Source organism: Vibrio sp. NH-7 (assembly GCF_053643215.1).
On the sequence record NZ_CM132187.1, the window covers coordinates 1672359 to 1903044 of the forward strand.

At 46.1% G+C, this 230686-nt stretch carries 202 protein-coding genes, 1 pseudogene and 1 other annotated feature (2 of these 204 only partly in view); of the genes and pseudogenes, 80 read left to right on the forward strand and 123 right to left on the reverse strand.

Going from position 1 to position 230686, the window contains the following annotated elements; genetic code table 11:
* On the forward strand, positions 1 to 773 hold the 3' end of the coding sequence (locus tag ACUALS_RS07740; RefSeq protein ID WP_454448089.1) for an Lcl C-terminal domain-containing protein. Its footprint begins 916 nt before the window's first position; 773 of the gene's 1689 nt are visible here — the last part of the coding sequence; its start codon lies beyond the left edge, outside the window; it ends in the stop codon at positions 771 to 773.
* A complete protein-coding gene (locus ACUALS_RS07745; protein WP_454448090.1) occupies positions 773 to 1336 on the forward strand; it encodes an Lcl C-terminal domain-containing protein in 564 nt (187 codons plus the stop codon). Before ACUALS_RS07740 ends, ACUALS_RS07745 begins: the two co-directional genes overlap by 1 nt.
* Before the next feature lie 61 nt (positions 1337 to 1397).
* Here the strand turns inward: ACUALS_RS07745 and nspC are convergent, their stop codons facing one another.
* The 4 genes from nspC to ACUALS_RS07765 form a co-directional block, all read right to left on the reverse strand.
* On the reverse strand, positions 1398 to 2537 hold the full coding sequence (gene nspC, locus ACUALS_RS07750; protein WP_454448091.1) for a carboxynorspermidine decarboxylase: 1140 nt from the start codon (positions 2535 to 2537) through the stop codon (positions 1398 to 1400).
* 192 nt (positions 2538 to 2729) lie between these two features.
* Entirely contained in the window at positions 2730 to 3983 is a 1254-nt protein-coding gene (locus ACUALS_RS07755) for a carboxynorspermidine synthase (protein WP_038134453.1), read from the reverse strand.
* Between the two features lie 18 nt (positions 3984 to 4001).
* Positions 4002 to 6893: a diaminobutyrate--2-oxoglutarate transaminase family protein gene (locus tag ACUALS_RS07760; RefSeq protein WP_454448092.1), complete on the reverse strand. Its 2892-nt coding sequence runs from the start codon at positions 6891 to 6893 to the stop codon at positions 4002 to 4004.
* A 530-nt stretch (positions 6894 to 7423) separates the two neighbouring features.
* Entirely contained in the window at positions 7424 to 13855 is a 6432-nt protein-coding gene (locus ACUALS_RS07765; protein WP_454448093.1) for a VCBS domain-containing protein, read from the reverse strand.
* A gap of 308 nt (positions 13856 to 14163) precedes the next feature.
* On the opposite strand from ACUALS_RS07765, the gene ACUALS_RS07770 reads away from it, so the two are divergent.
* Entirely contained in the window at positions 14164 to 15459 is a 1296-nt protein-coding gene (locus tag ACUALS_RS07770) for a TolC family outer membrane protein (protein ID WP_454449236.1), read from the forward strand.
* A gap of 2 nt (positions 15460 to 15461) precedes the next feature.
* Positions 15462 to 16076 carry an OmpA family protein gene (locus ACUALS_RS07775; RefSeq protein WP_038191983.1) on the forward strand — a complete coding sequence of 205 codons (615 nt, stop codon included), beginning with the start codon at positions 15462 to 15464 and terminating at the stop codon, positions 16074 to 16076.
* Between the two features lie 63 nt (positions 16077 to 16139).
* Here ACUALS_RS07775 and nhaA read toward each other — a convergent pair whose 3' ends face one another.
* The 5 genes from nhaA to ACUALS_RS07800 form a co-directional block, all read right to left on the reverse strand.
* The gene (gene nhaA, locus ACUALS_RS07780; RefSeq protein WP_038191981.1) at positions 16140 to 17327 is read right to left on the reverse strand and encodes a Na+/H+ antiporter NhaA; all 1188 of its coding nucleotides are present in this window, start codon (positions 17325 to 17327) and stop codon (positions 16140 to 16142) included.
* 251 nt (positions 17328 to 17578) lie between these two features.
* A complete protein-coding gene (locus ACUALS_RS07785; RefSeq protein WP_454448094.1) occupies positions 17579 to 18694 on the reverse strand; it encodes a lipocalin-like domain-containing protein in 1116 nt (371 codons plus the stop codon).
* 1 nt (position 18695) lies between these two features.
* A complete protein-coding gene (locus tag ACUALS_RS07790) occupies positions 18696 to 21149 on the reverse strand; it encodes an FtsX-like permease family protein (protein WP_454448095.1) in 2454 nt (817 codons plus the stop codon).
* Positions 21130 to 21801: an ABC transporter ATP-binding protein gene (locus ACUALS_RS07795; RefSeq protein WP_454448096.1), complete on the reverse strand. Its 672-nt coding sequence runs from the start codon at positions 21799 to 21801 to the stop codon at positions 21130 to 21132. Before ACUALS_RS07795 ends, ACUALS_RS07790 begins: the two co-directional genes overlap by 20 nt.
* A gap of 122 nt (positions 21802 to 21923) precedes the next feature.
* On the reverse strand, positions 21924 to 23294 hold the full coding sequence (locus tag ACUALS_RS07800; RefSeq protein ID WP_454448097.1) for an MATE family efflux transporter: 1371 nt from the start codon (positions 23292 to 23294) through the stop codon (positions 21924 to 21926).
* A 104-nt stretch (positions 23295 to 23398) separates the two neighbouring features.
* Between ACUALS_RS07800 and ACUALS_RS07805 the strand changes: the two genes are divergently transcribed.
* Positions 23399 to 24832: a DUF2867 domain-containing protein gene (locus ACUALS_RS07805; RefSeq protein WP_454448098.1), complete on the forward strand. Its 1434-nt coding sequence runs from the start codon at positions 23399 to 23401 to the stop codon at positions 24830 to 24832.
* Between the two features lie 21 nt (positions 24833 to 24853).
* Here ACUALS_RS07805 and ACUALS_RS07810 read toward each other — a convergent pair whose 3' ends face one another.
* From ACUALS_RS07810 to rsuA, 3 genes are all read right to left on the reverse strand, one after another.
* Positions 24854 to 25516 (reverse strand): DUF2913 family protein, encoded by a 663-nt coding sequence (locus ACUALS_RS07810; RefSeq protein ID WP_005472009.1) that lies wholly within the window; start codon positions 25514 to 25516, stop codon positions 24854 to 24856.
* Positions 25516 to 26721, reverse strand: a complete 1206-nt coding sequence (locus tag ACUALS_RS07815; protein ID WP_454448099.1) for a Bcr/CflA family multidrug efflux MFS transporter — start codon at positions 26719 to 26721, stop codon at positions 25516 to 25518. The genes ACUALS_RS07810 and ACUALS_RS07815 overlap by 1 nt, the downstream gene beginning before the upstream one ends.
* A 159-nt stretch (positions 26722 to 26880) precedes the next feature.
* On the reverse strand, positions 26881 to 27582 hold the full coding sequence (rsuA, locus tag ACUALS_RS07820) for a 16S rRNA pseudouridine(516) synthase RsuA (protein ID WP_038134437.1): 702 nt from the start codon (positions 27580 to 27582) through the stop codon (positions 26881 to 26883).
* A gap of 73 nt (positions 27583 to 27655) precedes the next feature.
* On the opposite strand from rsuA, the gene ACUALS_RS07825 reads away from it, so the two are divergent.
* The gene (locus ACUALS_RS07825; protein WP_454448100.1) at positions 27656 to 29395 is read left to right on the forward strand and encodes a DEAD/DEAH box helicase; all 1740 of its coding nucleotides are present in this window, start codon (positions 27656 to 27658) and stop codon (positions 29393 to 29395) included.
* Here the strand turns inward: ACUALS_RS07825 and ACUALS_RS07830 are convergent.
* Entirely contained in the window at positions 29392 to 31749 is a 2358-nt protein-coding gene (locus ACUALS_RS07830; RefSeq protein ID WP_454448101.1) for an EAL domain-containing protein, read from the reverse strand. The genes ACUALS_RS07825 and ACUALS_RS07830 overlap by 4 nt on opposite strands.
* Positions 31750 to 31957: 208 nt before the next feature.
* Here ACUALS_RS07830 and ACUALS_RS07835 point away from each other — a divergent pair, with 208 nt between their 5' ends.
* The 3 genes from ACUALS_RS07835 to ACUALS_RS07845 are packed head-to-tail and all read left to right on the forward strand — an operon-like array spanning position 31958 to position 34320.
* Complete coding sequence (locus ACUALS_RS07835) at positions 31958 to 32329, forward strand: PepSY domain-containing protein (protein ID WP_454449237.1); 372 nt, start codon at positions 31958 to 31960, stop codon at positions 32327 to 32329.
* Position 32330: 1 nt separating this feature from the next.
* Positions 32331 to 32990, forward strand: coding sequence for a response regulator transcription factor (locus tag ACUALS_RS07840; protein ID WP_005472004.1), 660 nt, complete (start codon positions 32331 to 32333; stop codon positions 32988 to 32990).
* The gene (locus ACUALS_RS07845; RefSeq protein WP_454448102.1) at positions 32980 to 34320 is read left to right on the forward strand and encodes an ATP-binding protein; all 1341 of its coding nucleotides are present in this window, start codon (positions 32980 to 32982) and stop codon (positions 34318 to 34320) included. Before ACUALS_RS07840 ends, ACUALS_RS07845 begins: the two co-directional genes overlap by 11 nt.
* A gap of 88 nt (positions 34321 to 34408) precedes the next feature.
* Here the strand turns inward: ACUALS_RS07845 and ACUALS_RS07850 are convergent, their stop codons facing one another.
* The 8 genes from ACUALS_RS07850 to ACUALS_RS07885 all read right to left on the reverse strand — a co-directional run bounded on the left by ACUALS_RS07850 (position 34409) and on the right by ACUALS_RS07885 (position 43203).
* Positions 34409 to 34861: a hypothetical protein gene (locus ACUALS_RS07850; RefSeq protein ID WP_454448103.1), complete on the reverse strand. Its 453-nt coding sequence runs from the start codon at positions 34859 to 34861 to the stop codon at positions 34409 to 34411.
* Positions 34851 to 35540, reverse strand: a complete 690-nt coding sequence (locus ACUALS_RS07855; RefSeq protein ID WP_454448104.1) for a winged helix-turn-helix domain-containing protein — start codon at positions 35538 to 35540, stop codon at positions 34851 to 34853. The genes ACUALS_RS07850 and ACUALS_RS07855 overlap by 11 nt, the downstream gene beginning before the upstream one ends.
* A gap of 3 nt (positions 35541 to 35543) precedes the next feature.
* Entirely contained in the window at positions 35544 to 38612 is a 3069-nt protein-coding gene (locus tag ACUALS_RS07860; protein ID WP_334474617.1) for an efflux RND transporter permease subunit, read from the reverse strand.
* Entirely contained in the window at positions 38599 to 39786 is a 1188-nt protein-coding gene (locus ACUALS_RS07865) for an efflux RND transporter periplasmic adaptor subunit (RefSeq protein WP_454448105.1), read from the reverse strand. The genes ACUALS_RS07860 and ACUALS_RS07865 overlap by 14 nt, the downstream gene beginning before the upstream one ends.
* Before the next feature lie 183 nt (positions 39787 to 39969).
* The gene (locus ACUALS_RS07870) at positions 39970 to 40419 is read right to left on the reverse strand and encodes a hypothetical protein (protein ID WP_005472152.1); all 450 of its coding nucleotides are present in this window, start codon (positions 40417 to 40419) and stop codon (positions 39970 to 39972) included.
* A complete protein-coding gene (locus ACUALS_RS07875; protein ID WP_043886863.1) occupies positions 40412 to 41077 on the reverse strand; it encodes a winged helix-turn-helix domain-containing protein in 666 nt (221 codons plus the stop codon). Before ACUALS_RS07875 ends, ACUALS_RS07870 begins: the two co-directional genes overlap by 8 nt.
* A gap of 87 nt (positions 41078 to 41164) precedes the next feature.
* Positions 41165 to 42457: an LssY C-terminal domain-containing protein gene (locus ACUALS_RS07880; RefSeq protein ID WP_454448106.1), complete on the reverse strand. Its 1293-nt coding sequence runs from the start codon at positions 42455 to 42457 to the stop codon at positions 41165 to 41167.
* A 17-nt stretch (positions 42458 to 42474) separates the two neighbouring features.
* A complete protein-coding gene (locus tag ACUALS_RS07885) occupies positions 42475 to 43203 on the reverse strand; it encodes a glycosyltransferase family 2 protein (RefSeq protein WP_454448107.1) in 729 nt (242 codons plus the stop codon).
* 382 nt (positions 43204 to 43585) lie between these two features.
* Here ACUALS_RS07885 and rplY point away from each other — a divergent pair, with 382 nt between their 5' ends.
* Positions 43586 to 43864, forward strand: a complete 279-nt coding sequence (gene rplY, locus ACUALS_RS07890) for a 50S ribosomal protein L25 (RefSeq protein WP_005471955.1) — start codon at positions 43586 to 43588, stop codon at positions 43862 to 43864.
* A 273-nt stretch (positions 43865 to 44137) separates the two neighbouring features.
* A complete protein-coding gene (locus ACUALS_RS07895) occupies positions 44138 to 44269 on the forward strand; it encodes a hypothetical protein (RefSeq protein ID WP_454448108.1) in 132 nt (43 codons plus the stop codon).
* Between the two features lie 125 nt (positions 44270 to 44394).
* On the opposite strand, the gene ACUALS_RS07900 is transcribed toward ACUALS_RS07895, so the two are convergent.
* Positions 44395 to 45384 carry an Imm49 family immunity protein gene (locus ACUALS_RS07900; protein WP_454448109.1) on the reverse strand — a complete coding sequence of 330 codons (990 nt, stop codon included), beginning with the start codon at positions 45382 to 45384 and terminating at the stop codon, positions 44395 to 44397.
* Between the two features lie 386 nt (positions 45385 to 45770).
* On the opposite strand from ACUALS_RS07900, the gene ACUALS_RS07905 reads away from it, so the two are divergent.
* Complete coding sequence (locus ACUALS_RS07905; protein WP_454448110.1) at positions 45771 to 46253, forward strand: redoxin family protein; 483 nt, start codon at positions 45771 to 45773, stop codon at positions 46251 to 46253.
* Positions 46254 to 46690: 437 nt separating this feature from the next.
* Here ACUALS_RS07905 and ACUALS_RS07910 read toward each other — a convergent pair whose 3' ends face one another.
* The 6 genes from ACUALS_RS07910 to ACUALS_RS07935 all read right to left on the reverse strand — a co-directional run bounded on the left by ACUALS_RS07910 (position 46691) and on the right by ACUALS_RS07935 (position 51609).
* Positions 46691 to 47494 carry a phosphotransferase gene (locus ACUALS_RS07910; protein ID WP_454449238.1) on the reverse strand — a complete coding sequence of 268 codons (804 nt, stop codon included), beginning with the start codon at positions 47492 to 47494 and terminating at the stop codon, positions 46691 to 46693.
* Between the two features lie 131 nt (positions 47495 to 47625).
* The gene (locus tag ACUALS_RS07915) at positions 47626 to 48096 is read right to left on the reverse strand and encodes an RDD family protein (protein WP_039482227.1); all 471 of its coding nucleotides are present in this window, start codon (positions 48094 to 48096) and stop codon (positions 47626 to 47628) included.
* Positions 48097 to 48185: 89 nt separating this feature from the next.
* Positions 48186 to 49001, reverse strand: a complete 816-nt coding sequence (locus tag ACUALS_RS07920; protein ID WP_454448111.1) for a hypothetical protein — start codon at positions 48999 to 49001, stop codon at positions 48186 to 48188.
* 334 nt (positions 49002 to 49335) lie between these two features.
* Positions 49336 to 49734, reverse strand: a complete 399-nt coding sequence (locus tag ACUALS_RS07925) for an isochorismatase family protein (RefSeq protein ID WP_454448112.1) — start codon at positions 49732 to 49734, stop codon at positions 49336 to 49338.
* Between the two features lie 9 nt (positions 49735 to 49743).
* On the reverse strand, positions 49744 to 50745 hold the full coding sequence (locus ACUALS_RS07930) for a metal-dependent hydrolase (protein ID WP_454448113.1): 1002 nt from the start codon (positions 50743 to 50745) through the stop codon (positions 49744 to 49746).
* 339 nt (positions 50746 to 51084) lie between these two features.
* A complete protein-coding gene (locus tag ACUALS_RS07935) occupies positions 51085 to 51609 on the reverse strand; it encodes a hypothetical protein (protein ID WP_005472139.1) in 525 nt (174 codons plus the stop codon).
* 149 nt (positions 51610 to 51758) lie between these two features.
* Between ACUALS_RS07935 and ACUALS_RS07940 the strand changes: the two genes are divergently transcribed.
* Positions 51759 to 53093, forward strand: coding sequence for an MFS transporter (locus ACUALS_RS07940; protein ID WP_454448114.1), 1335 nt, complete (start codon positions 51759 to 51761; stop codon positions 53091 to 53093).
* 44 nt (positions 53094 to 53137) lie between these two features.
* Here ACUALS_RS07940 and ACUALS_RS07945 read toward each other — a convergent pair whose 3' ends face one another.
* The 8 genes and pseudogenes from ACUALS_RS07945 to ACUALS_RS07980 all read right to left on the reverse strand — a co-directional run bounded on the left by ACUALS_RS07945 (position 53138) and on the right by ACUALS_RS07980 (position 58713).
* A complete protein-coding gene (locus ACUALS_RS07945) occupies positions 53138 to 53359 on the reverse strand; it encodes a VF530 family protein (RefSeq protein WP_005472135.1) in 222 nt (73 codons plus the stop codon).
* A gap of 109 nt (positions 53360 to 53468) precedes the next feature.
* Positions 53469 to 53981: an RDD family protein gene (locus ACUALS_RS07950; RefSeq protein ID WP_043886868.1), complete on the reverse strand. Its 513-nt coding sequence runs from the start codon at positions 53979 to 53981 to the stop codon at positions 53469 to 53471.
* A 4-nt stretch (positions 53982 to 53985) separates the two neighbouring features.
* Positions 53986 to 54459: a hypothetical protein gene (locus ACUALS_RS07955; RefSeq protein WP_005472166.1), complete on the reverse strand. Its 474-nt coding sequence runs from the start codon at positions 54457 to 54459 to the stop codon at positions 53986 to 53988.
* 243 nt (positions 54460 to 54702) lie between these two features.
* Positions 54703 to 55170: a GNAT family N-acetyltransferase gene (locus tag ACUALS_RS07960; RefSeq protein ID WP_454448115.1), complete on the reverse strand. Its 468-nt coding sequence runs from the start codon at positions 55168 to 55170 to the stop codon at positions 54703 to 54705.
* A 171-nt stretch (positions 55171 to 55341) separates the two neighbouring features.
* Complete coding sequence (locus ACUALS_RS07965) at positions 55342 to 56049, reverse strand: DUF1826 domain-containing protein (protein ID WP_454448116.1); 708 nt, start codon at positions 56047 to 56049, stop codon at positions 55342 to 55344.
* Positions 56050 to 56268: 219 nt separating this feature from the next.
* On the reverse strand, positions 56269 to 56556 hold the full coding sequence (locus ACUALS_RS07970) for a Bor family protein (protein WP_038134409.1): 288 nt from the start codon (positions 56554 to 56556) through the stop codon (positions 56269 to 56271).
* A gap of 48 nt (positions 56557 to 56604) precedes the next feature.
* Positions 56605 to 57979 (reverse strand): annotated as a pseudogene (locus tag ACUALS_RS07975) (sensor histidine kinase).
* Between the two features lie 23 nt (positions 57980 to 58002).
* Positions 58003 to 58713: a response regulator gene (locus ACUALS_RS07980; protein WP_454449239.1), complete on the reverse strand. Its 711-nt coding sequence runs from the start codon at positions 58711 to 58713 to the stop codon at positions 58003 to 58005.
* Positions 58714 to 58923: 210 nt separating this feature from the next.
* On the opposite strand from ACUALS_RS07980, the gene ACUALS_RS07985 reads away from it, so the two are divergent.
* Together ACUALS_RS07985 and ACUALS_RS07990 are read left to right on the forward strand one after the other, a co-directional pair.
* Positions 58924 to 60036 (forward strand): alpha/beta hydrolase, encoded by a 1113-nt coding sequence (locus tag ACUALS_RS07985; protein ID WP_454448117.1) that lies wholly within the window; start codon positions 58924 to 58926, stop codon positions 60034 to 60036.
* A gap of 189 nt (positions 60037 to 60225) precedes the next feature.
* Positions 60226 to 60765, forward strand: a complete 540-nt coding sequence (locus ACUALS_RS07990) for a histidine phosphatase family protein (RefSeq protein WP_038213940.1) — start codon at positions 60226 to 60228, stop codon at positions 60763 to 60765.
* Between the two features lie 61 nt (positions 60766 to 60826).
* On the opposite strand, the gene ACUALS_RS07995 is transcribed toward ACUALS_RS07990, so the two are convergent.
* From ACUALS_RS07995 to ACUALS_RS08015, 5 genes are all read right to left on the reverse strand, one after another.
* A complete protein-coding gene (locus ACUALS_RS07995; protein WP_005472149.1) occupies positions 60827 to 61159 on the reverse strand; it encodes a zinc ribbon domain-containing protein YjdM in 333 nt (110 codons plus the stop codon).
* Between the two features lie 105 nt (positions 61160 to 61264).
* On the reverse strand, positions 61265 to 61906 hold the full coding sequence (locus ACUALS_RS08000; protein ID WP_454448118.1) for a glutathione S-transferase family protein: 642 nt from the start codon (positions 61904 to 61906) through the stop codon (positions 61265 to 61267).
* 40 nt (positions 61907 to 61946) lie between these two features.
* On the reverse strand, positions 61947 to 62336 hold the full coding sequence (locus ACUALS_RS08005) for a VOC family protein (protein WP_038134400.1): 390 nt from the start codon (positions 62334 to 62336) through the stop codon (positions 61947 to 61949).
* Positions 62337 to 62402: 66 nt separating this feature from the next.
* Positions 62403 to 62690, reverse strand: coding sequence for a Rho-binding antiterminator (locus tag ACUALS_RS08010; protein ID WP_454448119.1), 288 nt, complete (start codon positions 62688 to 62690; stop codon positions 62403 to 62405).
* A gap of 21 nt (positions 62691 to 62711) precedes the next feature.
* Positions 62712 to 63233, reverse strand: a complete 522-nt coding sequence (locus ACUALS_RS08015; RefSeq protein ID WP_039479580.1) for a GNAT family N-acetyltransferase — start codon at positions 63231 to 63233, stop codon at positions 62712 to 62714.
* Positions 63234 to 63459: 226 nt separating this feature from the next.
* On the opposite strand from ACUALS_RS08015, the gene ACUALS_RS08020 reads away from it, so the two are divergent.
* Complete coding sequence (locus ACUALS_RS08020) at positions 63460 to 64080, forward strand: LysE family translocator (RefSeq protein WP_005472127.1); 621 nt, start codon at positions 63460 to 63462, stop codon at positions 64078 to 64080.
* A gap of 60 nt (positions 64081 to 64140) precedes the next feature.
* Here ACUALS_RS08020 and ACUALS_RS08025 read toward each other — a convergent pair whose 3' ends face one another.
* The 5 genes from ACUALS_RS08025 to ACUALS_RS08045 all read right to left on the reverse strand — a co-directional run bounded on the left by ACUALS_RS08025 (position 64141) and on the right by ACUALS_RS08045 (position 66860).
* Positions 64141 to 64488, reverse strand: coding sequence for a DUF2834 domain-containing protein (locus tag ACUALS_RS08025; protein ID WP_043886872.1), 348 nt, complete (start codon positions 64486 to 64488; stop codon positions 64141 to 64143).
* A 25-nt stretch (positions 64489 to 64513) separates the two neighbouring features.
* Positions 64514 to 65053 (reverse strand): GNAT family N-acetyltransferase, encoded by a 540-nt coding sequence (locus tag ACUALS_RS08030; RefSeq protein WP_038213924.1) that lies wholly within the window; start codon positions 65051 to 65053, stop codon positions 64514 to 64516.
* Positions 65053 to 65874 (reverse strand): hypothetical protein, encoded by an 822-nt coding sequence (locus ACUALS_RS08035; protein WP_454448120.1) that lies wholly within the window; start codon positions 65872 to 65874, stop codon positions 65053 to 65055. Before ACUALS_RS08035 ends, ACUALS_RS08030 begins: the two co-directional genes overlap by 1 nt.
* Positions 65875 to 66009: 135 nt before the next feature.
* Positions 66010 to 66414, reverse strand: a complete 405-nt coding sequence (locus ACUALS_RS08040) for a hypothetical protein (protein WP_454448121.1) — start codon at positions 66412 to 66414, stop codon at positions 66010 to 66012.
* A gap of 50 nt (positions 66415 to 66464) precedes the next feature.
* Positions 66465 to 66860, reverse strand: a complete 396-nt coding sequence (locus tag ACUALS_RS08045) for a nuclear transport factor 2 family protein (RefSeq protein WP_454449240.1) — start codon at positions 66858 to 66860, stop codon at positions 66465 to 66467.
* Between the two features lie 347 nt (positions 66861 to 67207).
* Here ACUALS_RS08045 and ACUALS_RS08050 point away from each other — a divergent pair, with 347 nt between their 5' ends.
* A complete protein-coding gene (locus ACUALS_RS08050) occupies positions 67208 to 68842 on the forward strand; it encodes a methyl-accepting chemotaxis protein (protein WP_454448122.1) in 1635 nt (544 codons plus the stop codon).
* Positions 68843 to 68949: 107 nt separating this feature from the next.
* Here ACUALS_RS08050 and ACUALS_RS08055 read toward each other — a convergent pair whose 3' ends face one another.
* Together ACUALS_RS08055 and ACUALS_RS08060 are read right to left on the reverse strand one after the other, a co-directional pair.
* On the reverse strand, positions 68950 to 69651 hold the full coding sequence (locus ACUALS_RS08055) for a substrate-binding periplasmic protein (protein ID WP_454448123.1): 702 nt from the start codon (positions 69649 to 69651) through the stop codon (positions 68950 to 68952).
* 174 nt (positions 69652 to 69825) lie between these two features.
* Positions 69826 to 70182 (reverse strand): PilZ domain-containing protein, encoded by a 357-nt coding sequence (locus ACUALS_RS08060; protein ID WP_454448124.1) that lies wholly within the window; start codon positions 70180 to 70182, stop codon positions 69826 to 69828.
* A 277-nt stretch (positions 70183 to 70459) separates the two neighbouring features.
* On the opposite strand from ACUALS_RS08060, the gene rarD reads away from it, so the two are divergent.
* Entirely contained in the window at positions 70460 to 71350 is an 891-nt protein-coding gene (rarD, locus tag ACUALS_RS08065; RefSeq protein WP_454448125.1) for an EamA family transporter RarD, read from the forward strand.
* A 27-nt stretch (positions 71351 to 71377) separates the two neighbouring features.
* Here the strand turns inward: rarD and ACUALS_RS08070 are convergent, their stop codons facing one another.
* Both ACUALS_RS08070 and ACUALS_RS08075 read right to left on the reverse strand, forming a co-directional pair.
* Entirely contained in the window at positions 71378 to 72796 is a 1419-nt protein-coding gene (locus tag ACUALS_RS08070; RefSeq protein ID WP_454448126.1) for a basic amino acid/polyamine antiporter, read from the reverse strand.
* A gap of 518 nt (positions 72797 to 73314) precedes the next feature.
* On the reverse strand, positions 73315 to 73536 hold the full coding sequence (locus ACUALS_RS08075) for a hypothetical protein (RefSeq protein WP_454448127.1): 222 nt from the start codon (positions 73534 to 73536) through the stop codon (positions 73315 to 73317).
* A gap of 204 nt (positions 73537 to 73740) precedes the next feature.
* Here ACUALS_RS08075 and ACUALS_RS08080 point away from each other — a divergent pair, with 204 nt between their 5' ends.
* A complete protein-coding gene (locus ACUALS_RS08080; protein ID WP_454448128.1) occupies positions 73741 to 74607 on the forward strand; it encodes a patatin-like phospholipase family protein in 867 nt (288 codons plus the stop codon).
* Positions 74608 to 74654: 47 nt separating this feature from the next.
* On the opposite strand, the gene ACUALS_RS08085 is transcribed toward ACUALS_RS08080, so the two are convergent.
* The 8 genes from ACUALS_RS08085 to ACUALS_RS08120 form a co-directional block, all read right to left on the reverse strand.
* Positions 74655 to 75257, reverse strand: a complete 603-nt coding sequence (locus tag ACUALS_RS08085) for a 2OG-Fe(II) oxygenase (RefSeq protein WP_038134730.1) — start codon at positions 75255 to 75257, stop codon at positions 74655 to 74657.
* A gap of 102 nt (positions 75258 to 75359) precedes the next feature.
* Positions 75360 to 75704, reverse strand: coding sequence for a DOPA 4,5-dioxygenase family protein (locus ACUALS_RS08090; protein WP_454448129.1), 345 nt, complete (start codon positions 75702 to 75704; stop codon positions 75360 to 75362).
* A gap of 51 nt (positions 75705 to 75755) precedes the next feature.
* Positions 75756 to 76394: a response regulator gene (locus ACUALS_RS08095; RefSeq protein WP_005472015.1), complete on the reverse strand. Its 639-nt coding sequence runs from the start codon at positions 76392 to 76394 to the stop codon at positions 75756 to 75758.
* Complete coding sequence (locus tag ACUALS_RS08100) at positions 76387 to 77748, reverse strand: cache domain-containing protein (protein ID WP_454448130.1); 1362 nt, start codon at positions 77746 to 77748, stop codon at positions 76387 to 76389. The genes ACUALS_RS08095 and ACUALS_RS08100 overlap by 8 nt, the downstream gene beginning before the upstream one ends.
* Positions 77749 to 77836: 88 nt before the next feature.
* Positions 77837 to 79120: a TRAP transporter large permease gene (locus tag ACUALS_RS08105; protein ID WP_005472108.1), complete on the reverse strand. Its 1284-nt coding sequence runs from the start codon at positions 79118 to 79120 to the stop codon at positions 77837 to 77839.
* Positions 79121 to 79122: 2 nt separating this feature from the next.
* Positions 79123 to 79671 (reverse strand): TRAP transporter small permease subunit, encoded by a 549-nt coding sequence (locus tag ACUALS_RS08110; protein WP_005472145.1) that lies wholly within the window; start codon positions 79669 to 79671, stop codon positions 79123 to 79125.
* Between the two features lie 126 nt (positions 79672 to 79797).
* Positions 79798 to 80886, reverse strand: coding sequence for a TRAP transporter substrate-binding protein (locus ACUALS_RS08115; protein ID WP_038191892.1), 1089 nt, complete (start codon positions 80884 to 80886; stop codon positions 79798 to 79800).
* Between the two features lie 386 nt (positions 80887 to 81272).
* A complete protein-coding gene (locus ACUALS_RS08120; RefSeq protein WP_038134371.1) occupies positions 81273 to 81644 on the reverse strand; it encodes a hypothetical protein in 372 nt (123 codons plus the stop codon).
* A 218-nt stretch (positions 81645 to 81862) separates the two neighbouring features.
* Here ACUALS_RS08120 and ACUALS_RS08125 point away from each other — a divergent pair, with 218 nt between their 5' ends.
* Positions 81863 to 82528, forward strand: a complete 666-nt coding sequence (locus ACUALS_RS08125) for a DUF2982 domain-containing protein (RefSeq protein WP_038191890.1) — start codon at positions 81863 to 81865, stop codon at positions 82526 to 82528.
* A 64-nt stretch (positions 82529 to 82592) separates the two neighbouring features.
* Here the strand turns inward: ACUALS_RS08125 and ACUALS_RS08130 are convergent, their stop codons facing one another.
* From ACUALS_RS08130 to ACUALS_RS08175, 10 genes are all read right to left on the reverse strand, one after another.
* A complete protein-coding gene (locus ACUALS_RS08130) occupies positions 82593 to 83249 on the reverse strand; it encodes an MBL fold metallo-hydrolase (RefSeq protein WP_005472085.1) in 657 nt (218 codons plus the stop codon).
* 89 nt (positions 83250 to 83338) lie between these two features.
* Positions 83339 to 83881, reverse strand: coding sequence for a YcbK family protein (locus ACUALS_RS08135; RefSeq protein ID WP_005471928.1), 543 nt, complete (start codon positions 83879 to 83881; stop codon positions 83339 to 83341).
* 185 nt (positions 83882 to 84066) lie between these two features.
* Complete coding sequence (locus ACUALS_RS08140) at positions 84067 to 85620, reverse strand: L,D-transpeptidase family protein (RefSeq protein WP_454448131.1); 1554 nt, start codon at positions 85618 to 85620, stop codon at positions 84067 to 84069.
* Positions 85621 to 85757: 137 nt separating this feature from the next.
* Entirely contained in the window at positions 85758 to 86837 is a 1080-nt protein-coding gene (locus tag ACUALS_RS08145) for a DUF1513 domain-containing protein (protein WP_454448132.1), read from the reverse strand.
* Entirely contained in the window at positions 86827 to 87858 is a 1032-nt protein-coding gene (locus ACUALS_RS08150) for an imelysin family protein (protein ID WP_454448133.1), read from the reverse strand. Before ACUALS_RS08150 ends, ACUALS_RS08145 begins: the two co-directional genes overlap by 11 nt.
* Before the next feature lie 9 nt (positions 87859 to 87867).
* The gene (locus ACUALS_RS08155) at positions 87868 to 89253 is read right to left on the reverse strand and encodes a di-heme oxidoreductase family protein (RefSeq protein ID WP_454448134.1); all 1386 of its coding nucleotides are present in this window, start codon (positions 89251 to 89253) and stop codon (positions 87868 to 87870) included.
* A gap of 127 nt (positions 89254 to 89380) precedes the next feature.
* Entirely contained in the window at positions 89381 to 90643 is a 1263-nt protein-coding gene (locus ACUALS_RS08160) for an imelysin family protein (protein ID WP_039479609.1), read from the reverse strand.
* A 167-nt stretch (positions 90644 to 90810) separates the two neighbouring features.
* Positions 90811 to 91449 (reverse strand): GTP cyclohydrolase II, encoded by a 639-nt coding sequence (locus ACUALS_RS08165; RefSeq protein ID WP_269976915.1) that lies wholly within the window; start codon positions 91447 to 91449, stop codon positions 90811 to 90813.
* 156 nt (positions 91450 to 91605) lie between these two features.
* A complete protein-coding gene (locus tag ACUALS_RS08170) occupies positions 91606 to 91788 on the reverse strand; it encodes a hypothetical protein (protein WP_072016669.1) in 183 nt (60 codons plus the stop codon).
* A 174-nt stretch (positions 91789 to 91962) separates the two neighbouring features.
* A complete protein-coding gene (locus ACUALS_RS08175; protein WP_334474585.1) occupies positions 91963 to 92934 on the reverse strand; it encodes a GGDEF domain-containing protein in 972 nt (323 codons plus the stop codon).
* Positions 92935 to 93041: 107 nt separating this feature from the next.
* On the opposite strand from ACUALS_RS08175, the gene ACUALS_RS08180 reads away from it, so the two are divergent.
* Positions 93042 to 93461, forward strand: a complete 420-nt coding sequence (locus ACUALS_RS08180) for a BLUF domain-containing protein (RefSeq protein WP_331399790.1) — start codon at positions 93042 to 93044, stop codon at positions 93459 to 93461.
* 22 nt (positions 93462 to 93483) lie between these two features.
* Here the strand turns inward: ACUALS_RS08180 and ACUALS_RS08185 are convergent, their stop codons facing one another.
* The 8 genes from ACUALS_RS08185 to ACUALS_RS08220 form a co-directional block, all read right to left on the reverse strand.
* Positions 93484 to 93957: a DUF2947 domain-containing protein gene (locus ACUALS_RS08185; RefSeq protein ID WP_038213888.1), complete on the reverse strand. Its 474-nt coding sequence runs from the start codon at positions 93955 to 93957 to the stop codon at positions 93484 to 93486.
* A gap of 25 nt (positions 93958 to 93982) precedes the next feature.
* Entirely contained in the window at positions 93983 to 94570 is a 588-nt protein-coding gene (locus ACUALS_RS08190) for an HD domain-containing protein (RefSeq protein WP_039626880.1), read from the reverse strand.
* Positions 94567 to 95148: a ribosomal protein S5-alanine N-acetyltransferase gene (rimJ, locus tag ACUALS_RS08195; RefSeq protein ID WP_454448135.1), complete on the reverse strand. Its 582-nt coding sequence runs from the start codon at positions 95146 to 95148 to the stop codon at positions 94567 to 94569. Before rimJ ends, ACUALS_RS08190 begins: the two co-directional genes overlap by 4 nt.
* Complete coding sequence (tyrR, locus tag ACUALS_RS08200; protein ID WP_454448136.1) at positions 95148 to 96692, reverse strand: transcriptional regulator TyrR; 1545 nt, start codon at positions 96690 to 96692, stop codon at positions 95148 to 95150. Before tyrR ends, rimJ begins: the two co-directional genes overlap by 1 nt.
* A gap of 100 nt (positions 96693 to 96792) precedes the next feature.
* Positions 96793 to 97842: a YcjF family protein gene (locus ACUALS_RS08205; RefSeq protein WP_454448137.1), complete on the reverse strand. Its 1050-nt coding sequence runs from the start codon at positions 97840 to 97842 to the stop codon at positions 96793 to 96795.
* A complete protein-coding gene (locus ACUALS_RS08210) occupies positions 97839 to 99215 on the reverse strand; it encodes a YcjX family protein (RefSeq protein WP_454448138.1) in 1377 nt (458 codons plus the stop codon). The genes ACUALS_RS08205 and ACUALS_RS08210 overlap by 4 nt, the downstream gene beginning before the upstream one ends.
* A gap of 116 nt (positions 99216 to 99331) precedes the next feature.
* Positions 99332 to 99517, reverse strand: a complete 186-nt coding sequence (locus tag ACUALS_RS08215) for a hypothetical protein (RefSeq protein ID WP_005471904.1) — start codon at positions 99515 to 99517, stop codon at positions 99332 to 99334.
* Positions 99518 to 99636: 119 nt separating this feature from the next.
* Complete coding sequence (locus ACUALS_RS08220) at positions 99637 to 101154, reverse strand: fumarate hydratase (RefSeq protein ID WP_454448139.1); 1518 nt, start codon at positions 101152 to 101154, stop codon at positions 99637 to 99639.
* Positions 101155 to 101311: 157 nt separating this feature from the next.
* Between ACUALS_RS08220 and pabB the strand changes: the two genes are divergently transcribed.
* Positions 101312 to 102715, forward strand: a complete 1404-nt coding sequence (gene pabB, locus ACUALS_RS08225; protein WP_005472029.1) for an aminodeoxychorismate synthase component 1 — start codon at positions 101312 to 101314, stop codon at positions 102713 to 102715.
* A 13-nt stretch (positions 102716 to 102728) separates the two neighbouring features.
* Here the strand turns inward: pabB and ACUALS_RS08230 are convergent, their stop codons facing one another.
* Together ACUALS_RS08230 and ACUALS_RS08235 are read right to left on the reverse strand one after the other, a co-directional pair.
* The gene (locus tag ACUALS_RS08230; RefSeq protein WP_454448140.1) at positions 102729 to 104429 is read right to left on the reverse strand and encodes an ATP-binding protein; all 1701 of its coding nucleotides are present in this window, start codon (positions 104427 to 104429) and stop codon (positions 102729 to 102731) included.
* 7 nt (positions 104430 to 104436) lie between these two features.
* Positions 104437 to 104979, reverse strand: coding sequence for a heme NO-binding domain-containing protein (locus tag ACUALS_RS08235; RefSeq protein WP_005471937.1), 543 nt, complete (start codon positions 104977 to 104979; stop codon positions 104437 to 104439).
* 84 nt (positions 104980 to 105063) lie between these two features.
* On the opposite strand from ACUALS_RS08235, the gene ACUALS_RS08240 reads away from it, so the two are divergent.
* The 5 genes from ACUALS_RS08240 (at position 105064) to ACUALS_RS08260 (ending at position 111637) form a co-directional block, all read left to right on the forward strand.
* Positions 105064 to 105672 (forward strand): CoA pyrophosphatase, encoded by a 609-nt coding sequence (locus ACUALS_RS08240; protein WP_322413930.1) that lies wholly within the window; start codon positions 105064 to 105066, stop codon positions 105670 to 105672.
* A gap of 290 nt (positions 105673 to 105962) precedes the next feature.
* Positions 105963 to 107216: an aromatic amino acid transport family protein gene (locus ACUALS_RS08245; protein WP_005471902.1), complete on the forward strand. Its 1254-nt coding sequence runs from the start codon at positions 105963 to 105965 to the stop codon at positions 107214 to 107216.
* Between the two features lie 94 nt (positions 107217 to 107310).
* Positions 107311 to 108672, forward strand: coding sequence for an L-serine ammonia-lyase (locus ACUALS_RS08250; RefSeq protein ID WP_005472109.1), 1362 nt, complete (start codon positions 107311 to 107313; stop codon positions 108670 to 108672).
* Between the two features lie 220 nt (positions 108673 to 108892).
* Positions 108893 to 110500 carry an endonuclease gene (locus ACUALS_RS08255; protein WP_454448141.1) on the forward strand — a complete coding sequence of 536 codons (1608 nt, stop codon included), beginning with the start codon at positions 108893 to 108895 and terminating at the stop codon, positions 110498 to 110500.
* Between the two features lie 144 nt (positions 110501 to 110644).
* Positions 110645 to 111637: a 2-hydroxyacid dehydrogenase gene (locus ACUALS_RS08260; RefSeq protein ID WP_454448142.1), complete on the forward strand. Its 993-nt coding sequence runs from the start codon at positions 110645 to 110647 to the stop codon at positions 111635 to 111637.
* 70 nt (positions 111638 to 111707) lie between these two features.
* Here the strand turns inward: ACUALS_RS08260 and ACUALS_RS08265 are convergent, their stop codons facing one another.
* Positions 111708 to 112862 (reverse strand): amino acid permease, encoded by a 1155-nt coding sequence (locus ACUALS_RS08265; RefSeq protein ID WP_454448143.1) that lies wholly within the window; start codon positions 112860 to 112862, stop codon positions 111708 to 111710.
* A gap of 590 nt (positions 112863 to 113452) precedes the next feature.
* Here ACUALS_RS08265 and ACUALS_RS08270 point away from each other — a divergent pair.
* The 3 genes from ACUALS_RS08270 to ACUALS_RS08280 all read left to right on the forward strand — a co-directional run bounded on the left by ACUALS_RS08270 (position 113453) and on the right by ACUALS_RS08280 (position 117064).
* A complete protein-coding gene (locus ACUALS_RS08270; RefSeq protein WP_454449241.1) occupies positions 113453 to 115066 on the forward strand; it encodes a methyl-accepting chemotaxis protein in 1614 nt (537 codons plus the stop codon).
* A 180-nt stretch (positions 115067 to 115246) separates the two neighbouring features.
* A complete protein-coding gene (gene asnS / locus ACUALS_RS08275; RefSeq protein ID WP_005472038.1) occupies positions 115247 to 116647 on the forward strand; it encodes an asparagine--tRNA ligase in 1401 nt (466 codons plus the stop codon).
* A gap of 177 nt (positions 116648 to 116824) precedes the next feature.
* Positions 116825 to 117064: a hypothetical protein gene (locus ACUALS_RS08280; protein ID WP_005472123.1), complete on the forward strand. Its 240-nt coding sequence runs from the start codon at positions 116825 to 116827 to the stop codon at positions 117062 to 117064.
* Between the two features lie 36 nt (positions 117065 to 117100).
* On the opposite strand, the gene ACUALS_RS08285 is transcribed toward ACUALS_RS08280, so the two are convergent.
* Positions 117101 to 117316: a hypothetical protein gene (locus ACUALS_RS08285; protein WP_454448144.1), complete on the reverse strand. Its 216-nt coding sequence runs from the start codon at positions 117314 to 117316 to the stop codon at positions 117101 to 117103.
* A gap of 98 nt (positions 117317 to 117414) precedes the next feature.
* Entirely contained in the window at positions 117415 to 118797 is a 1383-nt protein-coding gene (locus tag ACUALS_RS08290; protein ID WP_454448145.1) for an aminotransferase-like domain-containing protein, read from the reverse strand.
* A gap of 187 nt (positions 118798 to 118984) precedes the next feature.
* Here ACUALS_RS08290 and ACUALS_RS08295 point away from each other — a divergent pair, with 187 nt between their 5' ends.
* Complete coding sequence (locus ACUALS_RS08295) at positions 118985 to 119284, forward strand: hypothetical protein (protein ID WP_038134328.1); 300 nt, start codon at positions 118985 to 118987, stop codon at positions 119282 to 119284.
* Between the two features lie 221 nt (positions 119285 to 119505).
* Positions 119506 to 120996, forward strand: a complete 1491-nt coding sequence (locus ACUALS_RS08300; RefSeq protein ID WP_454448146.1) for an HD-GYP domain-containing protein — start codon at positions 119506 to 119508, stop codon at positions 120994 to 120996.
* A gap of 51 nt (positions 120997 to 121047) precedes the next feature.
* Here ACUALS_RS08300 and ACUALS_RS08305 read toward each other — a convergent pair whose 3' ends face one another.
* Positions 121048 to 122559: a vWA domain-containing protein gene (locus ACUALS_RS08305; protein ID WP_454448147.1), complete on the reverse strand. Its 1512-nt coding sequence runs from the start codon at positions 122557 to 122559 to the stop codon at positions 121048 to 121050.
* A 330-nt stretch (positions 122560 to 122889) separates the two neighbouring features.
* On the opposite strand from ACUALS_RS08305, the gene ACUALS_RS08310 reads away from it, so the two are divergent.
* Positions 122890 to 124080 carry an amino acid aminotransferase gene (locus tag ACUALS_RS08310; protein WP_038213856.1) on the forward strand — a complete coding sequence of 397 codons (1191 nt, stop codon included), beginning with the start codon at positions 122890 to 122892 and terminating at the stop codon, positions 124078 to 124080.
* 61 nt (positions 124081 to 124141) lie between these two features.
* On the opposite strand, the gene ACUALS_RS08315 is transcribed toward ACUALS_RS08310, so the two are convergent.
* From ACUALS_RS08315 to ACUALS_RS08325, 3 genes are all read right to left on the reverse strand, one after another.
* A complete protein-coding gene (locus ACUALS_RS08315) occupies positions 124142 to 124777 on the reverse strand; it encodes an outer membrane beta-barrel protein (RefSeq protein WP_454448148.1) in 636 nt (211 codons plus the stop codon).
* 165 nt (positions 124778 to 124942) lie between these two features.
* On the reverse strand, positions 124943 to 125320 hold the full coding sequence (locus ACUALS_RS08320; protein WP_038134322.1) for a hypothetical protein: 378 nt from the start codon (positions 125318 to 125320) through the stop codon (positions 124943 to 124945).
* Positions 125321 to 125523: 203 nt separating this feature from the next.
* The gene (locus ACUALS_RS08325) at positions 125524 to 127869 is read right to left on the reverse strand and encodes a helicase-related protein (protein ID WP_454448149.1); all 2346 of its coding nucleotides are present in this window, start codon (positions 127867 to 127869) and stop codon (positions 125524 to 125526) included.
* 155 nt (positions 127870 to 128024) lie between these two features.
* Between ACUALS_RS08325 and ACUALS_RS08330 the strand changes: the two genes are divergently transcribed.
* Genes ACUALS_RS08330 through ACUALS_RS08340 form a run of 3 tightly spaced genes read left to right on the forward strand, consistent with a single transcriptional unit; the run spans position 128025 to position 130828 of the window.
* Positions 128025 to 129713 (forward strand): NAD-dependent malic enzyme, encoded by a 1689-nt coding sequence (locus ACUALS_RS08330; RefSeq protein WP_005471895.1) that lies wholly within the window; start codon positions 128025 to 128027, stop codon positions 129711 to 129713.
* 39 nt (positions 129714 to 129752) lie between these two features.
* The gene (locus ACUALS_RS08335) at positions 129753 to 130082 is read left to right on the forward strand and encodes a DUF3392 domain-containing protein (protein ID WP_039626911.1); all 330 of its coding nucleotides are present in this window, start codon (positions 129753 to 129755) and stop codon (positions 130080 to 130082) included.
* Positions 130082 to 130828 (forward strand): SanA/YdcF family protein, encoded by a 747-nt coding sequence (locus tag ACUALS_RS08340; protein WP_454448150.1) that lies wholly within the window; start codon positions 130082 to 130084, stop codon positions 130826 to 130828. The genes ACUALS_RS08335 and ACUALS_RS08340 overlap by 1 nt, the downstream gene beginning before the upstream one ends.
* Here ACUALS_RS08340 and ACUALS_RS08345 read toward each other — a convergent pair.
* On the reverse strand, positions 130818 to 132119 hold the full coding sequence (locus ACUALS_RS08345; RefSeq protein ID WP_231566214.1) for a GGDEF domain-containing protein: 1302 nt from the start codon (positions 132117 to 132119) through the stop codon (positions 130818 to 130820). The genes ACUALS_RS08340 and ACUALS_RS08345 overlap by 11 nt on opposite strands.
* 256 nt (positions 132120 to 132375) lie before the next feature.
* Here ACUALS_RS08345 and ACUALS_RS08350 point away from each other — a divergent pair, with 256 nt between their 5' ends.
* Entirely contained in the window at positions 132376 to 133200 is an 825-nt protein-coding gene (locus ACUALS_RS08350) for a DUF2797 domain-containing protein (RefSeq protein ID WP_454448151.1), read from the forward strand.
* 59 nt (positions 133201 to 133259) lie between these two features.
* Here ACUALS_RS08350 and ACUALS_RS08355 read toward each other — a convergent pair whose 3' ends face one another.
* Together ACUALS_RS08355 and ACUALS_RS08360 are read right to left on the reverse strand one after the other, a co-directional pair.
* A complete protein-coding gene (locus tag ACUALS_RS08355) occupies positions 133260 to 134495 on the reverse strand; it encodes a cysteine desulfurase-like protein (RefSeq protein ID WP_454448152.1) in 1236 nt (411 codons plus the stop codon).
* Positions 134479 to 135138, reverse strand: a complete 660-nt coding sequence (locus tag ACUALS_RS08360; RefSeq protein ID WP_038134312.1) for a 2OG-Fe dioxygenase family protein — start codon at positions 135136 to 135138, stop codon at positions 134479 to 134481. Before ACUALS_RS08360 ends, ACUALS_RS08355 begins: the two co-directional genes overlap by 17 nt.
* A 391-nt stretch (positions 135139 to 135529) precedes the next feature.
* Between ACUALS_RS08360 and trxB the strand changes: the two genes are divergently transcribed.
* The 3 genes from trxB to cydC all read left to right on the forward strand — a co-directional run bounded on the left by trxB (position 135530) and on the right by cydC (position 140123).
* Entirely contained in the window at positions 135530 to 136492 is a 963-nt protein-coding gene (gene trxB, locus ACUALS_RS08365; RefSeq protein WP_454448153.1) for a thioredoxin-disulfide reductase, read from the forward strand.
* A gap of 129 nt (positions 136493 to 136621) precedes the next feature.
* Entirely contained in the window at positions 136622 to 138409 is a 1788-nt protein-coding gene (gene cydD / locus ACUALS_RS08370) for a heme ABC transporter permease/ATP-binding protein CydD (protein ID WP_454448154.1), read from the forward strand.
* On the forward strand, positions 138402 to 140123 hold the full coding sequence (cydC, locus tag ACUALS_RS08375) for a heme ABC transporter ATP-binding protein/permease CydC (protein ID WP_454448155.1): 1722 nt from the start codon (positions 138402 to 138404) through the stop codon (positions 140121 to 140123). Before cydD ends, cydC begins: the two co-directional genes overlap by 8 nt.
* Positions 140124 to 140210: 87 nt before the next feature.
* Here the strand turns inward: cydC and ACUALS_RS08380 are convergent, their stop codons facing one another.
* Positions 140211 to 141107, reverse strand: coding sequence for a response regulator (locus ACUALS_RS08380; protein WP_454448156.1), 897 nt, complete (start codon positions 141105 to 141107; stop codon positions 140211 to 140213).
* Positions 141108 to 141208: 101 nt separating this feature from the next.
* Between ACUALS_RS08380 and ACUALS_RS08385 the strand changes: the two genes are divergently transcribed.
* Positions 141209 to 141946: a chromosome partitioning protein ParA gene (locus tag ACUALS_RS08385; protein ID WP_454448157.1), complete on the forward strand. Its 738-nt coding sequence runs from the start codon at positions 141209 to 141211 to the stop codon at positions 141944 to 141946.
* Between the two features lie 20 nt (positions 141947 to 141966).
* On the opposite strand, the gene ACUALS_RS08390 is transcribed toward ACUALS_RS08385, so the two are convergent.
* Entirely contained in the window at positions 141967 to 142656 is a 690-nt protein-coding gene (locus ACUALS_RS08390; protein ID WP_454448158.1) for a topoisomerase I, read from the reverse strand.
* A gap of 70 nt (positions 142657 to 142726) precedes the next feature.
* On the reverse strand, positions 142727 to 143644 hold the full coding sequence (locus tag ACUALS_RS08395) for a leukocidin family pore-forming toxin (protein WP_454448159.1): 918 nt from the start codon (positions 143642 to 143644) through the stop codon (positions 142727 to 142729).
* Between the two features lie 410 nt (positions 143645 to 144054).
* Between ACUALS_RS08395 and ACUALS_RS08400 the strand changes: the two genes are divergently transcribed.
* Positions 144055 to 144618, forward strand: a complete 564-nt coding sequence (locus ACUALS_RS08400; protein WP_454448160.1) for a flavodoxin family protein — start codon at positions 144055 to 144057, stop codon at positions 144616 to 144618.
* Positions 144619 to 144659: 41 nt separating this feature from the next.
* Here the strand turns inward: ACUALS_RS08400 and rluB are convergent, their stop codons facing one another.
* The 3 genes from rluB to rnm all read right to left on the reverse strand — a co-directional run bounded on the left by rluB (position 144660) and on the right by rnm (position 147272).
* On the reverse strand, positions 144660 to 145628 hold the full coding sequence (gene rluB / locus ACUALS_RS08405; RefSeq protein WP_005471913.1) for a 23S rRNA pseudouridine(2605) synthase RluB: 969 nt from the start codon (positions 145626 to 145628) through the stop codon (positions 144660 to 144662).
* Between the two features lie 106 nt (positions 145629 to 145734).
* Positions 145735 to 146355 carry an L-threonylcarbamoyladenylate synthase gene (locus tag ACUALS_RS08410; RefSeq protein ID WP_038134297.1) on the reverse strand — a complete coding sequence of 207 codons (621 nt, stop codon included), beginning with the start codon at positions 146353 to 146355 and terminating at the stop codon, positions 145735 to 145737.
* A 65-nt stretch (positions 146356 to 146420) separates the two neighbouring features.
* The gene (rnm, locus tag ACUALS_RS08415; protein WP_454448161.1) at positions 146421 to 147272 is read right to left on the reverse strand and encodes an RNase RNM; all 852 of its coding nucleotides are present in this window, start codon (positions 147270 to 147272) and stop codon (positions 146421 to 146423) included.
* An 83-nt stretch (positions 147273 to 147355) separates the two neighbouring features.
* Between rnm and ACUALS_RS08420 the strand changes: the two genes are divergently transcribed.
* The 8 genes from ACUALS_RS08420 to ACUALS_RS08455 all read left to right on the forward strand — a co-directional run bounded on the left by ACUALS_RS08420 (position 147356) and on the right by ACUALS_RS08455 (position 155967).
* Positions 147356 to 147493: a tryptophan operon leader peptide gene (locus ACUALS_RS08420; RefSeq protein ID WP_005472031.1), complete on the forward strand. Its 138-nt coding sequence runs from the start codon at positions 147356 to 147358 to the stop codon at positions 147491 to 147493.
* Positions 147440 to 147543 (forward strand) — a sequence feature (Trp leader region). (Overlaps the previous gene by 54 nt.)
* A 130-nt stretch (positions 147544 to 147673) precedes the next feature.
* Positions 147674 to 149251: an anthranilate synthase component 1 gene (locus ACUALS_RS08425; RefSeq protein WP_454448162.1), complete on the forward strand. Its 1578-nt coding sequence runs from the start codon at positions 147674 to 147676 to the stop codon at positions 149249 to 149251.
* A gap of 6 nt (positions 149252 to 149257) precedes the next feature.
* A complete protein-coding gene (locus ACUALS_RS08430; RefSeq protein ID WP_454448163.1) occupies positions 149258 to 149851 on the forward strand; it encodes an aminodeoxychorismate/anthranilate synthase component II in 594 nt (197 codons plus the stop codon).
* An 11-nt stretch (positions 149852 to 149862) separates the two neighbouring features.
* Positions 149863 to 150861: an anthranilate phosphoribosyltransferase gene (gene trpD / locus ACUALS_RS08435; RefSeq protein WP_039482352.1), complete on the forward strand. Its 999-nt coding sequence runs from the start codon at positions 149863 to 149865 to the stop codon at positions 150859 to 150861.
* Positions 150862 to 150874: 13 nt separating this feature from the next.
* The gene (gene trpCF, locus ACUALS_RS08440) at positions 150875 to 152314 is read left to right on the forward strand and encodes a bifunctional indole-3-glycerol-phosphate synthase TrpC/phosphoribosylanthranilate isomerase TrpF (RefSeq protein ID WP_454448164.1); all 1440 of its coding nucleotides are present in this window, start codon (positions 150875 to 150877) and stop codon (positions 152312 to 152314) included.
* A 58-nt stretch (positions 152315 to 152372) separates the two neighbouring features.
* A complete protein-coding gene (trpB, locus tag ACUALS_RS08445; RefSeq protein ID WP_038134289.1) occupies positions 152373 to 153563 on the forward strand; it encodes a tryptophan synthase subunit beta in 1191 nt (396 codons plus the stop codon).
* Positions 153563 to 154369, forward strand: a complete 807-nt coding sequence (gene trpA, locus ACUALS_RS08450) for a tryptophan synthase subunit alpha (protein WP_454448165.1) — start codon at positions 153563 to 153565, stop codon at positions 154367 to 154369. The genes trpB and trpA overlap by 1 nt, the downstream gene beginning before the upstream one ends.
* Before the next feature lie 338 nt (positions 154370 to 154707).
* Positions 154708 to 155967, forward strand: a complete 1260-nt coding sequence (locus tag ACUALS_RS08455; RefSeq protein ID WP_038134286.1) for a dicarboxylate/amino acid:cation symporter — start codon at positions 154708 to 154710, stop codon at positions 155965 to 155967.
* Positions 155968 to 156014: 47 nt separating this feature from the next.
* Here ACUALS_RS08455 and ACUALS_RS08460 read toward each other — a convergent pair whose 3' ends face one another.
* The 5 genes from ACUALS_RS08460 to ACUALS_RS08480 all read right to left on the reverse strand — a co-directional run bounded on the left by ACUALS_RS08460 (position 156015) and on the right by ACUALS_RS08480 (position 163358).
* Entirely contained in the window at positions 156015 to 156629 is a 615-nt protein-coding gene (locus tag ACUALS_RS08460; RefSeq protein ID WP_454448166.1) for a DsbA family protein, read from the reverse strand.
* 129 nt (positions 156630 to 156758) lie between these two features.
* Positions 156759 to 157274, reverse strand: coding sequence for a porin family protein (locus ACUALS_RS08465; RefSeq protein WP_038134284.1), 516 nt, complete (start codon positions 157272 to 157274; stop codon positions 156759 to 156761).
* Positions 157275 to 157361: 87 nt separating this feature from the next.
* Entirely contained in the window at positions 157362 to 157859 is a 498-nt protein-coding gene (locus ACUALS_RS08470) for a porin family protein (protein ID WP_038134283.1), read from the reverse strand.
* A 105-nt stretch (positions 157860 to 157964) separates the two neighbouring features.
* Positions 157965 to 161801: an ATP-dependent RNA helicase HrpA gene (gene hrpA / locus ACUALS_RS08475; protein WP_454449242.1), complete on the reverse strand. Its 3837-nt coding sequence runs from the start codon at positions 161799 to 161801 to the stop codon at positions 157965 to 157967.
* A gap of 228 nt (positions 161802 to 162029) precedes the next feature.
* Positions 162030 to 163358: a MipA/OmpV family protein gene (locus tag ACUALS_RS08480; RefSeq protein ID WP_454448167.1), complete on the reverse strand. Its 1329-nt coding sequence runs from the start codon at positions 163356 to 163358 to the stop codon at positions 162030 to 162032.
* Positions 163359 to 163467: 109 nt separating this feature from the next.
* Here ACUALS_RS08480 and ACUALS_RS08485 point away from each other — a divergent pair, with 109 nt between their 5' ends.
* From ACUALS_RS08485 to ACUALS_RS08505, 5 genes are all read left to right on the forward strand, one after another.
* Positions 163468 to 163833 carry a VC1380 family protein gene (locus tag ACUALS_RS08485; protein ID WP_038134280.1) on the forward strand — a complete coding sequence of 122 codons (366 nt, stop codon included), beginning with the start codon at positions 163468 to 163470 and terminating at the stop codon, positions 163831 to 163833.
* 3 nt (positions 163834 to 163836) lie between these two features.
* Positions 163837 to 165741 (forward strand): alkaline phosphatase D family protein, encoded by a 1905-nt coding sequence (locus ACUALS_RS08490; protein WP_454448168.1) that lies wholly within the window; start codon positions 163837 to 163839, stop codon positions 165739 to 165741.
* 77 nt (positions 165742 to 165818) lie between these two features.
* A complete protein-coding gene (locus ACUALS_RS08495) occupies positions 165819 to 166271 on the forward strand; it encodes a tellurite resistance TerB family protein (RefSeq protein WP_454448169.1) in 453 nt (150 codons plus the stop codon).
* 226 nt (positions 166272 to 166497) lie between these two features.
* Positions 166498 to 169002 (forward strand): reprolysin-like metallopeptidase, encoded by a 2505-nt coding sequence (locus ACUALS_RS08500; protein ID WP_454448170.1) that lies wholly within the window; start codon positions 166498 to 166500, stop codon positions 169000 to 169002.
* Positions 168999 to 169319, forward strand: coding sequence for a hypothetical protein (locus tag ACUALS_RS08505; protein WP_454448171.1), 321 nt, complete (start codon positions 168999 to 169001; stop codon positions 169317 to 169319). Before ACUALS_RS08500 ends, ACUALS_RS08505 begins: the two co-directional genes overlap by 4 nt.
* A gap of 73 nt (positions 169320 to 169392) precedes the next feature.
* Here ACUALS_RS08505 and ACUALS_RS08510 read toward each other — a convergent pair whose 3' ends face one another.
* A complete protein-coding gene (locus ACUALS_RS08510) occupies positions 169393 to 169923 on the reverse strand; it encodes a 3'-5' exonuclease (RefSeq protein ID WP_038134275.1) in 531 nt (176 codons plus the stop codon).
* A gap of 87 nt (positions 169924 to 170010) precedes the next feature.
* A complete protein-coding gene (locus tag ACUALS_RS08515; RefSeq protein WP_454448172.1) occupies positions 170011 to 171540 on the reverse strand; it encodes a sensor domain-containing diguanylate cyclase in 1530 nt (509 codons plus the stop codon).
* A gap of 306 nt (positions 171541 to 171846) precedes the next feature.
* Here ACUALS_RS08515 and ACUALS_RS08520 point away from each other — a divergent pair, with 306 nt between their 5' ends.
* Genes ACUALS_RS08520 through ACUALS_RS08530 form a run of 3 tightly spaced genes read left to right on the forward strand, consistent with a single transcriptional unit; the run spans position 171847 to position 177309 of the window.
* A complete protein-coding gene (locus ACUALS_RS08520; protein ID WP_038134271.1) occupies positions 171847 to 172479 on the forward strand; it encodes a DUF2760 domain-containing protein in 633 nt (210 codons plus the stop codon).
* A complete protein-coding gene (locus tag ACUALS_RS08525; protein ID WP_454448173.1) occupies positions 172479 to 174443 on the forward strand; it encodes an Hsp70 family protein in 1965 nt (654 codons plus the stop codon). The genes ACUALS_RS08520 and ACUALS_RS08525 overlap by 1 nt, the downstream gene beginning before the upstream one ends.
* Before the next feature lie 55 nt (positions 174444 to 174498).
* Entirely contained in the window at positions 174499 to 177309 is a 2811-nt protein-coding gene (locus ACUALS_RS08530) for an Hsp70 family protein (RefSeq protein ID WP_454448174.1), read from the forward strand.
* Positions 177310 to 177368: 59 nt separating this feature from the next.
* On the opposite strand, the gene ACUALS_RS08535 is transcribed toward ACUALS_RS08530, so the two are convergent.
* The gene (locus tag ACUALS_RS08535; protein ID WP_454448175.1) at positions 177369 to 178544 is read right to left on the reverse strand and encodes a lytic polysaccharide monooxygenase; all 1176 of its coding nucleotides are present in this window, start codon (positions 178542 to 178544) and stop codon (positions 177369 to 177371) included.
* A 147-nt stretch (positions 178545 to 178691) separates the two neighbouring features.
* Positions 178692 to 179777: an AraC family transcriptional regulator gene (locus tag ACUALS_RS08540; RefSeq protein WP_454448176.1), complete on the reverse strand. Its 1086-nt coding sequence runs from the start codon at positions 179775 to 179777 to the stop codon at positions 178692 to 178694.
* 130 nt (positions 179778 to 179907) lie between these two features.
* Between ACUALS_RS08540 and ACUALS_RS08545 the strand changes: the two genes are divergently transcribed.
* Entirely contained in the window at positions 179908 to 180927 is a 1020-nt protein-coding gene (locus ACUALS_RS08545; RefSeq protein WP_454448177.1) for a DUF2804 domain-containing protein, read from the forward strand.
* 12 nt (positions 180928 to 180939) lie between these two features.
* Positions 180940 to 181788, forward strand: a complete 849-nt coding sequence (locus ACUALS_RS08550; protein ID WP_454448178.1) for a sterol desaturase family protein — start codon at positions 180940 to 180942, stop codon at positions 181786 to 181788.
* 27 nt (positions 181789 to 181815) lie between these two features.
* Here ACUALS_RS08550 and ACUALS_RS08555 read toward each other — a convergent pair whose 3' ends face one another.
* Positions 181816 to 182298 carry a hypothetical protein gene (locus ACUALS_RS08555; RefSeq protein ID WP_454448179.1) on the reverse strand — a complete coding sequence of 161 codons (483 nt, stop codon included), beginning with the start codon at positions 182296 to 182298 and terminating at the stop codon, positions 181816 to 181818.
* Positions 182295 to 182627: a DUF805 domain-containing protein gene (locus ACUALS_RS08560; protein ID WP_454448180.1), complete on the reverse strand. Its 333-nt coding sequence runs from the start codon at positions 182625 to 182627 to the stop codon at positions 182295 to 182297. Before ACUALS_RS08560 ends, ACUALS_RS08555 begins: the two co-directional genes overlap by 4 nt.
* Before the next feature lie 197 nt (positions 182628 to 182824).
* On the opposite strand from ACUALS_RS08560, the gene ACUALS_RS08565 reads away from it, so the two are divergent.
* Both ACUALS_RS08565 and ACUALS_RS08570 read left to right on the forward strand, forming a co-directional pair.
* A complete protein-coding gene (locus tag ACUALS_RS08565; protein ID WP_454448181.1) occupies positions 182825 to 183901 on the forward strand; it encodes a helix-turn-helix domain-containing protein in 1077 nt (358 codons plus the stop codon).
* Between the two features lie 487 nt (positions 183902 to 184388).
* Positions 184389 to 184988: a thiol:disulfide interchange protein DsbA/DsbL gene (locus ACUALS_RS08570; protein ID WP_454448182.1), complete on the forward strand. Its 600-nt coding sequence runs from the start codon at positions 184389 to 184391 to the stop codon at positions 184986 to 184988.
* A 47-nt stretch (positions 184989 to 185035) separates the two neighbouring features.
* On the opposite strand, the gene ACUALS_RS08575 is transcribed toward ACUALS_RS08570, so the two are convergent.
* Positions 185036 to 185206, reverse strand: a complete 171-nt coding sequence (locus tag ACUALS_RS08575; protein ID WP_190277896.1) for a membrane lipoprotein lipid attachment site-containing protein — start codon at positions 185204 to 185206, stop codon at positions 185036 to 185038.
* A gap of 129 nt (positions 185207 to 185335) precedes the next feature.
* Between ACUALS_RS08575 and ACUALS_RS08580 the strand changes: the two genes are divergently transcribed.
* Both ACUALS_RS08580 and ACUALS_RS08585 read left to right on the forward strand, forming a co-directional pair.
* Complete coding sequence (locus ACUALS_RS08580) at positions 185336 to 186037, forward strand: DNA-3-methyladenine glycosylase I (protein WP_454448183.1); 702 nt, start codon at positions 185336 to 185338, stop codon at positions 186035 to 186037.
* 256 nt (positions 186038 to 186293) lie between these two features.
* Positions 186294 to 188180, forward strand: a complete 1887-nt coding sequence (locus tag ACUALS_RS08585) for a bifunctional diguanylate cyclase/phosphodiesterase (protein ID WP_454448184.1) — start codon at positions 186294 to 186296, stop codon at positions 188178 to 188180.
* A 66-nt stretch (positions 188181 to 188246) separates the two neighbouring features.
* On the opposite strand, the gene ACUALS_RS08590 is transcribed toward ACUALS_RS08585, so the two are convergent.
* Positions 188247 to 188705, reverse strand: a complete 459-nt coding sequence (locus ACUALS_RS08590) for a MarR family winged helix-turn-helix transcriptional regulator (RefSeq protein WP_038134254.1) — start codon at positions 188703 to 188705, stop codon at positions 188247 to 188249.
* 113 nt (positions 188706 to 188818) lie between these two features.
* On the opposite strand from ACUALS_RS08590, the gene ACUALS_RS08595 reads away from it, so the two are divergent.
* Positions 188819 to 189241, forward strand: a complete 423-nt coding sequence (locus ACUALS_RS08595; RefSeq protein ID WP_454448185.1) for an organic hydroperoxide resistance protein — start codon at positions 188819 to 188821, stop codon at positions 189239 to 189241.
* Positions 189242 to 189318: 77 nt separating this feature from the next.
* Here ACUALS_RS08595 and metE read toward each other — a convergent pair whose 3' ends face one another.
* Positions 189319 to 191601: a 5-methyltetrahydropteroyltriglutamate--homocysteine S-methyltransferase gene (gene metE, locus ACUALS_RS08600; RefSeq protein WP_454448186.1), complete on the reverse strand. Its 2283-nt coding sequence runs from the start codon at positions 191599 to 191601 to the stop codon at positions 189319 to 189321.
* Positions 191602 to 191869: 268 nt separating this feature from the next.
* On the opposite strand from metE, the gene metR reads away from it, so the two are divergent.
* Positions 191870 to 192781, forward strand: coding sequence for an HTH-type transcriptional regulator MetR (metR, locus tag ACUALS_RS08605; RefSeq protein WP_454448187.1), 912 nt, complete (start codon positions 191870 to 191872; stop codon positions 192779 to 192781).
* Positions 192782 to 192822: 41 nt separating this feature from the next.
* On the opposite strand, the gene ACUALS_RS08610 is transcribed toward metR, so the two are convergent.
* The 4 genes from ACUALS_RS08610 to ACUALS_RS08625 all read right to left on the reverse strand — a co-directional run bounded on the left by ACUALS_RS08610 (position 192823) and on the right by ACUALS_RS08625 (position 198874).
* Positions 192823 to 193023, reverse strand: coding sequence for a DUF4250 domain-containing protein (locus ACUALS_RS08610; protein ID WP_005474111.1), 201 nt, complete (start codon positions 193021 to 193023; stop codon positions 192823 to 192825).
* Between the two features lie 72 nt (positions 193024 to 193095).
* Positions 193096 to 193776, reverse strand: a complete 681-nt coding sequence (locus ACUALS_RS08615; RefSeq protein ID WP_038191119.1) for a hypothetical protein — start codon at positions 193774 to 193776, stop codon at positions 193096 to 193098.
* 72 nt (positions 193777 to 193848) lie between these two features.
* A complete protein-coding gene (locus ACUALS_RS08620) occupies positions 193849 to 196326 on the reverse strand; it encodes an EAL domain-containing protein (RefSeq protein ID WP_454448188.1) in 2478 nt (825 codons plus the stop codon).
* 100 nt (positions 196327 to 196426) lie between these two features.
* Positions 196427 to 198874 (reverse strand): EAL domain-containing protein, encoded by a 2448-nt coding sequence (locus ACUALS_RS08625; protein ID WP_454448189.1) that lies wholly within the window; start codon positions 198872 to 198874, stop codon positions 196427 to 196429.
* Between the two features lie 248 nt (positions 198875 to 199122).
* Here ACUALS_RS08625 and ACUALS_RS08630 point away from each other — a divergent pair, with 248 nt between their 5' ends.
* The gene (locus tag ACUALS_RS08630) at positions 199123 to 201447 is read left to right on the forward strand and encodes a YgiQ family radical SAM protein (protein WP_331402566.1); all 2325 of its coding nucleotides are present in this window, start codon (positions 199123 to 199125) and stop codon (positions 201445 to 201447) included.
* A gap of 43 nt (positions 201448 to 201490) precedes the next feature.
* Here the strand turns inward: ACUALS_RS08630 and ACUALS_RS08635 are convergent, their stop codons facing one another.
* The 3 genes from ACUALS_RS08635 to ACUALS_RS08645 form a co-directional block, all read right to left on the reverse strand.
* Positions 201491 to 202012: a hypothetical protein gene (locus ACUALS_RS08635; protein WP_454448190.1), complete on the reverse strand. Its 522-nt coding sequence runs from the start codon at positions 202010 to 202012 to the stop codon at positions 201491 to 201493.
* A gap of 152 nt (positions 202013 to 202164) precedes the next feature.
* Positions 202165 to 203247: a 3-phosphoserine/phosphohydroxythreonine transaminase gene (gene serC / locus ACUALS_RS08640; RefSeq protein WP_454448191.1), complete on the reverse strand. Its 1083-nt coding sequence runs from the start codon at positions 203245 to 203247 to the stop codon at positions 202165 to 202167.
* A gap of 125 nt (positions 203248 to 203372) precedes the next feature.
* A complete protein-coding gene (locus ACUALS_RS08645) occupies positions 203373 to 204641 on the reverse strand; it encodes a DUF945 family protein (RefSeq protein ID WP_454448192.1) in 1269 nt (422 codons plus the stop codon).
* A 170-nt stretch (positions 204642 to 204811) separates the two neighbouring features.
* Between ACUALS_RS08645 and ACUALS_RS08650 the strand changes: the two genes are divergently transcribed.
* From ACUALS_RS08650 to ACUALS_RS08660, 3 genes are all read left to right on the forward strand, one after another.
* Positions 204812 to 206737, forward strand: coding sequence for an ATP-binding protein (locus ACUALS_RS08650; protein ID WP_038213770.1), 1926 nt, complete (start codon positions 204812 to 204814; stop codon positions 206735 to 206737).
* Positions 206738 to 206757: 20 nt separating this feature from the next.
* On the forward strand, positions 206758 to 207255 hold the full coding sequence (locus ACUALS_RS08655) for a response regulator (protein WP_005474065.1): 498 nt from the start codon (positions 206758 to 206760) through the stop codon (positions 207253 to 207255).
* A gap of 164 nt (positions 207256 to 207419) precedes the next feature.
* The gene (locus ACUALS_RS08660) at positions 207420 to 207968 is read left to right on the forward strand and encodes a hypothetical protein (protein WP_005474055.1); all 549 of its coding nucleotides are present in this window, start codon (positions 207420 to 207422) and stop codon (positions 207966 to 207968) included.
* Positions 207969 to 208060: 92 nt separating this feature from the next.
* Here the strand turns inward: ACUALS_RS08660 and ACUALS_RS08665 are convergent, their stop codons facing one another.
* Positions 208061 to 208648 carry a TfoX/Sxy family DNA transformation protein gene (locus tag ACUALS_RS08665; protein WP_269976991.1) on the reverse strand — a complete coding sequence of 196 codons (588 nt, stop codon included), beginning with the start codon at positions 208646 to 208648 and terminating at the stop codon, positions 208061 to 208063.
* 356 nt (positions 208649 to 209004) lie between these two features.
* On the opposite strand from ACUALS_RS08665, the gene ACUALS_RS08670 reads away from it, so the two are divergent.
* From ACUALS_RS08670 to ACUALS_RS08690, 5 genes are all read left to right on the forward strand, one after another.
* Entirely contained in the window at positions 209005 to 209925 is a 921-nt protein-coding gene (locus tag ACUALS_RS08670) for an HDOD domain-containing protein (protein WP_454448193.1), read from the forward strand.
* Positions 209926 to 209940: 15 nt separating this feature from the next.
* A complete protein-coding gene (locus ACUALS_RS08675) occupies positions 209941 to 210846 on the forward strand; it encodes a lysine exporter LysO family protein (RefSeq protein WP_454448194.1) in 906 nt (301 codons plus the stop codon).
* A 140-nt stretch (positions 210847 to 210986) separates the two neighbouring features.
* On the forward strand, positions 210987 to 211499 hold the full coding sequence (locus ACUALS_RS08680; RefSeq protein WP_005474104.1) for a hypothetical protein: 513 nt from the start codon (positions 210987 to 210989) through the stop codon (positions 211497 to 211499).
* 141 nt (positions 211500 to 211640) lie between these two features.
* Positions 211641 to 213287, forward strand: coding sequence for a pyridoxal-dependent aspartate 1-decarboxylase PanP (gene panP / locus ACUALS_RS08685; protein WP_005474061.1), 1647 nt, complete (start codon positions 211641 to 211643; stop codon positions 213285 to 213287).
* A gap of 282 nt (positions 213288 to 213569) precedes the next feature.
* Positions 213570 to 214424, forward strand: coding sequence for a MurR/RpiR family transcriptional regulator (locus tag ACUALS_RS08690; protein ID WP_005474070.1), 855 nt, complete (start codon positions 213570 to 213572; stop codon positions 214422 to 214424).
* A gap of 26 nt (positions 214425 to 214450) precedes the next feature.
* On the opposite strand, the gene ACUALS_RS08695 is transcribed toward ACUALS_RS08690, so the two are convergent.
* Complete coding sequence (locus tag ACUALS_RS08695; protein WP_454448195.1) at positions 214451 to 215710, reverse strand: iron-containing alcohol dehydrogenase; 1260 nt, start codon at positions 215708 to 215710, stop codon at positions 214451 to 214453.
* A gap of 266 nt (positions 215711 to 215976) precedes the next feature.
* Between ACUALS_RS08695 and ACUALS_RS08700 the strand changes: the two genes are divergently transcribed.
* Complete coding sequence (locus tag ACUALS_RS08700) at positions 215977 to 216246, forward strand: GrxA family glutaredoxin (RefSeq protein WP_038134227.1); 270 nt, start codon at positions 215977 to 215979, stop codon at positions 216244 to 216246.
* 192 nt (positions 216247 to 216438) lie between these two features.
* Positions 216439 to 218121 carry an aspartate:alanine antiporter gene (locus ACUALS_RS08705; protein WP_334474521.1) on the forward strand — a complete coding sequence of 561 codons (1683 nt, stop codon included), beginning with the start codon at positions 216439 to 216441 and terminating at the stop codon, positions 218119 to 218121.
* A gap of 50 nt (positions 218122 to 218171) precedes the next feature.
* Here the strand turns inward: ACUALS_RS08705 and ACUALS_RS08710 are convergent, their stop codons facing one another.
* The 5 genes from ACUALS_RS08710 to ACUALS_RS08730 all read right to left on the reverse strand — a co-directional run bounded on the left by ACUALS_RS08710 (position 218172) and on the right by ACUALS_RS08730 (position 224145).
* Complete coding sequence (locus ACUALS_RS08710) at positions 218172 to 220892, reverse strand: ImpA family metalloprotease (protein ID WP_454448196.1); 2721 nt, start codon at positions 220890 to 220892, stop codon at positions 218172 to 218174.
* A 142-nt stretch (positions 220893 to 221034) separates the two neighbouring features.
* Positions 221035 to 221712, reverse strand: a complete 678-nt coding sequence (locus ACUALS_RS08715) for an ABC transporter permease (RefSeq protein WP_038191156.1) — start codon at positions 221710 to 221712, stop codon at positions 221035 to 221037.
* A gap of 3 nt (positions 221713 to 221715) precedes the next feature.
* Complete coding sequence (locus ACUALS_RS08720) at positions 221716 to 222456, reverse strand: ABC transporter permease (RefSeq protein WP_005474978.1); 741 nt, start codon at positions 222454 to 222456, stop codon at positions 221716 to 221718.
* An 83-nt stretch (positions 222457 to 222539) separates the two neighbouring features.
* Entirely contained in the window at positions 222540 to 223310 is a 771-nt protein-coding gene (locus ACUALS_RS08725; protein WP_038213749.1) for an ABC transporter substrate-binding protein, read from the reverse strand.
* Between the two features lie 64 nt (positions 223311 to 223374).
* Entirely contained in the window at positions 223375 to 224145 is a 771-nt protein-coding gene (locus ACUALS_RS08730; protein ID WP_005475015.1) for an ABC transporter ATP-binding protein, read from the reverse strand.
* Positions 224146 to 224810: 665 nt separating this feature from the next.
* Between ACUALS_RS08730 and ACUALS_RS08735 the strand changes: the two genes are divergently transcribed.
* The 3 genes from ACUALS_RS08735 to ACUALS_RS08745 all read left to right on the forward strand — a co-directional run bounded on the left by ACUALS_RS08735 (position 224811) and on the right by ACUALS_RS08745 (position 230144).
* Positions 224811 to 226358 carry a DUF3360 family protein gene (locus tag ACUALS_RS08735; protein ID WP_005474992.1) on the forward strand — a complete coding sequence of 516 codons (1548 nt, stop codon included), beginning with the start codon at positions 224811 to 224813 and terminating at the stop codon, positions 226356 to 226358.
* Between the two features lie 327 nt (positions 226359 to 226685).
* Complete coding sequence (gene pflB / locus ACUALS_RS08740) at positions 226686 to 228962, forward strand: formate C-acetyltransferase (RefSeq protein WP_005474959.1); 2277 nt, start codon at positions 226686 to 226688, stop codon at positions 228960 to 228962.
* Between the two features lie 186 nt (positions 228963 to 229148).
* Entirely contained in the window at positions 229149 to 230144 is a 996-nt protein-coding gene (locus ACUALS_RS08745; protein WP_454449243.1) for a lipid A deacylase LpxR family protein, read from the forward strand.
* Here ACUALS_RS08745 and ACUALS_RS08750 read toward each other — a convergent pair.
* Positions 230141 to 230686, reverse strand: partial view of a methyl-accepting chemotaxis protein gene (locus ACUALS_RS08750; protein WP_454448197.1) — the end only. 1335 nt of this gene lie beyond the right edge of the window; only the last 546 of its 1881 coding nucleotides appear in the window; its start codon lies off the right edge, out of view; the stop codon is at positions 230141 to 230143. The two genes, ACUALS_RS08745 and ACUALS_RS08750, sit on opposite strands and share 4 nt — an antisense overlap.

Consider the following 230686-nt stretch of genomic DNA (forward strand, 5'->3'; position numbering starts at 1 on the left):
AAGCGGATTATCCAAATCAAGATGCTGATTTTGGCTCCGATACAGACAGCCCAGTTGATCATACAGACGGCCGCTACGGCTTTAGTTACACTAAGTTTGATATCCATGGCAACGTTTTACCTATAAGCGCATCCGACTATGCTTGTGTACGTGATAACACGACAGGCCTGTATATTGAGAGCAAACCAACTGTTTCTGTCGACTTACCATTAAATCGTAAAGAAGTAGAAGATGAACAAAAAGCACAGGAAGACGATCCAGATAATTATATCTACCCGGATGGAACTGATCCTACTAAACCAGATTATGTTACCGCATCGCGTTATTGGCAAAACTCAACATACTTGTATACGTGGTTCGAAAAGGATGACACCCTAAACGGTGGTAGTAAAGGGGCAGAGAACATGACTATGCCCCAAGAAGTTCCTATTGACTTTACTTGTGCTGTTTCACAAAACTCGGAGGGCGATCGTCGCTGTGATACATCGGGTTATTTGAGCCAAATGAATCGGTTTGCGATTTGTGGTTTTACTGACTGGCGTTTACCAAGACCGGCAGAAATGAAATCACTAGTTAGCTTCAATGCCGATAATAACGACAACAATAACCGAGCGTTTCTAAAGTTTATCCATGGAAAAACCTATTTTACCAATGCAACCAATGCTGAACGCAATGGCGCCGCTTGGTGTGTCGATACGGTTTCTGGGCAAGCAAAACTCTGTCTTAAAGGATCCTACAACTCAGTTATTGCCGTAAGCGGAGGTAAAGAATAATGAAAGCACTACATCTATTAGCTTGCTTAACGTTCGCAACAACTTCGGCTTGGGCTCAAACTTGTATCACCAACCAGCCACTGTCACAAGATGAGGGGCAGTTGGTCGACCTTGAAAACGGTACTATCCTTGATGTAAAAACCAACTTGCTTTGGCAAAAATGTACGTTGGGGCAAACCTACTTGCCTGACAGCAACAGTTGTACTAACGATGGTGCAACCCACTTTGGGACATGGCAGGCGGCTCTCAAAGCAACGGAAGACCCAGCTATTACGACTGTAGAAGGAGTCCCTGGTTTTCGTTTACCGAATATCAAAGAGCTCACCTCTATCGTGAACTATCAGTGCGTATTTCCAGCCATTGATACGACATTTTTCCCAGCAACGGAAAATGAGCCTTATTGGACCAACACTCCAGATGCTCCGAGAACTGTGAATGGGATTTCTAATACTGAGATAAACGCTGATATCAAAGGTTTAGTGATCGACTTTAATAATGGAGAAGAATTTATTAACGGAGAAAACGATAGAATTCTTATTCGTTTGGTTAAAGATTATCAGTAGTTCAGAAAGGCAAAAAAAGAGCAGCGACAAGCTGCTCTTTTTACATCTCACCAATCAATTCTCACGCTACACTCCACTGAGAGAGAGAGCGTTTAAAGTCTGAGTAATCAAATTCGTTCAGCTTTTGAATATCACCGTTGGAACGTTCACAGTATACCGAAGGCATACGCAGACCGTTGAACCAATTCAGTTTCACCATGGTGTAACCGGCACTGTCCAAAATGTGCAAGCGCTGGCCAATTTTTAGTGGCTGCTCGAAGTTCGCAACACAAAACTGGTCACCAGCCAGACAAGAACACGAACCAATCACGTATTCATGATCACCGTTTTCAGATGCTTCCAAGATTGACGCTGGCTCGTTGTAAATCAAGGTATCCAAGCGGTGCGCTTCCGTTGCCGAATCCACAATCGCAGTCTTCTTCACGTTTTCTACGATGTCGACCACAGTCACCACAAGATCCGTGGTTTTGGTGATGATTGCCTCACCCGGCTCTAGATACATTTGCACGCCGTGCTTTTCAGAAAAGGCTTTCAGCGCTAGGCCTAATTTCTCGATGTCATAGCCTGGCCATGTGAAGAACACACCACCGCCCATGCTCACCCAATCAAGCTTATCGAGATATTCGCCAAATTGCTCGGAGATCGAATCTAGCAAGCCGATGAACGCATCCACGTCTTTGTTCTCACAGTTCATGTGGAACATCACACCATCAATGCCATCGAAAATTTCCGGCTTGATGTGGTCAGCTTGTACGCCTAGACGAGAAAACTGACGTGCAGGGTTCGCTAAGTCTTGACCTGCGTAGCTCACACCTGGATTCAGACGAAGTCCAATCGACGCTTTACCTTCAACGATATGGCGGTAAGCCGCTAACTGTGACTGCGAGTTGAAAATCATCTTGTCACAGATATCCGCAACTTCGCGTACATCATCTTCGCTGTAACCCACGCTGTATGCATGTGTTTCACCACCAAACGTTTCGTAGCCAAGTTTCACTTCAAACGGGCCAGAGCTAGTTGTGCCGTCTAGGTAAGGCTTGATGATGTCAAATACACCCCATGTTGAGAAGCATTTCAGCGCCAACACTAGCTTCACGCCCGAAATCTCTTTCAACTGTTTCGCTTTCTCAAGGTTCTCAATCAACTTATCTTCGTTGATCATGAAGTACGGGGTTTTAAGTTCTTCTTTCTGAAATGTCATTTTATGCACTCAAGCAGAATCTAATGATAAAAAGCCATAGCAGTTGGCGTTGCTATTGATTATGTTTATTTTGTCCTGTTTGAACGAAGTGAGTTACAAAATAAACATGGTTAATAGCAAACCTAATCGAGCGCTATGACCGAAAAAGGGAACACTACTGTCCCCTTTTGATACAAAACGAAAATTCAGTCGTTACTTTTTAAGCTCGTGAATTACTGGTAGACCTTGACCCGCTTCCAACTCCTGAACGTGCCAATCTAGACCGATACTTGGCATTGTCTCTAGGAACGGATCTGGATCTAGCTGTTCCATGTTGAACACGCCTTTATCCGCCCACTTACCACGGAAGAATTGCAGCGCAGCAGTAATGGCAGGAACACCTGTTGTGTAAGAGATCGCTTGATGCTCAACGTCTTGGTACGCCACTTCATGGTCTGCGTTGTTGTAAATAAACACACTACGCTCTTTGCCGTCTTTCTTACCTTGAACCCAAGTACCGATACACGTTAGACCTGTGTAACCTGGCGCTAGTGATGTTGGATCTGGTAATAGTGCCTTCAACACGTGTAGAGGCTGTACAACAGTGCCATCGTGCAGCGTGAGTGGATCTGGGCTCAATAGGCCGATATCACGCATTACATTGAAGTAGTTTAGGTAACGGTCACCGAAACCCATCCAGAACTCAATGCGTTTAGCTGGGATGAACTCTTTCATTGAACGAACTTCATCGTGCGCCATTGAGTAAACTTTGTGTGAACCACAGTTCGGGAAATCGAACTCTAGCATACGAGAGTGACAAGGTACTTGCTTCCACTCACCGTTTTCCCAGTAGAACGAGTCGCCTTGGATTTCAAGCATGTTCGTTTCTGGGTCAAAGTTGGTTGCAAACTTCTTACCGTGGTCGCCTGCGTTTACATCCATTACATCGATCGTATCGATTTCATCAAACAGATGCTTCACTGCGTACGCCGCGAATACTGATACCACACCTGGATCGAAACCCGCACCTAGAATACCTGTGATGCCCGCTTCTTCGAACTTCTCACGGTAACCCCACTGCCAGTCATAAGCCTCTGGCACTTGTTGACCTTCAGAACAGAGATCAACGGCTACTGATGTATCTAGGTATGAAACTTTCGCTTGGTAACACGCTTCCATAATGGTCATATTAACCCAAGGAGGACCTGCGTTAATCACAAGATCTGGTTTCACTTCGTTAATAAGAGCAACGAGTGCATCGACATCATCAGCATTCACTGCGCGTGCTTCGAGTTTCTTAGATGCATCTTTCAGGTTATTTTTCTTCTGAATCGATTCGATGATTTTTTCACACTTACCAACCGTGCGAGACGCAATAGTAATATCTCCTAGAACGTCGTTGTTTTGTGCCGCTTTGTGTGCAACAACCCAACCAACACCACCTGCACCAATCTGTAGAATAGCCATAGTTTTCCGTTACCTTTATTAAGCTAGCTCAGCCGCTAGCGTGTTAATTTTCAAAAGCAAAGATTCAAAATCCGCTGTCGTCAAACAAGGGTTTAAAATCGTAAATTTAAGTGCGGTCTTTCCATCAACGATGGTTTCACCGAGAACTGCAACACCGCGAGTCAACGCTTCAAGGCGCAACGCTTTGTTCAATTCATCAAGATCGGCACACACATTGGTTGCGCGGAAAAGAACCGTTGAAAGTGCTGGTTCAGCCAGAAGCTCGAACTGACCATGTGCACGAACCATCTCAGCAACGTCTTTAGTTTGTGCCAACAAGTGATCGTACATATCACCAAGCGCTTTAGGACCGACGTTTTGCATCGTCATAAAGACTTTCAATGCGTCAAATCGCTTTGTCGTTGCGATGGATTTATCCACCAAGTTTGGTAGCTCATCGTGTTCACGGTTTAGGTAGTCAGCATGGTGAAGCAAGAACTTAAAGTTCGACTTATCGTTCACCAGCAACGCGCCACAACTGATTGTTTGGTAGAACAATTTGTGGAAGTCGACACTGATCGAGTGTGCACGCTCCACACCTTTCAGGCGAGATTTGTGACTGCTAAGAATCAGAGCACCACCATAAGCACCGTCAACATGCATCCACATTTCGTGTTTCGCTGCCATATCAGCAATGAAATCAAGATCGTCAATCGCACCGTGATCGGTCGTCCCCGCAGTGCCAACAATCGCGAATGGAATCAAACCTTCTGCTTTTGCCTGAGTTAGAACTTGATCTAATTGGCTTACGTCCATTGTGCCGTCAGAGTTCGCATCAACGGTCATCACGGCTTTCTCACCTAGCCCCATCCAAGATGCTGACTTCTGAACCGTGAAGTGTGATTTCTTAGAGCACACAATGCGCAGTTTGTCTGCGTAATCCGGAAGACCCAATTTCTGAATAGAGTGACCGCTTAGCTTGTCAGCAATCCAATCACGAGCCAACATCAAACCCATTTGGTTGCTTTGTGTGCCGCCACTAGTGAAGATGCCGTCCGACTTTTCACCAAGTTCGTACTTGTCACACAACCAGTTTATGACCTTCTGCTCTACGTAAGTCGCAGACGACGCTTGATCCCATGAATCCATTGATTGGTTCAATGCTGCAATCATAGCTTCTGCCGCGACTGCTGGCATAAGAGGCGGTGTATGTAGGTGAGCAATGCAATCTGGGTGCTGAGTGAAAATCGCATTCTTCGCAACAAGCTCTGCTGCTTCATCAATTACAGATTTTAGCGATGCGTTTTTGTTGTCCAGATCGACTGCGTTAATTGCCGTTTCCAACAGTTTTGGATCCATACCTGAGTATGGCGCGTCCACCTGTTCGAACACTGACTTCATCGCGGCTGTCATGTGATTCATTACTGAGGCAAACTCAGTACCGCCTAGCTCACCAGTTTGAATGAAGTGCTTCTTCCACTCTTCTTGTGGGTCCGCTTCAACATGGCTACCGCCTGCAGCGATGATCGCATCTTCCAGTACACGTAGTGCAAAGTCGATTTGCTCGAAAGAGATAATCAGTGGTGGAAGGAAACGAATCACCGAACCGTCGCGGCCGCCCTTCTCAACCATTAAGCCACGCTCAAGGGCTGCGCGTTGAATCGCAAGAGTAAGCTGGCCATCTGCCAAAGGCTCGCCAAACTTGTTTAGCTCGCCACTTGGATGTTTAATCTCAACGCCAAGCATTAAACCTTTACCGCGCACATCTGCAATACAGTTGACGCGTTTTTGAATGCTCTCAAGACCAAAACGAAGGTACTGGCCTGCAACGTTAGCATGCTCGACAAGGTTATCACGCTGGATGATTTCGAGCGCTTTCGCCCCAGACACCATCGCTAGCTGGTTACCACGGAAAGTACCAGTGTGCTCACCTGGCTTCCACGTGTCGTGTTGTTTGTTGATCACAAGTAGCGACATCGGCAAGCCGCCGCCAATCGCTTTAGACAAACACAAAATATCAGGAACAATACCTGCTTCTTCAAATGCGAAGTTGTAGCCAGACTTACCTACACCACATTGAATTTCATCAAAAATCAGTAGGATGCCGTGCTCGTCACAGATACGACGCAACTCACGTAGCCAAAATGCAGGTGCTGGAATAACACCCCCTTCACCTTGCACAGGCTCTACTACGATCGCCGCAGGCTTCATGATCCCTGCTTCATCATCGTTTAAAAGACGTTCAATATAACGAATACCCGCTTTCGCGCCTTCATCGCCACCTAGACCAAATGGACAACGCAGATCGTAAGGGAATGGCATAAAGTGGACGTCTGACATCAAGCCAGTGCGACGTGCTTTGGTGCCCAAGTTACCCATCATACCCATGGTGCCGTTTGTCATACCGTGGTAAGCACCGCGGAAAGCAAACATGGTGTTACGACCAGTTGTCTGCTTTGCCAGTTTGATCGCCGCTTCAACCGCATCCGCGCCAGAAGGACCACAGAACTGGATCACACAGTTGTCGCTCAACTCTTGAGGAAGGAAGCCTTTAACAGACTTAATAAAATGCGTTTTCGCTGAGGTTGCGATATCGAGAGTCTGGTATGGTAAACCAGAATCCAATTGTTCTTTTAGCGCTTGGTTGATCTCTGGATGGTTGTAGCCCAGAGCCAATGTACCCGCACCCGCAAGGCAATCTAGGAAGATTTGACCACGCGTATCTTCAACTAAACAGCCATACGCTTGTTTAATCGCAATCGGTAAACGACGTGGGTATGAACGAACTTCAGATTCGTGTTGTTCTTGGTCGAGTAACACCTCATCAGGCGTTAAATCATAAAGACCTTCCACAGTTGGAATCTGACGAGAAAATGGTGTTGCGATCCCAGCGTCTAGGGCTGGCGTATCGACTTCAAAGGCTGTGCTCATGATTTAATCCCATGAAATGTAAATGAACACTCGCAATTTCACGCAATGGGTGAACGCAAGGTACAGTCAGCCGCCCCAATGAAGTAAATCGGGTACGACAAATCACTCCGCATAACAAGACGCGGATTACATGTAAGAAATTAGATCAAGGTTCAGTAATGCAACTGTCTTGCAGAACAGGGCATTGAGGGAGAACGAAGCTGATTATTGTGTGTTTGTTAAGTGAGTTCAATGTTGGGTTTCCCATTCACATGCCGCATCCACGACATTAGTATCCCGTCTATCGGTAAAAGAACTTACCGATACCTACCCTACGCGATGCTCACTCAGCCCGAATGAACACCTCGCGTATCCCCCAGAATGTCTTTACTAGACTCTCGTCCGAGATTGCGCGCGAAAGTATCATAAAATAAAATCTTCTGGCAACAATTTTTCACTTTTGAATGTTAAATTATTTATTCATCTATCAAAAAGAGGCGAGTGTCTTAACTCGCCTCTCTATCTTTGGCTAAAAACACTCTCAAGCGCACTTACGCCGCGTCAGTTTTTAGAACTTGAGTGAGCATTTCCAGCTCATCCGTTATCGCATTGTTTGCGATAAGGCCCGCATCAGCAAAGCTGTCATAGACACCCTCCAAAACGATGGTCTGCTCTCTGCCTTCGTCACTCACGGTAAAAACTACATCGTCTTCACTGATACTCACGTCTATTTGATTAACCAAATCGGCGACTTCAACGTTGTCATCGTCTTGCAGTATTTCACGCAAATCGATTAAATCACTGCCTAATTTGAAGTTATCAATCACATCGGTACCATTGTCCAGCGTGGTATCAAGCCAAGTAAACACGTTGCTATTGTCATCACCAAGCATCATTTGATTACCTAGCTGCGCGGTTAAGTCCTCCCCTAACTCGGCAGATAGCACCGTGTATTCCGGAGAATCAGACACATCGATGGTAACGGTCGCTTCATTGCTTATTGCCAGATCAGAGTCGACAGCAACGTAATCGAACGACACATCTTCCGTGATGTCTTGGTTGCCGGATAAGTATCTAAACTCCCAGTTGCTCCCTGTTGAACTGAGCTCCATTTTCGTGATTGGATTGTCAGGAGATGAATAGCTAAACTCATAAAGAATTTTGTCGTTTCCAACCTCCCCTTCATCTTTTTGATACTGCTCCACAGCCGTCGTGCCATCTGCAAAGGTGTATGTGACCTCAACATAGACGTTGCTATTTGTGTTAAAACCCGCGCCCATTCCATCTAGGCCAAATGTCACCACATCCAATGGGTTATCGCTTAAATCAACAATTAACGTCTCCTGCGCGTTGAGCCCGTTGCCATCAGTATCGCCAATCCCCCATCCAACGTGAGCAGGGCTGCCAGTGTACTGTTTGAGTGGTTTGTCATTGTTATCAGTAATACTGATGCCAATTGTGTTGCCGTTGTCCAGCGTGATGAGTCGCTCGGTATCGCTGACATACTCACCCCAGTTGTAGAATCCATCTTCATCCAAAACAATATTGTCCGGATCACCAGAGTAACCTATTTCAAAGGCCTCCCCTGGTCCTGGAACATAGCTGATGTTATCAGGATCAAACAATTTGCTAGAGTCAATCTCGGCACCGATCACATGCAGATCCGCTTCGGTAATGACGCGAGTGTCACCAAAATCATCGGTGTACAGCAACGTCCCATATTCTGGTAAGGAAGTCAGCATGACGTTGAGTTGTACATCGTTGAAATCGTCGTCTTCATCTGATATATGGTCAAATTCCTCAACATCAGAGTCAAACACAATCGGTATCACTATGGCTTCTCCGGCATCAACCTCAAAGTCCTCTGCCACCGGCAACTCGTTGACATTCAACTCGGTAAGAACCACATCAATATTGGTCGACTTCTGAATACCGAATCCATCCACTTCTGTGGCAGTTACCACTAATGTATGCGCATTGGCCAATGCCTCGAAGTTGTTTGTAAACGCAAGCACACCAGCAACCGTTAAGGAAATTGATCCACTTGAAGAGTCAATCGCGAACAATGGCTCATTAGCATCATTGGTCACATTGGTGGTGATACTGTAGGTGACGTCTTCGCCATCAGCATCGGTTGCAGATACGGTTCCGATAACATGTTCGTCGTTGTTGTTTTCATAGTAGGAGAATGAATATTGATCACCATCATTCGCATCAAACACCGGAGAATTGTCATCAATATTGAGTTCTTCAAGCGTGACTTGAACGTCAGTAGATTTAATTGGACCAAGTCCATCAACTTCCGTAGCGGTCACGACAAGGCTGTGAGTATTATCCGCAAGTTCAAAATCATTGGTAAAAGCAATCACACCAGCGACCGTCAAACTAATTTGACCACTGCTGGTATCAATTTCAAACAATGGCTCGTCTGCATCATTGACCACATTTTCTTTAATGCTGTATACAATCTCCTCGCCATCAACGTCTGCCGCTGAGACGGTGCCGATAACATAGTCATCGCTAGAGTTTTCATCATAACTAAAGTAGTACTCGCCCTCTTGGTTGGTGTCATTGAAGGTAGGGTCGTTGTCATCTAGGTTCAGCTCGCTGAGCTCAACGTTGATGTTGGTGGCTTTCACGTCACCTAAGCCTTCGTCTTCGGTGGCGGTGACGACAATGTTGTGCACGTTCGATGCAAGCTCAAAGTCGTTGGTAAAGGCGGCGACTCCGGCTGCGGTTAAGCTGATTTCACCGGAGTTGGCGTCGATTTCAAACAGCGGCTCATCGACGTCGTTGGTGACATTGGTGGTGATGCTGTAGGTGACGTTTTCACCGTCGCCATCCACCGCTACTACGGTGCCAATTACATCGCTATCGAGTGAGTTCTCGTTGTACTCGAACGCGTAGTCCTCGACGGGATTGTCATCGTCATCCACAAAAATAGGGCTATCTTCATCCAGGTTTAGCTCACTGAGCTCAACGTTGATGTTAGTGGATTTCACTTCGCCTAAGCCTTCGTCTTCGGTGGCAGTCACGACAATATTGTGCACGTTTGACGCAAGCTCAAAGTCATTGGTAAAGGAAGCGACCCCGGCTGCGGTTAAGCTGATCTCACCGGAGTTGGCGTCAATTTCAAACAGCGGCTCGTCGGCGTCATTGGTGACATTGGTGGTGATGCTGTAGGTGACATTTTCACCGTCGCCATCCACCGCCGCTACGGTGCCAATTACATCGCTGTCGAGTGAGTTTTCGTTGTACTCGAAGGCGTAGTCCTCGACGGGATTGTCATCGTCATCGACAAAAATAGGACTGTCTTCATCCAGGTTTAGCTCACTGAGCTCAACATTGATGTTGGTGGATTTCACGTCACCCAAGCCTTCGTCTTCCGTGGCAGTCACGACAATGTTATGCACGTTCGACGTAAGCTCAAAGTCGTTGGTAAACGCGGCCACCCCAGCCGCGGTTAAGCTGAGCTCACCGGAGTTGGTGTCGATTTCAAACAGCGGCTCATCGGCATCGTTGGTGACATTGGTGGTGATGCTGTAGGTGACGTTTTCACCGTCGCCATCCACCGCCGCTACCGTACCAATCACATCGCTCTCAAGTGAGTTCTCGTTGTACTCAAACGCGTAATCCTCCACCGGATTGTCGTCTTCATCGACAAAGATCGGGCTGTGTTCATCTAGGTTTAGTTCACTGAGCTCGACGTTGATGTTGGTGGATTTCACCTCGCCCAAGCCTTCATCTTCGGTGGCGGTGACCACAATATTGTGCACGTTCGATGCAAGCTCAAAGTCGTTGGTGAACGCCGCCACCCCAGCTGCGTTTAAGCTGAGCTCACCGGAGTTGGCGTCGATTTCAAACAATGGCTCATCGGCATCGTTGGTGACATTGGTGGTGATGCTGTAGGTGACGTTTTCACCGTCGCCATCCACTGCGGCTACGCTGCCAATCACATCGCTATCGAGTGAGTTCTCGTTGTACTCAAACGCGTAGTCCTCCACCGGATTGTCGTCGTCATCGACAAAGATCGGGCTGTCTTCATCCAGGTTCAGCTCACTGAGCTCGACGTTGATGTTGGTGGATTTCACCTCGCCCAAACCTTCGTCTTCGGTGGCGGTCACGACAATGTTGTGCACGTTTGACGCAAGCTCAAAGTCGTTGGTAAAGGCGGCGACCCCTGCGGCGGTTAAGCTGACTTCGCCGGAATTGGCGTCAATTTCAAACAGCGGCTCATCGGCGTCGTTGGTGACATTGGTAGTAATGCTGTAGGTGACGTTTTCTCCGTCGCCATCCACTGCGGCTACGGTGCCAATCACATCGCTATCAAGTGAGTTTTCGTTGTACTCAAACGCGTAGTCCTCCACCGGATTGTCATCCTCATCGACAAAGATCGGGCTGTCTTCATCAAGATTGAGCTCACTGAGCTCAACATTGATGTTGGTGGATTTCACCTCGCCCAAACCTTCGTCTTCGGTGGCGGTCACGACAATGTTGTGCACGTTTGACGCAAGCTCAAAGTCGTTGGTAAAGGCGGCGACCCCTGCGGCGGTTAAGCTGACTTCGCCGGAATTGGCGTCAATTTCAAACAGCGGCTCATCGGCGTCGTTGGTGACATTGGTAGTAATGCTGTAGGTGACGTTTTCTCCGTCGCCATCCACTGCGGCTACGGTGCCAATCACATCGCTATCAAGTGAGTTTTCGTTGTACTCAAACGCGTAGTCCTCCACCGGATTGTCATCCTCATCGACAAAGATAGGGCTGTCTTCATCCTGGTTCAGCTCACTGAGCTCAACATTGATGTTGGTGGATTTCACGTCACCCAAGCCTTCGTCTTCCGTGGCAGTCACGACAATGTTGTGCACGTTCGACGCAAGCTCAAAGTCGTTGGTAAAGACGGCGACTCCGGCTGCGGTTAAGCTGAGCTCACCGGAGTTGACGTCAATTTCAAACAGCGGCTCATCGGCGTCGTTGGTGACATTGGTAGTAATGCTGTAGGTGACGTTTTCACCGTCGCCATCCACCGCCGCGACAGTACCAATTACATCGCTGTCGAGTGAGTTCTCGTTGTACTCAAACGCGTAATCCTCCACCGGATTGTCATCGTCATCGACAAAGATGGGACTGTCTTCATCCAGGTTAAGCTCACTGAGCTCGACATTGATGTTGGTGGATTTCACCTCACCCAAGCCTTCGTCTTCGGTGGCGGTGACGACAATGTTGTGCACGTTTGACGCAAGCTCAAAGTCGTTGGTAAAGGCGACGACTCCGGCTGCGGTTAAGCTGACTTCACCGGAGTTGGCATCGATTTCAAACAGCGGCTCATCGGCGTCGTTGGTGACATTGGTAGTGATGCTGTAGGTGACGTTTTCACCGTCGCCATCCACCGCCGCTACGGTAGCAATCACATCGCTGTCGAGTGAGTTCTCGTTGTACTCGAAGGCGTAGTCCTCGACGGGATTGTCATCGTCATCGACAAAAATAGGACTGTCTTCATCCAGGTTCAGCTCACTGAGCTCGACATTGATGTTGGTGGATTTCACTTCGCCTAAACCTTCATCTTCGGTGGCGGTCACGACAATGTTGTGCACGTTTGACGCAAGCTCAAAATCGTTGGTAAAGGCAGCGACTCCTGCGGCGGTTAAACTGATCTCACCGGAATTGGCGTCGATTTCAAACAGTGGCTCGTCGGCGTCGTTGGTGACATTGGTGGTGACGCTGTAGGTGACGTTTTCACCGTCCGGATCAGATGCAGACACAACACCGATGACGTCAGTATCAGTCAAGTTTTCGTTGTAATTAAATGAGTAGCCGCCGTCATCGACGTCCTCAAAAGTCGGTGGATTATCGTCTAGGTTTTGCTCATTGAGGAAAACATCAACGTCCACAGATTGAGGCTCCCCTACTCCATCTCCCTCTGTCACGGTAACAACGATATTGTGCGAATTGGAAAGTTGTTCAAAATCATTCACAAAAGCAGCAGTACCCGCTTCAGTTAAGCTGATTGCCCCTGTTGCAGGGTTAATTTGGTAAAGGTCGTTGCCCTCGCCGTCTTGAAGGTTAGTAGAAATACTAAAGATTAAAACGCTATTGTCCGGATCCGTCGCGGCAACTTGGCCTATTGTTTCTCCTGCACTTGCTCCCTCAGAATAGTCGAACGAGTAAGAGGTCACATTAAACGGTGCAAGATTAACCTCTTCTGCCGGTGCATCTTGCCCTGTCGCCACAAATTCCGGTAGGTCATTGGTCCCATCAATCGCAACGGAGACACTTGCAATTGTGCCATCTCCAGACTGAACTTCGAAAACTTCTCCAATAGAATCGCCAACGTTTAGCTCATCGAATGCGTGATCAGCGGTAAACGTCCAATTGCCCTCAGCATCAATCGAAAATAGACCATACTCTCCTTGCACATCCGTCTGGGGAATGAAGCTCGTATCCTCCGACTCGGTCGCAACCAAGCTTCCCGTCAATACTAACGGCTCGTCTGTTTCATCCGCTCTGACTGAGTCATCGCCCAAAATAATCGCTTGAGGTGTCAATGAATCTTGTACGACATCCAACAGAGAGAGACTTTGAGTTTCAGAAAGCCCTTGCGATTCCAATCCCGTTGTATCGAACGACGTTGACGCTATGGTTTCCGTGCCTATACGTTCGATATCACCCGATCCCGTCAGGCTAGACCCATTTTGCCCACCCGCTGCGGTCGCAAACTCATCGTTCAAGGTTGGATCGACGCCTTGCTCGATCTGGTCGAAAATGGCCGCTATTTCATTGTCTAAGTTGAGCTCATTCAACACACCATTGTCGACAACCAGCTGCGCATCTATCTGAGGAGGCGCGCTATCACCTTGTTCGGCAGAGACGACCACTTCACCAGGTTGTGGGGATTCACCAGGAAGTAGCTCTCTAACCTGGCCATTGGCATCAATCACGACGACTGAGTTTGCTGTTGCTAATAAGGAGGAACTGTTCGTATTCATAGTCAAACTTCCTAATTGTATGACTAATTGAAAAGCCAAAATTCGGCTATCCAGTTTTTTTAAACGTAAGGGTGCATCCTATAAAGCTAGCCGTCTCACAACTGATAAACCAATTAATGACAAAAAAGTACCAACGAAACTTGATAAAAACATTATTAAAACAATTAAAAGTTAAGACATAGCGCTCATTTTTTGACTATCTAGACTAAGCTTTTCTTATCATTAGTACCTGTTCTCCATCACAAACCCATTTTCGTGAGCCGCTCACGCTCGCGCTTAAGGAGGCCACCTTGAACTGGAAAACATCCATGATTGCCAGTTGTGTCGCACTCGCTAGCTTTGATAGTCATAGCCAAACTTTAGAGCAAGCCGTCGCGATTACCCTAGCAACCAACCCAGAAATTAAAGCTGTGTTTAATGAGTTTAAAAGCGCAGTAAAACAAAATTCTGCGGCTGAAGGCGCCTACCTTCCTAGCATTGATCTGGACGCGGGCATCGGTTACGAAAGGATCAGTCCGGCAGATTCGACCGGGAGAGACACCACTAACTTAACTAGAAAAGAAGCGACTGTGAGCCTAACTCAGCTTATTTGGGATGGGTCAGCGACACTTAACGATATGGATAGAACGGCGGCAGAAGCCGAATCCATACGTTTGCAACTCCTATCAGACGCGTCAGACATGGCATTAAAAGTCACTGACGTCTACTTGGATGCAGTCAAAGCAACCGAAGTGCTCGCACTATCTGAAAGTAATTTAGCGGTTCATAAAGAAATATATAGAGACATAAAGCGCAGAGCAGAATCAGGAATTGGATCAACGGCTGATGTTTCTCAAGTCGAAGCGCGGATTGCCAAAGCACACGGTAACTTGCTCGCGGCGCAGAACAACTTGATTGATACCCACACCCAGTTCAAACGATTGGTCGGTCAAGATCCACTGGGATTGATCTACCCGAGAGCAGATGAAAGCAAACTGCCGTTGTCACTCACTGATGCCATCATTCAAGCCAACGACAACCATCCTGTTATCAAACTCTCGATGATAGATGTCGATGCAGCGCGCTTCCAATACAAACAATCTAAAGGTAGCTTCTACCCCACATTCTCTATTGAAGCGAGCCAAACCTGGCGAGACGATGCAGGAGGCGATGAAGGAAGAAGCGAAGAAACACTCGCGATGATCAGGATGAGATATAACTTGTTCAATGGCGGGTCGGACTCTGATCTTTCAGAAAGAGCTGCGTATCAATTGAATAAAGCCAAAGATCTCAGAGATGACGCATATCGACAAGTTGAAGAAGGATTGCGACTCTCTTGGAGCGCTCTAGATCTTACCCTACAGCAAAAAAACTTCCTTGCAGACCATGTTGACTCCGCCGCTGAAACCGTTATCTCCTATGAGAAACAATATCGAATCGGTCAACGCACATTGCTTGATTTACTCAACACAGAGAACGAATTGTTTGAGGCGAGAAAAGACTATCTCGACGCTCATTACGCTGAGCAATACGCAAAATACCGCGTCATGAATGCAACAGGCATTCTTTTAGACGCATTACTCGTTGATACGCCGAAAGAGTGGAACGAAAGAGTGGAGTACTAAATATGAAAAGTTTAATCATTGTTCCTCTGTCTGTTTTGGCTACAACGGGTTCTTTTATAACCACAGCACAAGATGAGTACGACTATATAGCCGCTCCTGTTGCAGAGCAAATTGCGGATTTAACTGACGACGATAAAGATGGGGTGGTTAACGCCCGTGATCTCTGCCCTAACACACCGGAAGGTGCTCTTGTTGATAATGACGGGTGCGGCGAATCGCTCAAAAACGAAGAAGAGCGGCAATTAAGAATTTTATTTGCTAACGATTCCTACGAGATTAATCCAATCTTTTCTGACCAGATCCAGACGATGGCAGAGTTTCTACAAAAGTATCAATCGGCCTCAATTCAAATTCAGGGCTTTGCTAGTAAAGTCGGTTCTCCTGAGTACAATCTGGCGCTGTCTAGAAAGCGTGCTCACGCAGTGCAAGATGAACTTATCTCTTTCGATGTTGATCCAAGCCGAGTTTCCATCGTTGGCTATGGTGAAACTCGATTAGAAGACGAAGGTGACGACGAAACCTCTCACGCCCTTAACCGAAAAGTAACCGCTACCGTTGTAGGATTAAGCGAAGTTGTCGTTGAAGAATGGACGATATTTACGTCGAAAGAGAAGTAGAGAACCTAAAAACGAAAGCGCCTCGTCAATGACGAGGCGCTTTTTGTTCTTTCTTTAGCAAAATTAGTGGTGGGATTTCACTTCATTTGCATTGTTCGCCGTTGACGCTTTTGCAACTGGCAAAGACAATCTAAGCAACACATAGCCTAACACTGCTGAAACCGTTGATCCCATGAGGATGCCCAATCGAGCGTACGTGTCGAACTGTACGTTTGCTTGGCCAAACGCCAGTGATGAAATAAATATCGACATAGTAAAGCCAATACCACACAACACAGATACAGCAAAGATATGCTTAAAGTTGATCCCTTCTGGTAACTTGGCAACACCCAATTTTACCGCAGCCCAGCTGAACGAGAAAATACCCAAAGGCTTACCAACTAATAGACCCAGTGCGATACCGAGTGGCAGTGCAGTGCCTAAGCTTGAAAGTGATACGCCCTCTAGCGAGATACCTGCGTTCGCAAAAGCGAAAATAGGCAAGATTGCGAAAGCAACATACGGGTGCAAGGCATGTTCCATGTGTTTCAATGGAGAGTAAGAGCCGTTGTCCCCTTTAAGTGGGATTGCAAAACCGATAACCACACCTGCAAGTGTCGCATGTACGCCCGATTTGAGTACCGCAACCCACAAAATAAAGCCGACAATCATATAAGGTGTTAGCTTGGTCACATGCTTGGAGTTCAAGAAGAACAGTAGTGCCGTCATGGCAAAACCAATCGCCAATGCCGTGGTTGACAGATCGCTCGTGTAGAACAGTGCAATGATTACTACAACACCAAGGTCATCAATGATCGCTAATGCAAGAAGGAACACTTTCAAGCTCACAGGTACACGCTTACCGAGCAGAGCCATGATACCTAGTGCAAAGGCGATATCCGTTGCCGCTGGAATAGCCCAACCTTGAATCGCTTCTGGATCACCAGAGTTAAACAATACATATACAAGTGCAGGTGCTAGCATTCCGCCAACAGCCGCAATGGCTGGGAAGATAGCGGTCTCTTTAGACTTTAGCGCACCTTCAAGAAGTTCTCGTTTTACTTCTAAGCCAATAAGTAGGAAAAATACCGCCATTAAGCCATCATTGATCCAGTGCGACACTGACATACCTAACACATAAGTATGAAGCGTGCTCTGGTAAAGATCCCCTAATGGCGAGTTAGCAATTGTCATAGCGATGGCAGCAGTAATAACAAGCAGAATGCCGCCTGCTGACTCCATCTTAAAAAAATCGCGAATAATATCACTCATGATATCTTCCTTATATTTATTATGTTAATAAGCGATTAACAAAGAATACGAGTGTATAGTTTACGAAACCACAGGAATAATCGCTTGTTTAGAGTTTTTATTTCGGAATTTCCGATAAAAACTCGAGCAATTCCTTCCATTTTCCTTAGCCAATTATAGGCAAGATGAAGCAAGAACCCCAGAAATGCAAAAAGCAGCTTCCCATATCACGAGAAACTGCTCTCTATCACCCAAACTGACTACGGGTATCACTAATAACCGGTCAACTGCATAAATCCATTCGCATCATGCGTCCCTGTCGTTGTCACTGGTCCCTCCCAATACGGAATGACAAAAGGCAGCCAAGAATCAGCATTCACACTTTGTGTCGTTACACTGATCTCATGCTTCGGAATATCAATAGACCACCGAACAGGTACCACCTTTCCATTTGGTAACATCGTCGATTGTAACGGCGCCATCTTCACATCCTCTGAGGTGAGGTCAACGACCTTTCCATCTGTGGTTGCTAGCGTGCCAAACAAATAGGGCAACTGTTTGTCATGGCGGTAACGGCTAAGCGACAATGTTTGCTCATCATCTAAATGAAGGACAAACCAGTCCCAGCCTTGTTGACCTTCAGCCATCAAGCCACTTCCCCACTCTTTACTCATCCATGCTTTTCCTTGAACGGTTAACAAACGGCCATCACCCAAGTTGAGGAGTCCTTTGGCTCGCAAGAACGGCGCAGACAAGTTGTAAGAAGAGACAGGTAAAAGATCATGCTTTTGACGATAACCTCGTTCACCGGGTAATACGTAAGGACCGCGCGTAATTGTGGTTAACTGAACATCAAATTCATCGGTCGATACGGTCAGTTGCCCAGGGAATGGCGTATGAGCTAACGAGCGCCAGTTCCAGTTATCAATCCATGTTCTAAATGGGCGGTTAGACATCCCAGCCTGACCAATGCCCCCTCGAGCAATACGTTGTTCTCTCCACACGCGTTTTCCATGGGTAACCACAATGTGAGAGACGAAAATCTGCGGGCTTAACCAACCCGACCAATCGCTATCACTGCTTGCAATTCGAAAGTAGCTCCACTGAATGCCGTACTTCTCACCGTATTGATCCGTGACATTAGCAAAGTAGTGCCACCACTCGTGCTGAAAGGCATTATGGAATGCAAAGTCACGCGGCAAAATAACGGGTTCATCAGGCAGAACGGGTTCGAATACTTGATTCGATTGTGCCAGAAAAACATAACTGACGGCGTCGCTGCTTGAAGCCGCGGTGTTCTTGTCTTCGTCATGATTAGAATAGATGACAGTTACCAAAGACATAACGGCGAGCACAACGAGAAGAAACGCTATTAATTTTTTGCTCATGTTATAGCGATTCCCTCAATGACTTCATGGCGGTCCCGCGGATCATTCTTAACACAGGTATTGCACCAGCTACGACCAAAGACATCATCGCCAGCAGGCCCGTTTGCAAGTACGCACTTGGAATAAATTGCAGCTCTAACGTCCAACCAAACGACTGCTTGATAATAATATCGACGACTAAATTCGCTAAGGCTATCCCTAACGGCATGGCAATCAAAATAGACACGGCACCAAAAACAAAGAGCTGTAAGCTTCCCATTAGGACAAGCTCACGTCCCGACATCCCCAAGCACCTCAACACTGAGATGTGTTTTTGACGTGAGACTTCCCCAGCAATAGTGGCAAAAAAGATACCGAACACGGCAATCACCAATGTGATATTGCCTAATGTATCTGCGATGGAGAAGGTTCTATCAAAAACCCGCATCGCTTGCTTATGGATGTGGCTGTTATCGAAAATGCGTTCAGAGTCGATTCTAAATACAGACTCCATCCGGCGTTTCAATCCCATAGGGTTGACGCCGTCATTCAACACCGCACCAAGCGCAACGCTGCCACCACCTGCAAACGCGTAGAGCCAATTACGATGTGACAAAAGCACTTGATTGTAGGGGTTGCCGTAATCGTAGTAGACACCCACGACTTGCCAGCCTTGCCCTAACCCTTCTGCAAGGTCAACATAATCACCTGGCCTGATATCCAACTTGAGAGCCATCGATTCACTGATCATCACGCCTTTCGAATGATGCAAATGGTACCAATAGTTTGGCACACCTAATTTTACCGTCAGCGCTTCGAGTTCACCTTCTGATGCCCCAGTGCTAACCACTTGTAATGGCCCTTTTAAGGTGTTGACCTCTTTTTCCCAACGCCACCACACTTTGTCGACTTCAGGTTGCTTACTCAGCCAAGTACTTACACGAGCGGCAGCGTTGGTGTTTGGATAAATATAAAGATCTGCGGCTAAACGCTGGCTCAACCATTTATCCGTTGTATCACGGAAACTGCCAACCATAGTTTCAACACCAATATTGGCAGCCATCGCAAGCATAAACGCCATGGTAGCCACACCGCGATAACTCATACTGGCAGCCGCATCCGCGAAGAACCAACGCGCTTTTACCCACCTTAATGAGTAAGAGAACCCATCAAACACTTTCCACACAAGGAAAGGGGTAAATAGAGCGACGCTAAGTAACATCAAAGCAATGATGACAAAGCCAGACTCTTGAGTCTGAGGAGCTTGATAGATCGCAATCGCAGCAACACATAGTGCACATGCGAGTAGCGCTTGAATCGTAAACTCAGTGCCCGCAAAACGCACCAACGACAAGCGTGTTGTTAAACGAATTGGCTGCGATCGAAGCAAGCGAATCAGTGGCCAAGCGCAAGCCACAAACGCCCCAATCAGTGAAAGGTAGAGGCTATGAAGACTTGAACTTAAGCTCCACTTCAAAGCCAATCCGACGTTAGCATTATAAAGATCGCCCAAACTGGCTGAAACCGCAGGAACCAGTTGATTGGCTAAGAATAGTCCTAACACGTTGCCGCAAACCCAACTCACCACAACAAGAAAAATCAGTTCAAGCAACAGCGCTTGAGCGAGCTGCCATCCAGATACACCGGTTTGACGGAGAATTCCAACCAATGGCTGACGTTGAACCAAAGACAACGACATCGCTTGATAAAAAATAAACAGGCCAACCAAAAAGGCTAACATCCCCATCGCGCTCAGATTCATATGAAACGCTTGGGTCAAGGACTCAAGTTGAGTACGAGAACTACGGCTTAGCTCCATACCATTTGGTAAAGAGGCTTTCAGTCGAGCCAGTTTAGCTTCTGGCATTTCACCGCATGCAATAACCGATATACCGGAACGACGCTCCAACATGCGCAGCAGCGACATATCCGCGATTATACGCGTGCCATTCAACATACCTTCGGAGTCGACTAGGATTGGCCCTAGCTTACTGGCATCTTCTAAGCGAATAAAATCCCCATTTCGCCACTTCATATGATCCGCGAGATCTTGACTAACCAATACTGGGTAGGGTGGACGCATCAACTTAAGTGATGCGATGTCCTTCAACATCTCACTATCTTGCATCTTGAGCATGGCAACGGGGTCAATACCCACTAACACGAGATCGGCACCCTGCTCGGTATGAACTCTTAAGTTTTCAAACGGTGCGCACTGGTGGAAGCCATCACGACGCAACTGGACATAAAATCCTTGAGGGATCTTATTGGTCGTATGTTTTGGACGAATACGGTATGGAAGAGGGTTGGAAAACAGCTTTTCGCCATGCTCATAGCTTTGTTTTGCATGGTTGTTAATCGAGCTCACACCAACAAGGAGTGATACACCCAAAGTGAGGCCAAGCCAGACAAGGAGGATTTGAAAAGGATAGCGTCTGTAGTGGCCAAGTAGTGCTTTAACTACGGGCCATAACATGAAGCTGTCCTCCTTGAAGACGAATCTTACCTTCCATGTGGGCAGCGACTCGCTCACTGTGAGTCACCAGTAAAAGCGTGCATTCAAGTTGCTTAGTTAACGAGGTAAGTAATCGCATTACCGCTTCGGCGTTACGTTCATCGAGACTTCCGGTCGGCTCATCGGCAAGCAGAATTTTAGGTTCCATATACAAAGCGCGAGCAATCGCAGCGCGTTGCTGTTGCCCACCAGAGACTTCCTCTGGGTAGCGGCCAAGCAATGGCATAAGATCAAGTGCGGAAAGGATTTGACGCCACAAACCTTGATCTTCAGGTAAGCCTTTAAGTTGACGACAAAAGCGAATATTGTCAGCAATATTGAGTGTCGGAAGAAGGTTAAACTGCTGGAAAATAAGACCAATGTTGTTTCGTCTATAAGCCGTTCGTTTGCTTTCGGAGACTTGATGCATAGTGAAATTTGGGAACAATATCTCGCCAGAGTCAACCGTGTCTAAACCTGCAATTAGGTTGAGTAACGTACTCTTGCCTGAACCACTCTCTCCCATCAAAGCGATTTGCTCACCTTGGGTTAAAGACAACTCAGCACCTTGTAAAACTGGGTGAAACTCACCACCATCCACATAGCCTTTACTTAGGTCTGTTAGTTGAAGCATCAAAACTCTCGAAAACAAAAAATTCGGACTGTGAATCTACACTAATTCGCCGTAACTAGGAAGCATTTTGGATACTAGATCACAAGATATGCATCGAAATGCAATAAGTTATCGCTCTATGTCTAATTTTCGATCAAATTACGAATCCACTTGCGCGTGGTCATTCTATAGACAGAGCCAAACCATTTGAGCAGCTCTTCTGTTAAAAACAAAAGATAAATCCACTCTGGCGACCATCCAAGACCTATTGCAGCGAATGCTGCTAACGGAATGCCAATCAACCACTGAGCGACAAGGTCTTGATATAGACAAAATTTGACATCGCCACCAGCCCGTAACACCCCCACTATCGTCATCATCGGAACGGAGCGCAGGACAATCCCAAGACTCAATACCAGCATGAACTTTTCAGAGAGCGCGCGCGTTTCTGGCGTCAAAGCGCTAAACGAATCTAGCACTATCCCTTGCAGCAAATAGAGTAAAAATGCCACGCAAACCCCTACTAAAAGGCTAAGAATCGTGACACCTAACGCTTGGTAATAGACTTGCTCATAATTCTTTGCGCCAATTTGGTTACCCACCAACACCGCCGCTGCGTTGGACATGCCAATTAACAGTGCAAGAGAAATGGATTCGACTGGTGTCATAACTGACAACGCAGCCAAGCCTTGCACCCCTGATTGCCCTAAAATAGCGTGGTAGGCAAACAACCCGCCAGCCCAAGCGAGGAAGTTAAAAGTGGTCGGCAAAGAGAGCTTTAGGAATTTTACGATTCGCGGCCAATCGATGACATTTCGAAGGTCAATAAGTCCAAAAGCAAGAAGGTGCTTACGAATGTAGAGGTAGCTAAATAGGGTCATTACTTCAATCGCGCCACTTAAAACCGTCGCGATTGCCGCCCCTTTAATGCCCATTGGGGGAACACCAAATTTACCGAAAATAAGTACCCAGTTAAGAAATACGTTCGACAAAATTCCGATGCCACTAAAAAAGGTACTGACGCCTGGTTTATGCATCGCGCGTAAACCAACCGCCATACTTGCCACGCAGGCAACCGCAAACATACTGACCGACGTAATCACCAAGTATTCAGCACCGAGAGCAATAACGTTTTGATCGCTGGTTGCCAAGCTCATAATTTGAGTTGGGAAGAGGATAAATAAGCCAGCAGTGAATGCAGCAAACAGACTCGATACTAGCCAGGTCAATGCGGTACTTTCGCGAACCCCTTGCTTATCCCCTGCTCCCCAATATTGAGCCGTAAGCAGCGCGCCCCCCGTTGTCACACCAACGAGCATGATGGTGGTAACAAACGTCGCCCGTGCTGCCACACCAACCGCCGCAATCTCGGCTTCACCGAGCTGACCAAGCATAAGGACATCGACCAAACCACGGCTCGAGAACATAATACTTTGTAGCGTGATGGGTAACGCGATCGCGATTAAGCGGCGAATAAAATCGCCTTTAGTGTGGTATAAAACATTTGAGAGCATAGGGCGTTACCGGTTCACAACAACAGTATGATAAATGGGAAATTTTAACTGTTTATTATATGATCAGTTGAATATCTAAACCATCAATTTTAGAGAGGCAATGGATGAAAAAAGTGCTTGTCCTTGGAGCATCCGGTTATGTCGGTTCGCAACTGTTATTTCAGTTGTGCGAAAAAGGGTACCATGTCACCGCTGCCGCTCGACAAATTGATTATTTGTCTGCACGAATCACCCCTCATCAAAACTTGAACATTTGCTATTTGGATCTTGCCGATCTCGATGCCACGCAAGCCTTAGTGCCTCAGTTTGATTTAGTCTATTTTCTTGTCCATGGCATGGCACACGGCCACGATTTTCTTGACTACGAACTCTCCCTTGCCGAAAACTTCAAAACGGCATTGGAGAACAGTGCGGTGAAGCATGTCATTTACCTAAGCGCAATTCAGCCACAGACGGGCAACTCTGAGCATTTGAAAGCTCGGCGTATGACGGGGGACATCATTCGTCGTTCAGGTGTACCCATTACCGAACTTCGTGCCGGCGTCATTATTGGTCCCGGTTCCGCCGCTTTTGAGATCATGCGTGACTTTGTCTATAACATGCCGATACTCGTGACGCCAAAGTGGGTAGACTCAAAAGCCAACCCTATCGCCTTGCCAAATCTTAATCACTATTTGCTCTCACTGGCTGAAGAGACGCCGACCGAGAATGCGCTCTATGAAGTCGGAGGCCCCGACACCCTAACCTACCGAGATCAGTTCCACGTGATTAGTGATGTCATTAAAAAGCCGATAAAGCTGTGGTCCACGTCTCTACTTACTCCATCCATGGCGTCAAAGTGGTTAGGCGTAGTTACTTCTGTACCTTCGAGCATTGGAGCGGCGTTACTTTCAGGACTGGAGCACGATTTTATCGCTGACTCCACCGCTATTCAGCAGCGATTCCCCCAACCCCTTATTTCGTTTAGAGAAATGGTGAGCAATAGCATTGCTGCAGAGGGAACCTTTGTTCGAAGCGAAGTTTGGGGATTTGACCCCGCAGCACTAAAACGCTGGCAAGCGGGTTATGGCTATTACCCGAAGCAAACCGGAGCAAGCATCGAGACCTCGCTTTCAAGTGAGCAGCTGTGGAAAGTCGTCCGCCAGATTGGTAGTAAAAAAGAAGGGTACTTCTTCGCTAACTTACTTTGGCGCACACGAGAATGGCTGGATATTTTCTTTGGCGGACAGAGACCGATTCGCCGCTCTCCTCCCGGTCCAGAGCTTCAAGTCGGTGACTTTATTGATTCTTGGAAAGTGATTCGCTGTGAACCTAATCGATTCATATCCCTGCTATTTGGCATGAAAGGACCTGGCTTAGGAAGGCTTGAATTCACCATTGAAGATCTAGGAGAAAAACGAGTCTTAAACGTGACCGCTTGGTGGCACCCGCAAGGGTTGCTTGGATTGCTCTATTGGTTCGCCATGATGCCAGCGCATCTGTTTATCTTTAAAGGGATGGTTAAAGCCATTGTCCGCAAAGCAAAAGAGCTCCAATAATAGGAGCTCTTTACGGTAGGCTTACTGCGCTTTGAAGCTAAGCGGAATCTCGGCTAAATGCTCGCCTCGGTTATCAGGGTAAACCAAGTATTCACCATGATATTTCACGTTAGACTTATAGTCAGTCACTTTGTGAACCATAAACCCTGCTGCCGATGCCTTTTCAATAAAGTCAGCGTGATGGCCTCTTACAAACCAGTTCATCGGTTTGATCATCACTTCACCGTCAAAACAGCTTTCACACTGCTCCGTACACATCGCTAGCGAGTTCGGACCTTCAGTAAAGATCTGAATCTTTCCGCAGTCGACCAAGGCTTCTGATGTTGTCACTTCCCAGCCCTGCTCTTCCATCATGTCAATGAACGCATTGATCTCATGATCTTTAATCACGCGATCTTGTTGGCCTTCAGGAAAGAATTGAGCGTAGTATTTTGAGATACGCTCAAAGGTCATCATCAAGCCTGCATCATTGCCTTTTGAGCGTCCCATCTTTTGCCAGCGGATGAGATCACCACTGACAACACGAGGAAATCGTTGAGCTTTGATCGCTCGCGTTACCCAGCGCAACAAGTACAAGTTGTTTGCTGCAGGCGCATTCACCGCTTTTCCAGATTTGTGCTCGGCAGCCAGTTCAGCGAGCGCGGTGTTGACTAATTTTTGAATTTCAATCGTGTATTCAGACATTACGCCTTTCTTCCAAATATCCAATATAACGCGGCAGACAACACGGAACATGCCGTCATTGTTGTCACCATAGGCCAAGTGGCTCCACCGGGCATAAACGCCACAATGGCACCCACAATGGAACCCGTACCAAATCGCAACGTGCCAGCAAGTGATGACGCCGTACCCGCCATGGTTGGGTAGCCACTTAATAGCAGCCCCATCGAGTTACTGCCTATGGTCGAAATCGTACCAATAAACATGACCACGAAAGGTACTGTGCCCCATAAGCCTAGGTCAAGTAACCAACCGACAAAAAGCCCCAAACCGGCGATTAACTGAACAGCCAGACCAAAACGAAGCATGTTATGGGAGCCGACTTTCTTTACCAAGCGGCCATTAATGCTTGTCATGATGATCATGGCGATAATATTCAGCCCAAATAAATAGCCGAATTGGTCAGGACGCACGCCATAGATATCAATATAGACAAACGAACCCGCGGTTAAGAACGCGAACATACCAGAAAACGAAAATGCCCCAGAGAAAATGAGTCCCATCGCTGTCGGATTCGCACACAATCTAAAGTAATTGCGCATCGTCGTTCTAAAGCGCAGAGGCTGTCTTTTCTCCGCACTGAGCGTTTCTGGGATTTTCCAGACCACCAGCAAAATGACGATTGCCGCAAACCCAGCCAGAATCCAAAAAATAGCGCGCCAGCCAAACCACACAGCAACGTGTCCCCCCACCATAGGGGCTACCAGTGGCGCGACCGTCATTACCAAGGTGACAAACGACATTGCGCGGGCAAAGTCTTCGCGATCAAACATGTCGCGCACCACCGCTTGGATAATCACCGCAGCGGCAGCGCCTGCAAAACCTTGAGCCGTACGTACCCAAGTGAGCGCTTCGATTCCCGTGGTGGTCGCACTGACCACAGAAGCGATACCAAAAAACAGAACACCCAGTAACAGCACTGGACGGCGTCCATAACTGTCAGCTAGTGGGCCATGAATCAACTGGCCGATAGCAAAGCCCGCGGTATAAGCGGTCAAGGTAATTTGAACGGCACCTTCTGCGACCCCAAGATCTTTTGCGATCGTTGGCATGGCAGGTAGATACATATCAATCGCGAGCGGCGTTAATGCTCCAATCGCCCCAAGAATAACGAAGATAAGAAAATTGATTTGTGGGGTGTTGGTTTGCTCGACTGCAGAATTAGGCATAAGACTCCTACTCGGTTGCGTTAGATATGCAGCGTCCGTGCTGCAACCAAACAGAAACAAAAGACTCGCATCCGCGAGCCTTGAACTGATCTATATTCAATCAAATTGATAAAAATAACTAGTTCCTATTTGGAATTAAACTATTTCCTATAACGAGCATTACTTCCAAACAGAGTCTACTTCCTCTTCCGTTAGGTAGCGATATTCACCCGGTTCAAGCGAATAATCGAGTTCGATGGCACCAATACGTTCACGGTGCAGATGCTCAACTTTATTGCCCAAGGCTGCAAACATGCGTTTTACTTGGTGGTACTTGCCTTCCGTGATGGTCAGTAGCAGTTCGTTTTCATCATGGTTGACCACTTCCATTTTTGCAGGCAATGTTGGCTCTTTTTCGTTGCGAAGTTCAACGCCTTGGGCGAGTTTATCCGCGTAGTCGTCCCCGATGGGATCCACCAGCCAAACACGATACGTCTTTTCACACTTATGCTTAGGTGAAGTAATGCGGTGTGACCATTGACCATCATCGGTAATGAGCACCAAACCTGTAGTATCAACATCCAATCGACCTGCGAAATGAAGATCTTCCATTTTCACTTCATCAAGCAACGCGAACGCCGTTTGGTTGAAACCATCTTCATGCGAGCAAACAAAACCATCCGGTTTAAACAGCATAATGTAGCGCGGACCAGGCTTTTGAATTTCGCGCCCCTGCCACTCAACAACACACGCATCGGTAACTTTAAACGCACCACTTTTTTGCATAACATCGTTGACCGTTACGTCGCCACTTTTAATGATTTTTGTTGCTTCTTTACGTGTCGCACCCAGTGCATCACACAAATATTTATCTAAACGCATGAATACCTCATCTTTGTTAGGTGGGGTATTATAGTGCGACTGCCACAAATAGTTGAGCTATTTCACACAATTTATGTATACACTTCGCCCCTATCAAGCCGACTCCGTCAAAGCCGTTATTCATTACTTTCGTAAGCACTCATCACCTGCTGTTCTTGTGTTGCCGACTGGTGCTGGAAAGAGCCTTGTGATCGCAGAGCTGGCGCGTTTAGCCAAAGGGCGCGTTCTTGTGCTTGCTCATGTAAAGGAACTGGTTGAACAAAACCATGCAAAGTATGAAGGCTATGGGTTAAAAGGCGCGATATATTCGGCGGGCTTGGGACGCAAAGAAACTGATCAACAGGTGGTATTTGCTTCCGTTCAATCGGTGGTGAGGAATCTCGACGAGTTCAAGAACCAGTTCTCTCTACTCGTGATTGATGAGTGCCACCGCGTCCCAGATAACAAAAACACCAGTTACCAAAAAGTGATTGGTCACCTCAAAGAGCTCAACCCTGGTATCAAGGTGCTTGGACTTACCGCCACACCGTATCGCCTTGGGATGGGGTGGATATACCAATATCATACTCGCGGCTTGGTACGCACCGAAGAGCCAAGGTTTTTCCGCGACTGTATTTTCGAGCTGCCCATCCGCTATTTGCTCGATGAGAAGTTCTTAACGCCCGCGAGAATGATGGATGCGCCTGTGTTGAGTTACGATTTCTCGCAGCTAACTCCCGCCTCAACCGGACGTTACAAAGAATCCGAAATGGATATGGTGATTGATAAAGCCAAGCGCGCTACGCCTCAGATTGTTGAGCAAATCATCCACCTAGCCAAAGATAAGCAAGGCGTGATGATTTTCGCCGCCACCGTTAGGCACGCACAAGAAATCTACGGATTACTTCCAGAAGGTGAAACTGCCCTCGTGATTGGTGACACGCCGACGATTGAACGCGATAGCATCATTCAAAACTTCAAAGAGCGCAAAACTAAGTATCTAGTCAATGTCTCTGTGTTAACGACAGGGTTCGACGCCCCTCACGTTGATCTGATTGCTATCTTGCGACCTACCGAGTCCATCAGTTTGTACCAACAGATCGTCGGCCGAGGGCTTCGTTTATCTCCAGGTAAAGAAGAGTGCTTGGTCCTCGACTACGCCGGAAACAGCTACGACCTGTATCAGCCTGAAGTTGGCGACGCAAAACCGGATTCCGATAGCGAGATCATTACTATTCCTTGCCCTGCTTGCGGTTTTAACAACAATTTCTGGGGAAAATTAGACAGCAATGGCTTTCTGATCGAACACTTCGGGCGCAAATGCCAAGGCTTTTTTGAAGACGAAGAAACGGGAGAACGAGAGCATTGTAACTACCGTTTTCGCGCCAAGTATTGCGGAGAATGCGGCGCTGATAACGACATTGCAGCACGTATTTGTCACGAGTGCGATGCCACGCTGGTTGACCCGGACAAGAAACTTAAAGAGGCACTGAACTTAAAAGACGCATTGGTATTTGAATGCCGAGACATGACATTAGCCGTCCACAAAGACGAGAAAGGCAAAAGCAGCCTAAAGGTCACATACATTGGCGACAATCAGGCGCAAGTTCATGAGTTTTGGTCCCTGACCACCAAGAACCAGAAGCAACGCTTTAAAGACCAGTTTGTTCGTCCTCATTTGGCGGATAAACACCGTCCATTTGATGACGCATCACCGACCAAGGTAGTCAACAACCAGCATCGATTCCGTCTGCCTCAGTTTATCATCGCTCGTAAGGTGGGTAGGTTCTGGAAACTGAGAGATCGAATTTTCACCGATGAGCTTGCTGGTTAGTTCACAACCCACTGTGAAGCGCATGTTGCCTCATGCGCTTGATGAGAAATGCTATCGAATCGGTATGACGCCAATTCTGGTTTATGCAGTAAATACCCTTGAGTATATTTGACGCCAAGTCGCTTTAGGGTGTCGAGTTCAGATTGCAGCTCTATGCGCTCGGCAACCAAACGTATATTGTCCATCGATGCCAACTCGACCATAGATTTCACCATATGCTGTTTAAAGCGTGAGAGATGAATATCTTTGATCAGCGAGCCATCGATCTTAATCATATCAAACTGTACTTCTGACAAGATGGAATAGGAAGAGTACCCCGAACCGAAATCATCTAGGCTAATCGCGACACCGAGTGCTTTTAGCTTTTCCACCACACTCTTAAATTTGGCATCCGCTCGATAGAATACTTGCTCAGTCACCTCTATGGTTAATCGCCTTGCACTCGACGATGGGAACTGCTCGATCAATCCAAGCACATGCGGTTCAAACAAGGTTTTTACCGAAAAGTTTAAGTTCAGGTATAAATTATCATGCTGCGTTAAAAACTGGCGAGCAAACGCAAGCATCTTGATATCGAGCTCTTTTTCGAGCCCATGGGACGCCACAATATCCAGAACTTGACCAGCAGAATGAAACTCCCCTTGTTGGCCGCTTCGTTTCAATCGGCATAGCAGCTCGTAACGCTGCTCCGAGCATGAATGAGAAACAATCTGCTGAGCAAAGCAGACCAATCGGTCCGACTCTATCAGCTTAATGGCTTCTATCCTCAAGCTTGGCAATGAGTAAAGCATTAACTCATCTTGGTCACACCAATCCTGAAAACGACGTTTTAACTGCTTGGCTTTGCGGCAGCAGTACTCCGCCTTGTAGATGCTGTCCTCTACCAGTTCACCCGGCACGCTCCGGTAACGTCCGAAGCTAAACTGAAAACACTGCTCATCTCCTGTTCCATGTGCCACTTCTTGTTGCGATTGAATCAGCGCATCGGATGCAGATTTGGCCGTCACGAGCACAAATTCATCGCCGCCAACACGATAGACCTCACCCAAGCACTCTTCCGCAATCGCTTTAATCCGGTTTGCCAATCCAATCAACATACGATCACCGACATGGTGCCCCTGTGTGTCATTGGTGAATTTGAGCTTGTCTGCATCGATATAGTAAAAACACATTGAGTTTGGCAGCTTTGACTTGTATTTGATCGCCTTTCGATTCGGCAGCCCTGTCATAAAGTCTTGAATGGACGAAGACTTTAGCTTCTTATAATCACCGAAATTAACCACTCTCAGCTCTGACAGCTCATAAATACAGATCAAGATAAGTAGCATATGGGAAATGAAAAACAGCAACTGAATTTCATAAAAATAAAGCGTTAACCTAGACTGCGATAGCGAGGTTTCCACCACCATATACGACGAGAGAAAGCAAACGAGATAGCAAAACAAAATGTAGCGCTTATGCTTAATATTCTTCTCATTTAGCAACAAACACAGTGAAAGCGCCGCCAACAAAGTGTTATTGATCACCAAATATATGGGGAATAGCGAAAAATAGATAATCGCAACCTGAAGCGCCACTATCCCTATACACATCGCGAAATGGCTATGATTTGTTTGGAGACCACTTGCACTGACAATCATTAGGTACAAACTTGTCAGCGCGCCGGTATACGCAACGTACCAATAAGGGCTGACAAAAAATCGATGAATGTAGACGCCCAGTTCATCCAACCCATCCCATATAAAACCGAAGTTGTAGATGTAGAACAGAAGAAACGAAATCGAGTAAAGAAGAATATAGGCGGATTGAAAGCGCTTTACTCGCCAAACATTCAACACATAAAACAGACTGACAGCAAAAATAAACAAGGTAATCGCCAGTGCAATACCGTTATTGACGACAAGTTTTTTCGCCAACACAGTGTTGGGCATAAATATCGTACTGACATTGACTGATTTTCCGGTATCGAACCTTAGCAACACCCGATCAAAGGGCCATTTACGTTCCAAGTTTAAGGTGCGATATTGGTCAAATCGCTGTTTATACTGGATTTTCGAATGATGGACAAAATAGACACCCCCTTCCCGAGAGGACAAACTTTTCAAAATGAGGCTGTAATCGCCAAAGCCATCATCCGCGGTGGAGAGTTCAAGCCAGCAAGACTCGTTGGCACTGGGTCGACACATGACGCCACTGCTAAAATATTCACTCGATGATTGTGCAATGACATCAGCGGGCTCACTGGACGCAAACAGGCGATAGTCGACATCTGACAACGTGTATGTTGTCTTATCATCGCCCGCATACACTAAGCTAGAAAACAGCGTAAACAGAACCAGTAACCTGCTAACCATTGAGTAAAACCCGCTTTAATAAATTAACACCGAATATACAAACCCTGCGATGATATCCTTATCAATATTAAGAGTAAGTAAGACTTTGTAAGCGGAGCAGTTTTGACCGCACGGAAACTATTCATTCACCATTCATCTTCGTTCATTTACACTGTGACTATTCAACCTATTGAGAGTGCGCCAAATGAAATCTCTTTCCATTCCATTGATGCTTAGCCTACTTTCTCTATCCAGTTTCAGCTGTATAGCGGCTGACCATAACGGCCACGAGCTAGTGCAAGATGTGCACAAACCAGAAACCAGAATTGAGTTTGAAGAAGATCAAGATGAAGTGTATGACGCCGTCAAAAAAGGCGTTATTCGTCCTTTCTCTGAAATGTATGCCGCTGTTGAACGCGACTTGCGAGGACGCATCATTGAAGTTGAATTAGAAGAGGATGACGACATTTGGGTTTACGAGCTGAAGATCAATCACCAAAACAACATCATCAAAGTTGAATACAATGCGGAAACTCTCGAAATGCTGCTGATAAAAGGCCGCCATTTCAAAAAAGCCCTTAAGAATCTAGAAGACCAATAATATGAAGATACTTGTCGTAGAAGATGAACCACGCCTAGGTGAACAGATCGTTGAAGCCCTTGAGCAAAACGGTTGGACGCCAGAACTCTCAACCGATGGCATTGACGCTCTCTATCGCGCTACCTCAGAAGACTGGGAAGCGATCGTTCTTGATCTGGGCTTACCCAAACTTGATGGGCTAACGGTACTGAAGAGCATTCGTGATGAAAACATCAACACCCCCATCATCATCCTCAGTGCGCGAGATACACTCACCCAACGCGTAGAAGGGTTGAATGCTGGCGCCGACGACTATCAAACCAAACCCTTTGAAATGGTCGAACTGATTGCTCGTATTCGTGCTCAGCTTCGCCGCGCTTCGGGCAATGCCTCTCCTGTGATTCAAAATGGTAACTTGAGCCTTGATACCCGCACGTCTAAAGTCATGTGGCAAGGGCAGGCGATCAGCCTCACCGCTCTTGAATTTAAGGTTGTCGCTTACTTCATGCACCACCCTGAAAAGGTCATCTCACGTACCGAGCTGGTGGAGCATATCTATAAGCAAGATTTTGACCGTGACTCCAATACCATCGAAGTGTTTATTGGTCGTATTCGAAAGAAAATTGCGCCTAAAGTGATCAAAACAGTGAGAGGATTGGGATATCAATTGAATGCTGAATAAGATACGTTACCCGCTGAAACGCCTCAGCTTAAGACGCCGCCTCGTACTGGCGGCTGTTGTTTGGTTGACCGCCATGGTCATCGCTGCGGGCGTAACAGTACCCAAACAGGTGTTCAGTTACATGTTGGACTCGACCAACGAACAGCTCTCTCTCTATCTTGATGAGTTATCCGCCTCTATCGAAGTCGATGAAAGCGGCAAACTGACCTTAGCGACTCCCCTTTCCGACCCAAGATTCAATCGCCCATACAGTGGCCTCTACTGGTCTATTGACAACGCGGCAGATCAACTTCGCTCACGCTCGCTTTGGGACAAAAAAATCACCTTTGATAAAGGGGAAAAACACGCCCTAGGCGCACGCGATGAGCGTCTCATCTACATTGAAACGTCACTTTACTTCCCCGAATATGACGGTCCAATTGATGTGTTAATCGGCATTGATGAACAACCGCTAGAAGACACGGTTGCCGAACTTATGGGCCAACTTTGGGTTATCCTCGCTTTGCTCTATTTTGGCGTTCTAATGATCATCGTGATTCAGGTCCAATGGTCTCTTAGCCCCCTTACCAAAATGCACAAAGAACTCTCGCAAGTACGTTCTGGAGACAAAGCAAGCCTAGATGGAGAATACCCACGCGAAGTCGCCCCTATCGTGCTCGACTTGAATGCGTTGCTGTTCCACTATCAAGAACTGCTTGAACGCGCCCGTCACCACGCAGGCAACCTTTCACATGCGCTCAAAACACCGCTATCGGTACTAAGAAACGAGATCAGTACGTCTGAACAAGACATTCGCGATCGACTGCAAGACCCAGTAAGCCAAATCCAGCACCAAATTGATTACCATCTTGGTCGCGCTCGAATGGCCGGCTCAAAAAACATTTTGTCGGTGAAAACCAACCCGTCAGAGAGAATTGACGCCATTTCACTCGCGTTTGATAAAGTCTACGCGCATCGAGACGTGACACTGATTAATGAAATCGACTCTGAGCTTGTCGTTGCCGTCGAAGACACCGACTTTGATGAGATGGTTGGTAACTTATTGGAAAATGCCTACAAGTGGTCAAGCTCAATCATTCGAGTTCATTCAGCGACACACCCAAATCAAGAAATCGACATCATTATCGAAGACAATGGTTGTGGTATCCCTGAAGAAAAACTCGAACAGGTCATCAAACGCGGTGTGCGATTAGATGAGACAACCCCCGGAACCGGGCTCGGATTGAATATTGTTAGCGAAATGGCCCACAGCTATCGCGGCAATTTCACGCTAGAGAGAAGCTCGATGGGTGGACTAAAAGCAGTACTGCACCTTAAACTCTCTAGCTAACTCGGTAACTTTCCCTCTTCGTGTAAGTTATGCTCATTCTTAAAAACAAAAAGCGATGCTCAGCATCGCTTTTTTAGTGGTTTCAGCTTTAATAATTGAGCAGTAACACCACTTTATGGCCTATCAAGGCTGCTTTGTTATCTTCTAATTTGGCTACTTTTCTGTGTCCTTCAAATGCGTTTCGACGCAAGAACAGCTGCTCTATTGGACCATAATGGCTATCCTCAGCCCTTAGCGGGCTGTGAGTTTGAATATTAAAAAACACGCCATCACTGTCCAATGTATAGTCACCTGAAGTCATGTAACCGACTTTGCTGTTAGGAATGGCCGCATAGACGTCATAGCCACTGTTCTCTTTTAACGTCAGCTCAAACCTCAGTGGAATGATCTTTGCGAACGAATCATCGGGATTGGATGCTTCTACATACGCGATAGTACTGCTGTTAAAGTGGCGGTTGAGCTTATTACTATTTAAGTAAGAAGCGGCGCCACCAATGACAGCGCCCAACGCAACCGCGCCTATGATTATCTTATTGTTCACAGTGCACCCCATTACTCTCGCTTGCAAAACTCAAGGAACGCCCATCAGCACTCACCAACAATGATAGGTCGTCAAATCTATACACAGTCACATCTTGATAATGGATGTTTGCCTGCTCTGTTTTAGGTGAAAACGTACACTGACTGTAGTGCAGTTGCTCGAAGCTGGTCGTTTGTATCGGCGAATGAAGCTTCTCGACGAGTGCATAGCTCAGCCCTGCACTGGCTAAGACCACCCCAGCAACAAGCGCCCATTGCTTCATTGACGTGCTTTGTGAAGCTGGCTCAATCGCCAGCTCCTCAATCTGCCCGACGGCTGATTCGACCGGCTCCTCTTGAGTCTCCTCAGCAGCATTCAACTCTTGGAAAGGTTCAATGCAAGCGTCAAACTCATAGCCAATTCCTCGCACCGTGCGTATCACCATGGCCGCTTTGTCTTCCAGCGCTCGGCGGCAGTTTGAAATACAATGCAACAAACTGCTGCTCTCAACCACAATGCCACGCTTTAGCCAGACTTCATGCATGATTTCATCTTTAGTTAGCGTTTCACCTTTGCGCTCAATCATGTAATTGAGCAGGGTGATTTCGTTAATCCCAATCGGATGACGAACATGAGTGTTCAGGCTCTGAATGAAACCCTGATCTGGATTGAGTAAATGGGTGCCATTAATCACCAACATAAATTACGCCTCCACCAGCTGAGATTTGTTTTGCATTTTTTCACGTACTTTGGCGATAGCCACATACGCCATTGGTACGATGAACAGGGAGAAGAAAGTACCCACAGTTAGACCGCCTACCAGTACTAAACCGATGTTCACTCGACCTAACGAGCCCGGGCCTTCGGCTAGTGCCAGTGGCAAAGAGCCGACTATCATGGTCAACGACGTCATCAAGATAGGACGCAGTCGAGAACGTGCACTCTCTACCGCCGCATCGTAAACGCCTAAGCCTTCTTTACGCTTCAAGTTGGCAAACTCAACCATCAAAATGCCGTGTTTGGTCACCAAGCCAACCAGAGTTAGCAAGCCAATCTTCGAGTACAAGTTAATGCTTTGGCCAAACACACTCAGCGTTAGCACCGCGCCAACCAGACATAACGGTACGGTAATCATGATCACTAGAGGGTCAATGAAGCTTTCAAATTGAGCCGCCAGGATTAGGAAGATGAAAATCAAGGCTAAACCAAACAACATTTGCATCCCCGCCGACGACTCATTGAGCTCTTTCACCACGCCGTCATATTGATAGCTTTGACCCGCTTTCAGCAGCGCCGGTAATTCAGTGTCAATAAAGGTCTGAATATCTGTTGCGCTGTAACCCGGAGCAAGGTCCGCGGTAATTTCTGCTGCATCTTTGCCCGCATACGTTTTGATGTTCGACTCTGCAGTCACAGGCTTGATCGAAACAAACTGAGACAACGGCAGTCGCTGGCCCGATTCAGAGCTGACGTACAGCTTATCGAGTACTTTAAAGTCACCTAATGCTTTGCGGTTAACCTGAACCTGAATGGGATAAGTAAAACCATCATCCGCTTGTAGATCAGCTGCTTTCACTGAACCTAGGAAAGTAGAAATCGCATTGGTCACATTGCCATAATCAACACCCGATAACACAATCGCGTTACGGTCAATCGACAAATCAAAGCGCATTTGATCTCGGTGAGTTGAGTTATCTACATTGGTTAACCCTTCATAGCCTTCAAGCAACTCCACCACTTTCGCTGCCGTGTCTGACAATTCATCTAAGTCACGGTTGACTGTCGTAACTTGCAAAATCAAATTGTCCGCCACATCAAGGTTGTCGGCAGAGCGCACAGAGAAGGAAGTCGTGTACGCTGAAATACTTTCTTTAGCCTTAGCGATCATCTCATCAATGACCTCATCGGCACTTTGGTTACGCTCTTCCCAAGGTTTTAGTAGCACATGGTTTGTTGGCGCACTTTCGATGTAGGCCAAATTTGCTTCAATTTGTTGGTTGCCTTTAAATACCGCGTTGATCTGATCCGCGTTTTCGAGGTCGTACAGTCGACCTGCCCCCGCCGGGCCATGAGACGTGACTTCGATGAAACCAGTATCTTCTGTTGGCAGTAAAACTTTTGGCATGGTCCAGACTGCGACAATAGACAGCGCCGTTAACAACGTTGTACCTGCGATAACCAGCATTGGGCGTTTAAACCAAGCACTGAGGAATGTCATGTACTTGTCTGTCATGGCATTTAGCTTTGTCTCAACCCATTGAAACCATTTTGGTGACGTTGTCACTGATTTCAACATGTAAGCACTCATCATTGGTGACAACGTTAACGCAACAAAGCCAGAAATGATCACAGACGCCGCTAAGGTAAACGCAAATTGTTGGAACAGATCCGCCGTTAAGCCAGACATTAACCCGATAGGTAAATAGACCACTGCCAGAGTTAATGTCATCGCGATAACTGGGAAGACGATCTCTTTACAGCTCTTAAGTGCGGCTTCAAACGGTGATAGCCCCTCTTCAATGTGACGATAACAGTTTTCTACTACCACAATCGCGTCGTCCACCACCAAGCCAATGGCTAGGATGATCGCCAATATGGTCAATACGTTGATACTAAATCCAAGCATTGCCATAACCGCAAATACGCCAATGACACACACAGGAATAGTGATCAATGGAATGGCCGCGACACGCAGTGAGCCCAAGAACAACACCACAATCACAGAAACCAACACAATCGCTTCGACTAGCGTCATAAAACCTTGATCGATGGCTTCTTCAATAAAGTCCGCCTGGTTGTAGACCATCTTCATTTCAATGCCTTCAGGCACCTGCATGGTCTCCATGGTTGCTTTCACTCGGTTAGCAACCGTCACTGGGTTTTCAGATTTAAGCGGTAGCACCTGAAGAGACATCGCCATGTTGCCATCGACGCTAAGCATACTCGGCTCTAGGCTCTCTTCTCCCATTTGAATATCTGCTACGTCATTGACGCGGATGATGTTGCCATTGTCGACACGAATAACAAGGTCGCGCACATCTTCAATTGAAGTAACTTGGTTAACCGGGTTGATTGAGAAATCACGGACTTCACCTTTGATCGTACCTGCAGTAAAGGTCGCATTGTAAGTACTTAACGTGCCTACCACATCAGAAGCACTGACGTTCAGTGCCGCCATTCGCTCAGGCTGTAACCAAACGCGAATCGCTCGGTTTGAGCCACCATATGGCCCCCATACACCGCCGACACCCAGTACATTCTTAAACTGAGGAGCCAATTGCTGGCTAATGAAATCAAACATTTCCTGCTTGTCCATCTCGCCGCGATTCACAAAGGTGATGATGTTACTTGGCATTGACGTTTCAGATGAGTCATCCGTTACGGTTGGCTTATCTGTCATTGCTGGTGGAAAATCGGAAATACCGTCCACTTTGCTACGCAAGTTGTTCATAAGACTCGCGTATTCAACGTCACTGACCCCATCTTCGAACTGAATTTTCAGAGAGCAACTGCCCTCCTGGCAATCCGTCGTCATGGTTTTAATCTTATCTAGCCCCGTCACCGCGGTGATCAGCTCATCAGCCACGTTCTGCGACATAAACTCTGCACTCGCACCGGTAATCGAAGCGCTCACTGTTGCTGATGCGGTTTGACGCTCAGGGAAATACTGAATCGCCAACTTTTGATAAGAGACAATGCCCAGTAGGACAATTGCAATGCTCAGCACGGATGCGAGCACCGGATGTTTAATGCATATCTCAGGCAGCTTCATTCGTTACCTCCTCAGATTGCTCATTGGTTGGTTTTACTTCTTTACTCGCTTCTTTGTTTACCGGCGGCTTCACTTCCTCGCTTGGTGCGGGTTTAGGTGTAGCAGGTAAAGTTCGCGAAGGTAGCGTCACTTTTGACACCGAGTTTTGCACCGCTACAGCAGAGTGCTCATTCAGGTTTTGACGACCAGTGACCACCACAATCTCACCTGATTTCAAACCAGACTTAATCGTGACATAACCATTATTGGTATTATCGCCCAGCTCAACCGAGCGCTTGACCGCTTTGTCATTTTCAATCACCCAGACAAAACGCTGGTCACCATTAGTATCAACAGCGGTCTGTGACACCACCAACTCTGCACTGTCTTTACCAACGGTTTGTGACACCTTGGCAAACATACCTGGCACCAGTTGGTTGTTTTGATTCTCTAAATGGGCGTGAATTTCAACGCGGCCAGAGCTTTCATCGACCAAAGGCGCAATGTAGTTCACTTTGCCAACAAAAGATTGGTTAGGATACGCATCAACCGAAATCGATACTGGTTGGCCAAGCTGCGCTTTACCGACTTCGTTTTGGCTGATTGAGTAGTGAACTTCTACAGGATCGAGCTTGATTAAGCTGACCAACGCCGTCGCAGCCTCAACTCGGCTGCCTACTGAGTGGGTAAAGTTAGTCAGTTGGCCGTTAAACGGAGCCACCAATTGGTAGTTTTGCAGATCGGTTTTCTTTTGACGGAAGTCCGCACGAGCCAGATTGGCTTGTTGCTTAAGCTCTTCGACATCTTGTGCAGACATGGAATCAGGTTGCTTTTTCAATAATGCGAGCACGCGATCCAGCTTGGATTCTGCCAGCGCTAATGAGCTTTTGGCTTTATCCAATTCTGCTCGCGCTTGTGCATCATCTAGCTGAGCGATCAAATCGCCTTTGTTAACTTGGTCGCCATCTTCAAAGTTCAGGGCTTTAAGTTTTTCACCCGCGCTGAACGTTAGCGCCGCTGAATCTGTTGCTTTTACTTTCCCTACTTCCTCAATCGAAGATTGATGGACTTGTTTCGCCACCACTTCTACCGTTACAGGGATAGCTGGTTGAGTCTCTTCGGCAGAAACGTGTGTTGCAAAAAGTGCACTTACTGCGCAGAAAACCGACAGTGGAGAATTTAGGTACTGAGTCATAGCTTGTCTCTAATTGATGAAACTTGCGGTTGTTATACCTAAGATTTCTCCTACAAAGTTAACGCTTTGTCAGCGAAAGGATTTTTAATAATGAGCGATTATAAAAAAATATCAAACCTTTGATTTTATTGAATTTAAAGTAATAAAAAAGCCAGTAAAACTGGCTCTTAAAATCCCCTATGATTAAGGGGTAACTTCGCTAAACAGATAGGAGTATCGAGGCGCGACCATTATCATCTGCTTATCAGAGAGTGGAATGATGGTTAACCCTTCCATAGAGTGCATACCTCGCTGCGAGAACATCATCTCAATCAGGCTTAGCTTTTTACCCTCTGGAATCACCTTCTCCGATGAGGTCGGCGTTAACGACAAACCGTGGTAATCAAACACATAATTGCCCGATGCGTTATAGCCCACTTTTTTGTCGGTAAAGAAATACGCTTCATACTGCCCCGAGCGTTTAAGTGTGATGGTCGCGTGCATGTTTAACTGTTCAGTCTTCTGTTTAGTCGGGACTAAAATCGAGGTTTTGCTGACGATATTAAGGCTAACCGTCGGCGAAGAGATGTATGCCGCCATTGCGCCAACGGCCGCACCTGAGACTAAACTCAACCCAATAAGAAGCTTATTCACATTGCACCTCCACTTCATCAACAAGGTAGCTGATTGAATGGCCATCTGCGTCAACCAGTATCACCTGATTATTGGTCGTGAACATGCGCACGTTGGTCATCACAATGGGTTTATCTTGCGTATTGGCTTGGATAGTACAACCAATAAATCGTTGTTCTTGATAGTCAGCTTGCACCCAAGGAGAACGAGTAAAGGAAAAAAGGGCAAAACTGACGACGGCGGCAAGCGTGAATAGTGAAATACAGATCAGGTTACGCTTCTTGATCTGAGACTCTTCAGCTTCAACAATCTGAGGTTGGAGGATTGCTGGCTGGGGTGCCAGCTCTGGTACTTCTTCACGTTCTTCTTCGCTTGAAACTTGGCCATTAAATTGATAACCAACTCCGCGAACCGTGGTGATGATTTCTCCGCTGTCACCTATCGCCTTACGACAGTTAGAGACACAGTGAAGCAGACTACTCTCTTCAACGATCACTCCTTTTTGGTGCCATACGTATTCCAATAGTTCTAATTTAGACAAAGGTCTGTGAGGATTATCCACCATGTACTGCAGCAAAGCGGTTTCATTGGTGCCAAGGGACGCCTTATGTCCCGTGGAAAGGTTCTCTATGAATCCCGCCAACAAATTAAGACGATAAATTTGATTAATTATGAGCATGATGATCGATTAGGTAAGCGATTTAGTGTGCCTCTTACCCTAGCGCAATTTGCTAAAAAATAAAGACCGTATTTGGCAAGTATTCAGTTAACGTTCGGCTATCTGAAGTTCGTTGTCTCGAATGAACAAAACTTTACCATCTGAGTAATAATCGTGCTCTTCATCAAGGCTAGTCGGCAACGCGGTCGCGTTAAGTGACACTTGGCGTAAACCCGGTAACTGCATAACTTGCAGTGCCAGTTTATCTCGTTCGACATCAACATTGGGGTCAATGCTGTGCAAAACAGTGACAATCCCTGAATAAGGCGTAAGTTGCAGGCCATTGTCATAGCTCAGCGCACCAACCCAAAACAGCGTCTCTGATTGAGGATCACCCCCTCCCTTCCACCAACGAATATGGCTACGTTTTAGCAAGTTTCCTGGCAGTTGAAACGCCATCTCTTGTGGCACCCCGTTCCAAAATAGATCCGAGACTGGCGGCGTATTCTGCTTGAGCAAAGATAGATAATCCTCCAACTCTAGATCATGACGTGAGAAGGTTTGGTTCTCAATCCAACCCAAATCAAGCATTATCTTCCTAGGGTTTTCACCATAGTAGATTACATTGACCGCTTGGGCATCGAACACCGATGACCGCCCGGGGTACGCTTTTAGCTCCAACTCACTAAGCTCAACATACGCAATATCATTCGATTTTTCTGCTGTTTTCTCAACCTGCAAAAAGTCGTCTGAGTAGAGAAAAAAGTGCAGGTAGTTCGCAAGCAGGGCTGACCCCATGAGAACAGCAAAAGACGCACTCACTTTATAACGCCAGTTGAACGCCCTCGCGACGAGATAAAACAGCCCTGTTGCAGCCAAAGCATATAGAGATAGTTTGTGCTCTATCAGAAACGTCTTTGCTTCATTCAATAGTGGAAACTTCTCGACGCCATACGCCAGCATGTAGCCCCAGAAAACGAACTGACCCACGCCCAGTAATAGCCCAATAGATGAGTAAAACGAAAAGCGTCTCCAGCCTATCTGCTGCGTCCCTGCCATAAACGGAACAACCCAAGCGACAGGTCCAAGCAAGCGAGCAAACACCAAAATCGCATTCCCTTTTGTCGCCATTAAATGACGACAGCGCGCAATTGGCCTTCTCGTTTTAGGTTGCCAGTTGAGTAGTTTTCTCTGGGCGGGTTTCCCCAAGCGACGACCAATAAAGTAGCTTGCTTGGTCGCCAATTAATCCACCCAACAATACTGCAAACACGCCGGAGATAACCCCCTGATGCAATTGATACCCAGCAGCCAATAGAAATGGCTCACCGGGTACAAACAAATTGGGGCCAATTAACGCATCCATTAACGCCCCAAAGAATAGACTAACTGCGCCTTCCATTTCGTCACCACTAACGCTTATTGCTCTTTGTAGTGACCGAACTGGTAGTTCATCTCGTTTTTACGCATTTCCCCAAAGATGAATCGACGAACATTGGCAGATAAATAGGTGTAACCCATTTTAAAGACACCGTCTTGATCCAGCCTGCGTGGGTCAAAGCGGAAGGTAAGGTTTAGAAAGCGGAATCGCCAAGTTTGACTGGCACGTTTGACGTAATCACAGTCTTCACATAAGACGATTTCTTCATCAAACCCTCCGATTTCTTTATGCACACGCTTAGTCGAGAAGATACAAGCGCCCACTGCCGTCGGGAAAAAGAACTGAGTCAGGTACAAGCCGACATTGAACAATCCGTAGCCTAATTTATGAATCAGTGGTAAGCCATTGGCCCCCATGAACACACCTGCAACTTCAAGTTTCTTCTCATCCAATTGCATCATCGCTTCTTGAAGGAAGTTGGCTCTTAATTGGACATCCGCATCTAGAAACAGGATACGCTCATACTGCGCCAACTCCGCCCCTGTATTGCGACCTAAACTGGTACCGCGCCCCGCCATTTGGTGTACGGTTAGCTTCGGCAAAGCGTTGCTGTAAGCTTGAGCCACATCGCACGTGGCGTCATCACTGTTTGAGTCAACGACAATGACCTCAAAGTTTTGATACGTTTGCTGACTTAGGTTTTCAAGTAAACGACTAATACGTTTCTCTTCATTGAGTGTGATAATGACAATACTTAACTGTTCCATAGCGATACCCTTTTATTAAACTGTTGTGCTGTTGATAAACAATTTAACCAAGGTAGACTTAACCGCCCGTGAGAAAGCCATTCAGATTCGATTCACTTCTGAGGGAAAACTCCCTCATCAAAACAACGCGGCTTTGTAAGGTATGCGCTCATAAATTCAGCACCATATACACTCACAGCAATCACTCGCTAACTAATTGAATAGATTTACCCAAAAGATGTTCCGTTAGCATGATTATCTATTGCTTGAACCCCCGTACAGTGTTAGTATCCGCGCTCGCTTATAGAGTTACTACCAATTACTCTGAAGCGATTAGCACATTCGAGCGAGGTCGCATCGCTGAATGTGAATTTAAATTTTTTCATATTTGAGAGTAAATACTATGAAATTTGAAGCAGTAGTACGTACTGAACTAGGTAAAGGTGCGAGCCGCCGCCTACGTCACGCTGGTAAATTCCCTGCAGTTGTATACGGCGGTGAAGAAGCAGCAGTTTCTATCGTTCTTAACCACGATGACGTTGTTAACCAAATGGACAAGCCTGAGTTCTACGAAGGTATCGTTCTAGTAATCGACGGCGCTGAAGTTAAAGTTAAGCCACAAGACGTTCAACGTCACGCGTTCAAGCCAAAAGTTGAGCACATGGACTTCATCCGCATCTAATTCCCTACCAAGGAATTAATTCGGATTTAATCCAACCTTTTGCATAAAGATTATCGGACTTACCAACCGAGACGTCTAAAAATTCGAAACCCCGATGCTACCAACATCGGGGTTTCACCGTTTTTGGGCCCTCAAAAACACTCTCACCTCTATTCAACTTACTGCCACTCAACCACTTTGTCCCAAATCGCGATAACCAAATATTTTTAGAGAGGACTAAGTGTGGACGATAGGTGTATTTGTTCCTGCCCTAAAAGGATCTTACTCAGGTCAGTGGAAACCATACATCGTATTGATGTGAATAAGAAGCTCAACGCAACGCAACGCAACGCAACGCAACGCAACGCAACGCAACGCAACGCAACGCAACGCAACGCAACGCAAGAGTCGATCAGCAGATTATAGACGCAACAAGCATTTGATAATAACCTCCGTTCATTCCGGATAAGAGCCATTAAAAATCAAAGCTTTACCATTGTTAGTGTGATTTTAAAAAAGGCCACTCAACAACGAGAGGCCTTTCGGCTTGTTTATGCTTTCTCAAGAACGTGCTCTAAATCAAACACAGGTGGATTAGCAAGTACCTCATCTCGGGTGGGACCTTCACCTTTGATTGCCCATTGGGGAATATAGTCACTTTGAAAAGAGACCATTTCCCCCGTATGACGATAATGTACTGCTAAAAACGCCATAATATGGTGATGGGTATACGCCTCTGTCCTAAACAAAGCTAGAGACCCATCGCCCTTTTTCTGACCTGGTTGAGGCGCAAAGTAGGCATGGTATTCGTAATTTGCCTCCATGGCAGCTTTGATGGTGGTATCCAAATCTGTGTCATCATAACCCCAAGAATGAGCAACAATGCTGTAGAGAGGCATAAACAAGAACTGATAATAACGCTCTACAAATTGTTCCGACTTCGCTTCAATGGCTCCCATTTGCAGATACGGGTATACGTTATCCATTAGGGTATCGCGAACGCATTGATCTTGTTCGTTAGCGAAGTATGCCTTAAACAAATCAAAGAAAGCCTCACAGACATCAGGCACGGGTGACGTCATGGCATTTTTGAAGTCGGAGAACGCAAAATCTAAGATCTCTTGCTCAGCCTCTTTATAGCCAAGTAAGGAATTTAAGCACAACCCTGTTAAGTAAAACGTTATAGTTAAGTGCTTATACTCTCCAGGCCGTAAGATTAACTCACGCTCCAAGCTCGTTACCTTGACTTCATTTCCTGCATAGCGCTGCATCCGTAATACCATTTGATGCGCTTCTGCTGCACGAGTAAGAATATAGTTCGAGTGTATTCTCGGTAGTTCAAGTACTAAAGATTTCGACCAATAGCTAAATAGGTTGTCTGTATTGAAATCGATAGCATTTTGATACAAGCCCACTGTAAATATTGTATTGAAGTCTTGGTGAATGCGAGCAATATCTTCGCAAAGAAACTTAGTCTCATTCAATTGTCGGGATTGACGTTTAATCAACTGCTTAAAATGATGTTTATTAATATCTATCATAACGGTAATACTTCAGAGCGCTCCTGCTTATAATCGGTGATAGTGAGTTTGCCTAACTGGCCATTTGAGTCAATGCGTTGATGAACAACCTTATACGCTAATTGTCCGCGATTAGCAGCACTTTCTATCAAACTTAGAGTTTCTCTCAATTCAGGAAGCATAAAAAATAGTAGCCCTCTAAATATCAAGCAGCATCAAGACGAGAAGATTGAATACCACCTTTTTACAACGAATCACATATTGGAAGCCGCGGGGTTAATGATCGAGGTGTTGGAGCGATTGACCATAAAACAGAAACGCTTCCCGCTATACCCTTGTTTTCTGTGGGTGGTCCCTATTTACTTTGGCAGTTAAACTGTTCATGCAAATTAAAAATGGAGGTGCACATGATCAAAAAAGGCCAAACAATACCTACTGCAGCCCTAAGCGAACTCGGCGAAGAAGGAATGGTAACTCACAACACAGATGAGCTTTTTGCAAACAAGCGAGTGGTGCTTTTCGCTGTGCCAGGTGCATTTACGCCAACATGTTCTGAGGCTCATTTACCAGGATACGTTGTACTTGCTGACGAAATTAAAGCGGCAGGCGTCGATATCATTGCGTGTGTATCAGTCAACGATGCGTTTGTGATGCAAGCTTGGGGAGAAGCGCAGAATGCCACAGAAATTATGATGTTGGCCGATGGTGACGCTAGCTTTACTAAAGCTCTAGGCCTTGAAATGGATACGGCTACATTCGGTGGAATTCGCTCACAGCGATACGCAATGATTATCGAAGATGGTGTGGTGACACAATTGAATGTTGAAGAACCCAAGCAATTCGAAGCAAGTAAAGCTGAAACTATTTTAGCTGCTCTAAAGTTATCTTAAGAGCTGTAAGGGTTCCGGATGTTTCATTCTGAACCCTTTTCTTTGAACATAGAAAAACGACCATACTCTACATAAGAAAGCCTAACTTTCTAAAGCATTTAGCATTGCGAGCAACCGCTTTGTTGGGCTCTCAGGTCACTAACGACTGTCACCCCAACCTTGGGCAAATAATTGGTTTCATTAACATAATCCATCGTCGTAGAAGTACTTTCAATGTTGGGGACTTTCCAAACGCCATTGTTCAAAGTTAAAGTCCATATTGTTTCGACATCTTTGAACTTTTTACTCCCATCTACAATATTGCCTTGAGGTAATTCCGCTCTTTTACGTCAACCAGCAACGTTTATGAGAGCGTTCAAACGAGGCTGTGATTTGATATCGACTTTGAAGAAGCGTGTGAACCAGTGGAGCTTGTTCAATTGACTCACATCCAAGCTTTACCGCCCATTTTCTCTAACAAAACGCTCTCCAATCAAAACGTCTTCAATATACTGCTTGTGGCTGTTGAGATATTGAATATCAGCGAGATAAGCCAAGTGGTGTCCATCCTTGATATTTTCAATGAATGCTGCGTTGCCGGTATCGGCTTCGTTGAACATGTAATCGACTAATACTTGAATCCTATCTGTTATTGTCTCGACTAACCGCTCGCGCTCTGCTGCAAGCAACCCGTAAGCATCGCAAAACTGTTTAGCTCGTAAAGACTGCGACTCTAGATTGCCCATTGCATCAGATTCATGGGTTTTGAATGGCGCCCAGCAGTAAATAGCATACGCAATATCCCAAACCCTCGGCGCTGGATGCGCGGTATCAAAATCAATAATCCCGACGGTTTCTGAACCAACGAGCGTTACATTGTAAGGAGCATAGTCTCCATGGCAGATGACCTCTCTGGGTTCACGGCTCGGCAGCTTCCACACTAGTGACTCATTCGAGTGTGTTGATAAAAATGTGCGAGAGGCGTCGTGATACGAGCGAAGAAGCTTAGCGGCAGAAACCAGAGCCTCCGTCGTAGCAATATGTCCTTTCAGGGGATAATTAAAAACATCACCAACGACATACGACACGATCTCATTGCCATTGCAGTCAAAACCATGTGGCTTCGGTGCGGCATTGAAACCATTTTCTGCGATGTGGGACAGTAAACGATGTACTGTTCCAGACCACGCTCCTCGTGGGCGGTAAATTTTGTTATCAGAGCGAAAAATTTGCCCCTCTCGTCCACCTTTGAGTTCTTCCATCATTATCCTTATGTATCTTTCAACGCGCCACTAAGGTGCCAGCAAGGCGAATTATTCACCTTGCTGATACCCGTTTGACACAACCTTCAACTCGACATCACTAGCGCTGAATGGTCATGCTGAGCCATGTATTAAGTGCGGCTTTCAAATGCAACAGCTTCGACACCATGGTCTTTTGGTCTAACGACCACTGTATTTGCGATCATGTCATGCCAACCTTGTTTCTTTCCGCTGAACGCAATCCAGACAAAGCCTAAACACAAAGGAATGGTGCTAATGTAATAAGCCAAATATCTCACAACAGATTTACTGGTTGATAAAGGCTCACCCGTTTTTGCATCCACAACTCTCAATTTCAATGCCATCTTTCCTGGTGTCGCAGAACGATAAATCCAAAATAGTACTGTCGCTATAAAAGGAAATACCCAATTAAGCAACAGGTCCCAACCACCAATAATGAAACTATCAGATTCAAAGTAATAACTGCCATATACCCAATAAAGTAGTGGCATGGTCAACATAAGAAATAGGATTGAATCTATAATTGTTGCACCAAATCGTACCCAAAATCCTGCATATTCATACTGATTATTAAATTCCATGTATTTTCCTATCTATTTTCAAAAAGGGCAAAATATCAAATTAAAGTGTCACTAACTCAGCCACGCAAAAAACCATTATGACTATCTCGCTATATGAGATTGTTCTCTACACTCCAAACATCAAGCTCGCGAGAAATAATGGATGCTCCTGATTCCTCGGGCGTATTTAAAAAGTGGTCACCACCGTCAACTTCAACATACTTTATATTGTGCACAGGTAGCAGCGCCTTCCACATGCTGGCTTGGCTTCTATGAACTTCAGAATCGTTAGAGCCATGAAGAATCAGAATCGGCAAGTCCACATATTTTTGGAAGTAGACCCAATTATCTTTCAGCATGGCTTCTTGCCAAAAGCGCTTCAGCGGACCGTCACCATTCGGTTTGTTGATTTTGTCTATCTCTTCCTCTGACAGCAATCTAAAACGCTCGATTTCCTCTTGGAAGCGTTTCCATTCGTCTTTATTTCTCACATTTAAGGCAGCGCTGTGAAAACGGTTGGTACAAAGACCACCCAAAATAACGACACCATCTATTTTTGATAGATCTAATTGGGAAACATGTATGCTTCCACCACTAAAAGCAAACAGTATTTTGGGCTTGTTTTTTGGCATTTCTTTCACGATCTTTTCAATTTGACTTACTATTTGATAATGATCGACCTTGATGTACTCTTCCCAATTTACTTGGTTTTTATATACACCCTCTCTTAAATACCGAACGGTACAAAAAGAGCGCTGATTTAATTCGTACGTTAACATGTCATAAATAGGCGTAGTCCCTAATTGGTAGTCAGCTGAACAACCAGGAATTGTGCCGTCGTAATAGATTGGAGCGGTCCCGTGAATTAACAATATTGCCGCCTTCCATTCCTCTCCCTCAGGAACATCATACTTGACGCTTTTCATCCCTTCTCCACACCATAAACTCAACGGCTTCGTGATTAAGTCGTACCGTAAAGTTGTGACTAGATATAACACCGCAAAATACTAAAGCGACACTTAAAAACAAACTGCCAAAAGTTGGCGGTCCATTTTAAGCCGATTCTTGATTGACCTATATTGATCCAATTCTGGTTTTGGGCGCGCGAATACAACCAACCCAATACATAGACAGGGTAAATTTATAGCAAAGCGGTCAGTACTTTTCGTTTAAAGCCAGTTCATTCCTAACGCGATTAGGCGTCGGTGACTTTTAATATTCCACCTAAGGTGAGCATTCACGATAATTAAAAACTGCGAACTATCTCACCAAACCAAGGATGGGCTTAAATGTGGGATCTCGACAATCTTTGGCAAGTTCGTAAAGACACATTTCCAATCCAGTGGCTTCAATACCACAGACCAACCAAGAATCGACGCTAGCCGCCTTAACGGCTTCTAAAAACGTTGGGGAGTGACAAGCATTGAAAGTGGACTTAGTGATGGCAGCGGTATGAGTTAAGTGGCGCCCAACCTCTTCAACCGTCAGACCCAGTTTTTCGGGGTTTTGTTCAAGCAGTACGATGGGCATATCGAGGACTTTCACACCCAAAATCAATTTTTCACAGTTCGCTATAAATAACGAGCTATTCTCAACCAAGCGCGCAAGTTTGCCTTGTACGTCAACAATGATGAGCCCAGTGTTGTCTCTTGAAAGCATATTCCATCCTTAGTTACTCAGTATCATCTTGTAAAACAAACGTCTCGAATCGTCCGCACTCTCTCGCTCAACAACATATTGGACATGATCTTCTTTATTTGCATTGGGCGACAACTGAATGCTCCACAATGGGTTAATTTGATTTGGCACAATAGAGTAGCGCACATCCATGATTCGCATTGGATTGTTAGGAACCATAGCAAGGTATCCATTCGAAAAATGAGCAAAACGACCAATATCAATGGCCTGCTGAGAACTCACATCAAGCCAAGAGAAGTCTCGTGCGATATCGAGCTTCTGAACGGACTCACCTTGATAGACTTTTGTGCTAAAGCCAGCTCTTATCGCGTCAATGTAGAACTCGTCGTCGGTTTCATACACGACTTTCCAAAGCAATAGGTTGGCAAAGCTGGGTTTGGCCGCGAGTCGGATAGGAGTATGCTGGCGCTCGGTTGCTAACTGCCAAGCAACTTTCTCGACACGTTGTTTCTGAATGCCCCCTAATGAGAGGTAGACCAGCGCCCAAACGAAAGCGGCGCGAGCGAACACTGGGCTACGCCGCCATACGGCAAGGGCAACCAAGATTAAGACAGGCAACGTGAACATAGGATCCACAACAGAGACATTGCTCCAAGCAACGCGCTGCTGACTCAGAGGCCAAAACAGTTGAGTGCCGTAACTTGTGCAAGCATCGAGCAAAGCGTGAGTCGAAAAACCTAAAGCACAATATAACCAACTTCGTCCAAATGACAGACCGAATCGCTTAGCAAACAGTGGGTACAGAACAACCGCGCAAAGCATACTGCCGATGGGTATGAAGAGTAATGAGTGGGTAAACTGGCGATGGTATTGCAAATACAGTAGTGGGTCTTGAGAAGAACGGATCAGGACATCTAAATCTGGCGCCATTCCAGACAACATTCCTAAAACGCCAGCGACAATTACGTGCTGTTTTTTACCCAAAGATTGGGGTAACGAAGCACCAATTAGGCCTTGTGTTAGTGGGTCCATCAAATCTACTCATCTATCGTGCGTAATACGCAAAAATCTCGCGACATATTCAGGCGTCATCTCTTCTCTCTCAAAGCATAGACGCGCAGCAGAGAATAGGTAAATAGAGGGATCTGAAGCCTTGCCCCAAACAGAGCGCATTAGCTAGGAAAAAAGCAAAACAAAGGCTTAAAACCTTCTCTAAGATGGTAGGCTAAAGAACAGAAGAGAAAGGATTGATGGAGTAAGCGACGAACTCGATGATTAGAACAGCGCAGTGGTACTGCGCTGCTCTATGTGCGGTTTCAATCTAAGCCAGCGTCATCTAAAGCGCTGTGAACTAAATAATAGACGCGTATGCTACTCAGTTAGCATTTGTTCATGAGAGGCGGACTCGTCAGCCGAATTAGAAAATGAATCTTTGAGTCTTTGAGTAAGCACTGGTAAATCATTGCGATAAAACCCAGCAGTGTAACCGTCCACTCGCGGAGGCAGCGACTGCACTAAGCTCATCAGGACGTTTTGAGTAAACTCCGCGGCATCTTCATCGCGACTCAATGAGGCCAAAACATCCACCTCTATTACATTGAGCAGATCACTGGTTAACTGCTCATAGTGAGCAACGTTCTCTGGCGTCACCGTCTGATAAACAAAATAGTAGTTTGCAATACGATATAACGCATCGCTCTCTTTCTGGGACAAACAGCCCGATTGAGTCAACGGCTTGAGGCTAGCCTTGAAGCGTTTTTTCAGCTTTTCAACTCGAGAGCTGAGTGATTTTTTCTCATTTTGCTCCTGAGCTTTCTTCTTGTTGTAGTGATAAAAATAGAACGTAATAAGTAAAAACATCGCAATCAGTAATGCGATAATGAGAAAGAAAGGCATAAGTAACTGATTCAAATAAGGCTATAGTTATTACAAGGTGAGAATTATAGGCAATCCACTCGAAGCAATCAAAAGCTCTTTGTATCTAATGATGTCTATTTCGCAACTTGATTTGAGCTTTGCTTTTATGGGACAGACTGGAGCGACACATGACAGTTAGGGAAATTTTGCTCGTTAACAACGTTCGCTGCTTTTTGATGTTTCGAAGCAGTTACTTTGCCCGTTTTTACTATCCGGTATTTACGCTCCTTTATTTGGACTACGGCCTCACTCTATCTCAGTTCGCTATGCTCAATGTGGTTTGGGCTGTGACCATCGTCATCGCCGAAGTTCCCTCTGGCGCGTTTGCCGATACCCTCGGGCGCAAAAAGCTTGTCGTCATATCTTCGTTGGTGATGTTCATCGAAATTGCCATGATCGCCTTTGTACCGACAGGAAACGCTACACTGGTGTTTTATGTCTTTCTGGTCAACCGAGTGCTGAGTGGACTGGCGATGGCACTGGCAAGCGGCGCAGATGAAGCCCTCGCGTATGACACATTAAAAGAGCAAGGCAAAGAAGATGCTTGGCCGCATGTCTTGCAACTGCAATTGCGTATTTCCGCTACGGTGGGGATCATTGTGACTTTGCTTGGTGCAGCAATGTATGACGTTAATTTTATGGCGGCTCTGTATGGATTTTTGGGATGGGATCAACCACAAAGCACCCAAGATATTATGCGAACGCCTGTCTACGCCACGTTGTTTGTTGCTTTAGTTGCGATTTATTCCGCTTATAGCATGAAAGAAGAACCGAAAACGTCACCGGAAACACATCACTCAACAAATTCAACATTGGCAAGTTTGAAGTTAACGCTAAATACCGGAAAGTGGGTCCTCTCTACACCTGTCGTGCTATTTGTACTGCTCTACTACAGCTTATTCGAGCATACGTCGCGCATGTTTTTGACAATGAATAGCCAGTACTATCTCGCGATTCATATCCCGATCATTTATTTTGGTTTAATTGGCGCAGGGATCAGCGTGTTGCAAATTCTACTTGCCGGCCAAAGCAGGAAACTAGCAGAACGCTGTGAGCCCAGAGTCTTCCTTGTAGGCGTGGGGTTACTGACTCTAGCCACTTACTATTTGATCAGTTTAGGCTGGCCAATTTTCGGCTTGCTCCCGGCACTTGCGTTGATCTTTCTGACAATGACGATGAATATCTTCATCAGCTACCATTTAAACAGAAACACCGAGTCAAACAATCGTGCAACGGTTCTTAGCTTTAAAGGACTCATGTTCAACATTGGCTATGGAACAATCGGTATGCTATATGCCTACTACTACAAACTATTGTCAAAAAACTATTCCGAACAAGAGATTGAACAACACACCGCGTTTTTGGATTCACTCTCCGCTTTCACTTATTACTTCGCAGCTTTGTTTATCCTTGTGAGCGTCTTTTTCGTTATCAGAAACAATAAAGAGGCGATATTCAGATAGCGTCACCAAAACGCTCACAGGGCAGATTTCAGATCGGGAAGGTACTATTTGCAGAAGGTATCGATATAAAGCGCCTCTACTTTATCTCTCGCCCATTGCGTTCGGCGAAGAAACTTAAGCGAAGACTTAATTGAAGGGTTGTTATAAAAACAGTTGATTTGGATTTCGGCATCTAACCCTTCCCAACCATAGTGTTCTTGTAAGCGAACAAGAATTTTTTCTAAAGTCAGACCATGTAAAGGGTTATTGGGTTGTTCTTGGCTCATAAAGAGACTCCTAACGAACGGCTCTAAACCGCTATGGTAGCAGATTAGACCCGCTCTGTTCGACGTTTTATCTCAGATGAACTTTGCAATGCCCCACGGAAGAGGTCGTTTAGTCTGTAAACACGAGCTCTTTCTTTTTAGCAACAGAAACAACCTGTGTGCCGGCAATGAGATCATGAATACAGCGGCGATCCTTTCTGAAAATAAAGAGAATATTGATGATAATCAACAAACTCCCAATAGGGCCCAAAAAAGAAATGATAGCCAAAGGTAACCAACGTTTTAATATCAGCTTTGGCAGACCCACTCGCTGGTTTTCCATTGTGACAATGGCGATTTCGAACACGTTTTTTCCAATGCTTTGCCCATACTTATGGAGCAGATAGCCATGCAAAAGCAGATAGATTGCCCCCGAGTAGACTAATATTAGAAGCGAGAATAGGGGGGACCCATTCGCGTTTGCTAGATCCTCGGGGAGAGGATAGATATAAACGGGTACGACGAAAATAATAGTAATTAAACTATCTATCAACCAAGCCCAAAAACGCGACCAACGAGAGGCAAGGACCGTTTCGGGAGCCCCTATTTCATTATTTGTATCCGTTGTCTGCGCGCTATCCATTGCCTTACTCTGCCGACGTTAATTGACAGTCCAACGTCTTGCCACCATTGACTGATATCATTCGCATTTTATTCGCAGAGAGGAACTCTAAATCATCTAAGCTAGTATGTGAGTCTGGCACCTTGCGCTTAATTGCGTACGCGACAAAATTCGATTTCTGGTTGTTGGCGACAACCTCGTTACTTGATGACACCGACTTCAGCTGATGTCCTGAGATAGACCATTCTCCTGCTGATTTCACTGTCACCGAAACCGGTTCTTGTGACTTATCGATGACTTCTTCAAATTCAGCACTCATCGTAAAACGGCCATCGGAAAAGTAAGTCGCTGTAACAGTCGCATCTAAAGAATCATCCTGACACAGCCAACTTCCCAACAATTGTTCTTCACTGACATCTGGTAGTTGTTTGGGTTCGATTTCATTGGCGGCACAGCCACTTAAAGCAAGACTTACAAGTAAAAAAGAGACGTTTTTCATTATTTATAGACCTAACCTAACTGCATAACTGAGCAATTCAGTGTTTCTTACCCAGTTAATTCGATTTTGTAATGATTGAGGCGAGATTTATAAATCACATAAATAAAAAAGTAAATACATTTAGTGCCTATATAACAGAGACTTATATTGGGTTCAGGATTAACGTCCATTTGGTACTTTGCTTTCCAAACTGAGAGCTTTGCAGCACCAAGAGCAATATAAAATATGCCTATGTTCCAATAATCAAAAAGTTGCACACATAATATGTTGAGGCCCAGCTTCTCCACCAAGATAATGTAACTGAGTATCTTCAAAACCAGCTTTTTGATAACAAGAAAACGCACGCGGGTTCTTGCAGTTGACGGTGAGATAAATCGAGTGATAGCTGGCATAGTTTTCTTTTAAATAAGCCAGTAGCGCAACAACAGCTTGCGTGCCAATTCCTTTGCCTTGGTAGTTTTTATCAACCGCAAATGCGCGAAGCCCAATCGCACCACTGGGACAAAACTCGTAGTTATCCGAATAGGCAACGTCTAATTTAAAGAAACCGACAATATGTTCTTGGTGTTTAATCACGTGTAAATGCGTGGTTTCGCAGTCATCCAACAGAAATTCTGCTGCGGTACCAGCAAACTTGATCTGTTCTTGCGCGAGTTCTACTTTCCTTACCTCTTCCTTTTGGTCGCAACTGAGTTTTTCGATTTTTATCATTTTGTTTTCCATCACACTTTATTAAACGCCATTTAGACTCTTCATTCTTGGGGATCAACGGCGAACAGCCATGGATTCGCCTAGAGTTGAGATAATATGCGCAACCGCTAGCCACATCAAAAAGTGTCACTCAAATATTTAAGCTAACCCTAACAATCGTCGTGTTCACTGTTAGTCAATCAAATCCAATGTAAGTAGTAAACGGTGAGTGTTTTCTGAGGTCGTAGGCGAACGATGCACGATTCCAGCCCCTTCATTTCCTTGCCATAGCTCTCCTTTAAGCAAAGCCACATCTCCAATATTCAACTGCTGCACGTCATTCGATGCTCCATATAACCCTGATAGATCATCCGTCATACCTTGGTTCCCCGCCCCTAGACGCGAACGATCGACGCATTCATCCGCTAACCATTCTGTTGCAACACCATTGTAGGTTGTAACAAGTCGGACAGGCACTTTATCTACATGGAACCGAGGACACATTGCGCCATTGAGTGTTGTAAGCCTTAAACCAGCGCGTTCGACGTCAAATAAGCAGCAGAACATATCAACCAGTCTGGCTATATCATCACCGATGATTTCGAGACCTTCTACATCGTCCAACAAATCAGAAACTTGCTGCTTTGCACTGCTTGGAGTGACAACAATAGATGCTCTCAGACTCGGTTTGTGAGCGACAACGAAATTGGCCGCCTCATGAAGTTCGTTGGCAATGCTACGGCGCCAAACTGCAATATTAACGTTTGGCTGGTAGACATGGCCGAGGGTGATGGGGCTATCCCCGATACTTGCAATTTTAAATGTGAGTAAATCACTAGAAGCAGCATTACCCCCAAGTGACTCTACTTCGAATTGTCTGTCTTTCGTGTTTGTGCCCATAGGATATCTCCCTTTGATATAAATTAAATGTTATAACATAACAATTAATACAATTAAAAGGGCATAATAGACTTGGTTAATGAGGTGAGGTTTGGGTAGATGAAGGTCGGGAAAAGCTTTAAGTTTCTTCGAGTAAGGAATCTTTGCCTATCAGATAAGATCAAAAAAGCGCGCTAAACTAGAGGTCTGCGCGCCAATTAATTTCACCGATTAAGTCGATTACTTACAGTAAACTCGAGCTTCGCGTGGTGTGTAAATGCCTAGTGTCACAAACTCAAGAAGTCCGTTAACGAATGTTTTTTGAACTTCAACTTTTGCTACTTTGTCTGCACTACCACAGGTACCTGCTGCGTCTACTTCTTTCTTCTGAGCTAAACCGTCAATGAAAAAGTGATGTGATTGTGTGGTTGCCGGCTTAGACGTTTCTTCTTTTGACATCACAAATGTCTGCTGCGCACAACCAGTAGCCAAAACAGATAAGGCTGCGATAATCATTACTTTCTTCATTGTTCTCTCCAAATTCAATATCGATCTTGAACGCTAACAGCAAAGTTTTTAACCCTGCTTAGCGACGGAGAGGATTATTGCAAATTGTTCTGCGAGTGACTGTATGGGTTTGTCATTGAAACCATTACAAAACAGGGAACGTTAGTTTAAACTCTGCACCTTGTAATAACGCACTGCGCCCAACTTCCACTTTGCCACCATGTTGTTCACATATTTTATGAACAATCGACAAACCAAGCCCATGCCCACTTTTCGCCTTGTTTCGCGCTTTGCTTCCTACATAAAACGGTTCAAATAGGTTTGCAATGTGCTCTTCATCAACACCTGGTCCATCATCATGAACCGATACTGTGACCGCTTGCGCTTGTTTCTCAAACTCGATAAGGATCTTTTGATCGGCGAACTTCATCGCATTACGCACAACGTTGTCGAGTGCGCGTTTTAGCAATCTTTCATCGGCAAATATGGATACGTTACTCGCAAACTGCTTGGGTTGGATCGAGAGTTGAAGCTGCGTCTCTTTATTCCAACGTGCATTACCTTTGCTTAGCAGCTCGCCCACATCAACCGTCGTCTTAGTAAGTTCAAGACGATGGCTATCAAGACGAGCGTAGCAGAGCAGCTCATCAACCATGGTTTCCATTTCTTCAGTATCTTCAACAATACTGTCGATTGTCTGCCTTTGCTCCTCATCCAAGTTGGTATCTTTGAGCAACTCTGCCTGCCATTGAATCCGAAACACTGGCGTGCGCAGTTCATGAGCCACAGCATTGGTCAGTGCCCTGTTGCTGTCGATTAGGTTTTGGATGCGATCCGCCATATGATTAAATGACTGGTTTAGTGAGCCAATTGCACGTCCTGATGCGGTCTCTGCACGAGCAGAAAGTTCACCTTGGGCGAAGCTAAGTGTTGCGGTTTCGAGCTTTTTCACCCGCCAAAAAATCACCAGCAGGTGACACAAGCTATACAAGATGAAGCTGGCGATGAAAAACATCCAGACAATATCATTTTGCAGGTCTGCATTTTGTCGAATGGGGTTTTCGTCATCAGGGAGGTAGTGATAAGTCGCGTCTGAGCCTGCTAATTTAAACCACAGCTCTCGCTCTTCATCATGAAAGATAGGCATATCAAATCCGCCAGAAAAGTAATGCTTTACCTCGTCTGGCAAACTGTCGTTGGGCGTATAAATAAAGAGAGACAGCTTCGACAACTGCGTAAACTCTTTCATGCTTTGCTGCGCCGCTTCTATGCCTTGCGCGTTGGCGATAGTTTGTAAAAGCTGTTGATGCGCAGCCGCTTCATAATCCTTTAGTAAATAGTCGTGGTCCGTCGTCATTTCGTACATGGTTATTTCATAGGCAAAAACGCCAATGAAAAAACAAGTCATCAATCCAAGTATGGATTCCAAGTACATCCTTCGCATCAAAATTCTCTTATTAAGGTCAGTTAAGCGATTGACTTCCAAGCACTTGAAACGAATAGGTACCCTTTTCCTCTCACAGTTTGAATTTTCACTGCTGGGTTGGAATCATCGCCAAGTAGCTTGCGTAAGCGAACGATCTTGTTATCAATCGTTCGGTCTAAGCCATCGTATTCAATACCACGCAACTCAAGCGTTAATTTGTCTCTTGATAGCGCCTCATCTGGGTGAGTGGCCAAAAACCACAACAAATCAAACTCACTGTCTGTCATGGCAATGTTTTGACCATCGAGTTCGCAGCGCTTGTACGTTTTTCTTAGCACTAAGTTGTCGAAATGACGCTCATTCTCGTTTGTTTCCAACTCGGGTTGCTCCACCCTGCGTAACAAAGTCCTTATCCGAGCAAGCAACACTCGCGGCTTGATCGGTTTGGTCACGTAATCATCAGCGCCTGTTTCTAAACCTGCCACATGATCGAAATCGTCATCACTGGCAGTGAGCATTAAGATCTTACCTTTGTAATGAGCACGCGTCTGTCGACAAATTGTAAGCCCGTCCATGACAGGCAACATCAAATCCAAAAGAACGACGTCAGGTTGGTTGTCGATGATATAGCGAGTTGCCGTTTCACCATCATCCAATGCATCTACGGCAAAACCTTGCGTTACAAAATAATCCTTAAGCATTCGTTGGAGTTTTAAATCATCTTCAACGATCAGCATTGAATGTTGTTTTATCGAGTTATTCATTAGCAAATGGTCTCGCTATATTTTATGGGATGTGAAATCCCGAACTGCTTGAATTAGCTGGCGCAATGAGGAGCGCACCGCCATTTATTTTGTGAGCGTATTGTAACGGCATGCCCATACATTTCCATACATGAACACGACAGTCAGTGTCCATTTTTGAGAATAGAATTCCTCACATCAAACCTAAGGGGAAAAACAATGAAACATCTCAAATCTATTTTGTTAACCGCGCCTTTACTTGTTCTAGCTGGCTGCAACTCTGGCTCAAGTTCCAATACAAATAACAACGTCGATAAAAACTCGAAAGTCACCAAACCTGCCGCGGACTATAAGTTTTCGCAAAAAGATGTAGATGCTTTGATGAGCGAGCGCGAAGTTATTTTTGACGCTTTACGTGTCACTTATGCGGGCACATCCTATGAAAACGTTCTGTTTGCTGAAAGCATGAGTGAAGAGATACTGGTGATTAAGCTCGCTGATACCGACAAAAACACGATCGACTTAGTGCTGTCGTCTGACGATGCGATGGATTGTATGATTTATCGTACAAAAGAACCGGTCCAAGGTTTCAAATGTGACGAAACTAAACAGTCAACGTCAGGAGAAAACACATTAATACAGTCGACAATCACTGGCTCATCGACCTCAATTCAAGTCGAATTTAACGTTGAGGCACCAGAGTTTCTCCCAAGCATTGGCTCTACTGTTTTAACCGCGACGCATGCTGACAGCAAAGTGGACATCGTGACCTCATTTGCGTTCAACGATCTTTATCGCGATGCGTTTAGCATGACCAGTGACAAAGAACGAATTCACTCTACGCTTGGAGCGACAACCTATCTACAACTCTCTGATATCGTCAAGAATTACTCAGGTACAGAGATGACATTCAAGTTCAACAACAACATTGGCGGAAGTGCGGACGACGACATTAACCTCTACACTGGCCTGATGATTCACGACAACAATATGACCACAATGGTAACGAAAACTGGTTCGGTGTTCTCGGGTGGTACGGACCTCTTTGCTGCGGGCAAGAAGCGTGTTCTACAGCGTAAGAATGCCATCGATGCGTTTGAAGGCAACAAGCAAGTGGGTGTCCACAGCTGGGCACAAGGCGATAAAGAGGCAAAAGCGTTCCCATTCACGCACGAAAGCCACCGCAGACAAGCCACTTTCTTCAATAAAGTAATGGGTGATAAAGGGATTGATTTTTATCTCTTCACTTTAGATGCAGCACCTGCAGCTGGTGAACACTGGATCACGAAAGCGGACTCAGACAAGTACGGGTTTATTACTGAAATCCAATAAATCCCACCCACATTGTGATAACGTGCTGGCACCTTGTCGGCACGTTTTTTTTAACCAGTAATCGACACTCCTCTCAAAGTCACCATGACGGGCCAGTTCAACCTTACATTCAATCTGCAACAGGTTGTTTTGCTTACCAAATAGTGACACCCTCAATCAATAATAAACCAGAAGGAGTCTCCCCCGAATATGGACATTATCTTCGTCAGACACGGCGTACCCGATTATGCATTAAGTGATGCCAGGCAAATGACCCAGCTAGAAAAAGACTACGCGCCACTGGATAGAGCACATCTGCGCCCCATTCACGATTTACCTGAGCAGTTTAGCAAATTAAACCCCGACGTCATCCTCTCATCCCCTTATACACGTGCTCTTCAAACGGCCGAAATCATAAACCGAAAGTTAAATTTAGAGTTATTCGTCGAACACGATTTACGCGAATGGAAAGCGGACAAATTGGGCGGGTACATTTCACTGGAAGAAAGAGATCGCCGCTGGCTAGAATATCGAAACGCACTCAAACAGCGCGCCTGTCAACCCGAAAAGAGTTATGAATCTCACCAAGAATTAAGATCAAGGGTACTCAATGTGTTGGAAAGATACGCCCACTACTCTACGGTGGTTGTCGTATCTCATTTCAACGTATACGAGAGTTTGGTCGGTCATCAAGAAAACTCCATGCAATGCGCTGATTACCGATTGATGACACTGCGAGACTGCACCTAATTGTGAGCATTATATAAGACAGGCTGACACACAGCCTGTCATTTAGCGGCTTGTTAACAAGCTAAGCTTTCTTGACAAACTTCGCGGTAACCATCATTTCCCCGGCACCATCCACTTTGCAATCAAGCTCGTGATCTTTACCTTCAACGATGCGTCGCACAACAGCTTTCGTGCCGATTTTTAAGACCAGTGAACTGCCTTTTACTTTCAGATCTTTTGCCAAAGTGACTTTGTCCCCTTCCTCAAGTGCTGTGCCGTTGGCATCTTTAGCAATGAAAACACTTTCATCGACTTCTGTTGGGTTCCATTCATGAGCACATTCAGGGCAAACCAATTGACTTTGGTCTTGATAAACATATTGAGATTGGCAATTAGGGCAAGGAGGTAATGACATCGTTTTTCATTTAATCAAAGAATTGTACGGGCATGATAATGGCAGCTATGTAACCGAGTCAAAATCAATTGCCCGTTTATACTTTTCAACATCAAACTATTGTTGTTAACGTTGAAAAGGTGTGAGATCAATCTGCTCGATTTCACATACGGCTTGGACGGTAGGGTGATGGGATAACTTGCTCAAATACGCCGAGAGATGAGTATACGCCATCGGTGATCGTTTAGCGGGAAGTGACCACTCAGCCAACATAAACAAGAAGAAGTCACATGCCGACAAACGCTCACCGAGCAAATATTCATGCGTTTCCAACTGGGCATCAATAATTGCCAACGCGTCTGAAATACGTGCATCTTGAGCTTCAATGATACTTGGGATTGCCGTTTCATCCGTAGTGTGGCGATGGGGATAGTAGCGGACCATCAGCTCAGCTTGCAGCGTGTTATTCAGGAACGCTAACCACTGAAAGAACAAAGGACGAAGCGGGTCGCCGATGGCAGGCATTAACCTTGACTCTGGGTGCTGCTCACAAAGGTGGATGCAGATTGCAGGGCTTTCAAATATTGGTTGCCCTGAATCAACTAAAGTTGGGATTCTTCCTGCAGGATTGAGCTTTAAATACTCCGCCGATTTTTGCCCGTTGGACTTTTTATCCACCAGCACCAGTTCGTATTGAGCACCCATGTGGTGAAGTAGAAAGTGTGGTGCCAAACTGGCGTTATTCGGATAGTAGTAGAGAGTGTACATAGGTGTTATCAATCCTTGTCTTTTTGGTCTCCTCGACCTGTTAAACCGTTATTTCGATTCGATTGCCATCGGGATCAAGTACACAGCTTTCATAGTAACCGTCGCCAGTTGTCCGAGGTCCGTCGATCCTTTCGTAACCATCATCAACTAACCTTGCCGTCATTTCATCCACCAATGCTGTTGAACCTACCGAAATTGCGATATGAATCAAGCCTCTAAACTGTTGATAGATGTCATCTTTCGACTCAGGAATCGAGGGCATTGCCATTAACTCCAAACGAGCTCCCTCTGAAAAAGTTAGGAAATAGGAAGAAAACTGTTTGTTATGGTTAACGTACTTATCACTCGATTTAGCGTTGAAGTACTTGATGTAGAAAGCACGGAGCACTTCCAGTTGTTCGGTCCAAATCGCAACGTGTTCAATTTTCATAATGACTCCTTTTTGACTGTTCCCTACAGACTAATCACTTTTCGGCAGTCAAAATAGAGCGTTTATTTACGCGAATCGATTCCTGTTTTCTGCTCCACACTGAGTGTGGCTAACAAAAAGTTTCTTATCGAAATGGGGATTGTCTACCGAGACCTCGAGTTGCACGATACTGTCGAGTAAAACGTAGCTCGCTCCATTCAGCGTCTCCAGCAGCACGCATTCTTCCTTGTTATCATTGCGAACCGTATCAATGGCCGTGCCTTGAACCTTGTCTCCGGATTTTAAGGTCAGCACGACAGGGTAACGAAACATGCAAACTATCTCGATATAATCATAATCACTGCAACTGATCATTCTGCCCTCCTTAATTTCAGGCTAAAACATATACCCTAGCCAATCTACATGACCGGAAGGCCATGGTTTTTCGCTCATTGGTTTCACATAAAGTTCATCTAGTTCTTCAACCGCCACACCATAGTTTCGATGCTGATGAATTCTCAACCAAGACTGCGTAGCGGTAATCTGTTGGTAACCACTAGCCAAATAGAACTCTTTTAAGTCAGAGATAAGAATAACGAAATCAACTTGTTTGGTGCGCGCAAATTGCTCGACACCTTGCAACATTTGACGACCAATTCCTTGTCCCCTTGCGTTTTTCTCAACGCAAAAATCAATGACACCCAGAACTTTTAAGGGCTGCCCATCAACACTGATAACCCGGTAATCTAACCCCATATAGCCAATCAACTCGCCACCTTTCATCTCAAGTACCCTTACATGGGGAAGCTGCTTCAAGTAAGACGATGTGGCTTGGTGTTCAACAAACGAATCATTTCTCAGTTGGCGGATAAGATGATGCTGTTCAGGTGTCACGTCCAACTCATGAATAAAGTCCATATCTAATCCTAATCGTTAATCGTTAAACTAGGAAATCAATAACTTTGTATGTTCCTAGTATTGTTTTTGAATTGAAGTGCGGGAAACATAATACAAAAAGTCACAAAGCCAAGAACTTGTTGCCCATCAAGAAAAACAAAACGAGCACATTCACAAAATAGAATTGATCAGTGAGCAATAATTCGCCATATTGATGTCAATGTTTCACGAATAGTGCAAGGAACACATGGACTATTTTCTAGCGGTCGTGCTGTTTGCCATCTCTTCTTCAGTAACGCCTGGTCCAAACAATATTATGGTGATGGCATCGGGCGTCAATTTTGGAATTAAGAAGAGTTTACCTTTGCTGACTGGTATCTGCGTCGGCTTTTCAGTCATGCTGTTATTGGTTGGACTTGGGTTTTCTCAGTTATTCGAGCTCTTTCCTAGCTTACATTTCGTTATCAAGTGCACTGGCACTGCATACCTGCTTTACCTAGCCTTTCTGATTGCTCGCTCTACTGGTGATATCAAAGGTGAACAACAAGCGCAGCCTCTGTCATTTACTAAAGGGGCTCTCTTTCAATGGGTCAACGCCAAAGCATGGGTTGTTGCGACTGGTGCAATCGCCGCATTTACCAGTGTCGGAGCAGACTTTGTGGCGCAAAATACACTTATTGCCGCCACTTTTTTTGTCGTTTCTTTCCCTTGTGTTGGGGTTTGGCTCGCGTTTGGTTCTTTGCTTAAAAAATGGCTAAACAAGGCTGAACAACGTCAACGATTCAACTGGTTTATGTCTGCGTTGTTAGTTGTCTCTGTACTGCCAGTGATACGAGAAATTTTCCTTCACGTGTCGCCAATGAGTTGACGTACTTCTCTACCTGTGGAGTCTTACGAGCGCCTACTGATAATACTCCGCATAGTCACATCACCCACCATGTACACTCACTTCTCGCCCGTGAGTTCTAAGATAAAACTGGCGCTCCCGAATATAGAGATAAAGAGGCAAACCTAATGAAACACCGACAGCCAGTGTGCCTAAGATGGGATAGATCACTCCCTTAACTTGATTCGTTTTACTGTCTGTGGCGATGAAGGTTAACAAGCACAACGCAGCGACAACAACGTCTAGCCATGCAAATATACTGATGGGGTTCGCTGCCGCTTGCTCTAGCAACAAGCCAATATTCAAGCCGTTCTCCAACAACCACGGCAACAGTGCCCCGTATGGGATGGCTATACCTAGCACACTGAACATCAAATACACATGTCTCATCAACACTCCTTGTTCACAATTGTTTTTAACGATTTTGCTTCCAGTCGCTTCTCAATATCGCGAAAACAACCGTATCCCACCAACGCTGCTTAAAAAAGCGATTTTCTCTGAAATGAGCCTCCTGCTTCATTCCCAACGAGCGACAAAGTCGAATCGCCCCATGATTGAGACTGATTGTTTCCGCGTAAACACGGTGAATATCTAGCTCAGAAAAACCAAAATTAACGAGAGCATAAGCCGCTTCTCGAATAAGCCCCGCTCCTTGATAGTCACGAGATAAACCACACCCTATAGAGGCTTGGTTGTCATTTTCGACTCTCAAGCAGACCGTTCCGATAAACTGCCCATTAGCCTTGTGTTCAATCGCAAGTTGATAAGACGTTCTAGGGTGTTCTTTCGCTTGGGCGACAAACAATTTGGTTAACTCTTGATACTTCGAGGGAGAACAATCCGCTTCACTGTAAAATCGCTGATACTTCTCATCCTGTGAGATAGCGACAAATGCAGCCTCATCGGTGTCCTGCATATCCCTGATAATCAAATGTTCTGTTTCTAGTCTAAACACTACTCTTCCCTGATCTTTGGTTTACTCAGCTGTTCCCATGCGTATTCTCGCAACACGCGCGCATTGTCTGCAACCTCTTGGTCACCGCATTGCTCTCCTCGATAGTGAATGAGTGGGCTCGAATAAATAGGGAGGATCCTCTCCTCGTAACTCATTACCGTACCCGCATTTTTGCATGTATAAGCTCTCGCATAGCGTTTTAACTTATCATGAAACTTCTTCTCTACCGCAAGCTTCAACGTCCCTTCCATACTCGGGAAGGGCCAAGTGTCTTTGTGCTGCGCCCAGGCGAGGTGACCAAACTCATGTTCTAATACGTGAACCTTTCCAACATCAGACAGCAATACACTGCGGCTACCGTCGTTGTTCAAGTCAGCGATTCCGGTTGTGCCATCATCGAATATTGTGTGTTCATCGCCAATGACGATGACATAGTAATGGTGCCTGTCTAAGTCGTGCTGAGCCATTTTGTCTGCGCCAACCGCGTCGAGCAGTCGGTAGTAGATACCGTATTCGTCTTCCTGACCCGATAAATTAAGATCCACTGATACCATTGCGTCGAGTGTTCTACGCATCGGGATACAAGAATTATCGAGCACCTGATTCGCGTATTCGATCGCAGCGGTTAAGCGTTTTTGAAGCTTTGGAGTAAACGCGCCCTGATCAACGTAAAAGGTGATGGTCGTATTCAGTCGTTCAGTGATGTCGCACTTGGGAAGTTCGAGCTCGTCAAGCAAGATCTCGGTTCTGTCAGGTCGGTAGGTGAACAAGAAAAGCATCACTAAAACGCTCACCAATACCCATTTCGTTTTACTACTCATTTGAGATGGTATCTGCCTTATTGGCTATGACTTGAATGTCTGCCCATTCCTATCCAAATCAATAGAGCCTCAAATAGAAGTGTGTTGATGTGGATTTAAATAAACAAATAGCCTCTGACTGAGGCTATTTGGTGTTTAGTGAGCTATTAGTTTTTTTACCGCCAAGACTTGAGCATCAAATAAAACTTCGTCTTGATGCGCATAAGATTTGGCAACATTCACCCACTGTAAACCCGTTTCATCAACGTGTTTAAACTCCACCTGCAAGGCATATCGCGAGCAACGCAACACTGCAAACAAAAAACCGAAGAGTGTCAACGCACCGGTTGTTGCTTGTAGCCACAGGGGAGCAAGCATTATATCCGGCACCGCAAGCCATAAGCCTCCAGAGAATAAGGCGATCCAAAACACGATTTGTGCCAAATTATCAATCAAGGTTAATCGCTTTACTCGTATATCGTTGATTCGCTTGAGTGGGTAAGCATCTTTCCTAAACCTAAACTGACCTTCGTCAATAGAAAAGTCGCAACTCTTATACATGATGTGTTTCCTTTTACTGGTTAAAACGGTAAAAAAATCGAGTAAAAGATCTACACTGTCTGCTTAGACGTTGCCGACTCGACCCATTGAGATCGCCATTCAGGTGCTGGGTAGTTATCTGGCCAGAACTCGGTTTGTTTGACGATTTTTCCGTCTACAACCGTATGAAACGTAATGGCTCGGTCGATGCGACTCCCATCGGTGACGGATACATCAGTCACGACCTGATTTCCCTCGACCACGATTGTATTCAGAGTAAAGCGCCACGAGCCTTCACTGGGGTATGCACTGTTTAGGGCGGCGAAGTTCTCTCGACCTTTAATCAGTTCATTCGACTGGGGCCAGTAGCATTCAAACTCATGCTCGCTTAGCCATTCGCTTGCCGCTGTGAAATCATTCGTTTCCATCGCAGCCCAATACGCGAGTACCACCGCCTTCGAATCCATCTCGCTTTTCATTTGATAACCCTAACTGACTCAGCAACCTTATTATTGCCCGCACATATAACCATAATTCATATGAATATAACCAGCTAAAATCAGAGTCACGGATCACACTTTTATCTCCTCTACCCAAAGCAAACGTTTGACTAAACATCTGATTAAAAAAGGCTTGTTACTCAATTGTTCACAGATTGTCCATTTGCGACCCACCTCTAGCTATTTCCCTGTTTTTATTGAGAAAACAAATAGCCCTGGGTTGATTTAGCAAAATTCATGTTGCATCCTCTATTACGCAACTAATTTCAATAACAGAGTATTATTGATTGATATCAAACATTTAGGATAACACTATGCGAAGCAGACTTACGATTAAGCACAAGTTGGCCTTACCGATTGTGCTGTTGGCGGTCATCATTGCGATTACGACCTTGGTTAACGTACTTCAAGCCAATCAACAAGAATCGTTGAACGAGCAACTTAACAAGGATGTTCAGCCCGTCATGGAGGCCCTTGAAGACGGCTACCGCGATCTCTACCAAGTAATCACCGCTGCCCAAGGGTTGATGTTGGCAAAAAATCAGCAAGAGGTTGACTACAACATTGCTGAATTTAAAGACAACGCCTACAAAGCAGAGCCACGTCTAAGTCAGGTTCGCGAACTTATTAGCAAAGGCTACCTGCCTCAAAACCAACTTCGAGTCGCAGACCAACTCACCAAAGCAACAAATACTTGGATCAGTTTGTATGAACCAATGTTTAGCTCCCCAAGTAGCGCAAATGACTACTATGAAGCGAATCAAACTAAGCTGGACGCAGAGTTTCAAATCATACGCACCAACTTACGTTCGATCCGTTCGATGATCGATGAGGTTCAACTTGAGCTGCGTGCACAAGTTTCTGATTCCATCTCTTATAGTAAGTTTGTACTCGAGTTTGGTGCAGCGATCGCCGTTGTATTGGTCGTACTTTCGTTCTGGATCTCTCATCGACTCGTGCTTGTCCCAATTAAGAATATCGGGGCGGCGATGCAAGACATTGCCAGCGGAGATGGCGACTTATCGAAACGCATCGACGTGACCAGCAATGATGAACTGGGTAAGCTCGCCGAAGGATTCAACTCGTTTGTCAGCCGAATTCACTCAACGGTAGAACAAGTCATTGTGTCATCGAATGCGGTTCGGGCTGAAATGGAGAACATTAAGTCGTTAACTCAATCCGTCGCTGAGTTCTCTGGCCAACAGCAGCAAGAAAGTGAAATGGTTGCGACTGCGGTAAATGAGATGCAAGCAACCAGTCAGACGGTGGCATCGAATGCGGAGGAAGCAGCCTTAGCAAGCACCAAAGCCAACGGCGAAGCGACAAACACCGATAAGATCTTGTCGACAACGGTTGGCTCTATCGAAACATTGGCCTGTGAAATCGACAACGCGAGCCAAGTCATCCACAACCTTGATGCTGATGTCGGCAACATAGCCTCGATTCTTGATGTTATCCGTGGCATCGCTGAACAAACAAACTTGCTGGCGTTGAATGCTGCGATTGAAGCCGCTCGTGCTGGAGATCAAGGGCGTGGGTTTGCGGTGGTTGCGGATGAGGTTCGATCACTCGCGAGCAGAACGCAGGAAAGCACCGGTGAGATTCAAGCCATGATCGAGAAGCTTCAAGAAGGCGCACGTCAAGCGGTGACGGTAATGGAAGCCAGCAAAGAAAGTGGTCAGCAGACAATTTCAAGTGCGGGCAGTGCATCGGACTCTTTGAAAGAAATTATGGCGTCAATATCGTTGATGAATGAGATGAACACACATATCGCCACCGCTGCAAGCGAGCAAAATAGCGTAAGTGAAGATGTGAACAACAATGTCGTTCGTATCCTAGACAACAGCAATCATATGGTAGAAATGGTAAGCAGTGCCGAAAACGCGTGTCTGTCGCTTTCAGCCCAGTGTGAAACGCTTGACAACTTAGTCGCTCAATTCAAGGTCTAAACCAACGCAAATCGGCTTATGTAGCGTAAATCTCAGTGACTGCACTGTTCGTGTGGTCACTGCTTCCTTGCCAAGAACTCCCGATTCTCATCCCCTCCCCCCACTAATCAAGGCTCGATCGGGCTGAGCTCCAATATTGTGGTATTAAGTTCATCCATAAATGTAGGATGACGATCGAGGTATTCTTTGGAGATGTAAATACCGAAAGCCTTTTCCGCCTGCAAAATCACATCATAGCTTGGGTTATCTTCAAAATGATGGTTAAACACTTCCTCAGCGACAAAGACGGCATCGACGGCTCCGTCGTCTAGCTTAGCAATCAATGAAACAATATTGTCTGCGGGGTCGATACGCTTGTATCCTGATGTCTTAAGCCACTTATCCGTATTGGTATTGAGTAAGCTCGCCACTCTAAACGCGGAATCAGGAGAGGCAGAGAAATCATGCTCGCTCCCTGCTAACACAACCCACACCCAACGATTAATCATGAGAGGAAGGGAAAAGACCGCGTGCTCATCTCTCTCTGCGTTTTTTGACGCCATAAAGAATCCATCAGAACGCCCTCTACGCAGCTCCGCCAGCGCTCGGCCATGGTTTGAACCCAGTCTGATGCTGTACTTCACGTCCATGGTATCCAAAATTGCTGTCACTTTATCGATACCGATGCCTACCAATTGCCCATCTTGATCCATCGTTGTGTAAGGCGGGAAGTCCGGCAGGAAAAATCTTATCTCGTCTTGTCCATAAACAAGCGGACTCAACAAAAATAAAATCGTCGCTACATACCGTCTAAATAGCTTGGCAAACATGAGAGCACCAATAATGAAACATACTAATGACTATAGGCTGATTTTGTCGCTATCCCCAAGTATGGAGTTGAAAAGCCATACAAAAAGCCCTCTGAGTAAGAGGGCTAAGATAAATTGCGAACACGTAAAGCGTACAATGTAATGTTTTGTCTGTAAGCTGGCTAAACCACAACCTTAAGCTGCTTGCATTTTTAGCCGTTCAAAATGACGAGGAAATACATTTTTGATATGTCGCTGCTCTTCGACCATGTTTTTAAAAGAAGGGCCTTTATTGAGCTGTACAATCACTTCATCGTTGTCAAAACGCAAAACAGCACCTTCGATAGACACTTCACAATCGTTGTGCAGTGAAAGTACACCTTTCATCGTCAACCCTTTATATAGGCTGCTCAAATTATGCATAAGTACACGAATACCACCCTCAGACACTTCTGTTACGTGGTACAGTTCTTGTGAAAAGCGAACGCAAGGCCGGCCCCGCTTGGGGTACTTAAGGCGATAAAATTTACGCTTTTGCTCCATGTCACTCATGATCGTGCTCCTTTAACCATAAGTCTCCAGCTATCTCATTAGTATAGCGCTTTACTCGTTAGCTACACGTTACCAGAGTTTAAAAATCAATTCACTACTCATAATTATCGACCATTACTCTCTCACCTTTAGATAAAAGCGTTGAATATTAAACCCTTACCTAATCAACTCAACCATAAGCCATTGAAAATAAAGGCTTTAAATCTAAGGCAAATCGCTTTACTTTTCAGAGTGTTAGACGTACATTCCGTTCACTTTCTAATCTGTGAGCAAGAGCATGTCTGAGCAACGTTTAGGCAATTGGATGGCCGCTATCTCGTTCTTTTTATGGGGTATTCTCCCTCTTTATTATCAATATTTACCCAAGGCCGCGATGGATGAACTACTCGCCGTTCGTCTGTTGGCTTCCATTCCGTGCGGCTTCATTATCGTGCTTGCAGTCACAAAATCGTTACCAAACTGGAAAACGATTTGGGCAGACAAGTTTTCACTCAAGTTGACCTTCATTGGCAGCTTGATGATGTCTATTTCATGGACAGCTTTTACATGGGCGATGACTAACGACCGAGTGATCGATGCAAGTCTTGGCTTTTTTATCAGCCCATTAATGATGAGTGCGCTCGGTGTGTTCGTATTAAAAGAAACACTATCGACAGGTAAAAAAGTCGCGCTTGTGTTGGCGTCTATCGGACTTAGCTACCAAGTTGTTCAGTATGGTCAGTTGCCAATCATTGCGCTTATTATGGCGACCTTCTTCACGTTGTACGGCTGGTGTAAGAAACGTATTCGTTACGACTGGAGCACATGCCTATTCATGGAAGCGGTTGTCATGCTTCCTCTTGCATTTGGCTATTTAGCTTACAAAGAACTGGCCGTTGGCACTGAAGTCTTACACATGGGGTGGGAAACATTCGCCCTCTATTTTGGCGCCGCACCTGCCACGCTCATCCCGTTAGTGTTCTATTCCATTGCAATTCGCTTAACGACCATGTCAACGGTCGGTCTCATGCAGTACATTGAACCGTCCATTCAATTCATGATCGCGGTATTTTTGTTCGGCGAGATCTTTGACGAAGTAAAGCTGGTCAGTTTCAGCTTTATCTGGGCTGGATTACTGTTCACGATTCTAGAATCGATAAGGGGACGTTACCGTCTCAACAAGATATAAAAAAATCCCCTTTCGGGGATTTTTTTATTAAAGCTGAACGTCGAGCATACCCTGCCACATTAAGCCAACCGCCAATAATGCCGCCACACTCAAAATACACGCGCCGACTCTTTCTTTACCATTGAAAGGGTCAATCCCCTGCTCTCGCTTTGCTTGAATGTAAAAATACAGACCAGGAACATAGAGTACCGCGGACAAAAGTAAATAGTTCAAACCAGAGGCATACAGAAGCCACAATCCATAAATCGTTGCTCCAGCCCCTACTAAAAGCAAGCTGCCGCGGTTTTTCTCTTCGATGGCGATTTTCAGCACAAATGCCCCGACTAGGAAATACGGTACCAAGATCATCTCTGACGCGATAATCAACAAGGTGTCGTAAGTACTGCCTGCAAACATCACCACAATGAGTGAAATCTGAATCCATACGTTAGTTAAGGTGAGTGGTTTTATTGGGCTTCCCGCTTGGTTCAGCTCACCATATTTTGATGGGAACATCTTTTCTTTCGCGCAAAGGTAAGGTGCTTCAGAAGCCAATACCGTCCAGCTTAAAAACGCGCCACATACAGAAATCAGCAAACCGACGCTGATAATGTATTGCCCCCAAGGACCTAATATTTGCGTCAAAACCGTCGCCATGGAGGGGTTTTGATACGTTGCTAGCTCCGTAGGTTTCACTACGCCCATGGACAATAACGTGACAAACACATAAATCGCCAGCGCGGTCAGCAAGCCAAGGATGGTCGCTCGACCAATGTCTTTGCGGTTTCGAGCGCGACTCGACACCACGACCGCCCCCTCAATACCAATAAAGACCCACACAGTCACCAGCATAGTGCTTTTCACTTGTGCTAAAAGATCATGCTGATCGCCAAAATGCACGCCCGTGAAGTCCAAAGTAAACGTATCCCAGCTGAACGCGACAAACGCGCAAAACACAAAAATCAGTAAGGGGACCAGTTTAGCGTATGTGGTGACCATGTTGATCAAAGCAGCGGTTTGAACACCACGAAGGACTAGAGCATGAACCAACCACAGCAAGCAAGAAGCACCAGCGACCGATACCCAGGTATTGCCCTGTCCGAAAATAACGTTATCTGGCGTATCGAAAAGCAAGCCCAAGGTACTGAAAACAATCACCAGATAAGAGACGTTTGCCAACATTGCACTGAGCCAGTAACCCCAAGCGGAACAAAAACCGACAAAGTCTCCAAAGCCTTCTTTTGCATAGCCAAATACACCGCTATCGACATGAGGTCGATGGAACGCGAGTTTCTGGAAAGATAACGCTAAAAAAATCATGCCTATTCCTGTGATTGTCCAGCCAATCATCACAGCTGCAGGGCTTGCGACAGACGCCATATTCTGGGGCAAGCTAAATACACCGGCACCGATCATTGAACCAATGACGATTGCGGTAAGCGAGCCCAAGCCAAGTTTATTATCCATTTTTATTATCCGAGGGAACAGGTTTCTCTATTTTGGGAAGACGCATTTTACGCCTAAAAAACGCTAAGAGGCAGATCAGGTGTGAGCGATATCGCATAGATTGGGAGTAAAACCGAACTTTCATTGTTACTGATCAATTCCGGCGCCGCATTATATGAATTTTACTCTGCCTTACAACTGTAATTTAAAATAATAACACCAAATAACATCGATATATGGAACATTTCACTAACATACACACATTGATCGAAATTATGAAAAGAAGAAAAATTCATCATTAGAGTGACTAATTATCCACAATTTAACAGAAATAATGCGAAAAACTCTGAATTAATCAGCACAAGCTTTCAGATAGTCTAAACTGAAAGAAGCACTCAGTTACAGCCACTGAGTCTCCATTACTTCCTGTGTTACGGCCGCTGTTTGGTGTCATTGTCAAAAATTACACTAACAACACGCGGTCTTTTTTTGCGCGCAATAAAGCGAAAGGGAAGCGCTGGGCTTCCCTTTGTTTGAAATTAATGAGATCGCTCACCTGAGTTGGGCGAGAGATCCGTTGGTTTATATATGTCAGCTAACGTACGCTCTTTCACTTTTTTACTGCGTTTAACCGATATGAAATCAGAATTTTCTTGAACACGGATCGCTTGCTCGTGCGCTTTTGCTGATTGAATAAACTCAGGATCGGAAAGCGCCTTTTGACGCAGGCGGTTTACTCGTTCAATGGTTTCCCAGATCATATGCCACCTCCTTTATCTGTTTATGCATACAGTATAGTTGAGTTCTGTAGATCGTCAAATAATACTGTGTATAAAAACAGGTTATCAAAAACCAGCGAAGCGACCATTTGGTTTTGCCTATTCCAATAATTAGTAAAGCCGATTAGACCGTCTTGGCGCTCTTTCATAGGATCACAACTATCCTGAACTAGATAGAAAAAAGTTATGAAAGCATTGGTTGTTGAAGGCGGAGCGATGCGTGGTATTTTTGCTGCGGGTGTGTTAGATCGCTTTATCGAAGAGGATTACTATGAGTTTGATTTTGCCATCGGAGTGTCTGCTGGGGCATCAAACCTTGTTGGTTATTTGTCTAAACAGCATGGCAGAAGCCAAAAAGTGATTTGTGAATTAGCGACTGATAGAGCGTTTTTCAATCCAAAACGGTTCGTCAAAGGCGGAAATTTAGTGGATGTAAAATGGCTGGTTGCTGAATCGAATAAACGCTTTCCTCTTGATGATGCGACGTTATTCTCAAACCTACCCCTGATTGCCACAACAACCAATATTGAAACAGGCAATGCGGAGTACTACCAAGTAAATACAGAGAACATCACTGCTGTTCTTGAAGCCACCAGCGCGCTGCCTATTGCCTATAAAGCCACGCCATGCTTTTCTGGCGGCTGTTATACCGACGGCGGAGTGGCGGACTCCATTCCTGTTATCGAAGCCTACCGCCAAGGTGCAAACGAGATCACCGTCATTCTCTCTCATCCACTCAGCTATGAAATGCCACCTATGCGTCATTCGTGGTTGATGGATAAACTATTGGCAAAGCAGCCAATGATCGCCAAAGCCATGGCACAAAGAGCTAGCCGTTATAACCAATCGCTTGAGTTCATCCGCAATCCACCGACTGGCGTCACGGTACGTGTGATCGCCCCTGATGATACATTTAACGTTAAACGATTGACCATGAATCACAACGTTTTAATGAGGGGCTATGAGATGGGTACAAAAGAGGGAGCAAAACATATCGCGAGCCGCGAAGGACGATTTGGTTTAACCAAAGAGAACTGCCATTTTTGCTTTTAAGATCAACTTGCCAAGATCGCAAACAACGCGATCTTGGTAAACGGTCTCTAGCGAGCAATATCAAGTTGGTTATCTTTTACGCCGTTAACGCGAAACCAACCTGCGATACTAAAGCGCTCGGTATTGGTGGGCAACACTTCGTGTGGAAACTGCTCAGATAAGAACACAAACAGGCGACCTGACTTTGGTGGCAGGGTCATCAGCGGGTTGTCATCTAAATCATACACAACCAACTCTCCGGCATCTTCCTCACTCCACTCGTCGTTCATATAAAAGACCGTGGTCAGGCGACGGTTTTCATTGCCTTGAAAGCAGTCCAGATGCTTTTGATAAAAATCACCTTTCTCATACTTGGCAAAGTGCGCTTCATATTCGAATAACCCCAAGAAGAAATGGCGATTCGCTTCCAACCGAATTTGCTCCATCTTGCTCAGGTAATTGGCGACGGGCGTACCCATACTTGGTGTGAGCCACTGAATTTTGTCACTGCGAATGGAAGACTCTCGAGTCACTTCTTCATTGCGACCAATACGAGCTTTCTTCCAATTCTCAGGTATACACTCTTTGAGTTCTGAGACCTCTTGAGCGGATAGAAAATCATCCCAAACATAGTAGCCCTGAGTAAACAAAGCGTCGATAAGTGGGTTCATCATAATAGTTGTCCAATGAATAGATTCAGAGGACGCCTTATACAGGTAAGGCTATTTTAGTGACAAATCAGGTTCTTTGTCGTGAAGGACAAAGTTCGTTGATTAAGCATCAAAAATTGACAACTTAAGAGGAAGAGGCTCACCTAACCAGTAGGCAAAATCCGTATGGTCTTGGTATTCGTTATCTGTCACGGCGTGCACCAACACGGACATCTCCTGACGATTTTTATCAAGCCAATCAATAACCTTGTCAAACTGCTTTGAGTCAAAATCGATGGAAAAGCTCCAGCTTAGATGTGGGCCAACAAGACCACGGTTAAAGCGTCCAACAGAAAGCTTTAATTCCTCGCGAGCGTAACCACGAAGCGAATAGGCGGTATCACTTGTGTGCTCGTCAAAATAAACGTGGGCATGATAATGCTGGTGAAGATTCTTAGGGTAACTCATTGTGCATACTTGATTTGTTCGGTCAAACGCATACTAACTGACCCAATATCACTAGTCGACCAATCCACGTTCAACCGCGTATTTGGCGAGCTCAGCCGTACTGTGTAAATCGAGCTTGTGTTTGATGTTCTGTCGATGAGTCTCAACGGTTCGATAGCTGATGTTGAGCATAGCAGCGACCTTTTTGCTGCTATGCCCCTGTGCGACAAGCTTGAGTACCGCCTCTTCTCGTCGGCTCAGTGGGTTTGGCTTTTGGCTGGCGGGAACGACATCTTGAGAAAACAGCGTTTGAGTCACGGACTCACAAAAGTACGTCGAGCCTTGATTAACCGTTTTGATGGCCTGAACCATCTTATCCGCACTGATTTCCTTAAGCATGTAACCGACCGCGCCCACTTGCATGACCTTCATTATGTATTCGCGGTTGTCATGCATGGTTAACATCAAAATTTTCGCTTGCGGGTTTTCTTCGCGGATCATATTTGTCGCCTCAATGCCATTCATGATTGGCATACTGACGTCCATCAAAACCACATCGGGCTTCAACTGTTTTACCCTTTCTACCGCCTCTAACCCATTACTTGCTGTCCCGATAACCTCGATTTCAGGCTCCATTTGTAAACGAGCCATAAATCCATCGAGTACCACCTGGTGGTCGTCTGCGATAACAACTTTGATTACATCACCCATACACCAATCCATCCAGTTCTAAGAGCACAGTGATCTCGGTACCAAAGCCCGGCTCACTTTCAATTTCAAAATCTCCGCCGATAAACTCGACGCGCTCACGCATGTTACGTAAGCCAATCCCTTGTTTACGCATGGCTGTAGAAACGTCAAACCCTACACCATCATCTCTAATAATAAGCTGTAGCATATTGCCCATTTGCTGCAAAATCACGCTGACTTTGTTGGCATTGGCGTGTTTTCCGATGTTGGTCAAGGATTCTTGCGCCACCCGATAAAGCGTCGTTGCCACTTCGGACTTTAACTTGCCTGACTCGGTCGTCAGTGACGACTCCACCTCAACACCGGAATGCGCTTTAAAGTCTTGCAGCAGACTGTTCATGGCAGCCTGTAAGCCAATGTCATCCAGCGCACTGGGGCGAAGTTGGTGTGAGATATGACGAACTTCATTGATTGCTGTCATCAAGGAATGCTGAGACTTGACGAGATGCTGCTGCAACTCGGGTTGGTCAATTTTATTGCTGAGCAGTTCGAGATGACATTTACTCGACACCAAAAGTTGATTGATGCCATCATGTAACTCTCTGGCAAGATGCTTTTTCTCATCTTCTTGAAACATCACGGTTTTGTGCGCCAACTCTTTTAAGCTTCGATCTGCTAGCTTGTGCTCGTGTAGATTGACCGCCAACGTGATCACGACAATCACGGCAACCGTCACAATCATAATGAGAATCACTGTAAAGAAGGTGGTTTCGATGTTCTTGTTGATTTCGGATTGAAGCCGAGCCACCTCTTTGGAAATGTCTTCAATGTAGAGACCCGTTCCGATCATCCAGTTCCATTTATCTAGCCAAGCGGCATAGCTTAGCTTCGGAACACTTTCCCCTGAGGAGGGTTTTTGCCAAAGATATTCGTGATAGCCTCCCCCGTTTCGAGCTTGGTGTAACAAGGCTGCAATCAGAAAGTCACCATTTTCATCCTGAATATCAATCAGGTTCTGACCCACTAATTCAGGAATGATGGGATGAACAAGATTAACGCCCGTCTCGTCATAAGCGAAGAAATACCCATCTCCTTCCGTACCATAACGCAGCTTGTCGATGATCTGTTTTACTTCTTGTTTCGCAACCTCTTCCGATAGATTCGGGTCATTATAAATATGAGAAATGGCGTCAAACGCGAGATCCACACTGTCTTTAAGTGCGGTCTCTTTAGATTTGATCAAACCAGCACGAAATAACTCGACTTCCTTTTTGCCAAGGGTTTGAGCTTGGTAAATAGAGATCCAACTGGTGATCGCCGTTACCAGTAATAACGGGACAAGGCTGAGCAAAATAAGTTTAGCTTGTAGAGGCATTCCATTCCCCTTAATACAACGAAAGCCGCTTACGGCCAGTAAGCGGCTTAACTATAGCAATGATTGTTAATTATCTGTAACTATGCGGTCACATTCCGTAAAACTCGGGGAAAACCAACAAACTAGCGAGAACCAGTATCTGAATTGCGATAAATGGCATTACCCCTCGGTAGATGTCTTGTGTTGTGACGCCTTTCGGAGCTACCCCTTTTAGATAGAACAAGCTAAAACCAAATGGAGGCGTTAGGAATGAGGTCTGAAGGTTCATAGCGATAAGAATTGCAAACCACGTCATATTGATGCCTAGGATCTCGGCAACAGGCGCCAAAATAGGAACAATGATGAAACAGATTTCCACGAAGTCGATAAAGAAACCAAGCACCAAAATGACAAGCATCGTGATGATGAGGAAGCCCCATTTCTCACCTGGGATATTCAGCATCCACTCTTCGACTAAGTAGTCACCGCCCGTATAAGTAAACGCCATAGAGAAAGCCGTTGCACCGAGTAGAATCGCGAACACCATTGCCGTTACTTTGACGGTTTCTTTGGCTGCCTCATAGACCATCGACCAACTAAACTGACCGTATAGAAGTGCAAGAATAATCGCACCAGCACCACCTAGCGCTGCCGATTCTGTTGGCGTTGCAACACCGGCGAAGATAGAACCGAGAACCACAACAATCAGTGCGAGTGGCGGGATAACCGCTTTCAATGCCGTGATTACCTCTTGCTTGCGATCCATCGTGCCATCGCTAGGGATAGGTTGCGCAGCCTCTGGGTTTAGCTTCGCGTAGATAAGGATATAGATGACATAAGCCCCCACTAAGACAAGGCCCGGCCACACCGCCGCTTGGAAAAGATCACCAACAGGCACGCCCAATACATCACCCAGCAGAATCAAAACGATAGAAGGTGGGATGATCTGCCCCAACGTTCCTGACGCACAAATCGTACCGCAGGCAAGACCTTTATCGTAGTTGTACTTGAGCATCACAGGCAATGAGATAAGCCCCATCGCAACGACCGAAGCCCCTACCACACCCGTTGATGCCGCGAGCAGCGCGCCAACCAATACGGTTGAGATCGCAATCCCCCCACGTACACCGCCAAACAACTTGCCCATTGACTCAAGCAACTGTTCCGCAAGGCGAGTTTTTTGCAGCACTAGGCCCATGAAAACAAACAGTGGCACAGCCATCAGGACGGTGTTTTCCATGATCGACTGAATTCGATACGGCATGAAGGCAAACATCTCCCAACCTTCTGCCCAAACACCAAAGATCAACGCGATACCACCAAAGGTAAACGCAACAGGGAAGCCAAGTAGTAGAGCGAACAAGGCAACGAAAAACATTACAATACCGACCATGATTAGCTCTCCGACTTTTGGTTCTGACTTGCTTGGTAAAGAAGGTGAGGATTCACAATCTTATTGATTGAATGCAGCAACAAGCCTACGCCACTGACTGCCATAAAGAAGAATGATAAAGGGATCATCGCTTTAATGATCCAGCGATAAGGTAAGCCACCAGGGTCACCCGAAGTCTCTCCTAGCGCGTAACTCTCCTTCGCAAAGTCGATACCGTAATAGGCAACCAGTAGGCAAAATGGGAAAAGGAAAAAAAGTGTGCCTAACACATCGATAATGGCCTGCGCTTTATTCGATAAGCGCTCATAGAAAAGGTCGACTCGTACATGGCCCCCAGCTTTGATCGCGTAGGGAACACCTAACAAAAATACAGCAGAAAACAGGTGCCATTCCATCTCTTGGAATGCAATAGAGACATCGTTAAACACGTAACGCATTACAACGTCATAGACGACATTAGCAAGCAACAAGATAAACAAAATGCTTGATAACCATCCAAGGAAGTCACCAAAGCGATTAAACGCTCGCTCAATATAAATTAGGCTTCTCATTCCCTACTCCATGGAATTTTGAATGAAACGCCACTTAAAGGTGGCGTTTAGTTTGATTAGATTTCTTGGGCTTCGCTGACAAGGTGACAGTGTCACCCAGTCAGCATTTTGATTTATGTGTTTTTGTTATTGAGCTTGGCTATTTAGGTATGCACGGTGCGAAATGTTAGACCACGGACGAACTTGGTTGATGTAGTCTGCTTGCGATTGTTGAATTTCTTTCGCCATTGCATCTTTCTCAGCGTGTGCCTTCAATAGACGATCATTTGCTTCACGCAGCGCCGTCATGACCTCTTCTGGGAAGTCTTTAACCTGAACATTCGGGTACTCAGATTGGATAGACGCCCAGTTTTTGCCACTTTCATGCTTAGATTGAGTGTACATATCGTAAGCAGCGGTTTTCATTGCCACTTGAAGGATCGCTTTTAGATCATCTGGTAGACGTTCCCACACACGTTTGTTGACTAAGAACTGAAGTTCCGTCCCTGGCTCATGCCAACCTGTGTAGTAGTAAGGTGCAATTTTGTGGAAACCCATACGCAAATCGAGTGATGGACCAACCCACTCAAGCGCATCGATGGTACGACGCTCTAAAGAAGTGTACAGCTCACCAGGGGCAATGTTCGTCGGTTTAGCGCCAAGCTCAGCAAGGATTTCACCGGCAAAACCTGGAATACGCATTTTCAAACCTTGTAGGTCTTCAACTGAGTTGATCTCTTTTTGGAACCAGCCGCCCATCTGGGTATCCGTGTTACCACCAGGGAAAGAAAGCAGGTTATGAGGAGCGTAAACCTTTTCCATCAGCTCCATGCCGCCACCGTAGTAGAACCAAGCGTACTGCTCTGTTGGCAGCATACCGAAAGGCATTGAAGTGAAATAAAGAGTGTTAGGTACTTTGCCTTTCCAGTAGTAAGACGCAGAATGGCCAAGATCATACTGGCCTGATTTCACCATATCGAAAACACCCAATGGCGCTTTGTGCTTGTTTGCAGAGTCGATGCGAATTTGCAAACGACCGTTTGACATTTCCTCAGCCATCTTTGCCATGTTTTTGGTCGCGTCACCAAAAATCGGGAAATTTGGTCCCCACGTTTCCGCCAGTTTCAAGCGATACACTTTTTCTGCAGCACTAACCGATGTCGCCGCCATCATTAGCGCCGCAGCCACTGCTGTACCTTTTAGTACTCGTTTTAAAGATTGTTTGATAAGACTCATGTTCACGTCCTTTGTTAGCCGACATACCTTCATAGGTAGTTTCTGTTCCGGTTAAAGAGTCGTACAAGACATGAAAAGATGAAATCAGCGAGAACACGCACTGTTATTAACAATTACAAACAGCGTAATACTTATGGCGTACGTAGTAATACGTACTACAAATTATCTAGCGCTATGAAAATTAATAAGTTAGAAATAAGAAGCAGGAAAAAACAAGCAAGATATACGTAGAAACAAATTTTGACTAGAAATGTAGGAAAAATGTAATAAGTGTGACAAGTAGGTCGTTTTTATGCGCTTGGGTTTATAAAACAGAAAGCCTCGAACACGTCGAGGCTTCTAAAGCATTATGCCTAATGAATATCACTAGGTAAGCAGAGCGGTTACTAAACAGCTTTGTAGATAACCTTGTTGCCCGCTAGCTGCTCTTTGACCACTAGATTCTCTTCTAGTAGTTTTTTAAGAGCACCCGTCGCCCAAGATGCTGCTTTCGCATCTTCCTGGCCTGCTTCTAGGCCGATACCTTTAGGGTTAATGCCTTCCGCATTTGCCACAACGATATCCAGAACTTGTTGCTGTTTTGGCGTTAATGCAACGTCAGTTGCTTTAGCTACAACAACTTTCTCCGCTGCTGGCGCTGCAGCTACTTTCTTCTCAACTACAGGCTTCGCTTTCTTTGTTGCTGCTACATTTGCAACTGTCGCTTTAATACGCTTTTGCAGTTTCATCTGCACTTTGCGCTTATGAGCAAGTCTCATCGAGTATTTCTCCATTTCACTGCATACGGAGCAGTGGTGAAAATTTGAAGCGCGATTTATACCAAAATTTTGCAGTCATTTACAGCGTATGGTCAGCTTTATAGACCAAAAATGCGTGATATCCGGTTATCAGACTACAATTTAATCAATAGGGTTTATGATCTTTTTCCTAACTACTGAATATATAAACAGAGGTTTAAACGTCACGAGTGGCCGCTATGGAAACACTGCACTTATCCAATCAACCGCTAGATTTTCGCTCACCATTTGCCAAGATAGTCGGATGGTTGCTCACCATCGGCGTCTTATTTCTGGTTATGTATGCGCCGGGATTGCAACAAGCCCTTTTAACCCTAGTGGCGGTTTGCTCAGTGATTGGCTTTGCCTACCTGATGATTCAAAAAGCAACCGTAGGCTACACCTTAACTGCCACTCATTTTCAGCAACACCTGTTCAAAGGCGGTTGGGTCGTAAAATGGACGAACATAAGCAAGATCGGCATTTGTCATTACGATCAAGAAGGGTGGCAACAGCCCCTACCCTGGATTGGCATCAAGCTCAAAGACTACTCGCCCTACCTAGAGAGCATTTGTCCTCGAATTGCGACAGAAATACTGTTGAGCCAACGGGCGCTGCTTTACCTTGGCGCACGGCAACACAATCAAGGCACCCGATTTGAGGACATTGTGCTTGATTCAACGCCCTACAAAAACAACCGCGGTGAAGAGTTTAAAGGGTTGCAAGCCATGCTCGCTAACCGAATGGCTTATCAAAGACGCTATTTTGATTACGATATTTTTATCTCGGCACAAGATCTCGATCGACCCATAGAAGAGTTCGTTGGTTTGACGCGGCGCTATCTTGCCGCCGCAGAAGCAGATTGAAATCCTGCCTAGAAAACTAAAAAGACCGCACTCAGCGGTCTTTTTGAAATGTCTAAACGGCCATTTAGTACAACGGCATCTCATCGGCCACAAACGGGTTTGATGCTCGCTCGCGGCCAAAAGTGGATTCTGGACCATGACCAGGAACGAAGCGCACCTCATTTCCTAAAGGCCAGAGCTTAGTCTTGATAGAGCTAATCAGTGTGTTGAAATCGCCTTTGGGAAAATCAGTACGGCCAATAGAACCGTTAAACAGTACATCTCCGACAAAGGCAAGTTTGGCTTCGTTACTAAACAGTACCACATGACCTGGCGTGTGCCCTGGTGTATGAATCACGTCCATAACCTGATTCCCGAATACGACTTTGTCACCCTCTTCCAACCATTGATGAGGTTCAAACGCTTCGGTAAGCGGAAAACCAAACATCTGGCTTTGGTTTTCTAGACCTTGCAGCCAAAAGTTGTCATCTTTATGAGGGCCAACGATTTCAATTCCACCAAGCTCTGCCGCAAGCGGTTCAGTGCCCCCTACATGGTCTAAGTGGCCATGAGTCAGTACGAGTTTGACAACCTTCACACCGAGCTCTTTGATAAGCATTGCAAGTTGTTTTACATCACCGCCGGGATCCACCACTACCCCTTCCATTGTTTCATCGCACCAAACGATAGAACAATTTTGAGAAAACGAGGTAACGGGAACAACTTGGTACTTCAAAGACATAAACGAACCTTTATCTATAGCTAAACTGGCTGAACTATGACATCTGGCTGGTTATTTGACAATAGTCGCAACCTTATTGCCTTAGCGTGCTACGACCAATAGCGTACTGGACCGGTGTCAATATGAATAAAGTTACTGCGAGGGTAATAGCCAACGCCACCCGCTTTTAAGCTGATTGCAGCATCTCGCACTTGTTTTAGATTGACACCATCAAGACGGAAATCGATGGCTTGACCAAGCATGTGATAGCTTTTCTTCGCGACGCCACCTGAATTGCTTCGAAGCGCTTCATTCGTCGCAGGAGAGCGATATCCAGAAATGACAATCACTTCAGACTCAACCCCTAACTCTGACTGAATGAGAGAGATTTGGTCAAATAGGTATTTATCCATGGTGTGAACTTCATTACGGCGGAAATCGCGGCACAAATGGTCAATGCGAGAAAGTTCGTTTTTGACATATTTCTGACCATCAAAGTAGCACGCTTCTAGTTCTTCACCGGTATTAAGCGCTTTAAGTGCTAATGCTCTCGGTTCATCGGGGAGTGAAGCGAAAGCCAAACTTGGCGCACAACTCGCAACGACTAAGCCACTCCCTGCTAATTTAATAAAATCTCTTCGTGAAAAATCCACAACAAAATGCCTTCATATAACGGTTTATTGGAAACGTGTCGCGAAATGACACTACCTAACTCTTATATGAAGTGCAAATGCATAAATCGTGCTCACAATATGCAAAATCGCAGCTTTTATTGCTTAACCTTTGATCGAAATACAAAAAATAGTTCGATGAGTGAATTGTCATTTTTAGGTCAATCTCACCCTTTTGTGTAACCAAAGGTATCTAGCTGATAAATATCTTCTCTGTAGTGGGTTTTGCCTTCTTCAAACCAAGCGGTTTGATAGATGATGTGTACGGGGATACGTTTACGAAGAGGGATTTTCTTGTTCGAGCGATCCGCCTCCGCTGAGAGTTTACTTTTCGTCAGCCCTTGATGTTCAAGTAGGCGAGAAGCAAAAACATCCGCGTGTTCGACTCGAATACACCCAGAACTAAACGCTCGCTGAGGCTCGTTAAAAAGCCCTTTGCTCGGAGTATCATGCAGGTAAATAGCACGTTTGTTCGGGGTGTTGAACTTATAAAGTCCTAGTGCATTTTGGTTGCCAGAGCGTTGGGTCATCCGATAAGGAAACGACTTAGGGTTCATCGCGTCCCAATCTATTTGCTGCGGATCAATACGTTCTTTCGAACCCCACTTGGGCAAAATCTCAATGTGTTGCCTGGTGAGGTATTCAGGATCCTCTTTCATTTTAGGAATGATGTCCTCAACCATAATTTTCCACGGTACATTCCAAGTCGGATTGAGGATCAATGTATCAAGGTTGGTGATCATCAGAGGGGTCGGTCTTGCTTGGCGACCCACCACCACTTTCGATTCAAATACGTTTTTTCCCCCATGCCAGTAGGTCATTTCATAACTGGGCACATTAACGACAATTATGGTGTCTTTATCGCTCGGCCAATAGCGAATCCGTTCGGCATTCAACGCCAATGTTGTTAATCGATCTTTCATCGACACATTGAGCCACTTAGCTGTTTCAGGACCGATGACACCGTCTTCTTTTAATCCATGCAACTTCTGAAACTGCTTAATCGCAGGGACTAGACTCATGTCGTAATAAGTGACATCACGCCTAACGTTTGCCAGATCGACATCAACGACGCTTAGGCGCTCTAAAAGAAGCTCTCTATCAAGTAGCTTGTCGCCGACTTTGATCAAACCGCCTTGCTCAAGCAAAGGGATATTGCGTTTGTCGTGTTTGGAAATATGTAGGTAGGTATCAATCAAGCGAAGGTAGTCTGGGCTGTCTGGCGTGTAGGACTCAATCAGCGCCGACAACTGCTGATTGGCAACGGCTCGTCGGACTGCGACTACAGCATCTGTAGGGATAGGCTGCAGCGATTCAGTCAACTTGCGCTCAAAAAACCATTCTCCACCATTGGTTTTGGCTTTTTCCGCATAGTTAAGATATAGGAGCAAGGTATCTGTCGCCAAGAGATCATATTCAAACCAACGATTGCTCTTACGATAAAACTGTAAATAGCTTAATTGTCGGGAAAACAGCGGACTAAATCCTGCGTGTTGAATCACCTCCAACTGGAACTCAAGACTACTACCCTGCTGAAGATCAAACCAAATAAGCTGTTCGCCGTTTTCTTGGTAGATTTGTTCGACCACAGACGGATACTGTAGCAACGCATTCAGTTTGCTATCAGCACTTGTCCACCCTAATTGATGGAAATAATCTGAGGCAAAAACCTGTAACGGAAACAACCACACCATCAACAACCAAGTTTTCCAAACCCTCATAACACATCCCTTTTTACGCTGATAAAAGAAAGTATGGCAGAGAAGATTGAAGATAGTGTGACTTGTTTTTAAGAATTTAATAAAGGTCTTGGTAATTCAAACTTTTATTAATAATTTACTGTTCTAACGCAGCGCACCTAGGCGATTGCTGACCAATGGTTATCCCACTGCACCCCAGACTGAAATGTGCTTTTATCACTCGGAGAAGACTGAGTGATCACACTGCCCGCTCCGGAGCTGACTCGAAAATGTCTATCATGCGCGACGACACCGGAAGCATCTGGCAATGGGGCCAACTCCACCAGCTGCCGACTTTGTTTCGACCATATCCCATAACAGTTACCTCGAGGGGATGTGGCCAAGATCCAATCTTCGGTCGCCGCGATGCTTGCGATGTAGTGATTGAACCTAGCCCACTGCTCAGGCTCTGCCTCAAGAGAGGTCAGCGATTCTCCCTTTTTATGTATCGCTAGCAACGCAGGGTACTCGTCTGGTTCACCTCGATATTGTTGACCACACAACACAGTCTCGCTTCCGTCATGGGCTAAGTGGCGAATACTTAAGTGACGGTCGGCAAGGGTCTGCTGTTCAATCAACTCGCCGTTGCGATCCAAATAACTCAAACTTGGCATCATTGTCGACAAGTTAAGCGGCTTTCGCCCGTCAGTATGGACACCGCCGACACCAATCGCCAAGGTGTCATTGGGCATCATGATCACTTCATGCGGACCTAGGCCAAAATCGGTGAACTCCGCGACTTTCTCGTAACCCGCGACCACGTCATAAACGCCTATAATTCCTTTACTGGTATCACGCTCACCTTCGGTGGCATATAGCCATTGACCATCATTCGAGTAGACGCCATGGCCATAAAAGTGACGTTTTACATGGGCAGAACGAACGTTAACGACCTCACCAGTTTGATAGTCAAAGACAACAAAAAATGTGCCTGGCCGACGTGCAAATGCCACCCCGTGACGAAATCGTTTATTGGTTGCCACGCCATGACCGCGCTCTGGCAACGGGATGTGAAACAGTGGCGAGCCAAATTCATCGGCAACAACCGCACTGTACTGTCCTCGTCCCTTAATCGCGCAGCCGATCAAAGCAGGCTCTCGGCGTGAAGGTGTCGAGGTACAACCTAATGGCAGTATCGGGGCGGCAGCGCCAAAAAGTGCCGCTTTGAGCAATGAGCGCCTTGTCTTATCAGTCACCATCAGTTGCGTTAAATCCTATTACGACACCCAGTTCAATCGCCACTTCTTCGTGAATCAAATATTTTAACTGCTCTAACTTGTTGTAGTTCGAGTAAGCCAAGCGATACCCTTCTTTCGATTGGAGCAAATCAAACAAACTGACATCAACAGGCCATGTCTCTATCGTCATATCGAACTGCCTCAAGATACGATTAGCCAGATCCGAATATCCTCTTTGACGAAGCAACGCATCCAACCCTTGCCCATTTGCCAGATAGAGTTCTCGCATTGAGATGACATTCGCTTTCAATTGCGTCATTGATGTTTGAGAGCGCCAAGATTCAGTAAAGTAAGGTCGAGGTTGGCCAAATTTAGCCAATGGTCGACTCATTTTCTTCATGCTGTATTCGAGCTGATTAGACAGCAAAGCGATGTACTCAGATGTCCATGCTTTGTCATCTAAGCGCTTCCAAGGATTCGTTTGCCATGCAGCGTAAATCGCATTGGCGTTGTTATTTAAGTTCTGGCTAATCGCAATTGCCGTATGACAGACACGGCTTTGAGGCGCGAGCGATGAGCTCTCATCATAGAGCAGCCATTCCAGTGATCCGAGACCTTGAACCGTCACGCTTTGCTGCGCTATCTCGGATGCGGACCACGCTTTGTCTTGTCGAATTAGGCTCGACATCTTCCGCCCTGTGGTATTTTTTTTGTCTGGCCAAAATTGGACATTCCAGCTTTGTGCAAGTGCCGCCTCTGGGCCTCGCTCTTGACCTTGCAGCGCCATCCAGCTTTCCATCGTGCTGCGCCACTGCTGTCGAGTAGCATCGAGCGACACCGATTCTGCGCAATACTGTTCAAACTGACGACTCAACAAATCACTCTGCTGGGCAAATTTCTGAGCGGCATAATACTCAACTTGATAGACGCCTTGACTGGCATGATTCGTCAGCTCTGGCTCGGTGATTTTGTCTGACTGAGACTGACAACCAAAGAGCCCCATCAATGCAACGGACGCTGCCGTTATCTGAAACCTATTCATGTTGAACCCTTACAGTGAGTTGAGAAATGTGATTAACGCATCACGCTCAGTTTGACTAAAAGTAAGCACCGTCTGCTTCGCGTTTTCCGCTTCTCCGCCATGCCAAAGCACCGCTTCCATTAGGTTTCGCGCTCGTCCATCGTGTAGGAAATAGGTGTGTCCGTTGACTTCTTCAGTGTAACCGATACCCCAAAGCGGCGCCGTGCGCCATTCGCGCCCATTGGCTAGATACTCAGGTCTGTTATCCGCGAGCCCCTCTCCCATATCATGAAGCAACATGTCGGTATAAGGGTGGATTATCTGATTTGAAAGCGCAGGCAGTCCTTCACGTTCGCCAGTTTTCACATTCGTCTTATGGCAACTCTCACAGCCCGCTTTTGCGAACAGCGCCTGGCCTTTTTGAACCAAAGGATCATCTAAATTGCGACGGATTGGCACCGCTAAATGTTGTGAATAGAATTCGACAAAGTTGAGAATTTTTTCACTTACTTCTGGATTTCCTCCATTTGGCAACTCGTCACACAGTGTCTGACTGGCAGTGCAGTTCTCTTTCGGAAACAGATAGCTTGTTAGACCGACATCGCCGTTAAATGCGGCGGCATTTTGCTGCATTAAATTTGGCTGACCCGCTTTCCAGCCAAATCGGCCAATCGCAAAATCATTCGCTTGCACATCCCACACTTTGTTGGTTTTACCGGAGATCCCGTCACCATCTCGGTCTTGCTCGTCAGCCCATCGTTGCAAGGTTTCATCGGGAATACTCTCAAGTAAACCTAATCCAATCATGGGCGGCGCTACTCGAGCAGAAAACTGCGTGTCTGGGTGCATCGCTCCATAACCAAGCTCAGTAATTTCGAGCTTAGGTTTTCTCAACGTAACGACGGTACCATCTTTGAATGTGACAGGATGATCACTGTAGGTGATTTTGATTTGCCCTTCAGGTGTTTGGTCTTGAAGCGCAAAATCTTGTAGCTGACCACCGTAAGTGGGTTCTGGGATAACACCATCTTTAATAAAAGCGGCTTTCTGCTCAGGCGTCATTGCGGGGATACTCAGCCTCACTAACATAGAAACTGCATGCAAATCGCCCTTTTCCGGAGGGTGCCCTCGACCATCTTTGATATGACAGTTTTGACAACCATTGGTATTAAATAGCGGACCTAAACCGTCACGCGCATCGGTTGACGCAGGAGCCTGAACCCATGGATTTCGAAAGAAGCTATTACCAACGCTAAAATCCAAACGTTTGGACATCGGTAAGTTACCCGCGGGCAAAGAATAGGCATTCGCGCCGTCTTTTTTTACTGACGTGCCACCACCAGACGCAACCTCGTAGGCAGATACCACAGTGCTAGTAATGAGTAATGCTGAAAGAAAGGAGAATTTGTAAAACATGATACCTAGCGCTCATAGCAAAACCTTATCATTTAAAATATGTAAACAAGAAATATTCTCATTAAATGTAAGGTTATAAAAACAACAAAAAGGGCTCAAAGGAGCCCTTGCATGATCAGAAATCGGATTAAAATTCGTGATCAGCCGTATCTGGGTTTAGGCTGTTAATTCCAACAATTTTTGCCGCACGCTCAATTGAAGCCGTTTGCGCAACCAGTGACATAATTGTTTCGTTCACCAGCGCGTTGCCTTTCACGTTTCCAGATGCGATAAGTTGATCGAAGAACTCACCGTTGTTTTCTGCAGATGTCACCAATTGACCGACTTGTGAACGTGTGACATCAAATTGCTTCTGGATCTCTTTTGCTGCTTGCTGGTCTTTTTGAGCAACGAGATCATTAATGCTTGGTCCCGAGAGCAATGTACCGTCCTGACGCTTGTACAAACCCGTGTAAACGTTGTAAATACCCTGCTCGTTGTAGTAGTGAGAGTTGTGCGTATTGTCAGAGAAACAATCGTGCTCGTCTTCCGTCGAGTTTGCTTCTAATGCCACTTTCATACGCTCGCCCGCAAGTTCACCAAGAGACAGTGAACCCATACCAAATAGCATTTTACGCAGGCCGTTTTCTGAAGAGTCAGAGAGTAATTCTGCGCGGTAGTTACCCTTCTCGTCCGCTGACCACTGCTTTTCCATCCATTCTAGATCTTGGATTAGCAGTTGAGCTGTCGCTTTTAGGTACTCGCCACGACGCTCACAGTTGCCGTTCGTACAGCCTTCACCCACCACAAAGTCTGTGTAAGGACGCTGACCGGCTCCCGCATTAGTACCATTTAGGTCTTGGCCCCATAGCAAGAATTCAATCGCGTGGTAGCCTGAAGCGACGTTTGCCTCAGAGCCGCCGATTTCATTCAAATCTGCAATCGCTTTTGGCGTCAGTTGTGAAACGTCCATTGTTGTAGCGCCAATTTTAAGCTGCTTATTCGCGACAATATTTGCATTTGCACCTTCGTTACCTAGCTCGTGCTGGTAATCAGTCGATACATAATCGATAAGACCTTCATCGAGCGGCCATGCATTCAACTGCCCTTCCCAATCATCCACAACTGCGTTACCAAAACGGAACACCTCAGATTGTTGATAAGGAACGCGAGAGTCTAGCCAAGCTTGTTTTACTTCTTCTAGCTTTGCAGCGGAAGGTGCTGCTAGGAAAGATTCGATAGACTTATCTAGCTTCTTTGCGGTCGTCAGTGAATCTTCAAAAACCGCATGCGCGATGTCTGCGTAATGTTCTACAACCTGTTCTTGGGTCACTTTCGCAGCAAAAACCGAGCTGCTCGCCAATACCAAAGAAGCAGCGACTGATTGCGCCAATAGAGATTTTACATTCATTGAAAAGCATCCTTGTTGAGCTTAATAATCGTTATTATTTATTAGTGCTAATTATTATCATTTGCACTACTAAGGCGCAATCATACAAATTTACAATTTTATTGCAAGAGGCATACAAAAAAGCCTCACAAAAGTGAGGCTTTTATCAACATAGATGAAACAGGGGCTTACAGCTTTAATTGGTGATTACCGTGAGACGCTTTAGCTTTCAGGTAACCTTCATTTCCATCTTTAACATGGGCTGATGTATTGACAACTTGCTCGATTTCTATGCCGTGTTCTTTAAGTTCACGAATCTTCTTCGGATTATTGGTCACCAAGCGAATTTTGTTAACGTTCAGAGCTTTTAACATCTGCGCCGCTTCAGTGAAGTCACGCAGGTCATCACCAAAGCCTAGGTGATTGTTAGCTTCGTAGGTGTTCATGCCCTGACTTTGCAATTTATACGCATCGATTTTATTGTATAAACCGATGCCACGACCTTCTTGCCTTAAGTACAAGATGATCCCGCCAGACTCACCCATACGGTTTATCGTCTCGTCGAGTTGTTCTCCACAATCACAGCGTGAAGAATGGAAGACATCGCCAGTTAAACACTCTGAGTGCATACGAACCATCGGTGCCTCTTGAGTCTGGTCTGCATGTTTAAAAATGACTGCAACGTGCTCTTTATCTGTTTTCAGTCCAGAAAACGATAACAGTTCTGCATCAATATTACTCTTGGCACCGACTTTGAAGTCGACTCTGGCTCTTACTTCCGCCATATCCCTACTCACTCGAATCTCACTTGCTTCTATTTCTATCATTCTAGAAATCTCTTATTTGTTCTAACTATGGGGACTGATACTGGATAAATCAACGATTAGTTCACTTTTGTTATAATATAACAATTTAACTTCAAGGCAATAAAAAACCCCAACATGCAACGTTTGGGGTTTGTTCAAATAGGCTCAGGGGCTGGGTCAATGATTTTGCTTTGTTTTCCACATGAAGTGCTCAATCCAAAGCGATTCTAACTCGCGTAACTCTTCTTCAGTCAGTAGCGATAAAGTGGGCTTAGTCTGCGGCTGACAATATGCCTGCAGATGGCTTATCTGAGCATAAAAATCTTTTTTTAATTGCGCTTTATTTGTATCCACAATCATCCCTGCACTTAATCTATAACTGACTAAATTGTCACTCTAAATTCCACTTGTCTAAAAAATGATAACAAATTACATAGTTTGCGCAAAAGAGAGGACCTAATTTGGGCTTAAAATCACAATTTATTTATGGGTATACGCTTTACAATTCATTCGCTTAGAGGATCTTTTTGGATCTTAGAACAGCTCCACATCACTAAATGGATCAATATCTTGATTTTGTCTGTTATCTTTTGCTAGTTCATCATAGCTACGGATCTGGTTTCGTCCTTCTGTTTTTGCTAAGTACAACGCTTTATCGGCGTAGCCTAAAATAGTCGGTAGATACTCATGGCGCGAGATTGCACACAATCCGCAACTTAGAGTGATCTGCTGAACTTGAGGAAAACGGTATTTTTCGATGTGCTTTCTGAATCCCTCCAGCTTGTCGTATGCATGGGATTGGTCTTGCTGAGGAAGTAAAACGACAAATTCTTCACCACCAAACCGAAACAACTGCTCGTTGTCGCAAAAGTAGTTCTGCATCTGCTGTGAAAACATCAGCAAAATCTCATCACCGATCATGTGACCAAATTGGTCGTTGATAGACTTGAAATGGTCTAAATCAATAATTGCCACCCACATATGCTCTCCCCCTTCACGAGGAGAGACCAGATCGAAGCTTTGCGACAACCTCTCTTCAAGTGTACGACGATTGAGTAACCCGGTTAACTTATCACGCTCACTCTCATGCAATACCACCAAATAGTTTTTGTAGATTTTTGCAAAACCATCAATAAGAAGTTGATAGTTAGAGGCATCACCATCGATATCTACAACCAGTTCAGCGGAGCTGTCATCAGAAATGGGGATGGGATAACTAATTCGAGAATGCGATTTACTTATTGTTTCGGTGGTAGGCGTTGACCTAGCATGGTCATGATATGAGTTTTTATCCAGATTCGGTTCATATACCCAATCGTAATGATGTTCTGTTTCACTTTTGGTCACTTTGGCAATAATCACCCTTGTATTGGCAATGAAATGCGTCAAACAAGCACTTTGGACTGGCATCATCTCAGTAAGTGTCGCCAAGAGACAGTGTCCTAATGAGATTGAGTTTCTCTGCTCGGTAATTTCTACAACGGAGCTCAGTATCCTATCATCCATTCGTCTGCTCTAATCGATTACTGATAACTTCAGTATAGGGCGAAAACCCTTATATGTAATTTATGGCATATACTTTATTGGACAAGCCCAATAACTGAGGAGACGGCATGTTTCTAGTGCGACTGATTTATGCGAGCACCGTCTGCGACAACTTGACGCAAAATGATATTGAAGAGCTACTCAGCATATCCAAAAAAAACAATGCTTCTGTTGGTGTGACTGGTTTACTACTGTTCAGCCAAGACTATTTTTTACAGTGCCTCGAAGGCTCACGCTCTCAAGTTAACGCGATTTACCAACATATTTTGAACGACAGGCGACACAAGAAAGTCATACTACTTGAGTATACAGAAGTTGCTGAGAGGGAGTTTGGAGAGTGGAGTATGGGTTATGTACCGAACATAGAATTGACAAGCCCAGTTAATCTGCGGTACTCGTCAAGTAAACATTTTGACCCGTACAACATGTCAGGTGAAAGCGCCCACAAGCTTCTTGTTCACCTAAGAAAAGTCGTCAATATTGCGTAAAAGCAGGCTAAGCCTGCTTTTATCATTTTCGATGACCCAGTTTGACATTACCTTTTGAGTCAAACCACAACGCTTCACTGCGTCTGCGACCAATTAGAATCGGACCATCATCGTAAAATAAAAAGTTCTTCCAATGCTTCTTGAACGTAGACCATTTGGTTTCAATCACGTTGTATTTTTCATAACAAAAGTACACTGTGACGTCGTCTTGCCAATCCAAAAACGCGAGGACTTCTTCTGGCATCGCGTCGTCATCAGACTCCCACGCCGCCATCCAATCTACGGTCTCTTTCCAGTTGGATTCTCGCATAGGCCAATCACTGGAGCTGAGGCGATCAGCGTCGGGGCTTTGAGCACTGATGTTTTCTTTCCACAGCTGTGACGCGCGGGCTTGATCCATCGGTTTAATCGCCGCGAGATCTTCCTCTGGCACAGGCATTGATTGGTGAGTGAAAATCCATTTTCTTTGGTATTGTTCCAAAGTGAGATACGACATTTATTATCCTCGTATGGCTAGCCGATTATGCTTTTAGCCAGCCTTTTTCTGTAGCTTCTTCTATCATTTGTTTTGCTTTGTCCCACAACGCTTCCGAGCCAAAGCCGATCTTTCGATTGACTGTAAGAGCCTGCTCTTTAGTCACGCCGTGTTCTAGCCAGCTCTGCCCTTGGTTGTGGTAGTTGAGCAGCATTGGAATGATTCTATCGAGCGCTTTTGCAAACTTTGCATCCGCACTTTGCCCTTGTTCAAACTCTTGCCAAATAGCCATAAGCTCTGCGCCTTGCTCCGTGGGCAACATGCCAAACATGCGTTTCGCCGCGGCAAGCTCTTTCTCTTCTTGCTCTAAAGAAGCGACGGCGTCATAAACAAAAGTGTCACCAGCATCTATCTCAACAATATCGTGCAGTAAGAGCATTTTTACCACACGCGCGATATCAACAGGCTCATTGGCATGCTCTTCCATTAAGATTGCCATTAACGCGACATGCCAACTGTGTTCGGCACTGTTTTCAAGGCGGCCTTCCGCGCTTTTAACGCGGGTTCTCCTTAGCACGGATTTGAGCTGATCTAATTCCATGAGTAACGCAAGTTGTTGCTCTAATCGATTCATTCCTTCGCCTTCCAATTGGGGTTAATTAACGAAGTGAGATTGTGGTCTTCCCACTTACCATCGATGAGTAGGTAGTCTTTGGCAAACCCTTCTCGTTTAAAACCTAAGCGGTCAAGCACTGCCTCACTGCGTTGGTTACGAGGCATATAGCTTGCCATTATGCGGTGAATGTTTTGTATTGAGAACATGTAGCGCACCGCAAGTTTCAACGCACGAGACATAACCCCTCGCCCTTGCGCACCTTGGCCTAGAGAATAGCCCACGTTGCAAGCATGAAATGGAAAACGGGAGATGTTACTAAATGAGATTGTCCCTAGCATTTCACCGCTTTCTGTATCGAGGATTAGCAAGTAGTAACCAAGCCCCATTCGATGCAGTTCGTTTAACTTGATCAATCGTTGAGTCCAACCAGACTCGGTATAAAAAGCGGGCTCGCGTTTGGGCTCCCAAGGTTTAAGATGCGATCGATTGGCAATAAAGTAATCAGAAATGAGCTTGCCATCTGTTGGCTCGGCAGTACGCACAGTCACATCGCCATCTTGTTCAAACACTTGCTGCGGTGTACTAATACGTTCCATTAGCTTTTTCTTATCCCATACTCACGCAGTTTGTTCGCAACCGAAGTATGCGAAACGTTCAAGCGCTTAGCGAGTTTACGGCTAGATGGAAACGATTGATACAATCTCTCCAGCACTTGGGATTCGTACTCTTTCATGATCTCATCTAGGGAGCCATCAAGATTAATGGATGGCAAATGAGCAGAAGAAGATTCCAACTGTGGCAAGTGGAACAGCTCCGCATCTAGCACGTCAGACTCAAGCTCTGTAAGCGCTCGCAAAACCATGTTTTCCAGTTGGCGCATGTTACCAGGCCACTGATACGTCACCAATTGATCGATAAGCGTATCGCTAAGCTCTGGTTTGCTAATTCCTAACTGTTTCACGTATTTCGCGACAAACAATTCAAGTAGTGGCGCAATGTCGTTTGAACGTTCGCGAAGAGGAGGAATGATTAATGTCAGTACGTTTAGCCGATAGAATAAATCCTCGCGGAAACTCCCCGATTCAGCGAGGTCTGCGAGATGGTGGCGAGTTGACGCAATAACACGGACATCGACATGAATTTCGTCTTCTTCTCCCACGCGGCGGAAGGTGCCATCTTGAAGCAATCGCAGCAGTTTGATTTGCAAGTGCGGACTCATCTCACCGATTTCATCCAAGAACACCGTGCCACCATTCGCCTGCTCAAAAATCCCTTTATGACCTTGGTCGTGGTTAAAAGAGCCTGGCGCATGGCCAAACAGTTCTGTTTCAGCCACATCATCCGGCATTGACGCACAGCTCAACACCAAAAACGGTTTACCCGAACGGTTTGAACGGTTGTGGCAAGCTCGAGCAAGCATCTCTTTGCCCGTGCCCGTTTCACCTTGGATGAGCAAAGGCTGATCGAGCATAGAGAGCTTTTTGGCTTGGCTGATTAGGGCTTTATGGCGGTTGGACACGCCGACAAAATGCTCAAAACCGAGATTGTTGTGCAGCGGTAAACTTTCATCAAACAGAGGCTTTTCTTGAGAAGAGCGGATCATCATTACCGCGCTCGCCAAGATGGATTCGTTGGCTTCGTCCGTAATATATACAGGCATCACATCGAGCGTGTAATCCAACCCACCAATCACAATGCTTTCACGTTGGCGAGTGCTGGTGCTCTCGCTCCATTTTGCAAAGTTAAAGCTGGGGATCAGGGTTGAAGCCGGATGGCCAATTATTTCACTCTCTTGCTGATGGAATAGACTCATCGCGGCGTGATTCGCCATGTCGACGTTGCCTTTTAGGTCTATCGCAAGGACCGGTTCTGGAAGGCTATTGAGCAAGGAGATAAGCTCCGTGTTGTGGCGCTCAATAGGCATAAACTGAATTTTTCGAACATCTTTGACACCTGAGATGCGACGGATCTCCGCCATCAACTCACTAAAGGTATCGAAATCGATATCGGGACAGTTGAGATAAATGATGCCTGAAATATCAATTTCAATGCCTCGTAAGTCGATGTTCTTTGAAGCAAGAATATCGAGCAGTTCACGAGTCAGGCCAAGCCTGTCTTCACAAAAAACTTCTAGACGCACAGATAAGTTCCTAACTAAGGTGTCACGAAAAGTTGACAGTAGTTTCCCTTAAGCCTAGATCCTCGTCAAGCAAAGCGACATCACTTGCTTCACATTCACGCTATTTGATTGTAATAGCGGCGATTTTTTCTACGATTTGTTTTCGAATCGCGCCCAGTTTGACTCGTCGTTCTTCATGCCAAGGCATAGGTCGAAGCAGTGCCATCGCTTTTAACCCTAAACGAGCGGTTAAGATTCCAACGCCAAGTCCCTGCCCAGCTCTCGCTGACACGCGCCCAGCCAAGTCCATCGACATCAGATCCATGCTGGCATCTATGGCTAACTCACTTGCTCCTGCAGCGGCCATATTGATTAAGGTCGATTTGAACAGCTGTAGCCGTGACCAATACCCTAGCTCGACACCGTAAATATCCGCTAAGCTGTCGATCATTTTGAAGTTTCGCCAAGCCACCAGCAGCATATCTGCAATCGCTAATGGGCTTATGGCGACAAGCGCCGCGGACTCAGTCGCATGTTGAGACACCACTTTAGTTGCCAACTTGTCTTGCTCTGACACCACCATCGCATCATACATATCGAGCACTTCACCATCACTGTGCGAGGGCTTCACGCTATGGAGCCAACGGTCATAACTGGGTGACTCTGCTGAAATGCCTGACTGCTTGGCAAGCGCCTCACAAAACGCCTTCCCTTTACCAATGCTATTAGCTTCGATTAGGGCTTCCGTTTGCTCTTGTACCGAAAAGTGATTGCGCAGCTTACGTAATTTCCACAACTCTTTGCCGATTGCGCCAATACCTAAACTGGCAAGAACCGATATGAATCCCGCCCATCCTAACGACAACCAGTCTGCGGTTTGAATCGACGTAACAACACTGTCAATCGCCTGCCACCCCACTAAACCAGCAAACGTTGCCAGCAGACCGCTCGCCAACCATTTCGACCCAGAGTTAGGGCGAATAATGCGTTCTAATTTTGCTTCGGCTTCGGTATCAGAATCACGCTCTTCAATCTTTGCAGGGACAAATGTTTCTTGCTCGGTGAATTGCATGTGTGCAGTGAGGTCCGGTTGAGATTGAACTGGTTCATCCACTAGAGGCTGTTCAAACACCTTCTTCTGCTTCAACTTACTGTCTGCTGGTTGGCTCATTTCAGTTTGTCTCCAATCAAATACTCAAGTGCTTTATCCATGCGAATATGCGGCAATGGCTCATCACTGAGCGATGCTTGAGGGCGAAAGGCGGTAAACTCGAACCCTTGCTGCTGCCAATACACTTTATTGGGTAACTTCTTCGGTACTTCACCAGGGAAGACCGTCATGGGCTGCTCTTCCAGCGTCACTCCTTGAATCGCAGGCACCGCCTGATCGCCCTGACCAATAAAGCCCGTTTGAGTGGCTTGGATAGAGGCCATAGTCATACAACTCATTTCAATGTTTTCAAACGACGCGTTTTGCCACGCTGGATGTACCATTTGCTGCAACAACGACACCAAATTTGGGTGTTGTTCGGGGGTCACATGATCCGCTTTTGTTGCCGCGAATAGCACTTTATCAATCCGTGGTGAAAACAGACGCTTTAATAAATTACTCCTGCCGTACTTAAAGCTATTCATGATTTGTTCCAGCGCGTCTCGCATATCATGGAACGATTCGTAACCGGAGTTGAGTGGTTGTAAGCAATCCACCAGAACGATTTGGCGATCAAACGTTGAGAAATGATGCTTATAAAAGGCTTTCACTACTTTCTGCTGATACTCGTGATAGCGCGCTTGAAGCATGGCTAAATTGGACGTTTTCTCAACCTTTTTCCCTTCTTCATACCTCACTGGGAAAAACTGCAACACTGGCGCGCCGTCAAGTTCTCCGGGCAATACAAAGCGTCCCGGTTGAACCCAATGAAGTCCACTCTCTTTGCACGCGTATAGATAGTCGGTATAGGTTTGAGCGATCTCCGCCAGTTGTTTTTCATCGAGGTCCGAATCGACATCAAACTGAGAGAGCTTCTCTAGCCAAGGCGCCGCTAATTCCTGGCGAACACCTTTTAGTGCATCAAATTGACTGTTAGACCATTGCTCAAAATCCATATCCAAAAGTGGCAGGTCGAGCAACCACTCCCCTGGGTAATCAATAATATCGATGTGCAAGGTCGCTGTGCTATTGAACAGTTTCTTGGTTTTTTTCTTAGGTTTGTACTTTAACGCTAAGCGTATCTCGCTGACATCTCGCGTTGGTTTTGGCCACTGAGGAGGCTCACTGTGAAGGGACTCGATGGCTTCATCGTAACCAAACCTTGGCACCAACATATTAGATTGGGGCTCACGTTTGGCTCCGACAAGGCGTTTGTCTCTCGCCGCAGAGAGTAGCGGCAAGTTATCGTGAGTTGAGGTATGAAGAAGCTGATTAACCAAAGAGCTAATAAACGCGGTCTTGCCTGCTCTGGATAATCCGGTCACCGCAATACGGACATGTGAGTCAACGCTGCGATGGATTAAATCATTCACTTCTTGAGTAATGCTCTTCATTCAACTTCTCTTATTTAACTATTCGCACTCATCATACTGGCTCCAATCTTAATCAAAGATGAACAAAAAAGCCCTCGATATGCATCAAGGGCTTTAATAAAACTAGGGCGTGATATCTAATCGTCTTCAATGAGCTTGTAAATCACAAATAGTGCGATTTCGAGAAGGGCAAACAGCACGCATGTGATGGTCACGTATTTTTCATCGAATATGCTGATGCCGTGCAAAATGATGTCGTAGCCGACAAAGAAACCGACGACAGCCGCGATGACTAGCTGAAGAATTTGAATAAAACGAGGCATTTTCGCTCCTGACGTATTTGTTTACAATTTGTAGTATATAGACAAAAGGTGCAGTTTTACCCACACCTTTGTCAAATCTTTGCGAGAATCTCTTGCTAAATCAGCAATTTCTCACAAGCTTAACTTTCCATCTCTTGGATTTTTACTTTCCAAGTATCAGGGCCAATTTGGTGAGCGTTGGCGCCATTGGAGTCAACGGCTACGGTTACTGGCATATCTTCGACTTCAAATTCATAAATCGCTTCCATACCGAGATCTTCGAACGCCACCACGCGCGCTTTCTTAATCGCTTTAGCAACCAAATAAGCCGCTCCGCCGACCGCCATCAAGTAGACCGCTTTGTGCTTTTTAATCGACTCAACGGTAGCAGGTCCGCGCTCCGCTTTACCGATCATGCCCATGATGCCTGTCTCTTCAAGCATCATGTCGGTGAACTTATCCATACGAGTAGAGGTGGTTGGACCCGCAGGACCCACGGCTTCATCCCCGACTGCGTCAACAGGGCCGACGTAGTAGATAAACTTGCCTTTAAAATCGACACCTTCTGGCAAGCCTTCGCCATTTTGTAGCATGGTTTGAATACGTTTATGAGCCGCGTCACGACCAGTGAGGATCTTACCTGAAAGCAGAACCGTTTCGCCGGTCTTCCATTGCTCCACATCCGCTTGTGTTACTTCATTGAGGTTAACTCGGCGAGTGTTCTCCCCCGCTTCCCACGTAATGTCTGGCCACTCTTCCAATTTTGGTGGAGTTAAGTCCGCAGGGCCTGTGCCATCTAACGTGAAGTGTACATGGCGAGTAGCCGCACAGTTCGGGATCAAACACACGGGTTTAGACGCAGCGTGTGTAGGCGCAGTTTTGATTTTAACGTCAACAACGGTTGTCAAACCGCCAAGACCTTGAGCGCCGATACCGAGCTTGTTAACACGGTTAAAGATATCTAAACGCAGTTCTTCTTCTGCGTTTTGCGGGCCGCGTTCGATCAGCTCTTGAATATCGATGTGTTCCATCAGTGATTCTTTCGCCAGTACTGCCGCTTTCTCAGCGGTGCCGCCAATACCGATTCCCAACATGCCCGGTGGACACCAGCCTGCGCCCATCGTCGGCAGTGTTTTCTCTACCCATTCAGCAATATCGTCAGACGGGTTTAGCATGACCATTTTCGTTTTGTTTTCGCTACCGCCGCCTTTTGCCGCGATCTGAATTTCTACTTTGTTGCCCGGCACCATATTGATGTGAACAACCGCAGGAGTGTTGTCTTTGGTATTGATTCGCTTGCCCGCAGGATCCATCAATACCGATGCACGTAGTGGGTTATCTGGGTTGGTGTACGCTTGACGAACACCTTCATCAACCATTTGCTGCACCGTAAGATCGGTAGAATCCCATTGGACGCCCATGCCCACATTGACGAAACAGGTGACGATACCTGTGTCCTGACAGATTGGGCGATGGCCTTCTGCAGACATGCGAGAGTTAATCAGAATTTGAGCAATCGCGTCTTTCGCCGCTTGGCTCTCTTCTTTGTGATAGGCTTTTTCCAGGGCTTGAACAAAGTCTAGAGGGTGGTAGTAAGAAATGTACTGAAGTGCATCAGCAACACTGCTGATCACGTCTTGCTGGCGAATAACCGTCATTGCGTGCCTCTTTATCGTTATGCTTCCTTTTCATCCATCTACTCAAACGTTTGCCTATTAGGCGATTGACTCAGGCTGACTGCGCCTTTTTATTATTAAACGTCATGAGTAGCGGCGTTGGTTAGCATTATGATACTCTTGCTTTCCCTCTGTTACCATGCAGCGAACGATCTCTTTGTCACAAATTAAACAAATGAATAACAACGCGCCAAATTGCTTAGAAATCAAGCCGATTAAATACCAAAATGATCTTGCCAAACAGCTTTTTGACTCCATTGAGCACCTGCCATGGGCCATGTTGTTAAGGTCGCCATCCCGCACGCATATCGACAGTCGCTTCGACATTTTGGTCGCCCAACCTATCGCGACATTGACCACCAATGGCGAGCACACGTTAGTCAAAAATCCTGACGGTCAATCCACATCGTCAAGTGACCCATTTGACCTCCTGCAAGCAGAGCAAACTCGCTGGCTTAGCGACATCCACTACGAGGGTGATTTGCCCTTTGTCGGCGGCGCTCTGGGGTATTTTTCTTATGATCTTGGCCGACGCGTTGAGAAACTGCCAGAGCTAGCCAAGAAAGACCTCGATACGCCCGATATGGCGGTCGGCTTGTATGAGTGGGCCGTGATTGTTGATCACAACCAACAAAGCGCCGCTATCGTTGGAGTCAATGTTGAGAGACATTACCACTGGTTGTTAAGCCAAACTCCCATGCCATCGGATAACTTCGCGCTCAACTCATCGTGGCAATCAAACATGACCAAATCTGAATACAGTCAAAAGTTTGCCAAAGTGCAGGAGTATTTGCTCTCTGGCGATTGTTATCAGATTAACCTTGCTCAGCGTTTTGTGGCGGAGTATCAAGGCAGTGAGTGGCAGGCGTATCAGAAACTCGAAGCGGTTAACCAAGGCCCTTTCTCTGCGTTTATCCGCACAGAGCAAGGGGCGATTTTGAGTGTCTCTCCGGAGCGTTTCTTAGAAGTCAAAGACAGAGTCATTGAAACCAAACCGATTAAGGGAACGCGTCCTCGCTCTGATTGCCCACAGCAAGACGAACAATCTGCGCTCGACCTAGCCAGCGCGGAAAAAGATCAAGCTGAAAACTTGATGATTGTTGATCTGCTGAGAAATGATGTAGGTCGCGTGGCAAAACCTGGAACGGTTCACGTGCCGAAACTTTTCGATATTGAGAGCTTCCCTGCCGTTCACCATTTAGTGAGTACGATTCGGGCAGAGTTGGACAGCCAATATGCCCCAGCCGATCTGCTTAGAGCAAGTTTCCCGGGTGGTTCAATTACTGGTGCTCCAAAAATTCGTGCCATGGAAATCATCGAAGAGCTCGAGCCTCATCGACGAAGTGCGTATTGTGGCAGTATTGGCTATATCAGCCGTCACGGAAGAATGGACACCAGCATTACCATTCGCACCTTAGTGGCCGAACAGGGTAAGCTACACGTTTGGGCTGGTGGCGGCTTGGTTGCCGACAGTCAGTGTGAGTCAGAGTACCAAGAAACATTAGATAAGCTGAGTCGAATTCTGCCAACACTTGCTCAATAGTAAAAAGTGGGTGCTAAACCCACTTTTCTAGCATCAGCCTTAAGTCTTGCGCGGTGTATGGCTTGGTCAAAATATCATTCATGCCGCTGACAATGCACTTCTCACGTTCTTCCAACGTAGTACCCGCGGTCAGGGCAATGATCGGCAGTGTGTAGTTCTGCTCTCGCAAATAGCGCGTCGCTTCAAACCCATCCATTTCTGGCATTCGACAATCCATAAAGATTAAATCGTATTGATGGTCACTGGCTGCTTTGATCGCTTCAATGCCATTGGTAGCAATGTCGGGTTGAATGGAAAGTTTTTTCAGCATCTGATTGATGATCACTTGGTTCATTCGGATGTCATCCACCACCAAGATTGAGAGCTGTTCGAGTAATGTCGTCGTATCATTTCCACCTGGACGAGCATACTCGGTATCAATCTCTTCTTCTCCAACAACTAACGGAATTGTCACCGTAAATGTACTCCCACTGCCTTTGGCACTATGGACATGAATATGCCCGCTCATTAGCTCGACAAGGTTTTTACAGATGGCTAAACCTAGCCCTGTCCCTTCGAAGTGACGCGTCGCCGTACGGTCAACTTGAACAAAGGGGTCAAACAGTGTCGATAAATCCTCCTGCGCAATACCGATACCGGTATCCTCCACAGTCATCGTCAACTGATCATGTTTCCACTGCGTTGTAACAGATACAGAGCCTTGACGCGTGAACTTAACCGCGTTGCCAACCAAATTCACCATAACTTGGCATATTCGCTCAAAGTCTCCAATTAGGATTGGTGGAATAGGCGTCGATTCTTTGATGCGAAAGTCGACGCCCTTTTCAATCGCCTTCGACTGAAAAATGCCATTTAGCATCTGCTTAACAGAGGCCCACTCGAATCGGCTGGGTATCAGCTCCATCATACCTGCGCTGATCTTACTGAAATCAAGAATGTCGTTGATGATCAAACGAAGCAAATCCCCCGAATAGACGAGATTATTTAACAGGGTCGACTGTTCATCGTTTAGCTGCGTTTCGGCAAGCAACTCGGCGCTGCCTAGCAAGCCATTGAGAGGCGTACGTAGCTCGTGGTTGATCATGGCAACAAACTCTTTGGTTGCCTTCTCCGACTCTTCTGCACGCGCTCGGGCTTTTTGGTTGCTGGTAATGATCAACTGACGGCTTATCGCACTGCAGAGCAAGTCAGCAACGAGCGTTATTTGGCTCACCACAAAGTCTCGGTCGACGTCGACGTCATTGAGAACCACGCTCAGTTCACCAACCGTTTTGTAATCCACTTCAAGTGGCAATCTGAGCTGATTTGCCTCCCAAACAGCGTAAGGCTTCACTTGGCCAATCTGGCGCACTTCGGTGACGTTGAAGCGATCCGCAACAAGTGTAGGCACCAGTTTAGGTAGCAAAAATAGCTCTGCGTGACTGAGCGCCGATGAATGTTTCAAACGCTCCAATAACGACGAAACCAGTCCATCGTCCAGATTGCGACTCAAAAATGCGCGTCCAAAATAAATCAATCCCTCGCTTATCTGTTGTTCAAACTCGAGCTTTTGCAGTCCATCGCGATTTTGCTTTTTTAACTGACTCAACGCCAAGGTAAGCTGTTGGTTCGCTTCAAACAGCTCTAAACTCTTTTGTTCTAATAGTTGCTCCGCGGCTTTGCGCGAAGCTGTCTCCCGAGCGAGTTTACGCTCCAGCGCAGAATTACTACTCATTGAATCGTCACTCTACCAGCACCACTTTAAAGCGTACGTTACTGCCATCTTCAACCTGAGGAACCATCTCAACATTTATCGATTGCTCAAAGTGCGCCGCACACCCTTCTAACAATCCCAAACAAACATGCGCCATACATCGCGCGCTGCGATAGTCAAACTCCATCTCTGTCTCAGATTCTGAAATAAAGTCAAATCTGGGCGGATTGGCGTCTTGATACAATTTTTTCACTTCAGTGTGAATGTAATCTTCGACCAAGCGAATGAATTGAAACGTCGACTGGCAGTTTTCAAGGCTACTCGATTTGGGCAGCGAACTATAAAGATTGTTAAAGACGCTTTGGCCAAAAACCCGTTGAAGGTCCTCGGCCGGTATCCCTGTCTTCTTACTCAGCATCACCACAAGTTGAACCAACTTTCGGTGATCGTAACTGCCTACCGAAGTATAGACACCATCATCCCCTGCACTCTCTAAGATGTCATCAAGTGTGTCCAAACCGAACTTGGCTTCAACCAAATCAATAAACTCAGTAAAGATAATTCCTTTCATAATTTGAGCTATCCTTGCACTATATGGTGAATTAAAAGCATGAGCTAAAAAAAACGGATTATCAAATTAAGACATGGAGTTATCGTGTTATCGGAATTCAACAAAAGCCAACTGATTCAAAACTTTCAGTTACACCAAACCGTCAACTATCACCAAGAAGCGATCAAACGCGTCGCTCACCTGCAAAATCAACCGCTACGCAAGGCATCTGTCCTGATTGGTTTCGTTGAACGCAATCAAGAGTTGAATGTCATTTTCACCAAGCGGGCTAAACATCTTAAACATCATCCAGGACAAGTCAGTTTCCCCGGCGGAAAACATGAGAATGACGATCATAGCTTAGCTCACACAGCGCTTAGAGAGACATTCGAAGAGGTTGGTATTCGTCACAGCGAGATCGATATATTCGGCCAAATGCCAGAACTCGTGACGATCAGTAAGTTCAGTGTGACGCCATTTCTCGCGTTTGTGGACGAGAACTATCAGAGCGTCATTGATCCAAATGAAGTTGACGAGGTTTTTGAAGTCCCCGCCAAGGTGGTGCTGGACAGAAGACAACTGAAAAGCCAACAATTCCAATTTGCCAATCATTCACACCGTGTGTTTGGACTCTCTTACAAACAGCACTTTATTTGGGGGATGACAGCGCAAATCATTCAAGCAATGCAAAAGCACATTATGCATCAATATTAATAGAATAATATATCGAGCAACATTTGTTCATATTAGTTTAATTATTTATCAATAGCGCAAACGTTTTCCTGCAAACTACGCCTAACTTTTTTGCTACAACATTAGAAAAACTAATTTCACGGATTAGCATAAATCACTAGTAGCACGGCATTTTCGTGACCAAAAACTCCTTTTTGACATATCATGTTATAACTCCAATCAATTCATGATTTAGATCTATTTTTTGTGCAAGATTTTTATGCAAAATTGCACCCGACTTATTTCCTGTTCCCAAAAATGAGTATCACAAAATGAATACTAATACTTCTGCGGTTTCTTCCGCACAATCTCCTAGTAAGTTTACTTACAAGGATTTCACCTGGTGTCTGTCACTTTTCGGTACTGCGGTAGGTGCTGGCGTACTTTTCCTTCCAATTAAAGCAGGTGCTGGCGGTTTCTGGCCATTAGTTATCCTTGCTCTAATCGCGGCACCAATGACTTGGTTCGCACACAAATCTCTTGCTCGTTTCGTACTTTCTGCAAAAAATCCTGAAGCTGACATCACTGATACTGTTGAAGAACACTTTGGTAAGACTGGCGCAAACCTTATTACTTTTGCTTACTTTTTCGCTATCTACCCTATCGTTCTTATCTACGGTGTTGGTATCACAAACACGGTTGACTCGTTCCTAGTAAACCAAATGGGTATGGAATCCATCCCACGCTGGCTACTGTCTGGTGCGCTGATCGCTGCGATGACTGCCGGTGTTGTGTTTGGTAAAGAGCTTATGCTGAAAGCGACATCTGCACTGGTTTACCCACTAGTGTTCATCCTACTTGCGCTTTCTTTCTACCTAATCCCTGATTGGAACAGCTCAATGATGTCTGTTGCACCAGACTGGTCTTCTATGCCATCTGTAGTTTGGCTAGCAATTCCAATCATTGTGTTCTCTTTCAACCACAGCCCAGTTATCTCTCAGTTCTCTAAAGAGCAACGTCGTGTACACGGTGACAACGCAGTTCAGAAAACTGACGCTATCACTGGTGGCGCAGCAATGATGCTAATGGGCTTCGTAATGTTCTTCGTATTCTCTGTGGTACTTTCACTGTCTCCAGAGCAGCTTGCAATGGCTAAAGAGCAAAACATCTCTGTTCTTTCTTACCTAGCGAACGTTCACGAATCTCCACTTATCTCTTACATGGGTCCACTCGTTGCTTTCGCAGCAATCACTTCAAGCTACTTCGGTCACTTCCTAGGTGCGCACGAAGGTCTAGTTGGTCTAGTGAAATCTCGCTCTGAAACGCCAGTAAACAAGATTGAAAAAGCATCACTGATCTTCATCGTTGTAACGACTTGGATTGTAGCTATCGTTAACCCAAGTATCCTAGGCATGATTGAAACAATGGGCGCACCAATGATTGCGGCTATCTTGTTCCTAATGCCTGTATTCGCAATGCAAAAAGTACCAGCGATGGCGAAGTACAAAACTTCTACACCTGTACAGATTTTCACAGCTCTTTGTGGTATTGCGGCCATTACTTCTGTAATCTACGGCGCTCTTTAATCCAGTCACTTTTTTAAAGTCTGATTAAACCAAGAATATAACGATAATAATAAGCCTCCCTCCCCCTGGGAGGCTTAGTTTTGAGGTAATCGATATGATTAGTGTTTTTGACATCTATAAGATCGGCGTTGGTCCTTCAAGCTCACACACTGTAGGCCCAATGAAAGCGGGTAAAGAATTTATTGATGATTTACGTTCAATGGGAAAATTGCGCGACATCACTAAAATTACCGTTGACGTTTATGGATCACTATCACTGACAGGGAAAGGTCACCACACAGATATCGCAATCATCATGGGTCTTGCTGGCAATACTCCTGAGAAAGTGGATATCGACTCTATTCCGGGCTTTATCGCTCGCGTAGAAGAAACTGAGCGCCTTCCTGTTGGCATGCACTGTCACACAGTATCGTTCCCGAAAGAAGGTGGTATGAACTTCCATACTACTAACCTTGAGCTTCACGAAAACGGCATGCAGATCCACGCTTGGATCAATGACGAAAAAGTGTACTCAAAGACCTATTACTCTATCGGCGGTGGTTTCATCGTTGATGAAGAAAACTTCGGTAAAGAAGAAGAGAACCCAGTGAAAGCCCCTTACGAGTTCACAACAGCGGAAGAGCTAGTGAATCAATGTAAGGAAAGCGGTCTTTCTATCAGTACGCTAGTGATGAAAAACCAAGCAGCGATGCACTCTGATGAAGAGTCTCGTACGTACTTTGCTAACATCTGGAAAACCATGCGTGAATGTATGGATCGCGGTATGAATACTGAAGGTATTCTGCCTGGTCCACTGCGTGTGCCTCGTCGTGCGGCAGCGCTTCGTCAGCAGCTTCTAACGTCTGAGAAAACAACCAACGATCCTATGTCGGTTGTAGACTGGGTAAACATGTTCGCTTTCGCTGTTAACGAAGAGAACGCAGCAGGTGGTCGCGTTGTAACGGCACCAACTAACGGTGCATGTGGCATCATCCCTGCGGTACTGGCTTACTACGATAAGTTCATCCAAACCGTGACTGAGAAAGACTACATCCGTTACTTTGCGGCTTCAGGCGCAATCGGTGGTCTGTACAAGCGTAACGCGTCTATCTCTGGCGCTGAAGTAGGCTGCCAGGGTGAAGTTGGCGTGGCATGTTCTATGGCGGCAGCGGGCCTTGCTGAGCTTATGGGTGGTAGCCCAGAGCAAGTTTGTATGGCCGCTGAAATTGCAATGGAGCACAACCTAGGTCTAACTTGTGACCCAGTTGCAGGTCAGGTTCAGGTTCCATGTATCGAGCGCAACGGTATTGCTGCTGTAAAAGCGATCAACTCGACTCGTATGGCACTGCGTCGTTCGTCTGCGCCTACCGTTTCTCTAGATAAGGTTATCGAAACCATGCTAGAGACAGGTAAAGACATGAACGCGAAATACCGTGAGACGTCTCAAGGCGGCTTAGCCGTTAAAGTTATCTGCTAATTATCCGTCATATCTGGATATTCAAGGGAGTGCATTGCACTCCTTTTTTTGTTCTAGCGGTGACGTTTTAGTTGGTTATTACGCTTGTTGATTGTGAGATCTTCAGCATAAATCTATGAAAACTATCAGTAGCGATCATGCTAACTGAGAGTTCTATCAAATTCATTCATCAATCAAATCACTATCTTGTTATCGATTTATTAATCCAATGAGAAAAACGATGACAACAAAAACAATAAACCTAACCTTACTCGCGGTACTTTGCTCTCCGATTGCTACCGCTCAAATCCAAAACGGTGACTTCGAGCAGTGGAACGGAAACACCCCAGAAAGCTGGTCAACCATTGATTCAGGGATAAGTTTGGCGCCTGCCAACGATCAAATCCAAACAGGAGGTTTGTCTGCAAAGGTTACGGTCAATACCGCAACCCAGAGTAACACCGACCTACTGCAAACCATCTCAGTCGAACAAGGAAAAAGCTACCCTATCTCTGTTTCGGTTTTCCATACCGAAGGCAAAGTAAAAGCGCGCTTGTTTGTTGATGGCTACCAAGGCTACTCAGATCCAAGTAAGACCAATCAATGGCAAGCGTTAACCCATAGTTATACCGCGACCAGCACTAAGACGATTCAAGTGGGCGTGCGCTTTTACGACATCACCGGCTTCGACGGCTCAGAAGTGGTTTACTTAGATAACTTTCAACCCACTCAGAGTAGCGAGCCTCCAGCACCAAGTTGCGAGCACAACGCTGTTCAGCTCTCGCTCACAACCGATCAGTACGGTTCGGAAACCAGTTGGGAGATCAAAAACAGCAGTGGCAATACTGCCGCTTCTGAATCTGGATATGAGAGTTCAACGTCATACAGCAAATCTCTTTGCTTAGCGGATGGCGACTACCAATTTACCATTAACGATAGTTACGGTGATGGTATCTGCTGTGGCTCAGGTAATGGCTCGTACGCACTCACGTTTAATAACCAAACTTTGGCATCTGGCGGCGAATTTACCTACAACGAGACTCACGCCTTTTCGCTTGGTGAAACAACGCCGCCTGTGACCGATGGCTACTACCAAGACGCCTCTGGAAAAACGGGATTTGCGTTGAAGACTGCGCTATACAACATCATCAACAACCACCAATCTCAAGGCTACAGTGCGATTTGGACGCTAGTGAAAGACGCAGACATTGATAACTACTACGACAAAGATGGCTCGATTCTCGATGTTTATTCAGAAAAACCTGAAACTAGTGACGCGACTCGCTTTATCAAAGTGACTGATCAATGTGGTCAATACAGCAAAGAAGGCGACTGCTACAACCGTGAACACTCATTCCCGAAAAGCTGGTTTGGCGGCAAAGTAGAGCCAATGAACTCTGATGGTCACCACCTGTTTGCAACCGATGGCTACGTCAATGCCAAACGCAGCAGTTGGCCTTTCGGTGAAGTGGGCTCCAGCACATACGTCTCTAGCAACGGTTCTAAACTGGGCAGTGCGGCGTCTAGTCTAGGTTACAATGGCACTGTATTTGAGCCCGTTGACGAGTTCAAAGGTGACTTGGCCCGAGCTTACTTTTACATGGCGACTCGTTATGAAAACGTGATTGCTAATTGGGAGCAAAACAGCGCCAACTCAGATGCGGTTCTTGATGGCACCAACACCACAGTATTCGAACCTTGGCTGCTAACGATGCTTAAACGCTGGCACAAAGAGGATCCTGTATCGCTGAAAGAGCGCGAGCGCAATCAAGCCGTGTTTGACTTCCAAGGCAATCGCAATCCATTTATCGATCATCCTGAATTTGTCACGCAAATTTGGGGTAATTAATTACCATCAAACAAAATAGGCGCACAAATCGTGCGCCTTACTCTTCTTTATTGAAATATAACCCTACGCTATTTGACGTTTTTATTTAGTGTGTTCTGTGTCACATTTAGATATCGATATTCGTTATCATCTTGTGAGGCTCTCATGCTTAATATTGCGTTCTTCAGCACCAAAAACTACGACGAAAAATCATTCAATCAAGCCAAAAGACACTCCGACGTTGAGTTCCACTTTCATGACTTCCGTCTCAATGAGAAAACAGCCCAGATGGCCGCTGGATGTGACGTAGTTTGTGCCTTTGTTAACGATAACTTATCTCGTCCGGTTCTCGAAAAGCTCGCGACAATCGGTGTAAAAATGATTGCGATGCGTTGCGCTGGATTTGACAAAGTCGACCTTGAAGCAGCTAAAGAGCTTGGCTTGCAAGTCGTTCGCGTCCCTGCTTATTCTCCTGAAGCGGTCGCAGAACATACAGTCGGTATGATGATGTGTCTTAACCGCCGTTTACATAAAGCGTACCAGCGTACCCGAGATGCAAACTTCTCCTTGGATGGCTTAGTGGGGTTTAATTTCCATGGTAAAACCATTGGCGTGATTGGATCAGGTAAAATTGGTGTGGCAGCGATGCGCATCTTCAAAGGCTTAGGCATGAATATCCTGTGCTATGACCCTTTCGAAAACCCGAATGCTCTTGAGCTTGGGGCGCAGTACTGCTCACTCGATGAGCTCTACTCTCAGGCTGACATAATCTCGTTACACTGCCCTCTTACCGAAGAAAACAAACATCTTCTCAACGAGCAAGCGTTCAACAAAATGAAAGATGGCGTAATGATCATCAATACCAGTCGCGGCAAGCTGTTAGACTCAGTTGCTGCTATCGAGGCGCTAAAGAAAGGGAAAATTGGCTCACTGGGATTGGACGTGTATGACAATGAAAAAGATCTGTTCTTCCAAGACAAATCGAACGACATCATTGTCGACGATGTATTTCGTCGCTTGTCCGCCTGTCACAACGTCTTGTTCACGGGTCATCAAGCCTTTTTGACCAACGAAGCGCTACACAACATTGCCACCACAACGCTCGATAGCATCGACAAGTTTTTCGCCGGTGAAAAATCAGGCAATGAGCTGATCTGAGTAACCCGTTAAAACAAAAAGAGTCGCGAACCAAGGTTTCGCGACTCTTTGATCCGCCAACTTGCTAAGATTAGATAACCTGTGAAATCAGCAGGAACCCACCGAACGCCAGCGAGAAAATTAACATCCCCTGCCCGCCTTCCGCGCTGTATCGCTCAGACTCCACATTCCCCAAACGCAGTTTGTATACCATAGCTAAAGGGACAAAGACCGCCAAGAAGACCAAAATAATGCCAGCATAACCCAGCACGGCTAAGAACTTGTCCGCAGCAAATAGCGATCCCATTAATGGCAACACAAAAGTCAGCACGTAGGTCACAACGCGGTTTTGGTTGAACATATCTCTATTTTGGTTGAACAAAGACATCGCAACGCCAAAGAATGACGTCAGCAGTGCTAAACCAGTGAACAAAGAGAGTAGCGTTCCAATCCAGCTTGATTGATGCTCGAATGCCGCAATCAAATCCCCCACACCTTTCAGTTCGCCCAGTTGAGCTGGATTCAAGTTTCCGACCACCGCAAAAAGCCAACAAAGGTAGCAAACCAATGGAATCAAGGAACCTATCACCACCATGTTTCGCAGTTCGCGATCGGACGCTTCATGGTTGTATGAGACCAAGGATGGAATCACCACCATAAAACCAAAACTGGTGAAAAGTACCGCACTCGTTTTGATCAGTTCGATATGATCGTCGTTCGTCACGCGAGCGAGGTTATCAAGGCTAAAGTTAGGCAAGAGGAAAACCAATGTAAGCGCTAAACAAGCGATCATCACAAAGAACAATCCTCGATTGAGTTTATCAATTACGCCCGTTCCGCCTGCGATCACAAGTCCTGAAATCAAGGTGAAGGCAATCTGACTTTGTGCCGTAGTGAGTTCAAGCCCAATCGAGCCACTCAATTGTCCAACAAGGTCGGCGGCACCCAGAATGTAGGCCATCAGCAGACAGATCAGCAATGCGTAAAGTAAACCGTTGGTAAGTAGTTGACCGCCCTTACCTAGCGTTTTTCTCGCAATCGAGTTTAGCCCCAAGCCGCCGCCTGACTTAATTGTCGCTTCCAAGAGCAACAACGCAGCGTACGTCGTCCCAAAGCATATAATAATCATCAACAAGGTTCCCCACCAAAGCCCGAATTGGGCGAGAACCATAGGGATAGCAAGCATACCGGCGCCCAACGCGGTGCCAGAGATAATTAGGGAACTGCCTAAAAGTTTAGTATTCATATTTTCGTATTCTGTTTTGATTAGTTTTAATGGATGTGCGCGTGCCTAGCGCGATGGCTAACAATCAAAAACAATACGAATAGCGAGCTTTAAAAAAGAAAGCAGAGAAGAAAAGACGCGAAGATGTGCGAACAAAGCGAAAAGAAAAGATAGAACCTGAAAGTGCCTTCTTTTTGTGGGGCGACCCCTCGGTCGGTTCGATAATTGGTGTGGTTATTTTGAATATCATTAAGATGTCCGTTACAGCTAGACAATCCATTATACGAGAACAGCAAATCCTATGCTGCGTACCCAACGTGGGTCAAATCATCTTAGCCATCTAGCCATCGATTGCAATGGCGTTTTTATCAACTGAACACAAATGCATCAGTTTAGTTGTTTATCGCTTTCATCCACTGACAGAAAGGGATTCGTCTCGCCAGTCGACTTTTTGACAGGATGTCATTTTTTTGATTACACGATATTTACATCACATTTACATCAATCAATATCTATTTTAATCACAATACTCTATTCCCATACTTTCATTCCGGAATTGAGTAGACGAACATATGAAAGTCTATTGTTATCAAAGTGATGTTTACTCAGCAATGCGCCTATCTATAACAACAAAATTATTAATTACATTAGTCAGTGTGTTTGGGTTAGTTCTTGCCGCCTCAACAGCTTACCAATACTTGCAGCAACGTGAGCTGTTGAACTCTGTTCTTAGTGAGCAACTTCATGATAAAGCAAGCAATTACTTCGACAGCTTAAATATGATGATGCTGACGGGGACCATGTCTCAGAAAGAGACACTGCGCCAGAAAGCCCTCGCTCAAGATGGGATTGAACAAGTGCGGGTGTTACGTGCCGACACGGTGAGTAAATTTTACGGCCCCGGGCAACCTAATCAATCACCACAAGATGACATTGACCGCCGTGCATTGGCGGGTGAACTCGTCATCGAGCCCTACAGCGCCGATTGGGGTCAAGGTATCGTCGTCGCCCTACCAATGAAATCCAGCGAAGACTATCGTGGAACCAATTGTGTTAGCTGTCATATCACGCCCGAAGGTGAGGTGCTAGGCGCAATCCGATTGGAATATAATCTGTCCCATGTCAATTCGATGATAAGCCAGCGTACCTTGATTGCACTTGCTATAATGTCCGCTTTTGGCCTGGTTGGCTTTTTGATTACGCTAACGTTAATTCGCAAAATCATCGTTCGACCCATTCAACAAACCTCTGGGTTTATGCAAAGCGTCAGTGAAACGAAAGATCTCTCTTTGCGCCTAACCAGTGAGCAAAAAGACGAAATTGGTCAGCTCTCTGGCGCGATCAACTCTTTCATGGACACGGTAAATCGCAGCTTGACCAAGGTTCAAACTACTTCGCACAAAGTCGCGAGCAGCGCAGCAGAGTTAACTCAAGTCGCCCAAGTCACTGACTCGGCGGCTAGCAATCAGCAGCAAGAGACCGCAGACGTCCAAGCCAATATTGAGCAAATGCAGTCGCAACAACTTCAAGTAGACCAAGCCACGAACGACGCTTCAAAACTGATCAAACACACCACGTCAATCGCAGAACAAAGTGCGAGCCAAGCGCACACGGCCAGTGCAGAAATCAAAAATCTTGTCAGCGATATTGAACAAGTCAAAACCAACATCGTGGAACTGAACGACCAAACCGCCGAAGTTTCCACCATTCTTGAGGTCATTAAAGGCATTGCGGAACAAACTAATTTGCTGGCATTAAATGCAGCGATAGAAGCGGCACGAGCAGGAGAGCAAGGACGAGGTTTTGCTGTGGTTGCAGACGAAGTTCGCCAGTTAGCCAGCCGAACTGCAGAGGCAACAGGCAGTATCGAAAACATCATTGCTCAGTTCCAAAAAGACAGCAAAACATCATTAACGTCAGTTGATGCAGTCTGTGAAACGGCTCATACGCGTTCAAATCAAGTGGAGTCGCTCTCTCTTGCGATGAACGAAGTGGTCTCTGAGATGCAACAAGCCTTAGCCCATGCGCGTAGCATCCAAGATCAAACCAGCAGCACCACTGAGATCAACACACAAATTCAAGGCAAGGTAGAAGTGATCACCCAACATGCGGATGAAACGTCTCACTCAGCGGCTAAGACTCGTGATATTAGTATGAATCTTGAGCAACTTTCGGAGCATTTGGAATCACTTATCAATCAGTTCGCCCTTTCGCAGAGAAAATAGTGGTTTTTAAGCAACTTTTCCTTCTATTCAAGCGAATAAAGGTTGATGCGAACAAATTGAAAGGTAATATGTTCCATTGAATCTGTAAAATTCTAATCAACCCAATGTTTGGTTATCACATACAGTGAACACCACCTAACATTGGGTTGAATTTTTACCTCAATGGAGAATATTTAAAACATGACTTACGCGCCTGTATCAGACGTTTTGAAAGGTCAGCTAGCAGTAGACAGTGAAGTAACTGTTCGTGGCTGGATCCGTTCACGTCGTGATTCCAAAGCTGGAATCTCTTTCCTTGCCATTTACGACGGCTCTTGTTTCGACCCGATTCAGGCCGTGGTCCCTAATAATCTTAATAATTACGACGACGAAGTTCTTAAGCTAACGACTGGCTGTTCTGTTGAAGTAACCGGTAAGATTGTTGAATCTCCTGCGAAAGGTCAAGACTTCGAGCTAGCAGCAACTGACGTTAAAGTTGTAGGCTGGGTTGAAGATGCTGACACTTACCCAATGGCAAAAACTCGTCACTCAATCGAATACTTACGTGAAGTTGCGCACCTGCGTCCACGTACTAACGTTATCGGTGCAGTTGCCCGTGTTCGTAACTGCCTATCTCAAGCGATCCACCGCTTCTACCACGAGCAAGGTTTCTTCTGGGTCTCTGCTCCACTAATCACAGCTTCTGATGCAGAAGGTGCGGGTGAAATGTTCCGCGTTTCTACGCTAGACATGGAAAACCTACCTCGCACTGATAAAGGCGATGTGGATTACAACGAAGACTTCTTTGGTAAAGAGACGTTCCTAACGGTTTCTGGTCAGCTAAACGCTGAAGCTTACGCTTGTGCACTAAGCAAGGTATACACGTTTGGTCCTACTTTCCGTGCTGAGAACTCAAACACTAGCCGCCACCTAGCTGAATTCTGGATGGTCGAGCCTGAAGTTGCGTTTGCAGATCTAAACGACATCGCAAAACTGTCCGAAGATATGTTGAAGTTCGTATTCAAAGCCGTACTTGAAGAGTGCCGCGATGACCTTGAGTTCTTCGCTCAACGTATCGACAAACAAGCAATCACGCGTTTAGAACAGTTCGTTTCTTCTGATTTCGCACAAGTGGACTACACTGACGCAATCCAAATCCTTCTAGACTCAGGTAAAGAATTCGAGTTCCCAGTTGAATGGGGTATCGACATGTCTTCTGAGCACGAGCGCTACCTAGCGGAAGAACACTTCAAAGCGCCTGTAATCGTGAAGAACTACCCGAAAGACATCAAAGCATTCTACATGCGTGCGAACGATGACGGTAAAACAGTTGCAGCGATGGACGTACTTGCACCAGGCATCGGTGAAATCATCGGCGGTTCTCAACGTGAAGAGCGTTTGGAGATCCTAGATGAGCGTATGCGCGAAGTAGGCATCGATCCTGAGCACATGAACTGGTACCGTGACCTACGCAAATACGGCACAGTGCCACACGCTGGCTTTGGTCTAGGCTTTGAGCGCCTCGTTTCTTACGTAACTGGCATGGGCAACGTACGTGACGTTATCCCATTCCCACGTACTCCTCGCTCTGCGAACTTCTAAACAAAATTAGAACGTATAGAATCGATAAACCTCCACATTCGTGGAGGTTTTTTTATGCCTAGAGTTCCCGCAATAAACGCGTTTTAAATGAGTTCTTACTTACCAGATTTACGATTAGAAATTTTGCTGAGATAGCACTAAGGTAATTAGGAAAGCGAAATTTGGCAGGAGATAACAATGGCACTCTTTAAAATCGAAGATCTTTCCTACAATGGTGTGGAAAAAGGTGTTCACAGTTGGGATCACCCAAACAGTGACCAACCCTATTACTGGCACCCAGATTGGTTACATATTGCGGAAGACATAACTGGATTACATGCCCAAAAACCACTGGACCTCGCCCAAGGTGAGACAGCAACCGAAGAGCACGCAAAACAGGCAATTATTAATCACTTAAATGATCGAGACAGTCAATAGAACATTCAGCCTCTAGGTCAAAGAGGCTGATTTACATCAACTGCTCGTATCCGCATTCGCATTCGCAGCATAACGAATGCTTAGCCAGCATAATACTAACATCACAAAAGGTATCGCTGCTGCGGTGTACTCAGTCCAAGCGAGCCCTGCAAAAGATTTGGCTAGAATAACGTGCCCAAACACCAACAAACCCGCGCAGACAATCGCGATACCGATTAACCGAAACTCGTGTTTACTACTCTGCTTTTCCATGTTTAACCTCAACTTTCAAATACCAAGTCATTGAAACATGAAACAAGCGATTCACTGCAACACAGTTGTGACGAAAAACAGCCAAACAGAATGTTCCGTTACTTTTGCAGCAAATCACTAATCCGCTTGAGCGCCGCTTCTATCTCGCCATCAAACGTAAATGAAACGTTCAACCTTATGCAGTTTTGGTACTGTTGTTGAGAGCTGAACAATCGCCCATAACCGATCGATACACCTTCCCTCTTGAGCGCATGATATAGCTCATAGCTGTCAACCGATTTGTCCAATTTTAGCCAGAGGAAATAGCCTCCAGCTGGCTGCAAAACTTGGCAGTTTTCTGGAAAGTGAGCGTGGATATAGTCCAAGTAAACCCGCTGCCTTTCTTGCAACTGTTTGCGAAGCTTGCGCAAATGATTGTCATAACTCTCAAACTGAAGGTAATGCGCGATGCCTTGTTGTATGGGCGAACTTCCGGAGAGCGTTGATATGAGCTGCTGCTTCTGAATTCTCTCGCCAAATTGACGAGTGACGACCCAACCGATTCGGTAACCAGGGCAAAGCGATTTAGAAAAAGAACCACAGGTCATCACACGATCTTGAGTATCCCAATACTTGAGCGGCTTTGGCTTTATGTCACCAAAATAGAGTTCAGAGTAAACGTCATCTTCGATCAGAATCACCTTGTACTGATCAGCGAGTTGGACAATGGTTCGCTTCATTTCATCACTGAGCGTCACCCCTATTGGGTTGTGAAAATTGGGCATCAACCAACACGCTTTCACACCTTGCCTAAATGCTGCTTCGAGCTTCTGTAGGTCGAGCCCTTTTTGGCCATCAATCGGTATCGTCGCAACAGAAAGATGATGCCGCTTCGCCGCCTGAAGCGCTCCATAAAAAGCTGGAGCCTCAATCGCGACCGTGTCTTGAGGTTTAGTAGAGACCTGTAAGCTGAGATTAAGTGCTTCCATTGCCCCTGATGTGATGATGATGTCGTCTGGAGAAACATTCACACCTTGATTCAAGTAGCGTTGGGCAATTAAACGGCGCAAGTCTTCATTGCCTGGAGGCATGTCTTCAATGATCGCACGAGCCGACACCTTACGCCCTGCGCTCGCCAAATGCCGAGTCAGGCTATCAAAAGGGTATAAGTTTGGGTCTGGAAGTGCAGAACCAAACGACACCGCCGCTTGAACGTTGGTCTGCAAAAAGTCGTACAACTCATCATTATAAGCGGGTCGAATACTAGGAAGAGCTTCGTACGCTTGTCGTTCCATTTGTGCAGTCACAAAATAGCCCGACTGAGGCTTTGCCAATAACCACCCCTCAGATTCAAGCAATTGATAGGCTTGCAATACCGTTGATGCACTGAGTGAGTAGTTTTGACTGGTTTTACGTACCGACGGGATTTTTTCCCCTGCACGCCAAGTATTAGTTAGGATCTGCTGCTTAATCTCGTTAGCCAGCTCTTGATAGCGATTCATACTTCCCTCTCATCAATCAGGCAAACATATCACAACGTGTCACAAAGTCAGCGCTAGACCACGAAACGATTATCGATTCTCCTTGGTACGCTTAATTTATAGAGGTTTATCACATTAATTATTTACGACTTTGTTACATTTACTGCGTATTAGTGAACTAAATAACCTTATTGATTGGATGAATACAATGACAAAATATAACGAGACCGACATCGAATACAAAGGCGAAAGCAACGGCGTTCACAGCTGGACATCTCCTTCTGGTCAACCGTATTACTGGCACCCAGATTGGCTACATATCGCAGAAGACGCGACCGGCTCTCACCCAAAAACTGAGCTTGACCTACCTCAGGGCGAACAACCTACAGAAAAGCACGCTGTGAAAGCGATCCTTTCTCATCTTAATGAATGGGCAAAAAGCAAACTAAACGCTAACCCTGATATCGAAACACAGGCTCGAGAATCAGAAATTAACTTGAAGAAATAACCCAGCCTTAAACGACCTCAAAAGTTGCGTGCATCAAACACGCAACTTTTTTGTTTCTGCCCTAGCAAATCCTCAACCAGTCCTTTGGTATTAGTACTAATGTTGTAAATGAGTGTTCATTTACGAAATTTGAAGTTATGATTCCCGGTCTTTTTATTAATTAAGGCAATGGAAGTCTAAAGTCCCCACAAAGGAAGTCGTGATAACGCAAGGGCGAGAAAATGGTCGACTCGAATTACAACGCATCCCTCACACTAAAGCTGTATTTGCTCGCGGCACTGGTTTTTGGCACGTACGGGGGCAGAGTGTGCCCTATGTTAGAGTCGCTTACCGCTAGCGAGATACTGTTTCATATTTGCGTCACTTTCACTGGTGTGTACTTGATCAGACACTTTTTGCTCAAGGACCACTCACTGGTTAAAGAAAACCGCTTTGCTCGACTTGATGCTACCCTATTCTTTTTTGCCAGCATTCCTTTAGCTATCTTCTACAACCTGCAATATAACTTCACCCTCGATAGCAATCTTAAAGTGCTGTTTGGCATGACGCTGTTCGGTTTTTTTACTGGACTTATCTTGGAGCTAATCGCCAAACTCACTCAACTAGAACAACTTAAAGGACAACAGGCTTATGCATTCGAATTGACCGGCGAACGCCAATCGTTAGTCAAGCAGATGATTATGATGGTGAGCTTGCTACTCATCACCTTAACTACCATGCTCACCATGATCGCCGTTAAAGACATTTTTTGGCTAGAGCACAACCCTGAACGAGTGCTCGATGGAACGGGTAAGATCAGCGTGATTAAAGAGTTCATCTTTATTTCATTGGTACTAGGTGGGTACGCGATCACCATAATGGTGTTGTGGTCGAGAGTAATGAAAAAAATCCTGCTTGCGCAGGAGTGCTCTCTTATTGATGTCGCCAAAGGCAATATTGGTACTCGCTTGCCAATCTTCGAGCACAATGAGCTTGGCTCAATGGCGTCACTCACCAATGAAATGCTGGATAGCTTAGAATCAAGTCAGGAAGAGGTAAAAACCACGCGAGATGTGGCCATTGTGAGCTTATCGGCACTTGCAGAATCCCGCGATAACGAAACGGGCGCCCATATTCTACGTACCCAAGAATACATTCGCGCTCTGGCTAACTACCTAAGCCAATTTGAACATCATAAAGCGCTTTTGACGCCTAGCTACATCGAACTGCTGTATAAATCCGCTCCTCTCCACGATGTTGGTAAAGTCGGCATTCCAGACAGTATTTTGCTCAAGCCGGGTAAGTTGACGGACGAAGAGTTTGAAATCATGAAGGACCACCCTGAAATTGGGGCCAAAGCCCTGTCGATGGCGGAGAAGCAGCTAGGGAGCAACAGTTTCCTTCAATTAGCAAAAGAGATATCGCTCACGCACCATGAAAAGTGGGATGGATCAGGCTACCCCAATCAATTGGTAGGTCAAGATATCCCACTCTCTGGCCGTTTAATGGCGCTGGCTGATGTTTATGATGCGCTAATTTCTGAGCGCGTTTATAAAAAAGCCTTTAGCCACGACAAAGCAAAATCGATCATCCTAGAAGGCAAAGGTCGCCATTTTGACCCAGAGCTGGTTGACGCTTTCCTAGCCATCGAAAATGAATTTGTCGCCATCGCAGACAAGTACCGAGAGATGGAACGAAAAGAAAACGAATTGGAGCTTATTCGAGCGTCCTAAGCAAATAACAACTGAAAGATTAGAGCGCCTATAATGTAGGCGCTCTATTATTTACTGAAGTGTAATTGTTCGTTCTACTGTTTCACCGTTGATCTCTAAACTAAGTTTAACCTCATCACCGGCTTGAAGAGGCGCGTTCAATTTCGCTAAGTAAGCGTATTTAATAGTAGTCTGCAATGAAGAATAAATACCGACAAGGTTTTGGCCATCTACTATCTTGTAGTACGTTCCGCCCGTTTGATTTGCAATAACTTTCAAATCAGTTTCATTCGCGCCAGCACCAACAGCAATGGCATGTACTGGAATAGAGTTAGCGACAGCGGTATCAATCAGCGCTTGTCGATCATCAAACGAGCTGTTCCCATCTGTCATTACAAAAGTACGCTTGATGGCATTACTGCGCTGCTGCAGTGCAGTTAAAGAGTCATTGATAGCCCCTTCTAACTCTGTACCACCACCCCATCGATAACCACTACCAATAGAGTCAACGTTGTCAGTGCGACCAGTATGCTTCGCATCATAGAAGTTATCCATCCACAACGGTGATGTTGGATTGTACATGTCGACAGCAAAATGCAATTTGGCTTTGTCGATGACAAAGTTTTCATCAGAATAGTCAAATGTGATATCCGCATCATTCTCATCATACAAATTGTATTGAGCAAGTAATGCATTGTTAATGAGTTCGACGCTACTGTCGAATGCCATCACACCGATTTCATCAGCTGAGCTTTTCTCTGAAATGAACTGATGCGCTGCCAATGCAGTAAGGCGATGCAATGTATAGGCGTATCCATTCGAATCAATAACAGCATCACCATTCTCGTCTCGAACTTGTCCGAACATAGAGCCACTTGCATCAAGAGAAATGACATTACTACTCGCAACACCAAGTTGATCAGATGTGTTTAACGACGAAATGGTTAACGGCTGATTATTTACACTGACTTTAAATGCAGCCTTGGTTAACTGTATAACAGCATTATTAGAAACGGTATCTGTAACTGAAAACATCAGCTCATCACCACTTGCTTTTTGGATAGCACTGATCAAATACGTCGCAGACGCAGGTATGGTAGACGCAATTGCGTCAGTTGACACGTCATCAGCTCCCTGTTCGAAGTTTTGAGCGTGTGCTTTCAGCTCTTTATACCCAGCTAGGCTTGCGCTAATCACTGAGTTTTCATCAACGCCTTCATCTTGAGTCATCTGCAGTTTGAACAAACCACAAGTATCGCTGGTAGTCGACTCTCCCAACTGGTTGCCATCTGCATCTTTCATAGCAACCGTAGCGTTTGCCATAGGCTCATAACCATCAGGCACGTTAGGGCAAGTACTACTGTAGCTTGCGAAAACTTCGGGTTGAATAGCTCGAGCGCTCCTAGAGGTTACACTTTGTGGAATCACTAAAGAGCCAGAATAGGTCGATAAATTCCCCGTCGAGCCCCCGCTATTCGAGTCGCCAACTGGTGCACCTCCGTCACTGCTGCTCCCTCCACCACATGCACTCAGCATTACCGCCGAAGTGATAGCAAAGGCCAAACCATTTACTCTAGAAATCATTCCCTTACCCTTAATTAGCTTTATAAATGAGATCACAAAATATAAACGCCACTGCAAAATTGAAGAGCCTAACTTGCAAAATGAGAACCGCATCAATATATGCATGCAATTGATAATCATTATTGTGCACTAACAAATTTGTAATTTATTTTTCACGTAGAATTCACCCCTACAATACATAGCGTAAAAACTACGAAAACTAACCTCTATTACCTATTTCCTTGTCTACGAACCATTTTGTTTACTTTTGTTCTGATTAACGGTTGTACCCAAGTAGGGAGAAAGGTATAAATAGCGGTATACCCACTTCGACTAACACGGATGATCAATATGTTTGAAAAAGTAGTTGCTGCTCCGGCAGACCCTATTCTTGGCCTTACTGAAGAGTTTAAAAAAGACGCTCGTGCAGAGAAAATCAACCTTGGCGTTGGTATTTACAAAAACGAGCAAGGTGAGACTCCCGTTCTTGCGACAGTTAAGAAAGCAGAAGCGGCTTTGATCGAGACAGAAAAAACCAAGTCTTATTTAACCATTGAAGGTACGGCAGAGTACGGCCTAGCGGTTCAAAAACTTCTATTTGGTGCAGATTCAGACATCGTTACCCACAAACTTGCAAAAACAGCACAAGCTCCAGGTGGCACAGGCGCGCTTCGTGTTGCTGGTGAGTTTATTAAACGCCAACTGGGTGACGCTAAGATTTGGATCAGTAATCCAACTTGGGCTAACCACAACGGTGTGTTTACCGCTGCTGGCATCGAGACGGCTCAATACAGCTACTACAACGCAGAGACAAAAGATAAAGATTTCGCCGCTATGGTTGCTGACCTAGAAAAGGCATCAGCCGGTGATATCGTTCTTTTACACGGCTGCTGCCACAACCCAACAGGTATTGATCCAACAGCTGAAGAATGGGAAGTACTGGCTAAACTGGTCGCAGATAAGAAGCTTCTACCGCTGTTTGACTTTGCTTATCAAGGCTTTGCTAAAGGCGTTGAAGAAGATGCTCAAGGCCTGCGTATTTTTGCACAGCACAATAAAGAAATCTTGGTTGCGAGCTCGTTCTCGAAAAACTTCGGTTTGTACAACGAACGTGTTGGTGCATTCACACTGGTAGCAGAATCAGAAGAAGTTGCGACAACTGCGTTTTCTCAAGTTAAAGCCATCATCCGTTCTATTTACTCTAACCCACCAGCTCACGGTAGTGCTGTCGTTACTCACATTCTGAATAACGCTGAACTACGCGCAGAGTGGGAAGCAGAAGTTGCAGAAATGCGTGACCGTATCCAAGAGATGCGCGAACTTTTCGTTGCAACACTTAAAGAGCAAGGCGTCGACGCTGATTTTAGCTTTATCGAGCGTCAAAACGGCATGTTCTCTTTCTCAGGCCTAAGCAAAGAGCAAGTCACTCGCCTAAAAGAAGAATTTGGTATTTACATTGTTGGCTCTGGCCGTATCAGCGTTGCAGGTATGACCAAGTCAAACATGCTGCCACTGTGTAAAGGTATTGCCGCTGTTCTTTAACAGCAAATGACGCAAAAGAGCCAGCAACTGCTGGCTCTTTTTTTTGTTTATGGGTCAAAGATCAGTAATAAAATCGCATCGACAAGCCACCCTCATTGGTTGTCGCGTTACTTTTATGGCGATGTTTGTAATACCCACCAAGAGAGATTCTTTGCGTCAGGTCATAATCGGCTCTCAAAACGTAAACTTCTTCATCTAACGTATCACTGCGCCGCACTTCCATGCTCCCTTCTGCGCTCCAGCTTGGACTGAACTGATATCGCGCGGTCAGATTGCCGCCCAACATAAACCGATGATCTTTGGAAATATACTTGTCCGTCTCATTGTTGGTCTGATTCGCCCACAGCAACCCCATTTTAACGCCTGCGAGCAAATCAAAAGAATCGAACATGTAGTATCGGTAAACGACACCCGGAAGAAGAGTATATATCTCTGTGGTGGTTGTTTCAGGGTGAATAAACCGCGCTTCATAGTCCAGTGCTAACAACCATGATTGATTGAGTGAGTAATAACCACCAATGGCGAAGGAAGAGACATCACTATTGACACCGATATACTCATTGAGCGAACCCGCACTGACCTCGCCGTAGACGTAATCGTAATCAATAGGTGAAGTCGGTTCTGTTTGTTGGGCGAAGGTTGCCGTTGAAAAGGCAAAAACGAAGGGGAAAACTCGCCATATTGATGTCACATCCATGTCGACCTCTGCGATTTAATTGACCAAATTTAGAGAAGAAAATGCTCTATTTATAATTACAATATAGCGTTAATTTAGGTACTTATGGAGACTGAAGGCAATAAATTGGGTGTTGCAATACAGAAAACAAACACCCGAGAAAAGAGAAAGGCCTCGATTGAGGCCTTAAAAGGTGATCATAAATTCATCTTGTTGGAGTCTTTGAATATTTGCGTGTGCGCGGCTACTCATTCTCTCTATTTGTTCGTTGTCTAGTTCGTAAGGCATCACGAGTTTTATTTCTTTTATGCCTTCACTCTTTGCAAGCTGAACTAAAGTCACGATGTTTACTTCATCGCTTCGACTGGTTGAAAGTGACTTTAATGCTTGCTCCCACAAGCGGTCTTCTACTGATACCGTTTCTTTAATCGTATCTTTCCACGCCAAGCTAAAAATTGGTGCGAACGTGCTCATTGCTTCCAAGAAAGTCCATCTCTTGCTGCATGAGGCTCCGAGAAAAGAAGTATAGTCAAACACAACACTTGTCTTGCCTTGATGCTCCATATCATCCCCCGTAATAACGGCAACACAGTGTTCTTAATATCTATCAAGGTCTTTGATATAGCAATAGGATATAAAACAATCATCTTTTATACCCCTTTAGCGTTTGAAAAAGCTATATAAAAACCAACGTTGTAACAACATGTGAACAACCTGAATATATAAGAATCCAGTTGCTTAATATTTTACCCTGTAAATAATTTCACTTAGCGAACATCAACAATGCGACTGGCTTTCTTGTATTGAACTCGCCACCCTTGCCATTTCGGTAACTCCCAACGCTTAGGGTCACCTTTGCGCAAGCCATTTTTATAAACTAGGTAAACCAGTTTCTTTTTCGGCTGATACTCGACCGTCAAATTCAAATCACCCAACGCCAACTCAAACGGGTAAGTTTGAGCGAAATCGTCATACTCCCAGTACGGAACGCCCTCAAATACAAAATCGTCGCTAGCAAAAATTTCTAACTCAGAGGCATCGCTGAGCTCTAGCAGATCAATCTGTTGGGTAAACCAACTGTCAAAGTTGAGCTGATCAATGTCTGTCTCTTCACCTGCCAAACCTAACTCGACATACAATTTCCAATGCTCAATTTGACGAGTTCGCTGTTCGGCGAAACCAGGCAGTAATTCACCACGCTTGACCTGCTCTAATATCGGTTTGACTGCATACTCTCCTTGTGCGGGCTCCAGTTTGTGCGCGACTACGCGCCCCGCATAATGAAGCTCTAGGTTCAGCATTGCTTTCCCATCATCATAAATCACCTCACCTTGCTGCCACACTCCCATTCCTAGCTTTTCAACCAAAGTTAGCTCTGCAGGCATCACAAAGGTCGCTAAGTTTAGCGTCTGCTTCACACCACGCCCAGGTAGGCTGTGAGTATCTAATATAATCGCTGCTTGGGTGCGTGATTTGATTCGAGAGTGTCGTCCTAGCAAGACTTCTAACTCACCGTTTGCTAGCGCGTCTTGGCGTTTTTCTCGCCGCACAAACAAGAGCTCTGGATGCAGCGATACAATCGCTTCCACTAATGCATTGCGATCATAACGTGAAGCAACGCACAGTTGCGGCAGTTCAAAGGCTTCACGCATCTGCCTTGCCAGGCCTTGAGCTTCTTTAAGTACCTCTGGTTCTACCGTAACTCCCGCTAGGGTTTCGCCTCTCACCAAACGAATCGCTAGTTCACCGTCACAACCGACTGGTTCCTCTTGATCCAGCTTTTCTAGCAATTCCTCATTTGAGGACATTCGATACAGAGTTGCGGGCGTTGCCAATACTGCCGTGAGGTCGACCATCGCCTCTTTCAACGCTTTACTTGGCATACGCGTGACAAGATCGGCGTATAGAGCGTCTATCGGTAATGGAGAAATTTTGTGCCCGTGTGGCGTCGCGAGACCATGCTCATCGATTGCTCCCATCGAAGTCAACACACCGGTCGCTTGATGGAGTGCTTTTTGCGGTAGCGGCTCGAGAAATTCAAGCGCAGTCAGTGGATAGCCGCAGTCGGCGGCACACAACATCGCTTCGGTAAGCGTTTCCCTGTGCATTTCGGGCGGAGTCACCGACGACAACGCCGCATGTTCCCCATAAAGACGAATGCAAATGCCATCCATTACTCGCCCTGCTCGTCCTGCGCGTTGTTTGGCGCTGGCTTTGGAAATGTGTTTTAAGCTCAAGGTTGTGCGACCGTTGCGTTGCTCTGTCCGTCGTTCAAGCCCAGAATCAATCACGGCAACAATATTGGGGATAGTCAGGGAAGTTTCTGCAACGTTGGTGGCTAAAACCACTTTTTTAGTCGACTGAACCGTCAGAGCGACTTGGCGCTGCTCATCAGTCACAGAAGCATGAAGCGGTGCAACAATTATATTTTCTATCGCCTTTAAAGCCGATTGGCACTGAGTGATTTCTTTTCTCCCCGGTAAAAAGACCAAAATATCCCCTTCCATATCAAGCAATGCTTCAACTTCGGCTTTGACTCTTTGTTCTAGATGTCGACTATCAGGAAGCTGTCGTGAATCGGTCGCGCGATACCCTATCGCGACATCGAAATTTCGCCCTTCTGCGAACAAACGCTCGGCACCAACATATTTGGCGAGTTTGTTGCCTTCGATCGTCGCAGAGGTAATCACTACCCGATGTGTTGACCTCTTTTTGAGCAAAGCCACCAGCAAGTCGGTATCCCAACGTCGTTCATGAAATTCATCAACAATGATCGTCGAAAATTCAGCCAATTGGTTTTCTGCGTACCAGCGAAGCGCAACCCCAGGAGTGACAAAGACAATTTCACTCGCCTCACAGAATCGATTCTCAAGCTTGATTGCGTAACCGATGGACTCACCGACAGGCTCACTTTTTTGCTCAGCCAAAAATTGGGCAAGTGACGTACACGCAATGCGCCTCGGTTCGACAACCAACACCCGACCAGTTTGCGCAGCCCAAAGCGGTAAGCAGGTCGATTTTCCCGATCCTGTTTCGGCTTCAACGATCAAATCCTGTGACTGAATCTGGTCTAAAAACGTGGTTTTTATGGCGTTAATTGGTAGGTCGTTCATTGTTTGTCTAAAGTTAACCGCAGGGCCGTGAAGTATATCTTGAAACCACCCTTGTTTGCAGGAATATCAGTTTACAACACTGGTTTGAATCCCTATCATTTTCGGGTTCCTGTTTCCATTGGTCTATTGGCCCTACACCCTACTTAAGGCAAGTGATGAATAACGATAAACGCCCTTTATACATTCCTTATGCTGGTCCAGCACTGTTAAGTACTCCGTTGCTCAACAAAGGCAGTGCATTTACCGCACAGGAGAGAAAATATTTTAATCTTGAAGGACTGTTGCCTGAAAATACGGAAACGATTCAAGAGCAAGTTGAACGCGCATATCAACAGTACTGCAACTTCGAAAATGATATGGATAAGCACATCTACCTGCGCAATATCCAAGACACCAACGAAACGCTATTTTACCGATTAGTTCAAAACCACATCTCTGAGATGATGCCAATCATCTACACCCCAACCGTTGGGGCGGCATGTGAAAACTTTTCTAACATTTACCGTCGCGGTCGTGGTCTTTTTGTTTCCTACGCAAACCGAGACCGTATTGATGATATCTTGAACAACGCATCCAACCACAACGTGAAAGTGATCGTGGTGACTGACGGCGAGCGTATTCTCGGCCTTGGTGACCAAGGTATCGGTGGTATGGGTATTCCAATCGGTAAGCTAGCACTCTACACCGCGTGTGGTGGTATCAGCCCAGCTTACACACTCCCGATCGTACTCGATGTCGGTACAAACAACCCGCAACGCCTTGCTGACCCTATGTACATGGGCTGGCGTCATCCGCGTATTACGGGCGCAGAATACGACGCTTTTGTCGAAGAGTTTATGCAAGCAGTCCAACGCCGCTGGCCAGATGCATTAATCCAGTTTGAAGATTTTGCACAAAAAAATGCGATGCCTCTTCTTGAGCGCTACAAAGATCGCGTCTGCTGCTTCAATGATGATATTCAAGGTACCGCTGCGGTGACGGTTGGTTCGCTACTCGCAGCATGCCAAGCCGCAGGCAGCAAACTTTCAGAGCAACGTGTCACCTTCTTGGGTGCAGGTTCAGCAGGTTGTGGTATCGCGGAAGCCATTATCGCGCAAATGGTATCGGAAGGCATTTCTGACGCACAAGCTCGCTCTCAAGTATTCATGGTTGATCGTTGGGGCTTATTGCAGGAAGGCATGCCTAATCTACTCGATTTCCAACAGCGACTGGTGCAAAAGCACAGCAACACCGCAGATTGGGAATCAGAGAGCAACGGATACTCACTGCTTGACGTCATGCGTAATGCTAAGCCAACCGTATTGATTGGTGTATCTGGTGCTCCTGGCTTGTTTAGTGAAGAAGTCATCAAAGAGATGCACAAGCATTGTGCTCGCCCTATCGTCTTCCCATTGTCAAACCCAACAAGCCGCGTTGAAGCGACACCAAATGACATCATTCGCTGGACCAATGGTGAAGCATTAGTGGCAACGGGCAGCCCATTTGATCCTGTTGTTCTTGACGGCAAGACCTACCCAATTGCTCAGTGTAACAACAGCTACATTTTCCCAGGGATTGGCCTTGGCGTTCTTGCCGTTCAAGCAAAACGCGTGACTGACGAAATGCTGATGGAATCAAGCCGCGCACTGGCAACTTGCTCACCACTGGCCATCAATGGTCAAGGCGCATTGCTGCCACCGCTTGAAGCGATCCATTCCGTGTCGAAGAAAATCGCATTCGCCGTTGCCAAAAAAGCCATTGAGCAAGGCGTTGCGCTTGAAATTACGGATGAAGCTCTTGAAGAGTCAATCGACAGCAGCTTCTGGCAACCTGTTTACCGCCGCTATAAGCGCACGGCATTCTAACGCTACGATACAGCCCCTAAAACAGGGGCTGTTTACATTATGAATGTATTCAATTTTCTTGCTCCTGCTGGCGCGTATCTAACCCCTTACCTCAATGAGATTTCAACCGCATTGATCGCTTGTTTGTTGGTGATGGCTGGCGGTGAAATAAACAGAGTGGTTAGGCGCGCATTACGAAACTATAACTTTGTCCTCAGAACGGTTGTTTTCATCTTGATTAACGCCTTTGGTTACGGCTTAATCATCGTGAAAGCAACACCTTACCTGTCTCGGACACTCGCCAATCTTGATGCTGGCATCATGTTTAGCACAGTGGTCGTCAGTTTTATTGTTATCGGGACATGGGCACAGCGGAACAAACAGATATAGTGAGACGACTTTTTCATCGCCATCAGAATACTCGCTCTTATTTAGCGCTAGGGCTAAAGGCAACTAAGTATCTGTTGATACTCAGCGTTTTATCGGCGGCAATCTTATTGGCAGCTGACCGCTGGATCACTCATCAAGCCAAAGACCAACTGTTTACTGATTACCAAACGTTGCCACACTTTGACGTTGCGGTTGTTCTGGGCACCAGTAAATACTTGGGCAAAGTATTGAATGAGTACTATAGCCATCGAATTGATGCGGCGATAACGCTGTTTCAACAAGAGAAAGTCGACTATTTTCTACTTAGCGGGGATAACGCCCATCGCTCGTACAATGAGCCATGGACGATGAAACGCGATCTGCTTAAAGCGGAGGTTCCAGAGGAAAAAATCTTCCTTGATTACGCTGGATTTCGCACACTAGATTCGGTTGTCCGCGCGAAAGAGATTTTTGACACCGACGATTTTCTTATCATCTCGCAAAAGTTTCACTGTGAACGTGCGTTGTTCATTGCCAACTCGCACAACATCAACGCTCATTGCTTTGCGGTACCGGGGCCGTCTCGTCATTCGGGGTTAAAGGTACGAATTCGTGAAGTCTTTGCTCGGGCGAAAGCGTTTCTTGATGTTTATGTCACCAATACTCAGCCCAAATTTCTCGGCCCTAAAGAGCCCATCCATCAGGCTGAAAACCCTCAGGCTGAACTCTCGCCGCTAGCAGCCTCAGCCGCGTTGCCTACTCACTGAGTTCAACTCGATTACGCCCTTGTTGCTTAGCCACGTAAAGAGCTTCATCTGCGCGGGTCAGCATTTCGTTAACTCGCTCGTCACCTAATGAGGCAACCCCAATACTGGTCGTCAGTGGGTCGCCATGAATCCAAATATGTGACTCCACTTTATGACGGATGCGTTCGGCAAGTTCAGCGGCGTCTTGGTTGTCTCTTCCGGGGCAAAACACCACAAACTCTTCTCCGCCCCAGCGAACCAAACGGTCACTGGCACTGAGCGCACTTAAAGCAACCATGGTGAATTCTCTTAATACATCGTCGCCCATCGCATGTCCGTACAAATCATTAACTGACTTGAAATGGTCGATATCAAGATAGAGAACCGACAATCGCTTACCGGCGTGCCCTGTCGCCGGGTAATGGATATCTAACCAATCACGAATCGAGTGGCGGTTCATCGCGCCCGTCAGCGCATCACGATTCGCCAGTTCAGCGAAGTGTATGTTTTGCTCTTTCAACTCTTTGTTGAGTTTGCGTAAGTGGTCTTGACGAAAGTGCGCATGCAAAATCAGTTTGTGACTGCGGCGAATCTCGATCACGCTGTAAAGCAACGCAAGTGAAATCCAAAACAGCAACAAACCGAACATCAGCCCTTCAGCAGACACGTAGTACCCAATAAATTCAATACTGTGTATTGTCATTTGGTACTCACCTTCACTGTGCCCCGACCCCGTCGCGAGCTCGACTTTAGTGACATTGCTAAATTCAGGAGCAGAGTGCTGAATTGGCACTTTATTGTCGACCAACCACCATGTCATCACCTGTAGGTTTTTAATCGGAATGTCGATTGAGCCCCCACCCGAGCCCGGCGTATATTCAAGGCCGTTGTACTTTTGTGTGTACTCGTTGTCAGGTTGAGAATAGGCAGAGTTAAAATTGCGTAGGTAGAAACGCATTCTTGGACTTTCAGGACGATCAATCTGCTCAAAGTCAATGTTCATTTTCACCGTATGAAAATGAGTCAGGTCCATGCCCTCAAAGATTTTGTCAGTGAGGCCAATAGACACGCCACAATAAGGCCAAGCGTAGTTCGCTGACTTGATCAACTCGCAGCTGAGAATCGCTTTTCCGTCCTCAACTCGGATAGATGAACGACTCTGTCCACCTGCAACTTGGTCATTGGTCGCGAGAAATTGATAAGCATCAGGGGAAATTGTGTAAACACGACTACTGCCATACATCCAATACAGTTGCATGATGAGTATCGTAACAACCACCAAAGAAAAAATGATTTTATGAACGATCTTCAATGAGGATTCCTAGCAGTAACAACTAAAGATACAAAATGCCGTTTTGGCAATACTACAACTTTAGTTCCATTTTATCTCTTTTTTACTGATGCATATGCAATAAAAACTTGAGGTGAGTCCTAAAACAACCTGCGTTTCTGCCCGCTATTTAAACAAATGATTTTTAACACTCGTGTTATTTTGGCGTTGATAAACCGTTTTGAACGCAGCTTTGCTATAATTCTCGGCTAAAAACACAAAACTAAAGAGCAATGTCATGTCTTTAATAGCAAAAGGTACGCTAAATAAAATGCGTGCTTCTCTCGAAAGCGAGGTTCACTATCGCCTTCCGGTCGGAGAAGAAGAAATCGACCTAGCACCATTCATCGGTCAAACCCTGACTCTGACGCATACCGGTAGTATTTACTGCTGCTCTTGCGGCAAGAAAACCAAAAAAAGTTACTCTCAAGGGCACTGCTTTGTTTGCATGAAAAAGCTCGCTAGCTGCGACATGTGCATCATGAAGCCTGAGACTTGTCACTACGATCAAGGTACGTGTCGCGAACCGCAGTGGGGGGAAGAAAACTGCATGGTGGACCATTTCGTCTACCTTTCGAACACGTCGAGCCTGAAAGTCGGTATTACACGCCACACTCAAATCCCTACCCGTTGGATTGACCAAGGCGCCACACAAGGCTTGCCGATCTTTAAAGTCAAAACTCGTCATATCTCAGGGTTGATCGAAGTAGAACTCGCCAAGCATATTGCAGACAAAACCAATTGGCGCACGCTGCTCAAAGGCGATGGTGAACCAATGGCGCTGGAAGAAAAGTTCGCCCAGTTGCTGCCGCTTGTGGAAGACAAAATCGCACAAATTCGTGCTCAATTTGGTGATGATGCGATTGAAGTGCTCAATGCAGAGACCACATCTATCCAATATCCGGTAACGCAGCATCCAACCAAAATCACTTCTCACAACTTTGATAAGAACCCAGAAGTGACAGGTGTACTTCAAGGAATTAAAGGTCAGTACATGATCTTTGATACTGGCGTGATCAACATTCGCAAATTCACATCTTACGAAGTGGAAGTCAGTAGCTAGGATTCCGCTAGCTTTTAGTGACATAAAAAAGACCTCCAACTGGGAGGTCTTTTTCATCGTTACGGGTTGAGGATCGCTTTGAGTTCATCAAACAAGAAATCGACTTCTTGGAGCGTATTGTAGTGCATGAAGCCAATACGGACGACACCGCCCGATTTTTCCAAGTCTAATTGCCTCACCAAGCCCAATGCATAGAAGTGTCCATTCCAAACACACACATTGCGTTCACCGAGTTTGCGTGCCACTTCCTCGGGAGAAATACCATCAAAGGTCAGTGCAAAGGTCGGCGTGCGAAGTGCACTGTCCGCTTCTTTTCTCCCCCACAATGTGACGCCTTCAAGCTCATCCAAACGTTTCAAGAATCGCTCACTCAGAGCACATTCGTGTTGGTTGAACTGCTGAAACGAATCCACCAAACGTGTTCGTAACGGGTCACCATCATAGCCCCATTGAGCCAAGTATTTGACCGCCGCAATCACACCTGCAAGCCCTTCAAAGCTCTGTGTCCCAGTTTCGAATCTTCCTGGGCCAATATCCGTTGCCGGTTCAACTTTATACGGCTGCAAGGTCTGAAGCCATTTCGGAGCAACGTAAGCAATGCCCACATGCGGTCCGAAAAACTTGTAGGCGGAGCAGGCGAGAAAATCGCATCCTAGCTTTTGTACATCCACAAGATGATGTGGCGCGTAGTGAACCGCATCGACATAAACCATTGCTCCGACTTGATGAGCGGCATCAACCACTCGCTTCACATCGACAATGGATCCCGTGGTATTAGAAGCATACGTCAGCGCAACTAACTTGGTGTTTTGATTGATTAATGAAAGCAGATGCTCGACATCTAGAGTACAGTCATCTTCTGCAACTCTTGCTTGATGAACAATAGCGCCTTTGTCTTCTGCCGCTTGTTGCCAACTCGATACATTCGAATAGTGGTCAAGCGCCGTCACGATAACTTCATCACCTAACTGCCAACCTCGACTGATAGAGCGACTCAGTTGGAAAGTGAGTGATGTCATGTTGGCGCCAAAGACGATGTTATCAGCCGACTCTGCGTTCACGAGTGCAGCGGCGTGTTCACGGGCATCTTTCATCAGCTCAGTGGTACGTTTGCTCGAAAAGTAATGACCACCAAGGTTGGAGTTGTAAAAACCCAGGTAGGCGTTCATTGCCTCTAGAACTGACTGAGGCACTTGGGAGCCACCCGGCCCATCCAAAAAGATGACTGGAAGATCATCGTGAGTCTGCTGTAGGGCGCTAAACTGCGCCCTAACTAAATTAGGAGTGAAGTTCATTCACCGCTTCCTTCGCTGTTAATACAAATACATCCATGTGGCCCGCTTCGCCTTCAATAACTGAGCGGATTGGTGTCGCGTTGTGCCAAAGCTTGTTGTCAGCCAACATGGCAACTTCTCCACTTTGTAGCGTTTTACGGAAAAATGGCGCTTCATTAAAACTGTTGTAAAGCATGATATCGCCACCTTCAATATTGTGACGCCCCATACCGATCAAAGCGATGTGATCAAACCCATCCTGATGAACACCCTCTGGCGCAACTTGTGTTTCATCGTATACCGCTGAGATACGAATTTGGTGAATTTCGATCTCCTGCCCATTGGCAAGGCCATTTGCCTGAACGAACACTTCGCAGATTTCGCGCATTCCTTCGCTTGCTAATGTGGTTTGTTCTACAGGTTCGAATTGGCGAACAACGTTACCTTGAAAGCGATTGATCTCGTCAGTTTGCATAAACTCGTTTTTATTTAGATCGATCACTTTGCCATCTCGAAATTCAACGACGGAGTACCGACGTAATCGATACTGACCATCTGCATGCTCCGTGTTTGGTAACTTAGTAAATGATGGGGCAAGTTGAGCAATGGCATTGTCGCTGAGTTTGGTGAGTTGTAGGGTTGTTTCGCGAGTATGTAACATCATCATCTCCTTAATGAGTGTACATAAAGTAATTTATTCTTAACATCTTGTTCACAACCATTATTTGCGTAGTTATTCCGTCAAATCAAGAATTTTTAGTTTTTATATCCAACATTTTTACAAATTAAATACAAATAACCACTAATGTATTACTTACTAGTGATAGATACCAATATTGAACAATTCATAACTAAAAAACTAGAAGACTTCACTAACAAGGAATCATTTCGAAATAATTTCAATGGTTTACCTCCTATCCCAAACGTAAGAACGGCAACGTTTGCGTTCTAATCTATAACCATTTATTACAGTTCTATCTCTTGTGAACTGGCGGTTTACCCCCATATAATCGAAAGCGTTAAAAATTAATAAGCGTCACCGCTATGGAGCACAAATGAGCGACGTAAAACACAGTAAATTACTAATTCTTGGTTCGGGTCCTGCTGGGTACACAGCCGCGGTTTATGCCGCTCGCGCAAATTTAAATCCGGTGCTTGTCACAGGCATGCAGCAAGGCGGCCAATTGACGACCACCACTGAAGTTGAAAACTGGCCAGGCGATCCAGAAGGACTAACCGGTCCAGGTCTGATGGATCGAATGAAAGAGCACGCGGAGCGCTTCGAAACCGAAATTTTGTTTGACCACATTAATCAAGTCGATTTCAGCGAGCGCCCTTTCCGTCTGAAAGGAGACAGCGGTGAATACACCTGTGACGCGCTTATAATCTCGACTGGCGCTTCGGCGAAATACCTAGGTCTTGAGTCTGAGGAAGCGTTTAAAGGACGTGGTGTTTCAGCATGTGCAACGTGTGATGGATTCTTCTACCGTAACCAAAAAGTGGCAGTTGTAGGTGGCGGTAACACAGCCGTTGAAGAAGCGCTCTACCTATCGAATATCGCGTCAGAAGTTCATCTGATTCACCGTCGTGATAGTTTCCGAGCAGAGAAAATTCTCGTTAAACGTCTGATGGATAAAGTTGAAAACGGCAACATCATCTTGCACACCGATCGCACACTGGAAGAAGTAGTTGGTGATGATATGGGTGTAACTGGCGTTCGCATTAAAGACACTCGCTCAGACGCGGTTGAACAGATTGATGTCATGGGTGCGTTTATTGCAATTGGTCACCAGCCGAACACTGCGATTTTCGAAGGCCAACTAGAGATGAAAGATGGCTACATCATTGTTCAGTCTGGCCTAGAAGGCAACGCAACCCAAACGAGCATCCCTGGCATTTTCGCCGCGGGTGACGTGATGGATCACAACTACCGTCAAGCGATTACATCGGCGGGAACAGGGTGTATGGCAGCCCTTGATGCAGAGCGTTACTTAGACGGTCTTGCAGACAGTCAATAATTAACCGTCGCTAAAAGATATTTTTCATTTTTAGCTCAAATCCTTAAAGCCCTGCGGTATTCCCGTGGGGCTTTCTTTTGTATAATGCCCCGCTCTAATTGCAATAATAATTATCATTAAGCCTTCATAATGGACAAAAAGAAACAGCGCGGCTTGAACAAGTGGCTCAAACAGCAAAGTAAGCTAGCAAAACGCTGGCTGATGATCGCTGTTGGCCTTGGCGTCTTTTCAAGCGTGTTACTGCTGGCTCAAGCGGCCTTGCTCGCCAACATTCTACATTCGTTGATCATTGAACAAGTTGATAAATCCACTTTACTCCCCGATTTCGCTGGCTTAGTGATCGTTATCGCAGTTCGCGCGCTCTGTTCATGGGGTCGAGAAATCGCCGGATATCGTTGCGGTGAACAGATTCGCGTGTACATTCGTCAAGTGATCTTAGACAAGCTCAGAGAACTTGGCCCTGCCTACATAAAAGGTAAACCAGCTGGCGCTTGGGCAACCTTGCTCCTTGAACAAGTCGAAGACATGCACGACTTTTTTGCACGTTACTTGCCGCAAATGTCATTGTCGGTGCTTGTACCCTTTGTCATTTTAATTGTCGTTTTCCCCGTGAACTGGGCTGCTGGCTTGATTTTCCTACTCACTGCGCCGTTGGTTCCTATGTTCATGGCACTTGTAGGGATGAAAGCGGCGGACGCCAACCGCAAGAACTTTAAGGCCCTGCAACGATTGTCGGGTCATTTTTACGACCGTCTGCAATCAATGACGACGATCCGCTTATTCGATAGAACAAAAGCGGAAACAGAAATGATGCGTGGTGCCTCTGAAGTATTCCGAACTCGCACCATGGACGTCTTAAAAATCGCCTTTTTGTCTTCAGCTGTACTCGAGTTTTTTACCTCTATTTCGATCGCACTGACCGCCGTTTATTTTGGTTTTGCTTTTATCGGTGAACTCAATTTTGGTGACTATGGCGCGGGGGTGACCCTGTTTGCCGGGCTCTTTATATTGATTCTTGCTCCTGAGTTTTACCAACCATTGCGCGACCTAGGCACTTTCTACCACGCGAAACAGCAAGCCGTTGGCGCCGCAGAGAGCATTGTCGACTTCTTGGAAACCGACGTTGATACCGTTCGCTCAGGCGATAAAAAACTCGATGGCGACGAAACAGTTACCATCTGCGCCCGCGACCTCGAAGTCTATTCTCCCGAAGGCGTCAAACTGCTCGGGCCAATTAGCTTTGAGTTAAATGCCGGCCAAACAACCGCGCTTGTCGGCCCAAGTGGCGCAGGTAAAACGAGCTTAATCAATGCCATATTAGGATTTTTACCCTATAAAGGGTCTCTCACTATCAACGGTCTAGAACGAACCGAACTTGATCTCGCGAGTTGGCGTGAAAAAATCAGTTGGGTTGGGCAAAATCCACTGTTACTGCATGGCTCTATTCGTGACAACATCACTCTAGGCAAAAGCCACGTTTCTGATTCAATCATTGCCAAGGCGCTTAATGAGTCGCACGCCGCTGAATTTGTCGAAACACATGGCTTGGAGTATCAAGTGTCGGACCGCTCTGGTGGACTTTCTGTTGGTCAAGCACAGCGCCTCGCACTTGCCCGTGCGATGATCCAAAACGGACAATTTTGGCTGTTGGATGAACCTACCGCGAGCCTCGATGCGCGCAGTGAACGCCTGGTAATGCAAGGCCTTGAAAGCCAGATTACAGACAAAACAACGTTGATGGTCACCCACCAGCTGACGCCGTTGAAACGGGTCGAACACATTCTAGTGATGGAAAATGGCCAGCTCGCGCAAGCAGGATCATTTGATGAACTTTCGTCTCAAGATGGACTATTCAAACAGATGTTAAAAGCCAATCAGGCACTCGACCAAGCAAATAAGGGGAATCTCGATGCGTGATTTACTCCCTTACTTAAAACTGTATAAGAAACACTGGTTTGGTTTATCACTCGGGATGCTCCTCGCCTTTCTAACCATTGCCGCATCGATCGGTTTGCTAACCTTATCCGGCTGGTTCCTCTCTGCCGCTGCCGTTGCTGGCTTAACCATTGCCCGTGAAACCTTCAACTACATGTTGCCTGGTGCCTTTGTGCGCGGATTCGCAATGGGCAGAACCGCAGGACGTTGGGGTGAGCGCGTTGTTAGCCATAACGCGACCTTTAAACTACTCACCGACTTGCGCGTGTTCTTTTTCTCCAAACTATCCCCTTTGATTCCTGGTCGAGTTTCCAACTTGCGAGACGCCGATCTACTCAACCGCCTTGTCGCAGACATCGACGCAATGGATCACGTTTATCTAAGACTGGTCAGCCCGATGGTGGTAGGTCTGTTCGGTATTGCAGGTCTTACAGCGCTGCTTTGCTGGTTTGATCGTGATCTTGGGTTAATTTTAGGTGCGATTCTGTTAACGCTGCTACTCACATGGCCAGTGCTGTTCTATAAGTTGGGTAAACGTAACGGTTCAGAATTAACACAAAACAAGGCTGACCTAAGAATTGCTACTCTTGACTGGTTACAAGGCTACAGTGAACTGACGTTATTTGGCGCTCAAGAACGTTACAGGACCGCTATCTTAGACACTCAACAACGTTTATTGAAAAATCAGTTGTTCAACGCACATTTTGCGGGCTTGGCTCAAGCCTTACTGATGTTAGCAAATGGTTGGACGGTCGTACTGATGCTTTGGCTCGCAGCAGACGGCGTTGCAGGCAATACCCCAGATCCTATGATCGCTCTTGTCGTTTTCGCCACCATAGCAAGTGTAGAGTTACTGATGCCGATCGCCGGCGCCTTTCAGCATCTTGGCCAAACGCTCACCTCGGCGCGACGCCTCAACGACATCACGTTGTCGGAACCTGATGTTCAGTTTACTCAGCAAGATATCGAACACTCTAACGAGTATTCTATCGAGTACAAGGGCATTACTTTCCACTACCCTGATAGCGATGTTGATGTGGTCAGCAATATCAATTTGTCCATCCCGGCGCGTCAAAGGGTTGCGGTTGTCGGCCAAACGGGATCGGGTAAGTCAACGCTGCTTCAACTGCTTAACCGTTATTGGGATGTACAAAAAGGCGAGATTCTCATCGCAGGTCAGCCAATTAAGCAGTGGAGTGAGAGCCAGCTTCGTCAGGCAGTCAGCGTAGTCAGTCAGCGCGTGGATATTCTAAACGGGTCTCTACGTGACAACCTGCTCATGGCTTCCCCGAATTGTGATGACGCTGAGTTAACTGCAATTTTAGCTAAGGTTGGTCTAGAAAAACTCCTTACTGAAACGGGCTTAGATACTTGGCTTGGTGACGGTGGGCGTCAGCTTTCAGGGGGCGAAAAACGTCGAATAGGTATTGCGCGGGCACTGTTGCACAATGCGCCGATCTTATTGCTTGATGAGCCAACCGAAGGTCTTGATAAGCAAACAGAGCAGCAAATCATGCAGCTGTTTGAGTCGCATTTCGTCGATAAAACCGTTCTGTTCATTACTCACCGACTCGTTGATCTCGATAAGATGGATGCCATCTGTCTGATTGAGCAAGGTGAGATTGTCGAATACGGCAGTCACGATGCGCTTATCCAGCAAAAAGGTCGTTACTATCAACTCAACCAAACGCTATAAATAACTAAAGCCGAAGTCACCAAACTTCGGCTTTTTTACTTCTACTATTGAGCTTGTCTTAACTCAGTTTGTGTTAGCTGCGCATATTCAAAAGCCAATCAACGTCACTTTGCCTTGAGCCATATCTGGGATTTGACATGAAAAGTCGAGCCGAGTGGCAGGATCTTTTTCATAAAGGTGTTTGAGTTTTTCAAATGGTTTGGTGATGAAGTTGACGCTTTTCAAACGTAAGCTTTTTCGAGAGTTGGAATCCAAAAACGCGATGGAAGATTGCTCAAGAACCTTATGACAGCTGTCGAGTATTCGCTTCGACACCACTTTGTTGTGGATCGCGGTATGGATATCGACCTGAGTCACGGTTTTGTTTCCCTGTGAAAAGACGCAAATAGCGTAAAGATCAAGCAGAGCTATCGCTTTTAAGCGCTGCGTTTCCGAATCTTCATACACGGCCATCAGACAAGGCAGTTTACTCTCATCAAATTGCTGCAGTTGAATAGTATGAATCCCGACCTCTCCTCCGATCACCTTGGTCAATAACTTGGCTAACTGCGATAACTTGGGGAGCGCCAACTCGGGTTGCACATCGGCTTCTGGCTCAATCAACAACTCATCTTCTTCTGCTCCCTGAACCAAAGGAAGCAAGGCTCTATGCAGTTCATCATCTTCAAAGGGCTTAGAGAGCACGAACTGCGCGCCAGCTGATAGAGCAAGGTCTACTTGGCTCTGTTCATCAACCGTGGTGATCATACCGAGCTTGACATTCGGCGCGGACTTTTTGACCTTAGCAATCAAGTCCAATCCTGTCATCTCCGGCATGTACCAGTCTGTTAACACAATTTCGGGTTGCCACGTTGCCACAAGTTCAAGCGCTTGGGTCGCACACGGTGTTTTCTTGATCGATAGCTTTCGATACCCAAAAGACTCTAAAGCGCGGCGTACAATTTCAAGCGTCGCTTTGCTGTCATCAACGATCAAAATCTTCACGTCATGTGCGTCCTTTCACTCTATCAACTGATTCAATTATAGGTACATTTTTAATCGACAACTAAACTTACCCTATTCTCTCAACCAACCTAGGTAACGCTATGACCCTAACACCAGAGAACCTAACTGCACTCGCGGTCGATGCAGGTCTGCTTATTTTGCTGGCCTGGTTCATTGTCCTTTGGTTAATTCTTCGTGAGTTTCGCCGTTTCGCAAAGGAGGTATCGGGAAACAAAGCGATGGACTCTGCCACATATTCGTTGTGCCAAGAGTCGGTTGATAAAGCGCTGAACTATACCAATGACAACAGCCAAACGCTCAATGACCTCATTGAGATTCAACAAGCGCTAGAAGCACAGGTTTCACAGATTAAAGCAGAAAATGATCGCATGCTGAGTGAGCAAGACAGGGAAACGGTGGATGCTTTAACGTCGAAGCTGAGCAAATCTCACCAACTGATCACCAAACTTCGCACCGATCTCGACCGAAGTGTGCGTGGTTTACGAAAAGCAAAATCCAAGCTAGCAAAACAACATGATACCGTCGAAAGTCTGCGCCAAGAGAAAGCCCAAATAGAAAAGGAATTTGACCAACTTGAGCATGAATATATCCAAATCAGCGAGTCAGGTGGTGCTCCCGATAGCTTCAAACAACATTTGCAAGAGAAAGAGCAACTGCTGGCAACCATTGACAACTACAAGAAAAAGCTCGCTTCGGTAGGTGACATTGACCAACTCAAGCAAGAGTTGGCCAATGTCAAACAGCAGCTCAAACACATCACCAAAGAGAAGGATTTCGTTGAGAAGAAATATTTGGATTTAATCAACGAGAGCAACTAATAACACACTGCTGTTTGACGTTATGACGCGCTATCACTAGAACCCGCTTCTGATGATCTCGATTTAACCAAATCAAACTTTTGGTCTTTGAGTAACGTAACGGCTTGTTTAACGTCGCTAATCAGCGTCGCATCATCGTCGGCAGACTTTCTCTGTAACGGCAAAACCAAGTAATGCATCCCACCTTCTGGTAAAACAACCGCTGTCGCAACAATTACATCGCCCTTTGACGCAGTACCAAAGTACTCGGACACCACTTGTGCTTCACTCACGCCATAACTATCCAAGTAATCAGGGTCGGTGTTATCAAACATAATCATTTCACCGGCTTGTATCAACGCATTCAATTGGCGCTCTTTTTCCTCATCAAACGGGTAATCGGTAGTATTGATGTAGCGTACCTGCTCTGACTCAATAAAATCATAAAGATCGTTACTGAGCTGATTGATGGGGTCAGACAACCACGCCGTCTCTGGTAGGGGAACCTCTTCTACTATCGTGTCAGTCGCGTGGTTTGCACGCTCCTGATTTGTACTCGGCGTCGCATGCTCAGACTTAAGTGGCTGTTGAGCATCTTGAGTCACTGACTGGTGATCAGAACTCGACTCAATCGGTCGATTCTGCACACCCTCACCTCCCATGAAATTGAGCCCAAGGTAAAGTGCACCTAAAGCCAACGACACCCCGACAATCACATTTCTTTTTGTCATATATTGAATCCTATCCAAGGTTGGTGTTGCCATTACCGCACGCATTGGCATGCGATAATGGCTTTTCGGGTTAGTGGTAAAGGTTATCGTTCCAAGCAATCGTCACCATGCGGTCTGTTTGCGTCCAGTGGCTACTGTCTCGGTTTTTCTTCCAGCTGTTTTGGTATGAGGTATACCAGCTGCACCAGTCACGACCGAAGTAGTAATTGGTTTTTCTCCAACCAGCGACCAGTTTGATGTCCGTCGTATTTTGGCCGTCATTGATGTTTTCTTTGCGGTAAACCGCGCCAACTTGTGGTTTGAAGTCAGAACGCATGACGATTGGCAGTTCGTTGTAGTCAATTAGATTTCCCATCCCACAACTTGTCCAGCGATACAACAACCAATCTTTTGCTGGTGTATGGTTTCGAATAGTTCGGTTTTCAATTAACCAACTGATGCTTTCATTGGTCTGGTTGAAGTCAGCAACGGTTTGAAACTCCGGTTGGTCATACGTAACACGGTTGCTCCAAGATACCCCTGCATTAATAGAAGGCGATTGAGAGGCAGTGAAACCCAAATTAAAGTCTAGGGATTCACTCACAGAAGCGGTCGCAATGGTATTTTCTGGCGCGTGGCTCATATGGCGCAAAGGGGCACCGTTAGCGTAACTCAACGCAAGCTTGAACGCCGTTGGAACGGTATAACGGTAATCTCCTCCGGTAGCAAAACCATAAATTTGCTCCTTACTCGGAACATTGGTCATGTCAAAACCCGACCCACCGTTCAGTAGTAATTTGGCCTCTTTCGCTCCATCTGGTAACAAAGAGCTATTCCAAACATTCTCTAGCGAATATATAAGGCGAATCTTCTTCGATCTCGCATCACTGTCGTCAAGTTCCAGTAAGGTCGAGGTGTACGCTTTCAAGGTGTCTGCAGCGTAAGCGGGAGCCAAGGCTCCAATTAAAGTAAGTGCTACCGCACTCAGGGTCACGCGTTGGTTATTCATTATATTATCCTGTTAATTATGCTTTATATATTATTAAAACCTAATGAAAGAATTAAACCATTATTAGGAGAACTTAATTAACTACTTATTTTTTAAGTAGATAAATGCTAACTAGCGGCATTCATCCGGATAATGCTTTGCCGGATTTTATAAAAAAAGCAGAATAATATTTCGATGGGATGCTTGTTCCATTACTTAACCAAACTGCTTTCACCATATTGATATTTATAAGAATAATGTGTTAACAATAGTTAGTTAATCTAGATGAATTTATATTCACTCATCAAGTCAATACAGCCCCACCGAATTCCACGCTTTACTATTAGATGAAAAATTTCGTTGACCTTAAGTATGGTTGAGGTTTTAGCCTGTTCTACAACTCAATTAACTTGACTAAAAAGGAACATGATTTGTCTAAGATTGCGATTATCTATTTTTCTCAAACTGACGTCACAGCCCAACTGGCCAAAGCAATTGCCGCTGGGATTGAAAGCCATGGCGGAGTTGAAGTTATCTCTCATCGAATAGCAGGCAGAGAGATTGTCGAAGGCCGATTTTGTAATGCTGAACTATTTCAGCAATTGGTGGATTGCGAAGGGATAATTTTCGGCTCCCCAACCTATATGGGTGGCGTCGCGGCTCAGTTCAAAGCATTTGCTGACGCCAGTAGTGACACTTGGGTAGAGCAAAAATGGTCGGGGAAAATAGCAGCGGGCTTTACCAGTGGGGGCGCGATGAATGGCGACCAATCTAGTACCCTTCAATACATCCAGACTCTCGCTGGTCAGCATGGCATGCTGTGGTTAGGTCTAGATAAGACGACAGGAACAGGTGAGCTGGGGCTCAATCGGCTTGGCACCCAAGCAGGCGTTGTAGCCCAAGGGATTAATGGTGAGGTGCACCCATCGGATCTTGCAACTGCACAGTACTTAGGAGAAAGAATGGTTCAGTGGGTAAAACGGATAAAAACCTGAAGGTGAAAACGAAAAAAGCAGCCAGAAGGCTGCTTTTTCAATTATTTACGCGATTGGCGTTGAGGTTTGCTATTACCTTGTTTTGCGCGAGAACCTTGTTCTCCAGCACCTTTACGCGGTTTACGACGCGATGGGTTGTTGCTACGACCACCACCGCTGTTTACTCGCTCTTCGTGACGCTTAACGGCGCGACGAATCTTTTGGCTACGAGAGCGCTCACGTTTACGAGAGCTGTTCGCTTTGTTTTCATCGAGTAACGTTTCTTTTTCTGGGCGAAGTTCAACAAGTTCACGCAAGTAGTTTACTTGTTTAAGGTCTAGCTCCATCCAACCGCCGCGTGGCAGTTTCTTGTCTAGGTAGATATCACCGTAACGAACACGTTTAAGACGGCTTACCGTTGTCTCTTGAGATTCCCAAAGACGACGAACTTCACGGTTACGACCTTCGTTAATTGCGACATAGAAGGTGTGGTTCATACCATCGCCACCAGCGTACACAACGTCTTCGAAACGTGCCATACCATCTTCCAGCTCAACACCGCGAACTAGGTTTTTCACTTTTTGCTCGGTCACTTCACCGAACACACGTACTAGATATTCACGTTCTACCTGACGGCTTGGGTGCATTAGGCGGTTTGCCAGCTCACCGTCGGTTGTGAATAGCAGCAGACCTGATGTGTTAGCATCAAGACGACCAACAGAAATCCAACGCGAACCGCGGATTTTTGGTAGACGGTCAAATACAGTGCGACGACCTTCTGGGTCATGACGAGTACACAGTTCACCTTCCGGCTTGTAGTAAGCAAGAACACGACAGATAACCTCTTCCTGAGCCTTTGCAGACACAGTATGGCCATCAATACGCACAATGGCGTTTTCATCTTCTAGTCGCTCACCAAGTTTAGCGACAACGCCATTCACACTGACACGGCCCGCTTTAATCAAAGCTTCCAGCTCGCGACGTGATCCATGACCTGCTCGTGCTAATACTTTCTGTAATTTTTCGTTCATTTATTTACCTATGTGTCGTCTTCGCAGACGTCGAATAAAAATGTGCGACCCGAAATCGCGGCCGCACATTATCGCAAAAAGTGTGTCGAAAATCACGAACTTTTGACTACTCAAATGGCGTTGGATCACCCGAACCCAGTCGAGCGATGACGGGTTCATCATCACTGAAGTCAACCACCGTGGTTGGTTGCTCACCAAGGTAGCCGCCATTCAAAATACAATCGACGGCGTGCTCTAGTTTGTCACGGATGTCCTCTGGGTCTGATTCTGTATAGTCATTACCTGGCAGAATCAATGAGGTCGACATCAGCGGCTCACCAAGTGCTTCGAGCAAATCAAGCGCGATTTGGTTATCAGGCACACGAATACCGATCGTCTTACGTTTTGAGTTCATTAAGCGACGAGGAACTTCTTTCGTCCCTTTAAAGATAAACGTGTAAGGACCTGGGGTGTTATTTTTCAGCAAACGAAACGCCGAGTTATCAACACGCGCGTAAAGAGAGAGCTCAGACAAGTCTCGACACAACAGAGTAAAGTTGTGTTTCTCGTCAAGACGGCGGATCTGACAGATACGCTCCAAAGCCTGTTTGTTTTCTAGCTGACAACCCAATGCATAGCCTGAGTCTGTTGGGTAAACCACTACCCCGCCATTACGAATGATTGCTACAGCTTGATTGATCAAGCGAGCCTGTGGGTTTTCTGGATGAACGTAAAAAAACTGGCTCATTGTAATTCCTCATTATCGAGTCTCTCGACTCTATAGTTAATTGATATCGACTTAATCCGGGCAAATTACTCTGCGCTTGAAGGCTCGATACCCCAATCTTTCCATACAGGTTCAACACCTGATGGCAACCATAAGTTGCGCCCTAACTCCATCCACGGAGACGGATAGTGGAAGTCGCTACCTTGAGAAGCTAATAGTTTGTATTGTATAGCATAATCAGCTAAGTTGCGTCTTTCTTGTTGCCCTTGTTGTGGCTGTGCGATTTCCATCGCGTCACCACCGGCTTCAACAAATGCCGCTAACAAGCGTTTTATCCATTTTGCCGTTAAATCGTAGCGGCCAGGATGGGCAAGGACAGCTTGCCCACCCGCAGCATGAATGACCTCGACTGCTTCACTCATCGAGCACCATGCCGGCGGTACATAGCCGGGATTATTGCGCGTCAAATACTTCTTAAACACTTGCTGCATCGTTTTCGCGTAGCCATTTTCAACCAGCCATTTCGCGAAATGAGCTCGAGTAACAGGCGCGTCGCCCGCTATTTGTTTGACCTCTTCTAGCACCCCTTCGCGAGTTGCTTTGCTAAGGCGATGCGCGATCAGCTCGGCGCGCCCTTCTCGGTGGGCTTTTTGCTGCGCAATCAACGCCTGCAACGCCGGCGAGTTGAGATCAATATTCAGCCCAACAATGTGGATGTCTTTATTTTGCCACACCGTGGAAATCTCAATGCCATTAATAAGCTTAATCGGCAGTTGGTTTTCGTTAATGTAGTCGTGAGCAGGCGTTAACCCATCGACGGTATCGTGATCGGTGATCGCTAATACCTCAAGATTGAAGCTGAGCGCTCGATCAATCAGTTCGTTTGGTGGCAGTCTTCCGTCAGAGGCAGTGGTATGGCTGTGTAAATCAATTCTCATATTTCTATTTTTTTAGTTGACTTTTTACCTCTGCACTAGTTAACTAGTACACAAATACGAAGTACCTGAATTTAAGGCCAACTATGTTACAAGAAATTACCCGTGACCAGAAACTGAAAGTTGCAGCGCTCTCAAAGAGCCACAACTCTTCTGTGGATGCAGGTAATCTTATTTGGTGGCGCACTTGGACAAGTTCTTGGTGGGCTAGCGTGTACTTCTAAAAAGTTAGAAAGGAATACCCCAAGCCCGCTCAAGTAGCGGGCTTTTTGTTTTGTAGTCTGTCTCACATCTAAGTGCTTAAACAATCGACAATTTGAACCAAAACCCGATTGGGTGAACGTTTGCTTTGTGCCACTATGTACGACAGGAAGATTTAAAGTTTTATATAAAAAGGAGGTCTTGTGAACAAGGCCATTGAAATCAGAAAGCTAGGAAACCTTGAAGTTATTCAAGCCTCTGCTCCTTATGCGCAGGACCCAACGCGTTTGTTCCACACCTTGTGTGAGAATAAAACCGATAGCCTGCTGTTAGAGTCCGCTGAGATCGACTCTAAACAAGACCTTAAAAGCCTGCTCATCGTCGACTCTGCCGTTCGTATCGTCTGCCTTGGCCATACCGTGACCATGACAGCGCTCACCGACAACGGCAAGCACTTACTCGCTCACCTAGCGCAAAACATCCAATCTAACGTTACGCATCATTTTGAAGGCCAAGTGCTCACACTAGAATTTGACGCTCCTTGCGATACCCTTGATGAAGATTCAAGACTGCGTGAAGCCTCTTCGTTTGATGCTCTTCGCCTTATCCAACATAGTTTTGACCTTAGCGATCAGCATCCGCATGCCCTATTCTTAGGCGGACTGTTTGCCTATGATCTCGTCGCAAACTTTGAGCCACTCGGTGATGCTGAGCAAACTAACCAATGCCCAGATTACGTCTTTTACGTTGCTGAAACCTTATTGGTCGTCGATCACCAGCGTCAAACGTGTGATTTAAAGGCAACCTTGTTCGCAAACAGCGATCAAAAAGCGGCACTGGCTGCGCGAGTGGAGCAAATCCAAGCTGAGTGCGCACAGTTACAGCACTTACCGAGCGCCAACCAACTGACCACAGTCGAAGCCATTCCAAGCGTATCAGATGCAGATTTTTGCCAAACCGTGCGTGATTTAAAGCAGTTTGTCGTCAAAGGCGATGTGTTCCAAGTGGTTCCATCACGCCGCTTTACTCTACCTTGCCCTTCTCCATTGGCCGCTTACAAAGAGCTAAAGGTGAGCAACCCAAGCCCTTACATGTTCTACATGCAAGATGAGCTGTTCACTCTATTTGGCGCTTCACCAGAAAGCGCGCTTAAGTATGAAACCGACACCAACCAGATTGAAATCTACCCTATTGCCGGGACTCGTCGTCGCGGTAAACGCCCGAATGGTGAGAGCGATTTTGACCTAGATAGCCGCATTGAGCTTGAACTGCGCAGCGATAAAAAAGAAAACGCTGAACACATGATGCTGGTTGACCTAGCGCGCAACGATGTCGCGCGCATCTCTCAAGCAGGTACTCGCCATGTCGCTGACCTACTGAAAGTCGACCGTTACAGCCACGTCATGCACTTGGTGTCGCGTGTGGTTGGCCAACTACGTGAAGACTTAGATGCCCTGCACGCTTATCAAGCCTGTATGAACATGGGCACATTAACGGGCGCGCCTAAAATTCGCGCGATGCAGTTAATTCGTGATGTGGAAGGCGCGCGTCGTGGCAGTTACGGCGGTGCTGTGGGTTACTTAACGGGCGAAGGCACACTCGACACCTGTATTGTGATTCGCTCAGCGTATGTCGAAAATGGCATCGCCCAAGTTCAAGCCGGTGCTGGCGTGGTATTTGACTCTGATCCACAAGCGGAAGCAGACGAAACACGTGGTAAGGCTCAAGCGGTTATCTCCGCCATTCAAACCGCCCATCAAGCGCGCCAAGACAAGGAGTAAGTGATCATGGCTAACATTGTATTCATCGACAACTTTGATTCTTTCACTTACAACCTCGTTGACCAATTCCGTTCGCTAGGCCACCAAGTAATCATCTACCGAAACCATATTGCAGCAGAAGCGATTGAAGCGGCGGTAGCTAAGCTAGAAAACGCTGTGGTTCTTCTCTCACCAGGTCCTGGCGCACCTTCAGAAGCGGGCTCGATGCCAGAGCTGATCCAACGCTTGAAAGGCAAAGTGCCAATGATCGGTATCTGCTTAGGTCACCAAGCCATTGTTGAAGCATACGGTGGCACGGTTGCAGGCGCGGGTGAAATCATTCATGGCAAAGTGTCGATGATGGCACACCAAAACCATCCAACTTATCTTGGTTTACCTTCACCGCTCGCCATTGCTCGGTACCACTCCTTGGTCGCAACCATGGTTCCTGACAGCTTAACCATTACCGCAGAAGTTGATGGTTTGGTGATGTCTGTGGTCAACGAGCAAGACAAGGTGTGTGGCTTCCAATTCCACCCAGAGTCGATAATGACCACCTACGGCGCAACCTTATTGGCTAACGCGATTGATTGGGCTCAACAACACAACGAGCAGCACTAAGGAGATTATTCATGGAACAGATTATTAACAAACTATATGACCAACAATCGCTGACTCAAGAAGAGAGCCAACAGCTGTTCGACATCATCATCCGTGGTGAACTCGATCCGATTTTGATGGCATCGGCACTGACTGCACTCAAAATAAAAGGCGAAACACCCGATGAGATCGCAGGCGCAGCGAAAGCGCTGTTAGCCAACGCCAACCCATTTCCGCGCCCAGATTACGATTTCGCAGATATCGTTGGAACAGGTGGCGACGGCCACAACACCATTAACATTTCGACGACTGCGGCGTTTGTTGCGGCAGCGTGTGGTCTGAAAGTCGCGAAACACGGCAACCGTAGCGTCTCAAGCAAATCGGGTTCGTCGGATCTCCTCGACTCGTTTGGCATCAATTTAGCGATGAGTGCAGAAGACACGCGAAAAGCCGTCGACGATATCGGCGTCGCTTTCCTATTTGCACCGCAATACCACGGCGGTGTCCGTCACGCGATGCCTGTGCGTCAAACCATGAAAACGCGCACCATTTTCAACATTCTCGGCCCACTGATTAACCCTGCTCGTCCAAACATTGAACTGATGGGCGTTTACAGCGAGGAACTGGTTCGTCCTATCGCAGAAACCATGCTACAAATGGGCATGAAACGCGCCGCAGTGGTACACGGTAGCGGTTTGGACGAAGTGGCGATTCACGGTGAAACAACCGTTGCTGAAATCAAAGACGGTAAGATCACAGAATACAAACTAACGCCTGCAGACTTCGGTCTAGAAGCGCACCCACTAGAAGCGATTAAAGGTGGCGATCCTGAAGAAAACAAAGCGATCATCACCAACATCCTGACAGGTAAAGGGACAGACGCACAATTGGGCGCAGTGGCGGTGAACGTTGCTCTGTTGATGCGCCTATTCGGCCACGAAGATTTAAAAGCCAACACGCAGCAAGCGATTGAGGCAATGAATTCAGGTAAGGCGTACCAATTGGTACAACAACTTGCCGCACACGCTTAAGGAATTGAAGAAGATGACTGACTTCAACACTCAGCAAGCTGACAATCTGTCTGAACACGTTTCCAAGCAAGAAGCAGAAATGGCAGAAGTCCTAGCGAAAATTGTTCGCGACAAGTATCAGTGGGTCGCAGACCGTAAAGTGTCTCAACCGCTGAGCACATTTCAGTCTGACTTACTGCCATCTGACCGCAGCTTTTACGATGCGCTCAGCGGTGAGAAAACGGTGTTTATCACTGAATGTAAAAAGGCCTCCCCTTCAAAAGGCTTGATTCGTGATCACTTCGATTTGGATTACATCGCGTCAGTTTATAACAATCACGCTGACGCAATTTCAGTCCTAACAGACGAGAAATACTTCCAAGGAAACTTTGATTTCCTGCCGCAGGTACGTAGCCAAGTAAAACAGCCTGTTCTGTGTAAAGACTTTATGGTGGATACCTATCAAGTGTACTTAGCGCGTCATTACAGTGCAGACGCCGTGTTACTGATGCTGTCTGTCCTTAATGACGAAGAGTACAAAGCGCTAGAAGAAGCGGCACACAGCCTAAACATGGGCATCCTGACCGAAGTAAGCAATGAAGAAGAACTTCATCGCGCGGTTAAGCTAGGCGCTCGAGTTATCGGCATCAATAACCGCAACCTGCGCGACCTAAGTACTGATTTGAACCGTACCAAAGAATTGGCACCAACCATTCGCGAGCTGGCACCAAACGCGACGGTGATTTCAGAGTCCGGCATTTACACGCACCAACAGGTTCGAGATTTAGCCGAATACGCGGATGGCTTCTTGATTGGCAGTTCGCTGATGGCAGAAGAGAATCTCGAGCTCGCAGTACGCAAAGTGACACTAGGTGAAAACAAAGTCTGCGGCCTCACTCATCCCGATGACGCAGCAAAAGCATATCAAGCTGGCGCCATCTTTGGCGGCTTAATCTTCGTCGAACAATCAAAGCGCTACGTCGATTTGGAAACGGCCCGGCTAACCATGAGCGGTGCACCGCTCAAGTATGTCGGCGTGTTCCAAAACCACGAGGCAGACTTTATTTGCCAGCGAGTGTCTGAGTTAGGTTTAAAAGCGGTACAACTTCATGGTCAAGAGGATCAAGAGTTTGTCACCGCACTCAAGTCACAACTGCCTGACCACGTAGAAGTCTGGAAAGCGTACGGTGTTACCGACAAGGTGCCAGAGTTGATCGCGCAAGGCGTTGATCGTCATCTCTTGGATACTAAAGTCGGATCGCAAACGGGTGGTACCGGACTGGTTTTTGATTGGTCGCTCATTTCCAACCCTGAAAAGGTGATGCTTGCGGGTGGAATTAATCCTTTCAATGCTCAAAAAGCATCACAGCAAGGCTGCTTAGGCTTAGATTTGAACTCAGGCGTAGAGCACTCTCCAGGTAAAAAAGACCTAGACAAGCTGCAGCAAACCTTTGCCGCGATTAGAGACTACTAACACAAACAAAATTTCTTGAGTCGGAATGCCGACTCAAACGAATTAAAGGGAAGACATGATGGCAAAACTAGACGCCTACTTTGGTGAATACGGCGGACAATACGTCCCACAAATATTAGTACCTGCGCTTGAGCAGCTCGAGCAAGCGTTTATCGAGGCGCAAGAAGACCCAGAGTTTCGCAGTGAATTTATGACGCTTCTTCAAGAGTATGCCGGTCGTCCAACGGCGTTAACGCTTACTCGTAATCTCACCAAAGGAACCAAGACCAAACTGTACCTAAAACGCGAAGACTTGCTTCACGGTGGCGCGCACAAGACCAACCAAGTGTTAGGTCAAGCGCTGCTTGCGAAACGCATGGGCAAAAACGAAATCATCGCTGAAACAGGCGCTGGCCAGCACGGCGTTGCCACTGCACTCGCATGTGCACTGCTTGGCCTTAAGTGTCGCGTTTACATGGGTGCAAAAGACGTTGAGCGTCAAAGCCCGAACGTATTCCGCATGAAGCTCATGGGTGCAGAAGTCATTCCTGTTCACTCGGGGTCAGCGACACTTAAAGATGCATGTAACGAAGCGCTGCGCGACTGGTCTGCGACTTATGAAGACGCGCACTACCTACTCGGTACCGCGGCAGGACCTCATCCATTCCCAACTATTGTGCGTGATTTCCAACGCATGATTGGTGAAGAAACGAAGAATCAAATTTTGGCGCGTGAAGGTCGCCTTCCTGACGCGGTTATCGCATGTGTGGGCGGTGGTTCAAACGCGATTGGTATGTTTGCTGACTTCATCGAAGAAGAAAGCGTTCGCCTAATTGGTGTTGAGCCAGCAGGCAAAGGCATCGATACCGACCAGCACGGCGCACCACTTAAGCATGGTAAAACGGGCATCTTCTTTGGTATGAAAGCGCCACTAATGCAAGACCCTAACGGTCAAGTTGAAGAGTCTTACTCTGTCTCCGCGGGTCTTGATTTCCCATCAGTTGGTCCTCAGCATGCGCACCTTAATGCGATTGGCCGCGCTGAATACGATAACGTCACAGACGATGAAGCACTCGATGCGTTCCAAGAGCTCGCTCGTAGTGAAGGCATTATCCCAGCTTTAGAATCTTCTCACGCTCTTGCCCATGCGCTGCGTATGGCTCGTGAGAATCCAGAAAAAGAGCAACTATTGGTTGTGAACCTATCAGGTCGTGGTGACAAGGACATCTTCACCGTGCACGCTATCTTGGAAGAAAAAGGAGCAATCTAATGAGCCGTTATGAGAAGATGTTTGCGCGCCTAAACGAGAAAAACCAAGGCGCATTTGTACCGTTTGTGACGGTTTGCGATCCAAACGCAGAGCAATCTTACAAAATCATGGAAACGCTTGTTGAGTCTGGCGCCGATGCACTAGAACTTGGCATCCCATTCTCAGATCCACTTGCCGATGGCCCAACTATCCAAGGCGCGAACATTCGTGCATTAGACTCAGGCGCTACGCCAGGTATCTGCTTCGAGCAAATTGGTAAGATTCGAGGGAAGTACCCAGATCTTCCAATCGGTCTTTTGATGTACGCAAACCTTGTGTATTCACGTGGCATCGAAAACTTCTACAAGCGCTGTGCAAAAGCGGGCATCGATTCTGTGTTGATTGCAGACGTACCAACCAATGAGAGTGCCGAGTTTGTTGCAGCAGCAGAGAAGTTTGGTATTCATCCGATCTTTATTGCTCCACCAACAGCAAGTGATGAAACACTCAAGCAAGTAGCAGAGCTAGGTGGCGGTTACACTTACCTACTCTCTCGTGCAGGGGTTACTGGCGCAGAGACTAAGGCAAACATGCCTGTTGGTCACATGCTAGATAGGCTGAACCAGTTCGATGCGCCACCAGCGCTACTTGGCTTCGGTATCTCAGAACCAGCACAGGTGAAGCAAGCACTAGAATCTGGTGCCGCTGGTGCAATTTCTGGTTCGGCGGTAGTGAAAATCATTGAATCCTATACAGAAAATCCCGACGAGATGTTACAACAACTCGCAGATTTTGTATCTTCCATGAAGGCTGCGACACAGAAGTAACGTGTTAGCCGTCTAAACATCTATGAGATCGGTTTCTTAAATCATAATGAAATCGATCTTTTTTTTAACAATCCACACTCTTCAGAACCATTCAACTCAACAATACTTCCACAACACTTCATTGAGCAACCCCCTCTTTAAAGCCAAAGCAAACGTTTGCTATTGAGCAAAAAATTGTCAGTTATCAATAAAAGTGTCTTTAAATGCCTCTCTCAGTACCGTCACATATTGCTAATTGTAAAAATAACGTGTAAAAAGCGAGACGAAATTATTAACCATTTTTGAGTTTACACTCAGATGGTAATTCTGGATTTTTAATTTTAATTAGCACAGAGGTTATGGAAGTGTTAAAAGAAAAGAGTTTGCTAAGCAATATTGGTGTGCAAGTAGTCATTGCCATGATCGTAGGTACTGCCGTTGGTGCCTTCATGGGTGACAGCGCAACCATGTTCGCTCCACTAGGTGCGATCTTCATTAATCTAATCAAAATGCTGGTTATCCCTCTTGTCGCTGTCGCACTTATTTCAGGTGCTGCAGGTCTAGGAAATAGTCAATCTGCTGGTAAAGTTGGTGTTGTAACACTAGGTTACTTCGGCCTTACTTCTGCGCTAGCTGTCGCCCTTGCTCTATTCATGGGTGAAGTATTTAAACCGGGCATGGGCATCGACGTTTCAGGCGTTGAAGGCATGTTCTCGTCAGAATACGCTGCGAAAGGTGAACTACCTACTTTCTGGGCGACCATCACTGGTATGATCCCAACCAACGTTTTCCAATCACTGAACGAAGCGAATATTCTACAAATTCTGGTTTTCTGTATGTTCTTTGGCATTGCTATCTCTAAGCAAGCAAAAGAAAAGCGCGAGCCGATCATCAATGGCGTTAACGCAATTGTTGATGCGATGGTTTGGATGATCAACAAAGTGATGATCATCGCACCTATCGGTGTGTTCGGTCTGATGGCGGAAGCCGTTGGTACGTTTGGTTTTGGTGCCCTAATGGTGGTATTCAAGCTATTCGTTGTCTACGTTGCTGCGATCCTAATCTTCGGTTTTGTTGCTTACCCACTTATGGTTCATATCTTCACTAAGACCTCAGCGAAGAAGTTCCTAACGGCAATGAAGAAGCCACAAGCTGTTGCACTCTCTACCGCTTCTTCTATGGCAACACTGCCAGTTACTTTAGACACCGTTGAGCATGAGCTAGGCGTTAAGAACTCTACCGCTTCATTCGTATTGCCACTGGGCGCGACAATCAACATGTCAGGTAACGCAATTTACTACGGCCTAGTTGCTATCTTCTTTGCTCAACTGTTCAACATTGACCTAGGTATGGGCGCATACATCGCGATTATCGTTACTTCTACGCTAGGTGCGGTAGGCCAAGCAGGTGTTCCAGGTCCTTCTTTCCTTGTGGTTGCGGTACTGCTTGCAGCGGGTATTCCAATCGAAGGTCTACCACTGCTGTTCGCTCTAGACCGTATCTTCGACATGATTCGTACTGCACTTAACATCACAGGCGACGCCGCGTGTGCAGTCATTGTTGATTCTTTGATTGAAGACGAAGAGAAAGAAGCTGAGCTACAAAAGCAACAAGCATAATCTCTGAATAAAAGTATCAAAGCCACTCTTTGCTAGAGTGGCTTTTTTCATTTTATCAGTGCTTGAATCTGGCTAAGCGTCGATTCTGGGGAATGGTAATCGATAGGCAATTCGAGAAGCCCTTCCTGCGTTTGCAAAAACAACGAAGGGAAATGGTTTCCGCCGATACCGCGGGCAAACCTTAGCTCATCTTGCAACTCTTCTTCTAGCAGATTTGAATAGTAGTCATGTTCAAACTCACGCATTGCCAATCCAAGCTCACGAGCCACATCAAACAAAACGCTGTCATCACTCGGGTTTCGCGCCTGCAAGTAATAGGCTTTCTGAATGCCGTCCACCATCTCTTTTTCTTTGCCTTGCTTTCGCGCAGCGATGGCGGCGCGACATGAGGGATATGTCGAGCGACGAGGTGTGTTGCTGGTCCAGAAGTCGTAGTTGAACTCAGTGCCTAATAAAGTTTCAATTTTCTTCCAATAGGAAGCGATTTGCTGTCGCATCTCTTGCGGCATTGGCTGATCAGAATCTGCGGCAAGTCCCCCAACCAAATACTGAATATCAACCTTACCCTCCAGTGCATCTTCGACTGCTCTCCACGTGGGCTTGTACCCCCAACACCATGAACACATTGGATCATAAACATAATAGAGTTTCGCTTTAGTCATCTTCTACCCCTTGACTTAAATTGAACACTCGTTCAAATTAAACAAAAATGTGACAAATGTATATGACCTTGCCTGCAAATACGCACAAAAAAAGCGACCAAAGGTCGCTTTTCTGGAGAGGTTCTTCGCTTATAGGAAGTGGAAGGTCGCGTTGACGGTAAAGCTATCAACGTTTTCACCGCTGCCGTCAACTTCAAAGCCAAACGACTGGTAACTCGCGCCCACTGTCAGACCTGGGAAGATGTTGTATTCTGCGCCAAAGCCGTACATTAAGCCGATACCTGAATCATTAGAGATAGAGCTCAAGTCACCCGTAAACTCTACGTTGTAGGTGTTCAGGCCGCCTTTTGCGTAGATATGAAGTGGACCAAAGTCGATACTTGGTTTAGCCGCAGCATAAAAAGACGTGAAATCGGCACTACCGCTGATATTACGAGCTTCAAGGTCGATAGAACCGTGATTGAAGTAGCCTGCTTCTAAGCCAATAAGAGGGAGAATACCGGTACCCACATGAACACCATACGCTGTTGAGCTTTCACTTTCCAAGTTAGATTTACCGCCTTGGATACCCGCATAGAGCCAAGAGTCAGCAGAAGCAGAAGCGGATACGCCCATAACTAAAAGCGCTAAAAGTGTTTTTTTCATTTTATAAATCCCACAAACAAGACAAATAACATACCAATAAAAATACCCAGCAAGATTGCTGGGTATCGTTCTAAAAAAGATGCCCAATTATAAGAAGTGGAACGTCGCGTTGATCGAGAAGTTCTTCACATCATCTTCTTTTAAAGAAAATACATTGTAGCTTGCGCCGATAGAAATTGGACCAGCCATAAAGTACTCCGCGCCAATGCCGTACATCATGTCAATTTCGTCTTCTTCAAAGCCAGCACTGCTGTCTTCAAGTTTGTACGAATGCAGACCCGCTTTGGCATAAACGTGCAGCGGACCGAAGTCGATGCTTGGTTTAGCTGCAAAATAAAGTGCTGAGCCTTCTAGGTCTAAGTCTTTGCCATCATAACGCGCATTTGTGAACTCACCGAAGGTTTGATAGCCAGCCTCAAGTCCAATAAACGGTAGAATGCCCGTTCCTACGTGAACGTTGTAAGAAGAAGCAGTTTCCCCGCCGACATCAGCCTGACCGACACTTGCACTACCATAAATCCAAGAGTCCGCAGAAGCTGTTGCTGATGCGCCAATCAGCGCCAGTGCTAAAAGTGTCTTTTTCATAATTAACCTTCTTGTCATGTCCTTTGGCAGTGGCACCAAGCGGCAATCCGCTGCCCATGTTCGTCAAAAAACTATCCTGTACCGAATAACATGCAATTTGCGTACCTAACACGCGTCAATCGCATTCTTAACTCGCTTGTCAGACACTGGATATGGCGTACCCAATTGTTGAGCAAAGAAGCTCACCCGAAGCTCTTCGATCATCCAGCGGATCTCTTTCACGTTCTCAGGAACCACCATACCTTTCGGAATTTTGTTGAGCAGCTCTTTGTAGTCGCTCGTCACGGATTCCACTTTCAGCATGTGCAAACGGTCTTTGTTCGGATCGATCGGTAGCTTCTCCATACGACGCTCAATCGCGCGCATGTAGCGCAGAATGTCCGGAAGACGCTTCCAACCGCATTCTGTCGCGAAACCTTTGAAGATCAATCCTTCGATTTGTGCTTTGATATCCGACAATGCGAACGCCATGGTGAAATCGATCTTACCTTTCAACTTCTTATTGATATTGAAAGCCGTCGTCAGGATGGTTTCCACTTGCTGTGCAATTTCCACCACCGTATCACCAAGCTCAGCTCGAACGTGCTCTTTCAAGGCGTCGAACTTCTCTGGCTCCCAAACCAAGCCGCCCTGCTCTTCAATCAGCTTATCGACACCACACGCGATACAGTCATCAATCAAATCAAGTACTTTGCCATAAGGATTAAAGTATAGACCCAACTTCGATTTATTCGGCAAGTTGGAGTGCAGGTATTTGATTGGCGAAGGCACATTGAGCAAAATCAGACGACGCTGACCCGCTTGCATTGCCGTAACCTGCTCGTATTCAGTCTCGTACAGTTTGATTTCAACACTGTCTTTGGCATCGACAATCGCTGGGTAGGCTTTAACGTCGTAACCACCGCGTTTTTGTTGGTATACCTTCGGCAGTTCGCCAAAGCTCCACGTATGCAAACCTTGTTGCTCGATGTCGTCATCCGCGACTTTTGAAAGGGTTTCTTGAACTTTATCTTTCAAGCTCTCTTTCAGTTCGTGAAGATCTTTGTTTTCCTTCAGCTTGCGATTTCTATGGTCAACGGCGCGGAAAGTCACCTTCAAGTGTTCCGGAATTTGATCCATATTCCAATCTTCGCGCAGAACCTCTACGCCCGTCATTCGGCGCAGCTCTTTCTCCAACGAGTCAAGCAGTGGCGCTTCCATTGGTGTTGCACGAGCTAAGAACGCATCGGCGTAGTTTGGCGCAGGAACAAAGTTCTTACGTACTGTCTTCGGCAGCGATTTGATCAAGCTCACCACAAGTTCATGACGCAGACCTGGGATCTGCCAGTCAAAGCCCGCAGGCTCAACTTGGTTCAGAATCGGCAGTGGTAAGTGTACCGTGACACCGTCACTATCTTCACCCGGTTCAAATTGATAGCTCAGCTTCAGTTTCAGGTTGTTTTGATACCAGAAGTTCGGGTAATCCAAATCGGTAACGTGGCTTGCATCGCCCTTGAACAGCATCTCTTTTTCGAAGTTCAGCAGTTCTTTGTTCTCTTTCGATGCCTTCTTCCACCACGTGTCGAAGTGTTTACCAGAAACCACTTCCGTACCAACGCGTTGGTCGTAGAAATCAAACAGTTCATCGTCATCGACCAAAATGTCACGGCGACGAGATTTGTGTTCGAGCTCTTCCACTTCTTGAAGAAGCTTACGGTTTTGCTTGAAGAACGCGTGTTTGGTTTCCCACTCACCTTCCACCAGCGCACTACGGATGAAGATTTCACGACTGATGGTCGAATCTATATTGCCATAGTTCACCAAACGCTTCGGCACGATGGGTACGCCATAAAGCATCACTTTCTCATAAGCCATAACCGCGGCGCGTTTCTTCGACCAATGCGGTTCGCTGTAACTGCGCTTAATTAGGTGCTTCGCTAACGGTTCAATCCACTCTGGTTGAATCTTAGCGATGATGCGCCCCCAAAGTTTTGAGGTTTCCACCAACTCAGCAGACATGATCCACTTAGGTTGTTTCTTGAATAGCCCCGATGCAGGGAAGATATGGAAACGAGCGTTGCGCGCGCCCTGGTAGTCATTCTTCTCTTGGTCTTTCATACCAATGTGAGAAAGCAGGCCAACAAGGATTGCAGAATGCACACCTTGATAACTTGCTGGCTCATCATTGAGCTTGAAGTCCATTTCACGCATAGACTGGTGAAGTTGGAAGTAGACGTCTTGCCATTCGCGCACACGCAAGTAGTTCAAGTAATCTTGTTTACATTGCTTGCGGAACTGGTTCCCAGACAATTTCTTTTGCTGCTTTTGGATGTAATCCCACAAGTTAACAAACGTCAGGAAGTCTGAATCTTCATGGAAGAAACGTTTGTGTTTATCATCCGAAGATTGCTGTTTGTCCGAAGGACGCTCTCGCGGATCTTGGATTGAGAGTGCGGAAGCGATGATCATCAGCTCTTTAGTCGCACCATATTTTGGCGATTCCAATACCATACGTGCTAGACGTGGATCGATTGGAAGGCGTGCAAGCTGACGACCAATGCTAGTTAGACGTTTTTTCGGGTCTTTAGCATCAGTATTGATTGCACCTAACTCTTCTAGAAGGCGCACACCGTCTTGGATGTTACGTTTATCAGGTGCTTCCACAAACGGGAAAGCTTGAATGTCGCCCAAACCAAGCGCCGTCATCTGCAAGATAACCGATGCTAGGTTAGTACGCAGGATCTCAGGATCGGTAAACTCAGGACGTGAATTGAAATCTTCCTCTGAATAAAGACGGATACAGATACCCTCTTCCACACGACCACAACGACCTTTACGCTGGTTCGCACTCGCCTGAGAAACTGGCTCGATTGGAAGACGCTGAACCTTGGTACGGTAACTGTATCGGCTAATACGCGCTGTACCCGGGTCAATAACGTACTTGATACCCGGAACCGTCAACGAGGTTTCAGCTACGTTGGTTGCCAGTACAATGCGGCGACCAGAATGAGGTTGGAAAATCTTGTTCTGTTCACCCGCCGACAAACGCGCGTAAAGCGGCACAATTTCCGTGCTCTTCAGATTACGTTTAGACAGTGCATCAGCGGTATCGCGGATTTCACGCTCACCGTTCATGAAGATAAGGATGTCACCTAAGCCTTCATCGCACAGTTCATCTACCGCTTCGAAGATACCTTCAAGTTGGTCACGATCGTTATCATCATCACCGCTCAGTGGGCGGTAACGCGTTTCTACTGGGTAAGTACGACCTGACACTTCAATGATGGGTGCGTTGTTGAAGTGTTTTGAAAAACGCTCAGGGTCGATGGTTGCCGAGGTGATGATCACTTTCAGATCAGGACGACGTGGTAGCAACTCTTTCAAGTAACCCAGGATGAAATCGATGTTCAGACTGCGCTCGTGCGCTTCGTCGATAATGATGGTGTCGTATTGATTCAAGAAGCGGTCATGCTGAATTTCAGCCAGCAAGATACCATCAGTCATCAATTTGATTTGGGTGTTTTCAGAGATCTGGTCGTTAAATCGAACCTTGTAACCAACAAACTCACCAAGCTTGGTTTCCATCTCTTCGGCAATTCGATTGGCAACCGAACGCGCCGCAAGACGACGAGGCTGAGTATGACCGATCAGACCGAATTTACCGCGACCAAGCTCAGCACAGATTTTTGGTAGCTGAGTGGTTTTACCTGAGCCGGTTTCACCCGCAACGATGACCACTTGGTTTTCTTCGATCGCTTTCGCAATGTCGTCGCGTTTTTGGCTGACTGGCAGGATTTCAGGGTATTCGATTGTTGGATGAGCATTGCCGCGCTGCTCAGCTTCCATCATGGACTTAGCAATGTCGAGCGCGATTTCGTCAAACACGGCGTTGCGTGACGCTTCTTTTTTAATTTTGCTTGCGCCAGAAATGCGTTTGCTCAAGCGAAAGCGATCACGCAACATACACTCACCGAGTGCTTTGCGTAAGGACGCTGCGCTGTTCACCTGAGCTTGAGGCGCTTGAGAGTTCTGTTCGCTGTCGACAGATTTTTTAGGCTGTGACGAAGTCAAAGCGTTTCCTATTCTTTTCATTACATAAAACTGCGCGGATTGTATCACAAGCTGTTTATACGATAGAAAAAAAACGCCCACGACATTTTAGCGTGGGCGTTAACTTAAACTTGAACCTGATTAGAAGTCGAACTGGAGGTAAACTGTGTTGTAGTTACTGCCTCCTTTGATTCGACCAAACTGGGAGGCCTTTTCAAAGATTGCGCTACGATGGTGGAGTGAGTAACCAAACCACATGTTGTTAAGCTCTGGGGCATTGAACAAGTCACCGACATTGACATCAAAGGAGAAATCCAAGTAGTTGAGTAAATGGCTTGCGGTATAGCCCTTTCTATCCATCTCGTCTTGTTCGATGTAAGTAACGTTATCAATGTAAGACAAACCTTCCGCTACTCCAAATCGCCACTGCGTCGGCCAATTGAAGGTGTAGTACGCTTTAATCGCCGCCACATATTCGGTACTTGCGCCTTGCACCTCTGAAGACCAGTGGTGCACGAGTCCAGGTGTCAAATAGATATCAATAGGAAACCCGAACAGTTCATCCGTTAAAGGGTGACCATAAAAAACCGACGTGAGTTGGTTGTTGTACTCGTCTTTCTCACTTTCAAAGCCAAAAATCTCACCGATATTTGATGGTGTCGCCCAGCCGTGAGCAACACGCCAATAGCGTTTATTGCTCAGCTCTGATTTTGGAGCTTTAGTCTTGTCGTTAAAGAATCCAAAACCAACGAACAGCTCTCCTTGGTAGCGGTCTTCCACCAGCGGCGCATTGTAGGCGTTGTCATCCAATCGAGTGATACTTGTTGAGCCGAGCAAGTATAGGTTCGACACTACGTGGTAACGAGCTTCAACCCCAACGTTGATGTCTGCTCCAGCGCCAATACGATCATTGGTGTACTCCGAAAAACCGTAGTAAACACTGTTAAATTCGGCTTCTTTGTAACGCAATGTCACACTCGGTTTAACTTCCCAATCGCCTGATTCAAACTCACCGGACATGCGAAGGTTACCATGCATGCGATATTCATCGTCTGTCATCACTTCAGTGTCAAAATGCCAGTTGTCATCCACTTTGTAGCGCAGTTGCACACCAAAGTCTGCAGAATCGCCTTCGTTGGCGTTTTGGAAGTACTTTGGAATATCGACAAATCGCAAACGAGTGAGCGCGTTAACCTGCCATTGCTCGTCGTCGGTTTCATAAAGGTGGACACCACCTTCTAAGCCATCAATAAAAACGTACTCATTGTTGAAATACATCATAGGTACAAAGGTACTGACGGATTGATTACTTCTGTCGGTATCAAAAGGCACTGAGGCGATTCGATACATCGCAGCAATGCCCCATTCTTGTTCACCGATAGCAGGCGTTTCTGTAGCGAAGAGCGAAGTCGAAAGAAAAGCAGCACCAATCCCCACTGCTGTGCGGCAAATTTTCCACTGATTTGTCATTTTTATGTCCTAAAGACTCAATAATTGACCTATTGAGTCACTTAATGCTTATGATTATTAGCGATTCGTCGTTAAAATAAGAACATATGTTCTCCTAAATCAAAAAATTGTGAAAGCATCAAAGTTAAAGAAATTGCTAGAATCTCTTCCTGAAGGCCAAGACCCCGACATCGTGTGCGGAGAAATTTGGCTGCCTGAGCGATTAGTCCGTACCCAGTTAGATGGTGACTTACTGTTTATGGAGTTCGACAACGCACCAGAAGAATCGCAAGGCGAAGAAGAAGGACGTGGTTTCGTAGAACATGAAATAGATATGATTCGCCACCGCTTCGAACAAATCCTCGACGAGAGCTCAGACACAAAAACAAAAGCTGACGCTATGCTTGCGCTATTTCTAATGGGTCATGAGCTTTCAAGCTCTGAAGTCATTGAAATACTTGAAGACCCAGACATTCCTAACGACCCAAATGATTGATAGATGACACAAAGTAGCCTTCCATTTCTCATCGCTGGACCTATCCTAAGAAAAGCCACCCACAAGCAGTTGGTATTTTGGTTGGTTACACGCGAGCGTCTCACAGGACAATTCAAGCTTTACCACAGATTGGACGATAATGACGTTTTCCAGTTCGACCTAGAGCAGTGCCAATCGGTGAAAGTTGGCCAGCATGCGTATGTGACTCTTGCTGACTTTCGTCACGACTTCCCAGCCAATACCGCCCTAAGCTACGACTTTGTCACCCAAGCCGGAGACTTGCAAACGCTAGCGCCTGATCTCTGCTATCCCAACGAGCAGCGCCCAAGTATTGTCATCTCCGACAAAGCCGATTATGTATTGCATGGCTCTTGTCGAAATCCTCATCACCCGAGTGCGGATTCTCTAGTAGCGGCAGACTACAAAGTATCTGAGCTCGAGATTGGTGAACGACCAGACCTACTTATGATGAGCGGCGACCAAATCTACGCCGACCACGTTGCAGGACCAACCTTGGATGCTATCGATCAAGTCATCGACCTCCTTGGTTTGCCAAAAGAAACGTTTTCAGGCACGCCTCTCGCTGACTGCGACGCTCTACGCCAACATCCTGATTACTACTATGGGCGCGATAGGCTGCTGCCTCACTACGTTGATGATGGACATTGGTTGACCACATTATTCCCTAAGCGACACGCCCCCATCTTTAGTTCAAGGGAGTGCGAAAACCACTTAATCACTTTTGCCGAATTTTTTGCCATGTATTTGTTGGTGTGGTCGCCGACGCTATGGCAACACATCAATACCAATCGCCTGCTTGACACTAAGTTCACCCACGCAGGCAAAGAACTTGAACCTAGATGGCAACAAGAGTGGCGTAACCACAAACCTATTATTGACGAGTTTGTCGCTGGGCTACCTAAAGTAAGACGCCTTCTTGCGCACATTCCCACCTATATGATCTTCGACGACCACGATGTCACCGATGATTGGAACTTAACCGTAGGCTGGGAAAAAGCGGCTTACGAGAATCCGTTCGCCAAGCGAATCATCGGCAATGGCCTGCTTTCTTACTGGCTATGTCAGGGTTGGGGCAACGAGCCAGACAACTTCAATCAAGAGTTTCTGGAGTTAGCGAGTCTGTATTTCGATGAACCCTCTGCTTCGCATCAAGACCAATTCATTCAATACTTGTACAGCTTTGAGAAATGGCATTACACGATTCATACCTCGCCTAAAGTGGTTGTGTTGGATACGCGGACGCGTCGTTGGCGCTCAGAATCTCGAATGAACAAGCCTTCCGGCCTGATGGATTGGGAAGCGTTAATGGAGTTTCAACAAGAGCTGATGCATCAAGACAAGGTGATCATTGTTTCTGCGGCGCCAATGTTCGGTGTCAAGTTCATTGAGGCGCTACAAAAAGGGATGACCATGCTCGGTCAGCCACTAGTGATTGATGCCGAGAACTGGATGGCGCACCCGGGTAGCGCGAACACCTTGATCAGCATTTTCACACACACCAAGACCCCAACCAATTTTGTGATCTTATCGGGTGATGTGCACTACTCCTTTGCCTATGACATCAAGCTGCGTTTTCGCCGTTGTAGCCCAAACATCTACCAAATCACGTGCAGCGGCTTAAAGAACCTCTTCCCCGAACCACTGTTGGCAATTTGTGACCATGTCGATAGGTTGCTTTACTCACCCCGCTCTCCGCTCAACTTCCTAACGAAAAGGAAGCGACTCAAAATCTACAAGCGCGATCCAAATACGCCGGGCGTACGCAGGTTAGTCAATGCCAGTGCGATTGGTGAGCTGAAATTGGACGCAAGCGGAAAGCCAAAAAGGATCTCTATTTTGCTGAGTAATGGCGAAGAGGTCGACTTTCCAGATATCAAATCTACGTAAGGTTTCTGTCAAGCCACTTGTGATCGCCTCCGATTATCACTATCTATAACAATAGAGAATAATTTGAGGCCATCAATATGCTGAACTCCATTACCAAACTGTTTAAACAGCTCCTAGAGGGAAACGATCTTAGCAACCATGCTCATAGCGATCCAAATCTCGCCATCGCATGTTTACTGTGTGAAGTGGCTGGTGCAGATCATGAGCTTGACGAGCGGGAAGAAGCGGCAAAATTAACGCTCTTGTCTCGGCTGTTAGGTCTAGAGGAATCCAACGCTCAAGTGCTTCTTTCTCGCGCTCGAGCTCAAAGCAATCAATCAACGTCGCTTTACGACTTTACCTCACAACTCAGAGAGCTAACTCAAGAGACTCGATTTGAGCTGATAAAAGCCATGTGGCAGGTCGCGAATGCCGATGGCGACATTGATCCACTTGAAGACTCTGTGATTCGCAAAACGGCCGAACTGCTTTACGTTGACCATAGTGAGTTTATTCGCGCCAAACTGTCCGCCACTAAAGACCAGTCCTAATCGCACCTGTTGACTAACTTTAAAATAGCGAAAACGAGTAAATAACAACCAAAACGCAGGCAAAGGTGGCACGTTAGCATCCAATCTATAGGTAGATTAATTGGGGAAAACTAGAACTGGACTCCATAAATCACTGAGTTGATTTGTAAACCGTTGAATATTCACTGTATCTATACTACTTTCGTCAAATATTTCACTCACGTAATAGATGCATTAGAGAATAATAATGAAGTACAACAAGTTAGTCGGCGCGTTATCCCTATCGCTGCTATTCAGTGCAGATGCCTTATCAAGCGATCTTTGGCAGCCTGTCCATTCTGAGCGTTCAACAAAGAGTAAATCATCAACCACCTTTGCTGTTGATACGTCCAAGTTAGAAAATCACTTTGTCCATGGTCAAGCCAAGAGCGGTTTAACACTGCAAGTTCCTTTACCTAATGGAGAGTTGATTGACTTTGTTTTGACTTACGACTCCATCCTTTCACCTGATATGCAGGAGAAATTCCCAGAGCTAAAGACCTACACTGGTCATGCTGTTGGTGATGCGGCTATTCAAGGTCGATTCGATTACACACCGAAAGGCTTCCACGGCATGTTTCGCCATGATGGCAAATACGTTTACGTAGAGCCAAAGCCAGATGGTTCCGGTCACTATGTCTCATACAACCATAAACTCTCGAGCCCATTTCAGGATCAGGTTTTAAAGTACCTGAACAGTAATCAAGCCGAAACGGTGCAAAGTCGAGTTGCGCCGCGCGCCACTATTGAATCACGCACGTACCGACTGATTGTCTCTGCGACAGGCGAGTACTCGCAATACCATGGTGGTACAGAAACTTTGACTCGAGCTGCGATCACAACAGCCATCAACCGAGTCAATGAGGTCTACAAATCCGACTTAGCAGTGCAGCTTGAGCTAGTGAACTTCAACATCTATACCAATGCCGCTACGGACCCATTTACTGATTCAGATGCAGGCCAGGACATTGGTCGCAACCACAACGATCTAACGAGTAAATTTGGTAGTGCCGCGTTCGATGTTGGCCATATCTTTACTACCGGTGGTGGTGGCTTAGCCGCCTTAGGGGCGGTCTGTAATGACTCTTCAAAAGGCGCGGGGGTGACGGGCCGCTCTGACCCAACAACCGATGCCTTTTACATCGACTACGTAGCCCATGAGCTGGGACACCAGTTCGGTGCAAACCACACATTTAATGGCAATATGTGGAATTGTGAAGGCTCAAACCGCAACAACCCAACCGCCTTCGAGCCAGGAAGTGGTAGCACCATCATGGCTTACGCAGGTATCTGTGGCAACGATGATATACAAGTTAACTCAGACGCCTACTTCCATGCTGCGAGTATCAAAGAAATCAACGACTATCTCGCGACTCAAACCTGTGGAACCACAACCACTTCGACAACGGAAGTGCCCACTGCCAACGCAGGTAATGACTATATTGTTCCGGCGCGTACCCCTATCGTATTGACTGGGTCAGCGACAGGCACGGGTAGCCTAACTTATGTCTGGGAGCAGATGGACTCGGGTACTGGTACCTCAAACCTAACTACCGATTTTGGTAGTGGTCCACTATTTCGCTCTTGGATGCCAACAACGGAACCGAAGCGCTATTTACCGAGGTTGGAAGATGTGGTGGATGGCACACTGGTCAAAGGTGAAACGTACGCAACCACCAGCCGTGATTTAAACTTCAGACTGACAGTCCGAGATGGTGAAGGCGGCGTAGCAAGTGATGATACCTTGATAACCGTTGATGGCAACAGTGGCCCATTTGCCGTAGTAGCGCCGTCATCAGGCGCGACAATTGTCGGCAGCTCAAATGTGGAATGGGACGTAGCAGGTACAGCACAAGCCCCTGTAAACTGTTCCGCCGTTGATATTCTCTTGTCAACCGATGGTGGGGTGACGTTCGATCAAACCTTGCTTGCTAACACTTCGAATGATGGAACACAGTCAGTCAGCTTCCCTGCTCAAACGTTCAGCAATGCCCGTTTGATGATCCAATGCCGTGACAATATCTTCTTTGCTGTATCAAGTGGTTTCTCGGTAGCGATCCCTGAAGAAGTGAAAGCGGTCGATGATGCTTATGCGGTCACTCAAGGTAGCGCGCAAACATCGTTCAATGTCCTTGGAAACGATAAAGGTGAAGGAACGCTTCAAATCACAGCAACAACCTACAATGGTACTGGTACGGTTTCTCATACAGCTACTGCGATCAACTACCAACCTGATGCGAGTTTTGTTGGCAGTGAAACCATCACTTACACCATTGTGGACAGCGCAAACCAAACGGCTACAGGCACGCTGACCGTTACCGTTAACTCCAGCACAGCTGCGATATCAGCGGAAAATGATAGCTATAATCTAAACCATAACAGCCCAGCGACAGTGCTCGATGTATTGGCAAACGATGCTGGCCAAGGAGAGTTAACTATCAGTGCTATCAACTACTCTGGCAGTGGCACAGTTCTTAACTCAGGTACCTCAATCAGCTACCAGCCTGCGCAAGGCTTCTCCGGCGTGGATTCGTTTACCTACACGATCACCGACGAGGCGTCTCAAACCTTTACTGCTATGGTGACGATCAATGTCGCAGCGGAACAAACCACGACTAGCACTTCATCGTCTTCAAGTGGCGGTGGCGGCGGTAGCTTAAACTGGTTTGGCTTGTTGATGCTGGCTGCATTTTGGGTAAGGAGAAAAAAATGATCAAATTCGTTCTACCCCTTGCACTCGTTGTCATAAGTGGCTGTGCCGCTGAAAATCAGGCACAAGCTGATGCTCAAAGTGCGCTAAACGCTGATGACTATCGTCTTTATCAGATGCCTGGACGCGGTAACGTTCTTCCTGGTATCGAAACCGAAGAAAGAGCGTTGGCTGCTGAGTTATGTGGGGTAAAAATCGTTGAAGGTATAAGCGATGTGGTAAAAAGTGATGAGGAGTTGGAAAAACGTCAACTTCTGACTCAGTACGCGACGCAGTACAACCTCTACATTTACCCTAAGTGCAAAAAAGCCAAGCAGTAAAATATCTCAAATCACCTTAAACAGAAAAGGGAGCATATCGCTCCCTTTGTTACTCTCTAAAGCATGGTTCATTCTAAAGCATAGTTAACGCTAATTTCGCCAAGTTGTAGGCATCAACGTAGGCCGAATGCTGACGCCCTTCCCACTCTATGCCTTTCGATTCTTGAGCAGCTCTATGGCCAATACGCTTGTCTTTCAGGCGATTTTGAATGCGATAGAGCGTAGCGAGGTTGATAAACTCTTTAAACGGCATCTCAATGCCCTTCGCTTCACACTCTTTCGCTAAGACGACATCATCTCGCCCCCAAGACGCAAAGATCTTGTTCGACCCACCAAAATTTTTCACCACAGATTTAAGGACTTCCTCTAAAGGACGCCCCTGCTTTTCAACTTTTCTTGGGGTGATACCCGTCAGCTCTACGCAGAAGAGAGACACTTCATCTTGCTCTGGTTTCACGTAATATTGAGCGCGTTTAACAATCTCGCCTTTAACAAGATCGATTTCCGCCAACCCAACCTCGATGATTTCACCTGTCGTACCGACACCGTTTTCATTCCAACAGCACATCTCTAAATCGAAACAAACTATACGGTTATGGTTCATCACTTGCCTTACTTGAAACTATTTGAAAGGGCGCGATTCTACATGAGATTCACACACAATTCGAACTTTGACCGATTAAATGATTAGTTATTCTGCAACCGTTACGCGGTTACGCCCCGCTTTTTTACTCTGATAAAGCTGAGTATCGGCTTTCTTGAGGATGTCCTCTGCGGACTCTGTCGTCCTTACTGCGGCACCAATACTCAACGAGCACTGGATCTGATGAACATCATATTGGTGATATGACGAAGCCACCCGTTGACCTATCACATTTAGCTGCTCAGAAAGAGCCGTCGGATCTGTGTTCTTTGACAATATGCAGAATTCATCTCCGCCCATACGATAAAGCAAGTCGGCTTCAGGCAAACTTTCCGCCACCGTGTTTGCCACATGAATCAGCATTTCGTCCCCAGCAACGTGACCAAAGCTATCATTGAGCGTCTTGAATTTATCGATATCAAATGCCGCCAACGCAAAACAGGCGTCGCCCTTGGTTAACTCGTCTAGCTTTTCGCTGAATGCTCTTCGATTGAGCAGCCCAGTCAACGAATCATGGTTGACCAAAAATTGCAGCTCTTCAGTTCGCTCATCAAGTAATATAGATAAGTGTTCCTTTTCTCTCACCTGAAGAAACACGATGTAGCCGAGTAAGCAAGCGATGACCAAGCCACCGAAGCCTATGCTGCGCAAAACGATACGATCATTGTTGGTTACGCGACTGGCCAACTTAAAGTCAATCATCCATTCTCGATTCGGCAAGGCAATTTTCTTACTGACTTGAAGCCCCGCTTCACTTTCCCATCCTTCACTGACGTACAGTATTGGATCATCTTCCGCGTCAAACCCCAAATCCGTCACTTTAACCAACATCTGCTGGCCTGACGCCGTCCGCTCGATTAAGCCTTCGAAGTAGCGAGTCGTTCGAATCACGCCAACAACCACACCAATCAAGCGCTCTGACGAGTTTCCATCAAAAACAGGATGGTAGACAAGTAAGCCTGTCTTCTCCAATGTGCGATCTAGACCATCTTGCAACAAACGTACTTTGTCTGAAACGTTTGGCTCACCCGTTGCACGAATACCATCGAGGATAAGCTGGAACCGCAGGCGCGAAGAATAAAAGCCAAGCAGTTTTAGATTCGCCTCGCTAAGAGGATAAATATCTGTCGCAACGTAAATGTCTTCATCGTTTGGCATGATGTAGCCAGACGTTTTGGGGCCATCTTTTGGTACGGTATACAACTGAAAGTCTGGGTATGACTGGCGGACTTTATCGAGATATTCAGGCAGTGTTTGTTTTTCGACACGCTGCATCCACTGCAACCCAATTAATGTATCCGAAGGAGAAACCAACTCCTCAGCAAAAAGGTGAAATTGCCCCCAGTTTTCAGGCTTGGTGGCATGGAAAAAGTTAGCGCCTGCTCCGATAAAATGAAGGTCACTCGTCAGCACTTGAGACAAATTTTCCGTTTGCTGCTGGGCGAGATTATTAAACAAAGCACTACTGTATTTAAGCTGCGACTTGTAGGAATAATAAACGACCAGCGAAGTTATTAATGTCGTGGCTAAAAACGCAATGAGCGGGTAGAGAATCTTCTTTTGGGTTCCTAAGAGCATAATAACTGAGAGTTCATAACTGGCGTGAGTGCCTAGGTATCTTAGCCTTATACAATCAGCAACATAAAGTGTTATTGAATCCTAGACGGAAAAAATGGCGCCTGCTTCACCATTCAAGGTTTTATGGGTAAGAAAGTGATTAAAAACAGCGCAATTAAATCCAATGAACACAGATTTAGGCTCAATTCTAGCAGCGCGCCGCATTGAATATGCTACTATTCGCCCCAATTTATCAAAATAATTCGGCAATAAGCCAAAGCAGAGATTGAGCCAATCTCTCCTAAAACTAAACAAAAGAGAAATGTCATGACATTCGATTTACAAATGATTCCTCAAACGTTCGATATGCTTCACGCAGGCCTCGCTGCTTCGAGCGTTTTGCTTCTTTTGATCGCGGTTTCACGCAAATCTAAGGTGATCGAAAAAGTAGTAGAAAAACCGGTTGAGAAAATCGTCGAGGTTGAGAAACCTGTCGAGAAGATCGTGGAAGTAGAAAAAGTAGTGGAAGTTGAGAAAGTCGTCGAACGTGTTGTAGAAGTTGAATCAAAACTTGCCACTGCATCTACAGATTCTGCAATGCAGCTACTTTCTATCATGCAGCAAGAAGCTCGCCTGATCGACTTCCTAAAAGAAGACCTAACGTCATTCTCTGATGAAGAGGTGGGCGCAGCTGCTCGCGTAATCCACACTGGCGGTCAGAAAGTACTGAACGACTACGTGACGCTCGCGCACGTTCGTAACGAAGACGAAGAAACTCGCATTACGGTTGAAGAAGGATTCAACCCACAAGAAATCCGCCTAACTGGCAACGTAACAGGCAGCGCGCCATTCAACGGCACGCTAGTTCATAAAGGCTGGAAAGCAACATCAATGACGTTGCCTAAACTGGCTGAGAACTACGATGCATCTGTGATCGCTCCAGCTGAGGTTGAGCTGTAATGGAACACATGAACCAAGAAAACCATTCTCAAGAAGCGTCTGTTGAAACTCAACAGACGCCAAAATTCAGTGTTGGTATCGACTTAGGTACAACACACTGTGTCATGTCTTTTGTTGATACTCACGACGAAGACGCTCGCGTTGAAGTAATGCCTATCCCGCAACTTACTGCGCCGGGCACGGTAGAGACTCGTAGCCAATTAGGATCTTTCCTATACCAGCCGCACGAGCACGAAATGAATCCGCAATCACGCGTTCTTCCGTGGTCGAGCGAGCCAAAAGCTCTGGTTGGTGCAATTGCACGTAACCTAGGTTCAAAAACACCAATTCGTCTTGTTGCAAGTGCGAAATCTTGGCTTTGCCACGCTGGTGTGAATCGTCGTGATGCTTTCCTGCCAGCAGGTAGCCCAGAAGAAGTGGAAAAAGTCTCCCCCCTTCGCGCGACAGAGCTTTACCTAGAGCACCTAAAAGACGCTTGGAATCACACCAATCCAAATCACAACCTTGCCGATCAAGACGTGACGATTACGGTACCAGCTTCTTTCGATCCTGCAGCTCGCGATCTAACAGCAGAAGCAGCACGTAACGTTGGTTTTGTGCACCTAACGCTTCTAGAAGAGCCACAAGCTGCGCTTTACAACTGGATCGATAACAGCAACGACAAATGGCGCGACGAAGTTGAAGTTGGCGACATCGTGCTTGTGGTCGATATCGGTGGTGGTACGACTGACCTTTCTTTGGTTGAAGTAACTGAAGACGACGGCAACCTAACTCTGAGCCGTATCGCGGTAGGTGAACACATCCTACTTGGCGGTGACAACATGGATCTTGCACTTGCGTACCGCTTGAAGATGAAGCTAGCGCAAGAAGGCAAAGAGCTACAGCCATGGCAAGTTCAAGCAATGACACACGCATGTCGTGACGCGAAAGAAGCGCTATTGAACGACAGCGAACTTCAGTCAGTGCCAATCGTAGTACCAAGCCGTGGTTCTAAACTGCTTGGCGCAACGCTGAAAACAGAACTGACTCAAGAAGAAGTACAACAAACACTGGTTGACGGCTTCTTCCCTCAAGTTGCGATTACTGACCACCCTGTTCAACGTAACCGTGGTGCACTAACGCAAATGGGTCTACCTTACGCACAAGATGCAGGTATCACTCGTCACATTGCTGCATTCTTGTCTAAGCAAGCTAATGCCCTTTCTGCTTCAGGAAATGGCGCAGAAGCAGCCGCTCAAGATTTCAATCCATTCGCTAACATGCCTGGTATGCCAGGTGCGGATGCAGCCCAATCAGCTGACTTCATCAAGCCAACCGCAATCCTATTCAACGGTGGTGTTCTGAAATCGAAACTTCTAGCAACTCGTCTAGAAGACACGATCAACGAATGGCTAATTGAAGCAGATGCAGAAATGGCGAAACGCCTAACAGGTGTGGATCTAGACCTTGCGGTTGCTAGCGGTGCGGCTTACTACGGCTCTGTACGTCGTGGACAAGGCGTTCGTATCCGTGGTGGTATTGCTTCGGCGTACTACGTGGGTATCGAAAGTGCGATGCCAGCGATTCCGGGCATGGCGCCGCCAATGGAAGCACTTTGTGTTGCACCATTTGGTATGGAAGAAGGTTCCAGCGTTGACGTACCAAGCCAAGAGTTTGGTTTGATCATCGGTCAGCCGGTTAACTTCCAATTCTTCGGCTCAACGGTTCGTCGTGATGACCTAGCAGGTACTCACCTAGACTACTGGGCACCAGAAGAGCTTGAAGAGCTTCCAGAAATCCAAGTAACGCTGCCTGTATCTGAAGGCCGCCGTGAAGGTGAAGTGGTTCCGGTAACCCTAGCCTCTCGCGTCACAGAACTTGGTACGCTTTACTTAGAAGCCATTGCTGCTGATAACGGTCAAAAATGGCATGTTGAGTTCGATGTGCGCGAAGACGCGAAAAGCAACTCAAACGAAGAAGAATAAATAGAAATCAAACGGCATCCAATCGGGTGCCGTTTTTAAATACACGAAGGTTTGTATGGCATCTCCTCGTTTTCTTGTTGGTATTGACCTTGGCACCACAAACACTGTTGTGGCGTATTGTGAAATTACCGACAACCTTGAACAATCCGAAGTATCCCTATTCGACATCGACCAATTGATTGGTCCGGGTGAAGTGGTTCGTAAGCCATTGCTGCCCTCTTTCCGCTATCACCCTGCGGTTGGTCAAATCTCCCCTTCTGACCTAACACTCCCTTGGGAAAACGAACCTGTATCTGGCGACATTAGTAATGTGATCGTGGGTGAATGGGCTCGTGAACTAGGCGCTAAGGTGGAAGGACGTCAGGTATCCAGTGCTAAGAGCTGGCTATCGCACCAAGCAGTAGATCGTAGCTCAGACATTCTTCCTTGGGCTGGCGCGCAAGACGTGGACAAAGTCTCACCCGTTATTGCCAGCGCAAGCTACCTCAACCACATTCGTCAAGCATGGAACTACCGTCACCCTAGCAATAAGCTAGAAGACCAAGAAGTGGTTGTGACCGTTCCAGCGTCGTTCGATGAAACCGCTCGTAAACTCACGCTTGAAGCCGCTGAGCTGGCGGGTTTAAAGAAAATCGTCCTGCTCGAAGAGCCACAAGCCGTATGTTACGACTGGTACGCACGCCACCAGCAAACCGCAGCCGATGAGCTCAAAGAGCTGCCACTGATTCTGGTGTGCGATGTGGGCGGTGGTACCACCGACTTGAGCTTAATTGAAGCCAGTTTCTCTTCTCAAGATGAGCTAGCCCTTGATCGTATTGGCGTAGGTGAACACTTGATGCTTGGTGGTGATAACCTCGACTTAGCACTCGCGCACCTTGCGGAAAGCCGCTTCAACCAGAGTAAGAAGCTCACTGCAGCAAGCCTGACTAAACTGATTCAGCAAACTCGCAAGGCGAAAGAGAACCTGCTTTCAGCGAATGCACCTGAAGAAGTAAAAATCACCATGCTGGGCAGCGGCTCAAAACTTCTTGGCGGAACAAAAAGTATTGGGCTGAGTAAACAAGAAGTGCACCAAATCGCTTTGGATGGCTTCTTCCCGCTTTCTGATTTCAGTGAAGTGCCGGACAAACGCCGCAGCGCCGTTGTTGAGTTTGGTCTTCCATACGTTGCTGACCCAGCAGTGAGCAAACACGTTGCCGAGTTCTTAACGACGCATCAGCAAGTGTCTCGTGCCGCTCTTGGCATTGATGACGACAAACAAAATGCCATTCCAGTCGGTTTGCTACTCAACGGTGGTGTGTTCAACAGTGAGCTTGTGACTGAGCGTGTCACTACTCTACTTTCCGATTGGCGCGGCGCACCGGTTACGGTATTAGACAACCCACATCCAGATTGGTCGGTTGCGCTAGGTGCTGTTGCTTTTGGTAAAGCACGTCGTGGCGCACAACTTAAAATTGGTGGTGGCGCAGCGCGTTCCTACTTCTTGCATCTTCAAGAGAAGAACAAGATGGGTAAAGCGCTCTGTTTGCTTGCAAAAGGTACAGAAGAAGGTCACGAGATCCGCTTAAGTGGTCGTCGCTTCTCGCTTACCCTAGGTGAACCCGTTCGCTTTAACCTGCTGACTTCTACCCACGACACCTTAACCAATAACACCGCCATTCAAAACGGCGTGATGGTTGACGTTGACCCTGACTTGTTTGCCCCTCTGCCTCCTTATATCACCACTCTTGAAGGTGAAGGCGCCGAACTGCAAGCCAACCAGAAAGAGCGTGTAGAAGTGCAACTGGCGTGTCAGTTGACCGAAGTTGGCACGCTTAAGATGGAATGCGTCAGCGCAGAAGACGACAACAAACGTTGGGAGCTGGAATTCGAAGTTCGTAACAAACAAACCGAGGAAGGCGATCAGGTTGAACTGCACCCTCGCCTCAATGAGTGTAAAGAACTGATCGGTCGCATCTACAGCGGCAATAAAAAAAGCACTGATGGTAAAGAGATCAAAACCTTAGCCAAAGATCTTGAGAAAAAACTTGGCAAGCGCGACGAATGGGATTTCACGACCTTACGTCAACTATTTGATGCGTTTGCTCAGGGCCGCAAGCGTCGCCGTCGCTCCGAACCACACGAGAAAAACTGGCTGCGTTTGGCTGGTTTCTCTTTAAGACCGGGATTTGGTGATGCCACGGATTCATGGCGTATCGAGCAGGTATGGGGGCTTTATCAGCAAGGTATCCAGTTTAAAAACCACCAAGGCTGGACGGATTGGTGGGTCTTCTGGCGTCGTATCGCAGGTGGCTTGAGCCAAGAGCAACAAGAGACCATCTTGGCGGACATCGCAAAATACCTCCACCCTGGTGCGATGAAGAATCCTCAATCGGCCAAAGCGGCACAAGATATGGGTTATGAATCCATGGTTCGATTAGCTGCATCGCTTGAACACCTAGAAGTCGAAGACAAAGTTCTATTGGCAACGTGGTTCTTGAGCAAAGCCATCAACCATAACCAGTTCGAGCAAGCACACTGGTGGGCAATGGGTCGCTTGGCATCACGTACGCCTTTGTATGGCAGTCAGCACAATGTCATTCCTCGTGAACAAGCGGAACAGTGGTTACCTAAACTGCTTGAGCAGAACTGGCAGAAAGAGCCAATGATCGCTTTCGCAGCCGTAATGATTTGTCGTAAGACGGGCGACCGCCTATTCGATATCTCGGACGACTACCGTGAACAAGTTCTCACCAAGCTGAAGCAAAGCAAGGTGCCGGAATCTTGGCTATCACTGGTTGAAGAAGTCAAAGAGCTGTCTGAGAGCGAGTCGAAGCGCGTCTTTGGTGATGCACTGCCGAGTGGACTAACGCTCGTTAGCCATTAATCCAACCTAAAACTGCCAGCTATGCTGGCAGTTTTTTTAATGGTCACTGACGTCTAGTATTAGCGCCACACACCCCACTCTCCGGTGGTTCCAGGCTCCTCTCCTGTGGTCCACCACTGCGCCGTCCACTCTTTACCGTTATGAGTCACGGTGTCGCCTTGAGTGTAAACCGCATCCTTTTTCCACTGATTGACCGGCTCAACTGGCGGTACATCGGCTTTAATCAATGACAGTGCATAGCTGTATGTTCCATTTGGTGCTAGCACTTGGTTAGCATAAATATTTGATGAGTCGAACATATAGTGGTTCATCTCTTGATGCCAAATACCCACATACCAATCGCCCGTTTGCTGCGAGTTAAATTGATCCGCCAGCTCTGCCGCCCATGTGTTTGTATTGTTGGCACTAATCGGGTGATTGATATCAACAATTTCCTGACCTGACGCATCAAAGGTGCGAAAACGCACAGTGTCGCCAGCTTCTACAGGCCCAAAGCCTTGAGGAACAAAATAACCTAGAGCCGTTAGATTATTACCTGGATCTGTTGGCTCTCCGGGGTTCGTTGGTGGCGTCGTGCCATTGCCTCTCAATGTAATGTCACTACAGTTGTAAAAACCTTCCCCCGCCACATCAATACGTTGCCAACGCGTATAAAGAATCGCATCACCTGAACGGTCGGCAGGGAACGTGACCTTCATTCGGTAGCGCTTCTCAGCATCGACAGGTACATCCCCCGCTGTGTCTATCAGTTCTAAATCGTCCCACGTTAAAGGTTGCGTTTCATCGTAGCTCGGTTTGGTTAAGTAAAACTCCCAGTAAGAAGGGTTATGAGGCGCTTTGCCAAAAAAGACCAATTCAATCTGGTTGTTTTCATCCGGATTGACATTCGTGCGCTGCCAATGCGTCGACGGGATACTTAACCCTTTCTTCGCCGCATCGCCCGCTGAACATAACTGACCGTCTGGAACGATTGCTTTTACATGGGCCATATCGCGATAGTTAGGTACGTTCGCGGCAACCTCGCTTCGCTGAACAAAGGGATACGCGCCAGACTCATTAAACGCTGCCTGACATGCGGCGTTGGGAACTTCATTGGTCCAAAAACCGCCATCTTCATAACAAATGTTTTGACGGGCATTCGGAAACTCCACCCAGCCATGAGCGTGAACATTGAACGAGAAAAGCGCGGAGGACACCCCTAGGCTCAACAGTGCGATATTTAACTTCGATTTCATAATTCATCCTTAAATGTGCTGACAATCTACTCAAAAACAAGTAGTTAACTATGGACAACACAAAACTAGCAGGCTGCTTTTATTTATCTGGCGAATTAATATCAAACTTTGTTAGAGCATCGGTTGCTTTCCAACATTTTTGTCATGTTAAGTAGCACGTAAAAAATCTTTTCGAGTCACTTCAAAGCCTGCCTCCCCTTGCACGTGGGAACTACGCAGACTTGAAGGTGTAAGTTTGGTCATGGTTCGGAATGCACGACGAAAGTTGGCGACATCGCTATACCCTAAACGATAGCCAATCTCTTCCACAGTGAGTTCCGTTTGCAATAGTAGCTCGGTCGCCAAGCTAGCTATGACTTCATTGCGAAGCCCTTGATACGTGACACCGTACTTGGCAAGCTCTCGCCTCATCGTCCGAGAAGAACAGCCATAATCTTGAGCAAGATCCTCTAACGAGGGCGGCACCATTGGCTGTTGATAAAAGCGAGATTTGATCTGTTGAACAAGCGACTGAGGTGATTCAAGTATCTCAACAATTGACTGACAAGAGCGCAATGAGTGTCTCAAAGCCACCGCATCATATTGAGCAACTGGCAACTCAAGCGCTGAACGCGGAAAAATCAGTTCAATGTTTGCTTGGTTAAAATGCACAGGGCAATCAAACACTGACCGATACTGATGGCAATAAATCGGGGAGGAATACGGCAAGGAGAGTTGGATCAACGGCATTGCCTGCCCCGTAAGTTGGCGATATATCGACACAACTGCGGCGAGAAAAAACTCACAGCAAAATGGCAGCAACTCGCTAATGTCTGCCGCCTCTTCTATCTGCAGCGCCGCGCGTTCGCCATCTACAGTCAATCGCACTGTAAATAGTGGGCCATTCAACCTCAAATATTTAAAGCCAGTTTTCACTGCATCCAACACTGAGGGGCTGGTTCGAATCGCATAGCCAAGGACGCCGAACTGATGTAAATCCATTTGTCTACCCGCAAGCAATCCTAGCCCCTCGTTTGGGTACAATTGCACTGCCGCGTGAAACAATTTGAGCTTGTCTGTATAGCTTAATGTCGACTCACTGTGGCTCCACTCGTATTCAGCAATACCTTGCTGCGCCAAAAACGATGGAAGGTCAGCGCCTTTTGACTCCAAAGCCCGAACTAACAAGGCAATATCCAATGTACCAAGCTGGCTGCGGTGATCCATCGCGAGATACTGGGCGATCAGTTGCAAGACATGTCTCCTTAGGCATCAAGTTGAATTAAAGTGATCAAGATGACTTTAATGTCCGAATATGACCTCACAAAAAAGCAAGTTTCAAGCAAGAATAATAGAAATGTGAACAAAAGGTTAAAAGCAACTCATGCGAGACCATCATCTTTTTCCAGCCCCAGAGACATTGATCAATAAGGATGGTCGTCCTCTATTTGGTCAAATCAACGGTATCCCGAAAAAGTTGGGGCTTGAGCACTATGAACGCCTGAATGACATGGATAAACCCGTCGGGTCACTCAGCAAACACTTTGCCTACAAGCAATTTCAATTTGTCAGCGTGTTTGTCGACCACTTTGTGATCGGCATGGCTATCGCTGATATCCGCTATCTTGGATCGGCATTTTGCTACGTTTACGACCTTAGTGAAAACAGAATGGTCGAAGAAAACTGGCTTCGTCCTCTTCACTTTGATAAGCAAATGTCTGATTCCCCGTACAAAGGCACCAGTTGGATTGCCGGAAAGCGAATCCAATTTCACATTCTTGACGCTAGTTGGCAGGTTTCAATCAACACCTCTGCCATCCAAGCTAGCCTCTCTTTAACCGCCCCACCAGACAGCAGGCCACTGTCGATGTGCACGCCAACAGGCTATTCAGGTTGGACGTATACAGCGAAACACAATGCCCTGAGTGTGACAGGAGAGCTCACTATCAACGGATTGCCAATCAAGCTTGATAGCGCCTTAGCGGGTTATGATTTTTCGGCGGGTTATATGCGTCGAGAAACGAGTTGGCGCTGGGCTAGCATCAGCACACAAAGTGCTGGCGCTACACTTGGCCTAAACCTCGCGGCGGGAGTTAACGAAACAGGCAGCTGCGAAAACGCTATGTGGGTCAACGGTCAACGACACTTACTCGGTCCAGTCCACTTTGAGTTTCAACGGACGTCTCCTCACGGTGATTGGCGACTGTTTTCAGAATCAGGAGAAGTCGATCTGCTATTTACGCCGAAAAACAGACGCAGTGAGAAGCTAAACCTTTGGCTGCTCAAAAGTAACTTTCGTCAGTTCATCGGTCGCTTTTCAGGCACACTCACAGACAACAGTGGTCAAGTCCATACTCTCGATAACGTGCTAGGGCTAACGGAAGACCATTTTGCGCGTTGGTAGGAGGAAGTAAAAATGACAGTCGATAGTTTAGTCAATCACCCAGAGTGGCTGTTGATCGTTCTCGCACCTATATTTGTTCTTTGTATGCTTGCAGAATATTGGCTGGGGCAACGCAGGCAAAAACTGCCAGAAAACTCACGCTATTCATTACCAGAAACACTATGTAACTTTACGTTGGCAGGAATGCACCAAATAGCCGACCTGATTGCCGGATTGCTTATCGTCAATTTGTATCTTTGGTTATTTGATTGGCGCTTGTTTGATATTTCGATGACGGCGCTTAGCTTCCTCGTACTAATGATATTGCAAGATTTTTGCTACTACTGGTTTCATCGAGCAAGCCATCGAGTTCGCTGGATGTGGGCAGCCCATGTTGCACACCATAGCTCTGAGAACATGAACTTCAGCACCGCATTTCGCCAAAGTTTGATGTACCCGCTCGCGGGAATGTGGCTGTTTTGGGTGCCTTTGGTCATTATCGGTTTCGAGCCAAAGTGGGTCATCTTCGTTGTGTTACTCAACCTCGGCTTACAATTCTTTGTTCATACCCAGTGGATTCGAACCTTAGGTCCGCTGGAGTTCATCTTTAACACGCCGTCTCACCATCGTGTTCATCACGGTACCAACCCACAATACATCGACAAGAACTACGCCGGAGTGCTGATCATCTGGGACAAACTGTTTGGCACCTTTGAGCCAGAAATCGAGCCTGTACGCTATGGTATTACCAAACCGATCCACAGTTTTAACCCAATTACCGTCACCTTTCATGAATGGCGAGAGATGTGGTCTGCCGCATTTGGCAAACCACTCTCTGTTAAGCAAAGACTCAGCGTACTGTTCTCGCCTCCCAAGGACTAAATGATCAGGTTCGGCGGCCCGAATATTTTACCAACAGATAGGCGCTGGTCGGTCATCCAGTAACCAAGAGATCCAGCGCCTTCTTGAGTTAAGGATAAATCCTTCATCTGCGGTAATGCCGCTCACGATTCGAGCATCGGCTTGCCTAGCTTCTATAGAGTGGGAGATTCGCCAATCGGCGCTGTTAACTCTTTTTCCTTGGTTGAGCGCATCACTTAACGCTTGGCTGGTGATAATCATCGTTAATCCCTTGGCCGATTCGATACCAATATCCGTATCACCGACCTCTCCGATTGCAACGGTGACCTCCAGCGAACAGTGACGCCCCTGTTGATCAATGCTGATGTATTGACCGCTGCCTACTCTCCCTTTTATCCAAAGCAACTCACCTTGTGTGGTTGACTCCACGGTCAAGACTCCGAGTGCATCTTTGGGTATCTCAGGATGATGCTTAGCAACGACATAACCAGAACAACTGAGTAATAGTCCAAATATGATCCAGATTTTCATACCGCCTCCTCAAGCACTAAGCCAACGCCGGGTTTTGCGAGTAAGTAAATTAGCCAGATTGGACCAATGACCGGGACAAGAAATACCCATCCCCACCAGCCACTAAGCTCAATGTCGTGTAAACGTCGTACGACGATAGAAATCATCGGCACAAGACTGACAACGCCATAAATAAGGTCCGCCCCAAGTGTTGCAGCCGTCATCACATCCCATGTAATGCATAGCAGAGTCACCGCTATGTGTACCCCGATAAAAGACCAAAATGCATGACGAGATGCACAGCCATCAAACTTAAATGCGTGTTTCCATGCCAGAAAATAATAAGACATCGTGTCCTCCTTAGTTTGTCAGAGAACACAGTAGGAAAATAACGATGAGCATGCGTCCTAAAACCCGTTCTAGGACGTTCTAAAACCGATTTTCGTCCGTCGCAGACTGTTTATTGGACAAGGGTTTGATTATCCTAAGAGCTTGTCAGTACAAGGTAACTACCAAGAAACGTTTCCATAAAATCAAGGAAAGAGAAATGTTAGCCATTCCCGTCCCATTCGTTGTCTCCATGTTGTTTGGACTGTTCGCCATTACCTTGTATATGCGAGATTCACAGCAAACGAAGGGCGCTTGTGGTTTTTTATTGCTCTGCTGCGTCACGACATTTGTCGTGGGGCTAAGATGGTCTTTCCTGCTCCCAGTTTTCCACTATATACAACCCGTATTGGCATGTTTAATTCCTGTATCTGCGTGGATTACCTTTGCTCACATTGGGGAAAAAAGCCGAGCCCACATTCACTTGATCAGTCCGCTTGTCGTCATCGTTAGCTTACTGATCCAAGATTGGCTGATGGTTTCCGTCGACTTTATCTTAACGCTCATCTACCTTGGTTACGGTTTCGCTCTGTTACGACAATCGCAGCTTCACAATACAATGCTCAATGTCTCTTTAGGTCACTGGGAATCAGTTCAAAAATCACAACAAATCGCTGGAACCGCTCTGCTCTTATCGGCAGTCATCGACATTGGCATATCGGTTGATTTCGCCATCAATCAAGGCTCCTACGCCATCTACATTTTAACCACCGCTCACTTACTTCTTTTACCGATCCTGTCACTGGCCGTCGTCACCGTCGCCATCCACACGCCGATACAAGAGGAGGTGTTAGACGCGTCGCTGTCAAAGGAACCTTGTACCACGAGCAGAATGCAGCCAACAGCTGGAGCAGAAACATCCCTACTCGAGTCAACTGCAAAAGAGATCATCCAAGCACTCGACGAAAACATGCGTCGTAAATCAAGCTACCTTGATCCTGAACTGACGCTTTCCAAGTTGTCGAGAAAGCTTGGTTACCCAGCAAAACAGATCTCCATCGCCGTTAACCAAGTCCATCAACGCAATATATCCAAACTCATTAACGAATATCGGATCCAACACGCCCAGAAAGCACTGGTAGAAACCAAAGACAGCATCACCCAGATATCACTGAGCAGTGGCTTTCAGACTAAATCAAATTTCAACCGAGAGTTTTCGCGCGTTAGCGGCATGTCACCGAGTCAATATCGCAAAGAACATCGCGCGGTAAAAACGGATGCAACAAATAACGGTTAACAGAACGTTTTTATTTAGTTTTAAATCAGTTAAGCTAGCGGCGATGTATTTTGAGGATGGGTTATTGCCAGTTCAACGCCAGTTTTGTATTACCTTTTTAGCTGTATTTGCGCTGTTTTTTACCTGCGTAGCGGTGAGTGTGCAAGCTGAGGAACATCATTGGCCGCTTAACCCTCATGCTGGTAACCTGCTAAGTGTGATTGCGCCAATACATAACTTGGAGTGTACTCAACACGAACCTACTAGCACCAGCAACCATCAATGCTGCGCATCTATTTGCTTGCTTAAAATGCCTTGCGCCCACTGCATTAGTACCCATTCTTTACCTATTTCCTCACTCGCCCTTATTGGCCAAGATGATAATCAAAAAGCGATAACACGAATTCAAACACTGTTCCGCCCTCCTATTATTGCGTCCTAAATTTCGCAAACACCCTGCGGCCTGATGCTGCAGCACTATTTGATTCACTTAATTTAGGATTATGCAATGAAGACGTTATTTGCACTATTTTCTACGCTATTACTCGCGCTAAATGTACACGCGGCACAATTTGAAGAAGGGACACACTACACGGTTTTATCCGGAGAGAAGGCCTCCAAGCCGAAAGTCACTGAGTATTTTTCGTTCTACTGCCCCCACTGTTACAAGTTTGAACCTGTGATTGACAACCTAAAAGGCTCACTGCCAGACGGGGCCACATTTGAAAAAGTGCACGTCGCTTTTATGGGAGGCAAAATGGCAGTCCCAATGGCAAAGTCATACGCGACCATGGTGGCATTGAATGCTGAGAAGACAATGGTGCCAGCGATGTTTAAGCAAATTCATGACCTGCGCAGCGCACCAAAAGATGAAGCGCAGTTGCGCCAAGTCTTTATCGACAATGGTATCGATGGCGCAAAGTTTGACTCTGCGTACAACAGCTTTGTCGTAAGCTCTATGCAGCGAAGCTTCGATAAGCAATTTAAGCAGAGCACCTTAACCGGCGTTCCTGGCGTTGTGGTAAACGACAAATACATCGTCAAAGCGGACCAAATCCGTTCTTTTGAAGAGTACAACCAACTGGTGAACTACTTACTGACCCTGTAGCGACCAAACCAATCAACAAGGCCAGCATCACGCTGGCCTTTTGTAATCTAGCAATTGCCTTTTTTCGCTTGCCCAGGCGGACAGAAACGATCACCACTTGTTGAAGACTCTTTATTTTTCAGTTTGACTTCCACATCTCTGTACTCGCCTTCCACGCTGGTGATCTGGCAGCCAGCAAGCAGTGCAGCAAAGCACAACGCAAAACAGGTTTTCTTCATCTTTTTACTCCTTACGTTTAGGTCACTGACTTTATGTTTGCCACGCCTTAGAATGTCATTGAGTCGTTAATTCGTGTCTTGACTCGGTTAAGACGAGATGAAAGATAAACATTACAAGGAGTCATCACATTGGCTTTAGAGAAATTTGCCGACATCTATCAACGCGCCGCCACGCGAAAAGGCGGCGTCAAACAGCTTGAATCCATACTTGCGACGCCATTAAACAAAAAAGCAATCGCGTCAATCCCTAATGACCGCTGGCTATCTGCATTGAGTATGAAGGTCTTTCAAAGTGGCATATCGTGGAAAGTGGTACGCAACAAATGGCCTCAGTTTGAAGAGGTGTTTTTTGGTTTCAAAATAGAACCCTTGCTGATGATGTCGGACGAACAGTGGGACGACAAAGCAGCCGATACCCGAATTATCCGCCACCATACCAAAGTCAAATCGATACGCGCCAACGCGCAAATGATCTATGAAGCTTCACTGAAACATGGCAGCTTTGGTCAGATGGTCGCCAACTGGCCAGATGATGACATCACCGGTCTATGGTCCTACTTAAAAAAACAGGGGCAACGACTGGGCGGAAACACAGGGCCTTACAGTCTAAGGCAACTGGGCGTGGATACCTTTATCTTGTCTAAGGATGTTGAGGCATACCTACGCAGTTACAAAGTGATTGAAGGCGGCAGAGACACCAAACGTTCGCTGGAGTCTGTCAACAAAGCCTTTGATCATTGGCAGAAAGAGAGTGGCCGCAGTCTGACTCATATTAGCCAAGTGATCGCCTTTAGCGGTGGAGACAATCGCGTCCAGAGTCCGATTGAATAGCCCAACTCCCGCTCATTCAGCTTACTTCAAATTACAACCAACAATTTCTTCAATTGAGCATAGCTGTAAGCTGAACCGTTGCCCACATATTGGGTGATTGATTCGCGCTTTTATGAATTTGAATTCCTATAAAAATAAGCTTTGAACGTTAAAGCATTCACAGTAATTATGAATTCATATCACCTATACTAAAAAGCAAAGCGACTCAAATCATCGCTGAGTGAATACCGTCACTATCAGGCAAAGGATAAGCGTCATGGCAGACATAGATACCTCTCAATTAGTCGTTCCGGATTCTGTACTCAATAGCTGGCAAGAAATTGTTGATTTGGTTGCCAAAATGACGCAATGCCCTGCCGCGCTAATCATGCGTATTCACAAAAATGACATTGAGGTATTTTCTAGCAGTCGAAGCGAAAACAACCCTTACGCTCCCAATGCCAAAGACTCACTTGGCCATGGTCTATATTGTGAAACCGTGATTAGCGAGCGGCGTATGCTGAACGTCCCCAATGCGCTCAACGACCCAGAATGGGATAGCAATCCAGACATCAAGCTGGGTATGATTTGTTACTGCGGACTGCCTGTGTTTTGGCCTGATGACACCCCTTTTGGCACCATCTGCATGCTCGACAGCCAAGAGCGCTACTTTGATGAAGATGCGATGTCGCTGCTTGGTCGCTTTCAAACAGCCATCGAAGGCCAGCTAGAAACCCTTTACCGTAAAGAAGAGCTTGCCCTACTCAATCAGGAGTTAGAAAACAAAGTCGCAGAAAGAACCAAGACACTTGCCGATCTCAGCAGCCGCTTACTCAAAGAGATTGAGCAGCGCACCGCGGCGGAAAGCCACTTGGATTTTCATCTTCACTACGACCCGCTCACTAAACTCCCCAATCGAATCACACTGGCTGACGATCTCGCCAAACAGATGGCCTCTCTAGAAGACGATGAACAAATTACCCTGATTTATTTCAGTTTGAGAAACTTTAAGTTTGTAAACGCAAGCTATGGCTACATGTTCGGTGATCAGATTTTGTCGTCACTGAGCCAGCGGATCTGCCACAAGCTGCCCAAAAAGTGGAAACTGGCCAGAATTGTTGGCTCAGATTTTGTTCTCGCCGCCCAGCACCTGCGTACGCCAGAGCTGCAAGAAAAAGCCATAGAACGAATTACCAATGCGTGCACTCAGCCTTTTAATGTCAACGGTATGAGTATCAATTTGCAATGTAACTTGGGTATTGCCGTCTTCCCAATGGATGCAACAGACTCATTTAGCCTCATTCAGCGAGCCTGCTCAGCAATGAGTGAAGGTAAAAACGAAGGTTTGCAGGTTGCTTACTTTAATGCGGCAGCACAAAAAGCCGCCGAAGAGCGCTTACTACTAGAATCACACCTTTCTAAAGCGCTGGAGAACAACGAACTCGAGGTTCATTTCCAGCCAATCATTTGCCTCAAACAAGGAGGAAAGATCATTGGTGCTGAAGCGCTATTACGATGGAACAATCCAATACTGGGGCAAGTGTCGCCAGACCGTTTTATCCCTCTCGCGGAAAGCAACGGCCAAATAATAGAAATCGGCTACTTTGTTTTGCATCAAGCGCTGAAGCAAGCTGCAGAGTGGCATCGCGCATCCCCGCACTCGTTTAAAATGGCGATCAACATCTCACCAATCCAATTCCAAGAGCAGCACTTCGTCCAACACTTACAAGACATTATTGATCTTTACCAACTGCCCGCGAAGTGCATTGAACTAGAACTAACAGAAGGTATTCTGTTGCAAGATGAAGAGTATGCGCAAAATGTCCTTGCTCAGTTGCGACAATTCGGCGTCAGCATTTCTCTTGATGACTTTGGTACCGGATACTCTTCACTCAGTTATCTGCAAAAATACGCGTTTGATACGTTAAAAATTGATCGCAGCTTTATTAATCAGTTAGAGCACAATCAACACAACCGTGAGCTGACAAGAGCCATTATCGCAATGGCACACAAGCTCAATATGATGGTGATAGCCGAAGGAGTTGAAGAGCGCTATCAGGAAGACTTTATTCGAACCGAAGAATGCAACTACGCTCAAGGATTTTTGTATGGTAAAGCGGTTCCGGCTGATGAGTTCACGCAACAAATGACAAATGGGCTTTAGTTGAATCAAGCGCATTGGCATTCGCCAACAATAGACACTTATCACCCCATCGGCTTGGTGGGGTAATTAACCTAGCTTGCTCAGTACTTTTTCACACAGCGTCTTCAACGAGATAAGTTCTTCAAGCTCTAAGTTAATTTTGCACTTCATCGCATTCGGAACGGCTTTTGCGGTTTGTTTGAGCGTTTGCCCAGATGAGGTGAGGTTTAGCACTCTTACCCTTTCATCCGTTTCGCTTCGCCCTCTTAGCACGTAGCCTTTGCTTTCCAAACGCTTTAATAAGGGAGTCAATGTTCCAGAATCGAGGTGCAAGCGCGAGCCAACATCTTTAACACTTGCGCCATCTTGCTCCCACAGCACCATCATCACCAAGTACTGCGAGTAAGTCAGATCCAATTCATCAAGCAGAGGACGATAAGCTCGAATCACCGCATTTGCCGCACTGTAAAGTGGAAAGCAGATCTGGTTATCAAGCAGCAGTTTCTCATCATCACTCAAACTTGGTTGCGTTTGGCATTCACTCATAATGTCACCTAAAAAATAAATTGTGCACAATATAGTTGCATTCTACATGGATTTCGATATAAGATTGCAAGCAATTAAATTGCACACAACTTAAATCAATAAGGAAACTCTCCATGACTACCCTATACAAAACTCAAGCCACAGCATTCGCAGGTCGTAATGGCCAAGTAAAAACAGATGATGGACTTCTCGACTTAGCGCTTTCTTACCCTAAAGAGATGGGGGGCAGTGGCGCTGCGACCAACCCAGAACAGCTATTTGCTGCAGGCTACTCTGCGTGTTTCTCTAACGCCATTCTACATGTCGCTCGTGAAGCGAAAGTTGCGCTAAAAAACGCGCCAGTTACCGCTGAAGTAGGCATTGGTCCTAATGAAACAGGGGGCTTTGCTTTAACGGTGAGCCTAGTGGCAGAGCTGGATTTACCTCAAGAGCAAGCACTTGAACTGACAAAAGTCGCCCACCAAGTTTGTCCTTACTCAAACGCGGTTCGTGGTAACATTGACGTTAAAGTCACGGTGAACGGCCAAGCAATTTAATCAGCCGACACATTCCTCCACTGCCATAGAAAACAAGCCGATCATGTGATCGGCTTGTTTCGTTTCTCTTTCGAGCTTTATGCGTACTCTTTACGCAGTTTCTTCGCAGCTGACACCATGTTGGCTAACGAGGCTTCCGTCTCTTCCCAGTTTCGGGTTTTCAGACCACAATCTGGATTCACCCAAAGCCTCTGTGCAGGAATCTTCTCCGCCGCAGTCGTCAACAATCCTTCTATCCACTCTTGCGTTGGTACATTTGGCGAATGGATATCATAAACGCCAGGGCCGATTTCATTTGGGTAATTGAACTCTTCAAATGCTTTCAGCAGTTCCATGTTTGAGCGAGAGGTTTCAATGGTAATCACATCAGCATCAAGCGCGGCCACTGAATCAATGATTTCATTGAACTCCGAGTAACACATGTGCGTATGGATTTGTGTTTCCGGCTTAGCGCTCGATGCAGAGATCTTAAATGCGTCTACCGCCCACTCCAAATACGCTTTGTGATCGCGCTTTTTCAGCGGTAAACCTTCACGAATCGCAGGCTCATCGATCTGTATGATGTTAATGCCAGCATCTTGCAAATCAGAGACTTCATCACGTAGCGCCAGCGCAAGTTGTTCGGCGATCTGTTTGCGAGAAATGTCTTCTCTTGGGAAAGTCCAACATAAGATGGTTACTGGGCCAGTCAACATGCCTTTCATCTGCTTGGAGGTAAGTGATTGTGCGTAGGTCGACCACTCTACGGTAATCGGTTTTTCACGTTCAATGTCCGCCACCACGATAGCCGGTTTCACGCAGCGAGAACCATAGCTTTGAACCCAACCGAACTTAGTGGTTTGGAAGCCAGCCAAATTCTCGGCAAAGTATTCAACCATATCGTTACGCTCTGCTTCACCATGCACAAGGACATCTAAGTCAAGGGCCTCTTGGCGTTTAACGGCGTCTTCGATGTGCCCTTTTAGTGCCACTTCGTACTCTTGCTGCGACAATTGCCCCGAGCGAAACGCACTGCGTTGGACTCGAATTTCACTGGTCTGCGGGAATGACCCAATGGTCGTCGTTGGGAACAAAGGCAGCCCTAAAACTTCACTCTGATGCGCTGCTCGTTCTGGGTAAGGGGCTGTTCGCTCAGTGAGTTGTTTAGTAATTCCGTTTAGGCGAGCCTGTACCTGAGGTTTGTTTACGTGAGTCGCGGTTTTACGCGCTTGAATTGGGGCGCTATAAGTATCGCAAGCCAGAATCGCCTCTTGATCGCCATCAAGCGCTTTGCCAAGTAGCGCAACTTCCGTCACTTTTTGCTTAGCGAAGGCAAACCAACTGCGCACTTCCTCAGAAAGCTCTGTTTCAAGCGATAGATCAACAGGGCTATGCAGCAAAGAACAAGAACTTGCCACCCACAGTTTATCACCCAGTTTATCTTTAACCGGTTGTAGCAATGCAAGCTGAGCGCTTAAGTCTGCGCGCCACACGTTACGCCCATTGATCACACCCGCAGACAACACCCAATCTTTAGGTAATTTATTTGCCACCAGCTCCAATTGTTCTGGGGATGCCGACAGGTCAATGTGTAAGCCGTCAACGTTGAGCTCAACAATTTTGTCTAACGTATCGAGAACAGAATCGAAATAGGTTGTCAGTAGCACTTTTACGTCTGTTCGAATCAATTGATACGCCAGCTTAAACGCGTCGAGCCATGGTTTTTCAAGCTCAAGAGACAAAATCGGCTCATCAATTTGGACCCACTCTACGCCTAAGCTGGCCAATTTTGACAAGATCGCTTGGTAAGCGGTTAACAGACGCGGCAACAAGCTCAAGCGATCAAAGCCCTCTTCCACCTCTTTACCCAAATAAAGGTAACTCAGCGGCCCTAGTAGGACAGGTTTAACTTTGTGACCAGCTTGAATCGCCTCATTCACCTCTTCAAACAGCTGAGGCCAGCTCACCTCGAAGGTATCTTCTTGGCTGAACTCAGGCACAATGTAGTGGTAGTTGGTATTGAACCACTTGGTCATATCAGACGCCGCACTGCCGCTACAACCGCAGCTTGCCTGAGATTGTCCGCGACCAACCTTAAACAAGGTATCTAAATCAGGAAAACCAGAACGGTGGCGTTTAGGCACGTGACCTAACAATAACGTGGTAGTGAGAACATGGTCATACCAAGCAAAATCGCCTGCCGCCACATAGTCTAAGCCAGCTTGTTGCTGAGTTTGCCAGTTGCTGACGCGCAGCTCTGAACCGACCGATTTCAATTGAGCTTGGTCAATCTCACCTCGCCAATATTTCTCTAGGGCAAATTTTAGCTCTCGCTTTTCGCCAATACGGGGATAGCCAAGGATGTGAGTCGTTGTTGTCATAATCGTCGTCCTGTCATTCTTTTCATTCACAATGTTTATATTTTTCAGCACACCAAAGGCGTCTGGATGGCTAAAATATTGCGCTAAACCCTAGACGAAGCAATCTCCAAATATTCAACTTGTTTATTAGTTTTGTTCATGATGGCTCGACAATATTGAAGCGAAATGAAGAAAATCAAATATTTTAGACGTCTAGATGTTTACACTTCTTTCTAAACGACGTATGTTAAAAACACTCATGCGGAACAACTCGGTTTGAAAGGAACTCATGGTAGAGCTCAAGCATTTAAAAACGTTAACCACATTGCGTGATACAGGATCATTGACCGCCACTGCCACCGCTTTGCACCTAACTCAATCGGCCCTATCACACCAATTGAAGGATCTAGAGGCTCGTATTGGAGGTGCTTTGTTTCTGCGTAAAACTCGCCCAGTAAAATTCACCTCCGAGGGTGAGATTTTGCTTCGGCTCGCGGATGATGTACTTCCCCGTTTGGCCAAGGCAGAGAACGAGTTAGCCAGCCTGAAAGAAGATGTGAACGGACGATTGCACATGGCGATCGAGTGCCACTCGTGTTTTCAATGGCTGATGCCCGCATTAAGGGAGTATCAAGTCGCTTGGCCAAGTGTTACGTTAGACTTTTCCTCCGGTTTTGGGTTCGAGCCTTTGCCAGCACTAATTGGAGGGGAGTTGGATCTAGTGATTACATCTGACATTGCCCCGCGCTCAGAAGTCCACTACGAGCCGTTGTTTGATTTTGAAATGCGACTTGTGACGGCAACCACACACCCTCTGGCAAGCCGTGCGCGCATTGAACCTAAGGACTTAGCCGATCAAACCATGCTCTCTTACCCAGTTCAGAAAAGTCGTCTTGATGTGGTCAAACATTTCCTTCAACCAGCTGGCATTGAGCCCGCTCGTTGGAAGCAGTCTGACAATACGCTTATGCTGATCCAGATGGTCTCGGCCGGCCTTGGGGTTGCAGCACTGCCCAACTGGGCTATCAGCGAGTTCTCTCGCCAAGGTTTGATTACGAGTATCCCGCTTGGTGAAGGACTATGGCGAAGACTGTTTGCCGCAACGCGACATGCTGATAAGGATAAGCGCTACTTGCAAGCCTTTTTCAATACCGCTCGCCAGCAATCAAAAAGTCATTTGGAAGGGATAAAAACCGTATAAAAAAGGAGGCAGCAGCCTCCTTTTCACTATAAAGTGGTCGATTATCTAGAATAAGACTTAAATTGGTTGGTGAGCGGATCATATTGGTAGCCCAACACATCCAGTTTCCCCACCACGGACTCAACGTCCATTTCGTACATACTGACTAACTCATCAAAGCTACCGCATTCCAACCGAAGCTTTTCATTAACGATACCTAGCAGAATGACGCTATCAAAGCGGCTCACATTGCTCAGATCCATAGCCACGCTCCTTTCTTAGTACGCCTACTAACAAGCCTAGCCACAATTGAGCAAATTTAAAGTGAGCCCAGTCTAAAGTGCAAACAAAGCTTGGTTGGATGTCACCGCCAGCAGCATCACCGCAAGCGCAAATCCTAGTTGTGGCTTGCTGATTTCGCGTGATAGCAACATGTGCCAGCACCATACAACAACCGCAGCAATCATGAGTGCAAAGCCAATCAACAAGGGTTGCAGCACACTCATCAGCACCTGCTCATCCAAAGATACCGCTTTAAGTGCAATAGCCAGTGTCATTAGCATCGCAGAAATGACACCCGACACGGGAAGAATTCGGTGAAACGCCTGAAGTCGAGTTCGTGCGACGGTCAGCAACAGGTGTGCAAACAACGCACCAAGCAGCGCGATTTGGACAAAAACATTAATGCCCCCTGCGAGACTCGCTTGCTCTGCAATCATGATAGCAACATAAGAGAGCGCCAAACCATTCGCTAGATACATCACCCAAAGTGGGCCCTGATCGCGGGTCTTTTTGGTTTGTACTTGGGAGTAGAAATAGGCGATGGCAAACACTACCATCATTGCTTCTATCTTCAACGAAGCAACGGCAAGCCACATCACAGCGAGGGCTGGGAGTACTTTGTGAATTCGTCCACGTTGACCGGGACAAATTTCACCTTTGATTAAGATTAACGTCAAAATAAGCTGTGCGCCCAAAAGCATCGGAGCCGACACGGCCAAAAGTTGCTGCACCATGATGTCATGTTCTGTTTGAAAGTGATGGGTGCGGATAATAGCAAACTTACCGCTTGGGTGTTAGCGTGGCAGTTAACGTAAGCTCGTAAAGTAGTTTAAGACGTCTTGCGTCGTAACGATCCCGAGGTACTCACCCAGCTCGTTTTCAACAATCCAAGGCAATTTGATCCCGCTTCGAATCAGATCGGAGATCTCTATCAACTTCATCTGATAGGAGATTTTGTGTACCTCTGGCTGCATCACTTGGTTTAACCGCTTTTTCGCTATGGTCATGTCTTTGGTCGTTTCGAGCTTGGTTCCTAACGTAGGCGTAATGTGAAAGTTGAGTTCCTTGCGACCGACAATACCCAAGCAAGTCTGCCCATCAATGATTGGCACAACTTGAATGTTGTAACGACCAGACTCAAATATCGCCAACGCCTGATCCAAGGTATCTCTTGGCGCCAAAGTAGGAATGTGAGTTTGGGTAATGCTAAGAATACCCACTTTACGCATACTCGACGTTCGGCTGAGAAAGTCTTCCAACTTGTCGTAATAGCCCCAGGCCTTCTCTAACTCATTGAGAGGCAGCGGTTTAGAAAAGAAGTAGCCTTGAATAAAATCCACCCCTAGTCCACACAACACCTCTAATTCATGCCGCGTTTCCACACCTTCTGCCACCACTTTAACGCCGAGTGTGTGCGCCAGCTCTGTGATCATCTTGACGATGAAATACTGATGCGAGCCCATTTTAATATTGGTGACAAATTCTCGATCAACCTTAAGCAAATCAAAGTTTGAATCACTTAAATAACTGAATGAGCTGTAGCCTGTGCCAAAGTCATCAATCGCGATGCTCACTCCTTTACGGCGAATGCTGCGAATCAATGCAGACTGGCGAGATTCACTATCAAAGTAAGCACTTTCGGTAAGCTCGATGGTGACAAGATCCGGCGTTTTTGCGTACTGATAAATCAATGATTCGGCGCTCTGCAGCACTTCATCCACATCCAACTTGGTGTTGAGTGAACGGTTGATTGTCACGCCTAGCTTGGCGCCAAAACGTTCTTGTATTGCTGTCAGCTCTTCGAGCGCCTTTTTCCCCGCGCACCAATCCAAATCAGCCACGAGATCGAGGTCTTCTGCGATGGTCACCATCTCTTGCGTATTGAGCATCTGCCCATTTGGCCCTTTAAATCGACTTAGCGCTTCGAACTTCACAATGTCCCACGTTCTTACGTCGACAATCGGCTGGTAATACACCTCAACACTTTGCGATTTAATCAGCTTGGCCGCCCATTCTTCTAGCTCTTTTCGTCTCAATACCTCTTTGTGAATCGCACCATGATAAAACGTAATCTGCCCTTGGCTGTTATTGCTTTGCTCCAATAAGGCTTGCACCGCATGACTAACTAGCAGTTTGGGATTGTAAGTATCGTGACCGAGCACTGAAACGCCCACTTTCCCTTTTAAGATCGCGCGGTGGATTGCTTTGCCTGCTGACTGATTCAGGGTTGAGAAAAAACGGCGAATGGTTTGGTGAATGATCCGCACTTGGCCGGGAGAATCCGTTTTCGGGCACTCTAAACACGCGACAAAATGGTTGTTACCAATATACCCCACTTGCTGCGCGATGCGATTACGTGACAGGTGTTCCGAAAGCGTCGATTTGAGTTCAAAATCGTCCTTCTGCTCAAAACGAGGGACAAATGCCACCACCATACTGATCGCCTCGGAGCTATCGTTTATCCAACGCTTCGCCACCATATGGGTAAATTGCGACTCGGTGGGAAGTTGAGTTAACAGCTCGACGCCACCGAGCTCAATGTCTGCGACGCGATATAGATTTTTCGACAAATCCAGATAATAGCCAAGGTAAAACAGCTGACCAGCAAACGTCACTCTTTGTAGAGTCAGATCTTGGGGTATGGTTTTGCCATCGACCTGCTTGATGAGGACAACACCGGACCAGTACCCTTTGCTGTCTACATCAGACCAAATCGATTGGTAGAACTCTTCACTATGCTTATCTGAGTTGAGTGTATCAACAGACTTCATCAACAACTCTCTGGCGCTGTAACCAGTGTGATCGAGGAAATAGGTGTTGCAGGCAAGCATCGACTTGTTGCTGTTGAGTAAGACAACGCCATGATGCGGGTTTTCAAACAACTGCTGGAAGAACTCATTGAATAGCGCAGTAGAGACAGAAAAATAGAGCAAAGGAGTAATGTGCCCTTTTACCGTCAAAGTATTCTCAGCACTAAAAGAGAAATTGACGTAGCAACACTGGTCACCATCGAGCGTCATACAACAGGCATAATTTAACGTCCGCTGACAACGACATGCTTCTTTTATGAGGTCTATAAATTTGGTTTGATCGCTGTAATCCAAGCAAGCCAGTATTACGTTTCCTGACACATTGGGCAAACGTGAATGCAAAAGCAAACCAAGCGCTTGTCTGTCAACATCGAGTTTGTGATGTTTAATGTCCCAAGTCCAAGCAATAGAAGTAAGCGGCGCCCCTATTTCACGACTCAAGTCAGATTCCGTTACCTTTGGCCCACTAAGCATTATCCATTGCTCACCTAAAATTAGCTCCCTCTATCCTTAACTTTAGGACAAGAGTCTTAGTTACACCTAAGCATTAGAATAACAATTGATAAATTTAACTTTAATCTTCTACACAGAAACTCAATACCGTCGCCATTTCCACTAACCCTTTGAACACCCCAAGCTCGTCAGTCAATATCCAAGGCAAAGGCGTGCCTTGCGTAACGAGTCGATGAACCTCTTTTACTGGCGTATGCCAATCGAGTACCGTTCCTCCGGGAGCCATCATTCGGTTGACACTCTTATGCCAATAATTTTTCTCTTTGCTGGTTTCGAGATCCGTGCCCATCGTTGGTGTCATATGTAAATGCATGGTTGATCGCGACAGCACACCGACACATTTTTTATTATCAACTACAGCCAAGTAATCGCCATGCGACACATTAAAATATTGATGCGCGAGGGATAACGGATCTCCTGGATCAAGGTGATGGCTATTTTTACTGACCAGCTTCATGAGAGTTTGTTCTGGTGCACTTGGTGCGGTTTTCGGCCACTGGCAATAATGCTCGTGGGCGACGATTTGCTTTGTACTTTCTGGTTTTGCAAACAAGTAACCTTGAATGTAGTCCACCCCAAGTTCAGTCAGCAAAGCCAACTCACTTTCTGTCTCTACCCCTTCGGCAACCACATCAAGATTGAGCTGATGCGCTAGATGCACAAGCGTATGGACAATATGATACTCCCGCGTCTCTTTTTCTAATCCGGAGATAAACTGGCGATCAATTTTCAAAACATCAAAGAAACTCTTGGTTAAGTAATGGAACGACGCACATCCAGAGCCGAAATCATCAACAGCAATTTTTACCCCTGCATCGCGAAGCGTTTGAATAAGTTGCTGGCTGTTGTCTGAACTGTCCAAAAAAGCGCTTTCGGTGAATTCTATGTTTAGGCAATCTGGGGATAAACCAGCATCATCTAGCGCGAGTGCGGTATGCTTCAACACATCCGCAATGCCGACATCGGTACTCAATGAGCGATTGACTGACAACTGCAAGGTGTCGCCAAACCGCTTTTGTAGGGCTTTGAATTGTTCAAATGCCATCCCACAGACCAAATTATCTAACTCGAAAATTTTGCCCATATCTTCAGCGACTTGAATATAGTCTTGGGTGGTCGCAGGCTCCGACTCCAAAGGGGGGAAACGGCACAGCGCTTCAAATTTCTCTACGCGCTGCTGTTTTACGCTGACTATGGGTTGGAAGTAGACCTCTACATCTTTGTTCAGCATCGATTTTTGCACATGCGCTTCAAGGCGTTTCTTGCGCTCAATTTGCAAATGGATCGAGCGATCATAAAACGCGATGCGTCTATTTTCTCCTGAATGAAGTTCGAGAATCGCTTGGCAAGCATGAGACACAAGCCGATTGGGCGTCTCAGCGTCCACACCATAGATTGAAACGCCCAACAGCCCAGTCTTTAAGACCTCATGAATATCCTTAGTAGCATGCTTAAAACAATGGAAAAAGGTCGTTAATGTCTTGGCGATGTCTCGTACCCGTTGCTCTGGGTGTTCAACCACCACAGGCAAACAGGCTAGAAAGCGTCCGCTGTCCATATACCCTGAAAACAACGCGCTGGTTTTCTCTTTGAGATAAGCGGCAAAACGTTTTTTTTGCTCATTGGTTCCCTTTGAAGCAAAGCGCGGTTGGATGGCGAGAACCAGTAAGGTATTGTCTCGGTCCGTCGCTTTACATCGCTTGGTCAGCTGGGCAAGAAAATGATCCGACGTCGGTAATTGCGTCAGGATATCAACCCCGCCAGACTGGGTATCTTCTAATCGTTCGAGATCAGACGATAGATCTGTACTCAAGCCGATATAATAGTCTTGCCCACTGCCCAAGCCAATTTTCTGGATCGTTAGGCTCTGGGGAAACACCTTACCTTGTGCATGGCGTGAAAGCAGTACCCCACTCCAATACCCCTTTGAACCTAATGATTCCCATAGTGCCCGATAGTGCTCGTCATCATGACTCGACGAGTTGAAGATGTTGGTTTTTAGTCCGACAAGTTCGTTGCGAAGATACCCCGTCATCTTTTCAAAATAGTGATTACAGGCAAGGATGCGCGTATCCGAATCAGTCACTACCACACCGTGATGCTGATTTTCAAAAATGCCGTAAAATATCTCTGATGCTTCTTGCGCATTCGAAATGACCAAGCAAGGCGAGATCGTGCCTTTCAGGTGATGTTCATCCGCTTTGTACATGTAGATTTCAACGAATGTAAACAGTGATGTGGGTGTAACAAGGCAGCAATGGAGGTAACAATCCTCGCCAGTCGTCAACGCGGTTTGAAACGCGCGCTTCACTCTATCTCTTTGACCTGGGGGGACTAAGCGAATCAAACGTGTCGCCGAGAAGGTTGAATACACCTCGCCAAACATCAAGGTTTGCCCTTCGTTATCGCAATAGAAGGCTTGTGTTTTAAGGTTCATCGCCCAGTCGTAAACAACGTACTTGCTTTTTCTGCCCTGTAGCTGAGGCGCAGTAGCATGCGGCTCATTCATGACATCATCCATCTCAATACCCAACCAGTTTTATACTTCTATAATTAAATCTATCGCATTTAGGGCAATGTTGACGTTAATCCGCTAACAAATTGGGGAAATATCCTTTGACCTTCACCAATTAGTTTAGCTAGCGGATAAACCACACAAACCACTTAAAAATCCCCCAATAATCTAAGGATATGTAAGGCTAGATAGATGGGCGCCAAGCCGCTATAATTCGCGCTCCCTGGATCCGAGAGCAAAATATGTACAGCGAAAACACCCCTATTCACGAGCAAAAGAAATATTGGGCAGAGTGCTTTGGCACCGCACCTTTTCTTCCAACGAGCCGAAAAGAAATGGACGCTCTTGGATGGGATAGCTGTGACATTATTATCGTAACCGGCGATGCCTACGTTGATCATCCAAGTTTTGGTATGGCAATCATAGGTCGATTACTTGAAGCACAAGGCTTTCGAGTCGGCATCATTGCTCAACCAGAATGGAACAACAAAGATGCCTTCATGGCGCTAGGCAAACCGAACCTTTTCTTTGGTATTACCGCCGGCAACATGGACTCCATGATTAACCGCTACACCGCAGACAAAAAACTGCGTCATGATGATGCCTACACGCCAAACAATGAAGGGGGCAAACGCCCTGATCGTGCAACTTTAGTTTACTCACAACGTTGTCGTGAAGCGTACAAAGGCGTACCCATTGTTTTAGGCGGTATCGAGGCGAGCTTACGTCGACTCGCACACTACGATTATTGGTCAGATAAAGTACGCCGCTCAGTGTTGTTTGATGCAAAAGCAGATATTCTTCTGTTTGGTAATGCTGAACGCGCGCTGGTAGAAGTCGCGCATCGGTTGGCCGATGGTGAAGAGATCTCAACACTAACCAATATCCGAGGTACGGCAGTAAACCTCGCTGCCGCGCCAGAAGGCTACAACGTGATTGATTCATCACGAATCGAGAAACCGCGCAAAGAAGCCTTTATTCCGCCGAACCCATACGTGGTCGAAGAGCAGTGTGATACCAAAGCCAAAGCGCAAGAAACAGAAGCGAAGCCAATAACCATTCGCCCATCTCGTCACGACGCGGCGACCACAGCCGTTCGTATTCCGCCATTTGAAAAGCTCAATAACGACCGAATTCTTTATGCTCACGCGAGCAGAATCATGCACCTAGAGACAAACCCATACTCAGGCCGCGCATTAATTCAGCGCCATGGTGACCGCGAATTGTGGGTCAACCAAGCGCCAATTCCCCTCACCACCGAAGAGATGGACTACGTGTTTGGCTTGCCTTATGCGCGTGTTCCCCATCCGATGTATGGCAAAGCAAAAATCCCAGCGTATGACATGATCAAAACGTCGGTGAACATCATGCGTGGCTGCTTTGGTGGCTGTTCTTTCTGTTCGATCACCGAGCACGAAGGACGTATTATCCAAAACCGCTCGCAAGAATCGATCCTCAACGAACTGGAAGAAATCCGCGACAAAGTACCCGGCTTTACAGGCACAATTTCTGATCTCGGCGGCCCAACTGCTAACATGTATCGTTTGGGTTGTAGCGATCCAAAAGCAGAAGCGAACTGTCGTCGTCCATCATGTGTATTCCCGGGGATCTGTAATAAGCTCAATACCGACCACAAACACACCATCGACCTTTACCGCGCCGCTCGAAAAGTGAAAGGCGTGAAAAAAGTGATGATTGCATCAGGCGTACGTTACGACCTTGCCATAGAGTCACCAGAATACGTAAAAGAGCTTGTCACTCATCACGTGGGCGGCTACTTGAAAATTGCACCAGAGCATACTGAAAAAGGCCCGCTGGATCTGATGATGAAACCAGGCATGGGCACTTACGACCGCTTTAAAGAGATGTTTGAAAAGTACAGCGAAGAAGCGGGTAAAAAGCAGTATTTAATCCCTTACTTTATCTCGGCACACCCTGGTACCGAAGACGAAGACATGCTCAACCTTGCGCTGTGGTTGAAGAAAAACAACTTTGAGTGCGACCAAGTACAAAACTTCTACCCATCACCGATGTGTAATGCGACGTCGATGTACTATTCAGAGACCAACCCGCTTAAACGCGTGAAATACAAAAAACGCGAAGACGTGCCAGTGGCAAAAGGTGAGCGACAACGTCGACTCCACAAAGCGCTGCTGCGTTACCATGATCCAGCAAACTGGCCAATGATTCGTGAAGCATTGATCAATATGGGCAAAAAGCATCTAATCGGCGATAAGCCTGGTTGTTTGATTCCAGCTGAAGATCTTGATGCGAAAACGCCAGCGCAGCGCAGAAAATCAGGACGTCATGGCTCCCAGCGATTTGCAACCAAACACACCAAAAGCCAACCTGGTTTTGAGAAAATGCATGGTGATAACCGTGGTGGAAACAAAGGCGGTAAGCCGGGTAACCGCAATGGCAAACCAGGTAGTAAACCGTCAGGCAGTCGACCAAACGCGGGGCCTAGCGCCAAACCGCAAAACGGCCGCGGAGGTAAACCAACTGGCGCCAACAAAGCCAGCAACAGTGGAAAACCGAGCGGCAATCGAAAACCTAAACACCGCTAAACCTTAAGAAATCGCAGCTTCGGCTGCGATTTTTTTCATCAGTTCAATGAGTACTAGAGTTATCGCGCCTTCTGATCACTTTGAGGAGATGTTCATCTTGCCATTGAGATATTTTCGCCCGTTTTAGCTCTTTCTTCGTCATCTCGAGGCTTTTCACTAGCTGTTCGTGCTTTATACCTAGCGCCTTACTTTCAATCAATGACTGTGACATTTCATTTTGCATCAAAGTGATGCCTTTCAGAGCGAGCTTGATCTCTTTTGGCGCACGATCAGGGATTTTGTCTAGCACACTACGGCACTTTTTTAAGCGGCTTAATGCACTAGATACGTCAGAAAATGTTTGAGTTGTATATTTTTGAAGGGACTCAGCCTGCTGCTCAAGCTCAGGAAGAACCCAATCCGTCAACGACGTCGTGAGTCGCAATAACGCTTCGTTCGCTTCTTTTTCAGCCGCCTTCATCGCCATATTCACTAGACCACAGATTATTACCGTGCTCACAAGAGCAGGCAGAGTGAAGCCTAGCAGTAAGATCTGAATCCCGGCAACAGCAGCGCATAAAGCCATCAAGTTTCGTTGATAGAAAGTCACGGAAACCACACATTTAATGACAATTCACTTAATAGCTTAGTTTAGATTCGTCAGCGTTGTGAACGAGAAATAATAAAAAAGGCTTAACCCATAGGTTAAGCCTTACTCAATAAAACGCGGCTGCTTAATTAAGCGTTCTGTGCTTCAAACTCTTGCATGAAGTCTACAAGCGCTTGTACGCCTGCTAATGGCATCGCGTTGTAGATTGACGCTCGCATTCCACCAACAGCACGATGTCCTTTCAAAGAGACCAAGCCTCGTTGCTTAGCTTGCTCTAGGAACAACTCGTCCAGTTCTGGTTTCGCCAATTGGAATGGCACATTCATGCGTGAGCGGTTGTCTGGATGCACTTCATTGCGGTAGAAGTCGGACTGGTCAATCGCATTGTAAAGCAGTGTCGCTTTCTCCTGGTTAATTTGCTCCATCGCCTCAACCCCACCATTGGCTTTCAGCCACTTAAACACCAAGCCTGACAAATACCACGCGAAGGTCGGAGGCGTGTTGAACATCGAATCTTTCTCAGCCAAGGTTTTGTAATTGATAAAGCTTGGTAGCAAGTCGTTCGCAAGATCGAGAAGGTCATCACGAACAATCGCGATACAAAGACCCGCTGGACCGATGTTTTTCTGCGCACCCGCATAAATAACGCCGTACTTAGATACATCAATTCGACGAGATAAGATGTTTGACGACATGTCTGCCACGATCGGTTTGTCTGTATCAGGAAGCTCACTGATCTCGATACCATCAATGGTTTCATTTGGACAGAAGTGAACGTAAGCCGCTTCAGGATCAATAACCCACTCGCTAACTTCACGTACCGCAGTTTTGCCCGCTTTGGTTACCTTTGCGTCAAACACATCAACGTCGCAGTACTTACGCGCTTCTTGAACCGCACTTTCTGCCCAGTAGCCCGCGTCGATGTACGTAGCTTTTTTGGCCGAGCCAAGCAAATTGAGTGGCACTGCAGCAAACTGGGCACGAGCACCACCCTGACAGAATAGAACTTTGTAGTTATCAGGAATATTAAGTAGATCGCGAAGATCTTGCTCCGAATCTTCAGCAACTTTAATAAACTCTTTACTACGGTGGCTGATTTCCATTACCGAAGTACCCAGTTCATTCCAGTTGATAAATTCAGCTTGCGCTTGTTCCATCACGGCTTTAGGCAATCCGGCAGGGCCTGCACTAAAGTTATATACATTATCCATTCTGAGTTTCCTTGCTCATGCTTCAATTGAGAACTAACAGGATTAATACCACGTTTTTTCAGCGATAAAAAGCAAGAAAAGAGGTCTTTAGACCTCTTTTCTTAATAAACATTGAAAAAGAATACTTATGGCTGCATCGCACCTGAAATCAGCAGCGCCATAAGGGGAATTTCTTGGCCACTTTTAAACAATAAATTGCCTTCTTTTAGCTCTGCGTTGATTTGATAACCTTTGTCCGTTTGCTCGACAAACTCCATCACGATCGCTTCATCAACACCTTGCTTAATAAATGGGTATTGCTCAACCAATTCATTGGAGAAAAAGGTATCCAATTGACCAGTCAGTGCTGGAAGGATCATCGCAGGATTTTGGGTGATGTTGTCTGTACCCTCAGGCAAGGTGATTTTCCACTGGCTTTCAAACTCGCCATTGTCTCCTAGCGTTAAGGCCATTTTGTTCATCGACAAGTAGAAACCTTTTTCGACCAAAGTTTCAACGTAAGGAATTGCGCTTTGTACATCTTCTTCCGTTAACACTGGGTTACTTTGATAAAGATTCAACAAATGTTCAAACGACTCGCTGTCGAGGTTACCCAGTTCCACATCAACTAATAACTTGTCTACCGTTCCTTCTGTGGTCACCAGATCTTCTACCGAAAAGACATGCTGGCTACTGACGCGCTGGGTCGTTTCTTCTACTAGTGAAGAAAACTCGTACTGTGCGTTTTTCATGCCAAACATAGTCACTTGGTCAGTGCTTGAGATAGAAACATCACCAAAGCGCATCATTTGCTCACCAAGCCATAAGCCATTTGACATACGACCTTGACCACTACCTTTCAGTGCAGACAGCAGTAATTTCTCACCACTATTAAAATCCACTTCGACTGAAGGTACGTTGAGATCATAGGTTATCTCCCCGAGGACAGTCGCATGACCTTTAAGGACAGAACGAGAAATAGACACCATCGCGCCGTCAACATCGTCAGTGGTTTGATGCCAAGCGTCAAATGTAAGGGTAAAGTCGGTATTGCCGTTTAACTGTGTCACCGTATCAAGAGTCACGGGTAGTTCATCGACATCATCCAGTACTGAATGCGCTTTTAGGCTCAGTAAACCGTGAGAAACATGACTATTCACTACAAACTGGTTAGGTAAGCCATCTGCGGCTAGCATCTCTGCCATTTCTGGGTCGGTGACCACGTATCGCGTTTGCACTTCAGAAGAGAGATAACCACGGTCATACTTGACGATTTCTGCCGTTACACTTCCCGAATTCAGTTGGTTTATACCATCAGTCACCACATTCTGACCGATTTGGCCAACCGCAAGTGGCCAACACAAAGCAAGAGCAATCGCGCCACCAATAGCGCCATATTTTTTAAGCTGGTTCATGTCATCATCTTTAACAATAAATTTGATTTAGTGTACACCAAAAAACATTGAGATAAATCAGAGTATTGGCTTTCTTCCAAAATGAGCAAGCATTCTAATACTCAGCTCTCAAACAAATTCGCGCGAGCCTGATACAGTAGCCAATGTGTTTGTCGAATGAGAGCCCATACGTGAATCAATTTGCCGTTTTGTGTCTTGATAATAATCCCGTCAGTGTCGAACAACTGCGTCGTGAGTTGAGCCCTTTTTCATCTCGATTCGATCTACATACGGAAGACTCAATTGACGATGCAAACGCTGCATTGGATTACTGCTTGGAGCAAAAGCAGACCGTCGCATTAGTTATCGCCAGCCACAACGAAAGTTTCAATGGTGCTGATTTCTTAATCCAGCTCGACAAAATGAGCCACACTCAGCAAGCTCGTAAAATCCTGATCAGTTGCGGTCAAGACATTCAAGCCATTCTGTCTGCTGTCAACGACGGACGCCTAGATCACTGCTTAACTAAACCGCTACAAGACAACCTCGTCCATAAAACCGTCCAAAAAGAGCTCACGACCTTCATTCTCGAGAATGACTCGGAAAACCTGCTCCATTACAGCCAAATACTCGACCACCAGCGCCTACTTAGAGCTCACATCGACAACAAAATGCGCTCGTATCGAGAAGGGTTTATTAGTGAACACCATCGACTCTCCGATCAAGAGCTCGCCCAACAAGTCACCGATGCCCTACTCGCCTTTTTCGCAGACAAAGATGAAACCAAAGCCTGCCGTACATATTCCACCGATCATCTACTAACCCGAGAAGGGGAAGAAAATAGCTTTTTGTGGTTCATTACTAAAGGTGAAGTTGCGCTTTACAAGAAAGACGACACGGGCGTACAACGAGAAGTCGTTAGGCATACACAAGGTAACATTGTTGGGGGGATGTCCTTTGTGACAGGAGAACCCTCTTTTTCAACGGCGATTACGCTTAAACCGACAGAGGTGATCAAGCTCAAACGGGAAGTGTTCGCCGAGGTGATGCACTCAAACACCGAATTATTGCCGCTATTCACTAACTTACTGCTGCGTCACTTTAATCGTCGCTTGCAGCGAAGCATCACGACAAAACTTGAACTGCAGAAAACGCTAGAGTCACTCGAACAGGCACAAAAACAACTGGTGGAAAGAGAAAAAATGGCCATGCTTGGCCAGTTGATTGCAGGTGTCGCACACGAGCTCAACAACCCAGTCGCCGCCATCTTACGTGGGACAGAGACGTTAACCGATAAAATACAGATCTTGGTCGATGCACCTAAACTCGATAGTAATAGCAAAAACATCGAAATATTGACGCACGCACTTTCGGCAAAACCGCGATCAACCGCAGACGAACGTGCGTTAGTCAACTCGGTCAACGAGCAAATCAACAACCGGAGAGTAGCCAAAAAACTGGTTAAGTTAAACTTACACCAGTATCAACCTTGGCTCGATCGCGCCCGAAACTCAGACCCAACCCTGCTCGGCGATCTAGAGCAACTTGAACACTATTACCTTGCAGGGTCGACGCTAAGATCAATCAACGTCTGTGCGCTACGAATTGCCGATATGGTCAAAAGCCTTAAAGGATACGCGCGTTCTGATGATGAACGATTCCACCGAGCGGATATCCACGAGGGTATCGAAGACACCTTGGTGATATTCGAAAGTAAACTCAAACTTCACAAGGTAGAAAAAGCATTTTGCTCGACAAACTCTGTGTACTGCTTGCCCATCGCCCTTCAGCAAGTTTGGACCAACTTAATTTCCAACGCCATTGATGCGTTCCCTGCAAAAGGAAAACTACGCATCACGACTGAGCTGGTGACAAAAGACAGACGCCAATGGTTTGTGGCGAGCTTCGAAGATAATGGACACGGTATCCCTGTTGAACTTCAGCAGCAGATTTTTGAGTTGAATTTCACGACTAAAAAAGAAGGCAACTTCGGTTTAGGGATTGGATTGTCCGTTTGCCAACAAATCGTTCGACAACACGGCGGCTTCATCAGTGTGGAGTCAGAACAACACCAATACACAAAAATGTCGGTTTGGCTGCCCTTTAGCCAAGACTAACCAATAACGAGGAACTTAACATGAGTAAATACCTTATCTTATGCGTCGACGATGAAAGAGAAGTTCTCGATAGCGTTGTCCAAGATTTGGATGAATTCGAAGAGCATTTTTCGTTAGAGGCAGCCGAATCTGTTCAAGAAGCAAAACAGATCATTGAAGATGCTGAACGCGACGGCATAAAATTGGCGCTCATCCTTTGCGACCATATCATGCCCGAGCAAACTGGGATCAGTTTTCTTATTGAGCTAAACGAGCAAGCATCCACTCAAGCGACCCGAAAACTGCTCCTCACCGGCCAAGCAGGACTCGAAGATACAGTCGAAGCCATTAACCACTCTAGCCTTCACTTTTACATTGCTAAACCTTGGCGTGGCGATGAGTTACGTAATGTCATCAAAGAACAATTGACCCAATACATGATTGAGAATGAGCCTGAACTCATGCCCTGGGCATCGGTACTGAACACTGAAAAAATATTTGAGGAAATGGCAAAAAATCGCCTCAATTATGGTGAGTAGTTAAACGATTTTGGCACATAGCTTGCTAGATTCTTATTATCACGACAAAACAATGACATTTTTATAGTGGCAACCGCTTGGATGCATTATGATGTCGATTTATCGTCATAGCGAGTCGTCGCTTAAGACCAAGGAAATTAACAAGATAAAGGTTTATCGTCCTTATGCGTAAAACAATCTTAGCCGCAGCTTTAGTGCTAGCATCTGGTCAATCTTTCGCTCAAATTGATCCAAACAGCCCAACCGTAATGAGCAACTTTAGCTACGACTACGTTGAAGCTCGAATTGGCGCAAGCCCAGTGACTTTTGGTGCTGCAATGAGCAAAACTGTTCACCCAAATGCCCACCTTATTGGCCGTATTGACTCTGAATTCGAAGGTGATTTTGACGCAGGCGCGGGTTTTGGCTTCCACGCACCTATCAATAACTGGGCTGATTTCACTGGTGAAATGTTATTCCGTTTGGTGGACAATGATGACACAAGCGGCACCGACACAGGTCTTGAACTGAACCTAGGTGTTCGCCAATGGCTTGGTCCGCAACTCGAAGTGGGTGGCAAAGTTGGTTACACCTCTATCGATAGTGAAGAAGATTGGATTGGTTCTGCATACGCACGTTTCCACTCAACAGAGCTGTTTTCGATCGGCGGTGAAGCGCGCATCAATGACACGTATGGTGATCAATTGATGTTTACCACGCGTTTCAAATTCTAATCCGTTTAGAATCTCAAACAAAAAAACCGAGGCTCTTGCCTCGGTTTTTTCATTCTGATTACCGCAATAATAACAAGTTGATAAACCAACCTTTATGGGCAGTTTGCCAATAGCTGACGTTTGCGTGGCTCTTGGATTAATTTCCAGTGAATACCATCGATAGCACCGGCAAATTTCCAAAGTAGCTTCACGTCTACGTCGCTTCCGTAGGCTTGCTTAACTTTAGCAAATACCGCCGGAGCACCTAGTTCCATAAACGTATCAACATCATCGATGCCTGCTTTTTTTACCATACGCTCTAAAGTGAGCTGCATGTTTGGCAAGTCTCGCAGTCTACGATTTGCCGCTGAACGTTTAAACTGTCGCTCAGACACCGAGTAATCGATAGATTGCTTAACAAGGTCATCCAAACGATCGCTGTCCGATTCAAACAGCTCCGTAATATCATAATAATTTACGGTCGCCGTTGTCTGTTTCTTAACATGGCGATATTTCTCGCAACCAAGCTGAGAAAACTCTTTATCTAAATGGTCCCCACCACGGATAAAGATCTTGTTTGCGCTAAGTAAAGCGAACATGGCGTCTTCCCTGAACAATCCTGTTCCACCAAACATCGAACGCTTTTGAAACATGCCAAACTTATTTACATATTGAATAAAATGTTGCTCTGTCATATCCATTGATCCTTCAAATATCGAAACCCCGATTATTTACGATCACCAGATAGCAGCAGTTATAAGCGAAAAATCTGTCGGTTGAACTATGAAATTTATAATGTTGTACGTCCAACCACAGCAAGTACCCAAATGATAGTTAACGAAACGAAATAAGTCTGTGCATAGGTCACATCGATTAAACTTAATGACGAATTTTATGAGAGATCAATCACGCCTAAGTCCCCACCATGAAGAAGTGCGAGCAATTTCGCTCTTGAAATATGTCGTTGCGAAAAATATCAATATTAGAAAGCAATTGTTTGCTTAAATACAGAGAGAAACGTTACACTGTAAACGTTGAATTTACTTTCTAATACTGTATGAATCACCTAGCATTTTACTGGCTCCCACAAAATAAAGACCTATTAGTCAAAGGTATTGAGACTGAGTTTTCTCAACTTATTGAGCATTCTATCGCTAATAAGAAAATATCACTTCCTCCAATTCCTGACGTAGTCTTAAAGATTCAGCGTTTGTGCACCCAAGATACAACCACGGTAGCAGATGTCGCAGACTCACTGTTGGAAGATCCTGGGCTCGCCGCTATTGTTATTCGCGTGGCAAATTCGGTGATATTTAACCGCCGAAACATCACATGTACCGACTTGGTTACTGCGGTATCTCGGTTGGGCATTCTTCGAGTACGAGATATCGTGACTGCACAAGCGATTGAGCAGTTGAAACACTCTGTCAATTTAAGCGGCTCTTGCAACAAAATCTTAGTTCAAAGTGCGGCGAATTCTCGCGAATTGGCGGCAACGATGGTCCTAGTGGCAAAAGGGTTCCGTGAAAGTGGCTCACAGGCATACAAGCATCTAGAAGTGGACAAAGCGCTACTTGCTGGTTTGCTCGCTGACATCGGTCTTTTCTGTATCGTCAACGAGTACCACTACTATTTGGAAAATGGCAACTATCTTGACGAAGAAATCGCTTTCCAGATCTTCGACAATCAATGCTCCAAAGCGAGCAAACTTGTTTTAGATAGCTGGGGGTTTGATGATGACTTCTTAGAGGTTGCTTCAAATCAAGCGATTAAACCATCGGAGGAAGCGGTCAGCTATCTTGCGTTGGCGAGAATCGCGAATCATATCTTAATGTTCCGCCGTCAAGACGAAAACATAGATGAACATTCGGTAGAATTTGACGTTACAGGTGCAGATATACTGTACAAACTCAGTAATTTAAGTGATATTGAGTTCAATGCGCAAATTGATGAGTTAATCAGCGCGAGTGGATTGTAATGTACAGGAAGTATCATGTTTTCAGGGATGTTGTTTATCTTTACCCCGCTTGTTGTCGGGTATTTCATTTCGATATCAAGCCAGTCACTGATCAATAAGATCAATAAAACCACCTCAAACCTTATCTACGTCATACTTGCGCTGATGGGTTTGAGCTTGGCTGCCCTCGACAACCTCGGGCAAAATCTGCAAATTATTTTAAAGTTCACTGCGGTGTTCTTCACTTGCCTAAGCTTAGCCAACCTAGCGGTATTGCCCTTAGTCGATAAGTTTTTACCCATCCAGACAGACGCGAGCAATAGTAAGCTTCCTTTGTCTAGTATGGCGTTGGAATCCGTTAAACTCATCCTTGTAGTCGGCGGCGGTTTAATTGTCGGATTGGCGCTGCCTTATGAACTTAATTGGGTCGATACCGCGAGCGAATGGATTCTCTTCTTATTGCTTTTCTTCATTGGCATTCAATTGCGCAATAGCGGTCTAACATTACGCCAAATACTTCTCAACAAGCATGGGATGGTGATTGCATTACTCATTATAGTGAGCTCGATGTTTGGAGGGATTATTGCCGCGCAAATCCTCGAAATTGACCTATTCAAAGCGCTCGCGATGTCTTCTGGATTTGGCTGGTATTCATTAGCAGGCATCTTGATGGGTGATGCATTTGGTCCGATTTACGGTGGCGCGTCATTTATGATAGAGCTGCTGCGAGAGTTGATCGCATTGGTGCTGATTCCTTTATTCATTCGCACGCGACCATGCACTGCAATCGGCTACGCGGGTGCAACAGCCATGGACTTTACTTTGCCGGTCATACAAACCACAGGTGGCGTTCGATGCGTGCCTATTGCTATCGTCAGTGGGTTTATTCTCAGTCTGCTTGTGCCAGTTATGATGCTGTTCTTTGTCTCTCTTGCAAGCTAGATCTCAGGAATCATTGTCAAAATTCACTATATTAACCACGACGCTCAATATTAATTTAGCAAGCCCTAATTTAAAGTCGCCCGTAGAATTGAAATACAATCTACGGAGCCTATAAGAACGATTATTCAAAAGGAATCAATATGAAACGCCTGATTGTTGCACTCGCTCTAAGTGCCTCATCGTCCCTCGCTGTTGCAGCCGACAATGCTTGTCTATCAAAAAAATACGATGCTTATATCGATGCATCACTGCATTGGTATGAAGATTTGTCAAAACTCACTGCAGAGCAATATCCGGATTTAGCCGAAGTTTCCAAATGGTTTCTGAACGGTCGTGTGAACCACTTTGAGCTTAATCGTGCCGCTGTCCACTACTACCTTGACAATGACGCAACGAAAGTTGCAACAGCCCAACCCGTCGAAGGTTGGTTACAGTTGGAACAAAAAGACATCAAAGTGCTTGCGTCGCGTAGTGATGAGCTAGGACAACTGGCCAAAACCACTTTTGCAGACCGCCAAGCTAAGCCACACGAAAAGAACTACGAATTGCGTTCAGCCTTTGCCGATCTTTTAAGTCACCCTACAAAAATCGACTCCGCATTGCAGCGCTATAATGCAGCGATCAAAGAGTTAGAGTCGATTAACTGTCAATAACGTATTGCCGACTTTTCGCTCAAATCGCAACCAATTTGACGGACTTAAAACTAAGATTAGCGAATTTAAAACGGGACTTTGTGCCCGTTTTCGTTTAGATTGTCCCGCTTGCAAGAAAAAAGATTAGAGCAATGTAGCTGTATGGTATCTGAACATAAAACGGCTGATGTGAGCTTCGAAAGTTTACTTCGAATTTTCACAGTACCTGAAGGGCCAGACTCAACGCTAACCCAAATCGACGAAGAGCTATCACGCAACTTAAATAAGTTTTTGCGTGAGCATATCGTTGCTGAAGAAAAACCGCTTTGGGAAATTGAGAAAGATTTCTCTAACGCGACGATTCCTGAGCAACCGGAGTTCGTTTCGGACCATACACAACACCTGCTCGACACACTCGTCTCTCACTCCGTCCATACCTCGGCACCAAGCTTCATTGGTCATATGACATCCGCATTACCCTATTTTCTAATGCCCTTGTCTAAAATCATGATCGCACTTAACCAAAACTTGGTGAAAATTGAGACATCAAAAGCGTTTACTCCGCTAGAGCGTCAAGTTCTTGGGATGCTGCATCGCCTTATCTATCACCGCGAAGACTCTTTCTACAGCCAGTGGATGCACAGCGCAAATCATTCCCTTGGCGCTTTCTGCTCTGGTGGTACCATCGCCAACATCACCGCGCTTTGGGTCGCTCGCAATAATGCACTGCGAGCACAAGGTGAATTCAAAGGTGTAGAAAAAGAAGGCTTATTCAAAGCGATGAAGCATTACGGCTATGAAGGATTAGCGGTATTGGTTTCAGAGCGCGGCCACTACTCATTGAAAAAAGCCGCAGATGTGCTGGGCATTGGCCAAGAAGGGTTGGTTGCTGTCAAAACAGACAACAACAACCGCATTGACCCTGTTGCCTTGCAAGAGAAAATCGCCGAGTTAAAGCAAAGCAACATCAAACCATTCGCTGTGATTGGGGTAGCTGGCACGACAGAAACAGGCAATATCGATCCTTTGCGTGACATCGCCAATATTTGTTCACAAGAAGACTGCCATTTCCACGTCGACGCTGCTTGGGGTGGCGCGACTTTAATGTCGAACAACTACCGTCAATTGCTCGATGGAGTAGAACTGGCTGACTCAGTGACCATTGATGCGCATAAACAGCTCTACATCCCAATGGGTGCGGGAATGGTGCTGTTTAAAAACCCAGACGCCATGAAGTCTATTGAACACCACGCCCAATATATTCTGCGCAAGGGGTCAAAAGACCTTGGTAGCCACACACTGGAAGGATCGCGTTCCGGTATGGCGATGCTGGTTTACGCAGCCATGCACATTATCAGCCGTCCTGGGTATGAATTGTTGATCGATCAGAGTATCGAGAAAGCCAAGTACTTTGCTTCATTGATCAAACAGCAGCCTGACTTTGAACTCGTTTCAGAACCAGAACTGTGTTTACTTACCTATCGCTACATCCCAACTCATGTGCGTCACGCGTTAGAAAAAGCAGACTCCACCCAAAAAGCAGAACTCAATGAGCTTCTCAACGAGTTAACGAAATACATTCAAAAGCGTCAGCGTGAAACGGGTAAGTCCTTCGTATCAAGGACTCGTTTAAATCCTAGTCAGTGGGAGCGTTTGAATACCATCGTATTCCGAGTGGTGTTAGCCAACCCGTTAACCAGCCGAGACATTCTTAGCTCTGTTTTGGTCGAGCAACGTGAGATCGCAAAAACAGCACCGAATTTAATGGCTAGAATCGAATCAGTCGTCGATTCAATCAGCAACAAGTGAAAGTTTCTTTCTAAGATCTTGTAATTCGAGCAACAATACTGGCCAAATAAGCAATGAAATGTGCGGGTTAGATTTCATTTGTGTAGTTTTGACAAAATTTAGTTTGAGGCTTGTCATATTATCACCACTTCGAGCCGATAATTGTTACTGTAAACCTATGGCTTAGGTTTATACTGGCCCTATGGCGCTAGATAGTGAGTACCTATTAGGGAACAGTTTGTTTCCTCTCGAATATTTCGATTGGTATGTCTAGCGAGTTGTTCTCTTACCCTCGTGAACACTATGAACACATTAGAAAAAATTCAGAAAAACCTAGAGAATTTCAGTAAGTCAGAACGCAAAGTAGCGGAAGTTATCATGGCGTCTCCACAAACTGCGATTCACTCTAGTATTGCTACGCTGGCAAAGATGGCTGATGTAAGTGAGCCAACGGTTAACCGCTTCTGTCGACGCTTGGATACCAAAGGTTTTCCAGACTTTAAACTGCATTTGGCCCAAAGTTTGGCGAACGGTACGCCTTACGTAAATCGTAACGTTGAAGAAGACGATGGACCAGACGCCTACACGCACAAGATTTTTGAATCGACTATGGCGTGTCTGGATGTTGCGAAAAATAGCCTTGATTCGATGCAAATCAATCGTGCTGTAGATCTGCTAACCCAAGCGAAACGAATTTCGTTTTTCGGTTTGGGTGCATCGTCTGCAGTGGCGAAAGACGCGCAAAACAAGTTCATTCGCTTCAATATTCCAATCACTTGTTTTGAAGACATTGTAATGCAGCGCATGAGTTGTATTAACTGTACTGACAATGATGTGGTTGTGTTGATTTCTCATACAGGTCGTACCAAAAGTCTGGTTGAGATTGCCAACCTTGCTCGCGAAAATGGTGCAACAGTGATTGCGATTACCGCGAAAGATTCACCACTTGATAAAGCAAGTTCATTGTCGATTTCTCTTGATGTCCCAGAAGACACAGACGTGTACATGCCAATGGCAAGTCGAGTTGTTCAGATGACCGTAATTGACGTCCTTGCAACAGGCTTTACATTGCGCAGAGGCACAGGCTTTAGAGAGAACCTTAAGCGTGTTAAAGACGCATTAAAAGATTCTCGTTACGACAAGCTATCTCAGTTTTAAAAAAGGAGCCTTAGGCTCCTTTTTTATTACTCTTGTTGTAAGTTTGACGTTTTGTTTGGCTCCACATAACCACTACTGTGGATCAGTTCCGTTTTCGACAGCTCACCAACCGGCTGAGCTTGCTCACAATCACCCCGACATTCGCACACTTGCTCAAGAATGTAAGTGAGCCTCTCTTTCGTCAGTGGTATTGGGTTTCCACGAATCGCCACAGATTTAAGCGCATCTTCCGCGACCGTTTCAAACGACGTTGCGCACACCCCAAACTGACTGAGTTGCGGCAAGTTTAGCTTAGCGAGCGCCCAACTTACCCAGGTGATCGCATCTTCTCGACTTGCGTCTTCATTCCCAGTTAACAGCTTCGCCATATGGGTATAGCGGCTTAACAAATCGTTTCTTCCCTGCTGTTGCGCTACCTTGATGTTCTCAGCCATAACGTGAGGAGCGAGTCTAGCCGTAATAACGCTGTGCGGTGCTTCCAACTTCCCCCCTAGTGCAGACGCAAGTCCGTGAGCCGCACCTAATTTCGCATTGGTAATGGCCATGCCTCCTAGCATCGCCGCAAAAGACAAATCAGAGCGGGCTCGAAAATCATCATCAATACAACCAGCAAGCAACGAGCGGCTTAACCGCCGGAGTCCCTCTTCGCAAATCATATCCGTTAATGGATTAGGATCACCACACACGTATGCTTCCATTAAATGAGTAAAGGTATCCATCGCCCCTCTACCCGATTTATAAAGATCGGTGCCATAGGTTAAGGTTGGATCAACAATCGCAACGTCAGCGAGCATATCTGGGCTACGAAGGCTGACTTTCACTTGATCCTGTCCTGAGCGCAATACAGCATTTTTAGTCACTTCCGATCCCGTACTTGCAGTCGTTGGAATGGCAATAAAGGGTAAAGGTTTCGATTTAAGAGGGACATTTCGACCTACCACCTCAACATAGTCATACACATCCCCTTGATTGGGTATCACAGCAGCGAGCGCTTTGCCCATATCAAGTACGCTACCACCACCTATCGCCACCACCATATCTGGCTTGAACTTGCGTCCGACTAACGCCGTTTCTTCAACCATTGTGATATTGGGTTCACCAGATATTGCAACATGCTGATAACGCATGTTTTGTGATTTGAGATAATTGATAAGCACTGAGGCACGATCAGTCGTTTTTCCGGAAACCAATAAAACGCTATACCCAAACTGGTTGAGTACAGACAGCGAGGATTGAAGCGCTCCTTCACCAAATATGATTCTTGTGGAGGTCATAAACTGAAACATAAACAGGACTCCCCTTAAGCAAGCCTAAACTCTTTCTAGCATGCCTTTGTCTAGGTGAAATAAAATTGAACTGGTGCAACTTGTACAAAATAACCTTGTTAATAATAGTGTTTTATCGACCAAATTCGCTTTTTATACCGCGAACTCACTAGTACCGATCAAATTTTCGTCAATAGGTTTCATCTATCGAAACAACAGGTAATTGCTTCTTTATTTCCGACTCTGGATCGGGCATAGTTGCTTTAACAAAAAATAGGAGAAAGAATATGTTCGTAGTTATCTTTGGTCGCCCAGCTTGCCCATACTGTGTTCGTGCGAAAGAGCACGCAGAAACGCTTAAAGCAAAGCGCGATGACTTCAACTACCGCTATGTAGACATTCATGCGGAAGGCATCTCGAAAGCTGACCTAGAGAAGACAGTAGGCAAACCGGTTGAGACTGTACCTCAAATCTTTATCGACCAAGACCACATCGGTGGTTGTGACGACTTCGAAGCATACGCAAAAGAGCACCTAGGTTTATTCGACGACGAGTAATCCACTGTTTCAAGAAAGCCGCTTAACGCGGCTTTTTTAATGCCTATCGTTCGCTCCGCTTGACCGATATTTGGCATTCGTTCTTGTTATGTAAACTCAGAGTAAAATATAAAAAATTTCACTATCCATTTCACAGCATTGAGATACAATTCACACACTTAACTTACCCCGGCAAAATACAAGACCTGCCCAGTGAACATCGACGTCGTACAATTGCTCGAGCAAAACCCTATCCTCCTCATTTTTGTGGTTCTCGCCATCGGTCTCGCGATTGGCAAAATTCGTTTCGGAAACCTTCAACTTGGTAATTCAATCGGCGTATTAGTTACCGCGTTGGTCATGGGACACCTTGGTTTCACCTTCAACGCTGATGCATTAACCATTGGTTTCATGCTGTTTATTTACTGTGTTGGTATAGAAGCAGGGCCAAACTTCTTTGGTATTTTCTTCCGTGATGGTAAACACTATTTCATATTGAGTATGGTGGTGTTGTCGACAGCTGTGTGCATCACTTACTTTGGCAGTCATTACCTCGGCTTAGGGTTCGGATTATCCGCCGGTATGATGGCAGGCGCACTCACCTCAACTCCTGTTTTAGTTGGCGCCCAGGATGCATTGAATTCAGGCCTGGCAACGGTTCCACGCAGCATGGACTTCTCGTTGGTGCTTGAGAATCTTTCTGTGGGCTACGCGATGGCTTACCTGATTGGACTGATCAGCATGATCATGTTTGCAAAGCTGTTACCCAAGTTGCAAAAACAAAACTTATCGGATTCCGCCCAGCAAATTGCTCAAGAACGTGGGCTTGGTAGCACAGGGCAAAGAAAGGTCTACTTACCGATCATCCGCGCTTACCGAGTCGGCCAGGAGCTGATCGATTGGATTGATGGCAAAAACCTTCGAGAGCTGGGTATTTATCGACAAACCGGTTGTTATATTGAACGAATCCGTCGTAATGGGATTCTCGCCCACCCTGATGGTGACGCCATTTTGCAAGAAGGTGACGAAATAGCATTAGTCGGCTTCCCTGATAGCCACGCTCGCCTTGACCCAAGCTTTAGAAACGGCAAAGAAGTATTTGACCGTAACCTGCTCGATCTACGCATTGTCGAAGAAGAAATCGTCGTCAAAAGTGATGCGATTGCAGGAAAGCGTCTTTCTGACCTCAACCTGTCTGAATACGGCTGTTTCTTGAACCGTGTAGTTCGCGCTCAAATTGAAATGCCGATGGACTTGGACATTGTTCTAGCCAAAGGTGATGTACTGCAAGTCAGTGGCGAGAAAAGTCGCGTCCATGGTCTTGCAGAGAAAATAGGTTTCATCTCAATTCATAGCCAAATGGCGGATCTGCTCGCTTTTTGTAGCTTTTTTATTCTTGGCATCATGTTCGGCTTGATCACCATGACCTTCGGGCATGTGTCATTTGGCTTGGGTAATGCGGTTGGTCTTTTACTCTCTGGCATTACCTTAGGGTTTTTACGTGCAAATCACCCTACGTTCGGCTATGTCCCTCAAGGGGCGCTCAACATGGTCAAAGACTTAGGTTTAATGATATTCATGGTCGGCATTGGCTTAAGTGCCGGTGGAAAAATGTTTGAGCATCTATCACAAGTGGGGGTTCAGGTCATCGGGCTAGCATTTTTGGTCAGTGTACTGCCTGTTGTTTGTGCTTACTTAGTTGGCGCCTACTTACTTAAGATGAACCGAGCCTTGTTGTTTGGTGCCATCATTGGTGCGCGCACTTGCGCTCCGGCGATGGACATTGTGAATGACTACGCGAAATCGACGATTCCAGCCTTAGGTTATGCGGGTACATATGCTATCGCCAATATCTTGATGACGTTGGCAGGTACCATTTTGATTATATTGAGTTGACCCTAGACAACGTGGAAGAGGAGGCATTGCCTCCTCTTTTTGTTTACTGCTTATAGCGGCCAAACAGTTGTCCCATCAACAGGAATCTCTGTCTTCGCGAACTCATCTCGGCAATAGCCCGTCCCACTTGTTGCAAAGTAGCTCAGAGGCATCGACTGTAGGCTCTTCGCGATCACTTCTTGCTTGGCTTTGTCCGAGAAGCTGAATCCCCACATATCCAAGTACTGGCGCATATCGCGGCTGGTTATCGTACTAAATGCAATTAGCAGCCAATCGTTATTGCTGATTGCATTTGCTTCATCACGACTGTAGCTCGCAAAGCCAATGTTCGCTCGGCTTGCCAACCAGAGTTCATCATCACTTTTTAGGCGATTGAACTCTCGTTCCAAGATATGCAACCGACCAAGCAAATGCCAACCATTGTTAACCACACCTTGGTTCTCTGCTTGCATCATAATTTGGATAACAACTCGTGCCCCCCAACTCCAGCCAGTCTGATTTTGTGCCGCCATAAAAGCGTTAGGGTCTGGGTTCAAACGACTTTGCTGCAACAGCTGGTATTGACCAGCAAAATCCAAATTCTGGCAGGTTGATTCCCTACCCGTCTCAGCGAGGTAGCGTGACTTACTGTAGTAGGAGTAATAATTCGTGGTCGAGTGTCCTTCCCAGCCAGCAAATCTGAAACGTCCCTTTTCTAATCCATGACCAAGTTCGTGCAAATCTCCATGCCCCAATGGGTGGAAAGACCAATACGCATCATATGGATTTCCAGAGCAGCCATAACCACACGTCGCTTGATCCGCATTCATGTGTTTCACGATATCAATTGTTTCGATCTGCCAACCTTTGGTTTCAGCGTATTGATGGATATCGGCAATCTTATCAATTCCCGGTCCTTGAAATCCCGCCAGTGTATGGGGCAAGTTATGCACGTAGCGCTCGGTTGCTAGTGCCATATCGGCAGGTTGAGCCCAGTCCTCCGCGCCGATTGATTCCATCATTTTGTCTGTTTTTGAATGTACTTCGAAACCCGGGGTTATCAACTCCGCCCAGTCAAATTGCCCTGCATTCAGTTGAGTCACAAAACTCTCGTTATCTGCACTACTTCGCCAAACTGGATGACGGGCCACGCCTTGGAATGTCAGCTCCACAGGTTGATTATTGGTATCAAAGTGTACTTGAACAGGACCACCGTAGGACGACGTTAAACGAATCGTTTCACCCGGTTGTACAGTGTAGGCATGTGACGTTAGCAATTTAGGTCTAGAGTAACCATTTTTGGAAAACTCATGCGTGGCGCCGCTTCGTAATGTGTTGACGACAATTTTTGTTGTCACCGGAGAGCGATCATTGCGGGTAACAGTGAATGTTTCTCCAGGCAAAGCATAAACACCCGCAGCGCGAAAGTTTCGTTTTGACTCCAGATTTACGGTATGGGTAACGCGCTCGACTTGATCATCGAATTCGCTGCGGCTGAAGTTACCCATGTCTGGTTGCGCGGGGTTAATGTCGCGACTATTGTACTGAACGTAGTCAGCAAAGTAGGAACGCAGAAAATTGATACGCTCTGTAGTACTTTTATCCATTGGGAACTGTACGTCTTGGCGGTAGTGGTCTGCCAATAGCACAATGGATTTTTCATACTCATAGCCTTTTGAGTCGAACAAACGAATTCCCTGCTCATCCAACAAACCTAGCTGATTTCGAATACTTTGCGCCGCGGAGTAAAACTCCGTCGCCATGTTCGCCTCATCGGGACAGGATTTGTCGTCACATAGGGTTAAATCAACCGTGAATGAGTCATCCTCCAAACGTTTGAGTAATGTTTGCTGCCACTCAATGTGTTCAGGAACCGTATTCAGTAGTTCGTTACCATTCCAATCAGAAACGCCTAGCTTGCGCCAGTAGTTATCGCCAACATAGTTGACGCGAAATTCGCGAAACAGCGATTGTCCTAATGCGGTCATTCCGCCATCCCAATGTAGATACAAGATGGGGATGTTAAGTTGCTTAGCTCTCGCCACAGCCTGCTCAACCGACTTAAGCTCGTCTGCTTGCTCAAGATGCTGAGAGAGAATCAGTAAATTAGGTTTGGCTTCAACACAAGCCAGCAGCGATGCACCGTCACAAGTGTTTGCGTCGTTATATTTGAGCCTGTTTCCGTAACGAGCATCTAGCCACTCTCGCGTTGCTGTCTCGTCTGGAAAGTAGTAAGACTGATCCATTTGCGCTATGACCACCTTGGTCTCGCCAGCGAATGGAGCCCCATTTAGCCAAACCAGTAAGTTATCCATCCATTGTGCCATTTGGTCATTGACCGATGATGGAAAGCGCTTTGACGTACGAAATGGATTACTTGCTAAAACGGCATATCGACTGGGTTCAACTCCAGCGACACCAATCGATAGCGTCTGATCCGTGTAGCCATCTTGCATCGCTTTATTGGTCATTAAAATGGTATCGTTGAAACCATAGGTTGGAGACAAAATCGCCGCGTCATGAGTCGGATCCCAGAATAAGCCGCTTGTCTCACCATTAATGGACTTTTTGACCTGATCGAATACCTTTTTATGACTTTCAACCCATGTTCGGTTGTACGAGATAAACGCGTTCGCGTCTTTCACGGCGAGTGCATTTCCGGAGATAAGTGCTCTTTCTACTTCGGTTAACATCTCCTTTGCGGGCGAATCACTACCCCCTCCGCCACCGCACCCCATTAGAAAGAAAGATAAGGTAAAGGCTAAACCTGTGTATGTCTGTTTTTTACTCATGTTCTTGATTATTGTTATGTCAATCTCGCGAGTGTAAGTGAGCAAAGAGGCAAAGTAATCTGGTGGTGAAAAGCGAATTTGAAAGTTTGAAGCGTGATAACAAAACGAAAATAACAACGGCACCAAAAGGTGCCGTTTTTGATTAGCTCAGAGGTCTTAGGTAGGCCAAGAAGCGCTTCTCGGCATGTTTGAAACACCAAAGAATGATAAAGGTCAGCGCCATATAGAATAATCCGGCCGTTAAGAAAGACTCAAACGGCGCGTAGTAACGCGAATTCACCAACCTAGCGGCACCCGTTAAGTCAACGATAGTCACGATGCCTGCAACTGCGCTTCCGTGAAGCATGAAGATCACTTCATTACTGTAAGCTGGCAACGCTCGTCTCAACGCACTTGGCAAAATGATTCTTCGGTAAGTCATAAAATGACTCATGCCATAAGCTTTCGCGGCTTCCACTTCACCTTTTGGTAAACCGTTGATGGCGCCACGAATGATCTCTGCCGTGTAAGCGGAGGTATTGAGTACAAACGCGACTAAAGCACAGAACCAAGCATTCTCCCACAGCGTGTCTTTAACTGGGAAAAACTGATCCATTCCGTAGTAGATCAAATAGAGTTGAATCAGTAACGGTGTACCACGGAAGAAGTAAATAAACGCCCAACTTGGTCCTGAAATAAAATAATTCTGGCTATTGCGAGCAACACCAAGTGGTATGGCAACAACTAAACCGATGACCAATGCAAGGCAAACCAGCCATACAGTCGTCCACAAACCTTCCAAGTAGACAGGTAAACTTTCGACGATCAATGAAAAGTCCATACTCTACCTCGCATGAATGCTAAATTTGCGCTCAACCACCTTAAGAAGGCCCGTTGAGATGCTGGTGAATAGAAGGAAAATCATCGCGACCGCCATATAAAATGTAAATGGCATTTTGGTTGAGCCTGCCGCTAAAGCACTCACGCGAACCATATCTTCTAAACCGATGATGGAGACCAGAGCGGTGGTCTTGAGCAGTACCAGCCAGTTATTACCAAAGCCAGGCAAAGCATGACGAATCATCTGTGGTAAAAGAATTCGACGAAATGACATGATTGGACTCATACCATAAGCTTTACCCGCTTCAAGTTCGCCTTTATCAACCGCCATGATCGCACCACGGAAGGTTTCCGCCATGTAAGCACCGAAGATAAAACCGATTGTCAACACCCCCGCAATGAAAGGACTGACATCAATATAATCCGGCAAGTAAGATGTCCACTCATGATTTGGATCGCTAGAAGCAAACCACTCGTTAAGCGACTCATTGATGGAATACAGACTATTGTTAAGTAAGATTTGTCCACCGAAGAAAATCAGCATCATGAGGACTAAATCGGGAATGCCGCGAATTACTGTTGTGTAGAGAGTAGCGATGGCTCTCGCCCAACGGTAAGGTGCCATTTTTGCAAGCGCACCAAGCATGCCCAATACAACAGCGAGCAATAATGAAAGTAGTGCCACTTCTATGGTCACTATGGCCCCTTTGAATATTGAGGCTTCGTATCCTTGTAGATCTAGCATAGGTGAGTTCCTGATCCCTAGACTCAAATATAACTTGGCCGCTGATTACCTCTAGGAACCTATCAGCGGCCTTATTATCGAGCTTACTTACCGTAAACGTCGTAGTTGAAGTATTTTGCTGCGATTTCTTGGTAGACACCTTTCTCACGTAGAGAAAGAATCGCCGCATCAAGCTTCTTAGTTAGGTCTTTGTCTTGTTTGCGAACCGCAATACCAAACCCTTCGCCGAACCATTTAGGGTCAGTCAGTGATGGACCAACAAATTCGTATGCCTCGCCACCCGCTTTATTCAATACACCTTCTTCTAATGCCGATGCATCGCCAAGTACTGCGGCAACACGACCATTAGCTAGATCCAGGTACGCTTCATCAAAAGAGCCGTAACGAACGATTTCAACTTTATCGCCATAGTTGTCAGTTAGGTATTTGTCGTGCGTCGTTGCACGTTGTACCGCAATTTTCTGCCCGTCTAGGTTGTCAAAATCTAGACCTGCGCCTTTCTTAGCGATGAACTTGTTAGGGATAAGCGCGTACTTACCAGTAAAGTCTACTTTCTTCTTACGCTCTTCTGTAATAGACATTGCCGCAATGATTGCATCGTATTTACGAGCAAGTAATGAAGGGATAATGCCATCCCAGTCTTGTGCAACTATCTTACATTTGACTTGCATCTCAGTACAAAGCGCGTTGGCCATGTCAACATCAAAGCCTTTCAGAGAGCCATCTGCTTCTGTCCAGCTAAATGGAGGGTATGCGCCTTCAATGCCAAAGCGAACTGTTTTCCAATCTTTCGCTTGAGCAACGCCAGATACCGCTGTTGCTGCCAGAGTTGCTGCTAATAACCACTTTTTCATTTCCATACTCCTGTGATTTCTTATTTTAAATATTGCTTATGTTGTGTTTGCTGTGTCACTACAGCTAGTAGATAGAAGATACGAACTGCTTCAAGCGTTCAGAATCTGGATTTGTAAATAGCTTGTCGGGATGGCCCTGCTCTTCGACTAACCCTTGATGCAAGAACATCACGTGATTAGACACATCTCGAGCGAATGCCATTTCATGCGTAACCACCAACATGGTTCGGCCTTCCTCAGCCAAATCACGCATTACACCGAGAACCTCACCGACCAACTCTGGATCCAAAGCCGATGTAGGCTCATCAAATAACATAACTTCTGGGTCTACGGCTAACGCGCGGGCAATGGCCGCACGCTGCTGCTGGCCTCCTGACAAGTGACCTGGGTAGTAATCTTTGCGCTCATACAGGCCAACTTTTTTCAGTAAAAGTTCTGCGTTTTCGATCGCTTGAGCTTTTGGTACACCTAATACGTGCACAGGTGCTTCTATAACGTTTTCCAGGACGGTCAAATGTGACCAAAGATTAAAGCCTTGAAAAACCATAGCTAAGCGCGAACGGATACGCTGAACTTGCTTTTCGTTGGCAGGAATGGCTTCTCCTTGACGATTGTTTTTCATTTGGATTAGCTCACCGTTAACCCAAATTTCCCCAGCAGTTGGGGTCTCAAGAAGATTAATGCATCTAAGAAAGGTACTTTTACCGGAGCCCGATGACCCGATAATAGAAATGACGTCCCCTTTGTGGGCTTCTAATGAGATACCCTTTAACACTTCATTTTGACCAAAGGTCTTGTGTAAATCTTTTATATCCAGCGCTGCTACTTCATTCATGCGCTCAACTCCCTGTTATTATTTTGCCCATCCTTCATCAGTGTGATGGGTAAATGTGGAGTGTTAACTCACATTTCGCTACAAACTAGCACTACGACTCGCAAGTTGCAACAAATTATTAACCTGCACTTTTAGGATATTAAGTTAGATCCTACGACTAATCATTCACTTTTTAGTTTAAAAGGCTTTATTTGTCGCATAAATCAAACTAAGAGGCACAATTAATCACACGCCTAGCAATTAACATTTTTATAAAAACAAGATCTAACGCAATCTTCAACATGAAATCGATATGAACCAGAAAGCACACTATAAAACTTGTCTTATAAACCTTACATTATGAAAATTAATTTCAGCTTGGGTTTGCACCATTTAAACCACAACCTATAAGTGTGTAGTTTTCTTTCACATTCTGTCATAAAGTGATCTAAATCAATCACTCTTAAGGGTTAGCACGTTAAACTCGCCTCAAAGATAAAAGCCTCAATAAGCGAATTTTTGTCTTTTCTATTGTCTAAGCTTAAGCACGAAGGGTTTGCGCTACAGAACAATAGAACAAGGACTTTTATGCAGGAAGCTGTGCGAGTTTTTATAGGAACGCCTGAAAACAATAATTAAGGGCGACTCTTCCAAGAATCATTAACTTTTTTAAATATGAGGAATCTATGTCAGACGCAGTCAATAAACCGCACTCTGATTCGGATATCGAAAACAAGAGCTACCGAGAGCTGCACCGTCCAGCTTCAGAGTTTGAAAGCCGTAGCGACTATCTAGATCACGAACTTCAGATCATGAAGCCACGCCGCTTTGGTTTGAACTTACCTGGTCGCGATTTCCGTTTCGAATTAGAAGATTTGGTACCAGCGCTTGCAGGTACTATCGGTATTATCGCGATGTACTCTGCGGTAATGATGTCTTGGGCAGAGGGTCTTACAGCAGCATGGGATCACGTAAACCTTGGTAAAGATTTCGCCATTGAGGTTGCTCGTGTAGAAATGCTAATCCCTGCGTTACTATTCTGCGTACTCGCATCAGGCTTCATTAACCCGAAAGCGAACCTCGCCGGTAACCACGGCCCAATGATCCCTCTTATCGGCACCATCGCTTTAGCAGGTGCACACCCTCTTGCATTGGCAATCCTTATCGGTGTATTTGGTCTGCTTTTAAGCTTCCTTAAAGGTGGCTCTAAGCTGGTAAACCTCACCTCTCAGGGGACCGCAGGCGGTTTGCTTATCTTCCTTGGTTTAACCGGAACCATGAGCCAAATCAACTCGATCCAAGCTTGGGCGGTTGGTCTACAGTCTGACACAGTAGCAGCTGGCAGCATGGGCTATGTTGGTCTTATCGTACTGGCAGTGACTATCGCACTGTACGCATTCCTTGCGAAAGTAAACAAGCGTTGGTTAGCTATCCCAGTCTGTGCTTTCACAGGTTTGGTCATTGCACTCGTTCTAGGTGCAGGTTTCGATATCAAGTTCGTTACTGAAACGGGTCTTCCTAACCTAAACCCTGTTTACTGGTGGGGCAGCACAGAAGAAGGTTGGATGCTAGGTCTTCCTAATATGGAGCACTTCATCGCATCACTACCGTTTGCCATCCTTGCAGTGGCGATGTGGTCTCCTGATTTCTTAGGTCACCGTATCTTCCAAGAACTGAACTACCCTAAGAAAACTGAAAAAGTACTGATGGATGTTGATGACACGATGACTATGTGTTCTATCCGTCAGATGGTAGGTACAGCGGTTGGTGGTGGTAACATCACATCATCTTGGGGTACTTACATGATCCCTGCAGCAATCGCTAAGCGTCCTATCCCTGGTGGTGCAATCCTTCTAGGTCTGCTAGTAATGATCATCGCAATCCTTGGTTTCCCAATGGACATCGCGGTATGGCCACCAGTAATGCGTGTTGCTCTTCTTGTGGGTGTATCTCTACCTCTACTTGAAGCGGGTATGCAAATGGTAAAAGATTCGAAAGATTCTCAAGCAGCAGGTATCTGTATCTTTGGTTCAGCAGTTGTTAACCCAGTTCTTGCATGGGCGCTAACAATGCTGCTAGATAACAACGGTCTAATTGGTGACAAAGAGCGTGCAGCACGCCTGTCGTTTGTCGACAAAATCGTTATCCCAGTTGGCGTTCTGATTATCTGTCTAGTTGCTATGCTTGCAGTTGGTATGCTAGAAGGGCAATATGGAATCCCAGCATTCCTCTAAAAACACAATAGACGTTGAGAGCCTGTTTGGGCTCTCAACTTTTTTTTAGTTTCAATAAATATTTTAAAATTTTTTTTAGCTAGAAGGCGTTTTATTGATTTAGTTTAAGGTTTGCAAAAAAATTTTAGTTTACCCTTAAAGCCAAGTTGATGGGACAAAATGTAAAAACTAGTGACAATATTTATAGCTTTATGTTCTTTCGATAAACGTATTTAAAGGCTATACATATTGTTATTCATAAGAGTGTACCGTCCCATTATAGGGAATCTGACTCGCTCAACGGATCAGATAGGTACGTGTTTTTTCTACTAAAAAGGTAGGTATGTCATGGCAGAGCAATTTGCTAAAGCTTGGGAAGGTTTTGCTGAAGGTGATTGGCAAAATGAAGTTAACGTTCGTGATTTCATTCAGAAGAACTACGCACCGTATGAAGGCGACGAATCTTTCCTAGTTTCTGAAGGTACTGAAGCAACTAACAAGCTTTGGGCTAAGGTAATGGAAGGTATCAAAATTGAGAACTCAACTCACGCACCTGTTGACTTCGATACTGACGTTATCTCTACCATCACTGCTCACGATGCAGGCTACATCGAAAAAGATCTAGAGACTATCGTTGGTCTTCAAACTGATGCTCCTCTTAAGCGCGCTATCATCCCTAATGGTGGTATCCGCATGGTTGAAGGTTCTTGTAAAGTTTACGGTCGTGAACTGGATCCTAAAATCAAAGAAATCTACACAGATTACCGTAAAACACACAACGCGGGTGTTTTCGATATCTACACTCCTGATATCCTAAAATGTCGTAAATCTGGCGTTCTAACGGGTCTTCCAGATGCTTACGGTCGTGGTCGTATCATCGGTGACTACCGTCGTGTTGCACTATACGGTATTGACTTCCTAATGAAGGACAAGCTAGCTCAATTCGCTTCTCTACAAGAGAAATTTGAGAACGGCGAAGATCTTCAAATGACTATGCAGCTTCGCGAAGAGATCGCTGAGCAACACCGCGCTCTTGGCCAAATGAAAGTTATGGCTGAGAAATACGGTTACGATATCTCTCGCCCAGCAGAAACTGCACAAGAAGCTATTCAGTGGACTTACTTCGGTTACCTAGCTGCTGTTAAATCTCAAAACGGCGCTGCTATGTCTCTAGGTCGTACTTCTACGTTCCTAGATATCTTCATCGAGCGTGATATCGCTGCAGGTAAGATCACTGAAGTAGAAGCTCAGGAAATGATTGACCACTTCGTAATGAAACTACGTATGGTTCGTTTCCTACGTACTCCAGAGTACGATGACCTATTCTCTGGCGACCCAATCTGGGCAACAGAATCTATGGGTGGTATGGGTCTTGACGGCCGTACGCTAGTTACTCGTACGAACTTCCGTTTCCTAAACTCTCTATACACAATGGGTCCTTCTCCAGAGCCAAACATCACTGTACTTTGGTCTGAGCAACTACCTGACGGCTTCAAGAAGTTCTGTGCGAAAGTATCTATCGATACGTCTTCTATCCAGTACGAAAATGATGACCTAATGCGCCCAGACATGGAGTCAGACGACTACGCAATCGCATGTTGTGTATCTCCAATGGTTGTTGGTAAGCAAATGCAGTTCTTCGGCGCTCGTGCGAACCTTGCTAAAACGATGCTTTACGCAATCAACGGTGGTGTTGATGAGAAGCTGAAGATGCAAGTTGGTCCAGAAATGCCGAAAATCACTTCAGAAGTACTAGACTTCGACGAAGTGTGGAGCAACCTAGACCACTTCATGGACTGGTTAGCTAAGCAGTACGTTGCTGCACTAAACAGCATCCACTTCATGCACGACAAGTACAGCTACGAGTCTGCACTAATGGCGCTACACGATCGTGACGTTTACCGTACTATGGCTTGTGGTATTGCTGGTCTATCTATCGCTGCTGACTCACTATCTGCAATCAAGCACGCGAAAGTTAAACCAATCCGTGACGAAGATGGCGTAGCGATCGACTTCGAAATCGAAGGCGACTACCCTAAATTTGGTAACAACGATGCTCGCGTAGATGATATCGCTTGTGAACTTGTTGAAGTGTTCATGAACAAGATCCGTAAGCTTAAGACTTACCGTGATGCTGTTCCTACTCAGTCTATCCTTACTATCACATCTAACGTTGTATACGGTAAGAAGACAGGTAACACGCCAGATGGTCGTCGTGCAGGCGCTCCATTCGCTCCAGGTGCAAACCCAATGCACGGCCGTGATGAGAAAGGTGCGGTAGCATCTCTAACATCTGTAGGTAAACTGCCGTTTGCTCACGCTAAAGATGGTATCTCTTACACCTTCTCTATCGTACCTAACGCACTGGGTAAAGAAGAAGATTCACAGCGCGCTAACCTTGCAGGCCTAATGGATGGTTACTTCCACCACGAAGCTGGTATCGAAGGCGGTCAGCACCTGAACGTTAACGTACTTAACCGTGACACTCTAGAAGACGCAGTTAAGCACCCTGAGAAATACCCTCAGCTAACAATCCGCGTATCTGGTTACGCTGTACGCTTCAACTCTCTAACTGCAGAGCAACAAGCTGACGTAATCGCACGTACTTTCACTGAGTCTCTATAATCTCAGTTGAATGAATCGAAAGCCCCGCTTTAAAAGCGGGGCTTTTTTTGTACCCTAAACACCCCTCACTGTATCCCCTATCGTCAAATTTTCCCCGGCATAATAATTGCTTATATCAGTGATAGATCTAAATTTACTTTTCGCTTAGCTTTCACACTTTGTATGCCGCGGTTAACAATAATGATGATTAAAAAAACCTGCTTAGTTCCATTGCTCTTACTCTCTTTGAATGCTCACGCATCAGAGCGTTCAACTTTTACATTTGCATTAGACAATGATGGGCTGTTTGGTGTGGATCAAGACTACACCAATGGTCTTTTTCTCACTTACACCTCTAGCGCGATAAACCCTCACTGGCTTCTCAGTCCATTGAGTTTATCGATTTGGGGGGCAGCATCTCTCGATAAAATTGAGTTCACGCTCGGCCACAAAATGTATACTCCTAGCGACATTTCAGCCGACTATCCTTTGGAAAATGAGCGTCCATACGCGGGTTACTTACACACTGAATTCAACTACATCAGCCTCCACCCACAACAAGCGCAACGCTTCAATTTGACAATTGGTACAACGGGCGAGAGCTCTCTTGCTGATAGAGCTCAAAGTATCGTACACAGCCTCACGGGGTCAAAAGAGCCAAACGGCTGGGACTACCAGATAGAAGATGCAAGAGTCGGTAGCGTTGGGTATCTGTCTCACTTTAATGTGATAAGAGCGCGCTCTATTGCGAATACGGATTTTGAAATCTCGAACGTTTCGGAAGGTAACTTCGGTAGTTTCCGTTCTGATGTCTCGACTGGCTTTATGCTCCGGTGGGGGACGGATCTTGCCGGTAGCATGGGTGCGGCAAACATCGATAACGAATACACATTCAGACCGGGGATGTTAGGTGGCTCAAAAGGAGGGTGGTTTTTGTTTGCAGGTATCGAGGGACGATATAGGTTCAATGATTTCACCGTCGAAGGCTATCGTCCTGCCATTGAAGAGAATCCTTCAATCTCCGATCCGAGCATTTATGATGTCACACTCGAAAACTGGCAGGCGACGGCTGTGGCGGGCATTGCATGGTATGGACGCGGCTTTGGAGCGACTTTGAGCAGTGCGGCGAAAACCCCAGATTACCGAGAGGCGTCCGACTCCTTATACGGAAATGGCAGCCTCTCGTTGTATGCGTTTTTCTAAATATTGAATCGCTGGCAGTCTGTGTTTAGGCTGCTCGCGCTTCCTTCAACTTGCGCACTGATTGCCTTGAGTTGTTCGTTGTTTTCTTCAAGATCTTTCATTGCACCCGATATTTGAGTCATGTTATCAGCCATTGATTGACTCGTTGTTGCCAGCTCTTTGATGGAACGGAATATGACTTCTGTTTGATGGGACGCTTCGTCCGCTTTGTCTGTAATGGTTTTTAGCGCATCCATCGCTTCTTGCCCGCGCTCTCGTCCGGTCGCCATGGATGATTCCGATTGGCCAATATATTGAATGACCTCCGCGCTTTCTTTCTTCATGGTGTCGATTGTCTCAGAAATCTCAGAGACCGCATCTACAGTTCTGACCGCAAGACTTCGCACTTCATCAGCGACGACAGCAAAACCGCGTCCTTGCTCACCAGCACGTGCCGCTTCAATCGCAGCATTCAGTGCCAACAAGTTTGTTTGCTCAGCGATACCATTGATGATTTCCATTACCGAATCGACTTTCGCAGACGCATCTTCCAACTGCTGAAT

Excerpts from the sequence above, each read along its gene's own strand:
- ACUALS_RS08025 (WP_043886872.1), bottom strand. The coding sequence starts at position 64,488 with ATGAGACATGTGTATTTGATGTTCAGTGTGCTAGGTATAGCCATCCCA.
- ACUALS_RS08700 (WP_038134227.1), top strand. The coding sequence starts at position 215,977 with ATGTTCGTAGTTATCTTTGGTCGCCCAGCTTGCCCATACTGTGTTCGT.
- rarD (WP_454448125.1), top strand. The coding sequence starts at position 70,460 with ATGTCTGAGCAACGTTTAGGCAATTGGATGGCCGCTATCTCGTTCTTT.
- ACUALS_RS08505 (WP_454448171.1), top strand. The coding sequence starts at position 168,999 with ATGATCAAATTCGTTCTACCCCTTGCACTCGTTGTCATAAGTGGCTGT.
- ACUALS_RS08280 (WP_005472123.1), top strand. The coding sequence starts at position 116,825 with ATGGCACTCTTTAAAATCGAAGATCTTTCCTACAATGGTGTGGAAAAA.
- ACUALS_RS07790 (WP_454448095.1), bottom strand. The coding sequence starts at position 21,149 with ATGTTATGGCCCGTAGTTAAAGCACTACTTGGCCACTACAGACGCTAT.
- ACUALS_RS08230 (WP_454448140.1), bottom strand. The coding sequence starts at position 104,429 with ATGAGTAGTAATTCTGCGCTGGAGCGTAAACTCGCTCGGGAGACAGCT.
- ACUALS_RS08355 (WP_454448152.1), bottom strand. The coding sequence starts at position 134,495 with ATGAACTTCACTCCTAATTTAGTTAGGGCGCAGTTTAGCGCCCTACAG.
- ACUALS_RS08635 (WP_454448190.1), bottom strand. The coding sequence starts at position 202,012 with ATGGCTTTATGCGCTGCTGTTGCCGGGATTCAGATCTTACTGCTAGGC.
- ACUALS_RS08175 (WP_334474585.1), bottom strand. The coding sequence starts at position 92,934 with ATGGATGATAGGATACTGAGCTCCGTTGTAGAAATTACCGAGCAGAGA.
- ACUALS_RS08100 (WP_454448130.1), bottom strand. The coding sequence starts at position 77,748 with ATGCCTCTACAAGCTAAACTTATTTTGCTCAGCCTTGTCCCGTTATTA.
- ACUALS_RS08360 (WP_038134312.1), bottom strand. The coding sequence starts at position 135,138 with ATGATGTTACATACTCGCGAAACAACCCTACAACTCACCAAACTCAGC.
- ACUALS_RS08695 (WP_454448195.1), bottom strand. The coding sequence starts at position 215,710 with ATGTTTCAGTTTATGACCTCCACAAGAATCATATTTGGTGAAGGAGCG.
- ACUALS_RS07950 (WP_043886868.1), bottom strand. The coding sequence starts at position 53,981 with ATGGATAGCGCGCAGACAACGGATACAAATAATGAAATAGGGGCTCCC.
- rplY (WP_005471955.1), top strand. The coding sequence starts at position 43,586 with ATGAAATTTGAAGCAGTAGTACGTACTGAACTAGGTAAAGGTGCGAGC.
- ACUALS_RS08265 (WP_454448143.1), bottom strand. The coding sequence starts at position 112,862 with ATGAATACTAAACTTTTAGGCAGTTCCCTAATTATCTCTGGCACCGCG.
- ACUALS_RS08710 (WP_454448196.1), bottom strand. The coding sequence starts at position 220,892 with ATGAGTAAAAAACAGACATACACAGGTTTAGCCTTTACCTTATCTTTC.
- ACUALS_RS07905 (WP_454448110.1), top strand. The coding sequence starts at position 45,771 with ATGATCAAAAAAGGCCAAACAATACCTACTGCAGCCCTAAGCGAACTC.
- ACUALS_RS08170 (WP_072016669.1), bottom strand. The coding sequence starts at position 91,788 with ATGATTGTGGATACAAATAAAGCGCAATTAAAAAAAGATTTTTATGCT.
- ACUALS_RS08520 (WP_038134271.1), top strand. The coding sequence starts at position 171,847 with ATGACATTCGATTTACAAATGATTCCTCAAACGTTCGATATGCTTCAC.
- ACUALS_RS07860 (WP_334474617.1), bottom strand. The coding sequence starts at position 38,612 with ATGAAGCTGCCTGAGATATGCATTAAACATCCGGTGCTCGCATCCGTG.
- ACUALS_RS08160 (WP_039479609.1), bottom strand. The coding sequence starts at position 90,643 with ATGAATGTAAAATCTCTATTGGCGCAATCAGTCGCTGCTTCTTTGGTA.
- ACUALS_RS07945 (WP_005472135.1), bottom strand. The coding sequence starts at position 53,359 with ATGAGCCAAGAACAACCCAATAACCCTTTACATGGTCTGACTTTAGAA.
- ACUALS_RS08490 (WP_454448168.1), top strand. The coding sequence starts at position 163,837 with ATGACACAAAGTAGCCTTCCATTTCTCATCGCTGGACCTATCCTAAGA.
- ACUALS_RS07925 (WP_454448112.1), bottom strand. The coding sequence starts at position 49,734 with ATGCTTTCAAGAGACAACACTGGGCTCATCATTGTTGACGTACAAGGC.
- panP (WP_005474061.1), top strand. The coding sequence starts at position 211,641 with ATGGTATCTGAACATAAAACGGCTGATGTGAGCTTCGAAAGTTTACTT.
- trxB (WP_454448153.1), top strand. The coding sequence starts at position 135,530 with ATGAGCGACGTAAAACACAGTAAATTACTAATTCTTGGTTCGGGTCCT.
- ACUALS_RS08325 (WP_454448149.1), bottom strand. The coding sequence starts at position 127,869 with ATGAACGACCTACCAATTAACGCCATAAAAACCACGTTTTTAGACCAG.
- ACUALS_RS08645 (WP_454448192.1), bottom strand. The coding sequence starts at position 204,641 with ATGAACCAGCTTAAAAAATATGGCGCTATTGGTGGCGCGATTGCTCTT.
- ACUALS_RS07965 (WP_454448116.1), bottom strand. The coding sequence starts at position 56,049 with ATGGGCACAAACACGAAAGACAGACAATTCGAAGTAGAGTCACTTGGG.
- ACUALS_RS07760 (WP_454448092.1), bottom strand. The coding sequence starts at position 6,893 with ATGAGCACAGCCTTTGAAGTCGATACGCCAGCCCTAGACGCTGGGATC.
- ACUALS_RS08185 (WP_038213888.1), bottom strand. The coding sequence starts at position 93,957 with ATGTCGTATCTCACTTTGGAACAATACCAAAGAAAATGGATTTTCACT.
- ACUALS_RS07765 (WP_454448093.1), bottom strand. The coding sequence starts at position 13,855 with ATGAATACGAACAGTTCCTCCTTATTAGCAACAGCAAACTCAGTCGTC.
- ACUALS_RS08125 (WP_038191890.1), top strand. The coding sequence starts at position 81,863 with ATGGAAACACTGCACTTATCCAATCAACCGCTAGATTTTCGCTCACCA.
- ACUALS_RS08055 (WP_454448123.1), bottom strand. The coding sequence starts at position 69,651 with ATGTTTGCCAAGCTATTTAGACGGTATGTAGCGACGATTTTATTTTTG.
- ACUALS_RS08500 (WP_454448170.1), top strand. The coding sequence starts at position 166,498 with ATGAAGTACAACAAGTTAGTCGGCGCGTTATCCCTATCGCTGCTATTC.
- ACUALS_RS07885 (WP_454448107.1), bottom strand. The coding sequence starts at position 43,203 with ATGGAACAGTTAAGTATTGTCATTATCACACTCAATGAAGAGAAACGT.
- ACUALS_RS07910 (WP_454449238.1), bottom strand. The coding sequence starts at position 47,494 with ATGGAAGAACTCAAAGGTGGACGAGAGGGGCAAATTTTTCGCTCTGAT.
- ACUALS_RS08410 (WP_038134297.1), bottom strand. The coding sequence starts at position 146,355 with ATGAGCCAGTTTTTTTACGTTCATCCAGAAAACCCACAGGCTCGCTTG.
- ACUALS_RS08245 (WP_005471902.1), top strand. The coding sequence starts at position 105,963 with ATGAATACTAATACTTCTGCGGTTTCTTCCGCACAATCTCCTAGTAAG.
- ACUALS_RS08575 (WP_190277896.1), bottom strand. The coding sequence starts at position 185,206 with ATGAAGAAAACCTGTTTTGCGTTGTGCTTTGCTGCACTGCTTGCTGGC.
- ACUALS_RS08255 (WP_454448141.1), top strand. The coding sequence starts at position 108,893 with ATGACAACAAAAACAATAAACCTAACCTTACTCGCGGTACTTTGCTCT.
- ACUALS_RS08610 (WP_005474111.1), bottom strand. The coding sequence starts at position 193,023 with ATGGATCTGAGCAATGTGAGCCGCTTTGATAGCGTCATTCTGCTAGGT.
- nspC (WP_454448091.1), bottom strand. The coding sequence starts at position 2,537 with ATGACATTTCAGAAAGAAGAACTTAAAACCCCGTACTTCATGATCAAC.
- hrpA (WP_454449242.1), bottom strand. The coding sequence starts at position 161,801 with ATGTTGCGTGATCGCTTTCGCTTGAGCAAACGCATTTCTGGCGCAAGC.
- rsuA (WP_038134437.1), bottom strand. The coding sequence starts at position 27,582 with ATGCGTTTAGATAAATATTTGTGTGATGCACTGGGTGCGACACGTAAA.
- ACUALS_RS07985 (WP_454448117.1), top strand. The coding sequence starts at position 58,924 with ATGAAACATCTCAAATCTATTTTGTTAACCGCGCCTTTACTTGTTCTA.
- ACUALS_RS08270 (WP_454449241.1), top strand. The coding sequence starts at position 113,453 with ATGCGCCTATCTATAACAACAAAATTATTAATTACATTAGTCAGTGTG.
- ACUALS_RS07830 (WP_454448101.1), bottom strand. The coding sequence starts at position 31,749 with ATGGTTAGCAGGTTACTGGTTCTGTTTACGCTGTTTTCTAGCTTAGTG.
- ACUALS_RS07875 (WP_043886863.1), bottom strand. The coding sequence starts at position 41,077 with ATGCTCATAATTAATCAAATTTATCGTCTTAATTTGTTGGCGGGATTC.
- ACUALS_RS08015 (WP_039479580.1), bottom strand. The coding sequence starts at position 63,233 with ATGGACTTTATTCATGAGTTGGACGTGACACCTGAACAGCATCATCTT.
- ACUALS_RS08285 (WP_454448144.1), bottom strand. The coding sequence starts at position 117,316 with ATGGAAAAGCAGAGTAGTAAACACGAGTTTCGGTTAATCGGTATCGCG.
- ACUALS_RS08530 (WP_454448174.1), top strand. The coding sequence starts at position 174,499 with ATGGCATCTCCTCGTTTTCTTGTTGGTATTGACCTTGGCACCACAAAC.
- ACUALS_RS07840 (WP_005472004.1), top strand. The coding sequence starts at position 32,331 with ATGAAGATACTTGTCGTAGAAGATGAACCACGCCTAGGTGAACAGATC.
- ACUALS_RS08510 (WP_038134275.1), bottom strand. The coding sequence starts at position 169,923 with ATGAACCATAACCGTATAGTTTGTTTCGATTTAGAGATGTGCTGTTGG.
- ACUALS_RS08105 (WP_005472108.1), bottom strand. The coding sequence starts at position 79,120 with ATGGTCGGTATTGTAATGTTTTTCGTTGCCTTGTTCGCTCTACTACTT.
- ACUALS_RS08320 (WP_038134322.1), bottom strand. The coding sequence starts at position 125,320 with ATGGAGCATCAAGGCAAGACAAGTGTTGTGTTTGACTATACTTCTTTT.
- ACUALS_RS07900 (WP_454448109.1), bottom strand. The coding sequence starts at position 45,384 with ATGATAGATATTAATAAACATCATTTTAAGCAGTTGATTAAACGTCAA.
- ACUALS_RS08150 (WP_454448133.1), bottom strand. The coding sequence starts at position 87,858 with ATGAATAGGTTTCAGATAACGGCAGCGTCCGTTGCATTGATGGGGCTC.
- ACUALS_RS08140 (WP_454448131.1), bottom strand. The coding sequence starts at position 85,620 with ATGAGGGTTTGGAAAACTTGGTTGTTGATGGTGTGGTTGTTTCCGTTA.
- ACUALS_RS08085 (WP_038134730.1), bottom strand. The coding sequence starts at position 75,257 with ATGAACCCACTTATCGACGCTTTGTTTACTCAGGGCTACTATGTTTGG.
- ACUALS_RS07825 (WP_454448100.1), top strand. The coding sequence starts at position 27,656 with ATGTATACACTTCGCCCCTATCAAGCCGACTCCGTCAAAGCCGTTATT.
- ACUALS_RS08715 (WP_038191156.1), bottom strand. The coding sequence starts at position 221,712 with ATGGACTTTTCATTGATCGTCGAAAGTTTACCTGTCTACTTGGAAGGT.
- ACUALS_RS07940 (WP_454448114.1), top strand. The coding sequence starts at position 51,759 with ATGACAGTTAGGGAAATTTTGCTCGTTAACAACGTTCGCTGCTTTTTG.
- ACUALS_RS08465 (WP_038134284.1), bottom strand. The coding sequence starts at position 157,274 with ATGAAAAAAACACTTTTAGCGCTTTTAGTTATGGGCGTATCCGCTTCT.
- ACUALS_RS07915 (WP_039482227.1), bottom strand. The coding sequence starts at position 48,096 with ATGGAATTTAATAATCAGTATGAATATGCAGGATTTTGGGTACGATTT.
- ACUALS_RS08670 (WP_454448193.1), top strand. The coding sequence starts at position 209,005 with ATGAATCACCTAGCATTTTACTGGCTCCCACAAAATAAAGACCTATTA.
- trpA (WP_454448165.1), top strand. The coding sequence starts at position 153,563 with ATGAGCCGTTATGAGAAGATGTTTGCGCGCCTAAACGAGAAAAACCAA.
- ACUALS_RS07880 (WP_454448106.1), bottom strand. The coding sequence starts at position 42,457 with ATGGAAGGCGCAGTTAGTCTATTCTTTGGGGCGTTAATGGATGCGTTA.
- ACUALS_RS08660 (WP_005474055.1), top strand. The coding sequence starts at position 207,420 with ATGCGTAAAACAATCTTAGCCGCAGCTTTAGTGCTAGCATCTGGTCAA.
- ACUALS_RS07805 (WP_454448098.1), top strand. The coding sequence starts at position 23,399 with ATGAAAAAAGTGCTTGTCCTTGGAGCATCCGGTTATGTCGGTTCGCAA.
- ACUALS_RS08080 (WP_454448128.1), top strand. The coding sequence starts at position 73,741 with ATGAAAGCATTGGTTGTTGAAGGCGGAGCGATGCGTGGTATTTTTGCT.
- ACUALS_RS07785 (WP_454448094.1), bottom strand. The coding sequence starts at position 18,694 with ATGAGCAAAAAATTAATAGCGTTTCTTCTCGTTGTGCTCGCCGTTATG.
- ACUALS_RS08075 (WP_454448127.1), bottom strand. The coding sequence starts at position 73,536 with ATGATCTGGGAAACCATTGAACGAGTAAACCGCCTGCGTCAAAAGGCG.
- ACUALS_RS08145 (WP_454448132.1), bottom strand. The coding sequence starts at position 86,837 with ATGGTGACTGATAAGACAAGGCGCTCATTGCTCAAAGCGGCACTTTTT.
- ACUALS_RS08620 (WP_454448188.1), bottom strand. The coding sequence starts at position 196,326 with ATGCTTAGTGGGCCAAAGGTAACGGAATCTGACTTGAGTCGTGAAATA.
- rnm (WP_454448161.1), bottom strand. The coding sequence starts at position 147,272 with ATGAGAATTGATTTACACAGCCATACCACTGCCTCTGACGGAAGACTG.
- ACUALS_RS08190 (WP_039626880.1), bottom strand. The coding sequence starts at position 94,570 with ATGAATCGATTAGAGCAACAACTTGCGTTACTCATGGAATTAGATCAG.
- ACUALS_RS07960 (WP_454448115.1), bottom strand. The coding sequence starts at position 55,170 with ATGATAAAAATCGAAAAACTCAGTTGCGACCAAAAGGAAGAGGTAAGG.
- ACUALS_RS08565 (WP_454448181.1), top strand. The coding sequence starts at position 182,825 with ATGTTAGCCATTCCCGTCCCATTCGTTGTCTCCATGTTGTTTGGACTG.
- ACUALS_RS07990 (WP_038213940.1), top strand. The coding sequence starts at position 60,226 with ATGGACATTATCTTCGTCAGACACGGCGTACCCGATTATGCATTAAGT.
- ACUALS_RS08730 (WP_005475015.1), bottom strand. The coding sequence starts at position 224,145 with ATGAATGAAGTAGCAGCGCTGGATATAAAAGATTTACACAAGACCTTT.
- ACUALS_RS07795 (WP_454448096.1), bottom strand. The coding sequence starts at position 21,801 with ATGCTTCAACTAACAGACCTAAGTAAAGGCTATGTGGATGGTGGTGAG.
- ACUALS_RS08210 (WP_454448138.1), bottom strand. The coding sequence starts at position 99,215 with ATGAAGAGCATTACTCAAGAAGTGAATGATTTAATCCATCGCAGCGTT.
- ACUALS_RS08060 (WP_454448124.1), bottom strand. The coding sequence starts at position 70,182 with ATGAGTGACATGGAGCAAAAGCGTAAATTTTATCGCCTTAAGTACCCC.
- ACUALS_RS08290 (WP_454448145.1), bottom strand. The coding sequence starts at position 118,797 with ATGAATCGCTATCAAGAGCTGGCTAACGAGATTAAGCAGCAGATCCTA.
- ACUALS_RS08455 (WP_038134286.1), top strand. The coding sequence starts at position 154,708 with ATGGAAGTGTTAAAAGAAAAGAGTTTGCTAAGCAATATTGGTGTGCAA.
- ACUALS_RS08630 (WP_331402566.1), top strand. The coding sequence starts at position 199,123 with ATGTACAGCGAAAACACCCCTATTCACGAGCAAAAGAAATATTGGGCA.
- ACUALS_RS08155 (WP_454448134.1), bottom strand. The coding sequence starts at position 89,253 with ATGTTTTACAAATTCTCCTTTCTTTCAGCATTACTCATTACTAGCACT.
- ACUALS_RS08725 (WP_038213749.1), bottom strand. The coding sequence starts at position 223,310 with ATGAAAAAGTGGTTATTAGCAGCAACTCTGGCAGCAACAGCGGTATCT.
- ACUALS_RS08735 (WP_005474992.1), top strand. The coding sequence starts at position 224,811 with ATGTCAGACGCAGTCAATAAACCGCACTCTGATTCGGATATCGAAAAC.
- ACUALS_RS08050 (WP_454448122.1), top strand. The coding sequence starts at position 67,208 with ATGCGAAGCAGACTTACGATTAAGCACAAGTTGGCCTTACCGATTGTG.
- ACUALS_RS07845 (WP_454448102.1), top strand. The coding sequence starts at position 32,980 with ATGCTGAATAAGATACGTTACCCGCTGAAACGCCTCAGCTTAAGACGC.
- ACUALS_RS08470 (WP_038134283.1), bottom strand. The coding sequence starts at position 157,859 with ATGAAAAAGACACTTTTAGCACTGGCGCTGATTGGCGCATCAGCAACA.
- ACUALS_RS08385 (WP_454448157.1), top strand. The coding sequence starts at position 141,209 with ATGACCCTAACACCAGAGAACCTAACTGCACTCGCGGTCGATGCAGGT.
- metE (WP_454448186.1), bottom strand. The coding sequence starts at position 191,601 with ATGACAACAACGACTCACATCCTTGGCTATCCCCGTATTGGCGAAAAG.
- ACUALS_RS08335 (WP_039626911.1), top strand. The coding sequence starts at position 129,753 with ATGAATGTATTCAATTTTCTTGCTCCTGCTGGCGCGTATCTAACCCCT.
- trpB (WP_038134289.1), top strand. The coding sequence starts at position 152,373 with ATGGCAAAACTAGACGCCTACTTTGGTGAATACGGCGGACAATACGTC.
- ACUALS_RS08625 (WP_454448189.1), bottom strand. The coding sequence starts at position 198,874 with ATGAATGAGCCGCATGCTACTGCGCCTCAGCTACAGGGCAGAAAAAGC.
- ACUALS_RS08590 (WP_038134254.1), bottom strand. The coding sequence starts at position 188,705 with ATGAGTGAATGCCAAACGCAACCAAGTTTGAGTGATGATGAGAAACTG.
- ACUALS_RS08430 (WP_454448163.1), top strand. The coding sequence starts at position 149,258 with ATGGCTAACATTGTATTCATCGACAACTTTGATTCTTTCACTTACAAC.
- ACUALS_RS08250 (WP_005472109.1), top strand. The coding sequence starts at position 107,311 with ATGATTAGTGTTTTTGACATCTATAAGATCGGCGTTGGTCCTTCAAGC.
- ACUALS_RS07935 (WP_005472139.1), bottom strand. The coding sequence starts at position 51,609 with ATGCCTTTCTTTCTCATTATCGCATTACTGATTGCGATGTTTTTACTT.
- ACUALS_RS08040 (WP_454448121.1), bottom strand. The coding sequence starts at position 66,414 with ATGTATAAGAGTTGCGACTTTTCTATTGACGAAGGTCAGTTTAGGTTT.
- ACUALS_RS07775 (WP_038191983.1), top strand. The coding sequence starts at position 15,462 with ATGAAAAGTTTAATCATTGTTCCTCTGTCTGTTTTGGCTACAACGGGT.
- ACUALS_RS07855 (WP_454448104.1), bottom strand. The coding sequence starts at position 35,540 with ATGTTGGTGATTAATGGCACCCATTTACTCAATCCAGATCAGGGTTTC.
- ACUALS_RS08315 (WP_454448148.1), bottom strand. The coding sequence starts at position 124,777 with ATGGATGTGACATCAATATGGCGAGTTTTCCCCTTCGTTTTTGCCTTT.
- ACUALS_RS08215 (WP_005471904.1), bottom strand. The coding sequence starts at position 99,517 with ATGCCTCGTTTTATTCAAATTCTTCAGCTAGTCATCGCGGCTGTCGTC.
- ACUALS_RS08090 (WP_454448129.1), bottom strand. The coding sequence starts at position 75,704 with ATGAGTTACCCTAAGAATCTTCACCAGCATTATCATGCCCACGTTTAT.
- nhaA (WP_038191981.1), bottom strand. The coding sequence starts at position 17,327 with ATGAGTGATATTATTCGCGATTTTTTTAAGATGGAGTCAGCAGGCGGC.
- ACUALS_RS08460 (WP_454448166.1), bottom strand. The coding sequence starts at position 156,629 with ATGACTAAAGCGAAACTCTATTATGTTTATGATCCAATGTGTTCATGG.
- ACUALS_RS08675 (WP_454448194.1), top strand. The coding sequence starts at position 209,941 with ATGTTTTCAGGGATGTTGTTTATCTTTACCCCGCTTGTTGTCGGGTAT.
- ACUALS_RS07800 (WP_454448097.1), bottom strand. The coding sequence starts at position 23,294 with ATGCTCTCAAATGTTTTATACCACACTAAAGGCGATTTTATTCGCCGC.
- ACUALS_RS08300 (WP_454448146.1), top strand. The coding sequence starts at position 119,506 with ATGGTCGACTCGAATTACAACGCATCCCTCACACTAAAGCTGTATTTG.
- ACUALS_RS08585 (WP_454448184.1), top strand. The coding sequence starts at position 186,294 with ATGGCAGACATAGATACCTCTCAATTAGTCGTTCCGGATTCTGTACTC.
- ACUALS_RS07970 (WP_038134409.1), bottom strand. The coding sequence starts at position 56,556 with ATGAAGAAAGTAATGATTATCGCAGCCTTATCTGTTTTGGCTACTGGT.
- ACUALS_RS08260 (WP_454448142.1), top strand. The coding sequence starts at position 110,645 with ATGCTTAATATTGCGTTCTTCAGCACCAAAAACTACGACGAAAAATCA.
- ACUALS_RS08665 (WP_269976991.1), bottom strand. The coding sequence starts at position 208,648 with ATGGATATGACAGAGCAACATTTTATTCAATATGTAAATAAGTTTGGC.
- trpD (WP_039482352.1), top strand. The coding sequence starts at position 149,863 with ATGGAACAGATTATTAACAAACTATATGACCAACAATCGCTGACTCAA.
- trpCF (WP_454448164.1), top strand. The coding sequence starts at position 150,875 with ATGACTGACTTCAACACTCAGCAAGCTGACAATCTGTCTGAACACGTT.
- ACUALS_RS08130 (WP_005472085.1), bottom strand. The coding sequence starts at position 83,249 with ATGTCTTTGAAGTACCAAGTTGTTCCCGTTACCTCGTTTTCTCAAAAT.
- metR (WP_454448187.1), top strand. The coding sequence starts at position 191,870 with ATGGTAGAGCTCAAGCATTTAAAAACGTTAACCACATTGCGTGATACA.
- rluB (WP_005471913.1), bottom strand. The coding sequence starts at position 145,628 with ATGAACGAAAAATTACAGAAAGTATTAGCACGAGCAGGTCATGGATCA.
- ACUALS_RS08395 (WP_454448159.1), bottom strand. The coding sequence starts at position 143,644 with ATGAATAACCAACGCGTGACCCTGAGTGCGGTAGCACTTACTTTAATT.
- ACUALS_RS07865 (WP_454448105.1), bottom strand. The coding sequence starts at position 39,786 with ATGACTCAGTACCTAAATTCTCCACTGTCGGTTTTCTGCGCAGTAAGT.
- ACUALS_RS07835 (WP_454449237.1), top strand. The coding sequence starts at position 31,958 with ATGCTTAGCCTACTTTCTCTATCCAGTTTCAGCTGTATAGCGGCTGAC.
- ACUALS_RS08550 (WP_454448178.1), top strand. The coding sequence starts at position 180,940 with ATGACAGTCGATAGTTTAGTCAATCACCCAGAGTGGCTGTTGATCGTT.
- ACUALS_RS08720 (WP_005474978.1), bottom strand. The coding sequence starts at position 222,456 with ATGCTAGATCTACAAGGATACGAAGCCTCAATATTCAAAGGGGCCATA.
- ACUALS_RS07920 (WP_454448111.1), bottom strand. The coding sequence starts at position 49,001 with ATGAAAAGCGTCAAGTATGATGTTCCTGAGGGAGAGGAATGGAAGGCG.
- serC (WP_454448191.1), bottom strand. The coding sequence starts at position 203,247 with ATGGATAATGTATATAACTTTAGTGCAGGCCCTGCCGGATTGCCTAAA.
- ACUALS_RS08010 (WP_454448119.1), bottom strand. The coding sequence starts at position 62,690 with ATGATCAGTTGCAGTGATTATGATTATATCGAGATAGTTTGCATGTTT.
- ACUALS_RS08560 (WP_454448180.1), bottom strand. The coding sequence starts at position 182,627 with ATGTCTTATTATTTTCTGGCATGGAAACACGCATTTAAGTTTGATGGC.
- asnS (WP_005472038.1), top strand. The coding sequence starts at position 115,247 with ATGACTTACGCGCCTGTATCAGACGTTTTGAAAGGTCAGCTAGCAGTA.
- ACUALS_RS08205 (WP_454448137.1), bottom strand. The coding sequence starts at position 97,842 with ATGAGCCAACCAGCAGACAGTAAGTTGAAGCAGAAGAAGGTGTTTGAA.
- ACUALS_RS08120 (WP_038134371.1), bottom strand. The coding sequence starts at position 81,644 with ATGAGACTTGCTCATAAGCGCAAAGTGCAGATGAAACTGCAAAAGCGT.
- ACUALS_RS08005 (WP_038134400.1), bottom strand. The coding sequence starts at position 62,336 with ATGAAAATTGAACACGTTGCGATTTGGACCGAACAACTGGAAGTGCTC.
- ACUALS_RS08535 (WP_454448175.1), bottom strand. The coding sequence starts at position 178,544 with ATGAAATCGAAGTTAAATATCGCACTGTTGAGCCTAGGGGTGTCCTCC.
- ACUALS_RS08615 (WP_038191119.1), bottom strand. The coding sequence starts at position 193,776 with ATGGTGCAGCAACTTTTGGCCGTGTCGGCTCCGATGCTTTTGGGCGCA.
- ACUALS_RS08165 (WP_269976915.1), bottom strand. The coding sequence starts at position 91,449 with ATGATAGAAATAGAAGCAAGTGAGATTCGAGTGAGTAGGGATATGGCG.
- rimJ (WP_454448135.1), bottom strand. The coding sequence starts at position 95,148 with ATGGAACGTATTAGTACACCGCAGCAAGTGTTTGAACAAGATGGCGAT.
- ACUALS_RS07930 (WP_454448113.1), bottom strand. The coding sequence starts at position 50,745 with ATGGACCCACTAACACAAGGCCTAATTGGTGCTTCGTTACCCCAATCT.
- ACUALS_RS08570 (WP_454448182.1), top strand. The coding sequence starts at position 184,389 with ATGAAGACGTTATTTGCACTATTTTCTACGCTATTACTCGCGCTAAAT.
- ACUALS_RS08525 (WP_454448173.1), top strand. The coding sequence starts at position 172,479 with ATGGAACACATGAACCAAGAAAACCATTCTCAAGAAGCGTCTGTTGAA.
- ACUALS_RS08045 (WP_454449240.1), bottom strand. The coding sequence starts at position 66,860 with ATGGATTCGAAGGCGGTGGTACTCGCGTATTGGGCTGCGATGGAAACG.
- ACUALS_RS08095 (WP_005472015.1), bottom strand. The coding sequence starts at position 76,394 with ATGGGTGATGTAATCAAAGTTGTTATCGCAGACGACCACCAGGTGGTA.
- ACUALS_RS08310 (WP_038213856.1), top strand. The coding sequence starts at position 122,890 with ATGTTTGAAAAAGTAGTTGCTGCTCCGGCAGACCCTATTCTTGGCCTT.
- ACUALS_RS08020 (WP_005472127.1), top strand. The coding sequence starts at position 63,460 with ATGGACTATTTTCTAGCGGTCGTGCTGTTTGCCATCTCTTCTTCAGTA.
- ACUALS_RS08545 (WP_454448177.1), top strand. The coding sequence starts at position 179,908 with ATGCGAGACCATCATCTTTTTCCAGCCCCAGAGACATTGATCAATAAG.
- ACUALS_RS07810 (WP_005472009.1), bottom strand. The coding sequence starts at position 25,516 with ATGTCTGAATACACGATTGAAATTCAAAAATTAGTCAACACCGCGCTC.
- ACUALS_RS08495 (WP_454448169.1), top strand. The coding sequence starts at position 165,819 with ATGCTGAACTCCATTACCAAACTGTTTAAACAGCTCCTAGAGGGAAAC.
- ACUALS_RS08305 (WP_454448147.1), bottom strand. The coding sequence starts at position 122,559 with ATGATTTCTAGAGTAAATGGTTTGGCCTTTGCTATCACTTCGGCGGTA.
- ACUALS_RS08330 (WP_005471895.1), top strand. The coding sequence starts at position 128,025 with ATGAATAACGATAAACGCCCTTTATACATTCCTTATGCTGGTCCAGCA.
- pflB (WP_005474959.1), top strand. The coding sequence starts at position 226,686 with ATGGCAGAGCAATTTGCTAAAGCTTGGGAAGGTTTTGCTGAAGGTGAT.
- pabB (WP_005472029.1), top strand. The coding sequence starts at position 101,312 with ATGCAGCGAACGATCTCTTTGTCACAAATTAAACAAATGAATAACAAC.
- ACUALS_RS07995 (WP_005472149.1), bottom strand. The coding sequence starts at position 61,159 with ATGTCATTACCTCCTTGCCCTAATTGCCAATCTCAATATGTTTATCAA.
- ACUALS_RS08110 (WP_005472145.1), bottom strand. The coding sequence starts at position 79,671 with ATGAGAAGCCTAATTTATATTGAGCGAGCGTTTAATCGCTTTGGTGAC.
- ACUALS_RS08070 (WP_454448126.1), bottom strand. The coding sequence starts at position 72,796 with ATGGATAATAAACTTGGCTTGGGCTCGCTTACCGCAATCGTCATTGGT.
- ACUALS_RS08035 (WP_454448120.1), bottom strand. The coding sequence starts at position 65,874 with ATGAGTAGTAAAACGAAATGGGTATTGGTGAGCGTTTTAGTGATGCTT.
- ACUALS_RS08655 (WP_005474065.1), top strand. The coding sequence starts at position 206,758 with ATGAGTAAATACCTTATCTTATGCGTCGACGATGAAAGAGAAGTTCTC.
- ACUALS_RS07955 (WP_005472166.1), bottom strand. The coding sequence starts at position 54,459 with ATGAAAAACGTCTCTTTTTTACTTGTAAGTCTTGCTTTAAGTGGCTGT.
- ACUALS_RS08000 (WP_454448118.1), bottom strand. The coding sequence starts at position 61,906 with ATGTACACTCTCTACTACTATCCGAATAACGCCAGTTTGGCACCACAC.
- ACUALS_RS07770 (WP_454449236.1), top strand. The coding sequence starts at position 14,164 with ATGATTGCCAGTTGTGTCGCACTCGCTAGCTTTGATAGTCATAGCCAA.
- ACUALS_RS08680 (WP_005474104.1), top strand. The coding sequence starts at position 210,987 with ATGAAACGCCTGATTGTTGCACTCGCTCTAAGTGCCTCATCGTCCCTC.
- ACUALS_RS08480 (WP_454448167.1), bottom strand. The coding sequence starts at position 163,358 with ATGACAAATCAGTGGAAAATTTGCCGCACAGCAGTGGGGATTGGTGCT.
- ACUALS_RS08420 (WP_005472031.1), top strand. The coding sequence starts at position 147,356 with ATGTTACAAGAAATTACCCGTGACCAGAAACTGAAAGTTGCAGCGCTC.
- cydD (WP_454448154.1), top strand. The coding sequence starts at position 136,622 with ATGGACAAAAAGAAACAGCGCGGCTTGAACAAGTGGCTCAAACAGCAA.
- ACUALS_RS08690 (WP_005474070.1), top strand. The coding sequence starts at position 213,570 with ATGAACACATTAGAAAAAATTCAGAAAAACCTAGAGAATTTCAGTAAG.
- ACUALS_RS08115 (WP_038191892.1), bottom strand. The coding sequence starts at position 80,886 with ATGAGTCTTATCAAACAATCTTTAAAACGAGTACTAAAAGGTACAGCA.
- cydC (WP_454448155.1), top strand. The coding sequence starts at position 138,402 with ATGCGTGATTTACTCCCTTACTTAAAACTGTATAAGAAACACTGGTTT.
- ACUALS_RS08515 (WP_454448172.1), bottom strand. The coding sequence starts at position 171,540 with ATGCTCTTAGGAACCCAAAAGAAGATTCTCTACCCGCTCATTGCGTTT.
- ACUALS_RS07745 (WP_454448090.1), top strand. The coding sequence starts at position 773 with ATGAAAGCACTACATCTATTAGCTTGCTTAACGTTCGCAACAACTTCG.
- ACUALS_RS08235 (WP_005471937.1), bottom strand. The coding sequence starts at position 104,979 with ATGAAAGGAATTATCTTTACTGAGTTTATTGATTTGGTTGAAGCCAAG.
- ACUALS_RS08390 (WP_454448158.1), bottom strand. The coding sequence starts at position 142,656 with ATGACAAAAAGAAATGTGATTGTCGGGGTGTCGTTGGCTTTAGGTGCA.
- ACUALS_RS08555 (WP_454448179.1), bottom strand. The coding sequence starts at position 182,298 with ATGAAAATCTGGATCATATTTGGACTATTACTCAGTTGTTCTGGTTAT.
- ACUALS_RS08595 (WP_454448185.1), top strand. The coding sequence starts at position 188,819 with ATGACTACCCTATACAAAACTCAAGCCACAGCATTCGCAGGTCGTAAT.
- ACUALS_RS08220 (WP_454448139.1), bottom strand. The coding sequence starts at position 101,154 with ATGACGGTTATTCGCCAGCAAGACGTGATCAGCAGTGTTGCTGATGCA.
- ACUALS_RS07815 (WP_454448099.1), bottom strand. The coding sequence starts at position 26,721 with ATGCCTAATTCTGCAGTCGAGCAAACCAACACCCCACAAATCAATTTT.
- ACUALS_RS08350 (WP_454448151.1), top strand. The coding sequence starts at position 132,376 with ATGTCTTTAATAGCAAAAGGTACGCTAAATAAAATGCGTGCTTCTCTC.
- ACUALS_RS07755 (WP_038134453.1), bottom strand. The coding sequence starts at position 3,983 with ATGGCTATTCTACAGATTGGTGCAGGTGGTGTTGGTTGGGTTGTTGCA.
- ACUALS_RS08180 (WP_331399790.1), top strand. The coding sequence starts at position 93,042 with ATGTTTCTAGTGCGACTGATTTATGCGAGCACCGTCTGCGACAACTTG.
- ACUALS_RS08295 (WP_038134328.1), top strand. The coding sequence starts at position 118,985 with ATGACAAAATATAACGAGACCGACATCGAATACAAAGGCGAAAGCAAC.